General features: G+C 70.0%; 199 protein-coding genes and 2 pseudogenes (1 of these 201 cut by a window edge). 90 read left to right on the top strand and 111 right to left on the bottom strand.

Features of this window, described 5'->3' with window-relative positions; genetic code table 11:
- Positions 1-2,100 carry the 5' portion of a DNA gyrase/topoisomerase IV subunit B gene (locus tag PHA84_RS16100; RefSeq protein ID WP_270889147.1) on the bottom strand. Its footprint begins 48 nt before the window's first position, so only the first 2,100 of its 2,148 coding nucleotides appear in the window; it begins with the start codon at positions 2,098-2,100; its stop codon lies off the left edge, out of view.
- A gap of 347 nt (positions 2,101-2,447) precedes the next feature.
- On the opposite strand from PHA84_RS16100, the gene PHA84_RS16095 reads away from it, so the two are divergent.
- Positions 2,448-2,669 carry a DUF7455 domain-containing protein gene (locus PHA84_RS16095; protein ID WP_270889146.1) on the top strand — a complete coding sequence of 74 codons (222 nt, stop codon included), beginning with the start codon at positions 2,448-2,450 and terminating at the stop codon, positions 2,667-2,669.
- A gap of 23 nt (positions 2,670-2,692) precedes the next feature.
- Positions 2,693-3,178 carry a DUF456 domain-containing protein gene (locus PHA84_RS16090; protein ID WP_270889145.1) on the top strand — a complete coding sequence of 162 codons (486 nt, stop codon included), beginning with the start codon at positions 2,693-2,695 and terminating at the stop codon, positions 3,176-3,178.
- Positions 3,179-3,201: 23 nt separating this feature from the next.
- Here PHA84_RS16090 and PHA84_RS16085 read toward each other — a convergent pair whose 3' ends face one another.
- The 6 genes from PHA84_RS16085 to PHA84_RS16060 all read right to left on the bottom strand — a co-directional run bounded on the left by PHA84_RS16085 (position 3,202) and on the right by PHA84_RS16060 (position 10,752).
- Positions 3,202-3,636 (bottom strand): DUF3040 domain-containing protein, encoded by a 435-nt coding sequence (locus PHA84_RS16085; RefSeq protein WP_270889144.1) that lies wholly within the window; start codon positions 3,634-3,636, stop codon positions 3,202-3,204.
- A 168-nt stretch (positions 3,637-3,804) separates the two neighbouring features.
- The gene (dinB, locus tag PHA84_RS16080) at positions 3,805-5,043 is read right to left on the bottom strand and encodes a DNA polymerase IV (RefSeq protein WP_270889143.1); all 1,239 of its coding nucleotides are present in this window, start codon (positions 5,041-5,043) and stop codon (positions 3,805-3,807) included.
- A 7-nt stretch (positions 5,044-5,050) separates the two neighbouring features.
- On the bottom strand, positions 5,051-5,824 hold the full coding sequence (locus tag PHA84_RS16075; protein WP_270889142.1) for a methyltransferase domain-containing protein: 774 nt from the start codon (positions 5,822-5,824) through the stop codon (positions 5,051-5,053).
- 65 nt (positions 5,825-5,889) lie between these two features.
- Entirely contained in the window at positions 5,890-9,804 is a 3,915-nt protein-coding gene (locus PHA84_RS16070; RefSeq protein WP_270889141.1) for a DNA polymerase III subunit alpha, read from the bottom strand.
- The gene (locus PHA84_RS16065; RefSeq protein ID WP_270889140.1) at positions 9,801-10,211 is read right to left on the bottom strand and encodes an SAV_6107 family HEPN domain-containing protein; all 411 of its coding nucleotides are present in this window, start codon (positions 10,209-10,211) and stop codon (positions 9,801-9,803) included. The genes PHA84_RS16070 and PHA84_RS16065 overlap by 4 nt, the downstream gene beginning before the upstream one ends.
- A gap of 10 nt (positions 10,212-10,221) precedes the next feature.
- Complete coding sequence (locus PHA84_RS16060; protein WP_270889139.1) at positions 10,222-10,752, bottom strand: DUF6504 family protein; 531 nt, start codon at positions 10,750-10,752, stop codon at positions 10,222-10,224.
- Between the two features lie 156 nt (positions 10,753-10,908).
- Between PHA84_RS16060 and PHA84_RS16055 the strand changes: the two genes are divergently transcribed.
- On the top strand, positions 10,909-11,424 hold the full coding sequence (locus tag PHA84_RS16055) for a YbaK/EbsC family protein (RefSeq protein WP_270889138.1): 516 nt from the start codon (positions 10,909-10,911) through the stop codon (positions 11,422-11,424).
- Between the two features lie 104 nt (positions 11,425-11,528).
- Positions 11,529-14,606 (top strand): hypothetical protein, encoded by a 3,078-nt coding sequence (locus PHA84_RS16050; RefSeq protein WP_270889137.1) that lies wholly within the window; start codon positions 11,529-11,531, stop codon positions 14,604-14,606.
- Between the two features lie 22 nt (positions 14,607-14,628).
- On the opposite strand, the gene PHA84_RS16045 is transcribed toward PHA84_RS16050, so the two are convergent.
- Positions 14,629-15,432: an SDR family NAD(P)-dependent oxidoreductase gene (locus PHA84_RS16045; protein WP_270889136.1), complete on the bottom strand. Its 804-nt coding sequence runs from the start codon at positions 15,430-15,432 to the stop codon at positions 14,629-14,631.
- A gap of 194 nt (positions 15,433-15,626) precedes the next feature.
- Entirely contained in the window at positions 15,627-16,019 is a 393-nt protein-coding gene (locus PHA84_RS16040) for a VOC family protein (protein ID WP_270889135.1), read from the bottom strand.
- Positions 16,020-16,182: 163 nt separating this feature from the next.
- Here PHA84_RS16040 and PHA84_RS16035 point away from each other — a divergent pair, with 163 nt between their 5' ends.
- The gene (locus PHA84_RS16035; RefSeq protein ID WP_270889134.1) at positions 16,183-17,010 is read left to right on the top strand and encodes an HAD-IIA family hydrolase; all 828 of its coding nucleotides are present in this window, start codon (positions 16,183-16,185) and stop codon (positions 17,008-17,010) included.
- Between the two features lie 131 nt (positions 17,011-17,141).
- On the opposite strand, the gene metF is transcribed toward PHA84_RS16035, so the two are convergent.
- Positions 17,142-18,053 carry a methylenetetrahydrofolate reductase [NAD(P)H] gene (metF, locus tag PHA84_RS16030; RefSeq protein WP_270889133.1) on the bottom strand — a complete coding sequence of 304 codons (912 nt, stop codon included), beginning with the start codon at positions 18,051-18,053 and terminating at the stop codon, positions 17,142-17,144.
- A gap of 100 nt (positions 18,054-18,153) precedes the next feature.
- Between metF and PHA84_RS16025 the strand changes: the two genes are divergently transcribed.
- Complete coding sequence (locus tag PHA84_RS16025; protein WP_270889132.1) at positions 18,154-19,239, top strand: polyprenyl synthetase family protein; 1,086 nt, start codon at positions 18,154-18,156, stop codon at positions 19,237-19,239.
- Positions 19,240-19,242: 3 nt separating this feature from the next.
- On the opposite strand, the gene PHA84_RS16020 is transcribed toward PHA84_RS16025, so the two are convergent.
- Complete coding sequence (locus tag PHA84_RS16020) at positions 19,243-19,641, bottom strand: Rv2175c family DNA-binding protein (RefSeq protein ID WP_270889131.1); 399 nt, start codon at positions 19,639-19,641, stop codon at positions 19,243-19,245.
- Between the two features lie 169 nt (positions 19,642-19,810).
- Here PHA84_RS16020 and PHA84_RS16015 point away from each other — a divergent pair, with 169 nt between their 5' ends.
- The 3 genes from PHA84_RS16015 (at position 19,811) to PHA84_RS16005 (ending at position 24,100) form a co-directional block, all read left to right on the top strand.
- Positions 19,811-21,127, top strand: coding sequence for a LysM peptidoglycan-binding domain-containing protein (locus PHA84_RS16015; protein WP_270889130.1), 1,317 nt, complete (start codon positions 19,811-19,813; stop codon positions 21,125-21,127).
- 69 nt (positions 21,128-21,196) lie between these two features.
- Positions 21,197-23,173, top strand: a complete 1,977-nt coding sequence (gene pknB, locus PHA84_RS16010; RefSeq protein WP_270889129.1) for a Stk1 family PASTA domain-containing Ser/Thr kinase — start codon at positions 21,197-21,199, stop codon at positions 23,171-23,173.
- A gap of 12 nt (positions 23,174-23,185) precedes the next feature.
- On the top strand, positions 23,186-24,100 hold the full coding sequence (locus PHA84_RS16005) for a DMT family transporter (protein WP_270889128.1): 915 nt from the start codon (positions 23,186-23,188) through the stop codon (positions 24,098-24,100).
- Positions 24,101-24,139: 39 nt separating this feature from the next.
- Here the strand turns inward: PHA84_RS16005 and PHA84_RS16000 are convergent, their stop codons facing one another.
- From PHA84_RS16000 to PHA84_RS15975, 6 genes are all read right to left on the bottom strand, one after another.
- Positions 24,140-25,207: a threonine aldolase family protein gene (locus PHA84_RS16000; protein ID WP_270889127.1), complete on the bottom strand. Its 1,068-nt coding sequence runs from the start codon at positions 25,205-25,207 to the stop codon at positions 24,140-24,142.
- A gap of 5 nt (positions 25,208-25,212) precedes the next feature.
- A complete protein-coding gene (locus PHA84_RS15995) occupies positions 25,213-26,562 on the bottom strand; it encodes a class II 3-deoxy-7-phosphoheptulonate synthase (protein ID WP_270889126.1) in 1,350 nt (449 codons plus the stop codon).
- A gap of 98 nt (positions 26,563-26,660) precedes the next feature.
- Complete coding sequence (locus PHA84_RS15990) at positions 26,661-27,992, bottom strand: FUSC family protein (RefSeq protein WP_270889125.1); 1,332 nt, start codon at positions 27,990-27,992, stop codon at positions 26,661-26,663.
- 127 nt (positions 27,993-28,119) lie between these two features.
- Positions 28,120-28,791, bottom strand: coding sequence for a response regulator (locus PHA84_RS15985; protein ID WP_270889124.1), 672 nt, complete (start codon positions 28,789-28,791; stop codon positions 28,120-28,122).
- Complete coding sequence (macS, locus tag PHA84_RS15980) at positions 28,788-29,975, bottom strand: MacS family sensor histidine kinase (RefSeq protein WP_270889123.1); 1,188 nt, start codon at positions 29,973-29,975, stop codon at positions 28,788-28,790. Before macS ends, PHA84_RS15985 begins: the two co-directional genes overlap by 4 nt.
- 7 nt (positions 29,976-29,982) lie before the next feature.
- The gene (locus PHA84_RS15975) at positions 29,983-30,906 is read right to left on the bottom strand and encodes a lysophospholipid acyltransferase family protein (protein WP_270889122.1); all 924 of its coding nucleotides are present in this window, start codon (positions 30,904-30,906) and stop codon (positions 29,983-29,985) included.
- Between the two features lie 106 nt (positions 30,907-31,012).
- Between PHA84_RS15975 and PHA84_RS15970 the strand changes: the two genes are divergently transcribed.
- Both PHA84_RS15970 and PHA84_RS15965 read left to right on the top strand, forming a co-directional pair.
- Positions 31,013-31,756: an alpha/beta hydrolase gene (locus PHA84_RS15970; RefSeq protein ID WP_270889121.1), complete on the top strand. Its 744-nt coding sequence runs from the start codon at positions 31,013-31,015 to the stop codon at positions 31,754-31,756.
- 43 nt (positions 31,757-31,799) lie between these two features.
- A complete protein-coding gene (locus tag PHA84_RS15965) occupies positions 31,800-32,369 on the top strand; it encodes a hypothetical protein (protein ID WP_270889120.1) in 570 nt (189 codons plus the stop codon).
- Here the strand turns inward: PHA84_RS15965 and PHA84_RS15960 are convergent.
- From PHA84_RS15960 to PHA84_RS15935, 6 genes are read right to left on the bottom strand one after another with little or no spacing between them, the layout of a single operon-like run.
- On the bottom strand, positions 32,366-33,067 hold the full coding sequence (locus PHA84_RS15960; protein ID WP_270889119.1) for an endonuclease/exonuclease/phosphatase family protein: 702 nt from the start codon (positions 33,065-33,067) through the stop codon (positions 32,366-32,368). The genes PHA84_RS15965 and PHA84_RS15960 overlap by 4 nt on opposite strands.
- A complete protein-coding gene (locus tag PHA84_RS15955) occupies positions 33,064-34,041 on the bottom strand; it encodes an ROK family glucokinase (RefSeq protein ID WP_270889118.1) in 978 nt (325 codons plus the stop codon). Before PHA84_RS15955 ends, PHA84_RS15960 begins: the two co-directional genes overlap by 4 nt.
- A complete protein-coding gene (locus PHA84_RS15950) occupies positions 34,038-34,520 on the bottom strand; it encodes a hypothetical protein (RefSeq protein WP_270889117.1) in 483 nt (160 codons plus the stop codon). The genes PHA84_RS15955 and PHA84_RS15950 overlap by 4 nt, the downstream gene beginning before the upstream one ends.
- The gene (locus PHA84_RS15945; RefSeq protein WP_270889116.1) at positions 34,513-35,841 is read right to left on the bottom strand and encodes an ArsA family ATPase; all 1,329 of its coding nucleotides are present in this window, start codon (positions 35,839-35,841) and stop codon (positions 34,513-34,515) included. The genes PHA84_RS15950 and PHA84_RS15945 overlap by 8 nt, the downstream gene beginning before the upstream one ends.
- Positions 35,842-35,863: 22 nt before the next feature.
- Positions 35,864-36,310: an SRPBCC family protein gene (locus PHA84_RS15940; protein ID WP_270889115.1), complete on the bottom strand. Its 447-nt coding sequence runs from the start codon at positions 36,308-36,310 to the stop codon at positions 35,864-35,866.
- Between the two features lie 10 nt (positions 36,311-36,320).
- A complete protein-coding gene (locus PHA84_RS15935; protein WP_270889114.1) occupies positions 36,321-36,671 on the bottom strand; it encodes a hypothetical protein in 351 nt (116 codons plus the stop codon).
- A gap of 112 nt (positions 36,672-36,783) precedes the next feature.
- On the opposite strand from PHA84_RS15935, the gene PHA84_RS15930 reads away from it, so the two are divergent.
- Entirely contained in the window at positions 36,784-38,583 is a 1,800-nt protein-coding gene (locus tag PHA84_RS15930) for an AMP-dependent synthetase/ligase (RefSeq protein WP_270889113.1), read from the top strand.
- 17 nt (positions 38,584-38,600) lie between these two features.
- Positions 38,601-39,971 (top strand): hypothetical protein, encoded by a 1,371-nt coding sequence (locus tag PHA84_RS15925; protein ID WP_270889112.1) that lies wholly within the window; start codon positions 38,601-38,603, stop codon positions 39,969-39,971.
- Here PHA84_RS15925 and PHA84_RS15920 read toward each other — a convergent pair.
- Positions 39,941-41,290, bottom strand: coding sequence for a hypothetical protein (locus PHA84_RS15920; RefSeq protein ID WP_270889111.1), 1,350 nt, complete (start codon positions 41,288-41,290; stop codon positions 39,941-39,943). The two genes, PHA84_RS15925 and PHA84_RS15920, sit on opposite strands and share 31 nt — an antisense overlap.
- Before the next feature lie 22 nt (positions 41,291-41,312).
- The gene (locus PHA84_RS15915; RefSeq protein ID WP_270889110.1) at positions 41,313-41,507 is read right to left on the bottom strand and encodes a hypothetical protein; all 195 of its coding nucleotides are present in this window, start codon (positions 41,505-41,507) and stop codon (positions 41,313-41,315) included.
- A 303-nt stretch (positions 41,508-41,810) separates the two neighbouring features.
- Between PHA84_RS15915 and PHA84_RS15910 the strand changes: the two genes are divergently transcribed.
- From PHA84_RS15910 to PHA84_RS15895, 4 genes are all read left to right on the top strand, one after another.
- On the top strand, positions 41,811-43,529 hold the full coding sequence (locus tag PHA84_RS15910; protein WP_270889109.1) for a DEDD exonuclease domain-containing protein: 1,719 nt from the start codon (positions 41,811-41,813) through the stop codon (positions 43,527-43,529).
- Between the two features lie 76 nt (positions 43,530-43,605).
- On the top strand, positions 43,606-43,890 hold the full coding sequence (locus PHA84_RS15905) for an Lrp/AsnC family transcriptional regulator (RefSeq protein ID WP_270889108.1): 285 nt from the start codon (positions 43,606-43,608) through the stop codon (positions 43,888-43,890).
- A gap of 146 nt (positions 43,891-44,036) precedes the next feature.
- On the top strand, positions 44,037-46,541 hold the full coding sequence (locus PHA84_RS15900; protein WP_270889107.1) for an SCO7613 C-terminal domain-containing membrane protein: 2,505 nt from the start codon (positions 44,037-44,039) through the stop codon (positions 46,539-46,541).
- 66 nt (positions 46,542-46,607) lie between these two features.
- A complete protein-coding gene (locus PHA84_RS15895) occupies positions 46,608-47,984 on the top strand; it encodes a pyridoxal phosphate-dependent decarboxylase family protein (protein ID WP_270889106.1) in 1,377 nt (458 codons plus the stop codon).
- Between the two features lie 27 nt (positions 47,985-48,011).
- On the opposite strand, the gene trpD is transcribed toward PHA84_RS15895, so the two are convergent.
- Both trpD and PHA84_RS15885 read right to left on the bottom strand, forming a co-directional pair.
- Positions 48,012-49,082 (bottom strand): anthranilate phosphoribosyltransferase, encoded by a 1,071-nt coding sequence (gene trpD, locus PHA84_RS15890; protein WP_270889105.1) that lies wholly within the window; start codon positions 49,080-49,082, stop codon positions 48,012-48,014.
- Positions 49,079-49,531 carry a hypothetical protein gene (locus PHA84_RS15885; RefSeq protein ID WP_270889104.1) on the bottom strand — a complete coding sequence of 151 codons (453 nt, stop codon included), beginning with the start codon at positions 49,529-49,531 and terminating at the stop codon, positions 49,079-49,081. Before PHA84_RS15885 ends, trpD begins: the two co-directional genes overlap by 4 nt.
- Before the next feature lie 86 nt (positions 49,532-49,617).
- On the opposite strand from PHA84_RS15885, the gene ctaE reads away from it, so the two are divergent.
- The 5 genes from ctaE (at position 49,618) to PHA84_RS15860 (ending at position 54,453) form a co-directional block, all read left to right on the top strand.
- A complete protein-coding gene (gene ctaE / locus PHA84_RS15880; RefSeq protein ID WP_442952911.1) occupies positions 49,618-50,292 on the top strand; it encodes an aa3-type cytochrome oxidase subunit III in 675 nt (224 codons plus the stop codon).
- A gap of 52 nt (positions 50,293-50,344) precedes the next feature.
- Entirely contained in the window at positions 50,345-51,124 is a 780-nt protein-coding gene (gene qcrC, locus PHA84_RS15875) for a cytochrome bc1 complex diheme cytochrome c subunit (protein ID WP_270889103.1), read from the top strand.
- A gap of 85 nt (positions 51,125-51,209) precedes the next feature.
- Positions 51,210-52,304 (top strand): cytochrome bc1 complex Rieske iron-sulfur subunit, encoded by a 1,095-nt coding sequence (gene qcrA / locus PHA84_RS15870; protein WP_270889102.1) that lies wholly within the window; start codon positions 51,210-51,212, stop codon positions 52,302-52,304.
- Complete coding sequence (gene qcrB / locus PHA84_RS15865) at positions 52,301-54,058, top strand: cytochrome bc1 complex cytochrome b subunit (RefSeq protein WP_270889101.1); 1,758 nt, start codon at positions 52,301-52,303, stop codon at positions 54,056-54,058. The genes qcrA and qcrB overlap by 4 nt, the downstream gene beginning before the upstream one ends.
- 44 nt (positions 54,059-54,102) lie before the next feature.
- A complete protein-coding gene (locus tag PHA84_RS15860) occupies positions 54,103-54,453 on the top strand; it encodes a metallopeptidase family protein (RefSeq protein ID WP_270889100.1) in 351 nt (116 codons plus the stop codon).
- Between the two features lie 115 nt (positions 54,454-54,568).
- On the opposite strand, the gene PHA84_RS15855 is transcribed toward PHA84_RS15860, so the two are convergent.
- The 5 genes from PHA84_RS15855 to ctaC form a co-directional block, all read right to left on the bottom strand.
- The gene (locus PHA84_RS15855; protein ID WP_270889099.1) at positions 54,569-55,606 is read right to left on the bottom strand and encodes an alkaline phosphatase family protein; all 1,038 of its coding nucleotides are present in this window, start codon (positions 55,604-55,606) and stop codon (positions 54,569-54,571) included.
- A 28-nt stretch (positions 55,607-55,634) separates the two neighbouring features.
- Positions 55,635-56,867, bottom strand: a complete 1,233-nt coding sequence (locus PHA84_RS15850; protein WP_270889098.1) for a L,D-transpeptidase — start codon at positions 56,865-56,867, stop codon at positions 55,635-55,637.
- 272 nt (positions 56,868-57,139) lie between these two features.
- Complete coding sequence (locus PHA84_RS15845) at positions 57,140-57,541, bottom strand: cytochrome c oxidase subunit 4 (protein ID WP_270889097.1); 402 nt, start codon at positions 57,539-57,541, stop codon at positions 57,140-57,142.
- Positions 57,542-57,543: 2 nt separating this feature from the next.
- Positions 57,544-59,343, bottom strand: coding sequence for an aa3-type cytochrome oxidase subunit I (ctaD, locus tag PHA84_RS15840; protein ID WP_270889096.1), 1,800 nt, complete (start codon positions 59,341-59,343; stop codon positions 57,544-57,546).
- The gene (gene ctaC, locus PHA84_RS15835) at positions 59,343-60,173 is read right to left on the bottom strand and encodes an aa3-type cytochrome oxidase subunit II (protein WP_270889095.1); all 831 of its coding nucleotides are present in this window, start codon (positions 60,171-60,173) and stop codon (positions 59,343-59,345) included. The genes ctaD and ctaC overlap by 1 nt, the downstream gene beginning before the upstream one ends.
- A 161-nt stretch (positions 60,174-60,334) precedes the next feature.
- Between ctaC and PHA84_RS15830 the strand changes: the two genes are divergently transcribed.
- Complete coding sequence (locus PHA84_RS15830) at positions 60,335-61,516, top strand: cysteine desulfurase family protein (protein ID WP_270889094.1); 1,182 nt, start codon at positions 60,335-60,337, stop codon at positions 61,514-61,516.
- A 95-nt stretch (positions 61,517-61,611) separates the two neighbouring features.
- Positions 61,612-61,836, top strand: a complete 225-nt coding sequence (locus tag PHA84_RS15825) for a sulfurtransferase TusA family protein (protein WP_270889093.1) — start codon at positions 61,612-61,614, stop codon at positions 61,834-61,836.
- A gap of 18 nt (positions 61,837-61,854) precedes the next feature.
- On the opposite strand, the gene aat is transcribed toward PHA84_RS15825, so the two are convergent.
- Both aat and PHA84_RS15815 read right to left on the bottom strand, forming a co-directional pair.
- Entirely contained in the window at positions 61,855-62,547 is a 693-nt protein-coding gene (gene aat, locus PHA84_RS15820) for a leucyl/phenylalanyl-tRNA--protein transferase (protein WP_270889092.1), read from the bottom strand.
- 4 nt (positions 62,548-62,551) lie between these two features.
- Entirely contained in the window at positions 62,552-63,538 is a 987-nt protein-coding gene (locus PHA84_RS15815; protein WP_270889091.1) for a carbohydrate kinase family protein, read from the bottom strand.
- Positions 63,539-63,716: 178 nt separating this feature from the next.
- On the opposite strand from PHA84_RS15815, the gene PHA84_RS15810 reads away from it, so the two are divergent.
- A complete protein-coding gene (locus PHA84_RS15810; protein ID WP_270889090.1) occupies positions 63,717-64,442 on the top strand; it encodes a flavodoxin family protein in 726 nt (241 codons plus the stop codon).
- A gap of 76 nt (positions 64,443-64,518) precedes the next feature.
- Here the strand turns inward: PHA84_RS15810 and PHA84_RS15805 are convergent, their stop codons facing one another.
- Both PHA84_RS15805 and PHA84_RS15800 read right to left on the bottom strand, forming a co-directional pair.
- On the bottom strand, positions 64,519-64,902 hold the full coding sequence (locus PHA84_RS15805; RefSeq protein WP_270889089.1) for a HesB/IscA family protein: 384 nt from the start codon (positions 64,900-64,902) through the stop codon (positions 64,519-64,521).
- A 95-nt stretch (positions 64,903-64,997) separates the two neighbouring features.
- Positions 64,998-66,164: a glycerate kinase family protein gene (locus tag PHA84_RS15800; protein ID WP_270889088.1), complete on the bottom strand. Its 1,167-nt coding sequence runs from the start codon at positions 66,162-66,164 to the stop codon at positions 64,998-65,000.
- Between the two features lie 223 nt (positions 66,165-66,387).
- Between PHA84_RS15800 and PHA84_RS15795 the strand changes: the two genes are divergently transcribed.
- Positions 66,388-66,609 carry a hypothetical protein gene (locus PHA84_RS15795; protein WP_270889087.1) on the top strand — a complete coding sequence of 74 codons (222 nt, stop codon included), beginning with the start codon at positions 66,388-66,390 and terminating at the stop codon, positions 66,607-66,609.
- A 26-nt stretch (positions 66,610-66,635) separates the two neighbouring features.
- Here PHA84_RS15795 and PHA84_RS15790 read toward each other — a convergent pair whose 3' ends face one another.
- Positions 66,636-67,415, bottom strand: coding sequence for a maleylpyruvate isomerase N-terminal domain-containing protein (locus PHA84_RS15790; RefSeq protein WP_270889086.1), 780 nt, complete (start codon positions 67,413-67,415; stop codon positions 66,636-66,638).
- Positions 67,416-67,505: 90 nt separating this feature from the next.
- Between PHA84_RS15790 and nadA the strand changes: the two genes are divergently transcribed.
- Positions 67,506-68,696: a quinolinate synthase NadA gene (nadA, locus tag PHA84_RS15785; RefSeq protein ID WP_270889191.1), complete on the top strand. Its 1,191-nt coding sequence runs from the start codon at positions 67,506-67,508 to the stop codon at positions 68,694-68,696.
- 68 nt (positions 68,697-68,764) lie between these two features.
- Here nadA and PHA84_RS15780 read toward each other — a convergent pair whose 3' ends face one another.
- Together PHA84_RS15780 and PHA84_RS15775 are read right to left on the bottom strand one after the other, a co-directional pair.
- The gene (locus PHA84_RS15780) at positions 68,765-69,799 is read right to left on the bottom strand and encodes a glutathione S-transferase family protein (RefSeq protein ID WP_270889085.1); all 1,035 of its coding nucleotides are present in this window, start codon (positions 69,797-69,799) and stop codon (positions 68,765-68,767) included.
- 28 nt (positions 69,800-69,827) lie between these two features.
- A complete protein-coding gene (locus tag PHA84_RS15775) occupies positions 69,828-71,192 on the bottom strand; it encodes a dipeptidase (protein WP_270889084.1) in 1,365 nt (454 codons plus the stop codon).
- 100 nt (positions 71,193-71,292) lie between these two features.
- Between PHA84_RS15775 and PHA84_RS15770 the strand changes: the two genes are divergently transcribed.
- On the top strand, positions 71,293-71,874 hold the full coding sequence (locus PHA84_RS15770; protein ID WP_270889083.1) for a DUF3043 domain-containing protein: 582 nt from the start codon (positions 71,293-71,295) through the stop codon (positions 71,872-71,874).
- A gap of 83 nt (positions 71,875-71,957) precedes the next feature.
- On the opposite strand, the gene PHA84_RS15765 is transcribed toward PHA84_RS15770, so the two are convergent.
- Positions 71,958-72,173: a hypothetical protein gene (locus PHA84_RS15765; RefSeq protein ID WP_270889082.1), complete on the bottom strand. Its 216-nt coding sequence runs from the start codon at positions 72,171-72,173 to the stop codon at positions 71,958-71,960.
- Between the two features lie 72 nt (positions 72,174-72,245).
- Here PHA84_RS15765 and PHA84_RS15760 point away from each other — a divergent pair, with 72 nt between their 5' ends.
- Positions 72,246-73,913: an ABC transporter ATP-binding protein gene (locus PHA84_RS15760; RefSeq protein ID WP_270889081.1), complete on the top strand. Its 1,668-nt coding sequence runs from the start codon at positions 72,246-72,248 to the stop codon at positions 73,911-73,913.
- On the opposite strand, the gene PHA84_RS15755 is transcribed toward PHA84_RS15760, so the two are convergent.
- Genes PHA84_RS15755 through gcvT form a run of 3 tightly spaced genes read right to left on the bottom strand, consistent with a single transcriptional unit; the run spans position 73,874 to position 76,338 of the window.
- Complete coding sequence (locus PHA84_RS15755; protein ID WP_270889080.1) at positions 73,874-74,734, bottom strand: LLM class flavin-dependent oxidoreductase; 861 nt, start codon at positions 74,732-74,734, stop codon at positions 73,874-73,876. The genes PHA84_RS15760 and PHA84_RS15755 overlap by 40 nt on opposite strands.
- Positions 74,735-74,743: 9 nt before the next feature.
- Positions 74,744-75,214: an OsmC family protein gene (locus PHA84_RS15750; RefSeq protein WP_270889079.1), complete on the bottom strand. Its 471-nt coding sequence runs from the start codon at positions 75,212-75,214 to the stop codon at positions 74,744-74,746.
- 17 nt (positions 75,215-75,231) lie between these two features.
- Positions 75,232-76,338, bottom strand: a complete 1,107-nt coding sequence (gene gcvT, locus PHA84_RS15745; protein WP_270889078.1) for a glycine cleavage system aminomethyltransferase GcvT — start codon at positions 76,336-76,338, stop codon at positions 75,232-75,234.
- A gap of 89 nt (positions 76,339-76,427) precedes the next feature.
- On the opposite strand from gcvT, the gene PHA84_RS15740 reads away from it, so the two are divergent.
- A complete protein-coding gene (locus PHA84_RS15740; protein ID WP_270889077.1) occupies positions 76,428-77,960 on the top strand; it encodes a leucyl aminopeptidase in 1,533 nt (510 codons plus the stop codon).
- Positions 77,961-78,059: 99 nt separating this feature from the next.
- Here the strand turns inward: PHA84_RS15740 and PHA84_RS15735 are convergent, their stop codons facing one another.
- Complete coding sequence (locus PHA84_RS15735; protein WP_333742352.1) at positions 78,060-78,335, bottom strand: DUF5302 domain-containing protein; 276 nt, start codon at positions 78,333-78,335, stop codon at positions 78,060-78,062.
- 62 nt (positions 78,336-78,397) lie between these two features.
- On the bottom strand, positions 78,398-78,673 hold the full coding sequence (locus PHA84_RS15730) for a hypothetical protein (protein WP_270889076.1): 276 nt from the start codon (positions 78,671-78,673) through the stop codon (positions 78,398-78,400).
- A 259-nt stretch (positions 78,674-78,932) separates the two neighbouring features.
- On the opposite strand from PHA84_RS15730, the gene lpdA reads away from it, so the two are divergent.
- The 3 genes from lpdA (at position 78,933) to PHA84_RS15715 (ending at position 83,318) form a co-directional block, all read left to right on the top strand.
- A complete protein-coding gene (lpdA, locus tag PHA84_RS15725) occupies positions 78,933-80,312 on the top strand; it encodes a dihydrolipoyl dehydrogenase (RefSeq protein ID WP_270889075.1) in 1,380 nt (459 codons plus the stop codon).
- A gap of 86 nt (positions 80,313-80,398) precedes the next feature.
- Positions 80,399-82,387 carry a 2-oxoglutarate dehydrogenase, E2 component, dihydrolipoamide succinyltransferase gene (gene sucB / locus PHA84_RS15720; RefSeq protein WP_270889074.1) on the top strand — a complete coding sequence of 663 codons (1,989 nt, stop codon included), beginning with the start codon at positions 80,399-80,401 and terminating at the stop codon, positions 82,385-82,387.
- A 22-nt stretch (positions 82,388-82,409) separates the two neighbouring features.
- On the top strand, positions 82,410-83,318 hold the full coding sequence (locus PHA84_RS15715) for a TIGR01777 family oxidoreductase (protein ID WP_270889073.1): 909 nt from the start codon (positions 82,410-82,412) through the stop codon (positions 83,316-83,318).
- A gap of 20 nt (positions 83,319-83,338) precedes the next feature.
- On the opposite strand, the gene PHA84_RS15710 is transcribed toward PHA84_RS15715, so the two are convergent.
- Positions 83,339-84,853 (bottom strand): protein kinase domain-containing protein, encoded by a 1,515-nt coding sequence (locus PHA84_RS15710; RefSeq protein WP_270889072.1) that lies wholly within the window; start codon positions 84,851-84,853, stop codon positions 83,339-83,341.
- A gap of 64 nt (positions 84,854-84,917) precedes the next feature.
- Between PHA84_RS15710 and PHA84_RS15705 the strand changes: the two genes are divergently transcribed.
- The 6 genes from PHA84_RS15705 (at position 84,918) to PHA84_RS15680 (ending at position 89,927) form a co-directional block, all read left to right on the top strand.
- Entirely contained in the window at positions 84,918-85,643 is a 726-nt protein-coding gene (locus PHA84_RS15705; protein WP_270889071.1) for a peptidase E, read from the top strand.
- Positions 85,644-85,762: 119 nt separating this feature from the next.
- Entirely contained in the window at positions 85,763-86,449 is a 687-nt protein-coding gene (lipB, locus tag PHA84_RS15700) for a lipoyl(octanoyl) transferase LipB (RefSeq protein ID WP_270889070.1), read from the top strand.
- A gap of 102 nt (positions 86,450-86,551) precedes the next feature.
- Entirely contained in the window at positions 86,552-87,589 is a 1,038-nt protein-coding gene (lipA, locus tag PHA84_RS15695) for a lipoyl synthase (protein ID WP_270889069.1), read from the top strand.
- Positions 87,590-87,608: 19 nt separating this feature from the next.
- Positions 87,609-88,343: a DUF4191 domain-containing protein gene (locus PHA84_RS15690; RefSeq protein WP_270889068.1), complete on the top strand. Its 735-nt coding sequence runs from the start codon at positions 87,609-87,611 to the stop codon at positions 88,341-88,343.
- Between the two features lie 154 nt (positions 88,344-88,497).
- Positions 88,498-89,328, top strand: coding sequence for a DUF4097 family beta strand repeat-containing protein (locus PHA84_RS15685; RefSeq protein WP_270889067.1), 831 nt, complete (start codon positions 88,498-88,500; stop codon positions 89,326-89,328).
- Positions 89,325-89,927: a PadR family transcriptional regulator gene (locus tag PHA84_RS15680; protein WP_270889066.1), complete on the top strand. Its 603-nt coding sequence runs from the start codon at positions 89,325-89,327 to the stop codon at positions 89,925-89,927. Before PHA84_RS15685 ends, PHA84_RS15680 begins: the two co-directional genes overlap by 4 nt.
- Here the strand turns inward: PHA84_RS15680 and PHA84_RS15675 are convergent.
- Positions 89,911-90,384: an RDD family protein gene (locus tag PHA84_RS15675; protein ID WP_270889065.1), complete on the bottom strand. Its 474-nt coding sequence runs from the start codon at positions 90,382-90,384 to the stop codon at positions 89,911-89,913. The two genes, PHA84_RS15680 and PHA84_RS15675, sit on opposite strands and share 17 nt — an antisense overlap.
- Before the next feature lie 156 nt (positions 90,385-90,540).
- Between PHA84_RS15675 and glnA the strand changes: the two genes are divergently transcribed.
- On the top strand, positions 90,541-91,965 hold the full coding sequence (glnA, locus tag PHA84_RS15670; protein WP_270889064.1) for a type I glutamate--ammonia ligase: 1,425 nt from the start codon (positions 90,541-90,543) through the stop codon (positions 91,963-91,965).
- Between the two features lie 29 nt (positions 91,966-91,994).
- Here the strand turns inward: glnA and PHA84_RS15665 are convergent, their stop codons facing one another.
- The gene (locus PHA84_RS15665; protein WP_270889063.1) at positions 91,995-92,495 is read right to left on the bottom strand and encodes a site-specific integrase; all 501 of its coding nucleotides are present in this window, start codon (positions 92,493-92,495) and stop codon (positions 91,995-91,997) included.
- A gap of 257 nt (positions 92,496-92,752) precedes the next feature.
- On the opposite strand from PHA84_RS15665, the gene PHA84_RS15660 reads away from it, so the two are divergent.
- On the top strand, positions 92,753-93,553 hold the full coding sequence (locus PHA84_RS15660; RefSeq protein WP_270889062.1) for a hypothetical protein: 801 nt from the start codon (positions 92,753-92,755) through the stop codon (positions 93,551-93,553).
- A gap of 238 nt (positions 93,554-93,791) precedes the next feature.
- Here PHA84_RS15660 and PHA84_RS15655 read toward each other — a convergent pair whose 3' ends face one another.
- The 4 genes from PHA84_RS15655 to PHA84_RS15640 all read right to left on the bottom strand — a co-directional run bounded on the left by PHA84_RS15655 (position 93,792) and on the right by PHA84_RS15640 (position 98,721).
- Complete coding sequence (locus PHA84_RS15655; protein ID WP_270889061.1) at positions 93,792-95,084, bottom strand: MFS transporter; 1,293 nt, start codon at positions 95,082-95,084, stop codon at positions 93,792-93,794.
- 352 nt (positions 95,085-95,436) lie between these two features.
- Complete coding sequence (locus PHA84_RS15650; RefSeq protein ID WP_270889060.1) at positions 95,437-96,306, bottom strand: carbohydrate ABC transporter permease; 870 nt, start codon at positions 96,304-96,306, stop codon at positions 95,437-95,439.
- A 107-nt stretch (positions 96,307-96,413) separates the two neighbouring features.
- Entirely contained in the window at positions 96,414-97,406 is a 993-nt protein-coding gene (locus PHA84_RS15645; RefSeq protein ID WP_270889059.1) for a carbohydrate ABC transporter permease, read from the bottom strand.
- 10 nt (positions 97,407-97,416) lie between these two features.
- Complete coding sequence (locus PHA84_RS15640) at positions 97,417-98,721, bottom strand: ABC transporter substrate-binding protein (RefSeq protein ID WP_270889058.1); 1,305 nt, start codon at positions 98,719-98,721, stop codon at positions 97,417-97,419.
- 514 nt (positions 98,722-99,235) lie between these two features.
- On the opposite strand from PHA84_RS15640, the gene PHA84_RS15635 reads away from it, so the two are divergent.
- Positions 99,236-100,471, top strand: coding sequence for an IS30 family transposase (locus PHA84_RS15635; protein WP_442952915.1), 1,236 nt, complete (start codon positions 99,236-99,238; stop codon positions 100,469-100,471).
- Between the two features lie 232 nt (positions 100,472-100,703).
- Positions 100,704-101,697: pseudogene (locus tag PHA84_RS15630) on the top strand (IS481 family transposase).
- A gap of 131 nt (positions 101,698-101,828) precedes the next feature.
- Here PHA84_RS15630 and PHA84_RS15625 read toward each other — a convergent pair.
- The gene (locus PHA84_RS15625) at positions 101,829-101,960 is read right to left on the bottom strand and encodes a hypothetical protein (RefSeq protein ID WP_270889056.1); all 132 of its coding nucleotides are present in this window, start codon (positions 101,958-101,960) and stop codon (positions 101,829-101,831) included.
- Between the two features lie 117 nt (positions 101,961-102,077).
- Here PHA84_RS15625 and PHA84_RS15620 point away from each other — a divergent pair, with 117 nt between their 5' ends.
- Together PHA84_RS15620 and PHA84_RS15615 are read left to right on the top strand one after the other, a co-directional pair.
- A complete protein-coding gene (locus PHA84_RS15620; protein WP_270889055.1) occupies positions 102,078-102,452 on the top strand; it encodes a VOC family protein in 375 nt (124 codons plus the stop codon).
- Positions 102,453-102,637: 185 nt separating this feature from the next.
- The gene (locus PHA84_RS15615; RefSeq protein WP_270889054.1) at positions 102,638-104,677 is read left to right on the top strand and encodes an acyltransferase family protein; all 2,040 of its coding nucleotides are present in this window, start codon (positions 102,638-102,640) and stop codon (positions 104,675-104,677) included.
- Positions 104,678-105,236: 559 nt separating this feature from the next.
- On the opposite strand, the gene PHA84_RS15610 is transcribed toward PHA84_RS15615, so the two are convergent.
- Together PHA84_RS15610 and PHA84_RS15605 are read right to left on the bottom strand one after the other, a co-directional pair.
- Entirely contained in the window at positions 105,237-106,118 is an 882-nt protein-coding gene (locus PHA84_RS15610) for a PASTA domain-containing protein (RefSeq protein ID WP_270889053.1), read from the bottom strand.
- On the bottom strand, positions 106,115-106,645 hold the full coding sequence (locus tag PHA84_RS15605) for a SigE family RNA polymerase sigma factor (protein ID WP_270889052.1): 531 nt from the start codon (positions 106,643-106,645) through the stop codon (positions 106,115-106,117). Before PHA84_RS15605 ends, PHA84_RS15610 begins: the two co-directional genes overlap by 4 nt.
- A 293-nt stretch (positions 106,646-106,938) precedes the next feature.
- On the opposite strand from PHA84_RS15605, the gene PHA84_RS15600 reads away from it, so the two are divergent.
- From PHA84_RS15600 to PHA84_RS15590, 3 genes are read left to right on the top strand one after another with little or no spacing between them, the layout of a single operon-like run.
- Positions 106,939-107,640, top strand: coding sequence for a class I SAM-dependent methyltransferase (locus tag PHA84_RS15600; protein ID WP_270889051.1), 702 nt, complete (start codon positions 106,939-106,941; stop codon positions 107,638-107,640).
- Positions 107,637-109,259, top strand: a complete 1,623-nt coding sequence (locus tag PHA84_RS15595) for a DUF2142 domain-containing protein (RefSeq protein ID WP_270889050.1) — start codon at positions 107,637-107,639, stop codon at positions 109,257-109,259. Before PHA84_RS15600 ends, PHA84_RS15595 begins: the two co-directional genes overlap by 4 nt.
- A 23-nt stretch (positions 109,260-109,282) precedes the next feature.
- A complete protein-coding gene (locus PHA84_RS15590; RefSeq protein ID WP_270889049.1) occupies positions 109,283-109,990 on the top strand; it encodes a glycosyltransferase family 2 protein in 708 nt (235 codons plus the stop codon).
- Here the strand turns inward: PHA84_RS15590 and PHA84_RS15585 are convergent.
- On the bottom strand, positions 109,920-110,507 hold the full coding sequence (locus PHA84_RS15585) for a GtrA family protein (protein ID WP_270889048.1): 588 nt from the start codon (positions 110,505-110,507) through the stop codon (positions 109,920-109,922). The genes PHA84_RS15590 and PHA84_RS15585 overlap by 71 nt on opposite strands.
- A 1,010-nt stretch (positions 110,508-111,517) precedes the next feature.
- Between PHA84_RS15585 and PHA84_RS15580 the strand changes: the two genes are divergently transcribed.
- The 4 genes and pseudogenes from PHA84_RS15580 to PHA84_RS15565 all read left to right on the top strand — a co-directional run bounded on the left by PHA84_RS15580 (position 111,518) and on the right by PHA84_RS15565 (position 114,755).
- Entirely contained in the window at positions 111,518-112,426 is a 909-nt protein-coding gene (locus PHA84_RS15580) for a hypothetical protein (RefSeq protein WP_270889047.1), read from the top strand.
- A 212-nt stretch (positions 112,427-112,638) separates the two neighbouring features.
- Positions 112,639-112,896 (top strand): annotated as a pseudogene (locus PHA84_RS15575) (Hsp20/alpha crystallin family protein); the annotation flags it as partial.
- Positions 112,897-113,320: 424 nt separating this feature from the next.
- Entirely contained in the window at positions 113,321-113,677 is a 357-nt protein-coding gene (locus PHA84_RS15570; protein ID WP_270889045.1) for a J domain-containing protein, read from the top strand.
- Positions 113,678-113,921: 244 nt separating this feature from the next.
- Positions 113,922-114,755, top strand: coding sequence for an arylamine N-acetyltransferase family protein (locus PHA84_RS15565; RefSeq protein WP_270889044.1), 834 nt, complete (start codon positions 113,922-113,924; stop codon positions 114,753-114,755).
- A gap of 148 nt (positions 114,756-114,903) precedes the next feature.
- Here PHA84_RS15565 and PHA84_RS15560 read toward each other — a convergent pair whose 3' ends face one another.
- The gene (locus PHA84_RS15560) at positions 114,904-116,013 is read right to left on the bottom strand and encodes a TIGR03118 family protein (RefSeq protein ID WP_270889043.1); all 1,110 of its coding nucleotides are present in this window, start codon (positions 116,011-116,013) and stop codon (positions 114,904-114,906) included.
- A 235-nt stretch (positions 116,014-116,248) separates the two neighbouring features.
- On the opposite strand from PHA84_RS15560, the gene PHA84_RS15555 reads away from it, so the two are divergent.
- Together PHA84_RS15555 and PHA84_RS15550 are read left to right on the top strand one after the other, a co-directional pair.
- On the top strand, positions 116,249-118,858 hold the full coding sequence (locus tag PHA84_RS15555) for a zinc dependent phospholipase C family protein (protein ID WP_270889042.1): 2,610 nt from the start codon (positions 116,249-116,251) through the stop codon (positions 118,856-118,858).
- 242 nt (positions 118,859-119,100) lie between these two features.
- Complete coding sequence (locus PHA84_RS15550; protein ID WP_270889041.1) at positions 119,101-120,153, top strand: hypothetical protein; 1,053 nt, start codon at positions 119,101-119,103, stop codon at positions 120,151-120,153.
- 107 nt (positions 120,154-120,260) lie between these two features.
- On the opposite strand, the gene PHA84_RS15545 is transcribed toward PHA84_RS15550, so the two are convergent.
- Complete coding sequence (locus PHA84_RS15545; RefSeq protein ID WP_270889040.1) at positions 120,261-120,677, bottom strand: hypothetical protein; 417 nt, start codon at positions 120,675-120,677, stop codon at positions 120,261-120,263.
- Positions 120,678-121,073: 396 nt separating this feature from the next.
- Between PHA84_RS15545 and PHA84_RS15540 the strand changes: the two genes are divergently transcribed.
- Together PHA84_RS15540 and PHA84_RS15535 are read left to right on the top strand one after the other, a co-directional pair.
- Positions 121,074-122,006 (top strand): hypothetical protein, encoded by a 933-nt coding sequence (locus PHA84_RS15540; RefSeq protein ID WP_270889039.1) that lies wholly within the window; start codon positions 121,074-121,076, stop codon positions 122,004-122,006.
- 309 nt (positions 122,007-122,315) lie between these two features.
- Positions 122,316-123,371, top strand: a complete 1,056-nt coding sequence (locus PHA84_RS15535) for an SDR family oxidoreductase (protein ID WP_270889038.1) — start codon at positions 122,316-122,318, stop codon at positions 123,369-123,371.
- Between the two features lie 36 nt (positions 123,372-123,407).
- On the opposite strand, the gene PHA84_RS15530 is transcribed toward PHA84_RS15535, so the two are convergent.
- Entirely contained in the window at positions 123,408-123,902 is a 495-nt protein-coding gene (locus PHA84_RS15530; protein ID WP_270889037.1) for a MarR family winged helix-turn-helix transcriptional regulator, read from the bottom strand.
- Positions 123,903-124,031: 129 nt separating this feature from the next.
- Between PHA84_RS15530 and PHA84_RS15525 the strand changes: the two genes are divergently transcribed.
- From PHA84_RS15525 to PHA84_RS15490, 8 genes are all read left to right on the top strand, one after another.
- On the top strand, positions 124,032-124,496 hold the full coding sequence (locus tag PHA84_RS15525; protein WP_270889036.1) for a hypothetical protein: 465 nt from the start codon (positions 124,032-124,034) through the stop codon (positions 124,494-124,496).
- A complete protein-coding gene (locus PHA84_RS15520) occupies positions 124,493-125,155 on the top strand; it encodes a gluconate 2-dehydrogenase subunit 3 family protein (protein WP_270889035.1) in 663 nt (220 codons plus the stop codon). Before PHA84_RS15525 ends, PHA84_RS15520 begins: the two co-directional genes overlap by 4 nt.
- On the top strand, positions 125,152-126,822 hold the full coding sequence (locus tag PHA84_RS15515; RefSeq protein WP_270889034.1) for a GMC family oxidoreductase: 1,671 nt from the start codon (positions 125,152-125,154) through the stop codon (positions 126,820-126,822). The genes PHA84_RS15520 and PHA84_RS15515 overlap by 4 nt, the downstream gene beginning before the upstream one ends.
- A 36-nt stretch (positions 126,823-126,858) precedes the next feature.
- Positions 126,859-128,652: a thiamine pyrophosphate-requiring protein gene (locus PHA84_RS15510; protein WP_270889033.1), complete on the top strand. Its 1,794-nt coding sequence runs from the start codon at positions 126,859-126,861 to the stop codon at positions 128,650-128,652.
- A complete protein-coding gene (locus tag PHA84_RS15505; protein ID WP_270889032.1) occupies positions 128,652-129,758 on the top strand; it encodes an enolase C-terminal domain-like protein in 1,107 nt (368 codons plus the stop codon). The genes PHA84_RS15510 and PHA84_RS15505 overlap by 1 nt, the downstream gene beginning before the upstream one ends.
- A gap of 205 nt (positions 129,759-129,963) precedes the next feature.
- Positions 129,964-130,320: an ArsR/SmtB family transcription factor gene (locus PHA84_RS15500; RefSeq protein ID WP_270889031.1), complete on the top strand. Its 357-nt coding sequence runs from the start codon at positions 129,964-129,966 to the stop codon at positions 130,318-130,320.
- A complete protein-coding gene (locus tag PHA84_RS15495) occupies positions 130,313-130,756 on the top strand; it encodes an SRPBCC family protein (protein ID WP_270889030.1) in 444 nt (147 codons plus the stop codon). The genes PHA84_RS15500 and PHA84_RS15495 overlap by 8 nt, the downstream gene beginning before the upstream one ends.
- Positions 130,756-131,406: a maleylpyruvate isomerase family mycothiol-dependent enzyme gene (locus tag PHA84_RS15490; RefSeq protein WP_270889029.1), complete on the top strand. Its 651-nt coding sequence runs from the start codon at positions 130,756-130,758 to the stop codon at positions 131,404-131,406. Before PHA84_RS15495 ends, PHA84_RS15490 begins: the two co-directional genes overlap by 1 nt.
- Before the next feature lie 13 nt (positions 131,407-131,419).
- Here the strand turns inward: PHA84_RS15490 and PHA84_RS15485 are convergent, their stop codons facing one another.
- Together PHA84_RS15485 and PHA84_RS15480 are read right to left on the bottom strand one after the other, a co-directional pair.
- Complete coding sequence (locus PHA84_RS15485; RefSeq protein ID WP_270889028.1) at positions 131,420-131,635, bottom strand: nucleotidyltransferase domain-containing protein; 216 nt, start codon at positions 131,633-131,635, stop codon at positions 131,420-131,422.
- Between the two features lie 72 nt (positions 131,636-131,707).
- A complete protein-coding gene (locus tag PHA84_RS15480; RefSeq protein WP_270889027.1) occupies positions 131,708-133,093 on the bottom strand; it encodes an NAD(P)/FAD-dependent oxidoreductase in 1,386 nt (461 codons plus the stop codon).
- 154 nt (positions 133,094-133,247) lie between these two features.
- Here PHA84_RS15480 and PHA84_RS15475 point away from each other — a divergent pair, with 154 nt between their 5' ends.
- Entirely contained in the window at positions 133,248-133,847 is a 600-nt protein-coding gene (locus PHA84_RS15475) for a GNAT family N-acetyltransferase (protein ID WP_270889026.1), read from the top strand.
- Between the two features lie 87 nt (positions 133,848-133,934).
- On the opposite strand, the gene PHA84_RS15470 is transcribed toward PHA84_RS15475, so the two are convergent.
- The 5 genes from PHA84_RS15470 to PHA84_RS15450 all read right to left on the bottom strand — a co-directional run bounded on the left by PHA84_RS15470 (position 133,935) and on the right by PHA84_RS15450 (position 139,809).
- Positions 133,935-134,384, bottom strand: coding sequence for an Lsr2 family DNA-binding protein (locus tag PHA84_RS15470; RefSeq protein ID WP_270889025.1), 450 nt, complete (start codon positions 134,382-134,384; stop codon positions 133,935-133,937).
- A 109-nt stretch (positions 134,385-134,493) separates the two neighbouring features.
- Positions 134,494-136,158: an APC family permease gene (locus PHA84_RS15465; protein ID WP_270889024.1), complete on the bottom strand. Its 1,665-nt coding sequence runs from the start codon at positions 136,156-136,158 to the stop codon at positions 134,494-134,496.
- A gap of 209 nt (positions 136,159-136,367) precedes the next feature.
- A complete protein-coding gene (locus PHA84_RS15460; RefSeq protein ID WP_270889023.1) occupies positions 136,368-136,559 on the bottom strand; it encodes a YegP family protein in 192 nt (63 codons plus the stop codon).
- Between the two features lie 230 nt (positions 136,560-136,789).
- Entirely contained in the window at positions 136,790-139,357 is a 2,568-nt protein-coding gene (locus tag PHA84_RS15455; RefSeq protein ID WP_333742347.1) for a GH32 C-terminal domain-containing protein, read from the bottom strand.
- Positions 139,358-139,635: 278 nt separating this feature from the next.
- On the bottom strand, positions 139,636-139,809 hold the full coding sequence (locus PHA84_RS15450; protein WP_270889022.1) for an ANTAR domain-containing protein: 174 nt from the start codon (positions 139,807-139,809) through the stop codon (positions 139,636-139,638).
- A gap of 181 nt (positions 139,810-139,990) precedes the next feature.
- Here PHA84_RS15450 and PHA84_RS15445 point away from each other — a divergent pair, with 181 nt between their 5' ends.
- The 7 genes from PHA84_RS15445 (at position 139,991) to PHA84_RS15415 (ending at position 151,452) form a co-directional block, all read left to right on the top strand.
- Positions 139,991-141,217 carry an MFS transporter gene (locus PHA84_RS15445; RefSeq protein ID WP_270889021.1) on the top strand — a complete coding sequence of 409 codons (1,227 nt, stop codon included), beginning with the start codon at positions 139,991-139,993 and terminating at the stop codon, positions 141,215-141,217.
- A gap of 117 nt (positions 141,218-141,334) precedes the next feature.
- Positions 141,335-142,360, top strand: a complete 1,026-nt coding sequence (locus PHA84_RS15440; protein ID WP_270889020.1) for a LacI family DNA-binding transcriptional regulator — start codon at positions 141,335-141,337, stop codon at positions 142,358-142,360.
- A gap of 141 nt (positions 142,361-142,501) precedes the next feature.
- Positions 142,502-143,668, top strand: coding sequence for an L-rhamnose isomerase (rhaI, locus tag PHA84_RS15435; protein ID WP_270889019.1), 1,167 nt, complete (start codon positions 142,502-142,504; stop codon positions 143,666-143,668).
- 52 nt (positions 143,669-143,720) lie between these two features.
- Positions 143,721-145,757, top strand: a complete 2,037-nt coding sequence (locus tag PHA84_RS15430; RefSeq protein WP_270889018.1) for a bifunctional aldolase/short-chain dehydrogenase — start codon at positions 143,721-143,723, stop codon at positions 145,755-145,757.
- Between the two features lie 3 nt (positions 145,758-145,760).
- Complete coding sequence (locus tag PHA84_RS15425) at positions 145,761-147,185, top strand: rhamnulokinase (protein ID WP_270889017.1); 1,425 nt, start codon at positions 145,761-145,763, stop codon at positions 147,183-147,185.
- 141 nt (positions 147,186-147,326) lie between these two features.
- Positions 147,327-150,065, top strand: coding sequence for an exo-rhamnogalacturonan lyase family protein (locus PHA84_RS15420; RefSeq protein ID WP_270889016.1), 2,739 nt, complete (start codon positions 147,327-147,329; stop codon positions 150,063-150,065).
- A gap of 46 nt (positions 150,066-150,111) precedes the next feature.
- Entirely contained in the window at positions 150,112-151,452 is a 1,341-nt protein-coding gene (locus PHA84_RS15415; protein WP_270889015.1) for an MFS transporter, read from the top strand.
- On the opposite strand, the gene PHA84_RS15410 is transcribed toward PHA84_RS15415, so the two are convergent.
- The 14 genes from PHA84_RS15410 to PHA84_RS15345 all read right to left on the bottom strand — a co-directional run bounded on the left by PHA84_RS15410 (position 151,426) and on the right by PHA84_RS15345 (position 165,399).
- Positions 151,426-151,746, bottom strand: a complete 321-nt coding sequence (locus PHA84_RS15410) for an L-rhamnose mutarotase (protein WP_270889014.1) — start codon at positions 151,744-151,746, stop codon at positions 151,426-151,428. The genes PHA84_RS15415 and PHA84_RS15410 overlap by 27 nt on opposite strands.
- Before the next feature lie 8 nt (positions 151,747-151,754).
- Positions 151,755-152,363: a hypothetical protein gene (locus tag PHA84_RS15405; RefSeq protein WP_270889013.1), complete on the bottom strand. Its 609-nt coding sequence runs from the start codon at positions 152,361-152,363 to the stop codon at positions 151,755-151,757.
- Positions 152,360-153,235 (bottom strand): carbohydrate ABC transporter permease, encoded by an 876-nt coding sequence (locus tag PHA84_RS15400; RefSeq protein ID WP_270889012.1) that lies wholly within the window; start codon positions 153,233-153,235, stop codon positions 152,360-152,362. Before PHA84_RS15400 ends, PHA84_RS15405 begins: the two co-directional genes overlap by 4 nt.
- Entirely contained in the window at positions 153,235-154,185 is a 951-nt protein-coding gene (locus PHA84_RS15395; protein WP_270889011.1) for a carbohydrate ABC transporter permease, read from the bottom strand. Before PHA84_RS15395 ends, PHA84_RS15400 begins: the two co-directional genes overlap by 1 nt.
- Entirely contained in the window at positions 154,182-155,552 is a 1,371-nt protein-coding gene (locus tag PHA84_RS15390; RefSeq protein ID WP_270889010.1) for a Gfo/Idh/MocA family protein, read from the bottom strand. The genes PHA84_RS15395 and PHA84_RS15390 overlap by 4 nt, the downstream gene beginning before the upstream one ends.
- Positions 155,549-156,481, bottom strand: coding sequence for an alpha/beta hydrolase (locus PHA84_RS15385; protein WP_270889009.1), 933 nt, complete (start codon positions 156,479-156,481; stop codon positions 155,549-155,551). Before PHA84_RS15385 ends, PHA84_RS15390 begins: the two co-directional genes overlap by 4 nt.
- Positions 156,482-156,492: 11 nt before the next feature.
- Positions 156,493-157,785: an ABC transporter substrate-binding protein gene (locus PHA84_RS15380; RefSeq protein WP_270889008.1), complete on the bottom strand. Its 1,293-nt coding sequence runs from the start codon at positions 157,783-157,785 to the stop codon at positions 156,493-156,495.
- A 164-nt stretch (positions 157,786-157,949) separates the two neighbouring features.
- Positions 157,950-158,840, bottom strand: coding sequence for a DUF6807 family protein (locus PHA84_RS15375; RefSeq protein WP_270889007.1), 891 nt, complete (start codon positions 158,838-158,840; stop codon positions 157,950-157,952).
- Positions 158,837-159,850, bottom strand: coding sequence for a LacI family DNA-binding transcriptional regulator (locus PHA84_RS15370; protein WP_270889006.1), 1,014 nt, complete (start codon positions 159,848-159,850; stop codon positions 158,837-158,839). The genes PHA84_RS15375 and PHA84_RS15370 overlap by 4 nt, the downstream gene beginning before the upstream one ends.
- A complete protein-coding gene (locus PHA84_RS15365) occupies positions 159,847-161,007 on the bottom strand; it encodes a Gfo/Idh/MocA family protein (RefSeq protein ID WP_270889005.1) in 1,161 nt (386 codons plus the stop codon). The genes PHA84_RS15370 and PHA84_RS15365 overlap by 4 nt, the downstream gene beginning before the upstream one ends.
- A 117-nt stretch (positions 161,008-161,124) precedes the next feature.
- Complete coding sequence (locus PHA84_RS15360) at positions 161,125-162,231, bottom strand: glycerate kinase (protein WP_270889004.1); 1,107 nt, start codon at positions 162,229-162,231, stop codon at positions 161,125-161,127.
- A 2-nt stretch (positions 162,232-162,233) separates the two neighbouring features.
- On the bottom strand, positions 162,234-163,091 hold the full coding sequence (locus tag PHA84_RS15355) for a sugar phosphate isomerase/epimerase family protein (protein ID WP_270889003.1): 858 nt from the start codon (positions 163,089-163,091) through the stop codon (positions 162,234-162,236).
- Positions 163,088-164,248, bottom strand: a complete 1,161-nt coding sequence (locus PHA84_RS15350) for a dihydrodipicolinate synthase family protein (protein ID WP_270889002.1) — start codon at positions 164,246-164,248, stop codon at positions 163,088-163,090. Before PHA84_RS15350 ends, PHA84_RS15355 begins: the two co-directional genes overlap by 4 nt.
- Positions 164,245-165,399, bottom strand: a complete 1,155-nt coding sequence (locus PHA84_RS15345; RefSeq protein WP_270889001.1) for a Gfo/Idh/MocA family protein — start codon at positions 165,397-165,399, stop codon at positions 164,245-164,247. Before PHA84_RS15345 ends, PHA84_RS15350 begins: the two co-directional genes overlap by 4 nt.
- 219 nt (positions 165,400-165,618) lie before the next feature.
- Here PHA84_RS15345 and PHA84_RS15340 point away from each other — a divergent pair, with 219 nt between their 5' ends.
- The 4 genes from PHA84_RS15340 to PHA84_RS15325 all read left to right on the top strand — a co-directional run bounded on the left by PHA84_RS15340 (position 165,619) and on the right by PHA84_RS15325 (position 171,197).
- The gene (locus tag PHA84_RS15340; RefSeq protein WP_270889000.1) at positions 165,619-166,374 is read left to right on the top strand and encodes a (Fe-S)-binding protein; all 756 of its coding nucleotides are present in this window, start codon (positions 165,619-165,621) and stop codon (positions 166,372-166,374) included.
- Positions 166,371-167,897, top strand: coding sequence for a LutB/LldF family L-lactate oxidation iron-sulfur protein (locus tag PHA84_RS15335; protein WP_442952910.1), 1,527 nt, complete (start codon positions 166,371-166,373; stop codon positions 167,895-167,897). Before PHA84_RS15340 ends, PHA84_RS15335 begins: the two co-directional genes overlap by 4 nt.
- Positions 167,894-168,526, top strand: a complete 633-nt coding sequence (locus PHA84_RS15330; protein ID WP_270888999.1) for a LutC/YkgG family protein — start codon at positions 167,894-167,896, stop codon at positions 168,524-168,526. The genes PHA84_RS15335 and PHA84_RS15330 overlap by 4 nt, the downstream gene beginning before the upstream one ends.
- Positions 168,527-168,830: 304 nt before the next feature.
- Complete coding sequence (locus PHA84_RS15325) at positions 168,831-171,197, top strand: polysaccharide lyase family protein (RefSeq protein ID WP_270888998.1); 2,367 nt, start codon at positions 168,831-168,833, stop codon at positions 171,195-171,197.
- Positions 171,198-171,254: 57 nt separating this feature from the next.
- On the opposite strand, the gene PHA84_RS15320 is transcribed toward PHA84_RS15325, so the two are convergent.
- Positions 171,255-171,554, bottom strand: coding sequence for a hypothetical protein (locus PHA84_RS15320; RefSeq protein ID WP_270888997.1), 300 nt, complete (start codon positions 171,552-171,554; stop codon positions 171,255-171,257).
- 138 nt (positions 171,555-171,692) lie between these two features.
- On the opposite strand from PHA84_RS15320, the gene PHA84_RS15315 reads away from it, so the two are divergent.
- Together PHA84_RS15315 and PHA84_RS15310 are read left to right on the top strand one after the other, a co-directional pair.
- A complete protein-coding gene (locus tag PHA84_RS15315) occupies positions 171,693-171,860 on the top strand; it encodes a hypothetical protein (protein ID WP_270888996.1) in 168 nt (55 codons plus the stop codon).
- A gap of 70 nt (positions 171,861-171,930) precedes the next feature.
- The gene (locus PHA84_RS15310; protein WP_270888995.1) at positions 171,931-173,451 is read left to right on the top strand and encodes a CYTH and CHAD domain-containing protein; all 1,521 of its coding nucleotides are present in this window, start codon (positions 171,931-171,933) and stop codon (positions 173,449-173,451) included.
- 251 nt (positions 173,452-173,702) lie between these two features.
- Here PHA84_RS15310 and PHA84_RS15305 read toward each other — a convergent pair whose 3' ends face one another.
- The 26 genes from PHA84_RS15305 to mraZ form a co-directional block, all read right to left on the bottom strand.
- Entirely contained in the window at positions 173,703-174,674 is a 972-nt protein-coding gene (locus PHA84_RS15305) for a hypothetical protein (RefSeq protein ID WP_270888994.1), read from the bottom strand.
- Positions 174,675-174,759: 85 nt separating this feature from the next.
- A complete protein-coding gene (locus PHA84_RS15300; RefSeq protein WP_270888993.1) occupies positions 174,760-174,921 on the bottom strand; it encodes a hypothetical protein in 162 nt (53 codons plus the stop codon).
- 95 nt (positions 174,922-175,016) lie between these two features.
- On the bottom strand, positions 175,017-177,176 hold the full coding sequence (locus tag PHA84_RS15295) for an ATP-binding SpoIIE family protein phosphatase (protein WP_270888992.1): 2,160 nt from the start codon (positions 177,174-177,176) through the stop codon (positions 175,017-175,019).
- A gap of 148 nt (positions 177,177-177,324) precedes the next feature.
- On the bottom strand, positions 177,325-179,502 hold the full coding sequence (locus tag PHA84_RS15290) for a S9 family peptidase (RefSeq protein ID WP_270888991.1): 2,178 nt from the start codon (positions 179,500-179,502) through the stop codon (positions 177,325-177,327).
- A 22-nt stretch (positions 179,503-179,524) separates the two neighbouring features.
- On the bottom strand, positions 179,525-183,172 hold the full coding sequence (gene dnaE, locus PHA84_RS15285) for a DNA polymerase III subunit alpha (RefSeq protein ID WP_270888990.1): 3,648 nt from the start codon (positions 183,170-183,172) through the stop codon (positions 179,525-179,527).
- A gap of 111 nt (positions 183,173-183,283) precedes the next feature.
- Complete coding sequence (locus tag PHA84_RS15280; RefSeq protein WP_270888989.1) at positions 183,284-184,207, bottom strand: RluA family pseudouridine synthase; 924 nt, start codon at positions 184,205-184,207, stop codon at positions 183,284-183,286.
- Complete coding sequence (gene lspA, locus PHA84_RS15275; RefSeq protein ID WP_270888988.1) at positions 184,200-184,829, bottom strand: signal peptidase II; 630 nt, start codon at positions 184,827-184,829, stop codon at positions 184,200-184,202. Before lspA ends, PHA84_RS15280 begins: the two co-directional genes overlap by 8 nt.
- Positions 184,802-185,512, bottom strand: coding sequence for a TraR/DksA family transcriptional regulator (locus PHA84_RS15270; protein ID WP_270888987.1), 711 nt, complete (start codon positions 185,510-185,512; stop codon positions 184,802-184,804). Before PHA84_RS15270 ends, lspA begins: the two co-directional genes overlap by 28 nt.
- Positions 185,513-185,727: 215 nt before the next feature.
- Entirely contained in the window at positions 185,728-187,032 is a 1,305-nt protein-coding gene (locus PHA84_RS15265) for a DivIVA domain-containing protein (RefSeq protein WP_270888986.1), read from the bottom strand.
- A gap of 99 nt (positions 187,033-187,131) precedes the next feature.
- Positions 187,132-187,419 (bottom strand): YggT family protein, encoded by a 288-nt coding sequence (locus PHA84_RS15260; protein WP_270888985.1) that lies wholly within the window; start codon positions 187,417-187,419, stop codon positions 187,132-187,134.
- A gap of 61 nt (positions 187,420-187,480) precedes the next feature.
- Positions 187,481-187,957, bottom strand: a complete 477-nt coding sequence (locus PHA84_RS15255; RefSeq protein WP_270888984.1) for a cell division protein SepF — start codon at positions 187,955-187,957, stop codon at positions 187,481-187,483.
- Between the two features lie 48 nt (positions 187,958-188,005).
- Entirely contained in the window at positions 188,006-188,788 is a 783-nt protein-coding gene (locus tag PHA84_RS15250) for a YggS family pyridoxal phosphate-dependent enzyme (protein ID WP_270888983.1), read from the bottom strand.
- Entirely contained in the window at positions 188,778-189,524 is a 747-nt protein-coding gene (locus tag PHA84_RS15245) for a polyphenol oxidase family protein (protein ID WP_270888982.1), read from the bottom strand. The genes PHA84_RS15250 and PHA84_RS15245 overlap by 11 nt, the downstream gene beginning before the upstream one ends.
- 101 nt (positions 189,525-189,625) lie before the next feature.
- Positions 189,626-190,879: a cell division protein FtsZ gene (gene ftsZ / locus PHA84_RS15240; protein WP_270888981.1), complete on the bottom strand. Its 1,254-nt coding sequence runs from the start codon at positions 190,877-190,879 to the stop codon at positions 189,626-189,628.
- Between the two features lie 268 nt (positions 190,880-191,147).
- The gene (locus tag PHA84_RS15235; RefSeq protein ID WP_270888980.1) at positions 191,148-191,891 is read right to left on the bottom strand and encodes a cell division protein FtsQ/DivIB; all 744 of its coding nucleotides are present in this window, start codon (positions 191,889-191,891) and stop codon (positions 191,148-191,150) included.
- Positions 191,888-193,336, bottom strand: a complete 1,449-nt coding sequence (murC, locus tag PHA84_RS15230; RefSeq protein WP_270888979.1) for a UDP-N-acetylmuramate--L-alanine ligase — start codon at positions 193,334-193,336, stop codon at positions 191,888-191,890. Before murC ends, PHA84_RS15235 begins: the two co-directional genes overlap by 4 nt.
- The gene (gene murG, locus PHA84_RS15225) at positions 193,333-194,451 is read right to left on the bottom strand and encodes an undecaprenyldiphospho-muramoylpentapeptide beta-N-acetylglucosaminyltransferase (protein WP_270888978.1); all 1,119 of its coding nucleotides are present in this window, start codon (positions 194,449-194,451) and stop codon (positions 193,333-193,335) included. Before murG ends, murC begins: the two co-directional genes overlap by 4 nt.
- A complete protein-coding gene (ftsW, locus tag PHA84_RS15220; RefSeq protein WP_270888977.1) occupies positions 194,448-195,716 on the bottom strand; it encodes a putative lipid II flippase FtsW in 1,269 nt (422 codons plus the stop codon). The genes murG and ftsW overlap by 4 nt, the downstream gene beginning before the upstream one ends.
- Before the next feature lie 2 nt (positions 195,717-195,718).
- Positions 195,719-197,230, bottom strand: a complete 1,512-nt coding sequence (gene murD, locus PHA84_RS15215) for a UDP-N-acetylmuramoyl-L-alanine--D-glutamate ligase (RefSeq protein ID WP_270888976.1) — start codon at positions 197,228-197,230, stop codon at positions 195,719-195,721.
- Positions 197,227-198,309 carry a phospho-N-acetylmuramoyl-pentapeptide-transferase gene (gene mraY / locus PHA84_RS15210; RefSeq protein WP_270888975.1) on the bottom strand — a complete coding sequence of 361 codons (1,083 nt, stop codon included), beginning with the start codon at positions 198,307-198,309 and terminating at the stop codon, positions 197,227-197,229. The genes murD and mraY overlap by 4 nt, the downstream gene beginning before the upstream one ends.
- Entirely contained in the window at positions 198,306-199,751 is a 1,446-nt protein-coding gene (locus PHA84_RS15205) for a UDP-N-acetylmuramoyl-tripeptide--D-alanyl-D-alanine ligase (protein WP_270888974.1), read from the bottom strand. The genes mraY and PHA84_RS15205 overlap by 4 nt, the downstream gene beginning before the upstream one ends.
- Positions 199,748-201,301, bottom strand: coding sequence for a UDP-N-acetylmuramoyl-L-alanyl-D-glutamate--2,6-diaminopimelate ligase (locus tag PHA84_RS15200; RefSeq protein ID WP_270888973.1), 1,554 nt, complete (start codon positions 201,299-201,301; stop codon positions 199,748-199,750). The genes PHA84_RS15205 and PHA84_RS15200 overlap by 4 nt, the downstream gene beginning before the upstream one ends.
- Before the next feature lie 17 nt (positions 201,302-201,318).
- Positions 201,319-203,106 (bottom strand): peptidoglycan D,D-transpeptidase FtsI family protein, encoded by a 1,788-nt coding sequence (locus PHA84_RS15195; RefSeq protein ID WP_270888972.1) that lies wholly within the window; start codon positions 203,104-203,106, stop codon positions 201,319-201,321.
- A gap of 392 nt (positions 203,107-203,498) precedes the next feature.
- Positions 203,499-204,188: a hypothetical protein gene (locus PHA84_RS15190; protein ID WP_270888971.1), complete on the bottom strand. Its 690-nt coding sequence runs from the start codon at positions 204,186-204,188 to the stop codon at positions 203,499-203,501.
- Between the two features lie 85 nt (positions 204,189-204,273).
- Complete coding sequence (gene rsmH, locus PHA84_RS15185; protein WP_270888970.1) at positions 204,274-205,248, bottom strand: 16S rRNA (cytosine(1402)-N(4))-methyltransferase RsmH; 975 nt, start codon at positions 205,246-205,248, stop codon at positions 204,274-204,276.
- 272 nt (positions 205,249-205,520) lie between these two features.
- Positions 205,521-205,952 carry a division/cell wall cluster transcriptional repressor MraZ gene (mraZ, locus tag PHA84_RS15180; RefSeq protein ID WP_270888969.1) on the bottom strand — a complete coding sequence of 144 codons (432 nt, stop codon included), beginning with the start codon at positions 205,950-205,952 and terminating at the stop codon, positions 205,521-205,523.
- 476 nt (positions 205,953-206,428) lie between these two features.
- On the opposite strand from mraZ, the gene PHA84_RS15175 reads away from it, so the two are divergent.
- From PHA84_RS15175 to PHA84_RS15165, 3 genes are read left to right on the top strand one after another with little or no spacing between them, the layout of a single operon-like run.
- Positions 206,429-207,406, top strand: coding sequence for an AAA family ATPase (locus PHA84_RS15175; RefSeq protein ID WP_442952914.1), 978 nt, complete (start codon positions 206,429-206,431; stop codon positions 207,404-207,406).
- 13 nt (positions 207,407-207,419) lie between these two features.
- Positions 207,420-208,682, top strand: coding sequence for a DUF58 domain-containing protein (locus PHA84_RS15170; RefSeq protein WP_270888968.1), 1,263 nt, complete (start codon positions 207,420-207,422; stop codon positions 208,680-208,682).
- Positions 208,679-211,054 (top strand): transglutaminase family protein, encoded by a 2,376-nt coding sequence (locus PHA84_RS15165; protein WP_270888967.1) that lies wholly within the window; start codon positions 208,679-208,681, stop codon positions 211,052-211,054. Before PHA84_RS15170 ends, PHA84_RS15165 begins: the two co-directional genes overlap by 4 nt.
- A 905-nt stretch (positions 211,055-211,959) precedes the next feature.
- Here the strand turns inward: PHA84_RS15165 and PHA84_RS15160 are convergent.
- From PHA84_RS15160 to PHA84_RS15150, 3 genes are all read right to left on the bottom strand, one after another.
- Positions 211,960-216,090 (bottom strand): galactose oxidase-like domain-containing protein, encoded by a 4,131-nt coding sequence (locus PHA84_RS15160; protein ID WP_270888966.1) that lies wholly within the window; start codon positions 216,088-216,090, stop codon positions 211,960-211,962.
- 305 nt (positions 216,091-216,395) lie between these two features.
- Entirely contained in the window at positions 216,396-216,959 is a 564-nt protein-coding gene (locus tag PHA84_RS15155; protein ID WP_270888965.1) for a hypothetical protein, read from the bottom strand.
- Between the two features lie 19 nt (positions 216,960-216,978).
- Entirely contained in the window at positions 216,979-217,221 is a 243-nt protein-coding gene (locus PHA84_RS15150; RefSeq protein WP_270888964.1) for a hypothetical protein, read from the bottom strand.
- On the opposite strand from PHA84_RS15150, the gene PHA84_RS15145 reads away from it, so the two are divergent.
- From PHA84_RS15145 to PHA84_RS15110, 8 genes are all read left to right on the top strand, one after another.
- The gene (locus tag PHA84_RS15145) at positions 217,220-221,374 is read left to right on the top strand and encodes an nSTAND1 domain-containing NTPase (RefSeq protein WP_270888963.1); all 4,155 of its coding nucleotides are present in this window, start codon (positions 217,220-217,222) and stop codon (positions 221,372-221,374) included. The two genes, PHA84_RS15150 and PHA84_RS15145, sit on opposite strands and share 2 nt — an antisense overlap.
- A gap of 147 nt (positions 221,375-221,521) precedes the next feature.
- The gene (locus PHA84_RS15140; protein ID WP_333742343.1) at positions 221,522-222,199 is read left to right on the top strand and encodes a DUF4232 domain-containing protein; all 678 of its coding nucleotides are present in this window, start codon (positions 221,522-221,524) and stop codon (positions 222,197-222,199) included.
- A gap of 133 nt (positions 222,200-222,332) precedes the next feature.
- A complete protein-coding gene (locus PHA84_RS15135; protein WP_270888961.1) occupies positions 222,333-223,364 on the top strand; it encodes a YihY/virulence factor BrkB family protein in 1,032 nt (343 codons plus the stop codon).
- Between the two features lie 117 nt (positions 223,365-223,481).
- Complete coding sequence (locus tag PHA84_RS15130) at positions 223,482-224,447, top strand: glycosyltransferase family 39 protein (RefSeq protein ID WP_270888960.1); 966 nt, start codon at positions 223,482-223,484, stop codon at positions 224,445-224,447.
- A gap of 8 nt (positions 224,448-224,455) precedes the next feature.
- Complete coding sequence (locus tag PHA84_RS15125; protein WP_270888959.1) at positions 224,456-225,364, top strand: hypothetical protein; 909 nt, start codon at positions 224,456-224,458, stop codon at positions 225,362-225,364.
- Between the two features lie 16 nt (positions 225,365-225,380).
- Positions 225,381-226,070 carry a hypothetical protein gene (locus PHA84_RS15120; protein ID WP_270888958.1) on the top strand — a complete coding sequence of 230 codons (690 nt, stop codon included), beginning with the start codon at positions 225,381-225,383 and terminating at the stop codon, positions 226,068-226,070.
- Positions 226,006-226,458, top strand: coding sequence for a sodium/calcium exchanger protein (locus PHA84_RS15115; protein ID WP_333742359.1), 453 nt, complete (start codon positions 226,006-226,008; stop codon positions 226,456-226,458). Before PHA84_RS15120 ends, PHA84_RS15115 begins: the two co-directional genes overlap by 65 nt.
- Positions 226,459-226,620: 162 nt before the next feature.
- Positions 226,621-227,733 (top strand): alpha/beta hydrolase, encoded by a 1,113-nt coding sequence (locus PHA84_RS15110; protein ID WP_270888957.1) that lies wholly within the window; start codon positions 226,621-226,623, stop codon positions 227,731-227,733.
- A gap of 90 nt (positions 227,734-227,823) precedes the next feature.
- On the opposite strand, the gene PHA84_RS15105 is transcribed toward PHA84_RS15110, so the two are convergent.
- A complete protein-coding gene (locus tag PHA84_RS15105) occupies positions 227,824-228,672 on the bottom strand; it encodes a hypothetical protein (RefSeq protein WP_270888956.1) in 849 nt (282 codons plus the stop codon).
- Positions 228,673-228,961: 289 nt separating this feature from the next.
- On the opposite strand from PHA84_RS15105, the gene PHA84_RS15100 reads away from it, so the two are divergent.
- A complete protein-coding gene (locus tag PHA84_RS15100) occupies positions 228,962-230,557 on the top strand; it encodes a glycosyltransferase 87 family protein (protein WP_270888955.1) in 1,596 nt (531 codons plus the stop codon).
- The last annotated feature ends 129 nt before the right edge of the window (positions 230,558-230,686 follow it).

Raw genomic sequence — 230,686 nt, 5'->3', positions numbered from 1 at the left:
GAAGTCCTTGCGGGGGCCCACGTCGTTGCCCATGAGCAGGTCGAAGACCTGCTCGGCCACCTCTGCGTCCCGCAACGTCACGCGGCGCAGAGTCCGGTGGCGCGGGTCCATCGTCGTCTCGGCGAGCTGGTCCGCATCCATCTCACCGAGACCCTTGTAACGCTGCAGCGGTTGCTTGATGTTCTTCCCACGCTTGCCCAAGGACGCGACCGTCGTACGCATCTCCTTCTCGGAGTAGGTGTAGATCAGGTCGTTCTTCTTCGCGCCGGCGTTCACCACCTCGATCCGGTGCAGGGGCGGTACTGCTGCGTAGACCCGACCGGCCTCCACCAGGGGGCGCATGTAGCGGAAGAACAGCGTCAGCAGCAGCGTCCTGATGTGGGCCCCGTCGACGTCAGCATCGGTCATGATGATGACCTTGCCGTAGCGGGCGGCATCCAGGTCGAAGGACCGGCCCGACCCGGCGCCGATGACCTGGATGATGGCGGCGCACTCGGCGTTCTTGAGCATGTCCGAGACGGAGGCCTTCTGGACGTTGAGGATCTTGCCTCGGATCGGCAGCAGGGCCTGGTGGTCGCTGGACCGAGCGAGCTTCGCCGTGCCGAGGGCGCTGTCGCCCTCGACGATGAACAGCTCCGACCTCTCGACGTCCGTGGAGCGGCAGTCGGCGAGCTTCGCCGGAAGCGTGGAGGTCTCGAGCGCGTTCTTGCGCCGCTGTGTCTCCTTGTGCATCCGCGCGCTGATGCGCGACTTCATCTCCGTGACGACCTTCTCGAGCAGCAGGGCCGCCTGGGCCTTCTCCCCTCGCTTGGGGGAGACCAGCCGCTCGGTCAGCTCCTGCTCCACGACCTTGGCCACGAGGGCGCGGACGGCCGCCGTGCCGAGTACCTCCTTGGTCTGGCCCTCGAACTGTGGCTCCGCGAGCCGGACGGTCACGACGGCAGTGAGGCCGGCGAGCACGTCGTCCTTCTCCGGCTTGTCGCTCCCGACCTTCAGCCGCCGCGAGTTCAGCTCGAGCTGGCGGCGGAAGACCTTCAGCAGAGCCTGCTCGAAGCCCGCGATGTGGGTCCCACCCTTCGGCGTGGCGATGATGTTGACGAAGGAGCTCACCTTGGCCTCGTACCCGCTCCCCCACCGCACGGCGATATCGACGACACACTCGCGCTCCACCTCGGTGGGGCTCATGTGGCCCTTGGCGTCGAGGACGGGCACGGTCTCCTTGAACGTCCCGGTCCCCTGCAGCCGCCACACGTCGGTGACCGGCGCGTCCGGCGCGAGGAACTCGACGAACTCCGAGATCCCGCCGTCATGCAGGAACGTCTCCTCGTGCGGGCCGTGCTCCCCCGGCGTCCCGGGCAGCCGGCGCTCGTCACGGACGACCAGGGCGAGGCCGGGCACGAGGAACGAGGTCTGCCGGGCTCGCGCGACGAGCAGGTCGTAGTCGAAGGTGGCGTCCTTGAGGAAGATCTGGCCGTCGGCCCAGTAGCGGATCCGGGTGCCGGTCACCCCGCGCCGGACCTTGCCGACCACTGCGAGCTCGCTGGTTCGCTCGTACGGCGTGAACTCGTGGTCCGGGTCCTTGTCTCCTGACGCGACGTCGGGGAAGTAGCCCGGCTCACCGCGCCGGAAGCTCATCGCATAGGTCTTGCCGCCCCGGTCCACCTCGACGTCGAGACGCGACGACAGGGCGTTGACCACCGACGCACCGACCCCGTGGAGCCCCCCGGATGCCGTGTAGGAGCCACCGCCGAACTTGCCACCCGCGTGCAGCTTGGTGAAGACGACCTCGACGCCCGTCAGGCCGGTCCTGGGCTCGATGTCCACCGGTATCCCGCGGCCGTTGTCGCGGACCTCCACCGACCCGTCCGTGTGCAGGACGACCTCGATCCGGTCTCCGTGCCCGGCAAGGGCCTCGTCGACCGCGTTGTCGATGATCTCCCACAGACAGTGCATCAACCCGCGACCGTCGGTGGACCCGATGTACATGCCGGGTCGCTTGCGGACAGCCTCCAGGCCCTCGAGAACCTGCAGGTGGTGGGCGCTGTAGTCCGAGCTCGACTTCGTCGTCGCGGCCTTCTTGGCGGTGGTGGCTTCAGCCACGGCCTTCCCTCCTCCTGCCTGCGGCGACCAGACGGCCGACCGTGCCTCGCAGGGTATCCCGGGCCGCGGACAGGCCGACGTCCACCACGCCGCCCCGTCGGTGGGCCGCGGCATACTCGCCTGCGTGGGACGCACCCATCCACTGGACACCCGACCCACGAGTCAACCGATGCGACATGAGATGGACCACAGGCGACCCAATCCCGACAGGGAAGAACGGCGCGTGCTTGACTGTTGTCACCGGCACCACCAGGAAGTGGTCCTCCCCGAGGATCAACCCAGGACCGGCGGAAGACGTCTCTAGTAGACACGCGTCCATCGGGCGCATCGAACAAAGGAAGGCTGACGTGACCACTGCACTGGCACCCTCTCTGACCGCGGCAGACCGCTGCGACCGCTGCGGCGCCCAGGCTTACGTGCGCGCTCGCCTTCACGCTGGGGGCGAGCTGCTGTTCTGCGCCCACCACGGACGCGAGCACCTGCCCAAGCTGCGCGAGCACGCCGACATCCAGGACGAGACCGAGCGGCTCCACGAGACGCCCGCCATCGCCTCCGACGACGAGCGGTAGCAGGCTGGTACGGGCCTCCTGACGTGGAGGCCGACCTCTGGGTCCCCGCTGTCCTGATCCTGGTCGGGATGGTGGGGATCGTCATTCCCGTCATCCCTGGGCTGCTGCTCGTCGTCGCGGCGGTGCTGCTCTGGGCCTTCGACACCGGCGGCGCACTGGCGTGGTCGGTCTTCGCCGTGTCGGGCATCGTGTACCTGGTGGGGATGGCGCTGCAGTATGCGGTGCCGGGACGCAGGCTTCGTGAGGCGGGGGTACGCCGGTCCACGCTCGTTCTCGCCGTCCTGCTCGCCCTCGTGGGGTTCTTCGTCATCCCGGTCGTCGGAGCCGCCGTGGGCTTCGTCGGGGGCATCTACCTCGTCGAGCTGGGCCACTCGCGGGACCGCAGGAGCGCCTGGGCGTCTACTCGCGCCGCCCTGAAGGCGGTCTTCCTGTCGATGGGCATCGAACTGCTGGCCGGGCTGGCGATCGCCACGACCTGGGTCACCGGGGTGTTGCTGTCCCGGGTGTGAGCCTGCCTAGAAGCCCTGCCTGCCTAGAAGCCCTGGCCCCGGCGACGGTCCCAGCGCTCCTCCATGCGGTGCATGAAGGAGCCGAAGCTCTTGCGAGCCTTCGGCCGGGCGGCGTTCCCGCGGGAGGCCCCGGTCCTTGCTCCTGCGCCGGAGCGGCGCACGGAGCCATCGGCCTGCACGGCCCCCAGAGCGGCCCTGCGACGCGGTGGGGTCACCGCGAACGCGACAGACCCCACCATCACGGCGAACCCCACAGCCCCGATCCACCACTGCTGGGTGTTGACGCCGACCAGGACGAGGACAAGCCCGGCCACGACACCCACGATCGCCACGATGAGGCGACGTCGGGCCGCACGGGCCCCGGAGCCTTGCATCTGCGACGCGAACTTGGGGTCCTCGGCATACAGCGCCTGCTCCATCTGCTCGAGTAGCTGCTGTTCGTGCTCCGAGAGCGGCACGGTGACCTCCTGGACGTTCGGCGTGCAACTGCTTCAACGCACCGGGCTGTGGTTTCGTTGCGCCGAGCTGGAGCATCTTTGCCGGTCAGTGGTGGTGCGCTAGTCACAATCAGGATATGTCGCGATGCGGGGTTGCACTACCCGTTCACAGCGCTCGGTCCACCCGTCTCACCGGCGGCGACGTTCGTCGTCGCTGATCAGGCTGGCAGGGCGGACACTGCCCGCCCCGAACCGCGCGCTGGCCCGGTCGACGGCCCGGTCGGCGTCCCGCCAACCGTGGTCCGGCTCGTCCAGCAGCCCCTGGATCGGTGCGCCCACGCTCTCGGCGAGCCCCTCCATCCGCACGCCGACGAGGCGGATCCGTGCGCGTTGCAGGCCGAGCGCGTCATACAGCGACTTCGCGGTGTCGTAGATGTCGCGGCTGACGTCGGTGGGGTCACGCAGGGTGCGGCTCCGCGTGATGGTCGTGAAGTCGGAGAACCGCACCTTGATCGAGACGGTGCGCCCCACCAGACCGGCCGAGCGCACCCGCGCTGCAGTGCGGTCGCTGAGCTTGAGCAGCTGCCGGCGGATGTAGGCCGGGTCGTCCACGTCGAACTCGAACGTCTCGTCGGACCCGATGCTGCGTTCCCTGCGCACCGGCTCGACACGGCGGGGGTCCCGCCCCCAGGCGAGGTCGTGCAGGTGCGGTCCTGCAGTCTCGCCAAGAGCACGACGGAGCGTGTCCAGCGGTGTGTGGGCGATGTCGGCGACGGTGTGCAGCCCCAGCCGGACCAGGGCTTCCTCGGTCCGGTCTCCTACTCCCCAGAGGGCCCCGACGGGCAGCTGCTGCACGAAGGTCACGACTTCGTCCCGGGGGACGACGACCAGCCCGTCGGGCTTGGCGAGGCCGGAGGCGAGCTTGGCGACGAACTTCGTGGGAGCGACGCCGACCGAGCAGGTGATGCCCTGCTCGTCGTGGATGGTGTCGCGGACCAGCTGGCCGATGCGCGTGGGGCTGCCGAGCCGGCGAACCGAGCCGGACACGTCGAGGAAGGCCTCGTCGAGGGACAGCGGCTCCACCACGGGGGTGATGGTCTCGAACGTCGCCATGACGGCCGCCGAGATCGTGCTGTAGAGGCGGTGGTCCGGCGCGATGACCGTGGCCTGCGGGCACAGACGCCGGGCCCGCGACATGGGCATCGCGGAGGCCACGCCGAACCGTCGCGCCTCGTAGGTGGCCGACAGCACGACGCCCCGGTTGCCACCGCCTCCGATGATGACGGGTGTGCCGACGAGGTCGGGACGGCTGAGCAGGGACGCGGAGGCGTAGAAAGCGTCCATGTCGACGTGCAGGACGGTGCAGCCGCTGTCGTCGGGGGGCCGCTCGGCGCTGCGGGGGGGAAGGGCGAACTGGCGCCGGCTCATGGCTTGCCTAGCGACGCGCCAGAACGTGCATGGCTGCGCCGAGCTCTCCGAGGAAGGCGAACTGCGGATGCCGGCTCGCAGCCTCCTCCAGGTCGAGCAGCGCAGCACGGTCGGCATCGGAGTCGATCAGCGCGGAGGGCACGAGGTCGCTGAACAGCCGCACGCCGTGGAGATCCTCGACAACGAGGCCTGCCTGCTCAACGAGGTCGCGCAGGGTCTGGGCGTCGAACCGGCGCGGTAGCGGGTCTGCACTGCCCCACCGGCCGTCGGCACTGGTCAGGGCTTGGTGGGCCTGGGCGAACTGACCAGCCAGCACCCGCGTCAGGACCACCGCCAGACGGCCTGCGGCCACCAGGCTGAGGTGGCCCCCGGGCGCGAGCACGGGAGCGACGGCGGCCAGGGTCGCCTGCGGGTCGTCTACGACCTCCAGCGTCCCGTGACAGCAGACCAGGTCGAGGCGCTGGTCGCCGATGAGCTCGTCGAGGGAGTCGGCGTCCCCCTGCACCGCGGTGATCCTGGCGCCGACGCCGCGCTCGGCGCTGCGGCGGGACAGCGAGGCGAGCGCGTCCGGGCTCGGGTCGACGACCGTGACCTCATGGCCGAGCTCTGCCAGCGGCACGGCGAGACCACCGGTACCACCGCCGAGGTCGAGCACGCGCAGCGGGCGGCCCAGCTCAGCCTGTTGCTTGTCGATGAGGGCGCGCACGGCAGCCCAGATCGCTGAGGTGCGCAGGGCCGTGTCGACACCGCCGCGGCGAGCGCGCCACTGCTCCTCGGCCACGTCGACCACCTCCTGAACGGGTCCCGATGCCGATACGGCATCGGTATGGCTGTGCTGGTGCCACCCTAATGGCCCGAGCTGCCGGGGCTGGAGTGCCAGAGCTTGCGTGGCGGGGTGAGAGAGCCGGCGCCTCGGCCGTCCGGCACCTGGTCACCTCGCGCCAAGGCCCGTGACGCGCGAGTGTCCTGACCTGCGGGCTTGGTGTCGGCATAGGGCGACTGTCTGAACCCGGACGCATGCACCAACACCCTGCGACCCCTGCCCAGCTCGGCCTGGTGGACCGCCTCGGCCGCCTCTGCCTGCTCCTGGGCTGCACGCTCGCTGTCGTCCATCGCGGCATACACGGCCTCGAGGCCTCCGCGGTTCCACGCCTCCCACAGCGGGGTGAGCTCCCATGCGCCGGTCGCCCGCAACGAGACCCCCCGGGAACCGGTCCGTCGCACCACTCCACGCACCAGCAGCATCCACGAGTGGAACACCGTGGCGGCGTACGGACCTTGGACGTCCTCGAAGAACGTCGCGTCGACCGGGCCGGTGGAGTCGTCGAGCGTCAGGAAGACCACTCGTCGACCGGAACGGATCGGTGGGGTCTGGGTGGCGACCTTGACTCCGCACACCCAGATCGTCGAGCGGCTCCGCGACGTGAGCAGGTCACGGCTGCGCGTCACGCCGAGCGCGTCGAGCAGCGGGGCATAGAACTCCACGACGTGGGCGCTGGCGTCCAGGCCGAGGATGTCCAGCTCGGCGCGGACCCGCTCCGGGCCGGAGAGCTCCGGCAGTCCGGTGCCCGTGGTGAGCTCCGGCCGGTCACCGAGGTCCAGGGTGAGCTGCATCGGCTGCAGGGCGGCGGCCTGCACGGGTTGTGCGGCCTGGGACTGCCCAGCGGCCAGGGCCCGCACCTGGGAACCGTCCGCGACTCCCACGCTGGGTGCTCGTCCCCCAGCCGGTAGGCCGCGGGTTCCGTTGGCCGTCCGTGGCGCGGCACGGCGAGCCGACCGGTCGAGCGCCCGGCCGTAGCGGTCGAGCTCGGCCACGTGGAGCAACAGGTCCCGCCGGGTGGTACGGCCGCGTCGCCCCAGACCGCCGGTCGCCCCCGTCGCGCCGTACAGGCTGTCGAAACCACCGGCCAGGACGAGCCGCTCGGCGACCGGACGGGACACCTGGGCACGGTGCCAGAAGTCGGAGAGCCCGGCGTAGGGCTGGCCTGCCACGATCCGGGCCACCTCGGCATCGCTGATCCCGCGGACATCGGCCAGAGACAACCGGATGCCGTAGCTGCGGGCGTCCGGGAGATCCGGATGGGCCGGCACGAAAGCCGACTCGTCCTGGTCCAGCCGCTCGGTCCGGTAGCTGTCCTTCGAGGCGTTGACGTCGAGCCCGAGCACTGCGATCCCGAGCGAGCGCGCGTCGTCGAGGATGAGCCGTTTGGGATACATGCCCGGGTCATGGGTGAGCACCCCTGCCAGGAACGCAGCGGGATGGTGCGCCTTCAGCCAGGCCGAGTGGTAGGTCGGCAGCGCGAAGGCCGCGGCGTGGGCCTTGCAGAACCCGAACGAGGCGAAGGACTTGAGCACCTCCCAGATCCGGTCGACGTCGGCCGGGGCGTAACCCCGGGCCGCTGCCGCCGGACGCCACCATCCTTCGATCTCGTGCTGGCCTGCGGGCGTGCCGAGAGCGCGCCGCACCTCGTCCGCCTGGGCCAGGGAGACCCCTGTGGTCTCCGCGACGATCATCAGGACCTGCTCGTGGAAGACGACCACCCCCTCGGTCTCCTGGAGTGCTTCGACGAGCGTGGGGTGGAGGTAGCTGACCTCCTTCCAGCCGTGACGGGCCTCGAGGAAAGGTGTGATCATGTCGGACTTCACCGGTCCCGGGCGGAACAGGGAGATGTCGATGACGAGGTCCTCGAACCGCTCCGGCCCGAACTTGCCGATGAGCTCCCGCTGCCCAGGGCTCTCGATCTGGAAGCAGCCGAGGGTGTGGGTGGTGCGAATGAGCTTGAACGTCTCCTCGTCGTCCAGCGGCACCTGCGCCTGGTCGTCGAGATCCACGTGCACGCCGTCCACGCGAGCCACCTCCCGCACCGCGTGCGCCATCGCCGACTGCATCCGGATCCCTAGCACGTCGAGCTTGAGCAGCCCGAGAGTCTCGACGTCGTCCTTGTCGAACTGGCTCATCGGGAAGCCGAGCCAGCTCGACTCCACCGGCGTGCGGTCCAGCAGCCCGCCGTCGGACAGGATCACCCCGCAGGGGTGCAGGGCGATGTGACGGGGTAGCCCGTCGAGCCGTTCGACGAGGTCGAACAGCGCCCGCAGGCGCGGGCTGTCGAGCCCTCTGGACCGCAGCTCCGGCAGCTCGGCGATGGCGCTGCGGGCATCACGGGCGCGGATGTGCGGAAACGCCTTGGCGATCTCGTCGATCTCCGTGGGAGGCAAACCGAGAGCGGCCCCGACGTCGCGGATCGCGTGACGGACCTTGTAGGTGTCCATCATCGAGACACAGGTGACCCGCTCCCCGCCGAACCGCTCGAGGATCCGCTCGTAGACCTCGGTACGGCGAGCGGACTCGACGTCGATGTCGATGTCGGGCAGCTCGGCGCGCAGCGGGGAGCAGAACCGCTCCATCAGCAGGTGGTAGCGGATCGGGTCGACCCCGCTGATGCCGAGCAGGTAGTTGACCAGGGATCCCGCGCCGGACCCGCGGGCCGCCACCCGCACGCCCATCTCCCGGATGAGGTCCACGACCTGTGCGACGGTGAGGAAGTAGGTCGGGTAGCCGAGCTCGGCGATGACCTTGAGCTCTTCGGTCAGGCGCGACTCGACCGTCGCCAGCTCACGCTCACTGGCACCGGGATAGCGCAGCCCAACCGCCTCCCGGCAGCGTTGCTCGAGCATCACCTGGGCGCTCATCCCCGGCTCGACACCCAGCCGCTCCGGCTCCGGAAGGTGGACCGAGCCGATGCCCAGGTCGTGCCGGGCACTCTGGGCACAGGCGAGCCCCACGGCAACAGTCCGCTGCAGGAGCTGCTGAGCACGGGCCAGGTCACCGCCGGTCACGTCCTGGGCGATGGCGCGCATGGTGTCGGTGGTCGCCAGATGGGCGGCGTCGGTGACCCGGTCCAGATGGCGGGTGTCCAGCGCGACGAGCCGGCGCGCCGCGTCGAGGACGTCGACGACGGCGGACTCACCGGGGTCGACATGGCGTACCGCGGCGGTCAGCACGGCGGGCAGGCCCTGCTCGTCGGCCAGGGCGAGCAGGCGCCTGGCATGACTACGGGAGGCCGGAGTCCCCTCCGGTCCGCCATGGCAGACGACCTCCACCGCCAGGGCGTCCGCCGGGAGCCTGGCTCGCCACCGCGCCACCAGCGTCCGTGCCAGGTCGGTGCGCTTGGTCAGCAGCGCCCGGCCGACATCGGAGTCCGGACCGAGCAGCACCAGCAGCGGCCCTGGGGCGTCGTCTCCCGGCGCTGCGCAGCGAGCGGCGATCACCTCGGCGGAGCTCACCGGCGCTCCGCGCTCTCCTCTGAGGTGGGTCTCGGTGACCAGGCGGCACAGCGCCGCCCATCCCACCCCGGCGGGAACGCCGGCTGCGCGGCCCCGGGCCAGGACGGTCACCCGAGGATGCCGAGGATCACGTTGGGCTCCACCGCGGACGGGCGTGCGGGGGGCTCCCGCGATGCCTGGCAAGGACGCCTGATGCCCTCCCGGCCCCTGCCGGGAGTCCGGTCCCACGGCGAGGTCGACTCCCAGGACGGGGACGATACCGGCCGCTGTGGCGGCCTGGACGAAGCGTATGGCGCCGTACAGCCCGTCCCTGTCGGTGAGCGCCAGGATCGGCTGACGGTGCTGGGCCGCACGCTCTACCAGGGACTCGGGGGTCGCCGTGCCGTAACGCATCGAGAAACCGGACGCCACGTGCAGGTGGGCGAACCCCGCACTGGCCACGTGCGGGTCACGGAGAGGAGCCGCTGAGGTGGTCATGATGCTGCCGTGGACAGCGTGGTGGGCACCAGCACCTCGCTGTGCTCGGACGGGTGGACCGGAAGGCCGAGGCTGCGGCAGACGAGGTCGACGAAGACCTCGGACTGCCGGAGCAGGTCGTCGGCTTCCCGGGCGCTGAGCTGGTGACGCTCACGGGTGGCGACGAGCTCGAAGAACCGGGCCCACTCGGACAGCTCGGGAGCGACGCTGGGAAGCAGGTCCCACAGGCTGCGCGGACCCGACCGGCCGTCCGGAGTGGTGCGAGCGGCGACGAGAGCTGCGGCGGCGCGTAACGCGCCCAGCCTGGCCTGCACGTAGCGCTGGGCGATATCACTGCTGTGGCAGGCCTCGAGCAGCGAGTGTCGGGAACGGTCGAGCAGGTCCAAGGCAACGGTGGCGGTCGTCATGTCAGGCTCCTCAGTCCGCTACCTGCAACAGCCGCCACTGGCTGCTCACGGTGCCGAGGTCGTCACGATGACCGGTGCCGAGGTCGTCACGATGACCGGTGCCGAGGTCACCAGCACGACCGAGGTCGTGGTCGTGCGTCACCGCTCCCAGGTCATAGACGCCTACGCCAGCCGCCCGGCCGGCACTGGCCTCGACCCGCCAGACCTGCCGCTCACGGGCATCGGCCAGGACGTCGGCACCATCGCGGGCATCACGCCACCAGGGGCGCCGCTCCTGCCAGTGGTCGAGGACCGCTCGTACTACATAGAGCCGACCACGCCAGATGAACGCTCCTGGACACTGCCGGGCACCGTCCTCGGCACTCTGGTCGTGGCCCGTACCGTCCTGCGCGGGACGGACCTCGATGAGCTCTTCGTACCGGCGCACCACGAGCAGGCTCCTTCTTCGACGGAGGGCAGTGAGGAAGTGGCTCTGGCCCTGCACGAAGGCGGGGTCGAGGCGCCTGGCACAGGACCAGAGCCACCACAGGGTTCGCGACATACGGGCCGTGGCACTACCAATGACAATGCCAGAGACCACCAGCTCTTCCACGAACCAGTTCGAACGTTTGTTCGATACCAAGAACCGTACACCCCGGGCCCGACAGTCCGTCAAGAGGCTCTGGTTGAGCACCTCGAACCCGCTTAGTCTTCGTCCATGGGCCCCCCGACGACCGACCTGCGCGACCACCCCGCAGTGCGCCGGGTCATGGCCGCACTCGCCGTCCACCAGGTCACACCCGAGGTCGTCTGCCTTCCCGACGCCGTACGCACGGCCGCCGCGGCGGCTGCTGCGCTCGACGTGACCCCCGCCGAGATCGCGAACTCGCTGGTCTTCCGAGCCCACGGCGAGGACGGGCGGATCACCCCTCTGCTCGTGCTGACCTCGGGCGCGCACAAGGTCGACCTCGTCAAGGTGGCGGACCTCGTCGACGGCCTTGACCACCTCGAGCGCGCCGACGCCGACTTCGTCCGGGACACCACCGGGTTCGCGATCGGCGGCGTCGCGCCCGTCGGACACACCTCACCGGTGCAGACGCTCGTCGACGTCTCGCTGAGCCGCTACCGCCACGTCTGGGCCGCGGCTGGACACAGCCACACCGTGTTCCGGACCACCTACGAGGAGCTGCTCCGGATCAGTGGACCGACTGCTATGGCGATCGAGGTCTGTTGACCTGGCCCAGCACGCCATGAGACCGACCCTCGGTCCACCATGACGCCAGTCACGACAGTGCCCGCCGCCGTCCATCCTCGACGACTGCGAGTGAGGTGCGGGACATGACGGGCCACCGCTCACACCAGCGCGAGCCCCGGGTACTGGAGCTGCGCATCCACGGCGTCAGCAACACCCCCCCGCACGCCATGCTGGACCTTCCGGAGTCGGACGTGATGCGTGCCGACGGCGACGACGGTGGCTCGTTCTGGGTCCGCCGGCCCGAGGTGCCCAACCCGGCCAAGACGTCTCGCGGGCATACGCCAGCAGGAGTGCACCGGGAGGCGTACTCCTGGGGCAGCCTCGCCCGGAGCACCTTCCGCGCGGGCTCCGGCGTAGCCGCCACGGTGGTCGACGTCATCGTGCGCACGCTCTGGACGCTCCTGCTGCCCTTCGCACTGACCAACGTGGCCTACTGGAGCAGGCGTCTGCATGACGGTGCGCCGCCATCATTCTCGGCCCTGAGTAAGGGGCACGCAGGCGGCGCCTGGATCATGCGGCTCAACGGGCTGGTACAGACCCTCATGGTCGCGGTCACCGCCGTGGTGCTCTCAGTCGACCTTGTCGGCGTCCAATGCCAACCGACCGGCTCCGAGAAGGCGACTCGCTGCACGGGCATCCCGTCCGCCTTCGGGTTCCTCGACAGCTGGACCATGGGGGCGCGTATGACGTTGACCAGCATCATCCCGATAGTGCTCGTCGTCGCGCTGTACGCCTTGTCCGCACGCACCAGGACCCGCTTCGAGCTGGCAACCCGCAACCAGGACCCGGCCAAACCCGCTGCCCGGCTCGTCCGTGCCTTCCCCGACTCGGCAACCGGCACTCCGCGCTGGCCGATCCTCTCGACCCCCGGGTTCTGGAACCACAGCCGGGTGACCGCGCCATCTGCCACCACGCATCTGGCCGCCACCGTGGCGATGGTGGTGGGGCTGTGCTCCAGCCACCTCTGGACCGACGGCTCCTCGACACACGACGGTGGCTGGAAGTCGGCGGGGCTCGTGTGGCCGGCACTGACCTGTCTCTCGGCCCTGGTCCTCGCGTGGACCTTCGTCCTCCAGGCTCGCCTCGACCCCCTCGCCGCCGATGTCGCCTGTGACGACGCTCCTCCTGACGCCGTCGCAGAGCACCGTCGTTCGTCGGCGTGGCGCACGCTCGGCCTCGCCGTGGCGCTCTACGCGGTCTTCGTCGTGGCCGCTCCTCGTGAGGAGCGCAGCGCGTCAGCCCCTTCGGGCCCCATGACCGGCGTGCACGGTGCCGTGACGACGCTTGCCGTCCTGACCGTTCTGCTCGCGGTCGTTGCCCTTGGTGCGCGGTCGCGGCAGACAGGGGACGGCTCGGGTCTGGCGAGCACCGTCCTCCAGGGGCTGCTGGGCCTACCTCTGGCCGTGGCGTTCGCCGTCCTGCCGACCTGGCCCGTGGCGAGCTGGCCGGTATGGGACTGGTCAGGATGGCAGACCATCTCGCACCGTGGGATCGGTCGATGGGTCACCGGCGACCAGCGGGCGACCGCGATCGCGATCGTGGTCGCCGCAGGCATGGGCCTGACCGCGTGGGCCTACTGGCGCTCCGGCGCGGATACGAAGGCCCCGGACCCGACGGCCACTGACGTCGCGGGCAGCTTGTCGGAGCGGGCCAGGACGGGGTGGGGCGGGCGGGCGCCCGGCGTCTTCATCGCCCTGGGCGCATTCTTCGGCTTCGTCGTCCTGAGCGCGCTGACCCTGTTTGTCGGCGACCGGCTCAACGGCGACCATTCGGCGGGCTCGCTCGTAGGACCTCGGATGCCGGCCCCCGCGGGTTCGGCGCCCCAGCTCCTCGTGCCAGGGCTGTATGGCTGGTTCGCCCTCGCCGCGGTCGGTGGTCTGGGGCTCATGCTGCTGTCGGTGGTGGTGGCCCACCTCGGCTGGTGGCGCAAGGCGACCGGTGAGGTGGTCCCGGGGGTTGCCGAAGGCAGTCCCACCGAACGCGCGGTGTGGCGCAGTAGAAGCTTCGCCAGGCTCGCTCACCGTGCCGAGCCACTGCTGGCGCTCCTGCTCGCCTGCGTCATCTCCGCCAGCGTCGCCGTCGTCGCTGCGCGGCAGGTGGCAGGCGCGCCCGAGTGGCCGATCTGGTCCACAGCCGTCACGGCAGCGTCCCTCATCCTTGCCGCGGCAGTCGTGGGCGTCGTCGCCGCCGGGGGTACCACCTCCTCGCGCAGCGCAGTGCGCCCCTTGGGCATCCTGTGGGACCTGGCCTGCGCCGTCCCCCGAGCGGCGCATCCCCTGGGCCCGCCGTGCTACGGAGAACGAGTCGTCCCGGAAGTGCTCGAGCGGTGCCGCCGGTGGCTGGACGGGGGCCGGGACGCCCACACGGACGAGGACACGGACGAGGACACGGACCACGACACGGACCACGACACGACCATCACCGAAGGGAGTCGCGCTGGACTGTCCCGCTCCACACGCTCAGTCGTCCTCTCGGCACACTCCCTCGGTGGGGTCATCGCAGTCAGCGCCATCCTCGGAGCACCGCGGCCGGAGTACCAGCCGGGCGACGCGAACCGTCTGCCAGCTCCCTGTGAACGTGGCGACTGGTTGGTTCCGCGCCTCGCGCTCATCACGTACGGCACCCAGCTGCGCGCGTACTTCGGCCGGTTCTTCCCCGAGCTCTTCGGACCGGCCGTTCTGGGCGTCCGGCCAGTTCGGCGAGCCCGGCTGCTGGCAGCCGACCCCTGGTCGGCGGACTGGCTCCAGCCGAGGACCACCTTCACCCCACCATCCGTCCTCGCCTGGAGCCTGCGCCAGGTCCTGAGCCTGCATCCGCGGGACGCATCAAACCCGGAGGGTGTCCCCGGTCGTTGGTACAGCCTGTGGCGCTTGACGGACTACCTGGGCTTCCCTGCGGTCGCCCGACCCGAGAGAGTGCTGGACAAGCCCGACTCGGAAGACTGGAGAGCGCTGCATGACCGATATGCCTCCGAGGTCGACTTCACCGCATACTTGTTGACCACGCTCACCCATAGTGACTACCCGCGGACCGAGGAGTACTCGCTCGCGCTCACGGAAGCGGTCACTGACCTGTCCACCCTGGGTCACGCCGACGGGCAGGATGGCGCGGCACGCCACGACGGGCGCGTCGCGGACTCCGAGCCACCCATACTCGAATAGGCGACCCGGGTCGTCGGATATCTCAGGAGCCATCCTCGGGCTTCGCCTGTGCACCCTGGAGACGTGCCTTGGCTCGCTCCGGCAGCACCGAGGCGCCCGCCGCCTGCAGCTTGTTCCGCTTGGACCCGGCGACCACCTTGTCACGGCCGGCCATCAGCGCCTCGAAGCCATCCTTGGCCACCTCGGCCGGATCGTCCTTCGGCCCCTGGGCCACCTTCGTGTCCATCATGTCGGCCCGCTCGAAGAACTCCGTGTCGGTGGGTCCTGGCAGCAATGCCGTGACGGTGACCCCGGAGTCCGAGAGCTCGGCCCGAAGCGCCTCTGCGAAGGACAGGACGAAGGCCTTCGAGGCGGCATACGTCGCGAAGTAGGGACCGGGCATCAAGCTGGCGATCGACGCCGTCATGAGGACCCGGCCTGACCCGCGGGCGACCATGCCAGGCACGAGCCGCTTGGCAAGGTGCACCGTCGAGACGACGTTGAGCTGCAGCAGCCTCGAGTCGTCCTCCCAGGAGGTCTCGACGAAGCGACCACCGACGCCGATCCCCGCGTTGAGCGCCAACGCGTCGACCGGTCGAGCCGTCGCGGAGAGCAAGGCGACCACCTCGTCCACGCCGGCGGAGGTCGCCAGGTCGGCCCGGACCGACCGGACTGCCACCGGTCCGGCCAGCGAGTCGGCAGCCACCGCCAGCCCCGCGTCCTCGGCCACCAGCATAAGGTCGAAGCCGTTCTCGGCGAACTGGCGGGCCAGCTCCAGACCGATACCACTCGATGCACCGGTGACCACCGCCAGCGGCCGCTGACCGTCCTGAGTGAGGTCCGACATGTCTCCTCCACGCTCCTCGTCGACGTCTGCCCGGGCGACGCCGTCGATCCGGACGGCGCGGCCGCCGGACTCATGCCCGTCCCACCGATGCTCAAACGCACTGGGCGTGTGGGCCCAGCCGCCGAACGGGGCGCGCCTGAGGCACGGAGGAAGGACAGTAGGAGGGAGAACGAATGAAGCGTGGTCGAGCCGGTTCAGCCGCTGGCGGCCATCTCGTGGATGCACAGGACGTTGCGGTCGGGGTCGAGGAACCAGGCAGCCCGTTCGCCGTCCATCTCGGCGATGTGGTCGACCGTCTTCAGACCCGGGACGTCGTAGTCCTCGAAGACCACTCCCCTTCCCTCGAGCTCGGAGATCTCGGACCGCAGGTCGGCCACCTCCCACGTCAGGGCTGTGCTCGGGTTCTGCGTGCCCGCCTCGCGCGGTAACAACATCAACGTCGTCCCACCGCTGAGCTCGTACATCAGGCTCCCCTCGCCGTTGGTGCCCTGGAACGGGAGGCCGAGGCGGTCGGAGTAGAACTCCTTCGCGCGGCCGGTGTCCGTGACAGGCAGCAGGGTCGAGACGGCACTCGAGGCCAATGACATGACAGCACCTCCTTCAGGCGTCTCCCAGCGTGCGCCGCGAGGACGCGTTGGCGTTCCACCAAAGTGGTGAGATGTCCTGGGATATCCAGTGCGATGACGTCGGCTATCCCCAAGGAGAGGTCCGGGGGGACGTCCGTGCCGATGTGCCAGGCAGAATGGCCCCATGACGACCCCCAGGCCCGTCGAGTGCTGGCTCACCGACATGGACGGCGTTCTCGTCCACGAGGACACCATCATCCCGGGCGCGGCGGAGTTCGTCGCCGCCCTCGTCCGCAGCGGCCGGCGCTTCCTCGTCCTCACCAACAACTCCATCTTCACCCCCCGCGACCTCAAGGCACGCCTGCGTGCCAGCGGCATCGAGCTGCCTGAGCAGTCCATCTGGACCTCTGCGCTGGCCACAGCACAGTTCCTCGACGACCAGCGACCTGGCGGCAGCGCGTTCGTCGTCGGCGAGGCGGGCCTCACGACGGCCCTGCACGAGGTCGGCTACACGATGACGGAGCGTGACCCCGACTACGTCGTGCTGGGCGAGACCCGGACCTACTCCTTCGAGGCGATCACCAAGGCGATCCGGCTCATCGAGGCCGGCGCGAGGTTCATCGCCACCAACCCCGACGTCAGCGGCCCCAGCCAGCACGGCACGCTGCCGGCCACCGGGTCCGTCGCGGCTCTGATCTCCGCGGCGACCGGGCGCCAGCCGTACTACATCGGCAAGCCGAACCCGCTCATGATGCGCAGCGCCCTGAACCGGATCGACGCCCACTCGGAGTCCACCGTGATGATCGGGGACCGGATGGACACCGACGTGATCAGCGGCCTGGAGGCCGGCTTGCGCACCATCCTCGTCCTCACCGGCTCGACCCGCCCTGACCAGGTCGACCAGTTCCCCTACCAGCCCACGCGGGTGGTCGACTCGATCGCCGACGTGGTGCCGCTGGTCGGCGAGCTACGCCCGCTCGACGTCCGGGCCGCCGAGGCCGAAGCCCGCTGACCCACCTCTCGGGCCTCCTGCCCTGCGGTGGCCCTCGCTGCCCGACGAGGGCTCCAAGCCCTACGAGACCCGCTGTCCGGTGGGAGGGCGCGGGCCGCATGCGCGCGCTGGATGTACTCGGCCGGGTACAGCTAGAGGCCGAGGTTGCGGTGCACCTCGAGTGTCGCGGTGGACCGGTTCATGGTGATGAAGTGGAGTCCCGGGGCGCCTTCGGACAGCATGCGCTCGGCAAGCTCGGTGGCGATCTGGACGCCGACCTCCCGCGTCGCCGCAGGGTCGTCCGCGACAGCCTCCAGCCTCGAGAGCACGGCGGAGGGCAAGGGGGTCCCCATGAGCTGCGCCATCCTCGCGATCTGCTTGAAGTTGGTCACCGGCATGAGGCCCGGCGTGATCGGCAGGCTCCGGCGCGCCGCGACGGCGTCCCGCAACCGCAGGTACGTGTCCGCGTCGAAGACCATCTGCGTCACCGCGAACGTGGCACCCGCATCCGCCTTGCGGACCAGGACCTCGACGTCATGGTCGAAGCCAGCAGACTCGGGGTGCACGTCGGGGAAGGCCGCGACGCCGACCGTGAAGTCGCCCAGTGCTCGCACCAGACGCACCAGGTCCTCGGCATGGTCGAGACCCTCTGGATGCGCCACCCACTCCCCTCCCACGTTGCCAGGGGGGTCGCCGCGAAGCGCCAGGATGTTGCGCACGCCGCTCGCGGCATACAGGCCGACCACCTGGCGCAGGGCCGCCACCGAGGCACCTACACAGGTGAGGTGCGCCAGCGGGACGAGCGTCGTCTCGCGCGCGATCCGCTCGGTCACGCGGACGGTGCGGTCCTGGTTGGAGCCACCGGCGCCGTACGTCACGGACACGAAGTCGGGGCGCACCGCTTCCAGGCGACGGATCGCGTCCCAGAGCGCACCCTCGCTGGCGTCGTCCTTCGGGGGGAAGAACTCGAAGCTGATGGAGGGTGTCGGGGCGGCGAGCATGCCAGGGATCGACCGGGTGAGGCGCTCCGGTCGAGCCAGTCGAGATGGTTGGCCCAGTGCCATGGCGGTGAGACTAGTCGAGTGACGTGGCCGTAGGCTCAAGGCTGCACCGGCTGAGACCGGTGCACCACCGTCGACGACAGACGCCTTGGAGGACCGCGTGGTGGCCAGCCCTCTCGACGCCGCACAGCTGCGCGAACGCGTCCAGCGCTGCGTCGACGACGTGCTGGCACACCAGTCCCGCGTACTGGCTGAGGTCGGGCCGGACACGCTGGAGCTCCTCGGCGCGGTCGCGCGCCTGCTCAGCGGGGGGAAGCGGCTCCGCGCGGCGTTCCTCTACTGGGGGTACCGGGCCGCCGGGCAGCCGGACTCGGATGCGGTCGTCCGGGTGGCGACAGCGATGGAGTTCTTCCAGGCGGCTGCCCTCATCCACGACGACGTGATGGACGACAGCGACACCCGACGCGGTATGCCGGCCACGCACCGCTCGCTGGCGGCTCGCCACCAGGAGCAGGCATGGGCCGGTGATGCCGGCAGGTTCGGGGTGGCAGGGGCCATCCTCGCCGGCAACCTCTGCCTCAACTGGACCGAGGAGCTGTACGCCACCTCCGGCCTGGAGGCGTCACACCTTGCCCGCGGTCGGTCGGTCTTCGACGTGATGCGAACCCAGCTCATGGGTGGGCAGTTCCTCGACGTCGTGGAGTCCGCGAGGCCGTGGACTGCGATCTCGACGACCGAGCGCATCGAACGAGCCGAGCGGGTGATCAGGTTCAAGAGCGCCAAGTACACCGTCGAGCACCCGCTGCTCATCGGAGCCGTGGCCGGAGGCGCGGACGAGCAGGATGTGGCGGCCCTGTCCCGTTTCGGGCTCGGCCTGGGGCAGGCCTTCCAGCTCCGGGACGACCTCCTGGGGGTGTTCGGTGACCCGGTGGCCACGGGCAAGCCGGCCGGGGACGACCTGCGAGAGGGAAAGCGGACGGTGCTCGTTGCGCATGCCCTCGCAGGTGCGGACGCGGAGGGCCGGGCCGTACTCGAGGGTCGGCTCGGTGACCCCGGTCTGGACGAGGCGGCTGTGGAGCGGCTCCGTGACGTGATCAGCGCGAGCGGGGCCGTCGATGCCGTCGAGGCTGACATCTCCCGACTGGCCGGCGCGGCGCGCATGGCCCTGAAGTCGACCCGGGACCTGCAGCCCGAGGCCGTTGGCGTCCTCGACCAGCTGATCGACAGCGCGACCACGCGAGAGTACTGACAGCTAGAACGCCTGCTCCATGGCGCGGCGCCGCACCTCCGTCTTGAAGCCCGCCGCCAACGCGTCCACCGGGGTGCCGCCCGTGCGCAACGTGCTGTTCGGCGTGAACAGCCAGCGCACGATCTCCTCGTCGTCCATGCCGCCGTCGGAGAGCACGGTGAACGTGCCCCGCAGATGCCGGAACACCGCCTCGTCGAGGAACTGCTCCGGCACGGACACGACGCGGCGCTCCCCGACGCGCAGGGCGAGAAGCTCACGGTCCTCGATGAGGCGCCGAACAGCCGACAATGGCACCCCCAGCCGCTCCGCGGCGTCGGGAACGGTCAGCCAGGAGCCGACGAGTGTCTCCAGTGGGGTGTCGGCTGCGGCGGTCGGCTCAGGTCCGGTGGGCGTGTCAGTCACAGGGACAGCCTGCCAGCCACCGTACGCAAAGCAAATTACATTGATGTAAGTCAATATAAATCGCCCTTAGTGGTGTACGTTTCACAAACGTCACAGTCGCCACTCCCCTCCCTCCAGTACCGCTGTCCGCACACCGCGCTCACTGGACCGCCCGAAAGGCAGCTCCCCGATGTCCCCTGTGATCGCTCCTGCAGCGCTCCCTTCGGTCTCGACCCTGACCCCGCCCGCCGTGGTCCAGAAGGCCAAGCCGGCGCCGCACGGCTGGACCTCGTACACGGTGCGCAATGGCGACACGCTGGCCGCCATCGCGGCGCGGACGGGCACCACAGCGGGCACCTTGGCAGCGCACAACCGGCTCAGGGCAGGCGGTAACCACCTCGCCGTCGGGCAGCGGCTGTCCGTGCCCAAGTCGGCGCGCCAGGCAAGGGCCGAGGCCGCGAGGGCCAGAGCGGCGGCGGCGGCACGCGCGGCCGCGATCAGGCGCGCCACGTACGTCGTACGGCCCGGTGACACCCTCAGCCACATCGCCGCTCGCAAGGGTGTCTCCCTGGCCGCGCTGCTCAAGGCGAACCGGCTCTCGACCCGCTCGGTGATACAGGTGGGGCAGAAGGTACGGATCCCCGGAGCAGGCGCGGCGAGCGCCCGCCGTCCCGCGGCCCGCCCTTCGACAGCCACCACGACGACGTACCGAGTGCGCGGTGGCGACACGCTGAGCGGCATCGCGACCCGTACGCGGACCTCCCTGCGCTCGCTGCTGTCCATGAACCGGCTGAGCTCACACAGCGTGATCCACCCGGGGCAGCGGTTGAGGGTCCGAGGCACGACAGCCGTCGCGGCGGCCTCCACCGCGTACGTCGTGCGCTCCGGTGACACCTTGAGCGGGATCGCGGTCCGTCACCACGTCACCCTCGCCGCCCTGCTCAAGGCGAACCACCTCGCGAACGCGAACCGCCTCACCCTGGGGCAGCGGCTGCGCGTGCCCGGCAGGAAGGCGAGCACGGCAAGCAGCTCGAACACCTTCGCAGGCCGCACCTACTCCAGCGCGATCGTGAGCTCGGCGAACCGCAACCGAGCACGCCTGGCGCGCTCGTCGGTCCCCAGCCGCAGCCAGACCCGCGCGATGGTCATCGCGACCGCCCGCCGGCACGGGGTGGACACGAGGCTCGCCCTGGCCGTGGCCTGGCAGGAGTCGGGCTGGAACCAGCGACAGGTCTCCGTGGCGAACGCGATCGGCGTCATGCAGGTCATCCCCTCGTCAGGGCGGTGGGCCTCGGACATGGCGGGGCGCCGGCTGAACCTGCTGAGCACCCAGGACAACATCACTGCCGGTGTGGTCATCCTGCGTTCGCTGACCAGGTCGGCGACCACGGTGGACCAGGCCATCGCCGGGTACTACCAGGGCCTCTACTCCGTCCAGCACCAGGGCATGTACGCCGACACGAAGGCCTACGTCGCGGCCGTCAAGTCGCACCGCAGCCGCATGTGAGGTCGGGCTCCCAGCCCTCCCCGGACCTGCCTGCACGGACCGGCCCTTCGGACCTCCTACACTTTGCGGGTGTCTTCCGGTGTCACCGAGTCCCTCCTCGGCCGCATGCTCGACGGGCGTTACCGCGTCCAGTCGCACATCGCCGACGGCGGGATGGCATCGGTGTACCTGGCGCTGGACACCCGCCTGGACCGCGACGTCGCGCTGAAGGTCCTGCGCAGCGACCTGGCCCAGGACGAGGCGTTCGTCAGCCGGTTCCGTCGGGAGGCGCGTTCGGCCGCGCGCCTGTCGCACCCCAACGTGGTCGCGGTCTTCGACCAGGGCGAGGACGAGGGGCACATGTTCCTGGCCATGGAGTACGTGCCGGGCAAGACCCTGCGGGAGGTGATGCGGGCCGAGGGTCCGCTGACGCCGCGGGCAGCCCTCGACATCATCAGTCCAGTACTGCAGGCGCTGGGCGCGGCCCATCGGGCGGGGATCATCCACCGGGACGTGAAGCCGGAGAACGTGATCCTGCGCGAGGACGACGGCACGGTGAAGGTGGCCGACTTCGGCCTCGCCCGGGCGGTGTCCGCGCAGACCTCAACCTCCCAGACCGGGGTCCTGCTTGGCACCGTGGCGTACCTCTCCCCCGAGCAGGTCGAGCGCGGCGTCGCCGACGCCCGCAGCGACGTCTACGCGGCGGGGCTGATCCTCTTCGAGATGCTGACCGGCAGCAAGGCCTTCACCGGCGACAGTGCCATCCACATCGCGTACCAGCACGTCCACGGCTCGGTACCCGCGCCGTCGTCCCGGGTGAGCTCCGTGCCCGCCGAGCTCGACGCGCTCGTGGCCCTGGCAACCGCGCGCGACCCCGACCAGAGACCCACCGATGCATCGGACCTGCTTGCCGAGGTGCGCAAGTCGCGCGGCATGCTCAGCCCCGCAGAGCTCGACCGCCGGCCCGACGGGCCGGCTGCGCCCGGCGGTGGTGCCAGCACCGTGGCCGTGGACCGCACCAGTGCCCTGCCCGTCGAGACGGCGCGAGGGCAGGGCGGCGGCGCTGACGCCGGCCGCGCCGGGCGACCGCTGCCACCGGTCGCGCTGCCGTTCGACCAGACGCCGACTGCGCCTGCGACCGTCTTCGGCGCGCCTGCTGCAGCCCCACCGGCTGCGGCGAGGGACGGGGGCCCCTGGCGCTGGGCGCTCCTCGCGCTCGTCCTCGCCGTGGTCGCGGCCGGCGCGGCCTGGTACTTCCTGTCCGGGCCCGGCTCTCCCACGGTCGTGCCCAGCGTTGCGGGGCAGTCCTTCGTGCAGGCCCAGCGGGCACTGGCTGCGGCGCATCTGGGGGCCGACAGGGTGGACTCGTTCGACGAGACGATCGCCAGGGGCACGGTGATCCGGACCGACCCAGGGGCCGGCACACAGGTCCGACGTGGGCAGGACGTCTCCGTGACCGTGTCCAAGGGGCCAGAACGGTACGCGGTGCCCGCCCTCGTGGGATCGACGCGCACCGAGGCGCAGGCACGCCTCCAGAGCGTCAAGCTCGCTCTCGGCAAGACGGCCCAGGCGTACGACGAGCGGGTCGATGCCGGGCTCATCGTGAGCGTGAGCCCGCGGCAGGGAACCCTTCTCAGGCGCGGGGCGGCCGTGGACATCGTCGTCAGCCGGGGACGTAAGCCCATCCAGGTCTCCGACTTCACGGGCAAGCCCGCCACGGCGGCGGTCGACGCCCTGACGCAGGAGGGTCTGACGGTCGACGCCACGCGCCAGGAGAACAGCGACACGGTGCCTAAGGGAAGCGTCGTCTCGCAGAGCCCCGCCAGCGGCACGCTGTTCCGCGGCGACAAGGTCACCCTCGTGGTGTCGAAGGGCCCGGTTCTCGTCGCGGTCCCCGACGTGCAGGGCAAGCAGGAGGCGGAGGCCACGAAGCTGCTGACCGACGCTGGCTTCAAGGTCACGATCAAGCGGTTCATGGGCGGCATCTTCGGCACCGTGCGCAGCCAGGACCCGGCGAGCGGTACCGAGCAGCCCAAGGGGACCGTCATCACCTTGGTCATCGTCTAGCTCGAGCTCTCCGTGCGCCCTCCCATCGCGGCCTCGCGGCTCGCCACCCTGCTTCTCGTGTCCGTCACGGCGGTCTGGGGCTCGACCTTCTTCCTGATCCGCGACCTCGTCGCCCACGTACCCCCCGCCGACTTCCTCGCGGTGCGGTTCGCGATCGCCGCCGTGGTGATGGCGCCGCTCTTCCGTCGTCAGACCATGGCGCTGGACCAGCGGGAGCTGGTCATCGGGCTCATCCTCGGGGTGCTCTACGGGCTCGCCCAGCTGCTCCAGACCATCGGGCTCGAGCACACCGACGCGTCGGTGTCCGGGTTCGTCACCGGCACCTACGTCGTCCTCACACCGCTGCTCGGTGCGCTGCTGCTGCGCGACCGTGTCCCCGGTGCGACCTGGGTCGCGGTCGGCCTCGCTACGGCCGGTCTGGCCGTGCTCTCTCTGCAGGGTGCCTCCGTCGGCCTCGGGGAGGCCCTCACCCTGGCGGCTGCCGCCCTCTACGCCCTGCACATCATCGGCCTCGGCCGCTACTCGACTGCCGCCGCTGCTAACGGGCTCGCCACGGTCCAGGCCTTCGTCATCACCGTTGTCACCCTGGTGGGCGCGCTCCCCGGCGGTGTGACGCTTCCCGCCACGGGCCGACAGTGGGCCTCGCTCCTGTACATGGCTCTCGTCGCGGGCGCGGTGGCGCTCTGGGCCCAGACCTGGGCGCAGTCGCAGCTCTCCGCCACGAGGGCCGCCATCGTCATGACGATGGAGCCGGTGTTCGCAGCGTTCTTCGCCGTCCTTTTCGGTGGCGAGTCGCTCACCGGCCGTATGGTGCTCGGCGGGGTCCTCGTGCTCACCGCCATGTACGTGGTGGAGGTGCTCGGCCGGTCACCCGGGCGCACCGCCCAGGACGACCCTCCGGCAGAGCTCCTGCACCACGAGGTGTGAGGCGCCAAGCTCCAGGCTCGGACCTCCACAGCAGCCGCGTCACGTGCTCGGCGGGCCGCTCTCCAACAACGGCGCCAGGGCGGCGATGGCTCGGTCGGTCGCTGTGTCGTCGACGTCCAGGTGCCAGACGAGCCTGACGGCCGTACCACTCACGGGGTACAGCCGGATGCCGTGGTCCGCCGCTGCGGCGACGAAGGCATCCGCCGTCCAGCCGGCGACAGCGACGTGCAGGATGACGATATTGGTCTGGACCGTCTCGGGATCTACCGAGCCGGGCGCCGCCTGCGCGGCGGCCGCGGCGAACCGGTGAGCGCGCGCGTGGTCCTCCGCGAGCCGCTCCACGTGGTGGTCCAGGGCGTGCAGCCCCGCCGCGGCGAGGATGCCGACCTGCCGCATCCCGCCACCGAACCGCTTCCGCCAGACCCTCGCCTCGGCCATGTGGTCGGCAGACCCGGCCAGGACCGAGCCGATCGGCGCGCCGAGGCCCTTGGACAGGCAGACGCTCACCGTGTCGAACAGCCTGCCGTACTCGGACAGCGCGATGCCCGTCGCGACATGGGCGTTCCACAGGCGCGCGCCGTCCAGGTGCAGGGAGACTCCGCGGCCGCGGGTGCCCTCCCACAGGGCACGCATCTCCTCGAGTGGCTGGACCGTGCCACCGCCGAAGTTGTGGGTGTTCTCCACCACGACCAAGCGGGTGTTCACCTGGTAGGCGCCACCGGAGGGTGTCATCAGTCCCAGCGGCTGCGAGGCGTCGAGGAGACCTCGATGGGCGACCCACGAGCGCGACGAGATGCCGGACAGCACGGCGGCCGCGCCGAGCTCGGCGCGCAGCACGTGCGCCAGCGAGTCCGCGATGAGCTCTTCCCCGGGCTTGACGTGCAAGCGCAGACCGAGCTGGTTGGCCATCGAGCCGGTGGGGGTGAAGAGCGCAGCCTCGTGCCCGAGCAGCGCAGCAACCCGGGCCTCCAGCTCGCGGACGGTGGGGTCCTCGCCGAAGACGTCGTCGCCGACTGGAGCCGCGGCCATGGCGGCGCGCATCTCCTGGGTCGGCTTCGTCAGGGTGTCGGAGAGCAGGTCGACATCGACGGACGTCGTGGTCGGCATCCGGCTCAGTCCCGGGAGAGCATCTCGGCGACCAGGAAGGCCAGCTCGAGACTCTGCTGGTGGTTGAGACGGGGGTCGCAGACCGTCTCGTACCGCTTCGTGAGGTCGGCGTCCAGGATCTTCTCGGCACCGCCGATGCACTCCGTGACGTCGTTGCCGGTGAGCTCGACGTGGATGCCCCCTGGCACCGTCCCGAGTCCCTGGTGCACCTCGAAGAACCCGCGGACCTCCTCCACGACGTCCTCGAAGTCCCGCGTCTTGTAGCCGCTGGCCGACTCGAAGGTGTTGCCGTGCATGGGGTCGCAGATCCACGTCACCTGGGCGCCGGACGCGGTGATCTTGTCGACCAGCGTCGGCAGCGCCTCGCGCACCGTCTTGGCCCCCATCCGGGTGATGAAGGTGAGCCTGCCGGGCTCGCGGTCGGGGTCGACCTTGTCGATGAGCCGCAGGACGTCGTCCACCTCCGCCTTCGCGGACAGCTTGATGCCGATGGGGTTGAGCACCTTGGAGACGAAGTCGATGTGCGCCCCGTCGATGTCCCGCGTCCGCTCGCCCACCCAGATGAAATGACCGCTGGTGTCGTAGAGCTCGCCGGTCCGGCTGTCCACGCGCGTCAGGGGACGCTCGTAGTCCAGGAGCAGCGCCTCGTGGGCGGAGAAGAACTCGGTGGTCCGCATGGCTTCGAAGTTCGCACCGCACGCGTGCATGAACTTCATCGCCTTGTCGATGTCCTTGGCCAGACGCTCGTACCGGCTGTTGGCCGCGTTGGACACGAAGCCGCGGTTCCAGTCGTGCACGTGCCGCAGGTCTGCGAAACCGCCCTGCGTGAACGCTCGCACCAGGTTCAGCGTGGCCGAGCTGGCGTGGTACGCCCTGACCAGACGCTGCGGGTCCGGAGTGCGGGAGGCCCGGGTGAAGTCGAAGTCGTTCACCATGTCACCGCGGTAGGCCGGCAGGGTGACGCCTTCGCGGGTCTCGTCCCCACTGCTGCGGGGCTTGGCGTACTGGCCCGCCATCCGCCCCACCTTCACGACCGGGACGGAGGCGCCGTAGGTCAGCACGGCGGCCATCTGCAGGATCGTCTTGACGCGGTCGCGGATGTTGTCGGCGGTGGCCGCGGCGAAGGTCTCGGCACAGTCGCCGCCCTGGAGGACGAAGGCCTCGCCCTTGGCGGCGGCAGCCATCCGGGACTTCAGGACGTCGCACTCACCCGCGAAGACCAGCGGAGGATACGACCCGAGCTCCGCGACAGCGCTCGAAAGCCGCGCTGCGTCCGGCCATGCGGGCTGCTGGGCAGCCGGCAGGTCGGCGCCGGCGGCCAGGCTGGCGAGGGGATCCCGGTGTGCGGTGCTCACCGGTCAAGGATAGGCGCCGGCGTCGAGCCCCCTCTGCACAGCCCAGATCTCGGTCATGTGACGTCAGGGACTGCTTCCGGGTGGGCTCCACGGCAGGTTCAGCGGCGTGACTCCCCGGCCCTGCCCCGTCGACGGCGCCAGAGGCGCTCCGGCTGTAGACCGCGGGGGTACGGCCGGTCGGGATGGGGAAGCACGTCCTGGACGATCCGGGGCAGCTGGACCACACGGCGCCGCAGCTGCTCCTCCTTCCAGCGGCGGTGGATACGGGCTCGATCCTCCAGGTTCAGCCGAGACAGGACCTGTTGGACGGCGGCGAGAACGGACCCTCGCAACAGCCACGACGACGTGTCCTCGTGCGCTTTGACGAGGACCAGGTCGGTAAGGATGGCCTGGGTCTCCCGCAGGATGTCCAGGCTCTCGGCCAGCGCTAGCTCGGTCTCCTGCTCGCGTCCCTCCGCCTCAGCGATGACCAGGCTGCCGAAGGCGCGCAGACAGTCAGCGGTGTCGTGCAGCACCACCGCGAACGCCCCCCGCAGCTCCGCGCCATACGGGTCGTCGGCCCCAGCCTGTTGGGGCACCTCGGCCAGCACGACGGCGAACAGGGCACGGATGGCCAGCAGACAGTGTTCGAGGGCGTCGAGCCCCGAGGCCAGCACCGGCTCGACATCCACCGTGCCCAGTGCTCGAGGGTTGAGCCGCCGGCTGTCCTTGAGGTGCGCGACCGCGGTCGTGGCTCGAGCGACCTGACGGTTGGCGGACCGCGCCCTGTCGATCAGCGAGCTGACCTGTTCGCGGGTCACCGGGCCGGCGAGGAGGGCGTCACCTGCGGCGTCGAGGGGCGCCGCAGCCGCCTCGACCACCTGGAGCACAGCCTGGCGGGCCGAGGCGGTGGGCATGGCCGGCGGGTAGACAAGGTTGAACGCCACGCCGACCGCCGCGCCGACCAAGGTGTTGAGGATCCTCGTCTCGGCCGCCACGTCATGGTTGCCGACAGCAAGGATCAGCATGGCGCTGATCGGCGTCTCCAGCGCCTGCTCGCCCAGCCGCAGCACCTTCGCCAGGAGCAGCGAGGCCGCAATGGCCGCACCCAGGCTCCACCACGTCAACCCGATCCAGGTGGAGAGCAGGGTGGCGACAAGGATCCCGGCCAGCACTGCTGCCACCCGCACTGCGCCCATCTTGATCGTGGAGAAGGCGGTGGCCTGCACCACGAGCAGCGCAGTCAGTGGCCCGGTCAGGTCCACGGCGCCCTGGGTCAGGGCGCGCGACACGAGGTAGGCCACGACGGCGGCGGCCGTCAGCCGGAAGACCGTGGAGAGTGTGGGTCGCAGTCGCCGGGGCAGGTCGCGCCAGGTGCGGGGATGCCCGGGCCAAGCCCAGTCGGCAAGGCGGCGCCACGCGGACCCGTCGGCGTCGTTCGTTGGCGACACCCCAGGGATCGTACGAGGTCGCGTGCCGCGGTAGCCACCCGTAGGGCCCAGACCGGCCTCAGGGCTTTAGGCCTCCGTGACGCCAGGCCCCAGGGCGGTATGCCTCAGAGCGTTGGGCCTCCGTGACCTAGGCCTCCGGCGCCTCGAGCCCCTTGGCGATCGCGAAGCGGACCAGCGCGATGCGGTTGTGCAGCTGGAGCTTGCCGAGCGTGTTCTGGACATGGTTCTGCACCGTGCGGTGCGAGATGAACAGCTCCGCCGCGATCTCCTTGTAAGACAGCCCGGTCGCCACGAGCTTGAGGACCTCCGTCTCCCGAGCAGTGAGCTCGGGGATCGGGCGGGAGGAGTCCGTGTGAGGCTGGGTCGAGAGCTTGTGGAACTCGCCCAGCACCAGGCCGGCCAGCCCGGGCGTGAAGACCGCCTCGCCGCGGGCGGTGGCATTGACCGCATTGACGATCTCCTCCCGCGAGGCGGACTTGACCAGGTAGCCGGTCGCTCCGGCCTTCACCGCCTCCAGCACGTCCTGCTGCTCTCCGGAGGCGGACAGCACGAGCACGCGCGTCGGCAGGTCCCCGAGGGCCGCGCAGACCTCGTGGCCACGGAGTCCGGGCAGGTTGAGGTCGAGGACCAGGACGTCCGGCCGGGTCGCCTTCGTACGGTTCACCGCCGACGGGCCGTCGGCAGCAGTCGCGAGGACCGACATCCCCGCCTCCGCGAGGTCGCGTGCGACAGCGTCGCGCCACAAGGGATGGTCGTCCGCGACGACCACCGTGACCACCGTGGTGCTGTGCTCGGTCATCGCACTCCTTCGCCGTCGGCCGAACCATACTTGGGCACCTGCATGCGCACTGTGACACCCGCGCCTTCCCGCGAGGAGTACTCGGCCCGGCCACCGAGGTCCGCCACCCGCCCCCGGATGCTCGACGACGCACCGAGGCGGCCCGCGGCGGCCGCCTCCTCCAGCCGGCCCTGGGCCATACCGACGCCGTTGTCCCGCACCGTCAAGGCGACCGAGTCACCCTGGTCCTCGAGCAGCACCCAGACCTGCGCCCCCTGCCCTGCGTGCAGGCGGACGTTGTCCAGAGCAGCGCCGACCGCGGCGACGAGCTCTGTCGCGACCTCCGCGGGCACCGCCACGGGGTCGGCGGGAGCGACCAGCTGCACTGCCCCACCCGCGTACCGGGCAAGCCCCTGGCGCAGGTCCACCTCACCCGTGCCGCCGTCTTCGGACCCCGACAGGGACGCGCCGCTGACCAACGCGCGCAGCTGACGCTCCTGGTCCGCCGCCATCCCGCCCAGGGCCGCTGCCTCCCCGCCGAGCTCTCGGCCCCGCCTGTTGATAAACGCCAGAGTCTGCAGGACACCGTCGTGCACCGTCCGCGCGAGGCGTTCCCGCTCACGCACCTGGGCCTCCAGGACCAGCGCCTCACGCAGCTTGACGTGGCCCTCGCGCGCCAGGTCGCACGCATACCCGACCAGCGCTCCGATCAGCAGCAGCAGAACGATGTTGTTGACGGTGTTCGGAGTGGCCCGGCGCACCTCCACGAGGTCCACCAGGCCGATGAGGATGGCTGCGGGCACGCCGCCCTTGCGCCCGAGCAGCACCGCGGCGGATACCACGCCGGCAGCCGGCCAGAACGTGGGCAGCGTCCGCGACCCTGCCTCGATCTCCGCGGCCGTGTCGACCAGGCGGGTGGCGAGGACGGCCCCTGACGCCAACAGCAGCTCGACGGCGACCAGCCAGGCGTTCCGCTGGCGATAGAACACCAGGAGCACGGTCCACGCCCCGAGGAGAGCCAGGACCGACCATGCCAGTGCGGGCCGGAGCAGGTCGTGCGGACGATCCCACAGCGAGTACGCCGCATAACCCAGCGCGATGGGGCGGAAGACGTCGATGCCCTTCCAGAGTGCCGAGACGACCTCCGGCTGGGAGCCCGGTGCGGCAACCGGCCGCAGGTCAGCTCGGCTCAGGGGACGCACCACGCGCGGCTCAGCTGGCCGCGCGACGGTCCGGCGGGAGCTCGCTGTCCGCCTGGTCCGCCTGCCCCCGGTGCGGCGCGGCGCCCTCGCCGAGACGGCCGGTGGACTCGTCGATGTCCGCCACGGCGTCGTCGACCGCCGGCCGCTGGCTACGCGCGGTGTCCTCGTCGCCTGCGTCGAGCGCCTCCTCCAGCTCCTTCGCCGCCGTCCCGGGAAGGGCTGCCTCCTGGAGCTCTCGGGCCTTGGTCCTCGCCGCGGCAAGGATCCGGTTCTTCATCGACGTCGCGTATATGTCGACGTACTCCTGACCGGACAGCAGCATGAGCTCGTACATGATCTCGTCGGTGATGGACCGCAGGACGAACCGGTCGTCCTCCATCCCCTCGTAGCGGGAGAAGTCGAGCGGCTTGCCGATCTTCACGCCGATCCTGATCAGCTTGGGGATCTTCGTGCCCGTGGGCTGCGCCTTGTCCGTGCCGATCATGGCGACCGGCAGGACCGGGACCTTGCCCTCCAGGGCCATCCGGGCGACCCCCGTACGGCCCCGGTAGAGCCGGCCATCGGGGCTGCGCGTGCCCTCCGGGTAGATCCCCAGCATCTCTCCGCGTCGCAGGACCTTCAGACCGGAGCGCAGCGCCGCCTCCCCGGCGCGGCCACCGGAACGGTCGACCGGCAGCTGGCCCACGCCGCGGAAGAAGGCCGCCGTCAGCCGGCCCTTCAGGCCGCGCCCCGTGAAGTAGTCCGACTTGGCCAGGAACGTCATCCGCCGGGGCACCACGAGTGGCAGGAAGATGGAGTCCGAGAACGACAGGTGGTTGCTCGCGAAGATCACCGGGCCCTCGTCCGGGATGTTCTCCTCCCCCTCGACCCACGGCCGGAACAACAGCTTGAGGATCGGGCCCAGCACGACCGTCTTGAGAACCCAGTAGAACACGCACTACCTCCTGTGACGCGGTGAACTCTACGGCACTCTGTACGGCCCGACCCCTGCATGCGAGGATGCGCCAGCAACCGCTACCCCGCCGCCCGAGGAGTTCCCCGTGACCGTGCTGCCCGGCGCCGAGCCCTACTCGCACGACGGCTCCGGCACCGGCGTTCTGCTGGTCCACGGCTTCACCGGCACGCCCCAGGGAATGCGTCCATGGGGCGAGCACCTTGCGGCACAGGGGTACACCGTGCGGGTCCCGCGCCTGCCCGGCCATGGCACGACCTGGCGAGACATGAACAGGACCCGGTGGCAGGACTGGTATGCCGAGGTGGACCGCACCTTCCGCCAGCTCTACGAGCGCTGCGACCGGGTGTTCGTCGGTGGCTTGTCGATGGGTGGCGCCCTGGCCCTGGCGCTGGCCCAGGACCAAGGACCACGCGTTTCCGGCCTGGTCCTGGTGAACCCGGCCGTGAAGTTCGAGGACTGGCGAGTCCGCCTCGTGCCGATCCTGAGGCACGTGATGCCTAGTGCCGCAGCGATCGCCAGCGACATCAAGAAGGCTGGGGTGACCGAGCTCGCCTACGACCGGTCGCCGGTGCACGCTGCCCACTCGCAGTTCGTGGCCTGGAAGAACGTGATCAGGGACCTGCCCGAGGTGACCCAGCCGGTGCTGGTGCTGCACTCACCGGACGACCATGTGGTGCCGGCGTCGAGCTCCGAGCTGATCCTCGCGCGCATCTCCAGCGCCGACTCCACCGAGATCCTGCTCCACGACAGCTACCACGTGGCTACCCTCGACAACGACGCGCCACGTATCTTTGAGGAGTCGGTGCGGTTCATCGAGCGGCTCAGCTAGAGAGCTCGAGTGCAGCTTCTCCCCTGGACCTGAAGGACTTCCCATGAGCGACCGGGACGTGGACGCCGAGTTCGCGGACATCATCGCGCACTGGGACGACGTACAGGTCGACCCCCGCTCGACCGGTGAGCAGGGCCAGCTCCCGCAGGCACCCGAGGGCGACCGGCCGCCCGACCCAGAGCCCGAGCCTCGGCCAGAGCCGGTGAACCCCCCGCCCGAGTCCCGGGCGCACCCGGTGAACCCCCCGCCGACACGTCCCTTCGTCGTATGGCGCGGCGCGGACCAGGGCGCCTCGGACGAGCAGGTCGCCGCGCACCCGCCGCAGGAGGCACGCAGCGAGCCGCACGCGGCGGCGGAGGACGAGGAGGAGCACTTCGAGCCTGGACCCACCGCTCCTCTGCCCCCGCAGGAAGACCTCCAGTTCTGGGGGATCATCGTGGGGCTGGTGGCGGGCCCCCTCCTGCTGCTGTGGCTGGTGATGTTCAGGCCGGGGGTCAGCGGCTGGTGGACCGTAGGTGCACTCGGTCTCACCATCGGAGGTTTCGTCCTGCTGGTGCTGCGCCAGCCACACTCGCGCGACGAGGACGACCCCGACGACGGCGCCAGGGTCTAGCGCGACGCGTCCACCGCACCGTCGGGGAGGCCGACGTTCAGGTCGACCCAGGTCGGCCGGTGGTCGCTCGCAGCCGCGAGGTCGGCGTCGTCGAGAGGCACCTCCTGATGGGGCAGCACGGGCAGGTCCGGTGAGGCGAAGATGACGTCGAGCATCCGATGCGGAGCCTTGGCGGGGTACGTCGGCCGCGCCGGTGACACGACCCGCAACCGACCCGCGAACATCCGCCACGCCGCGCCGGACTCACTCTCGTTGAGGTCGCCGGCCAGGAGCACCCGAGCGCTCGCCGAGAGCGTCCGCAGGATCCGCTCGGCATGGGCCACCCGCTCCCGGGCGTCCAGGCTGAGATGCACCGAGGCGACGAGGAGCGCCGGGTGACCTGCCGGGGCGACGCTCATCACGGCATACCCGCGGGTCCGCTGGAGGGCGGCCACCGGCAGGCGCAGGTGGCTCGACTCGGCAACGTGGACCCGCAGCGAGGTGAAGATGGTGGTGCCGCCGCTGCCGCGATGCCTCCCGGACCAGTACAGGCCGCACTCCGCGGCGAACGCGGACACGCGCCAGGGCGAGAAGAGCCGACGCGGCACCTCCTGAAGGCACAGGACGTCCGGGTCGATGGTGCGGATCACCCGCGCGGCCGCGCGTCGGTCCAGGGTCAGGTCCTTGAGGTTGTAGGACGCGACCCGGATCGTGCTCACTGCCGGCCGTCTGCGTCCCGACGGGCGAGGTCGGCCGCCCCGATGAGGCCCGCCTCGTTGCCGAGCTGCGCGGCCACGATCCGCGCCTCGGGCCGGTAGCCGCGACCAGCGAGGTGCCGACGGAACGTCGTCCGCGCCGGCTCCAGGAGGAGGTCGCCCGCGGCGCTGACGCCACCACCGATGACGAAGACACCGGGGTCGAAGGCGGCGGCGAGGTTGGCGATCCCTATCCCGAGCCACTGGCCGATCTCGGTCAGGAGCTCGGTGGCCGTGGGGTCGCCCTCGCGAGCCGCCTCGGTGATCATCGGACCGGTGAGCGCCATCGGGTCGCCGTCGACGCGCGCCAACAGGTCCGTCGCCATCGGGCTGTTCGCCGTCATCAGCGACCGAGCCTCGCGCACGAGAGCGTTCCCCGAGGCGTACTGCTCCCAGCAGCCGCGGTTCCCGCACTCGCACCGTTGGCCACCCGGAACAACCTGCATGTGGCCGAACTCGCCGGCGATGCCGTAGCGGCCTCGCATGATCTGGCCGTCGAGGACCAGGGCGCCGCCGATGCCCGTACCGAGGTTCACCATCATCACGTGGGAGTCCTGCTGCGCCGCGCCGAACCGCCACTCCGCCCAGGCAGCGGCGTTGGCGTCGTTGTCCACCGAGATGGGCACGGGGACCCGACGCTGGAGGTTGGCCTCGAGGGGCTCGTCCCGCCAGGAAAGGTGCGGAGCGAAGACCACCGTCGCCCGGTCGGCCGCGACGAAGCCCGCCGCTCCGATCCCCACGGCCGCCACCTCGCAGCTGGTGGACGCCAGAAGCTCGGCGACGACCTCGACGATCGTGTCCTCGACCACGCCGGGACTCTTGGAGCGGTGCGGAGTGTCACGTCTGGCCCGGCCGACCACCCTGCCGTCGACGTCGACGAGACCGCCGGCGACCTTGGTGCCGCCGATGTCGATGCCCACCGAGAGCCGCTCGCTCACGCGCCCACCCCGTGCCCGCCGTTGCCGTCTGCGACGTCGACGACGTCCTTGCGCTCGTCCTCGCCTTCGTCCTCGTCCTCGATCGGGATGTCGTCTACGCCGCCGCCGCGGCCTCCGTGCCGGGGACCGGGGTCGGCGCCGGCCCGGGCGGGTTCGCGGCGCCGAGCAGCGAGGTCACGCAGGGCTGTGGTGACGGCGCCGGCCAGGTCAGCCAGCCGGTCCACCGTCTCGGGACGGATCGACCGCAGCACGCCGATGCCCTGGCACACCGGACACAGCTCGCACACCACCGGTCGGCCTAGCCCAGCCTTCGCCCCGCAGTGAGCACATCGCGGCCCGGCTGCGTGGTCCTTGCCCGCTACAGGGCTCTCGGCATACCGGTCGCTGCCGGCGCTCTGCGCCCACTCGCCGAGGGCGTCGACCAGCCGCGCGGCCTCCTCGGCCACCGACCCGACTGGGGAACGGTCCTGCTCAGCCACGGGGCCATACCTCCTCGTCAGGGGCGAAGCGGACGCGCAGCTGTCCGTCTCGCACGGAGGCGCCCTCGACCACGCATCGTTGCAGAGCCGCTGGGAGGGTCAGCACGCGGCGGTGTTCGCCGACTGCTACCAGCAGCTCGTCGCCACGCCGCTGGAGCGCCAGATCGCTGGCGTGGGCCAGGGGCAGCGGCAGCGTCAGGAGGAACCCGTACGTCGTGCGCTCCACTGAGAGGCCGTGGTGCCGTACCGGCGCCAGCAGCACCTCGCGCAGGTTCTGGGCGTCCCCCCGTCCGTTCGCGTGCCGGTCTGCCTGCTGGTCTGGATGCCGGTCTGGAGGCCGGTGTCGATTCCCGTCTGCCGGGCCGAGACTCTCGGCGTCAACGTCCTGCGCCCGTGCCAGTTCGGCCAGGGCTTCGACACCGATGGGCTCCTGCGACAGGTAGGGCGTCACCGAGACCGGTAGGCCGGCGAAGGACTCCCGCACCTCCACCAGCCCTGCCCGCTGGGCGACGTTCCACCCGCTCCGCCACGCGTCGGGCGCCTCCTGGGCCGCCCCGCCGACCCCGGCCGCGGCATCGGGGAAGACGCGGTTCACGATCACGCCGTCGACGACGAAGCCGTACAGCGAGAGCGACGTCCAGGTCCGTCGGGACTCGGCGATGACGACGCGTTCCGGCGTGAGCACCAGGCGCACGGAGGCCTGGTCGCCCGTGAGCAGCCGGTGCACTGCTCTCATGTCGCTGTGCCAGCCCGTCACTGCTTCCAGCACAGCAGGATCGGGCAGGGGCACCCCGGCCGCCACCGCCGCAGCGGGCCGAAGCGAACGGATCAGGCCCCGCTGCGCCGGCAACAGGCGCTCGAGGTGCCACGCGAGAGCCTCGGGCAGCGCCAGGAGCCGCAGCGTCTCGGCCGTCGGCGCGCAGTCGACGACGACGAGGTCCCACGGGCCGGACTCGACCTGCGCGCGCAGCTCGAGCACGGCGGCGATCTCCTCGGCGCCGGGCAGCCGGGTGAGCTCCTCAGCCACCACTGTGTCGATTCCCACGGTGCCCAGCACGGAGAGGAGGTAGTCCTGTACAACCCTCCAGGACTCTCCGAGGAGCTGCGGCGGGCTCACCTGGAGCGCCGACAGGCCAGGCTCCACCTCGACCGGCGACCCTGCACCGGCGAGCTCCACCGCCAGCGCGTCTCCGAGGGAGTGCGCGGCATCGGTGGACATGACCAGGGTCTTCACGCTCGCTCGGGCAGCCCGGACCGCGGTGGCCGCAGCCGTCGTCGTCTTGCCGACACCGCCCTTGCCGGTGAAGAGGATGACGCGCATCAGCGTACGAGGCCTGGCTCCGTCAGCCCTCGACCCGCTTCTTCAGCTCCTTGAGCGCGGTGTCGATGATGACCTTCTCGGCCTTGCGCTTCAGCATTCCCAGCATGGGGATCCGCACGTCCACGGCCAGCCTGTACGTCACGGTCGTGGCGTCCTTGCCCTGGGCGGCCAGCGTGTAGGAGCCGTTCATGGCCTTGAGCACGCTTGCCTCGACCAGGCTCCAGGAGACGACTCCCGTCCCGTTCTTGCGCACGTCCCAGTCGTAGTCGAGAACGTAGGTGTCCTTGATGGCGCCGGCGTCCAGGGTGAACTGCACCTGGTCGGCCCAGCCGTCGCCCTCCTCGGTGAGGACGCTGACCTTCTTCACCTCGGTGGCCCACTGCGGGTAGCTCTCGAAGTCGGCGATCACGTCGAGGACCTCGCCAGGCCTGGCTGCGATCTCGATGCTGGACTCGGTGCGGTCGGCCATGCGCGGAAGGCTACAGCGTGTTGCCTTCGAGGCGGTCCTTCAGCAGGTGCACCGCCAGCTTCCACCGGCGGGTATGCCGGACGGCCACATCCCGGGGCGCTCGCGGGCCCGGCGTGCCGCGGACGTAGTGGTGGACGACCGCGCCGTCCCACCATGGTTCGATCCAGACCTCCATCTCCCCGACCACCTGGCCGTCGACGGCCCACCGGACCCCCAAGATGCCCCGGTCGCGCAGGACGGTGCGCGAGACATGGGGCCACACGCGCGCCGCCCACGCCTGGTCGTCCAGCTGGGCGCGGATCGCCCCAGGTGAGGCACGGATGAACGTGTCGTCGACGATGTCGATCCGTCGCGACCTCATGGCGACAGTGTTTCCCATGTCACCGCGGCATTTGCTCGCGCACGCCCTGATCCCCTCTACCGGTCGGTAGTCTGGCCCCCTCAGGCAGTCATGCCTCGTCAAAGGAGACTCCGTGCAGGAACATGTCGCGCCGCCCCTCGTCGAGCCCACGGCGAAGGGAAGCCTTGCCGACCTCCCGGCGCGCAACGCAGCCAGCAACCCCACGTCCGTGGCCTTCTCGCGCAAGGAGGACGGACGCTGGGTCGACGTGACGGCCGCTCAGTTCCACGAGGACGTCCGTGCGGTGGCCAAGGGGCTCGTCGCGGCCGGGATCAAGCAGGGCGACCGCGTCGCGATCATGTGCAAGACACGGTACGAGTGGACGCTCACGGACTTCGCGATCTGGACTGCGGGCGCGGTGACCGTGCCGATCTACGAGACCTCCTCCGCGGAGCAGGTCAGCTGGATCCTGGCGGACTCCGCAGCGAACGGCATCATGCTCGAGACGCCGTCCCACCAGGCGACGCTGGACGAGGTCAAGGACCAGCTTCCGGCGCTCAAGCACGTCTGGCAGGTGGATGCCGGAGCCGTGGCCGAGCTCAAGGCCGCCGGCGTGTCGGTCTCCGACGAGGACCTCGCAGCCGCAACAGCCGGTGTGGACCGCTCGAGCATCGCCACGATCATCTACACCTCCGGGACCACCGGCCGCCCCAAGGGCGTGCAGCTCACCCACGACAACTTCATGGCCCTGGCGGACAACGCCATTACCAAGCTCCACGAGGTCGTGAAGGCGCAAGGCGCCTCCACCCTGCTCTTCCTCCCGCTCGCCCACGTCTTCGCCCGCTTCATCCAGGTCCTGTGTGTCGCGGGCGAGGCGAAGATGGGGCACAGCGCCGACATCAAGAACCTGCTCGCGGACTTCGCGGAGTTCAAGCCGACCTTCATCCTCTCCGTGCCCCGCGTGTTCGAGAAGATCTACAACTCCGCAGAGCAGAAGGCCACGGCGGAAGGCAAGGGCAAGATCTTCGCCACCGCGGCCGACACGGCCATCGCCTGGTCCTCGGCGCAGGATGCAGGCGGCGCCGGCCTCGGTCTGAAGCTTCGGCATACCGTCTTCGACAAGCTCGTCTACGCCAAGCTGCGTGCTGCCATGGGCGGCAGGGTGCTGTACGCCGTGTCGGGCGGTGCGCCCCTCGGGACCCGGCTGGGCCATTTCTTCCGCGGAATCGGCGTCACCGTGCTGGAGGGGTACGGCCTCACCGAGACCACCGCGCCAGCGACCGTCAACGTGCCCGACCGCGTCAAGATCGGCACGGTCGGAGCACCGTTGCCCGGCGTGGGGATCCGGGTCGCGGACGACGGCGAGATCCTCATTCGCGGCAACAACGTGTTCGCGGCGTACCACAACAACGACGAGGCCACTGCTGGCGCGGTGCAGGACGGCTGGTTCCACACCGGCGACATCGGGGAGCTGGACGAGGACGGCTACCTCAAGATCACCGGCCGCAAGAAGGAGCTGCTCGTGACCGCCGGTGGCAAGAACGTCGCGCCGGCCGCCCTCGAGGACCGGCTGCGCGCCCACCCCCTGATCTCGCAGTGCATCGTCGTCGGCGACCAGAAGCCGTTCATCGCCGCGCTCCTGACCCTGGACGAGGAGATGTACCCGACCTGGGCGAAGAACCACGGGATACCCGACGTGACCTTCGACCAGGCCCGCACGAACGACACGGTGCTCGCCGAGCTCCAGAAGGCCGTAGACGTGGCGAACAAGTCCGTCTCGAAGGCCGAGTCGATCCGCAAGTTCACCGTCCTCGACGGTGACTTCACCGAGGACAACGGATATCTCACGCCCAGCCTGAAGCTCAAGCGCAACATCGTGATGAAGGACTTCCACGACCAGGTCGAGGCCCTGTACTCGGCGGCGAAGGGGTGACCTCTACGGTCTAGGGCATGCCCGCCGGCGCGCGCCCGTCGTCCTCCCCCCAGGCCACCGTCTTCGCGGTGGCCTGGCTGCTGTTCTTCACGGCCCTCCAGTGGAGCGTCGTGCGGTACCGGATCCCCATCGTGGCGGCACTGTCGGCCGGCACGGTGGCACTGGCTCTCTGGCAGTGGCGCGGGTGGCGCGTCGGACTCACGCGGGGCGCGGTGGTCACGATGCTGGCCGGCTCCGCGCTGGCTACCCTGGCTGTCCCGCTCTTCAGCTACCTGGGGCCGACGGGGCTGGCCATCGCCACCACCCTCCTGGTCGCGGGACCGCTGGCCTGCGCCGGGCTGCTGTGGGCCACCAGCGGAGGTAGGGCCAGGGCAGCGGAAGCCGTGGCGGTGGCGACGTATGCCGCCTGCGCCGCCACCGCCGTCCTGTCGTCGCCGCGTCCACGCATCGACGTCTGGGTGACGCTGCAGCAGGCTGCGGACGCGCTGCTCGAGGGTCGCAACTTCTACGCCATGACCTGGACCGGCTCGCCGGGGATCCAGGACGCCTTCACCTACCTGCCGTGGACCGCCGTCCTCCTCGCCCCCGGCAGGTGGCTCCTGGGAGACGTCCGGTGGGCGCTGGCCTTCTGGACGCTGCTTTGCGTCGGCGGTGTATGGCTCCTCGGGCGGCGTCCTGGCCCCGGCCAGGCCTCCCCCGCACCTCTGCCCTCAACGCGTGCACCTGTCGGAGCCCCGGGTGGATGGGCCTGGAGGGCTGCCGCAGCCACGTCCGTGTTGCTCTTCGCGCCTGGAACGCTCACCCAGCTCGACCAGGCGTGGACGGAACCCCTGTTGCTCGCCGGGCTGGTGGCGTGGGCCGCACTGGTCCACCGCGGGCAGGGCTGGTGGGCAGTCGTGCCGTTGGCCCTCGCCTGCGCCAGCAAGCAGCACCTGGCGCTGCTCCTTCCCGTCCTCCTCGTATGGCGACCGTTCGGCTGGCGTCGCACCCTGGTTACCGGAGCGCTGACAGGTGTGCTGCTGCTCCCCTGGGTCGTGGCGGGTCCCGGCGACTTCGTCCACGACACCATCACGCTGCTGCTGTCGTTCCACCCGATCAGGTTCGCGAACACCCTGTACCTGCTGGCCCTGAACACCTTCGGCGTGACGCTCCCGTTCTACGTGACGGGCGTCGTGGTGCTCGGCACGCTCGCGGCCGTCACCTCGACGGTGTGGAGAAGACAGCCGCCGATGGGCCCGGTGCTGCGGTGGCTCGCCCTTGTCCTGCTCGTTGCCAACCTCGTCAACAAGCAGGCCTTCTACAACCAGTTCTGGCTCGTCGGATCCCTCGTCGTGGTGTCCTTGGTCGTGGAGGCCGCTCAGGAACCTGACGCGAGCGCCTTCAGATAGGCCAGCCACTCCCGGGTGAAGGAGGCCTGGCTGGTGTGCAGGACCGACCGGAAGGCGGCGCGGGTCGCGGCATCGGGGTCCTGCCGGCCGCCCGGCTGGCGGGGGGCGTCGGCGATCTGCAGGTACAGCCGGACCAGGGCCGCCCGGCCGTAGCGGTCCGCGATGCGGTTCACCGCCAGCCAGGCCGCGTTGTAGCTGGGCGCGATCGTGGTCCGTGACGGGTCGAAGTCCGCCTCTGCGGGCAGGGCCGTGGGTCCGTGGCCGGCCCTCACCCTGTCGAGCAGCGCCGCCGCGATCTGCGAACGGGTCGCACCGATGTCCCGGTAGCCGACAAAGTCCGCCATACCCTCCGACAGCCACAGCGGTACGGGGCCGTTCGTGCTCGCCCTGACAGCGACATGAGTGGCCTCATGGGTCACCACGACCTGACGCCCTCGCTGCTGCAGCGAGGCGAACGCACCGGGGTTGACGACGACCCGGTCGGCGACGGCGCGCCCCCGGGCGTCGAACGGCCCATCGGTGACGGCGGCGACCTGCTTGACGCTTCCCGGGTCCTGGCCGACCTGCTCGGCCATCTGGGCGGCGCTTGCGGGGACCACGAGGACCAGCTTGGCACGCCATGGCTCGGTCCAGACCGAACGCACCCGCTTGACGGCCAGGTCACCCAGGGCGAGGTAAGGCCGCAGCCGGCTCTGAGGGCCGCTGCCCACGACCAGGGTCGTCGCGCTCTGCAGGACGGTGAACCTCGGCAGGTCCCAGAGCTGTGGCTGGTTCCCGCCGTCCGCGTCGTCGGCGAGCTTCCACCTGCTGCCGCGACGCACCACCGTGAGGTAGGACTCGAACTCGTCGGGGGCGCTGTCGAAGCCTGCCAGCGAGTACCGCCCGCGCACCCGGCTGACCCACGCGTCGGGGCCGACCTGGGCTATCCGCTCGGCGCTGAGAGCGGGGGCCGGCTCCGGCGTCCCATAGCTGAACTGTGCCAGCGGGAGCTGGGACAGGGCCTCGAACTGCGCGAGCTGACGCAGGCCGAAGCCGGTCGTCGTGCTGTCCAGCGTGGCGACGAAGGCGCGGCGATCACGCGAGAGCACCGCGGCGGCGCGGCGGTTGAGAAGGGTGGTGAGGGCCTCCTCACGCAGCACGGTCGGGTCAGGCGCGTTCTGCGCACCAGGTGTCGACCCGGCCGTGCTGCTCACCGCCGGAGAGGTGCCACGGGACGTGGCGAGGGAGACATCCCCCGAGTGGCCGCCACCGGTGCAACCGGCGGCCAGCAGTGCGGCCGCGACGGCAGCCGCGACCCTCGGTGGTACGCGGAGCCTCACCGGGTCATCCTAGGCAGCCGGCTCACCCCACCGCGCGGACGTGGGTGGCCCACGGCTCTCGCCTGGCCTGGGCGGTGGCCGCCTCCTGGGCGCTGACGAGCCCCGCCGCCGCCAAGCGGGACACAGCGAGCCGTTCGGCGGCATCGAGGCGCAGCCCGCCCGCCGACGGGGCCTGCAGCGCCGTCACCATGCAGTCGTCACAGTGCAGGTCACGCACGGGACAGCTCTGACAGTCGATGATCACCCTGACCACCCCTTCCTGGTCCGAACTCCGGTGTGGGTCTCTTCCACCTGCCGACGACGCTACGAGACGCCACCGACAGGCCACCCAGCCCAGCGCCACCGACAGACCACCTACCCGACCGCGGCGCACCCGACCGCGGCGCACCCGACCGCGGCGCACCGGACCGCGGCGCCCACCCACACCCCGGCCCTGGCGCCACCAGGGACGGCGGCGTGCCGGGGCGGGCACAGGGCGCGCCTTCGACCCCCTGTCATACCGGCGGCATACCGTCGCGGCATGCAGATGGTCCAGGGCACCTTCGACGACTTGGGCACGGCTCTGGCCGATGTCACCTTCGTCGTCGTCGACCTTGAGACCACCGGGGGGAGCCCGCAGGACTCGGCCATCACCGAGATCGGCGCCGTCAAGGTCCGCGGGGGCGAGGTGCTCGGCGAGTTCCAGACCCTGGTCAACCCGCACCTGCCGATCCCCGCGTTCATCCAGGCGCTCACCGGGATCACCACCGCGATGGTCGCCGATGCCCCGCGTATCCAGTCCGCCCTGCCTGCGTTCCTCGAGTTCGCCCAAGGCTCGGTTCTGGTCGCCCACAACGCCGGCTTCGACATCGGCTTCCTCAAGATGGCGGCCCGCCAGCAGGGCATCGAGTGGCCCTCGCACCCCGTGCTGGACACCGTGCACCTGGCGAGGCAGCTCGTCACCCGGGACGAGGCGCGCAACCACAAGCTCTCGACCCTCGCCGCGCTGTTCGGTGCCACCACCACGCCGGACCACCGCGCGCTGCACGACGCCAGGGCGACCGTCGACGTGCTGCATGCGCTGATCGGCCGAGTCGGCAGCCTCGGGGTGCATACCCTGGAGGAGCTCTCGAGCTACACGTCGCGGGTGAGCCCCGCTCAGCGTCGCAAGCGCTGGCTGGCCGACGGGCTCCCCAACGAGCCCGGGGTCTACGTCTTCAAGGACGGCGCGGGCCGGGTGCTCTACGTCGGCACGTCCGTCAATATCCGCACCCGGGTGCGCAGCTACTTCACGGCGTCAGAGCGCCGGACCCGGATGGAGGAGATGGTGCGGCTCGCCGAGAGCGTCACGCCCATCGTCTGCGCCACCACGCTCGAGGCCGAGGTTCGCGAGCTGCGGCTCATCGCAGAGCACAAGCCTCGTTACAACCGCCGCTCCCGGTCGCCCGAGCGGGCCTCTTGGGTGAAGCTCACCGTCGAGGCGTTCCCGCGGCTGTCCATCGTGCGGGAGGTGCGCAACGACGGCGCGCGATACATCGGTCCCTTCAGTAGCCGCCTCTCGGCGGAGTCAGCGGTGGCGGCGGTGCACGAGGTGATCCCCCTGCGGCAGTGCGTCCAGCGGCTGACGCCCCACAGTCGGGTGGGGGCCTGCGTACTGGCGGACATGGGCCGCTGCGGCGCGCCCTGCACCGGGGCCCAGACCGTTCAGGAGTATGCGGCCATCGTCGACAGGGCCGGCCATGCGCTGGTCGGTGATTCGCGGCAGGTGGTCACCGCACTGCGGACGCGGATGGGCTCCTTGGCCGAACAGGAACGGTACGAGGACGCCGGCACCCTGCGGGACCGGCTGCTCGCACTGGTGCGCGGCATCGCCAGAGCGCAGCGCATCGCCCCGCTCGCCGCCAGCCCGGAGATCATCGCGGCACGGCCCGCGGCGCCCGGTGGCTGGGAGCTGATCGTCGTGCGCCACGGTCGCCTGGCCGCAACCGCGCTCTCCGCCCGAGGGGCGGACCCCATGCCGTACGTGGAGGCTCTGCGCACCACCGCCGAGGCGGTGCTGCCGGCACCGTGGCCGGCGCCCGCCGCCATCCCGGAGGAGACCGAGAAGATCCTGAGGTGGCTCGAGCTGCCCGGGGTCCGCATCGTCGACCTGGAGGGGGAGTGGACGTGTCCCGTCGGTGGGGCCGGCGGTGCCAGGGCCCATCTCGAGCCGGAGGTTCTGGCCCGCAACGACGTCGCGGGTTTCGTGGCTGCCTCCTGACGCCTCCCCCGCGGGCCGGAAACGCGACCGTGCCGGCAGATGCGGCTCCGGCCCCCGCTGCGGCTAGATTGAGCCTGTGATCTCCGCCATCGTGCTCATCAACGCCGAAGTCGACCGCATTCCGGAGGTCGCGCAAGCCATTGCCGAGCTGGACGGCGTGAGCGAGGTCTACTCCGTGGCCGGCGACGCAGACCTCATCGCGATGATCCGCGTGAAAGAGCACGAGCAGCTCAACGACGTGATCGCCGACCGCCTGAACAAGGTCCAGGGAGTCATCGGCACGAACACCCACATCGCCTTCCGCACGTACTCCAAGCACGACCTCGAAGCGGCGTTCAGCCTGGGTCTCGACGGCGACTGAGGTCTGACCGCCGGTCCGAGATGACTTACAGGCCCGAGATGAGTACAGGCCCGAGATGAGTACCAGTCCTCATCCGGGGCGGTAGGTCCGACCAGGACACTGGGTGCAGCGCCTGACCAGCACCACATTCCTGTCCGGGAGGACCGATGCCGCCCATTCCCTGCCCCTCCTGCGGGGCTCCTCTGCCGCCCTACGCCTCCGGCTGCCCTGCCTGCCGGATCCCACTCACGGGCCCCGTCGCCGCGCGCCTGTGGTATGTCGACCAAACTCTGGCCACGCTTCGGGCCGAGCGCGTCGAGCTCTTGACCGCCCTGCGGAGCGGACGTTCGCCCGCGCAGGTCCCTGTGACGACCTCCGGGCAGGTCGGGGACCAGCGTCCCGCTGACCCTGGACTCCCCGGCGTGCCGGGAGTCCCCGGTGCGCCCGCAGCGCCTCGGCCACCCGCCGGAGCCGTGCCGCTGCGGACGTGGACCACGCAGCAGACGTTGCTGGCCATCGGGGTCCTGCTCGTGCTCGTGGCATCGTCCATCGCCCTGGCCTTCGCCTGGTTCGTGATCGGCCGTTACGGCCAGGTCCTGTTGATGGGTGGCTTCACCGCCCTGGCCGCGGTGGCAGCGCTCCTGCTGTCCTCCCGCCGCCTGCCGAGCAGCGCGGAAGCGTTGGCCCTGGTGTGCGGAGGTCTGCTGGTGCTCGACGCCGCGGCCGCCCGGCGCCTGGGGTTGTTCGCCCTCGACCAGGTCGACGGCCGGGTCTACACCGCCGTATCCGGCGCGCTGGTGGCCCTGCTTCTGGCAGCCCTTCACCGGCGCGACCACCGCATTGCCGGTTTCGCTCTGGTCGCCCTGACCTCGGCCTCCGTCGGCTGGGCAGGGGTGGTGTCCCTGGGGGACAGTTCGCCGGCAGCCGCGGCCACCCTCGCGCTCCTGGGCGCAGCGGTATTCGGGGCTGCCCGAGTACTGCTTCCCCGCACCTGGGGCCTGACGAGGCGAGCCTGCTCCGGTCCCGCAGCCCTGTGGACCGCCCTCTCCGGCCTGCTCGCGTTCGGCGGCGCGCTCGCCGCCTACCGCCCTGACGGGGACGGCAGGCCTGAGGCCACAGCCCTCGCCTGCCTGGTGGTGCTTCTGATCATCACGGCAGCCGGGGCGACCGTCGTACGGGAGGTCGTGAGGGGACGCGTGGTGACCCACGGGTCCACGCACGCTGTGCTCACCGCCTGGCGGCGGGCGCCCTTCAGCGGTGACTGGCGCGCCCTCGGAGTGGTCGCTGTGGTCGCGAGCGTGTCGCTACCCGCCGCCGTCCTCGGCTCGGGCCTCCAGGCCGGCGCGTTCGGGACGGCAGTCCTGGCGGTCCTGGCGGCACTCACCGCCGTGGCGCTCCTCGGTCTGCGGCCTTTGGGGACCGGAGTCGCGTCGCAGTGGTTCGAGCTGCAGGCGTTCCTGGGACTCGTCGTCCTTCTCCTGGTGTCCTTCGTCCACGGGCAGCAGTACGCCTGCGTGGTCGTGCTGCTCTCCTGCGCCCTCACCGCGACGACGGCCGCCGCGCTGCGGCCCGGGTGGCGAGCGGCTGCTGCTGCCGCCGCAGCAACAGCGACGGTGGGTGCCGTGGTGGTCGCCGCAGCGATGGTCTCCGTGACGGCCCAGAGCCTGGCCCTGACCGCCACGGGTCTGGCACTGACGCTCTTCGCGCTGGCCCGCCCGCGAACCGCCGAGGAGCGTCCCGTGGGCGGGGTCGGCTGCACGGCTCAGCTGCTCGCCCTCGGCGTGGCGGTCGCCGGGAGCCTCTCGTCCTGGGTGCAGCTCGCCGCTCTGCTGGCGATCACAGCGAGCGGAGCCGCTCTGGCCGTCCTGCGCCCCCGCCTGCGGGCTGTGTGGGCGGCCGCAGCGTGCACGAGCGGCACGTGGGCAACGTGGCTGGTCGGCGAGCCTGCCTCTGCGCAGGTGCGCTGGGGTCTCCTGGCCGCTCTGCCCGTCGTCATGCTCACCTTGGCCGCCTGGCGCAGGCGCACCGAGGAAGAGGTCGTCCTTGCGGTGGCAGCGCTGGTAGTGGCCCTCGACGCGGTGGCCACCGCCGTGGGGCGGGAGTGGCCGCACGCCGCGGCAGGGTGCTGCGCCGCGTACGGGGTGCTCGCGGTGATGTACGCCGCGCTGCCGGCCCGCCGCCGGGCCGTCATCGTGGGCGTTCTCTTCCTCACCGCCGGCTCGTGGGTCGAGAGCGCCCACGCCGGTGTGGACACCCCGGAGGCGTACACACTGCCGCTGGCGGTGTTCCTCCTGGCGGCCGGGTGGTGGTCCCGCAGGCAGCTGCGAGAGGTGTCGTGGTGGACCCTCGGTCCGGGCCTTATCGTGGCGCTGCTGCCCTCGGCACTGCTGACGGCGGCGGACCCCGGGCCGGTCAGGTCGGTACTCACGGCCACCACTGCGGTCGCCATACTCCTCGCCGGCGTGGCGCGCCGCTGGCAGGCGCCCGTCGTGGTCGGCGCGGTCGCCACGGTCATCGTCGCTCTGACCCGACTGGGCCCCCTGACCCTGCAGCTGCCCCAGTACCTCACCCTCGGGACTCTCGGCATCGTCCTCCTCGCCGTCGGTGCCAGGTACGAGCAGCGCCGGGCGGACGCGCGGCAGGCCCTCAGCTGGCTCGCGTCCATGACCTGAGGCACCCGGCTGCCGTGCGTCGCGCGACGGAGGCGGAAGCGCGAGGGCAGCGCTACGTTCACCGGCATGACGGAGCTCAGCGCGCTGTTCCATCGTGCGGCGGAGATCGCGGCGCAGCATCGGGAAGGCCTACCGCAGGCACCGGTCCACGCAGCCGAGCCGATGACGTGGCTCCACCGTCTGGACCGGACGATGCGGGACGACCCGACTCCCGCGGACGAGGTCCTCAGCGAACTGGTCGACAGCTTCACCCCTGGGCTCATGGCCACGGCGGGCCCCCGGTTCTTCGGGTTCGTCATCGGCGGCGCCCTGCCAGCGGCCACCGCCGCGGACCTGGTTGCGGTCGGCTGGGACCAGTGCGCCTTCAACGCGGTGCTTTCACCGGCGGCGGCCGCCGCCGAGCAGGTGGCGGCCTCATGGCTACTGCGCGTGCTGGGGCTGCCTCCCGGGTGCTCCGTGGGCTTCGTCACCGGAGCCCAGGGAGCCAACACCACCTGCCTGGCCACCGCGCGCCATCACGTTCTGGCGGAGGCGGGGTGGGACGTGGAGCGCGACGGCCTTGGCGGTGCCCCCGTCGTACGAGTCGTGGCTGGGGCCGAGCGCCACGCGACCATCGACAGGGCACTGCGGTTGCTGGGGTTCGGCTCGGCAGTCCTCGAACCCGTGGCGGCGAAGGCGGACGGTGCCATCGACGTAGGCCGGCTCGACGCGGTACTGGCGTCGGGGCGGGCCGGGCCGACCATCGTCTGTGTGCAGGCGGGCAACGTCAACACCGGCGCCTGCGACGACCTGCTGTCGGCCTGCGAGGTGGCGCACCACCACGGTGCCTGGGTCCACGTCGACGGCGCGTTCGGCCTCTGGGCGGCGGCCTCACCGGCCACCGCGTCGCTGGTGGCGGGACTCGACCTGGCCGACTCCTGGTCCGTCGACGGCCACAAGTGGCTCAACGTGCCGTACGACGTCGGTTTCGCCATCTGCTCCCGGCCCCAGGTCCACGCCGACGCGCTGCACTACACCGCCGCATACCTGACGGGACAGGAACGCCCCCAGCCGGTTCTCGGTGACCTCGTCCCGGAGTCGTCCCGGCGCGCGCGCGGGTTCACCGTCTGGGCCGCGCTGCGTGAGCTCGGGCGGCAAGGCGTCGCAGACCTCGTGGAGCGGTCCTGCACCTTGGCACGCAGGTTCGCCGACGGCCTGGCGGCCGGGGGCGCGGAGGTGGTCAACGAGGTGGTGCTGAACCAGGTGCTGGCGAGCTTCGGGGACGACGAACGGAACGATGCTGTGGTGGAGGCGGTCCAGCGCGAAGGGACCTGCTGGCTGGGCGGCACGACGTGGCGGGGCCGCCGGCTGATGCGGATCTCCGTGTCCGGCTGGTCGACGACGGAGGCCGACGTGGACCGGTCCGTCGAGGCCGTCCTTCGGGTGGCCGGGCGGACTGGCTGACGAGCAGCAGGGCGTCGCGGGTCGGACCTACGCGTGGCGCGTGGCCTCGGCCCACTCGTCGAGCCGACGGCTTGCGGCGCCGGAGTCCAGGGCCTGCTCCGCACGGTCCATCCCGGCCCGGACGCCCGCGACGAAGTCCTCCTGAGAGGGGCCCCGGTCCTGCTCCGTGAGAGCGAGCGCCAGTCCGGCGTTGAGCACCACCGCGTCACGGACGGCTCCCTGCGCACCCGCGAAGAGATCCCGGGCGACCTGGGCGTTGTGTGCCGCGTCGGCGCCGCGCAGAGCCGCCAGGGGCTGGCGTTCCAGCCCGACCTCCCGTGGGTCGAGGCTGCGCTGCGTCACGGCGCCGCCGCGGACCCACCACACCGTGGACGTGGTGCTCAGGGTGAGCTCGTCCAGACCGTCGTCACCGCGGAACACGGCTGCGTCCTTGCCGCGACCGGCGAACACCCCTGCCATGAGGGGGGCCATGCGAGCGTCCGCCACGCCGACCGCGGCGTACGTCGGCTGGGCCGGGTTCGTCAGCGGACCGAGGACGTTGAAGGTGGTCCCGACGCCCAGGCCACTGCGGGCTACCGCGGCGTGCCGCATCGCCGGGTGGAAGGCCTGCGCGAAGCAGAAGGTGATTCCTGCCTCCTGCGCCACGTCTGCCACCCGCTGCGGGGGCAGTCCCAGGTCGACTCCCAGCGCCTCCAGCACGTCCGCGGAGCCGGAGGACGACGAGGCGGCGCGGTTGCCGTGCTTGACCACCCGGATGCCACTGGCCGCGATGACGATGGAGGCCATCGTCGAGATGTTCACCGTGTGCAGCCGGTCGCCCCCCGTGCCGACGATGTCGAGGCTCACCCCCGGTACGTCGATGCGGTTCGCGTGAGCCAGCATGACGTCCGCGAGCCCGCGCAGCTCGTCCACGGTCTCCCCCTTGGCGCGCAGGGCCACGAGGAAGCCGGCCAGCTGAACCGGTGACGCCTCTCCGCTCATCACCTCGTTCATCGCCCAGGAGGCCTGCTGCACGGTGAGGTGCTGCCCCTGAAGGAGGGCGGTGAGCAGGTCCGGCCAGGTGTGCTCGGCCGAGGCCTGGGCCGCCTCGGCGGTCACGATGCGGTCGGGCGCCCGCGACGACCCAGCTCGGCCACGGCGGAGGCCAGCGAGATGGGGTCGAGCGGGTGAGGCACCACCAGGTCCGCCAGCGACCAGGTGGCCAGCCAGCCGTCCTGAGGACGTCCGATCAGGACGAGCACCGGCGGGCAGTTGAAGATCTCGTTCTTGAGCTGGCGGCAGAGCCCCAGGCCGCCTGTGGGCGACGCCTCGCCATCGAGGATGAGCACGTCGAACGAGGCGGACTCGACCGCCTCGATGACGGCCGGCGCCGTTGCGCACTCACGCCAGGAGGCCACCTCCACATCCCGCGCTGGGCGACGGCCCACGGTGACCCGGACGGTGTCCCGGGTCGTCCGGTCGTCGCTGTAGAGCAGCACCGAGATCTGGCGTACCGGAGAGCCTGAGGTGGCAGCGCCGTCGGCGGCCGTCGCGTGCGAAGCGGTCATGCCGCAGATGCTACCCGTGCGGCTTTCCAGGGGGCCGCGGACCCGTCGGGGGGTCGACGGTGTGCCGATAGGGGAATGTGGCAATAATGGCGCCTGTGGCGACAGCATCCGCGGTGACCTCCGAACCCCCCCGCTCAACCGGGAGCATCCCCGGTCACGGGCCCGTGTCCCGGCCCAACATGGTGTCGGTGGGCACCATCGTGTGGCTGGCCAGCGAGCTGATGTTCTTCGCGGGCCTGTTCGCCATGTACTTCACCATCCGGTCCGTGTCACCGGAGCTGTGGCAGGAGAAGACGTCCGTTCTCAACGTGCCGTACGCGACCGCGAACACGATCGTCCTCGTGGTGTCGTCCGTATGGTGCCAGCTCGGCGTCCATGCGGCCGAGCACGGCAAGGCGCACCGCGGCGACGGCCGACTGCTCTCCCCGAAGGGGTGGGGCATGCGGGAGTGGTACGTCCTGACGTACCTCTTCGGGGCCATCTTCGTGTCCGGCCAGGTGCTCGAGTACTCCGAGCTGGTTCACGAGAACATCACGCTGTCCTCGAACGCCTACGGCTCCGTCTTCTACCTGACCACCGGGTTCCACGCTCTTCACGTGACCGGCGGGCTGCTCGCCTTCCTGCTCATCATCGGGCGCACCTTCACGACCCGGCACTACAGCCACGCGCAGGCCGCCGGTGCCGTGGTCACGTCGTACTACTGGCACTTCGTCGACGTCGTCTGGATCGCCCTCTTCGCCACGATCTACCTGCTCCAGTGACCGCCAACCCGCCCCTGTCCGCAGCTTCAGCCCCCATGATGAGGACCGCACTGTGAACGCCTTGGCCGCCCGTCGACGCCATCCCGCGGCGATCGCCCTGCTCCTCCTCCTGGGCCTGGTCCTGACCGGGGTCGCCTACTCCACCTTCGCGCCCAAGCAGGCCGACGCCTCCCCCGCCGCGGCCAGCCAGGTCGAAGAAGGCAAGAAGCTCTTCCTCGCGAACTGCTCGACCTGCCACGGCCTGCAGGCGCAGGGGACCAATGTCGGCCCCAGCCTGGCGGGTGTCGGTGCCGCCTCGGTCGACTTCCAGGTGGGCACGGGCCGGATGCCGCTGGCCAAGCCGGACGTCCAGGCGCCCAAGGCCAAGGTGCGGTTCAGGCAGCCGGAGATCTCGGCGCTGGCGGCGTACGTCGCGTCGCTGGCACCCGGCCCGCCGATCCCGGACGCCCAGTACACCAAGGGTGACGGTGACGTTGCCAAGGGTGGCGAGCTGTTCCGGGTGAACTGCGCGATGTGCCACAACTTCGCCGGATCCGGCGGCGCCCTGACCCGCGGGAAGTACGCGCCAAGCCTGCGCAATGTTCAGGGAAAGCACATCTACGAGGCGATGGTGACTGGGCCGCAGTCCATGCCGGTCTTCAACGACGCCAACATCTCGCCCCAGTCGAAGAACGACATCATCAGCTACCTCCACGCGATCGACAAGGAGGAGAACGTCGGGGGCATGAACCTCGGGAACCTCGGGCCGGTCTCCGAGGGCCTGTTCGCCTGGGTGTTCGGCCTCGGTCTGATGGTCGCGTTCGCGGTGTGGCTGGGGAGGAAGGCCGCATGACGACTTGGTCACGGCGACTCGCCGGCGCCTGGCTGGTGCATCACCATGGAACTGACTCCCGCGACTGGACAGGACCGACGACACGATGAGCGAACACGACGCGCCGCGCGGCGAGGTCCGCCACACGACGTCTGCCGGCTACGGCACCACGGCGGTGCGGCTCGACCAGGGACACGTGCAGGGCAGCGGACGCCTGCCGGAGCGCTTCGAGAACCCCGGCCTAGCGCCGCACGTGCCTCGGATGGCGGACCTTGACGAGAGGGCGGCCAAGCGTGCCGAGAAGCAGGTCGCGACGCTCTTCGGACTCTCGAGCCTCGCCACGATCGTCTTCATCGTGGCGTACTTCGCCATCGACTCCAAGCACACCGCCTTCATCCCCGGGATAGGGGAGGCCAACCTCTACAACGTCGTGCTCGGGGTCCTGCTCGCGATCGCGCTTCTCGGCGTCGGCGTCGGCGCGGTGCACTGGGCGAAGACCCTGATGCCCGACACCGAGTCGGTCGAGATGCGGCACCCGCAGCGCGCCTCCGACGCCGACCGCGAACGCGTCGTCACCAACCTGACCGAGGGTGGCACCGCTGCCCAGCTGGGCCGTCGTCCGCTCATCAAGTTCTCCCTGCTGGGCGCGTTGGCGCTGCCACCGTTGGCCTTGCTGCTGCCGCTGCTCGGCGGTCTGGGACCCCTTCCCAAGGACCAGCTGTCACGCACGATGTGGAAGAAGGGCGACCGGCTGGTCCGCGACCCCGAGCGCACCCCCATCCGCGCCGACCAGGTGACCATCGGCTCCGTGTTCCACGTGCTCCCCGAGTCGATCAAGGACTCCCAGCACGTTCTCGAGGACAAGGCCAAGGCCGCCGTACTGCTCATGCGCCTGGACCCGGAGGACATCAAGCCGGCGAAGGAGCGCGACTGGGGCCACGACGGGATCGTGGCCTACTCCAAGATCTGTACCCACGTGGGCTGCCCCGTGGGTCTGTACGAGCAGCAGACGCACCACCTGCTGTGTCCCTGCCACCAGTCGACGTTCGACGTGACGCAGGACTGCAAGGTGATCTTCGGCCCGGCCAAGCGGCCGTTGCCCCAGCTCAAGATCACCGTTGATTCCGAGGGTTACCTGGTGGCCGACGCTCCCTTCCGCGAGGCGGTCGGCCCGAGCTTCTGGGAGCGTGGACACGCATGAGCACCACCCACACCGCGTCGGGCGCCGACCGCCTGCGCGCCGACGACCAGGCCCCGAAGAGCTCGCCCAGTGGTGGCCTGAAGGCCGTCGGCGGCGTCGCCGGCTGGCTGGACGACCGGACCGGCGCCGCCAAGCCCGTGGGGTACCTCATGAAGAAGGTCTTCCCCGACCACTGGTCCTTCATGCTCGGCGAAGTCGCCATGTACTCGATGATCATCTGCCTGCTCTCCGGCACGTTCCTCACCTTCTGGTTCGTGCCGAGTGCTGGCCAGGTGGTCTACGACGGCTCCTACCTGCCCCTGCGCGGCGTGACGATGTCGGAGGCCTACCGCTCGACGGTGGACATCTCCTTCGACATCCGTGGTGGCCTTCTGATCCGGCAGATCCACCACTGGGCCGCGCTGATGTTCATCGTCGCGCTGTCCGTGCACATGTTGCGCGTCTTCTTCACCGGCGCCTTCCGCAAGCCGCGGGAGATCAACTGGGTCATCGGGACGGTCCTCTCGATGCTGTCTCTCATCGAGGGGTTCGCCGGCTACTCGCTGCCCGACGACCTCCTCTCCGGGACGGGGCTGCGCGCAGCCGAGGGCTTCATGCGCTCCGTCCCCGTCCTGGGCTCGTACCTCTCGTACTTCGTCTTCAACGGTCCGTTCCCGGGCGAGTCGATCATCCCCCGCCTGTACTCCGTGCACGTGCTGCTCCTGCCCGCCATCCTGGTGGGCCTGTTCACCGTCCACATCGGGCTCGTCTTCATCCAGAAGCACACCCAGTACCCCGGTCCGGGGCGCACCAACGACAACGTCGTGGGCTTCCCGGTCATGCCGGTGTACGCCGCGAAGGCGGGTGGCTTCTTCTTCATCGTCTTCGGGGTCGTCGCGCTGATCTCCGCGCTGGTCACCATCAACCCCATCTGGGCCTACGGACCGTACGACCCCTCGCCGGTGACCGCCGGGTCCCAGCCCGACTGGTACATGGGCTTCGCCGACGGGGCCCTGCGCCTGCTGCCCGGCTGGCTCGAGTTCACCGCCTTCGGCTTCACCTTCTCGTTCAACGTCATGATCGGGGCCATCCTCCTCATCCCCGTGATGTACGGGCTGATGGCCGCCTACCCCTTCCTCGAGCGCTGGGTCACGGGCGACACGCGTGAGCACCACCTCCTGGACCGGCCGCGAAACAACCCCACGCGCACCGGGCTCGGCGTCGCCGCCCTGACGATGTATGGGGTCCTGATGTTCGCCGCCGGCAACGACATCATGGCCATCAAGCTGCACCTGTCCATCAACGACATCACACACGTGCTCCGCGCGGCGTTCTTCGTCGCACCTCCCATCGCGTTCTGGGTCACGAAGAGGATCTGCCTGTCGCTCCAGCGCAAGGACAGGGACCTCGTCCTGCACGGCCGCGAGACCGGACGCATCGTCCGCACCGCCGACGGCCGCTTCTTCGAGCAGCACGAACCGCTGGACGAGTTCACCCGGTGGACCCTGGTCCAGCACGAGGCGCACGAGCCTCTGCAGCTGCAGAGCGGGACGGACGAGCACGGCGTAGCCTCTCCCACCGCCCGCAAGGACAAGGTGAGGGCACGACTGTCCAGGTTCTACTTCGACGACCGCGTGGAGCCGGCCAGCCCCGCGGACCTCGCGGCGGCGCACCACGACGGCCACGGTCACGAGTCCATCGAGTCCGCCCCCGGGCCAGTGGAGTCGCGGCCGGCGTTGGAGACCTCGCGGCGCGAGCCGCCTCAGCGCCCCTGAGGCGCGAAACAGTCACACAGCGCTCGCGGTGCAGGCCCCGCTCCATGGTGCAGATGGATCCGGCCGCCTTCGAGGACGCCGTCGGTGACGCTCTGGACGCCGTCCCGGCGGAGCTCATGGCCCTGCTGGACAACGTGGTGTTCTTCGTCGAGGAGGAGCCGCCGGCTGACGACCCGGACCTGTTGGGACTCTACGACGGGACCCCGCTGACGGAGCGAGGCGACGCCTGGGCCGGCGCGCTGCCGGACCGGATCACCATCTTCCGCGGCCCGTTGACCCGGATGTGCCGGGACCGCGAGGAGCTTCTCGACGAGATCGCCATCACCGTGGTGCACGAGATCGCACACCACTTCGGCATCCCGGACGAACGGCTGCACGAGCTGGGCTGGGCCTGAGCCGCCGCCCTTCCTCTGCGCCCCGTCCTCTGCGCCCCGTCCTCTGCGCGCCCCTTCCTCAGCGCCCCTTCCTCGCTGCGTCCCCTACCTTGGCAGCCTTATGAAGGACGAACCCTCAGCGGAGCGGCAGGCCGAACGCCTGCGCCATGGAGGGCGCCTGTGCGCCACGACCCAGTGGCGACGTGCCGGTCACCTCGGCATAGAGCCGGGTCAGCGAGTAGTGGGTCAACGGCTGGGCGACCACCACGTGGCGCAGGGACGGATGCGCGACGACGGTCAGGACGCGGTTCCCCGCAGTCCGGTCGTCCTCGTCAGCCGTGAGCACGACGGCGAGGCGCCCCGAGCGCCAGTCCGGCCCTGCCATGACCCGCTCCATCACGGTGCGGAACCACGTGTCCGCGACCAGCAGCGAGCAGTCGTGGGCGTCGTGGCACAGGTCGGGGACGATCATGCCGGCGGAGGGCAGGGCGCCTTCCCGCACCGTCCTTTCCAGGACGGACAGCGGGAGGTCGTCACGGTCACAAAGCGCTCGTTCGGCCGTGAAGTACGGCCACGGGTTGTGCTTCACGGCGTACCGGCCGCTGCTGGCGCTCTGGCACGGCGACGACATGGCGTCGACGTACACCCCTGCCGTGCGGCCGGCCGCGACCGCGGCCCCGAACACCGAGGCTCCGGACAGCAGGTGGGCCGCAGGAGCGTCGTCGTCACGGACGCCGTGGGTGCTTCCCGAGGCGATGGCGAGGTAGTTGGGCAGTGACGGATGCCGGATGGCCGTGTAGTGGTCCGCGTAGCCGTACTGTTGCGCCAGCCCGTAGGTGTAGGGCATCTGGCGACGCATCTGCCCTAGTGAGTGGTTCTCCACGACGACGACGAGGAGCTTGTCGACCCTGCGCGGAGCCACGGAGGGCGAGCCGCTGCTGCCGCCGCGGGTGCTGCCGGAGGCGACACTGGTGCTCCTGGTGCCGGCGGTGGGAGCGGCCGCCCGCGGAGGACCGGTGCCGGCGGTGACAGCCGGCTGTCGGCTCACGGTCCCCGCGGACGCGGCAGCAGATGGCGCCTGCGCACCGGAGCCGCGGCCGGGGGCGCAGGCGGACAGCATGGCCAGGGCGGCGACGGTCAGGGCCGCCAAGGGCCGCTCGACCTGCCGGCTCATCCTGCGCACCGAGGACCGCACGTCATCCTCAGGCGAGGGCGCTCTGCGCCTTCCAGCGGTCGAAGGAGTACTGCCACACCCCGATGCCCTCGGTGGGCAGGAACGGCCTGCTGGAGCCCACGAACTTCACGACGTCCCCCACCTTGGAGGTCTCGAACATCCACTGCGCGTTGGCCGGTGACATGTTGACACAGCCGTGGCTGACGTTGGCGGTGCCTTGCGCCCCCACCGACCACGGGGCGGAGTGCAGGTACTCGCCGGTCCAGGTGACCCGCAGGTTCCACTTGGTGTCGACCTTGTAGTACCCGGGCTTTCCCTTGGGGATACCGATGGTTGTGGAGTCCATGGTCACCTCCCCCTCCTTGCGGATGATGACCTTGGTCCCCGAGCGCGTCTCGGTGAGCGGTCCGGGGCGGCCCGTGCTCACCGGGATGACCCGGATGACTTCCCCACCGCGACGCACGGTCATGGTGTGGGCCTTGATGTCGACCGTCGAGACCATCGAGGACCCCACCGTGAAGCTCGCGCTGTCGTCGTTGGCGACCCACTTGTCCGGCCCCGTCTGAACTCCGGTGAGGGGTGCCTGGATCGTGACCTTGGTGCCGGGCTGCCAGTACCCCACCGGGCGCCACATGAGCTGACGGTTGTCCAGCCAACCCCAGGCGCCCTGCTGTTTCGGGGACGTGATCACACTGACCAGCTTCTCCACCTGCGCGCGCTCCTCCTTGGTGGCGACAGGCGAGTCGAACTGGATGCTGGCCGGCATGCCGATCCCTACCGTCTCGCCGGCGTTGAGGATGCCGTACGTGGCCGTGACCTTCGGCTTCAGCGTGCTGAAGGTGGAGGTCGTCGTCGCCGGCCGTCCATCAGAACCGGTGGCGGTCATGGTGACCTTGTAGATGCCGTTGGGGGCGAGGCGTCCCGTGGAGGTCCACATGCCACCGGAGCGAAGGTGACCCTTGAGGGCGCGGCCGTTGTCGTCGACCACGCTCACCTGCGTGAGCGTGCCGGAGGCCGCCTTGACGACCACCGGGGTGGTGGGGAGGACGCCGGTGGCGTTGTCGGTGGGCGTGACGTCGAGCTGGGCGGGCGTGGCTTCCGGCGTGGGGGCGGAGGGAGAGTTGGTGGCCGACGCGGCCGCTGGAGACTGTTCGGTGCTGGGACTCACGGCGCCGCTCTGGCAGGCCGCTGTCAGCGTCGCCGCTGCGACCATCGCCAGACCCGCTGCGACCCGGCGCAGCCCTACCGTCCTCACCACCACGCGAACTCCTGTGCTCTCGCGCCGCAGGACGACGCCGCTCCGTGACCGCGCCTCGGTACGGTCTTCTCGCCGAGGCGAACCCTCACCCGGACGGACGCACGAGCACCCGGTCCGGTTGTCCCCCGCGCCTCTGCCGGCACCGGCGACTCGCCAGGAGGTCACCCGCGTGATCCCAGCCCCTTGGGACACCACCCCTACGCGGCCTCCGGTCCCCATCCTACCGGCTGCAGCAGGGTGCCCCGGACGCGGCGACGGGTCGACGCCCGCGGCTGTCAGGCGGCGAAGGGGCCCTTGAAGTACTCGAAGGTCCATCCCACGAGGGCAACCACGCCGAGCGCGGCACCGATGATGAAGAGCCACCAGCCGACGGCCAGACCCGCGAAGCACAGCGCCGCGGCGCCGGCCAGCGGCAGCGGCCACCAGGAGTGTGGGCTGAAGAAGCCGTACTCGCCCTCCTGCTCCGCGATCTCGCCGCCAGGGTTGTCCTCCGGCCGCTCCGGGAGCCGGCGCGCCGTCGCCCAGAGGTAGAAGGCGATCATCGCGCCCAGTCCGGCGGACAGGAAGAGACCGGCAGGGCCCACGGGCTCCTTCCACCCGGTGGCGATGCCGTAGACCAGCCCCACCGGGGCGAAGAACGCGGCGAGGATCACGAAGAGCTTGTACTCGACCTTCATGGTCAGTCACGCTCCTCGTGGTAGCGGCCATGCCGCTCCGGACCGTCGAACTCGCCGGTACGGTGCGAAGTCTGGTCCGCGGTCGTCCCGTCGGCCATGACGCGGGTGAGCGTGTCGGGGTCGGCCTGGACCACTCGCAGCCCCACAGCCTCGGCGTGGTGCAGGTCGAACGCCGGACGCTCGGAGCGGATCCGCGGGATCGAGTCGAAGTTGTGCCGTGGTGGCGGGCAGGACGTGGCCCATTCCAGGGAGGCGCCGTAGCCCCACGGGTCGTTGGTCTCCACGAGCGGAGCAGTCCGCCAGGTCTTCCAGACGTTGTAGAGGAACGGCAGGGTCGACGCGCCCAGGAGGAAGGCACCGAACGTGGACACCTGGTTCATCCACGTGAAGCCGTCCGAGGGCAGGTAGTCGGCGTAGCGCCGCGGCATGCCGTCGACACCCAGCACGTGCTGGATGAGGAACGTCGTGTGGAAGCCGATGAACAGCATCCAGAAGTGGATCTTGCCGAGGGTCTCGTCAAGCATGCGGCCGGTGAACTTCGGCCACCAGAAGTAGAAGCCCGCGAACATGGCGAACACCACCGTGCCGAAGACCACGTAGTGGAAGTGGGCCACCACGAAGTAGCTGTCGGTGAGGTGGAAGTCCAGCGCGGGGCTCGACAGGATGATGCCGGTCAGCCCACCGAAGAGGAACGTGACCAGGAACCCGATCGCCCACAGCATCGGCGTCTCGAAGGAGAGCTTGCCGCCCCACATGGTGCCGATCCAGTTGAAGAACTTCACCCCGGTCGGCACGGCGATCAGCATCGTCATCACCGCGAAGAAGGGCAGGAGCACCTGTCCCGTCGGGTACATGTGGTGGGCCCAGACGGTCACGGAGAGCGCCGCGATCCCGATCGTGGCGAAGACCAGGGTCTTGTAGCCGAAGATCGGTTTGCGGGAGAAGACGGGCAGGATCTCGGAGATGATGCCGAAGAACGGCAGCGCGATGATGTAGACCTCGGGATGGCCGAAGAACCAGAAGAGGTGCTGCCAGAGCATCGGTCCGTTGTTCTCCGGGTCGAACACATGAGCCCCGAACTTGCGGTCCGCGCCCAGAGCCAAGAGGGCGGAGGCCAGGACAGGGAACGCCATGAGCACCAGCAGGGACGTCACCAGGACGGTCCACGTGAAGATGGGCATGCGGAACATCGTCATACCGGGGGCGCGCATACAGATGATCGTGGTGATGAAGTTGACGGCCCCCAGGATGGTCCCGAAACCACCCAGCGCCAGGCCGAAGACCCACAGGTCTCCGCCGAGCCCAGGGCTGTTGGAGGCGTCCGACAGCGGCGCATAGGCGAACCATCCGAAGGAGGCGGCGCCACTGGGGGTCAGGAAACCGGCGGACGCGATGAGGCCCCCGAAGAGGTACATCCAGTACGCCAACATGTTGAGGCGCGGGAACGCCACGTCGGGCGCGCCGATCTGGATGGGCATCAGCGCGTTCGCGAAGCCGGCGAAGAGAGGCGTCGCGAAGAGCAGCAGCATGATCGTGCCGTGCATGGTGAACAGCTGGTTGAACTGTTCCGGGTTGTCCACCACCTGCAGGCCGGGCTGGAACAGCTCGGCACGGATCAGCAGCGCGAGCACACCGCCGAACATGAAGAAGACGAACGAGCTGATGAAGTAGAGGTTGCCGATCACCTTGTGGTCGGTCGTGGTCATCCACTTGACGACGGTCCGGCCCTTGCTCAACCGACGGGTCGCGTGGGCCCCGGTGCTGCGCAGGTAGGTCGAGGTGGACTCGGTTGCGGCTGCCATCACTTGCTTCCTGAATCCTGGAGGCGGTTCTGGTCCTCGTTCATGACCTTCTCAGGGCTGAGGCTGTTGTCGAGCTGGCCGGTGTTCCCCCGAGCCTTGAGCTGGGAGATGTGCGACTCGAAGGCGGACTGGTCGACCACCCGCACGTTGAACAGCATCCGCGAGTGGTAGGCCCCGCACAACTCGGCGCACCTGCCCTTGAAGCTGCCGACCTGAGTCGGCACGACCTGGAACCTGTTCACCCGGCCCGGGATCAGGTCCAGCTTCTGCAGGAAGGCGGGGACCCAGAAGGAGTGGTTCACATCGCGGGAGGTCAGGACGAACTCGACGCGCTTGTTGACCGGGAGGTAGAGCGTCGGCAGGACCTCCTCCGTGCCCGGCTCGCCGGTCATCTCCGCCTGCGTCCCCGACTCGAAGGTCTGCTCCTTGACGTAGTTGAAGTCCCAGCTCCACTTCTTCCCCACGACGTTGACGACCACGTCGGGAGTCTTGGAGGTGTCCAGCAGCGTGGCCTCGTCGCGTGCCGTGTAGTAGAAGAGCACCGAGATCATGAACACCGGGATGACCGTGTACAGGATCTCCATGGGGACGTTGTAGCGGAACTGCACCGGCAGAGCCGTGTCGTCCTTCTTGCGGCGGTACGCGACGACGCACCACAGGATCAGACCCCAGACGAGGACCCCCACCGCCAGCGCGGCGATCCAAGCGCCGTTCCAGAGCCGCGTGACGTGCTCACCGTTGGCGCTCGCGGACCGCGGCAGGAAGCCGTCCTGGAACCGGCCCGCGCAGCCCGACAGGGCGAGCGCCACCACCGACAGCACGAAGGACATGGTCGCGGTCCTACTGGCAGTCCGCCGCCGCTCAGGGCGCGGCGCAGAGACGTCGAGCTGACGCAACGGTGCACCTTCTTCGAAGCAGTGATGGGCCATCGCGCCAAACCCTACTCCAGCCCTACCCCCCCGTCCGGTCAGGGTGCGGCTAACGTCAGGGTGTGGCGAGCACCTCCCCGAACCGGGCGATTCTGGACGCGTCGCCGGGTCCCATGGACCCCGTGGCGAGGCAGACTCTGCTCGCTGCCATGGATGCGGGCTGGGCCGACCCACGCCGCCTCTACGCAGAGGCCAGCACCGCCCGCCGGCTCCTGGACCAGGCACGGGAGGTCCTGGCGCAGGGCCTCGGGGTCCGCCCCTCGGAGGTGGCGTTCGCGCCGGACGGCCCCACGGCGGTGCGCTGGGCGATGGAGGGACTGTTACATGCCGCGCGTCGCCGCGGAGCCCGGACGGTCGCCTCGGCCGTCGAGCACTCGGCCGTCCTGGCGCCAGGACGGCACCGAGCTACTACTGCGGGCGACCCCTCCCTCTTCGTCGAGGTGCCGGTCCAGCCGTCGGGCGCTCTGGACCTGCCGGCCTGGAACGCCGCCCTCCAGGTGCCTGGAACCGTGGCCGCCGCCCTCCAGCAGGCCAACGGAGAGGTCGGGACGATGCAGCCCCTGGAGGACGCCTGGGACGCCTGCCGACGTGCGGGCGTTCCACTCGTGGTCGACGCCCAGGCGTGCCTGGGCCGAACCGGGGCACCGACGTCGTACGACGTTCTCGCCGGCGACGCCCAGTCCTGGGCAGGCCCCGGTGGGCTGGGGATCCTCGTGGTCCCGGAAGGGACGCGCTGGGCCCTGCCCGGCCCACCGGACCCCGACGGCGCCCTGAGCGGTCCGACGCGGCACACGCCGTGGGTCCCGCTTGCGCTCGCGGCGGCCGAGGCGTGGCAGCAGACGGGCGCGACCCTCGACGCGGACGCCCGGGAGGCGACCGCCTTGGTCGATGCCCTGCGCGCCGCCGCCGCTGCCCTTCCGGACACCGAGGTGGTCGGGGACCCTGTGGATCGCCTCCCCCACATCGTCACCTTCTCGGCCCTCTATGCCGACGGCGAGGCCATTGTCCGGGAGTTCGACCGCCGCGGGTTCGCCGTCGCCTCCGGCTCGGCGTGCACTGCCAGCACCCTCGAGCCCAGCCACGTCCTGGCCGCGATGGGGGCGCTGACCCACGGGAACGTCCGGGTCACGCTACCCCTCCTGCGGGTGGCTGGCGGGCGCAGCGAGGACGTGGCCCGGTTCGCCGAAGCCATCCCCGCCGTCGTCGCAGCGGTCCGGGCGGAAGTCGGAGCCCCCCGGTGGTGACAGGGGTGCCCGAACCGGGGCCGACGCAGCCCACGCCGCGGCCCGGCCGGGTGCCGACACGGAGGCCCGAACCGGGGCCTCAGCCGCTGGTCGTCGTGGACGCCCGTGGCCTGCGCTGCCCCCTGCCGGTCATCCGCCTCGCGCAGCGTGCTGGCGAGTGCCCGGCCGGCGCAGTGCTGGAGGTCCTGGCCACGGACCCCGCCGCCCGGGCCGACATCCCGGCCTGGTGCCGGATGAAGGCGCAGGAGTTCCTCGGGGCGCAGGACCACACCGGTCCCGACGGCGAGCACACCGCGTACCACGTGCGGCTCGTGGGCTGACGCGGCGGACACCGACGGTCAGGGGCAGGGCCGGAACGTCGGCGGCGGCAGAGCCACAGCGGCAGCCAGGCGGCGCAGATAGTCGCTGCGCGGGATGCTCACGACGCCCAGCGTCCGCAGATGGTCCGTGGCCCACTGCACGTCCACGAGCCGCCGCGGGTTCCCATCGGCGAAGACATAGCCCGCCATCGCCACGACCGCGGCCTTGGAGGCGTCGGTCACGCGGTGGAACATGGACTCCCCGGCGAACAGACCGCCCACCACGACTCCGTAGAGGCCGCCCACCAGCTGACCGTCCTGCCAGGTCTCGATGCTGTGGGCCCAGCCGAGGGCATGCAGCTCGCCGTAGGCGTCCATGATCTCAGGGGTGATCCACCGGCCCTGGCGGGCTGGGTCGGCGCATGCCTGGACCACCTCGTCGAAGGCCGTGTCGACTCGGAGCTCGAACCGGCGCAGCGAACGCCTCAGGGAGCGGCTGACGTGAACCCCGCCCGGCAGCAGCACGCCTCGGGGATCTGGGGACCACCAGCCCATCGGCCGCCGGCCGTGCTCGCCCAGACCCATCGGGAACAGTCCGCTGCGATAGGCCTCCAGCAGGGTGCCGGCGCGCAGGTCCCCACCCACCGCGACGAGGTCCTCGCCCTCGGCGATGCCGCTGAGGTCGAACACCCAGGACGTCGGCAGGGGCTCCACCGGGTCCGTCGCGTCCATCGGGTCAGGGCGCGACGCAGGTGATGTGCGGCTCGATGGTGTCCGCGGAGTCCTGGCCGTAGGCGTCGGCGAGACGCTGCAGGAAGCTCCGCTTCCCGAGGGTGTACTCCTGTGTTCCCACCGTCTCGATGACATAGGTGGCCAGCATCGACCCCAGCTCGGCGGAGTGGCGCAGACCAAGGTCGGCGGACAGTCCGGTCAGGAAGCCGGCCCGGAACGCGTCCCCCACCCCCGTCGGGTCGGCGCGCCGCACCTCGCGGGCGACGGACACCTCGACCGGGTCCTCGCCCTTGCGCTCGACCGTGACCCCGTCCTTGCCACGGGTCACCACGCGGGTATGGACGCGGTCGGCGATCTCCTCCGCGCTCCAACCGGTCTTCTGCGAGGTGAGCGCCGCCTCGTACTCGTTGGTCAGCAGGTAGTCCGCCCCGTCGATGAGCTGCCGGATCGTCTCGCCGTCGGCGAAGGCCAGCTGCTGGCTCGGGTCGGCGGCGAACGGGATGCCTCGGGAGCGGCACTCGCGGGTGTGCCGGAGCATGGCCTCGGGGTCGTTGGCTCCGACGACCACGAGGTCGAGCCCTCCGACGCGCTCCGCGATCGGACCGAGCTCGATGGCCCGGGCCTCGCTCATCGCGCCGGCGTAGAAGGTGGCGATCTGCGCCATGTCGTCATCGGTGGTGCAGACGAAACGCGCTGTGTGCTTGGACTGCGAGATGTGCACCGACGCACAGTCCACGCCGTGGCGCTCCAGCCAGCTGCGGTAGTCGCCGAAGTCCTCGCCGACGGCGCCGACGAGGATAGGGTGCTGGCCCAGGCACGCCATCCCGAACGCGATGTTGGCCGCTACGCCCCCGCGCCTTACCTCGAGGTCGTCGGCCAGGAAGGACAGCGACACCTTGTCGAGCTGCTCGACCACCAGGGAGTCCCGGAACCTTCCCCGGAAGGTCATGAGGTGGTCGGTGGCTATGGACCCGGTGATGGCGATACGCACGTGCGGCAACCTACCCGCTGGTGTCGCCGAAGGCACCGTAGGCCCGGTCGCGGGAACGGGAGGGCGAGAGGAAGTCGGCGGGAGGACTGGAGCGGGGGGCCGACCCGCGTGCGGCTTGCCGAAGAGCCGCCCGGACGGGCCATTGCCTCGGACTGCCTGAGACGGCACAGTCAGGCCCATGAGTCAGTCGGCCATCCGGGAGATCGACTTCACCGGACTTCGTGCGGTCTTCGTCAACTGCACCCTCAAGCGGTCTCCCGAGCAGAGCAACACCCAGGGGCTGATCGACATCAGCGCCTCCATCATGTCCAGGCACGGCGTCCAGGTCGACGTCGTGCGCGCGGTAGACCACGACATCGCCACCGGCGTCTACCTCGACATGACGGAGCACGGCTGGGAGCGCGACGAGTGGCCGACCCTCTTCGCCGAGATCATCGAGTGCGACATCCTCGTGCTGGCGGGGCCGATCTGGCTCGGCGACAACTCCAGCATCACCAAGAAGGTGATCGAACGGCTGTACGCCGCCTCGTCGATGACCAACGCCTCCGGCCAGTACGTGTACTACGGCAAGGTCGGGGGCTCGATCATCACCGGCAACGAGGACGGCATCAAGCACTGCGCGTCCAACATCCTGTACAGCCTCCAGCACATCGGCTTCACCATCCCGCCCGGCGCCGACGCGGGGTGGATCGGGGAGGCGGGACCTGGGCCGTCCTACCTCGACGCCGGCAGCGGCGGCCCGGAGAACGAGTTCACCCAGCGCAACACAACCTTCATGACGTGGAACCTCATGCACCTTGCGGCCATGCTGAAGGCAGCCGGCGGCTTCCCCGTGGGCGGCAACCAGCGCACCGAGTGGGACGCCGGGGCACGGTTCGACTACCCGAACCCCGAATACCGCTGAGACGACGCACGAGGGCCCTCACCGAACGGTGAGGGCCCTCGTGGTGCTGGGCAGATGTCCCGGCTGACCTACTCGGTCAGCTGAAGGAGTCGCCGCAGGCGCAGGAGCTGCCGGCGTTCGGGTTGTCGATCGTGAAGCCCTGCTTCTCGATGGTGTCGGCGAAGTCGATGCTCGCGCCCTCGAGGTAGGGGGCGCTCATCCGGTCGACGACGACCTCGACACCGTCGAAGTCGCGCACCAGGTCCCCGTCGAGGGTGCGCTCGTCGAAGTACAGCTGGTAGATCAGCCCCGAGCAGCCGCCGGGCTGGACGCCGACGCGCAGGCGCAGGTCGTCACGACCCTCCTGCTCCAGCAGGGACTTCACCTTCGCAGCAGCGACATCGGAGAGGAGAACCCCGTGCGTGGCCGGCGCCTCGGCAGGAGCCTGGGCGGCGGGAGCGGTCTGGTCCTGAACACTCATGTGATGCGTCCTTCATGTCAGTGGAGGTGGGCCACCAGTGCCAACCCGCGGTCGGCGCGAGATGTTCCCCGCGCACATACCACTGTACGTCGTGGTCAGCGGGCAGGAGACCAGGTGGCCGCCACGCGGGCGGTGCGTCTGGCCAGGGTTCCCACCGGGTCCGCCATGGCAGCCTCGACCTGCTCCGGCGTCTCGGCCACCGCATACGTGCCCGACAGTCCCAGGGTCATGGCCTCCCGGCGGCCGACCAGGGCCTGACCGGCGATGACGACGCTCGGGGTGGCGGTCTCCAGCGCCATGGTGGCCACGCCCGCCACGACCTTGCCCTGCAGGCTCTGCCAGTCGAAGGACCCCTCGCCGGTGACCACGAGGTCCGCAGCAGGTAGGAGGTCGCGGAAGCCGACCGCCGAGAGCACCTCCGCCACCCCGCTCACCCGCGCGCCGCCCAGAAGATAGAGGGCGTAGCCGAGCCCCCCGCCGGCGCCCGCCCCGGGCTCCTTGTCCAGGCGGCGCGGCTTACCGGTCATCAGGTCGACGGCCTCAGGAAGGGTCCGGCGAGCCACCTCGACATACCTTCCCAGGGCGCCCTCCAAGGCCTGGGCCAGCTGGGGCGAGGCGCCCTTCTGCGGCGCGAACACCGCACTGGCGCCTTGCAGCCCGAGCAGCGGTGACTCCACGTCAGTAGCCACGACGAGCTGTAGCGTGGACATCCGGGCGCGGGCGTCGTGCAGCCCTGCCAACCCGTTGTCTGGGAGGTCGGCAAGGGCCAGCCCGCCGCGGCCGAGGAGCTCAGGAGCCCCCACGCCGAGCGCCCCCAGCAGGCCCGCGCCACCGTCATTGGTGCCGCTGCCGCCAAGCCCCACCACGACGCGGTCCGCGCCTTCGGCCACGGCGGCCTCGAGCAGCTGCCCCGCCCCCCAGGTGCTCGTCACCGCGGGGTTCCGCTCGTCGGCGGCGAGCAGGTGCAGACCCGTCGCCTGCGCGGACTCGATGTACGCCGTCAGCCCGGACTCGCCCTCACACATGAGGAGCGCAGCGGGCACCTCGCGCCCCAGCGGGTCTGCGACCGTCACGGCGATGGTCTGCGCGTCCGGCAGCGCGGTCGCGAGGACGTCGAGGAAGCCCGGGCCACCGTCGGAGAGCGGTACCAGGGTCAGGAGGTCGTGGGGGGCGGACGAGCGCCACCCCTGGGCCATGGCCTCCGCGGCCTGTTTCGCCGTAAGCGTGCCCGTGAAGCAGTCCGGCGCGATGACGACATGCATTGGGCCATCCTGTCAGGGGCGGGACCGCCGCGCCGCCTCCTGGAGCCAGGACGCCAGCCGGAGGCCGGAGAGCCCTCCTGGGCCGTCTTGGACCGTATCGGCGCAGGTCAGCGCCCCGTCGAGCTTCGGGCGGCGCGTCCTGGGCTGCGCTTTGCCAGGTCATTCAGGGCAGCGTCTCGGCGGGGCATTCGTACGCCGCCGAGAAATGGAGGACACTAGAGGAATGCGCCCCCGCCAACCAGCCAAGAAGCCGCACCTGCCGAACAGCCCGTTCCGCAGCCAGCCGGTGCCCGACGTGCCCGAGTTCGCCGTGAACGACCGGGTGACCCATGACCGTCACGGCATGGGGTCCGTGGTCCGGATCACCGGCGACCGCATGGAGGTCAGGTTCGGGCAGAGCACGGTGAGCGTCGCGCTGAACAGCAGCAAGGTCCACCCCCTCTGACGTTCGGCTCCCACAGCCGCGGCCTCTCAGGGCACGAGGGAGGCCTTGAGCAGCGCTCGTCCGGCCTCCTGGTCCCCCTCGACCGTGAGGAGCGAGCCGTCTGCTCGTCCCCACAGGGAGAGGTACAGATGGGTGGCCGGCCCTCGCACGCAGGCGACGCTGTCGGCCGCGGCACCGTCGGCCACCTCCGCCCGCCCCTCCCGTAGGCGGACGGTGAACGCGCGGGCGACGTCGTCACAGCGAAGGGCGACCGGCAGCTCGGCGGGCACGACCCGGGCCGGCGCCTCGTCCGCTCGGCGCACCAGGGTCCGCGGGACCAGGATCGCCAGTACCTCGTGCACCCCGTCGGCGGCCTGCTCGGCGCTCAGTGGCGGCACTGAGGACACCATTCCCGACGTGGGCACGCGCCCCAGTGCCTGCAGGGCGTCGACACGGTGCACGGTCGTCTCATGGAACTGTCGACGGCGCCAGAACCCCGTCCGTTGGGTGCCGGGCTCGGCCGAGAAGCTCCAGGCCGGCTGGTCCGGGGGCAGCGCGGCCAGGGTGGTGACGAGCGCTTCGGCGGCGGCGGCATACCAGTCCTCGATGGGCTGCCGACGGTCCCGGTGCGGGTAGGGGTCGGGCTCGGTCCCGACGCGGGCGCAGTGCTCGGCCCACAGGTGCACGCGTCCGAGGTGGTCCACCAGCTTCGCCGCATCCCAGCCGGGGCACGCCGGAACGGGCGCGGCGAGGTCCAGGTCGTGGACGGTCGCAGCCATCGCCGCCGTGGCTTCGGCGAGCGCCTCGAGCGCCGCTTCGTCGTCCATGACGGAGCACCCTAGAGGACAGGCCCGACGTCGCAGGCGTGGAACGCGTCAAGGCCGGCGCTGCGAACGACTTACCATCGGGGTGTGAGCATCACAACGGACGCCCAGCCCCACCGCCCGCTCCCGCTGCTCGTTCTCGGCGGGGGTACCGACCTGCGGACCGAGCGCGGCGTGGAGTGCCCCGGCGACCTGCCCGCCCCGTCCGACCCTGGGCTCGTCGAGCGCGCCAGGGCGGCGAAGGCTGCGCTCGGTGAGAAGGTCTTCGTGCTGGGCCACCACTACCAGCGGGACGAGGTGATCGAGTTCGCCGACGTCACCGGCGACTCCTTCAAGCTGGCCAAGGACGCGGCGGCACGGCCCGAGGCGCCCTTCGTCGTGTTCTGCGGCGTGCACTTCATGGCGGAGTCGGCGGACATCCTCACCGGCGACGAGCAGACCGTGATCCTGCCCGACCTCGCCGCGGGCTGCTCGATGGCCGACATGGCCGCGATCCGGCAGGTGGAGGACGCCTGGGACGACCTGGTGGATGCGGGGGTCGCTGAGCTCACGGTGCCGGTGACGTACATGAACTCCTCCGCCGCGATCAAGGCCTTCACCGGCCGTCACGGCGGCACGATCTGCACGTCGTCGAACGCCAGGACGGCCCTGACCTGGGCGCTGGACAAGGCCGGAGACGGCGGCAAGGTCCTCTTCCTGCCCGACCAGCACCTCGGCCGCAACACCTACGTCCGCGACCTCGGCGGCTCGCTGGAGGGGTGCGTCGTCTTCGACCCGCACAAGCCGATGGGAGGACTGACGCCCCAGCAGCTGCAGGACGCCACCATGATCCTGTGGCGCGGCCACTGCTCGGTCCACGGCCGGTTCGGTCTCGAGGCTGTCGAGCAGGCGCGCCGCGAGATCCCCGACGTCAAGGTGATCGTGCACCCCGAGTGCCGGTACGAGGTCGTCCGGGCCGCCGACGAGGTGGGCTCCACCGAGAGGATCATCAAGACCATCGCGGCCGCGCCCGACGGCACGAAGTGGGTCGTCGGCACGGAGCTGAACCTCGTGCGGAGGCTGGGACAGCTCTTCCCACGCCAGCAGATCTCGTTCCTGGAGAAGAACGTCTGCTACTGCTCGACGATGAACCGCATCGACCTACCGCACCTCGTGTGGGCCCTGGAGTCTCTCGTCCAGGGCCGCGTGGTCAACCCCATCCGGGTCGACGACGAGGTGGCGCACTACGCCCGCGTCGCCCTCGACCAGATGCTGGCGCTGCCGGGCGAGTCCACCAAGGACTAGGTCCCTGGCCGCGGGTGAGCAGGCACCGTTACCTTAGCTGCGGTCCCGGCTCCCCGCTGGGCCCTGGCTCAGGGCCGCCCCTGCGGTGGCACCGTCTCCTGGGGTGGCGGGGGGCCCGGTGGGGTGCCGTCGCCGAACGGCCGGTCGCCCAGCCGCTCGCGCCCATGGGGCGTGAGCCACCCGGCCAGGTCCGGACCGGCGGGGACGATGCCTGTCGGGTTGATGTCGTGATGGACGACGTAGTAGTGCTTCTTGATCTGGGCGAAGTCGGTGGTGTCCCCGAAACCCGGTGTCTGGAAGAGGTCCCGGGCGTAGGCCCACAGCACCGGCAGCTCGGTGAGCTTCGACCGGTTGCACTTGAAGTGCCCGTGGTATACCGGGTCGAACCGGGCCAGCGTCGTGAAGAGCCGCACGTCGGCCTCGGTGATGCTGTCGCCCATGAGGTACCGCTGGGTCGACAGCCGCTCCTCCAGCCAGTCGAGCGCAGTGAAGAGTCTCTCGTAGGCGTCCTCGTAGGCCTTCTGGGTCCCGGCGAACCCGCAGCGGTAGACGCCGTTGTTGACCTCGGTGTACACGCGGCGCATGACCTCGTCCATCTCCTCGCGGAGCGGTCGCGGGTAGAGGTCCGGAGCGCCCTGGCGGTGGTGGGCCACCCACTGGGTCGACAGGTCCAGGGTCAGCTGGGCGAAGTCGTTCGTGACCACCTTCCCGCTGGGGACGTCGACGACCGCGGGAACGGTGATTCCGCGCGGGTACCCCGGCTGCCTCGCCTCGTACGCGTCCTTGAGCCGCGGGATGCCGAGCACCGGGTCCACACCACCCGGGTCGAGGTCGAACGTCCAGCTGTCCTGGTCGTGGGTCGGACCGCACAACCCCAGCGACAGCACGTCCTCCAGCCCGAGCAGGCGCCGGACGATGATGGCGCGGTTGGCCCAGGGACAGGCCCGCGCGGCGACGAGCCGGTAGCGACCGGGCTCGACCGGCCACTCGTGTTCGCCGTCTCCGTTCTCGGTGATGCGGTCGGTGATGTACCGGGTGTCGCGCTCGAAGCTGGGCTCGACGTAGCCCTTGCCCTTCGGGTCGGCGCTGGTGGTGTCAGGCATGTCTCGAACCTAGTGGCCGCAACCGCGCTCAGCGCGGCAAGGCTCCGAGCCTCGCGAGAAGGACCGCCTCGGCGACACAGACCTTCTCGAACTCCCCTAGATGCAGCGACTCGTTGGCCCCGTGGGCGCGGGCATCCGGGTCCTCCACGCCCGTGACGAGGATCGAGGCCTCCGGGAACTTCTGCGCGAACGCGGCGATGAACGGGATGGAGCCGCCCACCCCGATGTCGACGGGCTCGACGCCCCACGCGTCGGTAAACGCGGCGCGCGCCTGGTCGTACACGGGCCCCTGCGCGTCCGCGGCGAAGCCGGCTCCCTGGTCGTCCAGACGCACCTCGACGCGCGCGCCCCATGGGACGTGCGCCTCGACATGGCGCTGGACCGCCGCGTACGCCTCGAGCGGGACCTCGTCAGGAGCCAGCCGGATGGACACCTTCGCGCTGGCGGTCGGGACGAGGGTGTTGCTCGACCTGGCCACCGAAGGGGCGTCGATGCCGATGACCGTTGCGCTGGGCTTGGCCCAGATGCGGTCCAGCAGCGAGCCGGTGCCGATGACCTCCACCCCCTCAAGGAGACCAGACTCCTCGCGTAGACGAGCCTCGTCGAAGTCGAGGTCGCCCGCCTTGCCGGCCTTCAGCCCCTGGACGGCCACGTTCCCTGCGCCGTCGTGCAGGGTCGCCAACAGCCGTACGAGCGTGGTGAGGGCATCCGGCACGGCACCGCCGAACATCCCCGAGTGCACCCCATGGTCCAGCGTCGTGACGGTCACGACCACCCGGATAAGCCCTCGCAGCGTGGTGGTCAGGGCCGGTTCCCCGAGCGCCCAGTTGGTCGAGTCAGCCAGGACGATCGCGTCCGCACGCAGCTTGTCGCCGTGTCGCTCCAGGATCGTGGACAAGGAGTCGGACCCGATCTCCTCCTCCCCCTCCACGAACACTGTGACCCCGACCGGCAGCGCTCCCCGGTGGGCCCGCAGCGCCGCCACGTGCGCCATGATGCCCGCCTTGTCGTCCGCGGCCCCGCGTCCGTACAGGCGGCCGCCGCGCTCCGTCGGCTCGAAAGGAGGGCTCTGCCAGTCCTTCTCGTCACCCGGCGGCTGCACATCGTGATGGGCGTAGAGCAGGACCGTCGGGGCACCCTGCGGGCCCTCGACGTGTCCGATCACGGCCGGCCGTCCCCCCTCTCGCACGATCTCGACGTCCAGACCCTCCCCGCGCAGCAGTGCGGCGGTCGCCTCGGCGCTCGCTTCGACCTCTTGCTGGTCGAAGGCGTCCAGACTGACGCTCGGGATCCGGGTGAGGTCCTCGAGGTCCTTGCGCAAGGCAGGCATGAGGCCGGCCACGGTGGCCTTCAGGGCGGAGATCTGGTTAGTCGTGATCACGTCGTCAGTCACAGCGCGGAGCCTAACCGGTGCCTTCGGACACAGGAGGTCGAAGGCGACGCAGCCCGACGCGATGCGGGAGAAGGCACGGGCGCGGCATACAGTTGCCCTCGTGTTCGGACGCAACAAGACCCTCAACGAGCAGCAGGCGGAGACCGTCGCGCGACCCCAGCGTGAGGGTGCGAAGAACCGCCCGACGCCCAGGCGCAGGGACCAGGAGGCGGCGCGCAAGCGGCCGCTTGTGGTGACCGACCGCAAGGCGGCGCGCGAGGCGGAGCGTACGCACCGGCGTGAGGCCCAGCTCAAGCAGCGTTCCGCCATGGTCACGGGGGACGACGCCAACCTGCCCGCCCGCGACAAGGGACCGGTGCGGCGGTTCGTGCGGGACTACGTGGACGCGCGGTGGAACCTGGGCGAGTTCATGCTGCCCGTCATGCTCGTCGTTCTCGCGCTGTCGTTCATCCGGGTCGCCTGGGTCTTCGCCGTCGTCTCCGTCGGCGTGTACGTCCTCATCCTGGTGGCGGCGGTCGACGCCTTCCTGATGTGGCGACGGCTCAAGAAGCGGCTCGCCGCGAAGTTCGGCGAAGCCAAGGTCGAGCGTGGCCTGGCGATGTACGCGGTGATGCGCGGTTTCCAGATCCGCCGGTCACGCATGCCGCGACCACAGGTGAAGCGCGGCCAGCTCCCGTCCTGACCGGGGGCCGGTCACGGACCCTGTCGGTGTCCCCTGCCGCGCCGGGTCCCTCCCGCGCCTCGGCGCGTCCCTTCCACTGGGGCCTACTCGGCGGCGCGCAGGCTCATCGGCCCGTAGACCCGCACGCCGTCGTGGAAGAGGTTCACGGCGTCGACTCCGGCGTCCTGGAGCTCGTGCCAGCACTCGCCGAACCAGCTCTCGGCCTCGGACTGTGAAGGGAACGGTGTGCTGACGAGGTGCTCCCCGGAGAGCTCCCGGCCCTCTGAGTCGAGATAGGTCCACGTCCAGGCGTCGCTCATGGATGCACTCTAGGTCGCTGGACTGCCGCCCCGCTTTTGACACCCGCGGACGCCGGTGCGACGGTTCCGCTCGTGATCTCGGTGGAGCGGCTCGGACTGGCGTATGGCGCCCACCGGGTCCTCGAGCAGACCAGCCTGACGATCCCCGAGGGCGAGCTGGTCCTCGTGGTCGGACCCACGGGGTCGGGGAAGTCCTCGTTGCTTCGCAGCCTGGCGGACCCTGGGCTCGTCCGGGGCGCCGCTGTCGCCTTGTCGGGACACGTGTGGGTGCATGGACGCGACCTGTTTGCCATGACTGCCCCGCAGCGCCGCGCTCTGGTGGGCTACGTCCCCCAGGATCCCGCAGGCGCTCTGGGGTCCGGCACGGTGGAGGACAACCTCACCGCACGAGTGGACCGTCGGCCCGACGATAGGCACGGCGGCGCGCGTCGCGTGGAGGAGACTCTGGACCTGCTCCGACTCACCGCGGTGCGGGCCCGGCGGCCGGCGCAGCTCTCTGGCGGCGAGCAGCAGCGGGTCGCCATCGCAGCGGCCCTGGTCGGCGGCCCCCGGGTGCTGGTCCTCGACGAGCCGACCTCCGCGCTCGACCCCGTGGCTTCCGAGGAGGTCCTTGCGACCCTTCACCGCCTCGTGCACGATCTCGGTCTCACGGTGGTCGTGGCGGAGCACCGGCTGGAACGGGTTGTCCACCATGCCGACACCGTGCTGCTCGTCAAGGAGGGGAAGGTCTCGGCGCCGTTGCTGCCGGTCGAGGCGATGGCACTCTCGGTGGTTCAGCCACCCGTCGTGACGCTTGGCCGGGCTCTCGGATGGCAACCGCTCGCTCTGTCGGTCCGGCAGGCACGCAGGAACGTTGCGCTCCTCGCACCGCGGCTGCGGACAGTCACCGAGGTCCAGCCACGCGCCAAGGCTCTCGAAGCGCGAGCCGACGGCGGCTCGCGCGCCTCAGCGCGGCAGTACGGCGCTGCCCCCGCCGTCTCCGTGCGACGGCTGGGCGTCCTGCGCGGCCAGACGGTGGTGCTGCGCGAGGTCGACCTCGAGGTGCGCCCCGGCGAGGTCGTGGCTCTGATGGGGCGCAACGGGGCCGGAAAGTCAAGCCTGCTGGGCGCACTGTCGGGGAAGCTTGCGCCGACGACCGGCCGGGTGGCGCTGCGCACCTGGAACCGGCCAGGGCAGCCGTCCGACGGCGGGACCGACGTCGTGCTGTCGCCGCAGGACCCCTGGTCGATCCTCGGGCACGCCTCGGTTGCGGAGCAGGTGAGAGCTGCCGGCGGCGCGGCGCAGTCGCTCCTCGACCGGTTGGCGCCGCGCCTTGCCGTCGAGCGTGCTCCGGCAGAACTCTCGGAGGGGCAGCGGATGTGCGTGGCCCTGTCGCTGGCATTGGCGCGCCCGGCTCCGCTGGTGCTCATGGACGAGCCGACGCGCGGCCTCGACTATGGCGCCAAGGCGCGCCTGGTCGAGCTGGTCGACGAGCTCGCCGCCGCCGGACGCACCGTGGTGATCGCCACTCATGACGTGGAGCTGGCCGCCGAGCTGGCAAGCCGCGTCGTCGTCCTGGCCGAGGGCGAGATCGTCGTCGACGGGGACCCTTACACCGTGCTTCCCGGATCCCCGGCCTTCGCCCCGCAGGTCGCGAAGATCTTCAGCCCGCGGGCGTACCTCACGGTGGCAGACGTCCTCGGGTCACTGCCTCCAGGAGATCAGTCTCCTCGCGGCGGCCCGGCCTGCACACGTCGGTGAAGCTCCGCTACCCCGACGCCATCGGCAGGCAGACTCCACCAGCTCTCCACCCACCATGTCGCGCCGACCTCTTCCCAGTCCCGTGGGGCGCCTTCGAGCCTGACGAACTCACCCGAGCTGTCCGCCTCGACGATGCGGTCGTACCCGTCCCACGGCAGGCCGATGTCCTCTCGCAGCGCCCGCACCAGGTGCAGCACCTCGGCGTACGACTCTAGGTCGTACGGAGGCTTCCCCTGGTTGCCGGCGTCACCCACCACGGTGGGTAGCACCCCGTCCCAGCGCGCAGCGCGCTCCAGCGAGGGTTGTCGTGACCGGCCCGGTACGTGCGCCCCCACGACCCACACCGGTGGGTAAGGCCGGTGTTCCGGTGGCGGCGGCAGCATGAAGTCGGTGGGCCGCGCGCTGTAGTGCCGTCCCTCGAAGGTGAACGGCTGGCCCTGCATCAGTCCCGCATACACAGCGAGGCACTCGTCCAGCTTCTCTGCACGCGTCGCACGTCCCTCGTCCGCCTCGAAAGCCAGCCACCCATCATGTAGCGCCCCCAGGCCGACGGACATCACGGCTCTGCCCTTGCTCAAGCGGTCGACGGTCCCGACCCGGGAGGCCAGGTCCCACGGACGATGCCGGGCCGCCGGCGTCAACAGCGTGCCCAGTCGTATGGACGAGGTGACCATCGCCGACGCCCCCAGCGCCACCCAGGCATCGGTGCCCCAGAGCGCCTCCCACGTGAAGATGCCGTCCCAGCCATGTCGCTCCCCCAGAACAGCCAGCTCCGTGAACTGGTGGGGGTCGGCGAAGGGCACCACGAAGCCGAACCTCATCCTTCGACGCTAGTCGGGCCCACTGACAGTGACGGCGCCCTCGACCGTGACCTGCGTCGTGAGGGAGTTGGAGATGTAGCACTGCTCGTGCGCCTCGAGCAGCAGCCGCTCCACAAGCCGCCGGTCCGTGTCCGCAGACACCGTCACCCGAGGGCGCAGGACGATGCGGGTGATGCGCAGCGGCACCGAGTCCTGCGGCATCTCACCGACTGCGTCGTCCTCGTACCGCAGGACGTCGACCTTCCGTCGGGCGGCCACGGCGAGGAAGGACAGGAGCTGGCATGACGAGGCGGCGAGCACCAGCAGCTGTTCTGGGTTGGGGAGGTCGGGGTCGCCACGGAAGTGCGGGTCCGCGGACAGGTCGAAACCCTCGGTCGCCGGCGGCAGGAACGCCGAGTGTGCTCGCCGGTAGCTCGGGTAGCCGAGGGCCGTCGAGCCCGACCACTGCACCTCGGCCCGGTAGATATGGGTCTGCACCACCTTCGCGGCCTCCGTCCTCAGCTCTGTCGGACGTCCACTTTCACGAACGGCGGCTTGACCACCCGCGCGGTGACGTCCCGGCCGCGCACGTCGACGACGACGTCCTGCCCTTCCTCGACCGTGGGCGTGAGCAGCGCCAGGGCGATGCCGTTCTTGAGGGTGGGGCTGAAGGTCCCCGAGGTCACCTCACCCACCACCTCGCCGTCGGACCTCACCACGCAGTGCGCGCGCGGGATGCCGCGGCTTGTGGCGAGCAGTCCCCAGGCCACCCGCTCCGGACCGGCTGCCTTCTCTGCGACCAGCGCGTCCTTGCCCCAGAACGTGTCCTTCTTCCACCCCACCGCCCAGCCGACCCGCGCCTGGATGGGGGTGATGGTCGGGGAGAGCTCGTTGCCGTGCAACGCATATCCCATCTCGGTACGCAGCGTGTCCCGCGCGCCCAGCCCGCAGGGCAGCCCCCCCAAGGGCGCCGCTGCCTCCAGGAGGGCGTCCCATAGCGGTCTCGAGGCGTCCCAGGTCGGCACCAGCTCGTAGCCGCGCTCCCCGGTGTAGCCCGTGCGGCAGACGATGACCGGTCCACCGTTCCAGTCGGCCTCCACGAACGACATGTAGTCGTGACCGGTGGGTAGGCCCAGTGCCTGGAGCACCTCGTCGCTGCGCGGTCCCTGGACGGCCAGGACGCCATACGCCTGGTGGAGGTTCTCCACGTGGACACCCTCCGGTGCGGCCGCGTCGAGGAGCGACACCACCTCGGCGGTGTTCGCGGCGTTCGGTATGAGGAACACGTCCTCGTCACTGCGCAGGTAGGCGATGAGGTCGTCCACGACCCCGCCGGACTGGTTGCAGCACAACGTGTACTGCGCCTTCCCCTTCTGGATCCGGCCCAGGTCGTTCGCCAGGCAGGAGTTGACGAAGTCCCGGGCCCCCGGACCTGAGACGCGCGCCTTGCCGAGGTGCGAGACGTCGAAGACGCCGACCGCCGACCGCACCGCCGTGTGTTCGCGGACCACGCCCCCACCGGGATACTCGATCGGCATCTGCCAGCCGCCGAAGTCAGCCATCTTGGCTCCGAGGGCCAGGTGGCGGTCATGCAGGGGTGAGGCCTTCAAGGCTCCGTCGCTCATGGCCGGAACGCTACCGCCCTCGGTGGCGGTCACCGGCGGCCCGGCTATCCTGCGCTGAAGCGACCCGCCCCCACCTCGAAGGATGCGAAGTGACCACCGTCAACGTTTCCGACCGTCCGGCCCACGGGCTCAAGGCTGATGTCCTCGTGCTCGGCACCCTCGACGCCGACGGCAGCGCGGTCCTGGCCGCGGGTCATGGGCTGCCGACGGCGGCAGCGGGTCATCTGGCCCAGCAGCTCGCCGCCCTCCAGGCCACCGGGGCCGCGGAAGAGGTGGTCACCGTGGCGGGGGTGCCCGAGGTCAGCGCCGGGCGGGTCATCCTCACCGGGCTCGGCAAGGGGTCCCCCGACACCGCCTCGTTCGGCCACGAGGTGCTTCGGCGGGCGGCCGGCGCGGCGGTCCGCTCCGCCAAGAACGCGACCAAAGTGGTCCTCGCCCTGCCGGCGGCTGGCGCCGAGAGTGTGGCTGCGGTGGCCGAGGGCGCAGCATTGGGTAGCTACCGGTACGCGGGCGTGCGCGGTGAGACCGCGCAGCGCGGCAGCAGGGGACGCCGCGGCTCCAAGGACGCGCCCACCGTCTCGGCTGTCACCGTCGTGGCCAGCGACGCACGCGACAAGGCCGTCAAGGCCGCTGCCGTCCGTGCAGGAGTGCTCGCCGAGGCGAAGGCCTACGCTCGCGACCTCGTCAACACCCCGCCGAACAAGCTGTTCCCGCAGTCCTTCACGGACTCGGTGAAGGAGCGGTCGACCACCGGTAAGGGCACGGTGACGGTCACCGTCCTGGACGAGAAGGCGCTTCGGAAGGGCGGTTTCGGCGGGATCGTCGGAGTGGGCCAGGGCTCCGTGAACCCGCCTCGGCTCGTGACCCTCACCTGGGCGCCGGCCAAAGCGAAGCAGTCGGTCGCGCTGGTGGGCAAGGGCATCACGTTCGACTCCGGCGGCCTGTGCATCAAGCCACCGGCCTCGATGCTGACCATGAAGTCCGACATGGCCGGCGCGGCTGCGGTGGCAGCAACGGTCTTCGCCGCGGCCGAGCTCGGGCTGCCCGTCAAGGTGACCGGATACCTGTGCCTGGCCGAGAACATGCCGAGCGGAACGGCGCAGCGCCCCAGCGACGTGGTGACCATGCGCAACGGCACCACCGTGGAGATCCTGGACACGGATGCCGAGGGACGGATGGTCCTCGGCGACGGCCTCTGCCTGGCCGCTGAGTCGGGCCCCGACGCGATCGTCGACATCGCGACGCTCACCGGGGCGCAGATGGTGGCACTGGGAGCACGGGTCGCCGGCATCATGTCGAACGACGACGGGTTCCGCGAGAGGGTGCGCGCGGCGGCCAACGCGTCGGGTGAAGCAGCCTGGCCGATGCCTCTGCCGGCGGACCTTCGGAGCCAGCTCGACTCCTCCGTGGCGGACCTCGCGCACAAGGGCGAGCGGTGGGGCGGGATGCTCACCGCGGGACTGTTCCTCAAGGAGTTCGTGCCGCAGGGCACTGCGTGGGCGCACGTCGACATCGCGGGCCCGTCGTTCAACGAGGGCTCCCCGTGGGGGTACACGCCCAAGGGAGGCACCGGCTTCGGAGTCGGGACCCTGCTGACGCTCGTGGAGACCTACGCAGCCTGAGAGAACGACCCGCGCTGGCGCCGGCATGGTGAAGGGCCCGTCAGGAGCGACGGGCCCTTCACCATGCCCTTGCCGACGCGGCCGGCGCTCGGGCGACGATCAACCGCCACTCTTGCGGCGGAACATCTGCTGGGTCGCCGTGGTGGCGGCCTGCTGCGCGTGTCCCACCTTGCCATGCTCGCTGTCGTCGGAGACGTCGCGGCCGGCATGGGCCTGCTTCTTCTCCAGGGCCTCGCGGAACTTGCGCTTGACGTCATCGCTCGGACCCTGAGGGCTGCCCGGCCTCTTCGCGCCATCGGACTTGGCCATGGTGGCTCCCACCTTCTCGCTGACTGCGGGGCCGAGGTCCGGCCCGCGCTGGTCCCACCTTGGCATCGACCCCCCGCCGCCACCAACCGTGCCCGACTGCTGCTGCCCGAGTCAGTGTCGCCGGAGTCTCAGTGCTGCTTGCGCTGCCGGGAGTTCCACTCGCGCATCCGGTTGGGGTAGCCGGTCTGGAGGACGTCGTAGACCGGCACCCCCAGGCTGGCCGCCAGGTCGAAGGCGGCCGCCCGGGAGCCGGCCGCCCGACGGGTCCACTCCCCGTCGTACGCGATGAGGATGACGGTCGTGGCTGTCACGTTGGTGGGCGGTTCGACGTACGCCTCCACGCCCCGCCTGCTGGTGGCGAAGTCGCTGAGGTGGCGCCGTACCGCCTGCGTGTCCACCGCCATGTTCGGTCCGTCCGAAGGGCCACGCCGGGCACCTCTGCGACCCCTCCTCCACCACGCCATGGGCCAACGATACGGGCAGCCCCAGTCCGATCAGCGGTCATTCCGCGCCGTCTGGCGTGGTCGCGCCAACGGCTGACCTGCTTGCGCCCGCTCACACAATCAGTGACAAGATGCACTGTGTCGATCGCCCTGCCGCCACGATGTGGTCGCCGCGACGGTCGGCACCACCGTCCAGTGCCCACCACGCAAGGGAGCGAGCATGTCGGCTGACGCCGAGTCCACCTTCGACGTCGTCATCCTGGGTGGGGGAAGCGGTGGGTATGCCTGCGCCTTCCGAGCCGCTGAGCTGGGGCTGCGGGTGGCTCTCGTGGAGAAGGGAAAGCTCGGGGGCACCTGCCTCCACGTGGGGTGCATCCCGACGAAGGCGCTGCTGCACGCCGCCGAGGTCGCCGACACGGCCCGGGAGGGCTCGCACTTCGGCGTGAAGTCGACGTTCGAGTCCGTCGACATGTCGGGCGTCAACGCCTACAAGGACGGCGTGATCGCGCGGCTGTACAAGGGACTGCAAGGACTGGCCAAGGCTCACAAGATCGAGCTGGTCGAGGGCTTCGGGCGGCTGGTGGACCGGTCCACCGTCGAGGTGGCCGGTCGCAGGCTCCGCGGCGAGGCTGTCGTCCTGGCGACCGGGTCCTACCCGAAGTCCCTGCCCGGCCTGGAGATCGGCGGCCGGATCATGACGAGCGAACAGGCGCTGTCGCTCGACTTCGTACCGCCGCGCGTGGTCGTCCTCGGCGGGGGAGTCATCGGCGTGGAGTTCGCCTCCGTGTTCAGGTCCTTCGGGTCGGAGGTCACCATCGTCGAGGCGTTGCCCCGGCTGGTTGCCGCGGAGGACGAGGCGGTCTCCAAGACTTTGGAGCGCTCGTTCCGCAAGCGGAAGATCGGTTTCAAGACCGGAGTGAAGCTCGCCGGCGCCACCCAGAGTGGCGACACGGTGAGCGTGTCACTGGAGACCGGCGAGACCATCGAGGCCGACCTTCTGCTCGTGGCCGTCGGTCGTGGTCCCGTCACAGAGGGCCTCGGGTATGAGGAGGCCGGAGTGAGGCTCGACCGCGGCTTCGTCACGACGGACGAGCGGCTGCGAACCGGGGTGGAGGGCGTGTACGCCGTCGGTGACATCGTCCCCGGGCTGCAGCTGGCCCACCGCGGGTTCGCGCAGGGCATCTTCGTGGCCGAGGAGATCGCCGGGCTGTCGCCTGCGATCATCGACGAGACGGGCATCCCGCGGGTGACCTACTGCGACCCTGAGATCGCGTCGGTCGGGCTGACCGAGGCCCAGGCGCGCCAGAGGCTCGGCGAGGTGGAGACCTGCGAGTACAACCTCGGAGGCAACGGCAAGTCGCAGATCCTCCAGACGCAGGGCTTCGTCAAGCTCGTCCGTGAGAAGGACGGGCCGGTGGTCGGCGTCCACATGATCGGCGCCCGGATGGGCGAGCAGGTCGGGGAGGCTCAGCTGATCTACAACTGGGAGGCGCTGCCCTCCGACGTCGCGAACCTGGTCCACGCCCACCCGACCCAGAACGAGTCCCTCGGTGAGGCGCATCTCGCTCTGGCAGGCAAGCCGCTCCACGCACACAGCTGAACAGCAGGAACCGAGAAAGCCAGACCCGCGCTGCACCGCACCCGCAGCGTCGCCAGCGATCACGAGTACAAGGAGATGACAGGCAGATGTCTGAACGCGTGACCATGCCAGCCCTGGGTGAGTCCGTCACCGAAGGCACCGTGACGCGCTGGCTCAAGAACGTCGGCGACACCGTCGAGGTCGACGAGCCGCTGCTCGAGGTCTCCACCGACAAGGTCGACACCGAGATCCCGTCGCCCATCGCCGGGGTCCTGCAGGAGATCCTGGCGCAGGAGGACGACACGATTCCGGTGGGAGCAGACCTCGCCGTCATCGGCGACGGCAGCAACGGCTCCAGCAGCGGCGGCCAGGACCAGGGTGCCCAGGACCAGGGTGTCCAGGACCAGAGTGCCCAGGACCAGAGTGCCCAGGACCAGGGCGGTCAGGGTGAGGGCGTTCAGACGCCGGTCGAGCAGTCCGCCGAGCAGGGAGACCAGCCGGTTCCGCCCGCTGAGGCACCCTCCGTCGAGCAGGCGCCCCAGCCGGCGACGTCGGAGCCCGAGCAGGCCAGGCAGGGGCAGCAGTCCGACCAGCCCTCCGGCCAGGCGTCGTCGGACGGTGGCTCGTCCGGGAGCTCGGGAGGTGGCGGCGAGACGGTGACCATGCCGGCGCTCGGTGAGTCGGTCACCGAGGGAACCGTCACCCGGTGGCTGAAGTCCGAAGGCGACACCGTGGAGGTCGACGAGCCGTTGCTGGAGGTCTCCACCGACAAGGTGGACACCGAGATCCCCTCTCCCGTTGCCGGGACCCTGACCAAGATCCTCGTGCAGGAGGACGACACTGTCCCGGTAGGCGGAGACCTCGCCATCATCGGCGGTTCGCCGTCCTCCGCTGATGCCGACTCCTCCGGCTCGCAGCAGGAGGCCGTACCCCCGCCCCAGGCGGAGCCGAAGCCTTCTGCCCCGTCCCAGACGGCACCCCAGGTACCGGCTCCGGCCGCCTCCCAGGCGCCCAGCCCCACCCAGGCTCCCAGCCCCACCCAGGCTCCCACTGCCACCAAGGCTCCGGCCGCCTCCCAGGCGCCCGCCCCGGCCCAGGCCACGGACGGGGCGCAGGCACCTGCCAGCGCTCCGACCCAGAATGCCCAGGACGCCTCGGCGTACGTCACTCCCCTGGTGCGCAAGCTCGCGGCCGACAACCGAGTCGACCTGGGGAGCCTGAAGGGCACTGGGGTCGGCGGCCGGATCCGCAAGCAGGACGTGCTGGACGCCGCGAAGGCGGCCCAGGAAGCCGCCGCGGCCCCGGCGCCCGCCGCCACCCCGCAGGCCCCGGCCCCGGCCGCAGCGAGTGGCGCGGCCGGCGGCGCCACCCTGTCCCCCAAGCGGGGGACCACCGAGAAGATGTCGCGGCTTCGTCAGGTCATCGCCAAGCGGATGGTCGAGTCACTGCAGGTCTCGGCCCAGCTCACCACCGTGGTGGAGGTCGACGTCACGAAGATCGCGCGGCTGCGCGCCAAGGCCAAGACCGAGTTCGAGCGTCGCGAGGGCACCAAGCTCAGCTTCCTGCCCTTCTTCGCGCTCGCAGCAGTGGAGGCGCTCAAGGCGCACCCCATCGTCAACGCCAGCGTCGAGGGCGACCAGATCCATTACCACGCCTCCGAGAACCTCGGGGTCGCCGTGGACACCGAGCGCGGCCTGCTCGTGCCCGTCATCAAGGACGCCGGAGACCTCAACATCGCGGGCCTGTCGCGCAAGATCGCCGACCTGGCAGACCGGACGCGGAACAACAAGATCACCCCTGACGAGCTCGGTGGCGGGACGTTCACGCTGACCAACACCGGCAGCCGGGGAGCGCTCTTCGACACCCCGATCATCAACCAGCCCAACGTCGGCATTCTGGGCACGGGAGCCGTGGTGAAGCGACCGGTGGTCGTCTCGGACGGCGAAGGGGGCGAGACGATCGCCATCCGGTCGATGGTCTTCCTGGCGCTGTCCTACGACCACCGGATCGTCGACGGGGCGGACGCCGCCCGGTTCCTCACGACGATGAAGGCCCGGCTGGAGGAAGGCAAGTTCGACGCTGACCTCGGTCTCTGACGAGCGACCAGGAGCTCCCCGTATGCCGCAGCGCGTCGCCATCACCGGATCCTCCGGCCTGATCGGCGGCGCGCTGTCGGCATTCCTGCGCGGCCGGGGCGACGATGTCGTCCGCCTGGTGCGGCGACCCGTCGCCTCCCCGGAGGAGGTCCAGTGGGACCCAGAGGCACGCCGGCTCGATCCGCACGACCTCGCGGGGGTGACTGCCGTCGTGCACCTCGCCGGAGCCGGGGTCGGTGACCACCGGTGGACGCCGGCATACCAGCAGACGATCCTCGCCTCCCGCGTGGACGGCACGACCACGATCGCCCGCACGCTCGCGGTTCTCGGTGAGCCGGTCCGCCTGGTGAGCTCCGCTGCCGTCGGCTTCTACGGCGACCGCGGCGAGGAGGTCCTCACAGAGGGCTCCACGATGGGCGAGGGTTTCCTCCCCGAGGTGGTCCGTGCCTGGGAAGCAGCCGCGCAGCCCGCCCGGGACGCCGGCCTCTCGGTGGTGCATCCGAGGACGGGGATCGTCCTCTCGGCTCGCGGCGGTGCGCTGGCGCGCATGGTGACACTGGCCCGGAGGGGACTGAACGGACCGCTCGGGAGCGGGCGTCAGTGGTGGCCGTGGATCTCGTTGCGGGACACCGTCGCAGGGCTGGCGCATCTCGTGGACCACCCCGAGCTCGACGGCCCCGTGAACCTCGTCGGCCCCGCCCCGGACCGTCAGATCGAGGTGGCGCGGGAGCTCGGCCGCCAGATCGGACGTCCTGCCGTGCTGCCTGCTCCAGCGTTCGGCATCCGGCTCGTCCTCGGCGGGTTCGCCGACGAGGTGCTCACGAGCAAGCGGGTCGTGCCGAGGCGGCTCACAGCGTCTGGGTTCGTCCATCAGGACCAGACGCTCGAGTCGGCCCTGCGGTGGGCGCTGAGCGACCAGCCGCCTTCCTGAGGGTCGAAGGAGGTCCACCCCTAGGGCCTCCCGACGCTTCGGACCCGCCAACGTCCGGCGCTCCATACCAGCTGGAACCTGAGGGCCTGCCCCCGTACGGGGCGTTTCCACGACGCCATGGTGGCGTTCACCACCTCGTACCCCGAGGTGTCCACAGCGGCCTCGACGGTGGCGTTCGCGCCCTCGAGCCTCACGGTCCGGGCTCTCGTGACCCGGAGCTCCACGTGCCGGTATGACCAGCCCGCAGCCACCGTCCGGGCCAGCGCGGCGGTGTCCTGCGTGAGGGCCGGGGAAGCCGGCGCATCCAGCATCGCCAGGGTCGCGCTCGACCCTGAGGCAAGCGCCTGAGCGCGAAGGGTGGCAAGGGACTGCATCAACGACAGAGGGTCACCACGAGCGGCACTACGGTCGGAGGCCGGGTCCGTGCGGGGCGCAGCTGACGCCGGCGTCGGTGACGACGCCGGCGCGGGCCGCAACCGTGGCGACGCTGACCTTGCTGTGCCGGGGGCTGCCCTCAGCGGTCCGGCAGCTGCTCGGACGACGACCACGCCGCCTGCCGCCAGCGCCGTCGTGACCACCAGGACGCCCACGGCAACCGCGCCGCCACGACGAGACCTGCGATGCCTCGCCGGCTGCCAGCGCCTCCAGGGCCGCGCCCGCGGCTTCAGGATGGGCGGCGCAGGCTCAGCGGCGGCGTGACGAAGCCGCCGGGTCAGCAACGAGGTGTCGTCGTGCCCGACCACGAGGCGTAGGGGTTCGCACTCGGTGGAGTCGAAGTACGCGAGGGCCAGCTCAGCAGCGGTGGGACGGGCCGCGGGAACCCCGGCCAAGGCCCAGGCCGTCGCCTCAGCCCACGCCGCGGGCAGGTTGGGCGCCACCGCGCTCACCAACGGCCGAACGGCCGCCGGCCCCGGAGCCGAGCCGGTGACACACCACCAGGCCAGCGCGCCGACGGCGTACACGTCGGAGGCCTCGCTGGGGGCGTGGCCGTCGAGGAGCTCGGGCGCCACGAAGCCCTCCGTCGCGTCGAGCTCCCCGCGGGCGTCGCCGACCACGCGTGCGACGCCAAGGTCGGCCAGCAGCGGGCGGCCGCTGCGCTCGAGCAGCACGTTCGCAGGCGTCACGTCGCCATGCACCACGCCGACCGCGTGGAGGCCGGCCAGCGCTCGGGCCACCGGCGTCAGGACCGTCACAGACTCACCGGCGCTCAGGTGGCCGCGCCCGGTGACCGCGCGCAGGAGCGAACCACCACGGACCCGGTCGAGGACCAGGGCCAGCCTCGCCGGATCGTCCTCCAGGACGATCGCCTCGTGGAAGCCGACCAGTCCTTCGACCTCGACGCCGGCGAGCACCGCGAGCTCGCGCGCCGCAGCCTCACGACCGTCGGGAGGATCGAGAGACACCACCTTCACGGCGACCTCAGCACCGTCCCGGCGCCTGGTCGCCGACCAGACCGTTCCGCTGCTGCCTGCGCCGATGAGCGTGCCGAGCTCGTACCCGGGAACCGCGGGCGCGTCGGCCCCGTGAGTGGACATCACCCGAGTGTGGCTGCTCGCCCCGCCGCCTGAGGGACTGTCCACAGCCCCTACAGTCGGCGGCATGCCGGCCGACCAGCCCACGATCCTGGCCACCTCGGGTGGCTACCGCCCGTCGCAGCGGCTCCAGTTCGAGTTCGACGCGCTCGTCCACCATGCCGTCGACCTCTCCGGAACGCGACGCAGCCGCCCGCGGATCACCCACCTCGGCACCGCGTCGGGCGACCAGCGGTCCGCCGGCGAAGCGATGACGGATGCGGCGCGGGTCGCCGGCTACGACCTCGTCAACCTCCACCTCTTCCCGATGCCGAACCTCGAGGACGTCGAAGGACACCTGCTCGACCAGGACGTCGTGTGGGTGAACGGCGGCTCCGTGGCCAACCTGCTGGCCGTGTGGAGGGTGCACGGACTGGACGAGGTGTTCCGGCGCGTCTGGCGCGCAGGGGTCGTCCTCGCGGGCGTCTCCGCCGGGTCGATCTGCTGGTATGCCGGCGGCACGACCGACTCTTTCGGACCCGCGCTGCAAGAGGTGACGAACGGGCTCGGCCTCCTGCCGTACGGCAACGGCGTGCACTACGACTCCGAGCAGCGACGGCGGCCACTGGTCCACCGGCTGGTGGCGGATGGGGCTCTCCCGACGACCCACTGCACCGACGACGGCGTGGGGCTGGTGTACCACGGGACCTCGCTGGTCGAGGCCGTGAGCGAGCGCGAGGGCAAGGCGGCCTACATCGTGAGGCAGGTCGACGGTGAGGCGGTGGAGGAGCGGCTCGAGCCGCGGCGGCTCTAGGCGTGTGAGGGGGCGCGGAGGTCCTCTGGAGGGTCGGCGGGAGGTCCAACGAGGTCGGTCGGCGGGTCGGTCGGAGGTCGGTCGGAGGTCGGCAGGTCGCGGCGGCGTACTGTGAGCGCATGCGGTTCGAGCACCTGGGCTTCGCTCCAGACCTCGTCGACTACGAGAGCGCCTGGACGTACCAGCGAGAGGTGCACGCGACCGTCGTGGCCGGAGCCGACGACGTTGTCCTGCTGCTCGAGCACTCCCCCGTCTACACGGCGGGCAAGCGGACGGAGCCGCACCAGCGGCCCGTGGACGGGACGCCCGTCATCGACGTGGACCGCGGCGGGCTGATCACCTGGCACGGTCCCGGCCAGCTCGTGGGGTACCCCATCGTACGGCTGCACGGGGTGCCCATCGACGTCGTCGCCCACGTGCGGCGCCTCGAGGAGGTGATGATCCGGACCTGCCGGGAGTTCGGCGTCGAGACCACCCGGGTCGAGGGTCGCAGTGGCGTATGGGTGCTCGCGGACGACCGGGGGCCGGACAGGAAGCTGGGGGCGATCGGCGTACGGGTCAGCCGGCAGGTGACCATGCACGGCTTCGCGCTGAACTGTGACGCCGACCTGTCCTGGGCGGACAACATCATCGCGTGCGGGATCGAGGACGCGGGGGTCAGCTCCATCAGCCAGGAGGTCGGCAGCCAGGTCACCGTCCGGGACGTCCTGCCGTATGCCGAGAAGCACCTCGCGGACGTGCTCGCCGGTGCTCGCGGCGCCAGCGCCTCTGCCACCGGGGAAACACCGGTCAGGAGCCGGGCGTAGTCTTGAGGAACGCCCGGTGACCTCCGGGCGTGACTGTGCCCCGCGGCATACGCAGCGATCCGCGAGCCGCGTCGGGCACCCGAGCGAGGCAAGGGAGTCTTCGTGACCGTGGCACCCGAGGGCCGGCGCATGCTGCGCGTCGAAGCGCGCAACGCCGAGACCCCCATCGAGCGCAAGCCCGAGTGGATCCGCACCACCGCCAAGATGGGTCCGGAGTACAGCGCCCTGCATTCCATGGTCAAGAGTGAGGGGCTGCACACCGTCTGTCAGGAGGCCGGCTGCCCGAACATCTTCGAGTGCTGGGAGGACAGGGAGGCGACGTTCCTCATCGGGGGCGACGTCTGTACGCGGCGCTGCGACTTCTGCGACATCGCCACCGGTCGGCCGACTGCGCTCGACCTCGACGAGCCGCGACGGGTCGCCGAGTCGGTGGCCCGGATGGGGCTGCGGTACTCGACGGTGACGGGCGTCGCGCGCGACGACCAGCCGGACGGCGCCGCCGGGCTCTATGCGGAGACCATACGCCAGATCCACGCGCTCAACCCCAACACCGGCGTGGAGATTCTGCCACCGGACTTCGGTGCCAGGCCGGGGCTGGTGGGGCAGGTCTTCGACGCCCGCCCGGAGGTGTTCGCACACAACCTGGAGACGGTGCCACGGATCTTCAAGCAGATCCGGCCGGCGTTCACGTACGACAAGTCCCTGAAGGTCCTGTCCATGGCGCGCGACGCCGGGCTCGTCACGAAGTCCAACCTCATCCTCGGGATGGGCGAGCAGGACCACGAAGTGGAGCAGGCGATCGCGGACCTGCACGACGCGGGCTGCGACATCCTCACGATCACGCAGTACCTCCGCCCCTCCAAGCTGCACCACCCGATCGACCGGTGGGTCAAGCCGGAGGAGTTCGTGCACTGGAGCGACCTGGCGCTCGAGACGGGGTTCAAGGGCGTCATGGCGGGGCCGCTCGTGCGCAGCTCCTACCGGGCCGGGCGTCTGTGGGCGACCGCGATGACGAAGTGGGGCCGCGAGATCCCGGAGCACCTGCGGCACCTCGCGGAGGCAGCCGGCGACCCTGCCCGCCAGGAGGCCGCCTCTTTGGTGGCCGCACGCACCCCAGCCGCGTTGGGGACCCCAGCCTGAGGCCCGTATCCTGACCCTCATGGCCAGGAAGCAGCAGCACGACTCGGACAAGCCCAGCAAGCCCGGCCGGTTCGCGCAGGTTCGGCAGGTCTTCACGGCCGCGCGCCAGGTGGACCCGACCATCCCGTGGTGGATGCTCCTCGCCTTCCTCGGCGTGGTGGTGGTCGCGGTGGGCGTCGGCGCGCTCCTCGGACACTGGCTCTACGCCCTCATCCTCAGCCTTCCGCTCGGCCTGCTCGCCGCCACCCTGGTGCTCAGCCGGCGCGCCGAGAGGGCGGCCTACAGCTCGATCGAAGGACAGCCGGGAGCAGCCGGCGCCGCCCTCGGCTCGCTGCGTCGCGGCTGGTTCTTCGACCAGCAGCCGGTCGCCGTGGACGGCGCCCGCGGTGCTCGTCCTGAGGACATGGCCGGAGCCGCCTTCGTCTACCGGGCCCTCGGACGCCCTGGCATCGTTCTCATCGCGGAGGGCCCGGAGGCCCGGCGCTCCCGGCTCGTCACGCAGGAGCGCCGGAAGGTCGAGCGGGTCGCTCCTGGCGTCCCGGTCACCACGGTCGTCGTCGGCGACGGTGAGGGCCAGGTGACCGTGCGCAAGCTCAGCAACAAGCTCACGCGGATGAAGCCGGTGCTGACCAAGGAGGAGGTCTCGGCAGTCAACAAGCGGCTCAAGTCGCTCGGCGGTCTGCGGCCCCCCATTCCTGCCGGCATGGACCCGCTGCGGGCCCGGGTCGACCGCAAGGCCATGCGCGGCCGCTGAGGAGCCGCGCCCACGACCCCCACGGGTCGAAGGGCGACGCGGTCCCCGGGCGCTTGCGTCGCCGGGATGGATCGTCGGATGCTTGCCTCGCGGCCACACGCGATATAGCGTAAACCAAGACGCGATATAGCGTAATCCCTCCGGAAGGAAAGCCATGAGTGAGGAATGGTCCATCGACACGGCCCGCGTGCTGGACGTCGGCGGTGACGACGAGCGCGTGCAGGAGCTCAGCGTCGCCATCGTCGGTGGGCGCGTCGACGTGGTGACCCACACCGACTCTCCCACCGCCCGTGTGGAGATCGCCAAGGTGGAGGGCATGCCCGTGAAGGTGCGCTGGGACGGTGCGAAGCTGAAGATCACGCACGGTGTCGACAGCTCCAGGATCCTGGAGAAGGTGAGACAGGTGTTCGACGGGCTCGAACACAACCGCGTGTCGGTCAGCATCTCGATCCCCGAGGACGCCCAGACCTCCGTCAGTACGGTCAGCGCCACCGGGCTCCTGGCCGGCATGCGCTGCGGGGCCAAGGCCAACACCGTGTCGGGTTCCATGACGATCGACGACGTCGCCGGGCCAGTGGAGGTGAACACGGTCAGCGGTGAGGTCGAGTGCGGCAACGTCCGCGGACCGCTCACCGTGCACTCGGTGTCAGGGGCGGTCACGGCTCAGCACAGCGACGCCCCGCAGGTCAGCATCAACACCGTGAGTGGAGACGTGATCCTGGACCTGGTGAACGGCACGGCGTCCATCAGGTCGAACTCGGTCTCCGGCGACGTCACCGTACGGGCCCCGCATGACGGGTATGACGTCACGGCCAACACCGCCTCGGGCCACGTCGTCATCGACGGGCGCACGATCGACAAGCGCTCCCGCGCTACAGGGAAGAGGCTCACGGAGGGCGCGGGCAGCCTGCGCCTCAAGGCCAATGCCGTATCAGGCAACGTCGTGGTCCTCCAGGGGGCAGCGGCACAGGAGGGCTCGGCATGAGCCCGGTGTTCGCGCACGGCCAGCTCCGGCTGTACGTGCTGGCGTTGCTGAACGAAGGGCCCCGACACGGGTACGAGGTCATCCAGGATCTGGAGCAGCGCTTCAACGGTCTCTACTCCCCCAGTGCTGGCACCGTGTACCCGCGCCTGGCCAAGCTGGAGGAGGAGGGGCTGGTCGAGCGCACCGACGAGGGCCGTAAGGCGGTGTACCGCATCACCGAAGCAGGCCGGGAGGAGGTCCGCTCGCGGCAGGACGACCTCTCAGACCTGGAAGCCGACCTCGACCTGTCCGTGCGCGACCTCGCGGAGCAGGTCCGGTCGCGGGTGCGCGGACAGACCAAGGACCTCAGGGCCGAGCTCCGTGCTGCCGCTCAGGAGGCCCGGCGTACTGCCACACCAGTGGGTGGCCATGAGCCGTGGGACTCGACGCGGCCCAAGGCCGCCGGTGAGGTGGAGGAGGCCGTCCACCAGCTGCGTCAGGAGGCCCGTAACGCCTGGAAGCGGCACGGGCTGACCGGTGAACAGACCCGCGAGATCATCGACATCGTCACGGACGCGTCGGCGCGGATCCGCGAGGTGGTGCTCAGGTCCGGACGATGAGAGTGCCGGCTGCCTTGTCGTGCAGGCCGCGTCCGTCACCGTCCCAGAACATCGCGGGAAGGAAAAGGCATAGGAGGACGGTGCGGACCAGAACCTGGAACGGACGCGCCGCACCGGCCGCGAGGGAACGGACCCGCAGGCCGAGCAGCCGCTGTCCCACGGTGTAGCCGAGGGTCCCGACCAGGAGGAGGTTCTCCGCCGCGAAGACGAGCAGGACGACGTAGCTGCGGCCTCCGGCCTGACCGCTGAAGGGCAGTGGAACGGCGAAGAGGGCCGAGGCGATGAACGTGCAGAGCGCCCAGTCGACGAACGCAGCGACCAGCCGGCGACCGAACCGGCCGACCGAGCCCGCTCCGCCGCGCGGCATACCCAACCGTTCTCCTGGGTACGCCGACGAGGCGCCGGAGCGCGATCCTGGCCCTTCGAGCCACGACCCGATGTCCTTGCGGTCGACCACGCCGACAGCCTAGGGCTGCGTAACACCAGTGAAACATCCGGGTCATGGGCGAGAAATGCCCAGCCGTTAGGGTCGAGGGCGACACCAGAACGCAGGCAGACCTGTCAGTTCTCACAACGGGGCGCCGCGCCCTCGCCCACTACCAGGAGGCCCAGTTTGTTCAGCAACGCTGAAGAGGTCCTGAAGTTCATCGAAAACGAGAACGTGCAGTTCATCGACGTGCGGTTCTGCGACCTGCCAGGCGTCATGCAGCACTTCAACGTGCCGGCCAAGAGCGTGGACGCCGACTTCTTCAAGGACGGCCAGATGTTCGACGGGTCCTCGATCCGTGGCTTCCAGGCGATCCACGAGTCGGACATGAAGCTGATCCCGGACCCCACGAGCGCCTACCTGGACCCGTTCCGCAAAGAGAAGACGCTGATCCTCAACTTCTCGATCGTCGACCCGTTCACGGGCGAGGAGTACTCGCGCGACCCCCGAAACATCGCGGCCAAGGCCGAGGCGTACCTGAAGTCGACCGGTATCGCGGACACGGCGTTCTTTGGTGCCGAGGCCGAGTTCTACGTCTTCGACGACGTGCGGTTCGAGACGAAGCAGAATGCGGGCTACTACTTCATCGACTCGGTGGAGGCCGCCTGGAACACCGGCCGAGACGAGGACGGCGGTAACCGCGGCTACAAGACCCGCTACAAGGGCGGGTACTTCCCCGTCCCGCCGGTCGACCACTTCGCCGACATGCGTGACGAGATGACCCTGGCCTTGGAGGACGCGGGTCTGACCGTCGAGCGCGCCCACCACGAGGTGGGGACGGCCGGCCAGCAGGAGATCAACTACCGCTTCAACTCGCTGAAGCAGGCCGCGGACGACGTCCTGAAGTTCAAGTACATCGTCAAGAACGTCGCATGGAACGGTGGCAAGACCGTCACGTTCATGCCCAAGCCGCTCTTCGGGGACAACGGCTCGGGGATGCACTCGCACCAGTCGCTATGGAAGGACGGCGAGCCGCTGTTCTACGACGAGCGCGGCTACGGCGGGCTGTCCGACATCGCCCGGTGGTACATCGGGGGTCTGCTCCGGCACGCGCCCGCAGTACTCGCCTTCACCAACCCAACCGTCAACTCCTACCACCGCCTGGTTCCGGGTTACGAGGCGCCCGTCAACCTGGTGTACTCCGCGCGTAACCGCTCCGCGTGTGTGCGCATCCCGATCACCGGCGACTCGCCGAAGGCCAAGCGCATCGAGTTCCGCGTCCCGGACCCGTCGGCGAACCCGTACCTCGCCTTCTCAGCCATGCTGATGGCCGGCTTGGACGGCATCAAGAACCGGATCGAACCCCCGGAGCCGGTGGACAAGGACCTCTACGAGCTTCCTCCGGAGGAGCACGACGCCATCGCTCAGGTGCCCGCCTCGCTGCCGGAGGTTCTCGACGCCCTGGAGGCCGACCACGAGTTCCTGCTCGAGGGCGACGTGTTCACGCAGGACCTGATCGACACCTGGATCGAGTGGAAGCGCAAGAACGAGGTGGACCCGATCCGCTTCCGGCCGCACCCGCACGAGTTCGAGATGTACTACGACATCTGAGCCTCGCGAGGCGCTGACCTGCAACAACGTCAGTCAACCACCCCCTTTGTCCTTGGATTGTCCTCACGGGCTGCCAGAGCTACGGCGACGGCAGCCCGTGAGGACTCGTCTTTGTCTGGCCACATGTGCCCGTAGGTGTTGAGGGTCGTCATGGCGCTCGCGTGCCTCAGTCGCGCCTGGACGACCTTGACGTCGAGCCCTGCCGCGATGAGCAGGGAGGCGAAGTAGTGCCGCAGGTCGTGGAACCGGACCGACAGCATCAGGGCCAAGTTGGACGGGATTGGGATGGGTGTTGGTGACGTCCCGGACTTGAGCGGCCGCGTCGGGTACTGGGTGGTTGGGCTTACGACGCCACGCATGAAGTCGATGTCCGAGACGCGTAGTGCCGCCACCTCAGCCAGCCGCAGTCCTACGAACGCGCCCAGCAGCACGGCAGGCCGCAGTCCCTCTGAAGCCCCTTCCCGGTGGCCTCGATGCTGGACGGCTACGCAGTCGGCGAAGATGACGCTGCCGTGCGCCGATAAGACCACTTAGGTCGTTGTAATGACCCATATAGATGATAGACCATTACACGCCCCGACCCGTTGCATGTCACAGGCGGAGTTCCTCTACGTGCCAACCGCCGACCCGCGTCGAGGCGCGCGCGCCCGTGTACGGGCCAGGGCCGACCTTGTCCTTGAACCGCCGCCGCGTCGGGGCATCGGGACTCGAGCCTTAGACTATGAACTGGTCCGGCAATGGCGGCGGACGTCTCCTGACGCACCCGACGGAAGTCCCGAACCTCGCCATGGCTCCCCCCGTTACGACCAGCTCCTCCCAGACCTCAAGTACCAACACCCGCGAACCCGCCAGCAACGCCCTCGGCCTGAGCCCAGCACAGGTCGTCGGCAGCGCCTTGGCCGCTGCGACCTCGGCTCTCGCCGCGTCGTTCCTCGGCGTCGCCGGAACGATCATCGGCGCCGTCTTCGGTTCCCTGGTGGCCACCATCGCCTCCGCGGTGTATGCGCACTCTCTGCGCCATGCCAGCACGCGAATCCGCGAGGTGCGCCCCATCGTCATGACCCGTGACGCCGTCGGCCGCGTCCACGTCGTGCACGGACCAGGAACCACCGCCGTGGCCGACAACGGAGATGACGCCAACGCCAACGCCGCCGCCCACCGGCCCCGTCGGACCCCCTCCGTCCCGCGCTGGGCCGCAGGCGGCGTCGCAGTCGTCGCCGCCGCGGGACTCGCCTTGGGCGCCATCACGGGCGCCGAGGCGCTGCTGGGACACCCGGTGTCCAACAGCTCCGCGAAGGGGACCACGCTGTCAACGGCGTTCGATGGCTCGGGGCCCACGTCGCAGAAGACGCCCAAAGACCCCTCCACCCCGCAGCGGATTGGCACACCTGGCGCAAGCGAGACCTCGACGAGGGCCGCATCTGCCACCCAAATCGCCACGGCTCCGCCCATCAGTGAGTCACAGCCGACCGGCACGCCGTCCGAGTCAGGGCCGTCCACCAACGCCCCCACCGATCACGGTCCGACAACTGAGCCGACCGCACCGTCCGCACCTGAGGCGTCGACTCCGTCGCAGCAGACCCCTTAGCCAGCCGCACCTGGCGCAGCCGCCCAGCACGTAGGCTCGCAGCCCTGCTGCACTTCAGCCCACGTTGCATCCCGCCTGCGGCGCCCCTCGCCTGCCCCCGCAGGTTCACTGGCCGCACCATGGAAGAACCGCTTCTTGACGACCCAGTCTGAGGTTTGCTGAAGGGGCGCTGCCGCGCAAGCCGCGGCTTCTCTGCCTTCCTGTTCCTCGACCGGTGACGCCCGTGTCTGGTAGGTACTCAGCTTGGCTCGGTCGGGTCCAAGCCGAGGGTGGTGGGGCTTGCCGTGACGCGGTCGGCAGGTGCGTCCTGTCGACGTGAGAGCAGCAGGGCGGGCAGCGCGAACCCAGAGATCGCGGCTCCGCACACGTACGACGGTCCGTACCCCCAGAGGTCGGCTGACTTTCCGAGGACCGGCTGACCCCACACGCCACCGCTGGAGCCCATCAGGGAGTCGAAGGACAGGATGGTGGCGCGTTGCTTGGAGGGGATCAGGCCGTTGATGTAGGTCTGGCGGATGGGCATCGCGGCGGCGTAGAGCAGACCCCACAGGCTCACCAGCGTGATGACGGCCCAGAAGCTGTGCAGGATCCCGATTAGCGCCAACGCCACCGTGCCCAGAGCCGAGATGGCGAGCAGGGCGGTCGTCCGGCGGTGGACCACGCGGCGCAGCCGGGGAGCGACCAGACCGCCCAGGATCTGGGCGCCGGCGACGATCGCCGCGGCCAGGCCCGCGACCTGGTACGCCCCGGGGTCACCGTAGAGCTCCAACAGATACGGCTGCAGCGCGTAGAACGCGTAGATGGCCACGCCGCCGGTGAACAGCGACTCGACCATCAGCCACTTGACCGCGGGCACCCGCCACCCCAGGTCCACCGACGTCACGGCGATCCGTCGCATCTCGGCGAGCGGACGTCCGTGCGGATCGGGGGTGAAGCCGATGTCGTGCATCACGACGAACGCGAAGAGGAACATCAACGCCAGGATCGCGGCCCGCAGCACGAATGGCACTCCGAGCGAGGTCTGCTGGGCGATCAGGCCCCCGCCGAGCGAGCCGACCAGCATCGCAGACCCTCCCACCACTTGGCCGCGGCCGAAGACGGACTCGACCGTGCCGGTGAAGTTGGCCGCTTCCAGGGCGTCAATGAGCCACGCCTCCACCGCGCCCGAGAAGAACGTGAAGCCCAGTCCGAGCCCGATCGACGCCAGCGCCCACAGCCAGAATGGTGAGTGCCAGTGCCAGAGCCCGACGTGCGCGAGCGTCATCGAGCTGAGGGTGACCGTCCCGAGCAGGTAGGACGCGCGGCGACCGATCGTGTCGGCGACGACCCCGGTGGGCACCTCGAAGATCACCATGCCCGCGGTGAAGAACGCGTTCGCCGCGAAGGCCTGCAGGTTCGACAGGCCGGCGTCGAGCAGAAAGATCGTGTTGATACCCCAGATCAGGGCCTGGGCCAGGGTGTTGCCGAGCACCAGCAGTAGGTAGGTCCGCACGACCCCGCGTGCCGTCGAGACGCGAGAGGCATACGACACGAGACCCACTCAACCGCGTCAGAGGCTTGCCGTCGATAGGGCGACAGTTGCGCACCGCGGATGGCAAACGCCGCTGACCCGGCGGCAATGACTGCCCCTGGCCCGGCCGCCAGCAGCTGCAGCCCGCCGCAAGCCGAGCCTCTAAAGGCGACGGCCCAGGTCAGCTGGTCACGTCCGCTCTGGCGTCTCACAAGGCCCCGTGGCGGACCATTCTCGCTCAGCAGCGATATGCGGACACTGAGTGCCCTCTGCCAGCGCATGCGTACGGCGCTGGGCCCATCCAAGAGAGTGCACGACGTCAACACGACCGGGAGCCGTCTCGAGCCCTCGCGCTACCTGCTGCGGCTTCCAGTCAGCCCTTGAGGCCCGTGAGCGCGATGCCTTGGATGAACCTACGTTGGAAAAGCAGGAAGACCGCCACCATCGGAAGAGTGGCGATGACCGAGCCGGCCATGAGGACGTCCCAGGCCGTGCGGTTCTTGACGACGAAGAGGGCCAGCCCAAGCGGCGCGGTGTAGTGCTCAGGGCTGGAGACGATGATCAGTGGCCAGAAGAAGTCCTCCCAGGCGTAGATGAACGTGAAGATCCCCATGGCGGCCAGAGCAGGGGTACATAGGGGCAGCACCACCTGCAGGAAGATCCGCAGTTCCGACGCCCCGTCGATGCGCGCGGCGTCGAGGAGCTCGTCGGGGATGGACCTCATGTACTGCCTCATGAGGAAGATGCCGAACGCGCTCACGGCGCCGGGAAGGATGAGGCCGTAGTAGGAGTCGAGCCAGCCGTGGCCGCCGACCCCAAGCAGGTTGTTGCCCCCGAACAGCGGGATGTGCTTGAGCACGAGGTAATTCGGGATCAGCGTCACTTGGCCGGGAACCATCATGGTGCCAAGGAAGAGCAGGAAGATCCCGTCTCGGCCCGGAAATCGCCGCTTGGCGAAAACGTAAGCGGCCAGCGAGTTGAAGAACAACTGGAGGACGGTGACGGAGGTGGCGACGAAGACGCTGTTAAGGAACCACCGCCCGGCGTCCTGCGCGCCCCGGCTCGCATCCGGGCCGATCCCGAGGAACGTCCGGTAGCCGTCGAGGGTGGCGTGGCGGGGCAGCCACTGCGGCGGCCACGAGAACATGTCGCCTAGGTGCTGCAACGAGGCGCTGACCATCCAGGCGAATGGGGCGACGAAGAGCACGGCACCGGGTACCAGCACGAGGTAGGCGGCCGCCATCCCGAGGTGGCGACGCTGCGGCCTACGCGGCCGCCGTGGCGCTGGCCGACTCCGGGGCTCGCCGCCCAGCCCGTTGGGAGGCGAGCCGCCGGGGCGCAGATCGGGAATCACGAGTCCTCCCGTCGGTAGAGGCTCAGCTGGATCACGGTGAAGACGAACAGCATCGCGAAGAGTCCGAAGGCCAGCGTGCTTGCGTAGCCCATCTCGTAGTTCTGGAAGGCCGCTTGGTAGATGTAGTAGACGACCGTGGTGGTCCGGTCCACCGGCCCGCCGCTGGTCATGACGAAGATCTGGGTGAAGACCTGGAATGAGCCGATGATCCCCATCACCAGTAGGAACAGCGTGGTGGGCGCCAGCAGTGGGATGGTGATGTACCGCAGCCGGGCCAACGCACCGGCACCGTCCACCTTGGCGGCGTCGTACAGCTCGGCTGGAATGCCCTGCAGCCCGGCAAGGTAGACGATCATCGAGAAGCCGACCCCGGACCAGACCGTCATGAGGATGACTGAAGGCATGGCCAGGTGCTTGTCGGACAGGAACAGCAGCGGCTTGTCGATGACGTGGGCCTTGAGCAGGTAGTAGTTGAAGAGGCCGAAGTCGCCGTTGTATAGCCACTTCCAGATGATCGAGAGCACTACAAAAGGGGTCACGGCCGGCAGGAAGTACATGGTGCGCAGGAGGCCCCGTCCCGGGAGCGGCTGGTTGAGCAGGAGGGCCAGGGCGAGGCCGATGAGCATGGTGAACGGCACCGAGCCGCCGGTGAAGTAGGCGGTGTTGAGAACCGAGTTGCGGAAGTCGGTGTCAGTGGCCATGTCGCGGTAGTTCTGCAGCCCCACGAAGGCTTTGTCCGGCTCGATGATGCTCCACTGGTGGAACGTGAGGTAGAGCGCAAAGCCGAGGGCAAAGAGGGTGAAGACCGAGAACAGCAGGAGTCCTGGTGCGAGGAAGAGGTAGGCGCTCCACTCCCGGCGCATCGCGCGAAGCGTGCGCCGCAGTGCCTGCGGCACGGCCGCACCTCTCAGCGGTACGTGGGCTGACCTCGGCTCGGCGCGGCTCTGCGCCACCGTCGTACCTCCTTGTCCTGCATAGTCGTCGCGCATGTCGGCCGGCTCAGTGTCTGAGGATCTGGTCAGCCTGCTGGGCTGCGTGGTCGAGGGCATCGGAGACGGACTCGTCGCCGTAGAACGCCTTCCCCAGGTCTTGGTTGAGCTTGTCCTCGACCTTGGGCCACTTGGGGTTGGCAATAACGTTGCTCACGCCGCACTTCATCTGGTCGGCGAAGCCCTTGAGGATCGGCTTCTGGGCCGTGAGGTCGGAAGACTCCAGCAGCGACGTGCGGGGGGGCAACAGGGTGCTGCCCTTGCTCTTGTATGTCCATAAAGCGATGTTCTCTGGCTGTGAGAGGAACTCCAGCCACTTCCACGCCGCGTCCTGGTTCTTGCCGCCACTGAACATGACGAGGCTGTCGCCTGCGACGGTCGTGGCGCAGCCGGCGGGACCTTCTGGCAGGGGCGCTGCGGCCCACTTGCCCTTGATCTTCGGGAACTCGCCGTCGAGGACGCCGGCGAACCAGGCGCCGGCCATGTACATGGCGACCTTGCCGGTCGCGAACGCCACGCGGCCGTCGTAGGAGTTGGAGTTGAGGAAGTCCTTGGGCGAGTACTTCGCCAGACCCACGTAGAACGAGGCGGCAGTCTTCGCCTTGTCCGAGTTGAAGGCCGCCGCCGTGCCGTCCTCGTTGAGCAGCTGCCCGCCGTTCTGCCAGAGCCAGGGGTACCAGTAGTAGGCCGACTCCGGAGCAAAGAGGATGTAGCCGTACTGCTTCTTGTCCGGCTGCGTCAGCCGCGCCGCGTCAGCCTGGAACTCCTCCCACGTCCTAGGCGGGGCCGTGATGCCCGCTGCCGCAAACAAGTCGGTCCGGTAGAACAGGCCCGTGGACTCGCCGTCGAAGGGCAGTCCGTACATCTTGCCCTTGTAGACCGTCGAGGTCTTGAAGGCGGGGACGTAATCCTTCGGGTCGATGCCCCTGCCCCGGGCGATGTAGTCGTCGAGCTGGGTGAGGGCACCGCGGGACGCGAAGGCGGCCACGGTGCTCGCGTCGACGTACGCAGCGTCAGGGGCGTTTCCGCCAGCGATCTGCGTGGTGAGCTTCTGCGTCGCCTCCTCCGCCGGCACGTTCTGGAACTTCACCGTGATGTTGGGATGTTGCGAGTGGAACTTCCGGGCGAGTGACTGGATCACCGGCTCGTTGCCGACCCAGGACGCGAAGGTGATGGTGACGGGGCCGGTGGGCTCGGCGACCGGCCCCGCTGGCGGATGCGTGGATGCGCTCTGCTGGCTAGCGGTGGACCCCCCGCCGCAGCCGGCGATTAGGAGGACGATGGTTCCGGCGAGCGCCTTCCAGGCCGGCCGCATGCGTGTTTCCTTTGGTGCCACGTGAATCCCCTTCCGGGTCTGGCCGTCGTGCGGCCACGGCGCATCCGAACTATTTGTTCGACGGTCGAACAATGAAGGGGGCCGCAAGGTCAGTCAAGACATCGGCCATCGTTCTGACTGCTGTCGGTCCGATGTGTGCCCTGCGCGGTCAGAAGACCTTGGGCCCTCGAAGCCAGTTGCCTCTCCAGCTAGGGGCCAGGACGTCGCGGCGCCGAGCACGGCTCCTCACGCCTGCTGACCGCCCGAGCGGGCGGCGTCGCCCAGGTCCCCTAGGGTGGTCCCTGTCGGCAGGCCCGCCGCCGGGGTCGCGCGACGCCCGGCATACTGCTCGCGGCACCATATCGCCCCACACGGGCAGGGCGGACCGTCGGGGGGCGACGCACACCTGCCCGATCTCACCGGCCCAGCCGTGCCACCCCTGCATCGGCGGTTTCCAGCGACGGTCGCAACACTTCCGACATTCTTGGAGGTCGTGTTGACATCTACGCGTCGTGTGAAGAAGGGGCCGGGGCGGCGCCCACAGTCGGCCAAGCGGCAGCGGTTCATGGAGCTGCGGGCGCGGGGGTTCAGCATCCGCGCGGCTGCTCGAGAGGTCGGCGCGTCGCGCAGCGCGGGCAACAACTGGGCTCGCGGGTACAAGACCTACCGCAACGGTGTTCTGGTCGGGTTCGTGCCCCCGCTGGACCGCCTCGCGGTTCGCCAGGTCAGCGCCCGGTTCCTGTCCGAGGACGAGCGGATCGAGATCGCCGACCTGCGCCGTGCCGGGCTGAGCATCCGTCAGATCGCGCACCGGCTCGGTAGGGCGCCCTCGACGGTCTCGCGCGAACTGCGCCGCAACGCCACCGGCCGCGGCGGCTACCGACCGTTCCAGGCCCACCGGAAGGCGACCGCCCGTCGTGCCCGCCATCACCGGCGCCGCCTCGAGACCAACCACGAGCTGCGAGATCTCGTCGCGCACCTGCTGGCGCAGCGGTGGAGCCCGCAGCAGATCAGCCGGCACCTCAAGGGCCGGTTTGCGCAGGACCGCTCAATGCGCCTTTGCCACGAGAGCATCTACCAGGCCGTCTATCAGCCCGGATCGGTGCTGTTCCGGCCATCACGGCTGGCCCCGCACCACCGTTCGCCCTTGCGCACCGGCCGCGATCACCGGCGTGCCCATCAACGGGTCGAGCGGCGCCGGCCGCGGTTCGAGCAGCCGATGCTGTCGATCCATCAGCGCCCGTTCCTGCCCCAGGACCGTTCGCAGGCCGGGCACTGGGAGGGCGACCTCATCATCGGCAAGGACCAGCGGTCGGCGATCGGCACCCTCGTCGAACGCAAGACCCGCCTGGTACGGCTGCTACATCTTCCCCGACGCGACGGCGACACCCTCCACGAAGCGTTGAAGCACCGCATGGGCGACCTACCGGCTCACCTCCTGCGATCGATCACCTGGGACCAGGGCACGGAGATGGCCCGTCACCTCACCATCGCCAAAACTCTGGGGGCACCGGTCTACTTCTGTGACTCCCACTCGCCCTGGCAGCGCGGCTCCAACGAGAACATGAACGGCCTGCTGCGCGACTACTTCCCGAAAGGAACCAACCTGAGCACGCACTCGGCGAAGCACCTGCTGGAGGTCGAGAACGAGCTCAACAGGCGACCCAGACTCGTGCTCAACAACCGCGCGCCAGCCGACCTCTTCGCCGCGCTGCTAGCCTCCCAGAACCAGCCAGTGTTGCGACGTTGACTAGAACCCACCATCACGTGGCCGTCCAAAAACGCGCTCGGCCGATGCCGACCGACCAGGCGGACGTCGTCAAAGAGCCGGTCAGCACCTGGCTGCTGAGCGCCGCTAGGTGTACTGACCGGGCACGTTGGTTGAGGTTGTGTGACGACACAATCTGAGTGCTTGATAGGGGAAGACCTCCGGGCGTGACGTGGAGCTGTCTAGGAACCGCTCCGCCACCCAGGAGGTCTTCGTGTCCCACGCTAACGCTGCTCTGACCCCGCGCGCCCGGTTCCGGCTGGCGCGGCTGATCGTCGACCAGGGCTGGCCGGTGGCCCGGGCCGCGGAACGGTACGACGTGTCGTGGCCGACCGCGAAGCGGTGGGCCGACCGGTATGCCGTAATGGGTCCGGACGGGATGGGCGACCGGTCCTCACGTCCGCACCGGTCCCCAAACCGGACCCCAGCACCGGTCGTGCGGCGGATCGTTCACCTGCGATGGAAGCAGCGGTTGGGGCCGGTCGCGATCGCCGACCAGGTGGGGGTGGCCGCATCGACGGTCCACGCGGTCCTCGTGCGGTGCCGGCTCAACCGGCTCAGCCATGTGGATCGGGTCAGCGGCGAACCGGTCCGCCGTTACGAGCACCCCTACCCCGGTGCCCTGCTGCACGTGGACGTCAAGAAGCTGGGCAACCTCCCCGATGGTGGCGGCTGGCGGTACGTCGGACGGCGACAGGGCGACCGCAGCCGCACGCTCACCCCTGGCAAGCCGATGAACGCCCACAGCCACCGCAAGATGGGCACCGCCTTCGTGCACACCGTGCTCGATGACCACTCCCGGGTCGCCTACGCCGAGATCCACAACGACGAGACCACCGCCACGGCCGCCGCGGTGCTGCGCCGCGCGGTCGCCTGGTTCGCTGCCCGAGGCGTCGTCGTCGAGAGGGTGCTGTCCGACAATGGCAGCTGTTACCGAGCACATCATTGGCGCGACACCTGCGCCGAGCTGGGCATCACGCCCCAGCGGACCCGGCCCTACCGACCACAGACCAACGGCAAGATCGAACGATTCCACCGCACCCTGGCCGACGGGTGGGCCTTCAAGAAGTTCTATGCCTCCGAAGACACCCGCCGCAAAGCCCTGCCAGCATGGCTTCACCAGTACAACCACCACCGGCCCCACACCCGCGATCGGCAAGGCAACACCCATCAGCCGCTTAACCAATCTCACCGGTCAGTACAGCTAGGGACCACCGCCGTGGAACGTGTATCGAATCGAGCCACGCACCGCGACTGTGGGGCGGCGGCGGACCCCGGCGGCCTAGCTCGCTTCACGTTCTGACGCCTGCGTCCACCGCCGGCCAACCGGCGGACGTCCTCAGGTGCCGAGCTGGCCGCGAGCCGACTGTTGGTCATTGCGGGCCCGTTTCCGCAGCCACAGCAGCACTAGTATCGACGGCAACCCCAGCACCAGGCCGGCGAGCCACTTGGAGAAGTATGGACCGTCCACGGTTCGAGGATAGGTCCGCTCAGGAGGGCGGCGCCCTTCAGTGGGCGCGTCGGTCCGGTCCGAGGAGACACCTCGAGATGCGCACGTACCCTTCCGGGGGGACCGAAGGAGGTGGCCGTGCTTGAGACGTGCGACGTGGTCGCTTTCGCTGCCACAACGGACCTGGCCCGCGCCCGGTCGTTCTACGAAGGCGTCCTCGGACTCCCCGTCGTGCACGAGGATCCGTATGCCTGTTCGTTCAACGCCCATGGCACGATGCTCCGGGTCACAGCGGTAGCCCAGGTCGGCCACCCCGGCTATACAGTGCTCGGCTGGCGCGTTCCTGACATCACCACGACTGTTACATCACTGGGGTCAGCCGGAGTCAAGTTCGTCCGCTACGAGGGCGTGGAGCTGGACGCTCAAGGGGTGTGGACTGCTCCCAACGGCGACCGCGTGGCGTGGTTCACGGACCCCGACGGAAACATCCTTTCGCTCACGCAGCTCCACTGACCCGGCGTCATCCTTGATCTGCGCCAGGTGCCGATAGGTGACGTCGCCGCCTGCCGCCCGCCGCCCTAGCATGGTGTTCGTGCTCAGCACCTCCTGCTCCGCGCGGTGGCCGTCGAGGACCCCGCCGGTCTCGCCGCCCGAGAGCAGATGACGACGCTGGGCCTCGCCAAGTGCTGGGCGAAGGTGTGAGCGAGCACCGCCCTTCGGCTGCGACCGTGGCGCCTCAGCGGATAGGCCACGTTCGGGCACTCGACGGCATGCGTGGCCTCGCCGTTATCGCCGTTGTGCTGTACCACGGCGGTGCGGGCTGGATGGGGGGCGGCTTTCTCGGCGTGGACGCGTTCTTCGTCCTCAGCGGCTTCCTTATCACCTCACTGCTGCTTCAGGAGCTCCGCTCGACCGGTCACATCGACATCTGGCGGTTCTGGGGAAGGCGTGCCCGCCGTCTTCTGCCGGCGCTCGCGCTGCTGCTTGCCGTCGTTGTGCCGCTGAGCCGCTGGGCTGGGGACGGGTCGCCGACGGCGCCGCGCGGGGACGTGCTGGCGACGTTGGCCTACGTCCAGAACTGGCACCTTCTCGCGGCGGGGAACGGCTACTTCGAGCAGACGACGCTGCCGTCACTACTGCAGCACACCTGGTCGTTGTCGATCGAAGAGCAGTTCTACCTGGTCTGGCCTCTGTTGCTCGCCGCGGGACTGTGGCACACCGCCTCGGGCGCAGCCGGTCTCCGCCGTCGTACGGCGTGGGCCTTGGGGGTGACGGTGCTTGCGGCCGCCGCGTCGATCACGGACATGGCCCTGCAGGCCAAGCCCCGAGCCGACCCGTCCCGTGTCTACTACGGAACGGACACCCGTGCGGCGAGTCTTCTGCTTGGAGCGGCGCTGGCTTTCATACTGACGGAGCGGGCTTCGAATGGCGACCGTCCTGTGCGACCGTTCGGGCGACTGCTCATCGCTGTGGCGGGCTGGTCCGGCGCCGTCGCCATCGGCGCCTTGTGGGCGCGTGCCAGCGGCTCCTCGCCGTGGCTGTACCAGGGTGGGATGGCGCTTGGCGCAGTGGCCGCGACACTGGTCATCGCGGCCGTCGTGACGGACCAGTTCTCTGTGCTGGCCAGGGTGTTGAGCACTCCTCTGCTGCGATGGCTCGGGGTCATCTCCTACGGGGTGTACCTCTGGCACTGGCCGCTGTTCGGGTTGCTGACCGCCGAACGCACCGGCCTACACGGCGGCTGGCTGCTGGCGGTTCGCATCATCGTGACCCTTACAGTCGCTTCGGGCTCCTTCATGCTGGTGGAGCGTCCCTTCCGCACCGCGTGCCTGTCGTCCGTCCGCCGCCGTGCGATGGTTGGCTTCCTGGCAGTCGCTGAGATCGGAGCGGTTCTCCTCCTGGCGCCGGGGAGCGGCACACCGCCCGCAGAGCTGGCGACGGGAGAGGCCGACGTCTCGACCGCTGTACGCAGCGCGGACGAGATCTCACCGACCCCTTCCACGGCTGGTCAGCGCGCCGTACGCGCTGCCCGCGCACCAGGGACCCGATCCCCAGCACCCTCAGCCCGCGACGTACTCGTCGTCGGTGACTCGGTGGGAAAGAGCCTGGCTGCCGGATTGAGCCCTTATCTCCGCGCGCGAGGGATCCACGTCACCGACGCGGCGGTCCTGGGCTGTGGACTGACGATCGGTGGGAGCTACCACTACTTCGGCCAGCTCCGCCGCCAGAGAAAGCTCTGCGCCGTGTGGCAGAGCCGGTGGCGAGGAGCCATCACCAGCACCCGGCCGGACGTCGTGGTGATGCTCGTGGGCAGGTGGGAGGTGATGGACCGCGTCTTCCAGGGGCGATGGACGCACATCGGCGACCCGGCATACGACGCGTACCTCGTGCGTCAGCTGCATGCAGCCGCAGCCGTGGAGGCGTCCACCGGTGCACGGGTCGTGTGGGTGGCGGCGCCCTACTACCGGCGCGGTGAGCAGCCGGACGGCACGCTGTGGCCTGAGGACGTCCCCGCGCGCACCGATCGCTGGAACGCCTTGCTACGGCAAGTGGCGGCGTCCGATCACGTGCCAGTGATCGCCTTGGACCGCAAGACTGGCCCCGACGGGCACTTCAAGGAGTCCATCGACGGGCAGCAGCTGAGGTTCGACGGGGTGCACCTTCGGCAGGCTGCTGTGAGTCACCTGGGGCCATGGCTGATGCCGCAGCTGCTGGGACCCATGCGCGCCCCCCGGTGAGGGCCGCGCCGGAGGTTGGGCTCGTCAGAGGAGAAGCTCTCAAACGCGACCGCTCGAGCCTTGTCAGAGGTCGACTTGCGACCAACCGGTCTGGTGATCCGGTACGTGCACGAGGCAGGACGCCGCAGCAGGTCGAAGGTGGGCAGGGACTCCCGGCGGCAGATCGCCGTTGCCAGCGTGTCGTCCAACGTTGCGGGCCGGGTGACCGTCTGGAATCCGGGTCGGGCCTCAGGTGGGAGTAGGTTGCGAAACATCGTGGCCGTTCTGCGGGCTGACGCGTGTCCCGCCGTGTCTGCGACGTACCGGCCGTCGCCGCTGAGCGCGCTGCTGCTGCTGTTGAAGTCCCCTTGCGTGCCGTCGGTCGCGACGCTGACGCGGCTCGCCATATTGAGGGTCCACTCGCGGACGAAGACGTCCTGCCTGCCGTTGGTGTCACCAGGCGCCAAGTTGGTTGCGGCCGATGGCCGGCCACCGTGGACGACCACCGTGCTGCACCTGCTGCACAGGAGGTGGCGCGGATCTGAGACACCGCCAGTCACCGACTGTGGGCGACTTGGTGTCAGAGCCCCGTCTCGGTGATGGTGACGGTGCTTCCGACGCGGACCGGGAGGCCGACAGCCGGCGACTGGCTGAGCAGCTGGCCGGCAGGAACTCCTGGAACGCGCTGCCTGACGACCTGCGGGACCAGCCCGACGCGCTGGAGCTCGGCAACCATATCGGCGCTCCTGGGCGCTTGCGCAGGGTCCGCGACAGGTGGCGCGGGGACGGTGACCCAGCCGGCGGGTAGCGAGTGGAGCGACTCCGTGATCGCGTTCATGATGTTGCTGCCATCGTTGACTTCGACGCGGAAGGCGACGTGCGCGCTCGGGACCACGAGGGACTCGACACACTTGGGGGGGTCGCTGAGAAGACAGCTGACTCCGCTGCGCTCCACGGCGACACCGTTGATGGTCGCCTTTCGCAGCGCCCCGCGCTTCACGGATCCCATCTCTGCTGAGTCGGTGTCGAAGATGCGCACGATGTTGACCCCGGGCCTCGCCGGCACCAGACACGCTGTCGTGACACGAAGGTCGTAGAGCACCGTAGAAGCCACCGGGGTTCCGCAGCGCACGTCGTTGGTGCTCCACGACTGGGGGACAGCGACCACGACGTCGTTCAGGCCCACCAACCGCATTCCGCTGGGAATGGCCGGGTGAGCGGCCGGCTCGTTGGCAGGGACCGCTGGTTGGTCGGCCGAGTGCCCTCCGACGGCTCCGGGCACCACTGCGGACACGGCGACCACGATGCCGACCGCAGCGACGACGCCCATCCCGCCGCCCAGGACGGTCCGGCGCCTTCGCGCTCGCCGCCCCGCTTCGAGTAGGTCATCCACCGGGGCGACCCCGGCGGGGATAGAACCGGCGAGCCGCTCGAGCAGTTCGGTGGCCTGGTGCTCGTTCACGAGGGACTCCTATCGCGTGGCGTACCTGTTAGGTCGGCCAGGTGCGGGTTGGACGCCAGCGTGGCCAGCGCTCGGGACATCCGGCTCTTGACTGTGCCTGCGGGAATACCCAGCGCTCGCGCCGTCTGGGCCTCGCTCAGGTGGCTGTAGAACCGCAGTACGACGACGGCGCGCTGCTCGGCCGACAGCCCGCCGACGGCCCTCGCCACCGCGTCGGCGGCCGCAACGGCGTCGGTGTTGTCGAACAGCGGAGCGCGGGCACGGTGCTGCTCTGGGTCGGCGACCGGCCGTTCACCCCACCAACGTCGACGCTTGGAGTCGCGCAGACAGTTCACCAGTACGCGATACACGTAGGCGTCGCGGTCATCAGCCACGCTGACCTTGTCCCAGCGGGTGTAGCACCGCGTCAGTGCCGTCTGCGTCACGTCCTCGGCTTCTGACAGCGCGCAGCCCAGGAGGACCGCTGAGCGGACGAGCAACTGCCACCGCGCCGCAACATAAGCGGCGAACTCGTCGTCCCGGGGCACGGTTCCTCCTGGCTGGGTTCTTGTCCTCGAACGACGGGTCGGCGATGGTCTTCGGTTCCCTCGATGATGACCATTCTTCACACAGCCGTTGCCGCGTCATCCCCGCGCATAGCCTGGCTGATCAGAGGGCGGTCGCCGATTGGTGTGTTGAGCCCCAGCGAGCCGACCGTCGCGCCGGTCGCGACTCCGACCCGTCGCGAACGACGCCCAACAGCATGAACGACCCGCGTGGGGCCGTGAGGCCGCTGTTATCCTGCTGGCGAACTGGAGAGCCTTCCCCAACGCCAGTCCCGATGAGGAGCCGAGCGCTGTACGACAACGACAAGGACGCACCCGCCACCGAGGCAGAGGTGTCGGGGGGCATCTACATGCCGAAGTACTTCGAGACCAGGCTAGCGGCCAGCCCGAGCCGGACCAGAGTCTGGCAGCACATCTGTACATACCTGGAGCGCTGGATCGCACCGGATGCAGCCGTGCTGGAAGTCGGCGCCGGCTGGTGCGACTTCGCGAACAACGTCAGGGCTGGCTCGGTCGTGGCGATGGACATCGACAGGACCGTTGAGCGAGCGGCCGCGCCGCACGTGACTGCCGTGACTGGTGACTGCACCGACCTGAGCCGCTTCGCGGACGGGTCCTTCGACGTCGTGTTCGCTTCCAACCTGCTCGAGCACCTCACGCGCCCAACAGCCACGCGCCTCCTCGCGGAGGCGCGGCGGGTCCTGCGGCGTGATGGCCAGCTCATCCTGTTGCAGCCGAACTTTCGCCTGAACCCCGGTGGCTACTTCGACGACTACACCCATGTCGCGATCTACACAGACAGATCCTTGGCCGACTACCTGGCCTCGGATGGCTGGACCGTGCGAGCCGTCATGCCGCGGTTCCTGCCGCTGACCCTGAAGTCACGCGGCTCTCGACTGACCTTCCTGGTCCCGTGGTACCTGCGCTCGCCCCTCAAGCCCCTGGCCGGCCAGATGCTCGTGGTCGCCTCACGATGAGGGGCGCACACCAGTTGCTCGAGGAGGGGCAGCCGGTCAACGACACCCCTCAGCCGGCCAACGGCACCCGGCGGTCGGCTCGTCTGGCCGGGATGTTCGTGCTGCCCTACTTCCTACTCATGGTGGTGTGGGTTGCGTCCAACCCTCCAGGGGCTGCCCCCGACGAGTCGGACCACCTTGTCAAGGCGTTGGGAGTGGGGCGGCTGTCGATCGGCAGCACCTACACCGGTGAGGCAGGTAACCGCCTGCTGGCCCAGCGAAATGCCTCCATCAGCCGGGTAGTGACGATCCCTGCGAGGTTGGCGCCGGACGGCTACAAGTGCACTGCCTTCAAAGGCGACACCTCAGCTAAATGCCTGCCCGAGCGCAACAACTCGGCGTCAGGCACGGTGCAACGGGTGACGCCCGTCGGGGCCTACCCACCCTTCCTATACCTTCCGGCTGGAGTGGCCACACTCGTCGCTCAGACGCCCGTGCAGGCCTTCGTCCTAGCCCGTGCGACGTATGCGGTCCTCACAGGGCTGCTCCTCTTCGCCGGCGCCTTCCAGCTGGTCCGCTGGCTGGGGAGGTGGGCACTCCTCGGAAGCTTCGTGGCGCTGACCCCGATGGCGGTCTTCTCGGGCTCCGTCGTCTCGACCAGTGGAGTCGAGATCTCGGCGGCTTTCGCCGTGGCGGCCACGGTCGTCGTCGTCAGCCGACGACCTGCGGTGCTCGGCGACGGGCTGAGCGTGGTGCTCCTGGCGGTGTCGGCGATACTACTCGTCCTCAGCCGGCAGATGGGCATTTTGACGTTGGGCGTGCTCCTGCTCATCATGGCCGCACGACTCGGACCCACGGCGCTGTGGCGACTGCTGCGGCGCCCCTCGCGATTGTTCGCGGGATGGCTCCTCGCACTCATCGTCGCCTGCGGAGGCGTCATCTGGTGGGAGCTGACGTATGACCACCCGGCGCTCACTGGATCGCCGTTGTCCGCGCAGGGACTCCGGGACATGGACATCAGGTTGCTGAGCACTACGCGGAGCGGGATCGGGAACTTCGGCTGGCTCGACACCCCCCTCCCGCAAGTGGCGCTCGCCGTCTGGGTCTGCATGGTCGTGCTGGTCTGCGGTGGCGCCCTGGTGTTGGCGACCAAGAGGGACCTCTGGACGCTGCTCACCATCCTCGGCGCCTGTCTCGTGACAGCGTACGTCGTCTACTCCGTCGTCTTCCTGCCGATCCGGGCTGGCCTGCAGGGTCGGCACATGCTCCCCATGTTCATGCTGCTGCCGCTCCTGTCCGGCGTGGTCCTCGTCGAACGACTCCGGGAGGGCGGTCTCGGGGCCATCATTCCGCGACTGTTCGTCATCGTGGCTGTGGTTGCCGGGTTGGTCCAGGCGACGTCGCCCTACGTCAACGCCCGCCGGTACGCCGTGGGCCTTGAGGGTCCGTTGTGGTTCTCGGGTCATGCCCAGTGGGCCCCACCACTGGGTTGGACACCCTGGTTGCTCCTGGCCGGACTCGCAGCGGCGGCCCTGGCGTGCTTCGCCACGAGGTGCTGCCGGGACGCTCACGCGATAGACGGGGACCCCCATCACGAGCCTCCGCTGGTGCGGTCCGTGACCACCAGCACATCGGCGTAGGGCAGTACCGCATGTGGAACGCGATGACGCTGTCGGTGGTCCTGCCGACCTACAACGAGAAGGACAGCATCGCGGAGGTCATCCGCCGCTTCGAAGCGACCGGCATCGTTGACGAGGTCGTCGTCATCAACAACAACGCTGCGCCTGGGACGACCGAGGAGGTCGCCACCACGGGGGCACGGGAGGTCGTGGAGACCCGTCAGGGTTACGGGGCGGCGATCCAGCGCGGCCTCAAGGAGGTCGACACCGACCTCGTCTGCGTCTGTGAGCCTGACGGCACGTTCCAGCCCGAGGACCTCTTCAAACTCCTGCCCTTCACGGCAGAGTGCGACTTCGTCATCGGCTCGCGCACCGTATCCAACTTCATCTGGGACGGCGCGAACATGGGCTGGTTCCTGCAGTGGGGCAACTGGGCCGTCGCCAAACTTGTCGAGGTCCTCTTCAACACCAGCTCACTGAGCGACGTGGGATGCACCTTCCGCGTTCTGTCGCGCGAGCGCAAGCACGACATCCTGAGCAAGTCACGGCTGGACGGGTCCGCCTACGGCCTTGAGATGCTGCTCCTGGCGGTCGTCAGACGTGCCAAGGTCGTGCAGGTCCCCGTGAACTACCGCCCTCGCGTCGGTGTGTCTTCGGTCACAGGCGACTTTGGCAAGACCGTCAGTCTTGGGATCGAGATGATCGGCTTGGTGCTGCGGACACGCCTTCGGGCTCGCTGGCTCCGCCGCTGACCAGAGCCAGCTCAGGGACGTCCCCTGTCCGCACGTCGTTCTTGAACACCCACGTGCGGTAGAGCAAGAAGCGGCATGCGGTCCCTAGCACCAGGCCCACCAAGTTGGCGGAGATGTTGTCCGACAACGGCGACGTGTAGCCCAGCACGTAATGGGACAGCGCCAGGCACGCCAGTGCGACAAGGGTGCCAGCGGCGCACGCGATGAAGAACAGCGCCAGTTCGTGGTGAGCGCGGCGTCGGCCCCGTCCGCCACTGAAGGTCCACGTCCGGTTTCCTATCCACGAGACCACAGTCGCCGCACAGGCGGAGAGGACCTTGGCCATCAGTGGCCACTCGTAGAGCGGACCCCGGCCCCCGACGAACCGCAACAAGTTGAACCCACCGACATCGACGACGAGGGCGACGAGACCGACCAAGCCGAACTTCCACAGCTGGCCGACGACGGCCATCAGCTGGCTCCGGCTGGCTAGCCGGAAGGATGCGGCGGCGCGGAGGGTGCGATCTCGCTGCGTCATGCGGATCATGCTACGGGTGGCGGCGCGCCCAGTCGTGCACCACGCAGCGGTCCAGGGCAACCAAACGACCCTGCACCCACAGGGGCCAATTAGCGGCCTTGCCCGGCGCATCCTGGACGCACGACCTGAGGCAGGACATCGGTCCGGCCCACAACCTGCGAAGTGGCCGTCACTCGCGCGGGCATGAGGCCTTTCAGCCGTTTGGCGTGCTTGGTGGGTGCAGGCGTCGCCCTACTCGGGACCCACGACGGAGGGGGCCGGGCCGACACACCCTCAGCTCGTCGGCCCCCACGCGGTCCGTCAGTTCGCGGGCGACCGGGCGGCCAACCGTAGGCACCAGCGGCACGCCGGCGTGGATCACGGGGACGTAGACGGCAGCAACGGCAGTGGGCCCGCAGTCAACTGGGCACGCGCCCATCCAGACGACGTGGCCGGCCCCGTAGTAGTGGCCATGACGTATGAGGCGGTGCTGCAGATCGTGCCGCTGCCAGTGTTGCGGGCGGCACACCGTTGGCGTCGGCGGCGATCCGCGTTCGCTGGAGTGGCCCCGGTGGACCCGGGCGCCGACCCCGGATGTCGGCACGCGTGGGCCCGTATCCCCTCACGTGGTTCGCACGCGCCCCACGAGCCGCATTGCGTGCGGGCCTGGACTGACGCCGCCAGCCTGCCGGACCCGCTTGCCGCTGCGCGTCGTGCTGGGACCACCGGACCGTTGCCAGCCTCTTCGTGTACCCGTGGTGCTCCTGTCGGGGTGCTGACCGCACGCGGCTTCCGGCTCGCCCTGCTGAGCGCTTCGGTCGGCTTCCGTGGCCGGAGCCCGCAGCGTGCTCAGCAATTCTTGCGGGACAACATGGTGCTCCACTGCGGTGCCGGGCGAGATCTGGTCCTCGCGGACTCTTGCTCCCGTTCCAGATGCACTGCAGGATTGCGACTAGCGGGGGGCGAGCCGAAGGGGCTTCGCATCGCGGGGGGCCGAGATGTCGGCCTCTACGGCTTGGAAGGGAACAGACATGAACAGTGAGAGCAGCTCAGGGCGCGAGGGGACCGGTGGGCCGAACCGACGAGCGTTGCTGCACAGCGGCGGCGCTGCGGTCGTAGCCGGTTTGGCGGGATTCGCTGTAGCAGAGACCGTTCTGGGTGGCACCGCCAGCGCGGCGCCAGGGGACCCCGTGGTGATCGGCGCATCGAACAACGCGGCCGCCACCGTGACGAGCCTGGCAGGCGCCCCCAGCGCGGGCCCGACCTTCGCGGTCGCCCACACGGGCGGTCTGGCTCCCTTGAGACTGGTGCAGCAGGCGGTTCCGGCGACGGAGCCGGCCCTCGTGAGTGGGGACCTGACGAACTACGGCGGTGACCTGTACTACACCACCGGGGACCCAAACGGGCCCTTCACGGGATTCGTCTACACCTCAGTGACAGCCAACCAGCTCGTCCCGATCAACCCCCAGCGAGTGGTCGACACGCGGACTTTGGCCGGCCGGAGCAACATCACCAACGTGGCGGGGAACCTCGACTCCGCCGGACGCCTGCTCGCCGGTCATTCCATCGTTGTTGACCTGTCGGACCTGGAGGTCGCCGCAACGGCGGCATACTGCAACCTTACTGCGGTCGGCCCCCTGAAGGGCGGCTTCATGACGCTGTGGCCGGGCGGAGTCCGGCCTGCCACGTCAACGATCAACTTCGCGGCCAACGCCGTCATCGCCAACTTCGCCGTGACCGGAACCAGTGCGGCCGATAGGGTCTCGATCTACAGCTCCGCGACGACGCACCTGCTGCTCGACATCACGGCTTTCGCTGTAGGTGACCCCGGACAGGTCAACCCAGCCGTCATGGCCGCCGCGGCGTCCAGTGCGTCGCGTACCCGGCTTGCCGCTCGTGCCAAGCTCGGGAGCCTGCCGGACTGGTACGCCCCCCGCTGAGGCGCTGCGGGGCCCGAGATGCGGTAGGCCCTGCAGCCGTCATTTTGTGGGCTGGGCGCTGCAATTCCCGTGCGGTCTCCCTGGAACATTCTCGTATCGCGGTCTTGCACCAGCATGCCAGGCGTGCTACAGAAAACCCTGTAGCGAGCACCACAGGCACCCCAATTGGCCCCGCTGGAAGGCATCAGGCGAACCCGATGGAGGTGACGGCCATGCTGATGCGCACCGACCCGTTCCGCGACCTGGACCGACTGACCCAACAGTTGTTTCCGGACGGCACGCCCGCTCGGCCCGCGGCGATGCCGATGGACGCCTGGCGTGAAGGGGACAGCTTCCACGTCGCGTTCGACCTGCCCGGCGTCAGCCGGGACTCGATCGACATCGACGTGGAACGCAACGTGGTCACCGTCCGGGCCGAACGCCCGCCGCTGGCCGCCGACGCGGAGCTGCTCGCCGCCGAGCGGGCCAAGCCGCGCAAGATCGAGATCAGCAGCACCAACGAGGGCCGGCAGCCCATCAGCCCCTGACCCCGGTGGTGAAGCCCATGCCCGAGGTCCCGACCGTTGCGTCCTGCCGCACCTGCTGTCTGCGCGCGCCGTCGGTGCCACTCTCCCGCGGCCGGCGCGCCACCAGAACCCAACAGAACAGGATGAACGAAGGTAGGTGGTCGCCTGACATCAAGCACCCGCAATGACGCAATCCAGGCAGACTCTCGCCCGGGCCGCGTTCGTGCCAGCGCCTCCGACGCACCATGCGCGACGCCCACGCCTTGACGGCGTACCAGTTCGCGGGCCCAGGCGAGGCCAACATCGCTATCCACAACTGAACGATGTGTGGTCCCGGCCGCCGCACAGCCGCGGCCGGGACCACACCAGCCAGAGCAAGCCCTTCCACATGACCGTTGACCGATCCGACCCGTACGCCGTCCTGGGCCTGAGCCCGCACGCGACCCAGGAACAGATCCGGCACGCCTACCGCACCCTGATGCGCCAGCACCACCCCGACACCCGCACCGCGGTCGCACCGGCCGACGCCGCGACTGCCGCCGCAAACACCACCCTCCAACGGGCCATCGCCGCATACGCCACCCTCGGGGACCCGGCCCGCCGAGCCGAGTACGACCAGCGCGTCACCCAAGGCGCCAGGAGCACCCCGACCCGCGTCGGCGCCGGGGTCCGCTACCCCGGCAACCCACCGAACCAGCCGCACATCGTGGTCGGACCTGTCCGCTGGCACCGCAGGCCGACCTAGAACCCAGCTCTCGCCTCGGCCGGATGGCGCTCTCATGCGGTCAAACCGCAGCACCGATACACCCGTCCCCGCGGTGATCCTCGCCAGCCCGGGGAGCGCGTGCGGCGAAGATCAGCCGTAAACGAGCATGAGCTACCGGTCGCTGGTGGAGCCCGAGGACTTCAGGCGGCGCGCAGTGAGTTCGGCCCAGATCTGTGGTGCCCTTCTGGCGCCACCGCGTTCGACTGTGCGCTTGACTGTTCGCATGGCGACCGCTGACTGGCAGATCGACGTGCTGGACCTCGCCGGCTACTTGAAGCGCCTCGGCACGCCCGCCCGTGAACCCGGCCGCGTGGCGCTGGCGGAGATCCACGAGAGGCACGTCCGCGCCTTCACATTCGACAACATCGACGTGCTGCTCGACCAGCACCCGGGTGTCTCCCTCGACGCCGTCCAGGAGAAGTTCGTCGGTCGGGGTCGCGGCGGCTACTGCTTCGAGCACAGCACGATCTTCGCGGCCGCTCTGGAACGGCTCGGCTACCAGGTCCGGCGGCACCTGGGTCGGGTCGGCGACCCGGACACGGGTAGTCAACAGAGCCGCACCCACATGGTGGTCGAGGTGGTTCTCGACGGTCAGCGACTGCTGTGCGACCCAGGCTTCGGGATGAGTCTGTTGCGACCGATTCCCATGGTTGATGACGCCGAGGATGACTACCTCCCCGGGTGGCGCTACCGGCTACGCAGGACCGACCGCGCCACCTGGACGATGTACCGCATGGGCGAGGACGGCTGGGAGGCCACGCACACCACCGACGAGCTCGAGGTGAGACCTGTCGACGTCGTCATGGGTCATCACTACACGAGCACCTATCCCGGCTCGCATTTCACCACCGGCCTCATCCTTGCCAGGCACCTACCCGGCCGACACGTGACCGTGACCCACCAGTCGCTCACGATCCGCACGCCAGCGCAGCCGACGGACCATCGTCCCCTCCGCGAGGGTGACATCGACGAGTGGCTCTCGAAGCTCGACGTTCCCCTGAGCTCCGACGAGCGCACCCGGCTGGTGGGGAAGGTACGGGAGCTGGCCGATGCGTAGGCCGCATCAGTCCGCTGGCAGGGCTTGCCAGCGGCGAGGCCGCGTCGTCCAGCCACTCGACAGCTCGGGTGGTCGTCGCCCTTGACGCACGATGCTACGGGCTCCTCCCGGGCCTCCAGGAACGGGTCCGTAGCATCGCCTCAGCAGTTCAGGGGGCCAGGCGGAGCAGACCCAGCAGGCCGTGTGCCTCGTCCTGCGGACCCGCGGTGAACAGCACGTCGTGAGTCGACGCCTCGGTGCCGTTGCCCGGCAGGAGGGCCCACAGCCCATCGATCGCCACAGCCCTGCCACCGGGAGTTCGGATGGCGCCGGCGAAGGTCAGCGTCGTCGGGTCGAAGGCATTGATCCGCCCGTCACCGAAGTTGCCCACGAGCAGGTCGCCAGAGAACGCGCCGAACCCGGTGGGCGCGATGGTGAGGCCCCACGGGGCGTTCAGCACACCATGGCTCGCCAGACGCCGCAGAAGGACACCGTCAAGGGTGAAGACGTCGACCCGGCCGCGTCCATCACCGGCCACCTCGTCGACGCGCGCGCTGTCCTGCTTCGCGTACGCGACATACACCTTGTCGCCGGCCACCATGACGTTGAAGGGCGCATAGCCGCGGGGCAGTCGCGAGTCCATGAAGTTCCCCTTGGTGATGACGCGCTGGAACTCACCGTTGTAGACGTCCACCACGCCCGCGGAGAAGTCGGCAACATACAGCTGCGGGCCATCGGCTGTCTGGCCCATGGCCATCCCCTTGTCGACGGCACCGGGGGTGACCACCGCGTCGACGGCATGGGTCGACGGTGGCGCCCCGGTGCCACCCACCGCGGGGTTCCAGCCGCTGAGATGGCCCGTCTCTCCGACGAACAGGAACCGCGCGGGTGCAGAGTGGCCCGCCGCGTCATGCACGACGAAGGAGGTGGTCGCGTTGGACACCTGACCGGTGGGGGCGCCACCCGGAATGCTGACCACCAGCGGCACGATGGTCTGCGGGCTTCCGTCGACCCCACCGGAGTAAAGGGTGGTCACGTCGGTGCCGTTGTCGGAGACCCATAGAGGGCTGGCGCCCAGGTACGAGGCGCCCCAGGCGTTGACGAGGTGGGGATCGGTGACCTGGGCCAGCCCGGGAACGTCCGAGACGAGGTTGACCTGTTGGTATGCCGAGTAGGCGGTAGCGCCGGCTGGGACGCTGACGGCGAGCAGCCCTACGGCTGCGCCGAGGCCGGCTCCGAACACCAGCAGCGATGACGGACGACGGATGATGCGTGTCATGGACAACCTCCCGTTCAGGAGCGGACAGCCCGAGATGGGCAGGCGCCACTACGTACACGAGGCTTGCCCTCGCAAAGTTCAGCCGGTCCGCATCGATGGCCCGGAGAGCAGGATCATGCAAACGGTGGAGGACAGACGCAAGTCCGCCATGGAGAGTCAAACGGAGCACGTTGCTACTCAACGTGCCCTCTGCGCAACACCGATCCCCGCATCACCCGCCGAGCCGAGGTACCGCATGCCAGGTCACTTCACGCACCTCTACACCGCTCGACGGGTCGCAGACCTGCTGGCCGGCGGCGACTTCAACGACTGGCCGGGGCTGGGAGGAGGCGACGACGTCCCGTCGGCATTCAGCCCCCAGAAGTGCGCCGACGTCATGCACGAGTGGGAGAAGTTCACGGCGATCGGGGCAATCGGTCCCGACCTCTTCTTCTTCTCCCAGGACTGGAGCAACGACGTCCTCGGCCCACGCTCCGACCTCATCATGCTGGCCCTGGCCACCTACTACTACTTCGACGCCGCCAAGGAGGACGACTGGGAGCCCCTCCTGGTCATCCTCGACGAGGTGAACTCCACACTGGCCGGGATCATCCGCTTCCTCATCAAGCTCGACAAGGTCTGGAAGGACTTCACGGCCTGGTGGGACAAGACCCTCGGCCCGCTCGTCGACACCGTGGGCGAGCTCGCCGACGACCTGACCGGCGGGATCCTCAGCTCGATCCAGACCGGTCTGGAGGAACTGCTCGTCGCGATCAAGGAGATCGGCCTGGAGGAGCTCACCTCCTTCACCGACATCTGGGGACTGATGAACACCGTCATCCAGAAGGGGTGGCCCGAGGAGGACTTCCTCTGGAGCGACATGACCCACTACCGCCGCACCTCCGCCATGTGCCAGGCGCTCGTACGACAGGCCCAGGACCTCGACGACGGCACTGACGAGGGCCAACAGCGGTCTGACCAGTTCCTCGCCTTCGCGCTCGGCTACGTCGTCCACGTTGGGACGGACACCATCGCCCACAGCTTCGTCAACGAGCAGTGCGGCGGTCCCTACCGCGACCACCCGACCCGCCACCACCTCATCGAGAACCACATCGACGCCTGGAACTACCAGCAGTCAGGCGAAGGCGGAACCATCCCCCAAGACCCGTGGGGCAAGACCGACGACTACCCCGAGCTGTCGATGTCTGCGCTGTGGTTCCTCGTCCAGCTCACCCCGGACGACCCCCGCGGCGCGCAGCGCCCGTCGCCGCTCTCGGACGACCCCCGCGCCCGCAAGACGCAGCTCGACGTCGACGGGGAGATGCCGGGTTGGATGGCCGACGCGATCGTCAAGGCGATGCTCGAGACCTTCGCCGACCACCCTCACCCGAAGATCTACCAGGGCGACGCGTTCCAGCAGAGCATCGACTCCGGGCTCCTGGCCACTGTGGTCAAGGACGTCACCGGGCACGGCCTGGACGGGCCGTTCCAGGAGATACTCGACGGCATTGCTCCCCCGCCGGACTTCGCTGTGCCGCGGGGCTTCCCGCTGCCATGGCAGGTGCAGACGATGTACCGCCTCATGATCACGCTGTACAAGCTCAACTTCAGCGGTTCGTGGGAGCTGCAGAAGCCGCGCAAGCCCGACTTCGTGATCGTTCCGCCCGCCTCGGACTTCACCAACCTCGCCCAGCCGCCTGACTTCTCCGGAGTCGACTCCTCGAACCCGATCGTCGACGTCTGCGAGATCTTCGTGGCGCTCATCGAGTGGGCCATCAAGGAGATCGAGGACGCCATCAAGCTGGTGGGCGACCTCATCAAGATGGCCCTGAGCCCGCTCACCTACCCGGTGCGCCTCGGCCTGTACGAGCTCGCCATGAAGATCTGGGACGTCGCCGCCAAGACCCACGACGTGATGGCGCACACGGGCATCCTCATGCCTCACGGGGAGCAGCGGTACGAGGACGGCGAGCTCCGGCTGCCCAACGAGATCGACCTGCCGCTCATCACTCTCGGCGCCACCGTCGACGGGGCCTTCCAACAGGCGCTGGCCGACGCAGTCGACCCCCTCGGCCACCTGGACACCGATCCGTCGGTGATCGTCAGCCACTCGACGCGCGACCCGAACTACCCCTACTACCCGGTGCTGCGGTACCACGGCACCGTCGGGTCCGACTGGGAGGACTGGGAGTTCCGCCGTCCCTGGGCCTACCCCAGCATCAGTCTGCTCTCCACCGGGCCCGGACCCGACACCAGGATCACCACGCCGACTGAGACGTACGACCCCCATGCCGGGGACCCGCAGGCCCCCTCCTTGGCGTTCAAGCCGATGCGCCCGGGCCCCTATGCCGAGGGCACCCGTCCCGACGAGGTCTTCTTCCGCACCACGGCCCAGCCCGACCGAGAGGCCCGCTACCGCTACGAGCGCGCCCAGACCCCATGGCAGACCGACCAGCTCAACGAGGCCTTCATCGGCAAGGCCCGCGACCGGCGCAGTCCGCTGGGTGACCCGGTGCCGTTCTCGGCATACCTCATCGGACAGCTGGCCAACCCCACGGGCTACGGGACGCAGTTCAACCTCGACGCCGACCGTGCCTACGCCTACCTCACCTGGGACTGGGTGCGTGGCACCGAGACGGACACCACAGACCTCGGCATCGAGTACCACACGCCCCTCGTCGAGCCGCAGCGGTACGACGGCGCCCACACGAAGTGGAGGCCACAGCCACCGCTACGCCTGAAGTACGTCGATCCCCCCGGCTCGGCCTCTGCGGGCACGGGCGGCGACGGCAACCACGGCGACGGCAACCACGGCGACGGCAACCACGGCGACGGCAACCACGGCGGAGGAGGCAACCTGCGATGAGCCACGACTGCTGCACGCGCGGCGACGGCCACCACCACCATGAACATGACGATGACTCCCACCGCCACGACGGGGATCACCACCACGATCACCAGCACGACCACTGCTGCTGCAGTTGCGACTGCTCCTTCGGTTGCGACTGCGGCTGCACCTGCAAGGGACGGCATGGTGGCCACGGCGGCGGGCATGGTGGACACGGTGGTGGACACGGTGGTGGGCACGGCGACGACGGTGGCACGACCGTGGGGTGGAACAACCCCAAGCGTCCGGGTCACCACTGCGGGACGTCGACGGGTCAGCTCCCCGGCGGCGAGGTTCGCCCGGGCAACTTCGACCACCATCCGCCGAACCAGTGGCCAGGACCGCGGGACCAGATGTACCTGCCGTTCCTGTTCATGCGGGCCAACCCCGGAGACCGCGGTGCCCGTCCGGTGGCAGGACCGTTCTGGGAGAGCCCCGACATCCTGTTGCTGGCCGGCGTCGAGCCGGCCTTCGCACCCGAGATCCCTCCTGACCTCGGGCAGACCGCGCTCGCGGGCATGCCCAACACTCTGTATGCCCACGTCTGGAACTTCGGCCGGGCGCAGGCGCCCAACGTCATCGTCCAGTTCTTCTGGTGCGACCCCTCACTGGGCATCGGGCCCGGAAGCGCCAACCTGATCGGGGAGACGGTCGTTGCCCTCGGCGCACGCGACAGCGGACGCAGCCACCGCCTCGTCAAGTGCCCCAACGTCTGGGTCCCCACGTTCGTCAACGGCGGCCATGAGTGCCTTGTCGTCCGCGTCTGGGACGAGACGTCCGACGGGCTCGGGACACCGCCGTGGGATGCCGCTCTGAACCGTCACGTGGCCCAGCGCAACATCCATGTCATCGCCACAGGCGGCGCCCAGGCGCGCATCGCTGCCGGGCCAGGAGCGGTCGCCGCGGCGGCTTTGGTGGATGCGCCGCTCATGCTGCGGGTAGGGCCCCTCTACGATGCGCCAGCCACCGTAGCCGTGGAACGTGTCGTGCCGGCGGGTATGCCGTGGCTGCAGCTGCGCACGGGCGTTCGTGGCCAGTTCCCGGCAGGTGCGCCTGCCACGGGCGACGTACTCCTGACTCCTCCCCGCGACATCGCCGGCGCGGGGTTGGGCATCGGTGCCGCCAGCTCACAGGAGGTGACAGCGGACCACCAGCAGGTGGGGTTGACCACCACGGACGCCCCACCGGCGCCCGGATCGGCCCACGTCTACCGCGTGACGGCCAGCCAGCAGGGACAAGTGTTCGGCGGGTACACCGTCGTGGTGCTCGGTTGACTCGCCCAGCACACGGTCGGGTCTGTGCGTCCGCCTCGCGGCACTCCCGGTAAGAGGCTCAGCTGAGCCGTTTCGCCGCGGCAGTCCAGACGGAGAGCGTGCCGGGCCTACGTCGTTCTTGGCGATCTGGTCGTCTCCACGTACGCGGCGCCGTAGAGGCCGGCCGCGATGAGGAATCCGGTGGCCATGACGAAGGAGAGCCAGCCATTCCCCGTCATCAAGGTGCCCGCGCCGGCAAGGAAGGTCATGACAACGCTAGCCATGCCACCCGTCGTCGATCGACGCACTTGCGCCGGTCGCGACATGGTCACCATGATCGCAACGACGACGATCGCGATCGCGAGGGCCACATGAAGCCCGACCAGGGTGAGCGTGGTGACTCCTGCGGCACCAGTGACCTCGGACGGTAGGCCGATCAGGTTGGCGCCCATGCCCAGCAGAAACTCAGCGGCCAGCATCGCAAGAAGCTGCCTCAGTCTGCTCCGCAGGCGCGCCGTGGTAGCAATCAGGTCACCTTCGGTCATCTCACACTGCCTTCCCGTCCCTATGGTCGCTACCCAAGCATGCCCGGGCCACCACGCTCTCACGTCCTCCGCCGGGCGTCTCCCCACGTACTCCTCGCGGCGTAGTCCAGTCCATCAGGCCAACCAGCCCAGGCGGACGGCAGCCCGGCGGACAGCGGCAGGTGGCAGGGAAGCCCGGTTCCCGTGCTCGTCGGTTCCGGCCCTGTCCGGATCGCCATCCCCGACGCCTGCGATCCCGAGACCGCGACCTTCCGGCGCGTCAAAGGGTGAGCTCCGAGACCTTCTCGCACGGGTGACGGCCATGTATGCCGCAGAAGGTGGTTGACCGATCGCCCTCGAACCGCTGTTCTGGGATGCCGAAGGTCGACGGCGGCGGCTGAGGTCGAAGGGGTGCTCATGGGCGGTGGCGACATGGCGTCGACCTGGCGTGGTGCGGCTGCTTCGCGAGCCGTTGTGCTGCTGGTCGCCACAGCGTTATCGGCATGCGCGTCGGACCACGGCACCGACCGGGCTTCGACGGCGGCGCGCACGCACGCGACGCCCAGCGCAGCCGTCAGCGCGACGGCCACCAAGCCCACGACAGCCACGGCGCTTGCCACGACGCCTTCGTCGCCCTCGACGAGCGCCCAGTCAGCGCCAGGTCAGACGGGCCAGACCCGCACACCGACTGGCGCCTGTGCGGGACAAACCCCGCTGAAGCTCCACGTCACCGTCCACCAGGAGACGTGGCGCGGTGGTCCGCTCGAGTACCCAGTACTGGGGGTCAGCTCTCCCTGTGGCGCGGTGCAGGCGGCAGCAGCGATGCAGCGTGCCGTGAACGGGATGGTGGTGTCCGAGCGTGAGGACTGGAAGGGCACGGCCGGCAGCCCCCCAGCCACTGACGAACCGGCGAGCGGTTTCTCCGCACGTCTGAGCACACCAGTCGACGTCGACGGTCTGGCCGTGGTCTCGCTGGAGATCGTGCGCTATGCCGCCGGTGCCGCGCACCCGCTCACCTTGCTCCGCAGCGTGAGTGTCGACACAAGGACCGGTCGCCCCTTCACCAAGGCCGGCATGCTCGCCGAGATGCAGAGGACGGGCGGACCGCAGTGGGACTTCGAGCGGGAGCTACGACGGTATGCCCGGCTGGCCCGTCCGCAGGAGCCCCAGGTCGCCCCATCACGCGCCGACGTGGGGATGTATCCCACGAGAGCCGGCATGGCCATCACCGTCGACCACTGCGCCCTGTTCTCGTGCGCCTCGGGTGCCGTGGAGTTCACGATCCCGTGGAGCCAGCTCGTGGGCCCGAAGGACCGCATGTCCTTCATCCCGGATCACTGGGGCCACTGACCGGACGTTCAACCATCGGCACGTTCCAGCGCGAAGCGCAACCGGCCCAGGCGAGGCGCAACAATGCAATGCTTGTGTCCTTGCAATGATTGCGTGCTAAGACTAGGGCATGGCCTATGAGCCTCTTGCCGGCTTCACCCCTCACGTGCTGCGCGAGTACGCACTGCTGGCGGACGGCGAGGGCGGGGTTCTTCCGCGCCCAGGAGGCGACGTCGCATGGACGTGCGCAGCCCGTTGGGGCGACGACGCGGTCTTCACATCCCTTGTCGGCGTTACCAGCGCGTATGCACGAGAGGAAGGACGGACATCATGACGGGAAGATCAGACAGCGTCGGAGGCGGCGGACGGCGTCGTGGCAGTCCCCAGGTCGTGGCTGTCACCGGAGCCTCGGGCGGTATCGGCAGAGCCAGCGCAGTGGCCTTCGCCCGCCAAGGCGCTGCCGTCGCCCTGCTGGCGCGCGGCCGGACGGGGCTCGAGGCGGCAGCCGCGGAGGTGCGAGCCGCCGGCGGCACGGCCCTGCTGGTCCCCACCGACATGGCCGACCCAGACCAGGTGGATAAGGCGGTAGCCCTGATCGAGGAGGAGCTGGGACCGATCGACGTGTGGGTCAACGTGGCGTTCACCTCGGTGTTCAGCCCCTTCGAGCAGATCACCGCCGAGGAGTACCGCAGGGTGACCGAGGTCTCGTACCTCGGTTACGTGTACGCGACGATGGCCGTGCTGCCCCGCATGAAGGAGCGCCACCACGGGACCATCGTGCACGTCGGGTCCGCGCTGGCCTACCGCGGCATTCCCCTGCAAACGGCTTACTGCGGGGCCAAGCACGCCATCCAAGGGTTCCACGAGGCTCTCAGGTGCGAGCTGCTGCACGACAAGAGCACGGTGAAGGTGACCATGGTGCAGATGCCTGCCGTCAACACACCGCAGTTCTCGTGGGTCCTGTCGCGGTTGCCGCGGCGACCGCAGCCTGTGCCGCCGATCTACCAGCCGGAGGTCGCTGCGAGGGCCGTCGTCTACGCAGCGGAGCACCCCTCCCGCCGGGAGTACTGGGTCGGGGGGAGCACCGCCGCCACCCTTGCCGCCAATGCTGTCGCACCCGGTCTGCTGGACCGTTACCTGGCCAGGACCGGGATCTCCTCGCAGCAGACGCAGGAGCCGCAGCCCGGCGACGCCCCCAAGAACCTGTGGGCACCGGCCGACCGTGGCGAGGACTTCGGGGCCCACGGGAGGTTCGACGAACGATCCACCTACCTCAGCCCCCAGCTCTGGGCATCCCATCATCACGGGCTGCTCGGCGCAGCCCTTGCCGCCAGCGCAGCACTCCTTGCCCGCGTCCTGCTCAGCCCGCGTGCCGTCCGATCATGATCGGAGCTTCATCGACTGCCTTCCGCCGCTGCGCTGTCAGGCGGGTAGTCCCAGAACGAACGCCTCCTCCCCTTGCGACGGCTCCCCTGCCGCCTCGGCGAACGTCTCCAGCGCGCGGGCGAGCGCCCTTCGCTGAGTACTGCTCATGTGGTCCATCACCTCCAGGATCGACGCCCTGCGGTACGCCATGACACGTTCGACGACGTCGTGACCGCGCAAGGTGAGCTCCAGGGCGAGATACCTCCGGTCCGCTGGGTCATCCGTGCGTTCCACCAGACCTGCCACGACGAGCCGGTCGACCGTTCGCGTGGCGTTGGAGGGATGCACACCGAGCGCCTCCGCAACCTGTCCGAGGTTGAGGCGGCCGCGGCTGGCCACGAGAACCAGCACGCGCAGCTGCGGCAGCGAGACGACGTCCTCCACCTCGGCCACCGACCTGGCGACGACTCCGACGAGTACCCGGGCGGCTCGCATGACGGCATCGGCCTGCGCCTCCGGGTCGTCAGCGGTGGCCTTCGGCTTAGGGCTCATGGCCAGCAGTATGCCATCAGTTGCATGACCTCAATGGTTGCGGTCCGTTTGGAAGCATGTGATGCTGAACAGTAGTTGCATGGACGCAACGATTGTAGGGCAGACAACGGATTCTTGGGAGGAGCCGCCATGCACCTTCACCACGCCCGGTCCGCGTCGGTCGCGACGCACGGCATCGACCGCTTGGTCGGTGATGTCAAGCATGGCCGGTTCGAGCGCGGGCTCTCCGCCGTGACGGCGGCAGGAGCGCTTGTCACGGCGACCGAGATCTACTTCGAGCACGACAAGGCGAGCTTCGGCAACCCGTGGATGTGGTCCCCTGTGGTCCTGGGCCCGATCGGGGCTGCAGCGGGTGTGGCTGGCGTCGTGAGCCACCGGGCCGCCAAGACAGCGCTTCCGATCGCATCGGCTGCGATCGTGGCGAACGGGCTACAGGGCACCTACCTGCACGCCCGCGGAGTCGCCCAGAAACCCGGCGGGTGGGGCAACTGGCGATACAACGTGGAGATGGGACCCCCGCTGCTGGCTCCCTTGCTCGTCACGCTGGTCGGCGGCATGGGCCTGCTGGCAGCGGTGTTGAGGAGGGAGGCGTGAGCGCCTCTTCCTCAGGTCAACCCAAGCTGCCCCTGAGCGTCGATCACGGCGGCGGTCGCTACCCCGGGCTGGACACGCTCGGACAGAGCTCACACTGGGACATGGCCACCACGGGCGTCGTCGCACCGCGAGTCGGCATTCCCGTCGGCCTGCGCTTCTTCACCCAGCGGGAGGAGGCGGTGGCGTGCGCGCTCACGGACCAGCTGCTCGGGCAGCACGAGGATCCTCGGGTGCCGGTGGTGCGGATGATCGACAGTCGGCTCGCCGAGGGCCAAGGCGACGGTTGGCACCACGTGGACATGCCGCCGGACGACCTGGCGTGGCGAAACAGCCTCGCCGCGCTCGAGGAAGACGCTTGCTCCCGGCTCGGCGCGCCATTCGCTGACTGTTCCTGGCCGGAGCAGGAGGCTAGCCTGCGCGCCATACAGCGATGGCGAGGAGCGTGGCACGGCATGCCAGCCCAGTCGGTGTGGAGCCTGTGGACGCGCTACGCCGACACCGCGTTCTACGCCCACCCCTGGGCCTGGGACGAGATCGGCTTCGGGGGCCCTGCGTACCCGCGGGGCTACAAGCACCTGGGGCTGGATGCCCGCGAGCCGTGGGAGGTCAAGGACATCCGGCCGACCCTCGACCCACTGCGACTGCGGGAGAACCCGTGAAGGGCCTCGACAGCCGCGCCCTGCGTCGGCGGAACGAGTCGGCCTGGCTGGTCCCCGCCGACGGTCGGGACGTGAACCACCGGCTACGCGCGGACATGCGGACCTTCGACGACGATGACGAGGTGGACCTCGTCATCGTCGGCTGCGGCGCCGGTGGCTCGACACTCCTGCAGCGTCTGGCGCGGCGCGGGTGGCGGGTCGTCGCCCTCGACGCGGGCCCGTTCTGGGATCCGGAGCAGGACTGGGTCAGCGACGAAGCCGGCTCGCACCACCTGTACTGGGAGGAACCCCGCGTCATCTCCGGGGCAGACCCGGTCCCCCTCGGCTCCAACAACTCCGGCCGAGGGGTGGGCGGCTCCATGGTGCACTTCGCCGGATACACCCCCCGGTTCCACCCCAGCGACTTTCGCACCCGGTCCGAGGACGGAGTAGGCGCGGACTGGCCGATCACGTACGCGGACCTCCGCTCCTTCTATGAGGAGATCGAGGGCGAGCTGCCGGTCGCAGGCGAACACTGGCCGTGGGGCGACCCGCACGGGTACCCACACTCGCCACACCCTGTCAGCGGCAACGGCGAGGTGTTCCTGCGTGGTGCCCACGCCCTGGGGATCGACGCGCGCGTGGGACCGGTCGCAATAGCGAACGGCCGTTTCGGCCACCGGGCGCACTGCATCTACCGCGGCTTCTGCCTGCAGGGCTGCAAGGTCAACGCGAAGGCGTCCCCCCTGATCACGCACGTCCCCGACGCCCTCTCGCGGGGGGCGGAGGTGCGTGCCGACTCTATGGTCACGCGCGTGCAGGTGGACGATCGCAGCGGGCTGGCCACCGGGGTGCACTTCCTGCGGCGCGGCAGGCAACGGTTCCAGCGGGCCCGCCTGGTCGCGGTAGCCGGCTACTCCATCGAGACGCCACGCCTCCTGCTCAACTCGGCATCCGCGCGTTTTCCCCACGGCCTGTGCAACGACTACGACCAAGTCGGCAGGTACCTGATGGTCCAGGGGGCGCCGCAGACCGCCGGCCGGTTCGGCACCGAGGTGCGGATGTGGAAGGGCCCGCCACCCGAGGTCAGCACCGAGGCGTTCTACGAGACGGACCCGACGAAGCCGTACAAGCGCGGCTTCTCCATCCAGACGGTGTCCCCGCTACCGATCACCTGGGCGGAGCACGTCTCGGCCCAAGGGCACTTCGGCGACGACCTTCGTCGCTACATGAGCGACTATCCCCACTGGGCCTGCCTGGGCGCTCTGTGCGAGTTCCTGCCCCGAGCGGACAACCGCGTGACGCTGGACTCGGAACAGGACCGTCACGGTATGCCGGTAGCGCACTTCGCATACTCCCAGGGGGACAACGACCGGATGCTCATGAAGGCCGCCCGGGAGGTCATGGAGTGCATCCTGCGTGCCGCGGGCGCCGACGAGGTCATCACCATCGACCGGTTCGCCCACCTCGTGGGCGGTGCACGCATGGCCACCGACGCATCACAGGGCGTGGTCGACCGGTCATGCCGGACCTTCGCCGTCCCGAACCTGTTCATCACCGATGGAAGCGTGCTGCCGACCCAGGGCAGCGCCAACCCTGCACTGACCATCATGGCCCTCGCGGCCAGGGCGGCAGACCTACTCGCCCGGGGCGCCCGGTCCGGGCAGCCCCCGACGCGAAAGCCCTAGCGACGTAACGCCGATTCACTCGACAGGAGAAACGACATGGCTGCACAGACGGTCTCCGACCATCTGCTCGAGCGCCTGCGCGAATGGGGGGTCGAGCATGTGTTCGCCTTTCCGGGCGACGGCATCAACGGCATCCTCGCCGCGTTCGGGCGAGCCGACAACTCACCGCAGTTCGTGCAGTCGCGCCACGAGGAGATGTCGGCGTTCGAGGCTGTGGGCTACGCGAAGTTCGGCGGGAGGCTCGGGGTGTGCATGGCGACATCTGGACCGGGCGCCATTCACCTGCTCAACGGTCTCTACGACGCCAAGCTCGACCACGTACCGGTCGTCGCCATCGTCGGTCAGACCGCTCGAAGTGGCATGGGCGGGGCCTACCAGCAGGAGGTGGACCTCCTCTCGCTGTTCAAGGACGTGGCGAGCGAGTTCGTCCAGATGGTGACCGTGCCGGAGCAGCTGCCGAACGTGCTGGACCGCGCGGTCCGCATAGCCCTTGCCGAGCGCGCCCCGACGGCCGTCATCATCCCCTCCGACGTCCAGGAGCTCGCGTACTCGGCACCCACTCATGCCATGAAGATGGTGCCGTCCAGCTTGGGCGTCCGGTGGCCCGAGGTGGCGCCGGGAGACGAGGCGGTGCGTGAGGCGGCCGACCTGCTGAGCAGCGGCACCAAGCCCGCCATCCTGATCGGTCAGGGCGCTCGGGGTGCTCGCGCCGAGATCGAGGAGGTCGCCGAGGTCCTGGGCGCCGGCGTGGCGAAGGCGCTGCTCGGCAAGGATGTCCTGTCCGACGAGCTGCCCTGGGTCACCGGGTCGATCGGCCTGCTCGGAACTCGCCCCAGCTACGAGCTGATGGCGGGCTGCGACACGCTCCTGACCGTGGGGTCCAACTTCCCCTACACCCAGTTCATGCCGGCGTTCGGACAGGCCCGGGCGGTCCAGATCGACCTGGACGGCAAGTTCATCGGCATGCGCTATCCCTATGAGCTCAACCTCGTCGGGGACGCGGCGACCACCCTGCGGGCCCTCATCCCGCACCTGCGCCGGAACGAGAACCGGGGCTGGCGAGAGACCATCGAGTCCAACGTGGCCGACTGGTGGGCCGCCATGGAGCGGGAGGCGCTGGTCGAGGCCGACCCGGTCAACCCCCAGCTGCTGTTCCACGAGGCATCCAAGCAGCTGCCCTCGGATGCGATGGTGGCGGCGGACTCCGGCTCGTCCGCGAACTGGTACGCCCGCCAGCTGAAGTTCCGGTCGCAGATGCGCGGGTCGTTGTCGGGAACCCTGGCCACGATGGGACCGGCGGTGCCATATGGCATCGGGGCCAAGTTCGCCCACCCTGACCGGCCGGCTGTCGTCTTCGCCGGCGACGGCGCAATGCAGATGAACGGCCTTGCCGAGCTGATCACGGTGAAGCACTACTGGCACCAGTGGAGCGACCCGCGGCTGGTGGTAGCCGTCCTGCACAACAACGACCTCAACCAGGTCACCTGGGAGATGCGGGCCATGGAGGGCGCGCCCAAGTTCGTGGAGTCCCAGACCCTGCCGGAAGTGGACTATGCGGGGTTCGCCGAGAGCCTAGGACTGCAGGCGATCCGGGTCACCAGCCCCGACCAGCTGGTTGACGCGTGGCGGCAGGCGTTCGCGGCCACCCGTCCCACGGTCTTGGACGTGCACGTCGACCCCGATGTGCCACCCGTGCCTCCTCACGCTAGCTGGACGGAGATGAAGTCCACGGCGAAGTCCATCCTGAAGGGCGACGAGGACCGCTGGGGCGTCATCAAGGAAGGCGTCAGGACGAAGGTGGCCGAAGTCATGCCAGGCGGCGGGGACTGATGCGGGAGCCCCCCGCTCCTGTCGACAGGGTGGAGGTGCGGGCCTACACGGTGCCCACCGACGCCCCGGAGGCTGACGGTACGGCGTCGTGGGACTCGACCTCGCTGGTGCTGGTCCAGCTTGGCGCCGCGGATGCGGTGGGAACGGGATGGTCGTACGCACCGGCAGCAGCTGCAGGCCTCGTGCATGAGCTCCTCGAGCCAGTGGTCGAAGGGGCTGACCCCTTCGATGTCCCCGGCCTGTCCCAGGCGATGATCCGCGCGGTGCGCAATGCTGGTCGTCCCGGGCTGGCGTCGTACGCCATCAGCGCCGTCGACGTGGCTCTGTGGGACCTCAAGTCCCGCCTTCTGGGCCTACCGCTGCACCAGCTGCTGGGTTCAGTGCGCACCAGCGTTCCGGTGTACGGCAGTGGCGGTTTCACGACGTACGACCAGGCGCAGCTGAACCAGCAGCTCGAGGGGTGGCTCGAGCAGGGGATCCCGCGGGTGAAGATCAAGATCGGCGAGGCGTGGGGCACCCGACCCGACCGCGACCTGGAGCGGATGCGCCACACCAGAGGCGTCATCGGGAGCGACGTCGAGCTCTACGTGGACGCCAACGGCGGATACTCCAGGAAGCAGGCGATCCGGCTGATGCGCGCAGCGTCGGCCTTGGACATCCGGTGGCTGGAGGAGCCGGTCTCCTCTGACGACCACGAGGGCCTCCGGGAAGTGCGCGACGCCGTGGACGCAGACGTGACGGCTGGGGAGTACGGAAGCGACCTCTACTACTTCCGCCGGCTGTGCCAGACCGGCGCGGTCGACTGCGTCCAGGTGGACGTGACACGGTGCGGTGGCATCACGGAGTGGCTGCGCGCGGCCGCGGTGACCGCCTCGTTCGGTCTCGACGTGTCCGGGCACTGCGCTCCCCACCTGCACGTGCACGTCGCAGCGGCCACCCCGAACCTGCGGCACCTCGAGTGGTTCCACGACCACGCCCGGATAGAGAGGATGTTCTTCGAAGGTGCCCTGGACCCGTGCGGCGGCTCACTCAGCCCGCGCGACGACTCCGCGGGACACGGGCTGACCCTCCGTGATGGAGATGTCGTCCGCTTCCGGGTGTCGTGATGCCGCAGCACGAGCGTCTCGGTGGTCTGGCGGGCCGGCCGGGCGACCGCATCGCGCCCGCCCGACCGGACGCGTCATGCGCAACTCTCTCCCGACCACCGGTCTTCATGCCTCGGCTCGGCCGCCGACGCCAGCGTCGTTAATTTCGCTTGACAGTCAAATAACCATACGGTTAAGTACCGGACATGAAGTCCGAGGAAACACCGTGACCACCACCGTGGAGCAGCGACTCGACGCGACGTTCGCCGCCCTCGCCGACCCAACTCGTCGGGCCATCGTGACCCGGCTCACGGCCGGCGATGCGACGGTGAAGGAGCTCGCCGAGCCTTTCGACCTGAGCCTGCCGGGCATCTCCAAGCATCTGAAGGTGCTGGAGCGCTCCGGCCTGATAACCCGCAGCCGGCAGGCGCAGTTCCGTCCCTGTCATCTGGAGCGCGACCAGCTGGACGCCGCCGTGGACTGGATCGAGGCGAACCGGCGCCTGTGGTCCCAGCGTTTCGACCAGCTCGATGTCCATCTGCGTACGTTGCAAGCCAACCCGAACGGAGAGAACGATGCCTGAGCACGTCCTGAACTTCACCCGCGTGTTCGACGCCCCTCGGGACCTGGTGTTCCGATGCATGGTCGAGCCGCACCATCTCACCCGCTTCTGGGGACCGATCGGCACGAGCACACCGCTCGACCAGATCAGCGTGGACGCCCGACCCGGCGGGACCTTCGCGACGGTGATGGTCAACGACTCCGACGGCAGCCGCTATGCCACGAGCGCGACGTACGTGGAGGTCCGCGCCCCTGAGCGACTGTCGTGGCTGGAGGGTCACTCCGGGATGGCCGTCACCGTCACCTTCACCGACCTCGGGGACAACCGGACCCAGGTCGACATCGAGCAGTCCAACGTCCCGGAGCAGCTTCTCGACCCGCGGGCGCAGGCCGGCTTCCTGACGTCCCTGGACCGGTTCGCCAGCCATCTGGCCACCCTCACAGTGGCGCAGCGGTGATGGCGACCAGCGACCTGATGGCGACGGTCGTCGCCGAGCGGCAGGCGTTCGGTGACGTCCTCCGCGAGCTGGCTGACGGTGACTGGGACAGCGCCTCACTGTGCGAGGGGTGGCGGGTGCGCGAGGTCGTCGCGCACATGACCATGCCGTTCCGCTATTCAGCCCCCAGGCTGCTGGGCGAGATGGTGCGCTCCCGGGGCAGCTTCGCCCGGATGGCCGACCGTGTCGCCCGCCGCGACGCACAGGCGCCGATCGACGCGCTGCTCGACGACTGGCTGAAGAACCAGAACCACCCGTGGAAGCCCCCAGGCGGCGGCCTGAAGGGCGCCCTCACCCATGACATCGTCCACGGCCTGGACATCACTATCCCGCTTGGCGTGGACCACCCCGTCGGCGTGGGCGCCATGCGCCTGGTTCTCGACCACGCGACGACACCGCTGAGCCTCAAGCACTTCAACCTCGACCTGACCGGGATCAGGCTCGAGGCCGACGACGTCGACTGGGCCTTCGGCGACGGGCAACCGTTCCGCGGCCCCGCCCGCTACCTGCTCATGGCGCTGATGGATCGCCGCCTCCCGGCGGAGTCCTTCTCCGACTCTGCAACCAGAGGCTTCACGAGCTCTCCCCTACGCCGCACCGCATCCAGCTGACCGGCCCGTCCTCTCAGAGGGACCTGAGGTCGTCGGCCGCGTGCAGGAACACCTCACCGCCTTGGCCTTGCTGCACTCCGTCACCATTGGGTCCAACGTGCATCGGATGCACGTCCACCCTCCCCTGACGGGCGGCGAGCTGCACGCGGACCGGGCGCCAGTCCTCTGTCACCACGTAGCCACGGTCCTCCAGCCAGTCGAGGACCACAACCACCTCATCCGCTTCCATGGTGTCGGCCTGTTACTTCATCTGCTCAGCCTTTCACAGCGTCCTCGTTCTTCATCCCTGCCTAGTCAGCCGTCAGCGGCCGGTCAGCACGTTGCCGAGCCGGGCAATCCTGCTGGTGTGGTTGAGCTCCTGCTCCCGACGGTCGGCGGCGCGGTAGAGGGTGTACATGGTCTGCACCCCCAACCATCGGAGCGGCTCGGGCTCCCACTGGCGCACGTGTCGGCCGACCCAGGGAAGCCGTGTCAGCTCGGTATCGCGACGGAGCACCAGGTCGGCGAGGGTTCGGCCCGCGAGGTTGGTGGTGGTCAGACCGCTGCCTACGTAGCCTCCCGCAGTGCCCAGCCCCGTCGAGTGGTTCACCTCCACCGTGGCACACCAGTCCCGAGGTACGCCCAGCACACCGCACCAGGCCTGGGTGACGGGAACGCCACGGGTCGGGGGGAACATGTCGTGCAGCAGCCCAGTGAGGGACTCGATGGTCGACTCTTGGGTCGCACCGCGGTCATCGGTTCGCGAACCATACCGGTACGGGACTCCCCTGCCACCCAAGGCGATCCGGTTGTCGACGGTCCGCTGCGCATACATGTAGGCGTGTGCGAAGTCCCCGAGCAGCTCCGCCCTCTCCCAGCCGATCTCGTCGCGCGCCTGGTCGTCAAGGGGTTCCGTCACGATCATCGACGAGTTCATGGGTAGCCAGTTCCGCCGCTCTCCCTTGATGCTGGCGGTGAACCCCTCGAGACATCGCAGAACCATCGGAGCGGATACTCGGCCGCGGTCGGTGACGACCTCGCCGGACCTGATCTCTGTGGCTGTCGTCTGCTCGTAGATCGCAACGCCGCTCCCCTCGACCACCCGGGCAAGTCCTTGGACCAGCTTGGCTGGTTGCACACGGGCGCAGTGCGGCGTGTAGATCGCTGCTCGGGCGCCGTTGACCCGCACTCGGTCGTCGAGGTCGTCCTTCGTCAGACGGGTGAAGTCGTCCGGGCCTGCGCCCCAGTAGCGTTCCTCGGCCAACGCCTCTTCGAGGCGCTCCACCTGGGCGGGGTTGCGTGCGACGTGCAGGAGGCCGTTCTTGGCGATGTCGGCGTCGATGTCCTGCGCCTCGGCGACGGAGATCACCTCGTCAACGGCCTCTCTCATCGCACGCAGCAACGCGGCGACACCATCGATGCCATGCGTTCTGGCGTACCGCTTACGCGTCCCCGCCAGCTCCGCCGAGAGCCATCCTCCGTTTCGACCGCTCGCCCCGAAACCGGCGAACTCCTTCTCGATGAGGGCGATCCGCAGGTCGGGCTGGCTTCGCTGAAGGTAGTAGGCGGCCCAGAGGCCGGTGAAGCCGGCGCCCACGATGGCCACATCGAGCTCTATGTCGCCGGGCAGTGGCCGACGCGGTTCCGGCAACCCGATCTGCGCGTACCAGAACGAGACTCCCCCGTTGCGGACGGCGGGCTGGGTCATCGGGCACCCTCCTTGTTCTGTGTCGGAGTCCGAGAACCAGGAACCAGGAACCAGGAACCAGCCCCATTGTCCAGTGTCGGGAGCTCCTTACGTCGAAGGCCCGACGCTACTCAACTCCGTCGCCCCCTGGTCGTTCCGCGGCTAGCGTTACGGCGTGGTTTCCAACGGCGCAGGTCAGCGCAGTCATGACGAGCTGGTAGTCCGGCGGGAGAGGTCTGAGGACCAAGGGGAGGTCCGTACGCTCCACGCGAAGGCCTTTGGTGACGGTGGTCGAGTGCCTGCGCTCGTCGACGCGCTGCGCGCGGCTCAGGCTGCCCGGAGGCCAGTGTCCTTGGTCGCCACCGTCCATGACCGGGTCGTCGGGCACGTGATGCTCAGTGCCTGCCGCCTCGACGCACTGCCTAGGCTCGTGGACGTGTTTTCGCTGTCCCCGCTGGGCGTGCTGCCGGAGTTCCAAAGCCAGGGCATCGGCACACGACTCGTTGCCGACGCCCTGATGGAAGCGGACAGTGAGGGCGTCCCGTTGGTGTTCCTCGAGGGTTCACCGCACTACTACGGTGCGCGGGGCTTCTCGGAGGCCACAGAGCTGGGCTTCCGCCCACCCACACTGCGTCACCCACCGGGCGCGTTCCAGGTCGCCAGGCTGTCCGCGTACGAGGGCTGGATGACCGGCACCTTCGTCTACTCCGACACCTTCTGGGCTCTGGACTGCGTGGGACTACGCGGCGAACGCCTCGAGAGCCCACGATCCTGAGTGGAAATGCCCTAGTCAGCTCAGGAACAGTGGCCGCAGCCAGAGCCCCACGCCGCGGGCCAGCCCGATAGCGGAAGCCCTCAGCAGTCAGCCGCCGTGCGCGTCGGCGTAGGCAGCCCTGACGAAGGCCGGCAACGTGCCCCGACTCTTGACCAGATGGCCGTTGGCCTGCGCCCAGCTGCGGATCTCCGAGACGCTGACGGGCGCGTCGGCGCCGGTCTTGCGCCGTGCCGTGGGGCGCTGCGACCGCTGTCGTGGCGTTGTCGCCGTCGGCTTGCGAGACACCTTGCGCATGGCCGGGGCCGAACCCTCGGCGGCCGGGGCCGAACCCTGGGGGGCCGGGGCCGAACCGTCGGGGGCCGGGGCCGAACCGTCGGGGGCCGGGGCCGAACCGTCGGGGGCGGGGGCCGGACCGTCAGCGCCTCGCGCTTGGGCGGCAGCCGTTTCGTCAACGACATCGAGGGTGACCTCGTACAGCGCGCCGATGACGCGTAGGGCGTCGCTCAACGGTTCCGTGGAGTCGATCGTGACCTTCAACGTTTCACCTCTCGAAGTACTGAAACCCCCGGAGGCAACCGGCGGCGCTTTCGTGGGAAGACACGCTAGCGCTTCCTGCTGTGGAGCGATGACCGGAACCGCTGTCACGTCAGACCGTGTGGTAGTCCAGCGTCTCCTCCTCCGGCAGGACCACCTCCGACACCATCTCCTGAATCTTCTCCGACGGGAGCGCCACCTGCATGGCCCAGTAGTAGATGACGAGGCTGAAAGCAGCCACCACCAGCATGTCCCACCACAGTCCGAAGACCGGGTGCTTCAGTGGTCCGAAGTCGCTGAAGTACACGATGAGCCCCATGCCGACCAGGTATGGCGGGAGCCACGACGCCGCCCGCCAGTCCAGGACCGGCTCACGGTCGTTGAGGTGGAAGGCTCTACTGACCACGAGGATCACGTACCCGATGAGGATTGCGACGCCCAGCTTCCAGTCCGTCGTCCACCCGGACCACAGGATGATGAGCCCGGAGATGACGAAGGCCAGGGGCGAGATGACGTGCGCAGCGGGCAGCCGGTACGGCCGGTTCGCGTGAGGCAGCCGGCGGCGGAAGGCGCCCAGGGACAGCGGCGCACCGGCGTACATCAGCACCGACGCGCTGGTGATGAGACCGACGAGCGACTGCCAGCTCGGGAACGGAAGGAAGCAGATGCACCCGGTGATGAAGGCCGCGACCAGTCCGACGCTGGGGACGCCGCGGCTGCTGAGCCTTTCGAACATCGTCGGGATGTAGCCGTTGCGGGACAAGCCGTAGGACACCCGCGAGCTGCCCGTCGTGTAGATCAGCCCTGTCCCTGCCGGGGAGATGATCGCGTCGGCGTAGAGCACAGCGGCGAGCCAGCCGATGCTGAGGACGGTGGCGATCTCCGCGAAGGGGCCTGTGAAGACGGTGTAGTAAGCCTTGCTGCTCGTGTCGGTCCACGTCTTGCCGATGGTGCTCGCAGGTAGGGCGTAGAGGAAGGCCAGCTGCAGGGCGATATAGATCACCATGCCGAGCAGGATCGAGCCGATGATGGCGAACGGAACGTCTCGCCGGGGGTTCTTGCTCTCGCCCGCCAGCTGGTCCGCCTGCTCGAAGCCCAGGTAGGAGAAGATGATCCCGCTGGTGGAGACGGCGCCCAGGATGCCCTTGATGCCCTCGGGGTTCCAGCCGTTGGCCGCATTGAAGTTGCTGGGCCGGAAGTTGGCGAAGGCGAGCACGAAGATCGTCAACAACGGGATGGCGACCTTCCACCACGTTGCCGCGCTGTTCGTGGCCGCCAGCTTTCTGACCCCGAGGAAGTTGACGGCCGTCAGGATCGCCATGAGGACGACCGCGATGACGATGCCCGTTCCGGTCAGGACACCGGTCTTGGGGTTCAACCAGCTGTGCGCGAAGGAGTAGTGCTGCGCGTAGGTGAGCATGGCGGAGACCTCGATGGGCGCGACGGTTGCCGCCTGGAGCCAGGAGAACCAGCCGAACGAGGCGCCTGCCACGCCACCGAACGCATAGTGCGGGAAGCGCGCCGTACCGCCGGAGACCGGGTACATCCCTCCGAGCTCTGCATGGACGAGGGCCAGGACGAGGATGGCCACACCGCCGATCACCCACGAGATGATGGCCGCGGGGCCTGCTGCCATCAGTCCCTTCTGTGCGCCGAAGAGCCATCCGGACCCGATGATGGAGCCCATTGACGCCCAGAGGAGGCCGATCAGACCCACTTCTCGGCGCAAGGTGTGCGTCGACCTACCGGGTCGTTCGGTTGCTGTGGTCGTCGACATACGGCACCTCCCTGTGACGAGGTCCGGCCACGGAGAAGCGCATGTGCGCTGGACGCGCAGAGCCGAGCCTTCCATGGCGCCGAGGGTCGCGGCGCTGAGCAAATTGTAGATCCGCTACCGGGGAATGAGGTGAAAGTTTCTGGTGAGCCACCAGCCGGCACGGCGCCGGTCACCGCCGAGGAGCCGCCAGGGCAGTGACCTGCCTTCCTTTACTTGACCACTGCTGTGACCGGCGCCTGCGGCGCGTCCTTCTGGACAGCTGTAATGCCGTCACGGCAATGCTGCTCGGAGAGGTAGCCCTCGCCAGAAGTGGCGATGATGTGGTTGTTGGCCGAGCGAAGATGCCAGCGGTACTCGCCCTTGGAGTCGCGGAAAACCTCGAACTTAGCGCTGCTTGCCATGTCGCTCCTTCCAGAGGGGTTCGTTCCCGACGGTACCCAGAGGCAGGCGTCACCGCATGGGGAGAGTCTCGGAGGGGTTGGGCAACGAACGGGCCGGCGTGACAGGAGAGAGGTTCGGACCAGAAGGCGACCGTCCTCCTCGGGACCGCGACACCGAAGATGGAGCGCCGGGGGGTGTCACCGACGCTCCATCTCGTATGGGGGTGCTGGCCTCCTGGACCAGGCCGGCCCTACTTGCCCCAGGCGGAGCGCAGGGGCGTCACCTTGACCGACTTGAGCATGGCCGAGCCGCCGGTGGCGAACGCCTGGATTCCGTCGCTGGTCGGGTCAGGGAAGATCTGGTCCGTGATGGCGACCGACCCGTCCTGGGCGAAGACCTCGACCGACGACCAGTCCACCAGGACGCGAAGCGAGACGTCTCCGTTCGCACCTGCGGCGAACGGCGCCCGCTGGACGCCGGGGAAGTCGTCGCTGAAGCCGACGTCGCCCGACTTCGTGCGGTCGACGAAGAGCTCACCGGTGGTGCGGTCGTAGCCGATTCGCGTCTCCTGACCGTTGCCGGTCCGAACGGCGATCCCGGAGCTCTGCGCCGTGCCGGGCGCCAGCGTGGCGGACAGCTCGTATGCCGTGGCATGCGCTGGCAAGGTGGTTGAGCCGGTCGGCACGACCAGGCCCTTGGCGTTCAGGACCGCTTCCTCACGCAGGTCCTGAAGCTGATGAACCGGCCTCTGCAGCAAACGGACACCGTCCGCCGTGGTCCGCAGACCGAGCTCGCGAGGCACCGTCATCGCACTGCGCCATGGGTCGGTGGGGATGGAGCCGGCATAGTTCCAGTTGTTCATCCAGCCGACCATCACCCGGCGATGGCCCGGCACGTCGTTGAAGGTGACACCGGCGTAGTTGTCCTTGCCATAGTCCACCCAGTGCGCCCGCTGGACGGTCGACCTGGCCGGCGTGGAAGAGAGGCTGAACTGGTCGGCGAGGATGTGCCCCCAGCCCCCGGTGTTGTTGTCAGCCAATACGATCCTGGCCGTCTTTCCAGCCAGGTCGCGGACATCCCAGCCTTGCCAGTCGAGCATCTCGCTGTCCGAGCCGGTGGCTGACCTGACGACCTGGCCGTCCACGACCAGGCGCACGGAGGTGTCCACCGCACGAGGCTTGGCTGCCTCGTCGGAGAACATGATGTGGTCGACGTTGATGTGGCCCCAGCCGCCAGAGTTCTGGTCGACGATCTGGATCTTGGCCGTCTTCCCGGCGTACTGGCTGACGTCCCAGGTCGCCCAGTCCAGGGCCTCGTTGTTCGTGCCGGTCGCGCTCTTGACCACCTGGCCGTCCACCAGGAGGTTGACGGAGGTCGGTTCGCTCGTGGTCCACGGGTGGTTGCCGCCACCCACCAGCAGGTTGATGTGGCTCTTGGTGATGGTGAACGCCGGGGAGGTGATGGTCCCCTTCGTGGTGTCGTGGTCGAGGAACGTGTTGACGAGCTGCTGGCCGAGGTAGCCGGTGACCTGCTGCTGGTCGCCGATGGTGCCCTTGACCGGGCCCGTGCCGACGAGGTCGCCCGTCGTCACCCAGCCGTGCCCGTAGTCAGGACCCTCGAAGTCTGCGAACACCTCCCCCACCGGTGGTGCCGGGCTGAGGGTGGACCCGGGCACGTAGGGGTGGTGTCCACCGCCGACCTTGAAGTTGAGGTAGCCGGCGTCGAGCGTGAACTCCGGGGAAGTCAGCGTTCCGACCGCCCCGTCCGCGCCATGGAAGCTGTTGGCAAGCCCCGTCCCCACCCAGTCGGAGACACCTCCCTGGCCGGGCAGGTTGCCGGTCGCCGGCTCGGTGCCGAAGGCTGCGCCGTCGGGCGCCCAGCCGCCATACGTGCCGTTGTCGAAGCTGCCGAGGTCGCGCCCTGTCGGAGCGACATAGGGCTTGTCGTCGGAGACGAAGCGCGTTCCGTCGAAGGTCCCGGTGAAGTACTGGTTGGCCGAGCCGCCCGCGATGCCGCCCGGGTTGATGTTGACCAGTAACACCCACTTGGTCTTCTTCGAGTCGCCGTCCACCGGGAGCGGGAAGAGGTCAGGACACTCCCACACGCCGCCGGTGGCCCCGGCAGGCCCGAAGTCGCTCAGGTGCTCCCACTTCTTGAGGTTGCTCGAGCGGTAGAAGCGCACCTTGCGCTCGGCGCTCAGCGCCACGGACATGATCCACTCGTGGCCCGGCTCGTACCAGAACACCTTGGGGTCGCGGAAGTCGCGGGAGCCGATGTCGAGGACGGGGTTGTCTGCGTACTTGGTGAAGGTGCGCCCGCGATCAGTGCTGTACGCGAGCGCCTGGGCCTGGATCCCGGTGGCTTTGTCCAGGCGCGTGTACACGGCCACCATCGCCGGGTGCTCCTTCGTCCCGAACCCGCTGGTGTTGTCCTTGTCGACGACTGCACTTCCTGAGAAGACCATCGACTGGTCGTCCTGAGGGATGGCGACCGGTAGCTGGGTCCAGTGCACGAGGTCGGGGCTCACAGCATGGCCCCAGGACATGTTCCCCCACTGGTTCCCGGACGGGTTGTACTGGTAGAAGAGGTGATACTCCCCTTCGTAGAAGACCAGCCCGTTCGGGTCGTTCATCCAGTTCTTCGCCGGCGTGTAGTGGAACTGCGGCCGGTACCGCTCGGTGTACGGCGGCTGCTGCGCGGACGACGGTGCCGCGCCCGTCGTCATCGCGCCCGAGAGAGCCAGGACGGCGACCCCCGCGACACTGGTGATCCGGGCGGACAGGCGGGCGCGGGCACGGCTGGGGACGTGGTGGTTCACGCGATCACTTCCTCGTCGATCTGACAACGTTGTCGCGCACTGTCTACGCGCCCTGCTCGTTGAGGTCAATAGGTGGAGCAGAGGATTTGCCAAAACTATGACAACGATGTCACATGCTGGTACGCCACCATCGCCATCCGCACCGTCGCGACGCGACGGCGCCGCCGACCCCACGCTGTTGGAGGACGGCAGCGACGGCACCTGAGTGCCTACCCCGGCCCCTCCACCGGTTTGCGAACCGGACGGCGCGGGGGGGACGAGGGCTCAGCTCGAAGGGCTCACTCGGTGAGCCGGTTGCGCGCGTTGACGTCGGCCACGACCTCGACCGCTACATCGCGCACCTTGCGGTTGGTGTTCTGCGAGACTCTGGCCAGGTACTGAAACGCCCTGGCCTCGTCCAGGTCGTACTGCACCATCTGGGCGCGAAGCCCCCGGGCCACGGCCTGCGGCATGAAGTGGGGCCATCGCCGTTCCTGGGCGGCATTCCCGAGCACCACGCCGTAGGGACACCGGCGGGGGCGTGGACCACAATGGAGCGCCGAACCACCCCTGGCCGAGACCGGCTCTGCTGCGCCCGGCTCGCCACTGCTCTCAGAGCCCTCGAGCACAGAACCATCCACCGGAGGGAGCACCATGGAGCCGAACCATGTCAGTACCGAGGCCGACGCGCCGGCTCCGGGCATGACTCGGCGCAGGACGTTCCTCTTCGCGGCAGCCGGTGGAGCCGCCGTGGGGAACCTGTACTGGTCGCAGCCTCTGCTGGAGCTGATCGCCAAGGACCTGCACGCCTCACCTGCCACAGCAGGATGGCTGGTCACGGCGACCCAGGTCGGGTACGCCGTCGGGATCCTCTTCATCGTCCCGCTGGGCGACGTCCTCGACCGTCGCCGCTTGATCCCCGTGATGATGCTATGCGCTGCTGCGGCCCTTGCCGCCTGCGCGGTCTCGCCGAGCTTCACGGTGCTCCTGACTGCCATCACCGCCCTAGGGCTGACCACCGTGGCCGGGCAGATCCTGACACCGCTCGCCGGCGACCTCGCCGACCCGGATGACCGGGGGCGGGTGGTGGGAACCGTCATGTCCGGCATCCTCACCGGCATCCTCGCGTCGCGAACGATCAGCGGTCTCGTCGCCGGCGTCGCGGGCTGGCGGGCCATCTTCGTCGCGGCCGCGGTCGTCACGGTGGTCTGTGCCCTGCTCGTCTACCTATCGGTCCCGCCGCTCGCCCGCAAGGCGCACCTCCCCTACCCCGCCCTGATCGCCTCCGTGGGCTCCGTGGTGATGGGCGCGCGCACCGTACGGTGGACGCTCGTCCTGTCCGCCACCGGGTTCGCGGTCTTCACCATGTTCTGGACGTCGCTGACGTTCCTGCTCAGTGCGCCGCCGTTCTCCTACCCCGTCTCGGTGATCGGGCTGTTCGGTCTCGCAGGCCTTGCCGGCGCGGTCACGGCACGACGAGCCGGTCTCCTGCACGACCGTGGCTGGTCGCTGCCCGGGACGGGCGCGGCCTGGGTCCTGGTTCTCCTGTCGTTCGTGCTCGCTGCGTTCGCCCAGCGCTCGGTCGTCCTCGTCCTGGTCGTGGTCGTCGCCCTCGATGTCGGCCTTCAGGCCATGGGGATCCTCAACCAGCTGCGCGTCTTCGCGGTGTCCCACGAGGCGCGCAGCAGGCTCAACACGGCATACGTCACAGTGAACTTCGTCGGCGGGGCGATGGGTTCAGCGGCCTCGGCGCTGCTCTGGTCGGTCGGCGGTTGGACGGCCGTGACGACCGCCGGCATCGTCCTGAGCCTCGCGGCGCTGCTTGTATGGGCCATAGGGCGTCGCGGTCCCCTGGTCCTGGTGGCGGCGGAGCCCGGGTAGCCACGACAGCGGGGGAGGCGGCGTTCGGCGGGGTGCATCCGCCGTCGGCTACCGGCGGGTGGCTAGGCTTGCTGCGGGTGCTCGACGAGGTGCCCAGGGGAGTCGAGGGAGTCGGACATGGCACGCGCGCGGATCAAGGACGTGGCGAGGCTGGCCGGTGTCTCCGTGGGCACCGTGAGCAACGTCCTCAACCGACCCGACCTGGTGGCGAGCCCCACGCAGGAGCGGGTCCTCGCCGCGGTGCGCGAGCTCGAGTTCGTCCGCAACGCCTCTGCGCGCTCGCTCCGGGTCGGCGCCAACCGCGCCATCGGGCTCGTCGTGCTCGACGTGGGCAACCCCTTCTTCACCGACGTAGCACGCGGCGCGCAGGAGGCTGCCGACGCCCTCGGCATGATGGTGATGCTGTGCAGCAGCGAGAACGAGGTCGCTCGACAGCAGCGTCACCTGGAGATGTTCGAGCAGCAACGTGTCCTCGGGGTGCTGCTGACGCCGGCGGGAACTCGGGACCCGCACGTGGACGAGATGGTCAAACGCGGCACCCCGGTCGTCCTGCTCGACGCCGCACGTGGCGTGCGCAAGAGGTGCTCGGTGACCGTCGACGACGTCATGGGAGGCAGGCTCGTCGTGGAGCACCTCGTCGCACAGGGCCACCAGCGAATCACCTTCGTCGGCGGCGAACCGAGCGTGCGGCAGGTGCGCGACCGCCTTCGGGGCGCGCAGGGCGCCTTGCCGGGTGGCGCGCATCTGGCCGTCCACCCGACCGCCGACCTCACGGTCGCGGCAGGGCGTGAGGCAGCCAAGGCGATCCTCGCGAGCTCCGACCGCAGGCCGACGGCCGCCTTCTGCGCCAACGACCTCCTTGCCCTCGGCATGCTGCAGGAGCTCACGCGTCAGCGGCTCGACGTCCCGTCGGACCTGGCCCTGGTGGGGTACGACGACATCGAGTTCGCGTCCGCCGCCGCAGTCCCCCTCTCGTCCGTGCGCCAACCGCGGCAGGAGCTGGGCCGGGTGGCCGTCGAGCTGCTGCTCGAGGAGGTGGACGAGGGTGCCGCACACAGGCATCGGCAGGTGATGTTCACGCCCGAGCTGGTGGTCCGTGACTCGAGCCGCGTCGACGTGATGGCGGGCAGACGCCCCGCCTGAGGCCGCGCCCACTCGCGCTGCTCTTGACGCACCGCCGTACTTGAGGTTAACTCGGTTCCGGAATTGAATCGGTTCAATCAGTCCGTCGACAGATGCCGCTCACGGCAGCGCGACGACGACGGCGACGCGGACGGAGTAGGCATGGCCACCTTCAGTGACATCGCAGGCCGGCTCGAGCAGCAGGCGATCGAGCTGCCGTCGTGGGCTTTCGGCAACTCGGGGACCCGCTTCAAGGTGTTCGCGACGCCCGGAACGCCGCGTACGGTGCAGGAGAAGCTGGCTGACGCCGCCAAGGTGCACGAGCTGACCGGCCTGGCGCCGAGCGTGGCGCTGCACATCCCCTGGGACAGGGTCGACGACTTCGACAAGCTGCGCCTGTTCGCCGAGGACCTCGGGGTCCGGCTGGGCACCGTCAACTCGAACACGTTCCAGGACGACGACTACAAGTTCGGCAGCCTGACACACGTCGACGAGCGCATCCGGGCGAAGGCGATCGCGCACCAGCTGGAGTGCATCGAGATCATGGACTTCACCGGCAGCCGCGACCTGAAGATCTGGCTCCCCGACGGCACGAACTACCCGGGTCAGGGTGACCTCCGTGGCCGCCAGGACCGTCTCGCGGACAGCCTCCAGCAGGTCTACGCCAGGCTCGGTGAGCACCAGCGGCTCGTCCTGGAGTACAAGTTCTTCGAGCCGGCGTTCTACGCCACCGACGTGCCGGACTGGGGCACCTCGTTGGTGCAGTGCCTGGCCTTGGGGGAGCGGGCGGTGGTCTGCCTCGACACCGGTCACCACGCGCCTGGCACGAACATCGAGTTCATCGTCATGCAGCTGCTGCGACTGGGCCGGCTGGGCGCGTTCGACTTCAACTCGCGCTTCTACGCGGACGACGACCTTATCGTCGGGGCGGCCGACCCGTTCCAGCTCTTCCGCATCCTGTACGAGGTGGTGCGGGGCGGCGGGTACGGCCCGGACAGCGACGTGGCGTTCATGCTCGACCAGTGCCACAACGTCGAGGACAAGGTGCCGGGGCAGATCCGCTCCGTCCTCAACGTCCAGGAGATGACCGCACGAGCCCTGATGGTGGACCGCGACGCGCTGGTGGAGGCCGAGCGCGCCGGGGACGTGCTGGGGGGGAACGGGGTCCTCATGGACGCGTTCTACACCGACGTCCGCGCGGACCTGGCCGACTGGCGGGTGTCCCGCGGGCTGCCGGCCGACCCGATGAAGGCCTACACGGTCAGCGGGTACCAGGAGCAGATCGTCGCCGACCGGGTCGGCGGCACCCAAGCCGGCTGGGGCGCCTGAACACCTCCGCCCTTCCCTTCTCCCAACGACGCGCAACGAGGAAGAACCGACCATGACGAACCGCACCGTCGCCGAGCTCATCGCCCGCTCCAACCGCCTGGGCGCCGACCCGAGGAACACGAACTACGCCGGGGGCAACACCTCGGGCAAGGGAAGCGAGACCGACCCGGTGACCGGTGAGCAGGTCGAGCTGCTGTGGGTCAAAGGCTCCGGCGGCGACCTGGGCACCCTGAAGGAGTCCGGCCTGGCGGTCCTGCGGGTAGACCGGCTGCGCGCGCTGGTCGACGTCTATCCCGGCGTCGAGCGTGAGGACGAGATGGTGGCCGCCTTCGACTACTGCCTGCACGGCAAGGGTGGCGCGGCGCCGTCGATCGACACGGCGATGCACGGGCTCGTCGACGCGTCGCACGTGGACCATCTCCACCCCGACAGCGGGATCGCCATCGCCACCGCCAGGGACGGTGAGCAGCTCACCAAGGAGATCTTCGGCGACAAGGTCGTGTGGGTGCCCTGGCGTCGACCGGGCTTCCAGCTGGGCCTCGACATCGCCGACATCAAGAAGGCCAACCCCCAGGCTGTCGGCACGATCCTCGGTGGACACGGAGTGACGGCGTGGGGCGAGACGAGCGAGGAGACGGAGCAGAACTCGCTATGGATCATCCGGACCGCGCAGGCCTACCTCGACGAGCACGGGAAGGCCGACCCCTTCGGGGCTCCGGTTCCCGGGTATGCCGCCCTGCCGGAGGACCAGCGCCGCGCCAAGGCCGCCGCGCTGGCACCGCACCTGCGCGCGGTCGCCTCGGCCGACAGGCCGATGGTCGGCCACTACACCGACGCCGACGTCGTCCTGGAGTTCCTGGCCAGCGAGAAGCTGGCACCCCTGGCCGAGCTGGGCACCTCCTGCCCCGACCACTTCCTGCGCACCAAGGTCAAGCCGCTGGTCGTCGACCTGCCCGCCGACGCGACGGTCGAGGAGATCGTCGCGCGCCTCGCTGAGCTGCACGCCTCATACCGTGCCGACTACCAGGCGTACTACGACCGCAACGCCAACCCGGACTCTCCCGCTATCCGCGGCGCCGACCCAGCCATCGTCCTGGTCCCCGGCGTCGGCATGTTCTCCTACGGCAAGGACAAGCAGACCGCCCGCGTCGCCGGTGAGTTCTACGTCAACGCCATCAACGTCATGCGCGGCGCCGAGTCGGTCTCGACCTACTCCCCCATCGACGAGTCCGAGAAGTTCCGGATCGAGTACTGGGCGCTCGAGGAGGCGAAGCTGCAGCGGATGCCCAAGCCCCGTTCGCACGCCGGCCGTATCGCGCTGGTCACCGGCGCCGCCTCGGGCATCGGCAAGGCCATCGCCACCCGCCTCGCCGCCGAGGGCTCCTGCGTCGTCATCGCCGACCTCGACCTCACCAAGGCGCAGGATGCGGCGGCCGAAATCGGTGGCCCGGACGTCGCCGTCGGCATCGAGGCCGACGTCACCAACGCCGAGCAGGTGCAGGCGGCCGTCGACGCGACGCTGCTGGCGTTCGGTGGGATCGACCTCCTGGTCAACAACGCCGGCCTCTCGATCTCCAAGCCTCTGCTGGAGACCACCGAGGCCGACTGGGACCTACAGCACGACGTGATGGCCAAGGGCAGCTTCCTGGTGAGCAAGGCCGCGGCCAGGGCGATGATCGCCCAGGGGCTCGGCGGCGACATCGTCTACATCTCCTCCAAGAACTCGGTCTTCGCCGGCCCGAACAACATCGCCTACTCCGCCGTCAAGGCCGACCAGGCCCACCAGGTCCGGCTGCTCGCCGCCGAGCTCGGAGAGCACGGCATCAAGGTCAACGGCATCAACCCCGACGGCGTCGTGCGCGGCAGCGGCATCTTCGCCGGCGGCTGGGGCGCCAAGCGGGCCGCGGTCTACGGCGTACCGGAGGAGGAGCTGGGCGCGTACTACGCCCAGCGGACCCTCCTCAAGCGCGAGGTGCTGCCCGAGCACGTCGCCAACGCGGCCGCACTGCTGACCTCGGACGAGCTCAGCCACACCACCGGTCTGCACATCCCCGTGGATGCCGGGGTCGCCAACGCCTTCCTGCGCTAGACCATGGCAGGGAGGGTCTTCGGCGCGATCGACATCGGCGCCTCGAGTGGTCGCGTGATCGCCGGAGTCGTCGACGCGGCGGGTCGAACAACCCTGCATACCGTCCATCGCTTCCCCAACGGCCCAGTGGCTCGCGAGGGCCACCTGCGCTGGGACTTCACGGGCCTCTTCGACCAGGTCCTCACCGGTCTGCGCCGCCTGGCGGAGCGGTTCCCGCAGGTCGAGTCCATCGGCATCGACACCTGGGCGGTCGACTACGGACTGCTCGACGCGAAGGGGCGACTGCTGGGCGAGCCGGTCTCCTACCGGGACAGCCGCACGGGCCCGGCGGTGGACCTGCTCCACGCCAGGATCTCCCCGGAGAAGCTGTACGAGGCCAACGGGCTTCAGCACCTACCGTTCACGACGACCTACCAGCTGGAGGCAGAGCGGTCGGGACGGCTGTGGCACCAGGTTGCACACATCGTGCTCCTTCCGGACCTGCTCGCGTACTGGCTCACCGGGGAGCTGTGCACCGAGGTCACCAACGCCTCGACGACCGGCTTGCTCGACGTGCACGGGGATGCCTGGTCGAGCGAGGTTCTCGAGGCTCTCCAGCTGGACCCGGCGCGGCTGCCGGCCCTGGAGCCGCCCGGAACGGTGCGCGGCAGGCTGTTGCCCGGTGTGGCCTCGAAGGTGGGCCTGACGGGCGCGACAGTGGTGACCACGGTGGGCTCGCACGACACGGCGTCGGCCGTCGTGGCGGTACCTGCCCGCGACCGGAGCTTCGCATACGTCTCGAGCGGTACGTGGTCCCTCGCGGGGCTGGAGCTGGACAAGCCGATCCTCACCGCGCCGAGCCGCCTGGCGAACTTCACGCACGAGCGCGGGGTGGACGACCGCTACCGGTTCCTGCGCAACATCGGTGGTCTCTGGCTGCTGCAGGAGTCACTGCGGACGTGGGCGGGCCGAGGGCTCCACCATGACCTTGCCACCCTGCTGCGGGAGGCCGAGGCGCTTCCCGCCGGCGGTCCGGTGATCGATGTCGACGACCCGGCGCTCATCCCGCCGGGCGACATGCCGGGGCGCATCCGACGTGCCGCCACGCAGCGCGACCAGCGGCCCCCGACGTCCGCCGCCGCCGTCGTCCGGTGCATCGTGGACTCCCTGGCCACGGCGTACGCCCACACCGTGGAGCTGGCCAGCTCCCTGGCCGACCAGCCCGTCGACGCCATCCACATCGTGGGCGGAGGGTCGCAGAACCGGCTGCTCTGCCAGCTCACGGCGGACCTGTCCGGTCGCGAGGTGACCGCAGGCCCGGTGGAGGCGACCGCCCTGGGAAACATCCTCGTCCAGGCCCGGGCCCACGGTGCGGCGCCGGCGACGCTGGAGGAGCTGCGTTCGACCTTGGCCGACGCTGCCGAGGTGCGGTCCTTCCACCCCGCCTGAACGACACCCACCAATCCCGTTGCAAACATTGAGATGGCAGCATATGCCTCTTGTGGGAAAGGGTTTTCCACGTTAGCGTGCCGAGAGCTGGGTCGCTTCCGGTCCGGCACACTTGAATCGACTCAACGTGGAGGCTTCTCAGTGGGTGCACAGGGCGACTTCAGCCGAAGAGTTTTTCTCGGTGGCTTCGCGGCCGCCGCCGCGACCGTTCCCGTCGTGACCGCACAGGCGCGTGCGAGTGCCGCCGACACCACCTCGGTCAGCCCCGTCGTAGCGGACGACGCCGGAGACGGTGTACTGCTGCACTGGCTCGACGGTGCTCCGGCCACGACGAACGGCGCCGCGTGGGGGGTCCCCTGGGCCCGCGGAAAGGTCTCCAAGGGCACCGCTCTGGCGCTCACGACCGCGAGCGGAAAGCCCGTGCCGCTGCAGTCCTGGCCGCTGGCCTACTGGCCGGACGGCAGCCTGAAGTGGACCGGGCACGCGATCGCTGCGGACCAAGGGCTGGAGAAGACGCTCCGCCTCGCCGAGGGACAACCGGCCTCCCCGGCGAAGCGCGTGACAGTGGACAAGCGAGGGGACGACGTCGTCATCGACACCGGTGCGATGACGGTCACGCTGGGCGGTTCCGGCGACGTGGCCCTCAAGTCCCTCACCCGTGGGAGCCGGACCACCGCACGCGACGGGCGTCTGGTGCTTCGCCTTCAGGACCAGCCCGAGGAGCACGACGGCGAGGCACGCCAGTCCAGCTGGACAGGCGCGGTGACCAAGGCGACGGTCGAGCAGCAGGGCCCGGTGCGAGCCGTCGTGCGGCTCGAGGGGAAGTACACGCTCGACCAGGGCCCCAACCACGGCAACGGTGACCGCCAGATCCTCCCCTGGACGCTACGGGTCTACGCGACGGCGGGAAGCGAGTCTCTCCGGCTGGTGCACAGCTTCGTGTGGGACGGCGATGCGAGCAAGGACTTCGTCCGCGGGCTGGGTCTGCAGGTCCAGGTGCCTCTGTCGGACGAGGCGCACAACCGGCACATCCGTTTCGCAGGCAGCGAGCGAGGCGTGTGGGGTGAGCCCGTACGGGTCCTCACCGGGCTTCGCCGCGACCCCGGTGCCGCGGTGAACGAGGCACAGTTCCAGGGAACCGCCACTCCCCCGGTGAGCGCCTGGGCCGCCCAGGTCCGCGACGGCTACCAGGAGCTGCCGCTGTGGAACGACTTCACCCTCGTGCAGAACAACGCGTCGAGCTTCGCCGTCTGGAAGCGGACCTCCCCCGCCCACTGCTGGCTCAAGGGGGCCGGCTTCGGAACCCGGGCGCCCGGCCTCGGCTACGTCGGCGGCGTCAGCGGCGGCCTGGCCTTCGGGATGCGGGACTTCTGGCAGCAGTTCCCCCGTGCGCTCGACATCCGCGGAGCTGCGGGGGACGCGGCCACCGTGACGCTGTGGTCGTGGTCGCCCCACGGGAACGCCATGGACCTGCGGCCGTACGACGCGCACGGACACGGCCTCGACCTCGCCTACGAGGACAACCGCGACGGGTTCGGCGATCCCCGCGGCATCTCACGGTCGACGGAGCTGGAGCTGTGGGCGCTGGGCGCGACCCCGTCTCGCGAGCGCTTCGCCGACCTCGCCGAGGCGGTGTCCGCACCTGCGCAGGTGGTGGCGTCCCCGCAGACCTACCATGGCGCTTCGGTGTTCGGCCACTGGAGCCTGCCCGACCGGTCCACGGCAGCGCGGGTCGCCCTGGAGGACTCCATCACGGCTGGGATCGCGTTCTACACCAAGCAGGTGCAGCAGCGTCAGTGGTACGGGTTCTGGGACTACGGCGACGTCATGCACACGTACGACGCCGACCGTCACACCTGGCGGTACGACGTGGGCGGCTTCGCCTGGGACAACGCCGAGCTCGGCAGCGACGCGTCGCTCTGGTACTCGTTCCTGCGCACCGGGGATGCCGGCACCTTCCGGCTGGCGAAAGCCATGACGCGCCACGTCTCGGAGTCCGACAGCTACCTGGCCGGCCGCTTCGCGGGTCTCGGCTCGCGCCACAACGTCGTCCAGTGGGGCTGCGGGTCGAAGGAGGGCCGGGTCAACGAGTCCTTCAACAAGCGCTTCCTCTACTACGTCACCGCGGAGGAGCTCGTCGGGGACTGGATGCGCGCGACCCTGCAGGCCGACGACACGCTCCTGAAGTACGAGCCGCTGCGGGACATCCTGCCCGCCACGGACAAGGCGCCGAGCCGGCTGCGCATCGGGCCCGACTGGTACGCCCTCGTGAGCAACTGGATGACGGAGTGGGAGCGCACCGGCGACGTCCGATGGCGCGACCGGATCATCACCGGTATGCGCGACATCGCCACCTTCCCGGCGGGGCTGTTCACGGGTGAGGGCGGTGGGGCCGTCGGATACGACCCCCGGACCGCGCACCTGGTGAACCTCGAGGCCGGCGACTACAAGGGCGGCTACAACCTCGCGATGGCGTTCTGCGGCGACCAGATCATGTTCGAGGTGGTGGAGCTGGTGGACGTGCCGGAGTTCAGGAAGGTGCTGCTGGACTTCGCCCGCTACGTGCAGGCGCCGACGGCCGAGAAGGTGGCGCGCTACGGGTTCACGTTCGATCCCCAGGTCTTCAAGACCATCTACTCCCGGGTGACCGCATGGGCGGGTGCAGAGCTCGACGACGCCTCGCTGCGCAAGCGCGGCTGGCAGCAGCTCCAGTCCGACCCCGCGGGCCGGCCTTGGCCCGCCGCTGTCACGGTGGACGGCACCGACGTCCTCGCACCCGTCGAGGAGATCCCGGCCGGCGACTTCGCGACGAACGACTTCGCGCAGCGCAACCTGGCGATCATCGAGCTCCTGGCTCTGGCACCGCAGGAAGCGCCCTGACCACCCGACATGCCGAGGCGGGTCGTGTCCCGGGGTGGAGGACCCCGTGACACGGCCCGCCTTGTCCTTCCTCCGGGCCTGCAACCCAGCACGCGGCAAGCCCGCGCGCGTGCCCGACCTTCCCCGCTACCTGCTCGGGGCGGGCCTCGCCAGGCTGGCCGTCGAGGGCCATGCGACCGCCCTGGTGCTCCTGGCCCTGGACCGGACCGGCGATGCCCGCACCGCTGGGGTCCTCCTCGCCGTCCTTCTCGCGCCGAGCCTGGTCGCCGGGCCGCTCGGCGGCACGCTGCTCGACCGCGTCCGCAGGAGGCGCGCGACATACGTCGGTGCCCTGGCCTTCCTCGCCACGTGCATCGGGTCCTTGAGCATTCTCCTCGGGCCACGGCTGGGAGCCGCTCCCATCCTGGCCGCTCTCCTGGCCGGCTGCACGCTCACCGTGGTGAGCGGCGGCCTGAGCAGCCTGGTGCCCGACCTCACCAGGGGCACGCCTTCGGCCCGGGCCTTCGGCCTGGACTCCATCGCGTACAGCGCGGCCAGCGTGGCTGGTCCGAGCCTGGCCGCTGCCGTCGCGAGTACGCTGGGCGCCGCAGCAGCGGTGCAGGCCTGCGCGGTCCTGGTCGCCGTGGGCGCGCTGCTCGTCGGCACCCTGGACCTGCCCGCGACGGCGCCCCAGGAGCGACGGGCCGTCGGACTCCTACGCCAGACGGGAGCAGGTCTGAAGCACATGGTCACGGTGCGCCCGCTGTCCGTCGTGACCGTGGGGTCGACGCTCGCCTTCGTGGGCTTCGGCCCGGTCGCGCTAGCCACCGCGCTCGTGGCCGGGACGCTGGGTCACGACCGGTCCGCCGGTGGGCTGGCCCTCTCGGGGTTCGCCGCTGGTGCGCTTCTGGGAAGCCTGCTCGTCACCGTACTCAGGACGCCCCGCAGCTCTCCCGAGCTACTCGTCCTCGGCAGCCTGGCTGCCACCGGTGTGTTCCTCGGCCTCGCAGGGCTGGCGCCCCGGTTCGACGTCATGGTGGCCTGCTTCGCGCTCGCCGGTCTCGTGAACGGCCCAGGCCTCGTCACGACCTTCGCGATCCGCGCGGACTGCTCCCCCGCTGGCATGCGTACCCAGATCTTCACGACGGCGGCCAGCCTCAAGGGAGCCGCAGGAGCCGTAGGGGCGGCGCTGGGCGGGACGCTCGCCGCGTTCGGCGCCCGCGGGCTCCTGGTCACGATGGGTTCCATCCACGTACTGGGCGCGCTGGCCGGTCTCGGTGTCGCCTTGGCCTACCGCTCTCGCCGGCGCCGCGCCGCCGAGGCCGTTGCCGCCGTGTCAGGCGCCGCCGAGTCAGTCGCCGCCGAGTCAGTCGCCGCCGAGTCAGTCGAGGTGGAAGATCTCCGGTAGCGGGGACATCGCCTCGTCGGGGTGCTGCCCCTCGAGGTTGACGAAGAAGTCCTTCATCGACTCCTGCCATCGCGCGTTGACCTCGGTGAGCGCCATCTCGCGCTGAGCCGACTCCCAGTTCGGGGTCTCGAGGTAGCCGACCAGCAGGCCGTCGTCGCGCAGGTACAGGGAGTAGTTGCCCCACCCCGCGGCGCTCAGCGCGTCCTGCATGGACGGCCACACGTCACGGTGCCGCTCGCGGTACTCCGCGACCCTGTCCGGCTTGACCTGTAGGACGAAGCAGATCCTGTGCATCGGCCCTCTCACCTTCCCCGTCCAGCTGCCCGGAGAGCAGCTGGTCCTCGCTCGGTGGCTGCGAGCGTCGCCAGGCACAAGATCCCGGGAACCAGCACGGCCAACGGAGGCACGAGGAACGCTATAGCGGTCGCAGCAACGATGGTCGCCACGACCACCATGCTGCCCTTGACGTCGTCAGTCGAGTGGCCGGCCGCCCGCTCGACCAGCTCGAGCCATCGCTCGCCGGGCGCCCAGAGCGTGGCGGCCCGCAGGACGACCTGCGCCGTGAGGGCCCACACCACAGCCAGCAGCGCGAGGTAGGCCCCGCCATGTGGAAGCCCGGACGCAGCCGCAAGGGCGGCTGCCGCACTGAGGGCGGCGGGGCCGAGGACCGCCAGGCCGGTGCTGGGCCGCTCGCTCAGGACCTGCCACGTACACCTCAGCTGGTCGATCCACCGCACGGTCAGACCCTCCCGCTGACGGCGTAGCTGCCGCATCCCTGCGGTCACCGCGGGCAGTGCGGGCACCAGGAGGCCGCACAGCAGGCCGACGAGGACCAACGTTCCCAGCGCCTCGCCGAGAAGCTCGAAGCGCGAGGCCGCCGGCGGCTGAGCGGAACGCGGGGACGGGCTCATCCCTTGAGTCCCGACGTCGCGACACCCTCGACGAGGTAGCGCTGGAACGCCAGGAAGAAGACGCCGATCGGCACCAGCGACAGGACCGACATGGCGAACATGGGGCCGAAGGCCGACTGGCTGGTCTGGTCGACGAAGATCCGCAGGGCCAGCGGCAGCGTGTACTTCGACGGGTCGTTCAGGTAGATGAGCTGGGTGAAGAAGTCGTTCCAGGTCCAGATGAAGGTGAAGATCGCCGTCGTGATGAGCGCCGGCCGCAGGAGCGGCATGACGACGTAGCGGAAGATCCGGACGGGCCCGCAGCCGTCGATCGTCGCGGCCTCGTCGAGCTCGCGCGGCAGGCCGCGGATGAACTGCACCATGAGGAACACGAAGAAGGCGTCGGTCGCCAGGAACTTCGGCAGGATGATCGGCAGGAACGTGTTCACCAGGCCGAGCTTCTGGAAGATGATGTACTGCGGGATCAGCACCACGTGCAGGGGAAGCATGATCGTCGCGATCATGAACCCGAACAACACCGAGCGTCCGCGGAACCGCAGGCGCGCAAAGGCGTAGGCGGCCAGCGAGCACGTCAGGATGTTGCCCAGCACGGCGCCCACGGACACGATCAGCGAGTTCCCGACATACGTCCAGAGGCTGTAGCCGGCCACGCCCTGGAGCACCGAGCCGTAGTTGGCGCCGGTCGGGTGCGTCGGCAGGACACCGATGTTCGTGAGGACCTCCTCGGCGGGCTTGAACGACGTGCCCACGAGCCACACGACGGGGTACAGCAGGACGATGAGGATGAGGACGACCATGAGGTGCCACAGCACCCGGGACGCGGGACGCCTGATCTTGGCAACGGTGCTCTCACCGACGGGTACGGCAGTCATCACTGGTCATCTCCGGCGTAGTGGACCCAGGATCGGGAGGAACGGAAGATCAGCGCGGTCAGCACCGCGATGACGACCAGGAGGACCCACGCCATCGCGGCGGCGTAGCCCATCCGGAAGTCCGCGAAGCCCCGCTGGTAGAGGTACAGCGTGTAGAAGAGGGTCGAGTCGCTCGGACCGCCACGGCCACCGCTGACGATGAAGGCGCTCGTGAAGGACTGGAACGCGTGGATCGACTCCAGCACGAGGTTGAAGAACAGCACAGGCGTCAGCATGGGCACCGTCACCGACCAGAAGGTGCGGATGCGGCCGGCGCCGTCGACTGCGGCGGCGTCGTACAGGTCCCGTGGGATCTGCTTCAGCCCCGCGAGGAAGATGACCATCGGAGCGCCGAACTGCCACACGGCCAGCGCCACGAGGGTCAGCAGCGCGTAGTCGGGGTTGCTGATCCAGCCCCCGGTGTGGATGCCGACGGCGGACAGCAGCCGGTCGACGGTGCCCTTGTCGCTGAACAGCACTCGCCACACCAGGGCCACCGCCACACTGGCCCCCAGGAGGCTCGGAGCGTAGAACAGCGACCGGTAGATGCCCTGTCCGCGTCGGGGGCGGTTGAGCAGGAGGGCGACCGCGAGGGCGAGGGCCAGCTTGAGCGGTACCGAGAGCAGCACGAACTTGCCGGTCACCGCAGCCGAGCTGCGGAAGCTCTGGTCGGCCGTGAACATCTGGCGGTAGTTCGCCAGACCGACCCAGTGCGGCGAGGTGAACAGGTCGTAGTCGGTGAAGGACAGGAACAGGGACGCCAGCATCGGCCCTATCGTCAGGACCAGGGCCCCGACGAGCCAGGGAGCCAGGAACAGGTACGCGGATCGCTCGGTGCGCCGGCTCTTCGGAGCCGGCGGCGCCGGGCTCCTGCTCTCGACCGACGGCTGAGCCACAGTCTGGGTGCTCATGGCCGTTCCTTCCCGCCACGGGCGTGGACGAGCTCTGGGCCAGGGGTGGGATTGCCCCTGGTATGGGTGGCGCTGCCGGTCAGCTCCCTCAGCACGGCTCCGACGGGGACCGGCAGCTGGGTGGCGATGCTGTGGTTGGCCGCGATGCCCGTCATCGCGGCGCGGACGCCGTCCACGAAGGTGGCGCTCCGGCCGTCGGCCTCGTCGGTGGCCTGCAGGAGCTCGGCCATCATGCGGGCGTCTCCGCCCCCGTGAGCGCCGACGCCTGGCCGGGCCGCGACCTCGACCGGTTCACGCCACATCGGACGGTGGACCAGCCGGGCCCTGGGGGTCGGCGGCTCCGCGCCCGCGATGGTGCCGGCCATCGCCCCAGCCTGCGGCGCAGCCCAGGCACTCTCCTCGACCTCGAGCTCGAGGCGGCCCTGGCTGCCGTTGAAGGTGACGCGATAGCCCTCCCACGGTGAGTACGCCGTGAGGTGGTACGTCATCGTCGCTCCGGTGTCGTACCGGACGAGAACTGCCATGTCGTCCTCGATGGTGATCCCCGGGCCGAAGACGTTACGGTCCCGCCGGTATCCCTGCTCCCCCTCGGCCTCGAGGTAGAGGGCCCGGAGCCGGTCCGAGGCCGAGAGGTCGAGGTCGAAGGGCTTCAGGCCGGCGTCACGGCGCTCGCGCAGGTCACCGTGGTCGAGCCCTCGCTCTGCCCCGGCTGCGCCGTAGTAGAAGAGCCGACCCTCGGCGAACACCCGCTCGGGCGAGGCGCCGAGCCACCACGACACCAGGTCGAAGTGGTGCGAGCTCTTGTGGACGAGGAGCCCGCCCGAGCTGGCCTTGTCGCGGTGCCACCGCCGGAAGTAGTCAGCGCCGTGGTGCAGGTCCAGCGCCCACTCGAAGTGCACCGACCCGACCTCCCCGATCGCGCCGTCCGCGATGAGGTCACGCACCTGCTCGTGCACGGGGTTGTACCGGTAGTTGAACGCCACGCGGATCGAGCGTCCGGTCCGTCGCTGTGCCTCCACGATGGAGCGGCAGGCGTCCTCGGTGATGGTGAGCGGCTTCTCGACGATGACGTCGCAGCCGGCCTCCACCGCCTGCACGACGAAGGCCTCGTGAGTGTGGTCCGGGGTGCAGACGACCACCGTGTCGACCTGCTCGCGGACGATCATGTCGAGGAGCTCGTGCGGCTGCCAGCAGGTGAGCTCGAGCCCTGGGTGGCTTTCGCGGAGCCACTGCTCCTGGACGCGCATCCGGTGCCGGTTCTCGTCGCAGAAGGCCACCAGCCTGCCACCGTCCGCCAGGCCCTCGGCCCACATGGTGGCCCGGGATCCGAGGCCGACCACCGCGGCGCGACGGGGCGAGCGGCTCATCGCGAAGCCCCCTCGAGCTCGTGCACGGTCTGCGCGACAGCACGGACCAGGTCGTCGTTCGCACGCTGGGACAGGGGCGCCTCGGGCACGAGCGAGTCGAACCCGTGGAAGGCGCCGGGGTAGACATGCAGCTCGACGTCCACGCCGGCCTGGAGCAGCCGGGAGGCATAGGCGATGGCCTCGTCCCGCAGCGGGTCGCGGGCGGCCGCTGTGATGTACGCCGGCGGGAGGCCGCCGACGTCCTCGGCGAGGGCGGGAGAGGCGTAGGCGTCGGCCGGCCCACCGCCGAGGTGGGTCCGCCACATGATCCTGTTCGAGGTGGCGGTGAAGACCGGGCTCTCGACGATGGAGGTCGCCGAGGGGGTCTGGCCCCGGTGGTCGAGCACGGGCTGGACCAGCACCTGGCGCGCCAGCCGGGGGCCGCCCTGGTCACGAGCGCGCAGCGCCACGGCCGCAGCGATGCAGCCGCCGGCACTGCTCCCTGCCACGACCAGCTGCTCCGCCGAGCCACCGAGGGCACGAGCCTCCTGCGCCAGCCACTCCAGTGCGGCATACGAGTCCTCCACCCCGGCGGGGTAGGGATGCTCCGGCGCGAGGCGGTAGTCCACGTTGACGACGAGGGCACCTGCCTCCACGGCCAGCTGCGAGCACACCGCGTCGGACGAGTCGAGAGTCCCCATGATGAAGGCCCCGCCATGGACCCAGAGCACCGTCGGCCCGGTGACACCGGCGCTGGGGCGGTACACCCGCACCGCCAGGGCGCCACCGGGGCCGTCGATGACCACGTCCTCCACCTTGGCCTCGCCGGCCCGCCGGTACGGGGCCACCGGACGCCGTTCGGCGTTCGTCCCGCGCGCCGCAGCAACGTCGGTCAGGTCTGTGGGTGGCAGCCGCAGGGCCGCCTCCGCGAGGTCAGGATGCAGGTCCATGATGTGTCTCCTCAGCCGCCCAGGCTCTGGTGGGCGTCGTCGACGACGCGCTTGGCTCCCGCCTGGACGGAGGTCTTGCCGAAGATGACGTCGTCGTACACCTGCTGGAAGTTGCGCTTGATCTCGGCCGAGCCGACCGGCCAGACCGGCGCCTCGGTCGTCACGAGGCTGGCGACGCTGCTCTCGTAGTCGAACACAGCCTTGCTCGGACCACTGACGCTGCCGGCCACCGACTGGCGAACCGACTGGTTCGGCGGCAGACCGCGAGTGGCACCGAGGATCTTGCCCGCCTCCGGGTCGTTCACCAGGAAGTCGATCAGCTGTGCCGCGACGTCCGCGTTCTTGGACCGGTTGGTCAGGCCCCAGGTCACCGTGGGCAGGGCGCTCATGCCCGTCTTGCCGTTGGCCGAGGGAAGGGGCGCCGCCGCCGTGCCCGGCTTGGCGGTGATGTACGCGGTGAGGCTGGAGTCGTAGTTGATCTCCGAGGCCGCCTGCCCGTTGACATAGGCGGAGTTGGGCATCGAGCCGTCCATCTTCGTGGTGGCCGAAGGCGCCGACACGGCCTTGCTCTTGCGCAGGTCGGCGAGGGTGCCCCAGAACTGCGCGAGGTCGGCCTCGGTGAAGCCGAGCTTGCCGTCAGGGGTGTAGGTCTGCTTGCCCTGCTGCGCCAGCCAGACCTCGAACCAGTCGATGGCCCAGCCGAAGTCGGTCGTCCCGGGAGTGCCACTGGCGCCCAGCTTCTTCATGGTGGCGGTGAACTCGTCCCAGGTCCACCCACTGGCCGGCGGCGGGTTGACGCCCGCCTTCTTCCAGGCGGCGGGGTCGTACACCAGCGACTGGGTCAGCTGGCCACCCGGCAGGGCGTAGAGCTGGCCTTGCACCTTGCCGGCCGCAAGCAGCTTGGGGTCGATGTCGTTGGTGTGGATCGTCTTGCCGACGTAGGGCGTGAGGTCCTTGAGCACGTGACGCCGGGCGTAGTCGCCGAAGTTGGGGCGGTCGATCTGCACGATGTCCGGTGCGCCGCCGCCGGCGAGCTGAGTGGAGAGCTTCTGGAAGTAGGCGTCGTACGCCGAGAACTCGGTCTGCACCGTCACGTTCGGGTGCTTCTTCTGGAAGAGCTCGATGGCGGACTTCGTCGCCTTGGCCCGGTCCTCGTTGCCCCACCAGACCAAGCGGAGCGTGGTCTTGCCGCCGTTGCCGGCGCTACTCCCACTGCCTCCGCCGCAGGCTGCGAGCGGCACGACCGCCGCAGCCACCGCTCCGAGGGCTACCACCCGGAGCCTCGAAAGTTGCTGGATTCCCATGAGTGGTCCCTTTCGTCGTTGAGAGGCTTTCCCGTACCGATTGAATCGGTTCATTCAGCGAATGTACGGGGGCCTCGCGCGGGAGTCAAGAGGCTGGCGCATAAAAGGGAAAGCACTTTCCCAGCACGGCTGGAGGAGCGCGGCCCGGCTCCGCGGTGCATCGGTCACGCCCCACCCTGGGGCGCACCACCCGGTGCCCGGTAAGGGTCGGGCCCACCGAGCTCGAGCAGCTCGTCCTGCACCTGGGCGAGGGACAGCGCGCCGTCGGCCACGACGATGGCGAGGCCGCAAGGCAGCTCTTCCCCGGGGGCCAGCACGCGTGGGCGGGAGCCGACCAGCGCGGGGCCGGCACCGACGTACTCCTCGAGGCGGAGGAACCACGGCTCCGGCGTCGCCGCCAGGTCGCGCAGCCCCAGGGTCCAGGTGCCACCCCCGTCCGCTACCCCGGAGCGCACCACGAGAAACGGTGCGTGGCGGCCGTTGAGGGCATTCTCGCCGCGGGCGGTCGGGCTCTGCGCCTCGGCGACGGTCGCCTCCGCAGGACCGCGCCAGAAGACGCCGCCGTACCCCGCACCCGCCCTGCCCCGGGCTCCGGGGCCGCTGAGCGTCACCGCTTCGCGGCCCGGGTTGCGCAGGACGGACCGGTGGCGCAGCCTCCAGGCGTCGCCACGCGCTCGCCCAGGCAGGACCTCGATGTCGCGCTCCTCGTCCAGAAGCACAGCGCCGGCCTTGTCCAGCCAGCTGAGACCCAGCGAGACCCGGTCCGGAGCCGACCCGCACCGGTCCACTCGCTGGCGGCCATGGTCGTCCCGCCAGACGTACCCCTCCTGCGGCAGGTAGGTCGGCCCACCCCAGAAGTTGGTGTCGTCGACGAGCGGAATGCCCACGCTGAGCCCCAGATGATGCGGATGGTCCCGCGGGGAGAAGCCCGTCACAGGCGATCCCGACAGCGTCCGTAGAGGGTGCAGGTACGGCCTGGGCGACAGCGTGGTCGGCAGGGTCTCCCCGAAGTGCAGGACGGCGACCTCGGTGTCGTCCACCGACAGAGCGATCACGCCGGAGGAGGGGCCGTGCTGTCCCTGACCACGACCTCACCCGACACCCTGGTGATGCGCGGGTGCGCACTGGGCTCCGCGACGAACGCCAGGCGCGCTGCCTGTCGCCCCATCTCGGTCAAGGGCAGCCGGACGGTGGTCAGAGCGGGCAGCACGTCACGCAGCGCCGGCACGTCGTCGAAGCCGGCGACGGACACCTCCCAGGGGACGCTCAGGCCCAGACAACGGAGGGCGGCGAGCGCGCCCATGGCCATCACGTCGTTCACCGCCAGCAGGCACGTGGGCCGGGATGCCGCCTGCGCGGCCTGGGTCGCCGCCTCGAACCCCCCTTCCCAGGTGAAGTCGCTGGCGAAGACGCGGGCCCGAGCACCTCGCCGCTCGACCTCCCCCTTGAAGCCGCGCGCCCGGTCCGAGGCCGTCAGGAGGTTCGCCGGCCCCGCGAGGATCCCGAGCTCGCGATGCCCCAGGTCGAGGACGTGGTTCGCGAGGGCAGCCGCGCCGGCGCGGTTCTCCGGGACGACCGTGTCGACTCCGAGGCGGTTCTGGCTGACGCACGAGACGCGGCCCCCCTCGCTCGTGAAGGCGGCGAGCTCGGCGGCCAGGGCCCTGGTCCGCTGGCGGTTCGACGTGCGACTGCCCACGAGGATGAGTCCTCGAGCGCGCTGCGCACGGAGCAGGGAGACATGTTCGAGCTCGCGCTCCACGCCTCCGACCGAGGTACCCAGGGACACGATGAGGCCGCGCGACTCCGCGACCTCGAGGGCCCCCGCGGCGATGGCGGAGAAGTAGGGGTCCGTGATGTCGTGGATCACGAGACCGGCGACGGTGCTCGAGCCGCGCGCGACCGCCTGCGCGTGGGGGTTCGCCCGGTAGCCGAGCGCGGTGGCCGTGGCCAGGACCTTGGCGCGCAGCTCCTCCCCCACGACGCGCGTGCTGCCGTTCACCACCCGCGACGCTGTGGCGATCGAGACACCGGCCTGCTCCGCCACATCGGCCAGGGTGACAGTCATCGCGCACCTCCGGACAGCTCGACGGTCTCCCGGGCCCACGGCGTGGGCGTCTCCCGGAGCAGGAGCGAGGACTCCACGCAGCTACGCAGCGTCTCCTGGACGTTCGGCACCGTCACTGCGACGAGGTCTGCGACGTGCGCCCGCTGGGTCCACCGGGAGTCGATCGCCCTCGTCGGCGTGGTGCGCACCTGCTCCATCACGGCCATGAACGCGGCGGAGCGGGCGAGCGGCGAGATGAGCGGGTGGGAGGGGTCCTCGAGGTGGTCCAGCAGGTCCTCGAGAAGGTCGGTCCGCTCAGTCCGGGTATTGCTGGTCACCCCGCCGGTCTCGATCGCCAGCTCGTCCGTCGTGTACACCAGCTCGGCGTGGCCCCGGTCCCCGCGGACCAGGAGCCGAGGCTCCCGCGGCTCCTGCGCGCACAAGGTGACCGCCACGGTGATGACCGTGCCGCGCCGCGTCCGGATCCGGACCGTGGAGGTGTCGTCGGTCTCCACTGGGTTGGCGTGCAGGAGGTCGGCCTCCACCGAGACCAGGTCCTGCTCCTCCTGGCTGTCGTCCAAGGCGAGAGCGGCGGCGACGCCGTGCGCGAACGGGTTGCTGACCGCACCGTCGAGCGTCGGGGTCCCGTCCACCTCACGTCGGCCCGCCCAGGGGGCGCGGCTGAAGTAGCTCGCGTCCCGGACCCATTCGCCCAGCACCCCGATGCTGCTGACCGTGCCGAGCTGCCCGGAGGCGACTACGCCGCACAACGCCTCGAGAGCATGCGACCCGAGCGCCTGGAAGCCCACCTGGCAGGCAAGGCCGCTGGCCGTCACGGAGGCCGCCAAGGCATGGAAGTCCGCCAGGGTCGAGGTCGGGGGCTTCTCCAGCAGCAGGGCGGAGCCGACCGCCAGGGCAGCCTGCGCGTGCGAGAGGTGCAACGGTATGGGCGTACAGACCACCGTGACGTCCGGCCGTTGCTCCTCGAGCAGCGTACGGGCGTCCGCCACCCACGCAGTTCCGGGCCCGACCAGGTCACGAAGCGTGTCGGTCGGTGGCCGGGGGTCCGCCACCCCCGCGAGGGTGGCCCGGCCCGCCAAGGCCAGCCGCTTGATGTTGCGCAGGTGGACCTCGCCGTGTCCATGCGCGCCGAGCAGCGCCACTCGTGGTGCGACCATCAACAGCCTCCGGTCCCTCTTCGCCTCGCCTCGACGCCGTGGCGACCTCGCGGCTCCCACGTCCGCGCGTCGCGCGTCGACGACCCTACCTGATGGGCAACCCCTTTCCCAGGCACCCTACCTGCCCTCCGCCAACTGTCCGGCTGCCACCTCGAGCCAGTGGGCCGCGTCACCCATCGCCGCCGCGGTGGAGCCTGCGAGGGCAGTGAGCGTCCTGCAGTCGGCCAGCGAGGCGGGAAGCCGGCCCGAGGCGGACCCGACACAGGCCAAGACTGGCGTGCCTGTTCGACCAGCGAGCTCCAGGACGTGCCCGACGACCTTGCCACCGGTCGACTGCTCGTCCAGGCGCCCCTCGCCGGTGACCACGACGTCCGCCCGATCCAGCTCGTCCGCCAGACCGACCATCGTGCCGAGGAGGGCGGAGCCCGGCATCAGGCACGCCTGCCACAGGGCCATGAGGCCGTAGGCGGTGCCGCCCGCCGCGCCGGTCCCCGGCTCGAGGACGTCAGCGGCGCTGCCCACGCCCGCGGTCCGGCAGACCGACGCGAAGCGCGTGAGGGCCACCTCGAGCTCCGCCACCTGGGCCGGCGTCGCGCCCTTCTGCGGCCCGAACTGGGCGGCCGCGCCGCGCGGCCCCAGCAAGGGTGCGTCGACGTCCACGAGGACCGTCACGCCGCCGGACGGGGCGGGGACCAGCCCGCGGACGTCCACTGCGTCGCACTGCGCCAGACCTGCACCGCCGAGCCCGACCTCGCTGGACCCGGCCAGCCATCGCGCTCCGAGCGCACGGAGCGCACCAGAGCCCCCGTCCGTGGAGGCCGACCCGCCGACGGCCGCCACGATCCGCCGTGTCGCCGGATGGGCGGCCGCGGCCGCCAGCAGCTGCCCGAAACCCACGGTGTGCGCCCCGAGAGCGTCTGGCCGCCGCATGAGGGGAAGGCCCGAGGCCCGTGCCAGCTCGACGAACGCGGTGCCGTCGGGCAGCTGCAGCCAGCACGCCTGGACCGGCCTCCCATCCGGCCCCGTGACCACCAGCGCATGCCCGACGGCCTTCGGATGCCGCGCCTGGAGCAGCTCGAGCGTGCCTTCGCCACCGTCGGCCAGGGGCACCTGCACCACCTCGTCGCGAGGCCGGACGGCGAGCCAGCCGCGGGCGATGGCTGCGGCGGCCTCCGCTGCCCCGACCGACCCCTTGAAGGAGTCCGGGGCGATCAGCACACGCACGGTCAGAGCCCCAGCACGCAGCGGTGGTAGCGCTCCTTCATCGTGGCCAGGACCTCGTCCGGGTCCTGCGCCCAGACCTCTGCGTTGAAGATCTCCACCTCGATGTCGCCGGTGTACCCGGCGGCCGTCACGAGGCCCAGGAGCCGCGTGAAGTCGATGTGGCCGTCTCCCATCATCCCGCGGGAGAGCAGGCTGTCCGCGGGGAGGGGGGTGATCCAGTCGCAGACCTGGAAGCTCGCGATCCGTCCCGCCGCGCGCTCGATCTGCTCCTCGACCTGCGGGTCCCACCACACGTGGAAGGTGTCCACCACCACAGCGACCTGCTCCGGCGGGAACTGCTCGGCCAAGTCGAGGGCCTCCCCCAGCGTGGCGAGCACGCCCCGGTCGGCCGTGAAGATCGGGTGCATCGGTTCCAGGGCCAGCCGTACGCCGTGGTCAGCGGCGATCGGCGCGAGCCGCGCGATCCCCTCCGCCACCCGGCCGCGAGCGCCGGGCAGGTCCCGGGATCCTTCCGGCAGCCCGCCTACGACCATGACCAGACAGTCCGTCCCGAGCGCCGCTGCCTCCTCGATCGCGCGCACGTTCTCCTCGAACGCCGCCCCCTGGGCCGTCGGACCCTCCCCCGTGAGGAAGCCGCCGCGACACAGCGAAGAGACCCGCAGCCCCGCGTCCGAGATGAGGGCCGAGGCCTTCTCAACGCCCAGGTCCGCGAGCGGCTCTCGCCATACCCCGATGGACTCCAGGCCCGCGCGGACGCAGCCGTCGACGGCCTCGGCCAGGGACCACGAGCTCGTCGTCTTCTGGTTCAGCGACAGGCGCCGAAGGTCCGCCCTCACGGCGGGGCCTTGGGCGGCGGTCATCGCGGCAGCCCCGCGACGTCGAGGAGCGACTCCATCCGCCGGACGGCGAGCTCCGGGTCGGGCAGCATGTTCGCCTGGTCGGCGAGCCGGAAGGTCTCGGCCAGGTGCCGGATGCTGCGGGCGCTCTGGAGCCCCCCCACCATGGTGAACCCTGGCTGCATACCGCTGAGCCAGGCCAGGAAGGCGATCCCCGTCTTGTAGTAGAACGTCGGCGCGGCGAACACGTGGCGCGCCAGCGGCAGCGTGGGCTCGAAGGCAGCGGCGTACGCGGCGTCGTCCCCGCGGTCGAGCGCGTGCAGGGCCTGCGACGCCAGAGGTGCGATGGCCGCGAAGATGCCGAGCAGGGCGTCGCTGTGGTGGGTGCCGTCCCCGGCGATGAGCTCGGGGTAGTTGAAGTCGTCTCCGGTGTACAGGCGGACTCCCGCCGGCAGGGCGGCCCGCAGCGCCTTCTCGTGGTCGGCGTCGAGCAGCGAGACCTTGACCCCGTCGACCCGATCCGCGTTCTCCCGGACGAGGTCCAGGAAGGCCGCCGTCGCCGTGGCGACGTCCGGCGAGCCCCAGTACCCCTGCAGCGCCGGGTCGAAGGCCGTGCCGAGCCAGTGCAGGATGACCGGCGCCTGCGCCTGCGCCAGGAGCTTGTCGTACACCGCCCGGTAGTCGTCGACGCCTCGCGCCACCCGGGCCAGCTGCCGGCTCGCCATGACGATCGCCTGTGCTCCGGTGGACTCGACGAACTCCAGCTGTTCCTCGTAGGCCGCCAGGACGTCCGAGACACCGTCGAGGCCAGCCGGAGCGTGGTCGGTCCCGGCCCCCGCTGCGATGCGGGCCCCCAAGGAGGCGGCCTCTGCGGCCGAGCGCGACACCAGCTCCTGGGTCGTGGGCCAGTCCAAGCCCATTCCGCGCTGCGCCGTGTCCATCGCCTCGGCAAGGCCGAACCCGTAGGACCACAGGTGTCGGCGGAACGCCAGGGTCGAGTCCCAGTCGACGACCGCCGGCATGCCGGGCGTGTTGTCGCCGAGCGGGTCGGCGACCACGTGGGCCGCCGCGAAGGCCACCCGCGACCGCGGCGTCCCCTGAGGCACCGGCAGCCCACCTCGGCTGACGACCGTGTAGTCCTCGATCCCCGTCTGCCTACCGGGCAGCCTCACCCGCGTCACAGCGCCACCGGCTCGAGTGCGATGCGGCGTCCTTCCGCCGAAGACTGCAGGCCGGCCGCGGCGAGCCGGACGCCCCGCACCCCGGCGAGGAAGTCGTAGGGGTGCTCACCGTCACCGTGCAGCGACCTGATGAACTGTTCCCACTGGGCCTTGAACCCGTTGTCGAACGCCGTGTTGGCGGGCACGGGCTGCCACTGCTCTCGGTAGCGCTCGGTCTCCTCGAGGTCCGGGTTCCAGACCGGCTTGGGGGTCTGCGAGCGGTGCTGGACCACGCACTGGTGCAGGCCTGCCACCGCACTGCCCTCCGTGCCGTCGACGTGGAACTCGACCAGCTCGTCGCGGTGCACGCGCGTGGTCCAGGAGGAGTTGAGCTGAGCCACGACGCCGCCGGCGAGCTCGAAGATGCCGTACGCGGCGTCGTCCGCCGTCGCGTCGTACGGCTTGCCATACTCGTCCCAACGCTGCGGGATGTGCGTGACCGTCTTCGCCGTGACGGCCTCGACCGACCCGAACAGGTTCTCCAGGACGTAGTTCCAGTGGCAGAACATGTCGGTGGTGATGCCGCCGCCGTCCTCCTTGCGGTAGTTCCAGCTCGGCCGCTGGGCAGGCTGCCAGTCACCCTCGAACACCCAGTAGCCGAACTCCCCCCGGACCGACAGGATCCGGCCGAAGAACCCGCCCTCGATGAGCCGCTTCAGCTTGAGCAGGCCCGGCAGGTAGAGCTTGTCGTGGACGACCCCGTTGCGCACGCCCGCGGCACGTGCCGCGCGGGCCAGGCGCAGGGAGCCTTCCACGTCGTCCGCGATCGGCTTCTCGGTGTAGATGTCCTTCCCGGCGGCGATCGCCTCGAGGATGGCCTTCTCGCGCACCGTGGTGAGCTGGGCGTCGAAGTAGACGCCGTCCTCGGGGTTCGCCAGGGCCGATGTGAGGTCCGTGGTCCATCGCGCGACACCGTGGCGCTCGGCGATCTCCTGGAGCTTGTCGGCACTTCGCCCCACCAGGACCGGGTCCACCTGGACGCGACTGCCGTCGCTCAGCTCCACCCCGCCCTGGTCGCGGATCGCCAGGATGGAGCGCACGAGGTGCTGCCGGTACCCCATCCGGCCGGTGACGCCGTTCATGATGATTCCGAGGCGCTGGGTCGTCGTCATTGTTCTCCTTAGGCAAGCGGTTTCCCGACTACGGTAACCGTCTTCTGCCAGCGGGACAAGGGGCTGGCGCGGCATCGTGGAAACCGCTTGCCTCCCGACCTGCGCGAGTGACAGGATGCAGCGGGCCCAGGCGGCGCGCCAAGCCACCCTCCTCTAGGGTTGGGTGGGGGTAAGGGCACCGGACACGGGCGTGGCCAGGGCTGTGAAAGGAAGGTCGACGTGAGGATCGCGTTGTTCGTGACCTGCCTCGGGGACGTCCTGTTCCCTGACGTCGGCCGTGCCACGGTGCAGGTGCTGGAGCGGCTCGGGCACGAGGTGGTCTTCCCGCAGGCCCAGACCTGCTGTGGCCAGATGCACACCAACACCGGGTACCAACGGGACGCGGTCGGACTCGTGCGACACCATGTGGAGGTGTTCGAGGAGGCGTTGGCGGACGGGTCCGAGGCCATCGTGGCGCCGTCGGGGTCGTGTGCGGGGTCGGTGCGGCATCAGCACGCGATGCTGGCGCGACGCGCCGGTGACGAGGTGCTGGCCATGCGGGCGGAGGCCGTGGCAGCCAGGACCTTCGAGCTGTCGCAGCTGCTGGTGGAGGTGCTTGGAGTGACCGATGTCGGAGCGTCCTACCCGCACCGCGTGACGTACCACCCGACGTGCCACTCGCTGCGGCTGCTGGGCGTCGGCGATGCCCCGCTGCGCCTGCTGCGGGCGGTGCGCGGGATCGACCTGGTCGAGCTGCCGGCCGCGGACTCGTGCTGCGGGTTCGGGGGCACGTTCGCGGTCAAGAACGCCGAGACCTCGACGGCGATGCTGGCCGACAAGATGTCGGCGGTACTGACGACCAGGGCGGAGGTCGTCACTGCCGGGGACGCGTCCTGCCTGATGCACATCGGCGGAGGCCTGTCCCGCCTCAGGACGGGCGTGCGCCCCGTCCATCTCGCCGAGATCCTCGCGTCCACCCACGGTCGTGCGGCGTGAGCACGTTCCTGGGGATTCCGCGGGCCAGGGTCGCCGGGCCGGCCGCCGACGTCGCGGTGGGCCAGCTGTCCGGGGACCGTCCGTTCCCGGCCGCGGCCCACGAGGCGCTCGCCGACAGCCGGCTGCGCCGCAACCTCGCGCACGCCACCTCCACCATCCGCGCCAAGCGGGCCGCCGTCGTGGAGGAGGTTCCTGACTGGGAGGCCCTGCGAGATGCCGGATCGGCCATCAAGGCCGACGTGATGGCCCGGCTGCCGGAGCTGCTCGAGGAGCTGGAGGCCAACGTCCAGTCCCGAGGCGGTGTCGTGCACTGGGCCCGGGACGCCGCCGAGGCCAACGCGATCGTCACCCGCCTGGTACGCGCGACGGGGGCGAAGGAGGTCGTCAAGGTCAAGTCCATGGCGACCCAGGAGATCGGCCTCAACGAGGCCCTCGAGGCCGCCGGCATCCAGGCGCACGAGACGGACCTGGCTGAGCTGATCGTCCAGCTGGGCCACGACAAGCCCTCGCACATCCTCGTCCCCGCGATCCACCGCGGGCGCGCCGAGATCCGCGACATCTTCGCCCGCCAGATGCCCGGCGTAGACCCCGCACTGACGGACGAGCCGCGGGTGCTGGCGGCCGCCGCGCGCAAGTACCTGCGTGAGGTGTTCCTGCGCGCCGAGGTCGCCGTCAGCGGCGCCAACTTCGCCGTCGCCGACACCGGCACGCTGACGGTCGTGGAGTCCGAAGGCAACGGGCGGATGTGTCTGACGCTACCGCGCACGCTCATCACGGTGATGGGCATCGAGAAGGTCGTCCCCACCTGGGCGGACCTGGAGGTGTTCCTGCAGCTGCTGCCCCGGTCCTCCACCGGCGAGCGGATGAACCCCTACACCTCCACCTGGACCGGGGTGCACACCGTGGACGGCAGCGCCGACGGAGTGCCGGACGGGCCACAGGAGTTCCACCTCGTCCTCCTCGACAACGGTCGCACCAGGGCCCTTGCGGACGAGCTCGGCCGCACCGCACTGCACTGCATCCGCTGCTCCGCCTGCCTCAACGTGTGCCCGGTCTACGAGCGCACCGGCGGCCACGCGTACGGCTCGGTCTACCCAGGACCCATCGGGGCGGTCCTGACCCCGCTGCTGACCGGGCTCACGGGCGGTCACGACCCGAACGACTCGCTGCCCTATGCCAGCTCCCTGTGCGGCGCCTGCTACGACGTATGCCCCGTCAAGATCAACCTCCCCGACCTGCTCGTCCAGCTCCGCGCCCAGCACACCGAGGCCCACACGGAAAGCCATCGACTGCCGTCCGCCGAGGCCACCGCGATGAAGGCCGCAGCGTGGACCATGGCCGACGCCGGCCGGTTCGCCAAGGCCGGTCGTGCCGCCACGCTGGCAAGGCACGTCATCCGCCGCGGGAGACCCGTCCTCCCGCTCCCCCCGCCGCTGAACGGCTGGACCGCCTCCCGAGACGCCCCCACCCCGCCGGCGGAGACGTTCCGCGACTGGTGGACCCGCACCAGGGGCACCCGGTGACCGCCCGGGAAGAGGTCCTGGGCCGCATCCGTAGCGCCCTCGGCGACCGCCCGGCGGCGCCGCCGATCCCGCGCGAGTGCCTGAGGGGCGGCGTGCACTCTCCCGGGTCACCGGAGCTGGCCCTCCAGCTCGTCGACCGGTTGGAGGACTACAGAGCCACCGTGGTCCGCGTCGGGGCGGCCGACGACGGCGACATCGGCCGGGCCGTGGGGGACGCCCTGGCGAGCCGCGAGATCGGCCAGGCTGTCACCCCTCGCGGAACGCCGCGGGAGTGGACCGGATGGCTCGCCGACGTGGTCGTCGACGAAGGCCAGCTCTCAGCGCGCGACCTCGACGCCATCCCCGCGGTCGTCACCGGCGCCGTGGTTGCCATCGCCGAGACCGGAACCATCGTCCTGGACGGCGGACCGCTGTGCGGCCGCCGCGCCATCACGCTCGTGCCGGACACCCACGTCTGTGTCGTGCGCGCCCGCGACATCGTGCAGACCGTCCCCGAAGCCCTCGCACGCCTGGACCCCCAACGACCGCTCACCTTCGTCAGCGGACCCTCCGCCACCAGCGACATCGAGCTCGACCGCGTCGAAGGGGTCCACGGCCCCCGGACGCTCGTGGTCGTCGTCGTCGGCTGAGGCAGGTCGCACGTCCAGAGGGCAGCATCGACCATAGCCAGGACGAAACCGGTCTGTTGCAGCATCCCGCCATCGCCAGCGGATCGGATGGGATCCACGGCGCACGGCACCGTCGGGCAACCAAGCCAGTGCGGCAAGCAGCAAGCCCGTGGAACACCGGATGACCGGGAAAAACGGGAAAGCCCATTCCACCTGCGGAGACCATCTTGACGGAAAACGGTTTCCACGTCAGGGTGGAAACCTTCCCTGAAGTCCCACGGTGCGTCATGGATGAGCCGCGCGCACCGCCGAGAGGAGTCGAACCGTGAATGACCACAAGCCCTCAGGCCTCAGCCGGCGGGTCGTCCTGCAAGGCATCGGCGGCGTTACCGCCAGCTCCATCATCGTCGCGACCGCACAGAGCGCAGGCGCCGCGACCGGCAGTGGCGCGACCGGCAGTGGATCGGGTGCCGGCGTCCGGGCTCTGATCGGCGGTCGCCGTGCACCGGTGGGGAGCTACGCCTTTCCTGACGAGGTTCCGGAGCTCGTCCTCGACAACGGCCTCGTGCGTATCGCCTTCGGCCGGGACGACGTCGGCGTGGCGACCGGCTGGAGCGACGTCTCCATCACCGCCAAGTCCGTCGTGGTCGCGGGCACCGAGCTCGCCCACAACCTCAACGGGGTCGAGCCGCGCGACCCTGACCGGCAGCACTCCTTCTACGTCGACGCGGCCGGTGGCAAGACCCGGCTCGTGTGCTCCCGGGTGGACGTGCTCCGCTCCGAGCCCGACCTGGTGGAGGTGGCCTTCGTCGACACGACGAGCGCGCCGCTGCGACACGAGCACCACATCGTGCTGCGTTCGGGACGACGCGGGATCTACGGCTACGACGTGCTGACCGCCACCGCCGACACCTCGATCTCCGAGGTTCGCATGAACACGCGCTGGGACCGCAGCCTCCTGGACCACGCGTACAACTGGGAGCGAGGCGCCGGGCAGCAGCCGACATACGCCTACCTCGCCACCCAGGAGCCTATTCAGGACGAGACGTGGAGGGTGGACGGAGCCAACAACCCCGACCTGCCCAGCCCGCACAGCAACTCGGGCAACCTCGCCCCCGGGTCCATCTACTCCAAGTACGAGTGGAGCCTGTACCACCACGAGAACCCGATGTTCGGCCACTTCGGCAACGGCTTCGGCGCCTGGTTCACGCCCCTGGGCGGCGTCACGGACGACACGCTGTGCGCCTTCTACGGCGCCGGGCCGCAGCACCAGGACCTCGCCATCCACCAGGACGCGCTCATCCTCAACTACTTCGGGCGCAACCACTACGGCGAGCCGGCGTACCAGATCCCGGCGGGGTACAAGCGGCTCTACGGCCCGTGGCTCACCTTCTTCACGGTCGGGGACCCTGACGACCCTGACGCCATGATCGCCGGGGCGGCTCGTACCGCGCGGACCGAGATCGAGGAGCACCGGGCCGGGGCGCCCTGGGTGAGCGACCCGCTGTACCCGGCGCCGAACCAGCGCGCCACCGTGACCGGACGCGTGCGGCTCACCGACGGACGCCCGGCCTCCGACTTCCACGTGGTCCTCTCGACCCAGACCAGCCCGGACGTCTTCCCCATCGCCGAGCCGACGTACTTCGTGCGTACGGACTCGGACGGTCGCTTCACGCTGCCGGGAATCCCGCCCGCCTGGCGGCCGGGGACCACAGAGCCCGGGTCCTACACCCTCTATATCCAGCCGGCCGACGGTTCGGTGACGGACCTCTACAGCCGCACTGGCGTGGTCGTCAGTGGCTCCGAGCAGAACCTCGGGGACATCGTCTGGACGCCGCGCAGCCACGGGACGTTGCTGTGGCAGCTCGGTCGCTCCGACCGGACCAGTGGCGAGTTCGCGCTGGCCTCGCTCTCGCCGGTGAAGCCGATGCCCCGGGAGTACGAGAAGCCGGGTCTGATTCCTGCCGACCTGACCTTCCGCGTGGGCGAGAGCTGGGAGCCGGTCGACTGGTACTACGCGCAGACCAACCGCGGCACGTGGACCGTGCGGTTCCACCTGGACCACACGTACCAGGGCACGGCATACCTCACCGTCGCGACGTCGATGCAGCAGCGCGGTGCGCCGACCGTCAAGGTCAACGGGACGTCGGCCGGCCTGTCGGGCTCGGTGCCCAACAACAACGACTCCACCATCGCGAGGCAGGCCGACCGCAGTGGCTACCCGCGCACCGGCGTCATCGCCTTCCCGGCGAGCCTGCTCGTGAGCGGTGACAACGAGATCACGTTCACCCACGGGGCGCCCGCCGCCGCGGGAACCGGCCCCGGCTGGGACACCCTGCTGCTCGAGGTGGACGAGGGCGCGTCGACCAGCACCGCACAGCTCGCCGCGACCTCGGAGTATGTGGGCGGCGGCGAGCCCGGTCATCACACCTGGCGGGTGACGGTGCGCAACACCGGCGAGGGAGCGGCATACGACGTCCGCGTCGGTGCTGTCAAGGATCTCCAGGCACGCTCGGCGCAGGTGGTAGGCCGTGACCCCAACCTGTTCCCTGTTCCGGTCACGGCCGTCCTCAACGCAGGTGACAGCGTCTCCGCCGATGTCACGGTCGTAGGACGGCAGCCTCTCGACGTCGCCGTCACCGCCGACGGCGGTCGCACGACGGCCCACGTGAGGACCAGCCCGGTACGCTGACCCGCCGAGAATGCGCCTGTCCCCGCTCTCGCGGGGGCAGGCGCATCGCGCTTTCGGTCACGGTCGGGGATCTCGCCTCGTCCAGGGCTTGCTGTCCCGCCGCTGCCCCATCGCGGCCGCGCAGCGTGGGCACACGTCCGTCACCTCGTCGGCGTCGCGGCCGGTGGCGGGCTGCGCGTCCGCCCAGGCGACGTGCGAGAACCTCAGCAGCCGGGACCGGCTGGTGGACAAGCCGCAGACCGTCTGGTTGGTGCCAGGCACCCACGCATGCACCTCCCCGGCGGGCGACCGGAAGCCATCGGGGTCCCGCCACGAACCGGTCGCCGCGACCGATGCCCGTTGCGCCTGCTTCGCCACCCGGTGCCTCCTCTCCCCGCGCTGCCTACCCACGCCCGGCCCGACCATGCGCCGACCTGGTGCTCCGGTGTGCGGTACCTGCGCCGGTGGGCGACGATGCGAGGGCAGGAGGCGACCCGTCAGCCAGAGAGGACGACCATGAGCGAGCCGACCACACCGAAGCCGGAGGACACCATCCGCATGACGCCGGAGCAGGAGCAGGCGGCCCTGGAGGCCTCCGTGTCCGAGGAGGGGACGGAACCTGCCGACGAGGCCGTGGGAGCGCACACCGACGCCCAGGGCGACCGGCATCACACCGAGAACTGACGGACCGGCGCCGGGTCCGACCGCCACCGGCCGCTCGTGCACCGCGGCACGGATCGCGCAACCATGGGGCATGGCAGTCACGGTGTACGACGAGGTGGAACGCAAGTACGACGTGGCGGAGTCCGCGCTCCTGCCCTCGCTTGCCGGAGTGGGCGCGGTGGCGACCGTTGCCCAGGCGGTGACCGACGACCTGGAGGCCGTCTACTACGACACCGAGGACCTCGCCCTGGCGCGTCACGGCGTCACGCTTCGCCGCCGCACGGGCGGCCACGACGACGGCTGGCACGTGAAGCTCCCGGAGAAGGCGGACACGAAGAAGGAGCTCAGGCTGCCACTGGGCGATGCGTCCGACACGGTGCCGGCCGACCTGCTTGGTCCCGTCAGGTCGATCGTGCGCGACCACCCACTCGTGCCGGTCGCCCGGGTGCTCAACCACCGGTTGACGTACCGCCTCCTGGACGCGGAGTCCCGCGTGCTGGGGGAGGTCTGTGACGACACGGTGACCGGAGAACGGCTGGTGGGGCAGCCCCAGAGCCGGCACTGGCGCGAGTGGGAGGTCGAGCTGGCCGAGGACAGTCCACTCGCGTTGGACACGGTCGAGGCACCACTGCTGGCCGCGGGCGCCACTCCTGCGCACGTGCGCTCCAAGCTCGTCAGAGCACTGGGAGACGGGCTGCCGTCGGCGCCCGCGGCCGGCGCCGAAGGCGCCGACCGACGCACCGCCGCCGGGGCGTTCGAGGCATACCTGCAGCAGCAGCTGGCAGAGCTACGGACCCACGACGCCGGAGTGCGCTCCGACCGACCGGGTTCGGTCCATCGGCTCCGCATCGTCGCCCGCCGGCTGAGATCGGCTTTGACTACCTACCGCCCGCTGTTCGCGAGCGGCGCCACCGACGCGGTCCGCGAGGAGCTTCGATGGCTGGGGCAGGCACTCAGCGAAGCTCGTGATGCCCAGGTGCTGATGGAGAGGCTGGAGGAGCTCCTGGAGAGCGAACCGCCCGAGCTCGTCCTCGGGCCTGTCAGGCAGCGCCTCGAGTCGACGCTCGGCCGCTCCGGACGTGAGGGCCGGGGCCGGGTCCTGGCGGCCTTGGAGAGCGAGAGGTACTTCCGCCTCCTCGACGCTCTGGACGCCCTGGTCGCCGAGCCTCCTCCCCTGGCCCTGGCCCGGGAGCCCGCCGCCAGCGTGCTGCCCGGGCTCCTCCACCGAGACTTCCGACACCTGCGCCGGGCGGTGAAGGCCGCGGCCGGCGCCGAGGAGCCGCAGGAGCGTGACCGTGCGCTGCACGAGGCCCGCAAGAAGGCCAAGCGCCTGCGGTATGCCGCCGAGTCGGCCACGGCGGTCCTCGGCGGCCCTGCCCGCCGTCTCGGCAAGCGTGCCAAGCGGCTGCAGCAAGCCTTGGGCCGGCACCAGGACACGGTCCTGTCGAGGCGAACACTGCGGGACCTGGGAGTGCAGGCACACCTCAGCGGGGAGAACGGGTTCTCGTTCGGTAGGTTGCACGGCCTCGAGGACTGGCATGCCGCTCGAGCGCAGGACTCCTTCGAGAAGGCATGGAAGCGACTGAAGCGGAAGGGGCTGAAGGGGCTCTAGCCCGCCCCTCGAGGTCTGGCGCGCGGCCCGGGAGCTACCGCCGACGGTGGAGGCCTCCCGCGTCCTCGGCAAGCAGGGGGCACCCCACCTGCTCGACAATCAGGCGGCACGGGCGCACACTTGGCGAGCAGCCGCCCCCGCCCTCCTTCTAGAGCCTGGGGCGGTTGCTCTATCGGCAGGACATTTCCAGCGCTTCCCCCCGCCAAACCTCCGGCGCGCCTCAGATCGCACTAAAGCGACGGGGAAATGGGTCAGAAGCCGCCGCCGCCGAAGTCACCACCGCCGAAGTCACCACCGCCGCCGAAGTCGCCGCCGCCGAAGTCACCACCGCCGCCCGAGACTCCCCAGCCGCCGCTGGCCGAGACATCGCCAGCATCCTGGTACCCGCTGTCCTGGTACCCGCTGTCCTGGTACCCGCTGTCCTGGTACCCGCTGTCCTGGTACCCCGCGTCCTGGTACCCCGCGTCCTGGTAGCCACTGTCCCCGGAGCCGTCTCCCGAACTGTCACCCGACGAGTCGCCTGAGTCACCGCCGCTGTCAGCGCTCGAGTCGGTGTTCGAGTCTGTGTTCGAGTCACCGGCGGTGTCGGACCCGGTGTCACCGGCGTCCTGCGCCTCCGGTGAGCTGCCGTAACCGTCGAAGAGCGCATCGGCGATGGCCGAGCCGATGACCACTCCGGCGATGGTGCCCATCATCGACCCCATGATGGTGCCGCCCAGCCCCATACCTCCACCAAGTCCCATACCTCCGCCGAGGCCGCCGCCCCCGAACCGGGCACGGCTGAAGGTCTGCTCGAGGTACCCCGGCTGCCTGAGCTCCGCGCGCGTCGCCGTCCTCGCCATGGAGCCGGGGTCGGCGGTGGGGGCTGGTTCACCGGGCGGGAGGTCCCGGCTCAGCTCCGTGAGTACCTGCTGGCGCTGCTCCGGCGTCAGCCGGGCGAAAGCCTCCGCGTGCACCTGCTCGAGAGACTCCGGCGGCGCGGTGCGGAGCAGGTAGCGGTAGCGCGCAAGGGCGCGCTCGTCCTCGCTCCGCGCCTGGCCGCTGGCCGACCGCTGCGGCTCGGTCTGCGCGGACCGCCATCCGGTCGCGTCCTGCTGCGCAGAGCCAGGCGCCGGCTGACCTTGCTGCTGGTAACCCTGCTGCTGGTAGCCCTGCTGGGGGTAGCCCTGCTGGGGGAACCGCTGGCGTGGTTCGCGGCCCAGCAGACGGTCCAAGAAGCCCATCGACATCTCCCTCCATCGGCCGCCGCGGAGGGCAGCGGGCGGTGCCCCCATCCTGCAGCACCGCGCCCGCGAGGGCATCCGGCGGTCACGAGCCGGGAGTGACCCCAGAGGTCGACGGCTGCTGCTGCGGTGCCGTCGCCGTGGCGGCGGTGTGCTCGGGGCCGGCCCCGAGACCGTCGAGACGGTCCAGCCGGGACGGCTCCCCCTCCATGAGTGGGGCGACCCGCTCCACCAACCGTTGCCACATACCGGAAACCACCTTTCCCCGTGCCCCGAGAGGGCTGAACGTGGCCCCCAGCATGCTGGATGACCGGTGCATGCTTCGGCGCGCGACCGGCCGGCTCATCCGTTGGCCCGCTCGGGCTGGCCGTTCGGCGGAGCGCTGGCAACGCTCGGACGACCGCCCACCACCGCGGTCTGGAGACCTTCCTCGGCGGCGCGCCGGGCCTCGATGTCGACGACGACCTCGAACCACACCGTCGTCCCGGCCGACGTGCGGTGGGCCCCGAACGCGTCGCTGATGGCCCTGACGAGCGAGAGTCCCCTTCCCCGCACGGCCATCGTGTCCGCGCCCGTGAGCAGCGGCTCACCGCGGTTGCCGCTGTCGGCCACCGTGACCGCCAGGACACCCGAGTCGAGGTCGAGGGTGAGGTGCGACTCCGTCCCGGCGTGCAGCACCGAGTTGGTGATGAGCTCCGAGATGCCTGTCACGATGCTGTGCTGGTCTCCCTCGCCTATCTCCCAGTCGACGAGCTGCGCCCGCGCCCAGTCGCGCGCCGCGCGGACCGACTCCGGCATGGGAGGGACCACGATCGCGGCCCGCCGGTGACCGGCGGGTGACCGCCCGATCGCCAGCATGGCGCAGTCGTCCTCCTGCGCCGAGCTCTCCAGCATCGACTCCATCACGTACTGGGCAACGCTGCGCGGGCTCCCCGCGGGCGCCTGGGCCAGGATGCTCATCAACCGCTGCTCACCGTCGCTGAGCGCCTCACCGCGCCGCTCGATGAGGCCGTCGGTGAACGCCACGAGCATGTCGCCGACCTCCAGACGCAGCTGGTGAGCCGGACGGTCACCACGGATGCCCAGTGGCGGCCCCGCAGCGAGGTCGACGGGGACGGCACGTGGTCGCCCGTCACTGCGTGCCTGGCGACCCGACAGCACGGTGGGCACCGGATGACCGGCGCTGGCCACCACGACGTCGCCGTTCTCGGGGTCGATCGTCCCGTACAGCATCGTGACGAAGAGCTCGCCGCCGAACGCCATTCCCGGCCGGGCCCGCACGGTGCCCAGTGGCATCGACGTGGGCCAGAGCGCGTCGAGGTCCCACACGACGCGGTCCAGCGCCTGCATCACGGCGTCCGGATCGCTGTTGGTGAGGGCGGCACCGCGCACCGCGGCGCGCACCTGGCCCATCACCGTGGCGGCCATCACGCCACGCCCGACGACGTCACCGATGACCACGGCCAGCCGGCCGTCAGGGAGGAAGAACGAGTCGTAGAAGTCACCGCCCGCGACGGTGCCCTCAGACACCGGCTCGTACCGGGCGGCGATGCTCACGGCGTCGGACTGCGGGAGGTTGGGCGGGAGCAGGGTGCGTTGCAGCAGCTCAGCGGTGGTGCGCTCGGCGTCGTACACCACGGCCCGGCTCAGCGCCTCCCCGACCAGCTCCATGAAGGCGCTCAGCACCGTCTTCGCGTCGTACGGGAGCGGCGACGCCTCGCGGGACACCACGAGCGCCGCCTCGACGCCGCGCCCCGCATGAAGGGGGACTGCGACCACCTCGCCACTGGCCGTGATGTAGGGGTCGGACCTGTCCAGCGCCGTCGAGACGATGGAGGCGAGATCCTCCGAGAGCTCGGTCCAGATCAGGGGCAGCCGCTCCTCGTCGGGGGAGAGCTGCTCGATGCGGTGACGTCGGGCCATTCGCCAGACGGCCGGCGCCGGCGACGGCAGACAGAGGGTGGCCGAGATGGCGTCGAAGGCCGCCACCGCCTGGCGGAGCACCACCTTGCTGACATCGTCCACGGTGACGGCGACCGCGAGAGAGGTCGCCAGCCTGGCCAGCGCCCGGGCTCGCTCGGCCACCTCGGTGGTCTCGATGACGACGTGCAGCACGCCCAGAACCTCGCCGCCCGCGCCGCGCACGGGCGAGCCGGACCGCATGTAGTACCCAAGGTCCTCGCCGGCTCCTCTGCCGCGCCGGAGCACGAGCTCCGTGGACTCCTCGAGGAACGCCTCCCCACTGGCGAGGGTCGCCTCGAACAGAGGTCCGACCCTGGAGTGCTCCCACACCTCGGGGACCACCTCAGAGGCCTTCTCGCCGAAGGCCATGGGGTGCTTCGTGCCGAGCAGGTCCGCGAAGGCGTCGTTGTACAGCATCGCCAGCTCCTGGCCGACCATGAGGCACATGGGGAGTGGGCAGGCGACGACGACGTCCCACGCGGTGCGCAGCTGCACCGGCCACTCGTCCAGCGGCCCCCACGGGCTCTGCGACCAGTCCATGTGCGCAGCGAAACGAGGCAGCCCATCCACCCGGCCCTCGTCCACAGCTCGTCCGCCCATCCTCTACCCGCGAAGGTACGACTCCGGTACTACGGCAAGGGTATTAGCGACGTACGCCGAACAGTGCCGGAACGAGGACATTTCTCGATCACGTCTCGCTGCGGGGGCCCCCGTCCCAGGCGCCCGCCTGGTCCACGAGGAAGGCCCACTCCCAGGCGACCTGCCGCCAGGCGTCGTATCGCCCGCTCTTGCCCCCGTGCCCGGCGACCATCTCGGTACGCAGCAGCACCGGCCGCTGCGCCGGGTCGGACGTGGTCTCCTCACGCAGCCGGGCAACCCACTTGGCCGGTTCCGTGAAGGAGACGCGCGTGTCGTTCAAGGACGTCGTGGCAAGGATCGCGGGGTAGGCCGCCCGACGCACGTTCTCGTACGGCGAGTACGACTTCATGTACGCGTACACCGCCGGGTCCTCGAGCGGGTTGCCCCATTCCTCCCACTCCACCACCGTCAACGGCAGGGACGGGTCCAGGATCGTGGTGAGCGCGTCCACGAACGGCACGGCGGCGTGCACCGCCCGGAACCGCTCCGGCGCAAGGTTCACCGCTGCGCCGATCAGCAGGCCCCCGGCCGACCCGCCCTCCGCGACCAGCCGGTCCGGCGCGACCCAGCCTGAGTCGACGAGGTACGCGGCGCAGTCCACGAAGTCCGAGAAGGTGTGCTTCTTGGCGGTCAGCTTGCCGTCGTCGTACCAGCCGCGTCCCAGCTCGCCGCCACCGCGGACGTGAGCGATGGCGTAGACGAACCCACGCTCGAGCAGCGACAGCCTGGCGACGGAGAAGTACGGGTCCGACGAGAGCTCGTACGAGCCGTAGCCTGTCAGCATGCCCGGGCGGGTGGTGTCCCGCCGGGCGCCCGCCGGGTACACGAGCGACAGGGGGACCCTGGTCCCGTCCTCGGCCGTGACCCACTCCCGGCGCTGCTCGTACGCCGCGGGGTCGTAGCCGCCCAGCACCGGCTGGCGCTTGAGGAGGGTGAGCTCACGGGTGCGGTAGTCGTAGTCGTAGACCGTTCTCGGGGTCACCATCGACTCGAACACCACCTGGACGGCTGCGGTGTCACTCTCGGGGTTGTCTCCCAGCCCGACCTGGTAGACCGGCTCGTCGAACCTGAGGTCGTGCCAGCCCCCGAAGCCCGAGTCGGACCCTGCGTCGCGGTCGAGCACACGCAGTGCCGTGAGGCCGTCCTTGCGCAGCGACAGGACGCAGACGTCGTCGAACGCGTCGACTGCCTGGAACCGCTCCCCCGACGCCGAGCGCATCAGGGGCTGCCACTGCTCCGCCGACGTCGACCCCAACGGCGCCCAGGCCAGGTCGGAGTCGATGCTGTCGGCGTTGTGCACGATGAGCAGCCGGTCGCCGGCCGGCTCCACGTCGTACTCCACGCCCTCCCGCCGCGGCGCGACCACCCGGAGCTCCCCGGTCGGGTCTGCTGCGTCGAGCAGCCGAACCTCCGACGTGGTCTTGGACCCCAGGCCCACCATGATCCAGCGGTCGTCCCTGGAGACCCCCAGGCCCATCCAGAACCGCTCGTCGTCCTCCTGGTGCACGAGCACGTCACCCTCGGACGGTGTGCCGACCTCGTGCCGCCACACCTGGTGAGGGCGCCAGGTCGCGTCCACTCGGGTGTAGAAGACGTAGCGGCCGTCCAGGGAGAAGACACAGCCGTACCCGATCTCCGCGACGGACGTGTCGACCACCTCGCCGGTCTGCAGGTCTTTGACCCGCAGGGCGAAACGCTCGTCCCCCTGGGTGTCCAGGGCATAGGCGAGCCAGCGGTGGTCAGGGCTGACCGTCAGCGCTCCGAGCGCGAAGAACTCCTCACCCTCCGCTTCGACGTTGCCGTCGAGCAGCACCTGCTCATCCGGCACAGCAGTCTTCGGGGTGGGCTCCGGACGGGGGGCACCCGGGACCCGAGGCGCCCGGCACTCCACGGCGTACTGCGCGCCTTCGAAGCTGCGGGAGTAGTACCACCACGGACCGCTCGCCACCGGGACAGACAGGTCGGTCTCCTGGGTACGAGACCGGATCTCCTCGAAGATCGACTGGCGCAGGGGCTCGAGATCGGCGGTGACCGCCTCGGCATAGTCGTTCTCGGCACGGAGGTGGGCCAGCACCGCGGGGTCGTCCTTGTCCCGCAGCCAGTCGTACGGGTCCACCACGGTGTCACCGTGGTGGACCCGGGTCAGCTCGTGCCGTGCTGCGACGGGAGGTCTGGGAGTGTCGCCCCCAGGGGCTGAGGCAGGTGCGGGATCGGTGGACGTGCTCACTCCGGCACCTTATGCTCACCGCCTACCCGGCGAGGCAGCGCGGGCCGAGGATCACCTTGAGGTCGCCGAACAGGGACTCGGTCGCGTTGACGCGGTAGGCGTCCTCGAGCCGCATGAGCACGGACCGGCCGGGCTGGCTCAGCCGCACGTGCACCTCGGTGGATCCCGGGTGGGAGGCGAGCACGGACTTCAGCTCCTCCACCTTGGCCTGCGTCGCCCGGTTGGTGTCGATGGTGACCACGACCGGCCCGCGGGGGCCCTCGGAGATGTCGGGCAGGGTCAGGTCGGAGGCATAGATCGACGGCGTGTCGTCGCGCCGGTTGACCCGGCCCTTGACCACGACGACGGCGTCATGGGTCAGCGCGTGCTGGACGGTCAGGTACGCCGAGGGGAAGAAGAGGCACTCGATCGCGCCCTCGAGGTCCTCCACGGTGACGATGGCCCAGAGGTCGCCCTTCTTCGTCCGCTTGACCTGTAGACCGGTGATGAGGCCGGCGATGGTCACGTTGGCGCCCTCGGGCTTGCCGTCGTCACCCGTCAGGCTCGCGATGGTGGTGTCCGCATGGGCGGCAAGCACGTGCTCTATGCCGAAGAGCGGGTGGTCCGACACGTACAGACCCAGCATCTCCCGCTCGAACCCGAGCAGCGTCTTCTTGTCCCACTCCACGCTCGGGATGGGCGGCAGCACGGAGAAGTCCACCGACTCCCCCGCTGAGCCGCCGTCACCGTCCAGCCCGCCGAACACCGAGAAGAGGGAGTCCTGGCCGATCTCCTCCTTGCGCTTGATGTCCACGAAGTTGTCGATGTAGTCCTCGTGGACCCGCAGGAGGCCCTGACGGGACTCCTGCAGCCCGTCGAAGGCGCCGGCCTTGATCAGCGACTCGATGGTGCGCTTGTTGCAGACCACTGCCGGGCACTTGGACAGGAAGTCCTTGAACGAGACGAAGCTTCCCTTCTCGGCGCGCGCGGCGACGATGGCCTCGACGACGTTGTGACCGACGTTCCGGATGGCCTGCAGGCCGAAGCGGATGTCGGTGCCGACGGCCGCGAAGCGCGCCACGGAGTCGTTGACGTCGGGGGGCAGAACCTTGATGCCCATCCGACGGCACTCCCCGAGGTAGAGCGCCGACTTGTCCTTGTCGTCCCCCACGCTGGTCAGCAGGGCGGCCATGTACTCCGCGGGGTAGTTGGCCTTGAGATAGGCGGTCCAGTACGAGACCAGCCCGTACGCCGCCGTGTGTGCCTTGTTGAACGCGTAGTCGGAGAACGGCACGAGCACGCCCCAGAGGGCGGCGATGGAGGCCTCGTTGAACCCCTTGGCCTTCATGCCCTCGGAGAAGGGGACGTACTCGGCGTCGAGCACCTCCTTCTTCTTCTTGCCCATCGCGCGGCGCAGCAGGTCGGCGTTGCCCAGGGTGTAGCCGGCCAGCTTCTGGGCGATCTCCATCACCTGCTCCTGGTAGATCACCAGGCCGTACGTGGTGCCGAGGATCGGTGCGAGCGCATCCACCATCTCCCGCTGGAGCTTGCCCGCCAGCTGCGGGTCCAGCGGGGTGAGCTCCTGCTTGCCGTTCTTGCGGAGCGCGAAGTTGGTGTGTGCGTTGACCCCCATCGGGCCGGGGCGGTAGAGCGCGAGAGCGGCGGAGATGTCCTCGAAGTTGTCCGGCTGCATGAGCTTGAGGAGCGTCCGCATGCCACCGCCGTCGAGCTGGAACACCCCGAGGGTGTCACCGCGGGAGAGCAGCTCGTACGTGGCCTTGTCCGTCATGTCCTTGGACAGTGCGTCGAGGTCGATCTCCTCTCCGCGGTTGGCCCTCACGTTGTCGATGGCGTCGTCGAGGATCGTCAGGTTGCGCAGGCCCAGGAAGTCCATCTTGACCAGACCCAGCGACTCGCAGCTGGGGTAGTCGAACTGCGTGATGACCTGGCCGTCCTGAAGACGCCGCATGATGGGGATGACGTCGACCAGGGGCTCGCTGGACATGATCACGCCGGCGGCGTGGACGCCCCACTGCCGCTTGAGCCCCTCCAGCCCCAGGGCGGTGTCGACGATCTCCTTGAAGTGGGGCTCGGTCTCCACCAGCGAGCGGAAGTCGCCGCCCTCGTTGTACCGCTTGTGCTCCTTGTTGTAGATCTGGGCGAGCGGTACACCCTTGCCCATCACGTCGGGCGGCATCGCCTTCGTGAGCTGCTCGCCGACGACGAACGGGTGACCCATGACCCTGGCCGCGTCCTTGACGGCCTGTTTCGCCTTGATGGTGCCGTAGGTGACGATCTGCGCGACCCGGTCGGCCCCGTACTTCTCGGTGACGTACTTGATGACCTCGCCGCGCCGGCGCTCGTCGAAGTCGACGTCGAAGTCCGGCATCGACATCCGCTCGGGGTTGAGGAACCGCTCGAAGATGAGCCCGTGCGGGATCGGGTCGAGGTCGGTGATCTTCATCGCGTAGGCGCACATGGAACCGGCGCCGGACCCACGGCCGGGGCCCACCCGGATGCCGTTCGCCTTGGCCCAGTTGATGAAGTCTGCGACGACGAGGAAGTACCCCGCATACCCCTTGGAGACGATCACGTCGGTCTCGAACTGCGCCTGCTTCGTGGCGTAGTCCGGCACGCCGGCCGGGAACCGCTCGACGAGGCCCTTCTGGACCTCCTTGACGAACCAGGACTCCTCGTTCTCCCCGGGCGGGCAGGGGAAGCGCGGCATGAAGCGGCCCTCGCCCTCGGTGAACGAGATGTCGCACATCTCGGCGATCAGCAGGGTGTTGTCGCAGGCCTCGGGCAGCTCCCGCCACGTGTGCCGCATCTCGGCAGGGCTCTTGAGGTAGAAGTCGTCGGCATCGAACTTGAAGCGACCCGGGTCCATCAGGGTCGACCCGGACTGGACGCACAGCAGGGCGGAGTGCGCCTTGGCGTCCTCCGGGTTGGTGTAGTGCAGGTCGTTGGTGGCCACCAGGGGGAGGCCGAGCTCACGGGCCAGCCGCAGCAGGTCCTTCTGGACGCGGCGCTCGATGGGCAGGCCGTGGTCCATCAGCTCGCAGAAGTAGTTCTCGGCGCCGAAGATGTCACGGAACTCCGCGGCGGCCCGGACCGCCTCCTTGTACTGACCCAGCCGCAGTCGCGTCTGGACCTCCCCGGACGGGCAGCCTGTCGTGGCCACCAGGCCCTGGCCGTACTGGTCCAGGAGCTCGCGGTCCATCCGCGGCCACTTGGCGTAGACCTGGTCCAGGCTGGCCAGAGAGTCGAGCCGGAAGAGGTTGTGCAGGCCGTTGTTGTTCCGCGCCAGCAGCGTCATGTGGGTGTAGGCGCCGGAGCCGGAGACGTCGTCGCCCGCCTGCGACTCCTCGCCCCACCTCACCCGCGTCTTGTCGGTACGGTGCGTGCCCGGCGTGACGTACGCCTCGACGCCGATGATCGGCTTGACCCCCGTGCCCTGGGCCTTCTTCCAGAACTCGTAGGCCCCGAAGAGGTAGCCATGATCTGTGGTCGCGAGCGCCGGCATCCCCAGCTCTGCCGCGCGGGTGAACAGGTCGCCGATCCGGGCCGCCCCGTCGAGCATGGAGTACTCGGTGTGCACATGGAGGTGCACGAACGAGTCGGTGCTCTTCGAGTCGGTGCCGTTCGAGCGGGCGCTGTTCGAGGGGGCGCTGGGAGCGGGCTGGGAGGACATCGGGTCGAGTGTAAGCCGCTCCACCGACGGTCCTCGGCGTGTCGCCGGTCGTGTCTCCGCCTCGCCCGCAGGCGCACGCGGCGGCTGTCCGCCAGGGCGTCTCGGCGCCGCTCAGACGCGGTCGAGAGCCTGCTGCAGGTCGGACGGGTAGGGGCTCTGGAAGGTGACGTACTTCCCGGTGCCAGGGTGCTCGAACCCGAGGCCGACGGCGTGCAGCCACTGGCGCTCGAGGCCCAGCCGGGCCGCGAGCCGAGGGTCCGCGCCATACGTCAGGTCCCCGGCGCAGGGGTGGTGCAGCGCGCTGAAGTGCACCCTGATCTGGTGCGTCCGGCCGGTCTCGAGATGGATGTCGAGCAGCGAGACCGCACGGAAGGCCTCGATGACCTCGTAGTGCGTGACGCTCGGCTTGCCCTTCTCCATGACGGCGAACTTGTAGTCGTAGCTGGGGTGCCGGCCGATGGGCGCGTCGATCGTGCCGACGACCGGGTCGGGCAGGCCCTGCACGAGCGCGTGGTAGGTCTTGTCGACGGACCGCGAGCGGAACGCCTGCTTCAGCACGCTGTACGCGTACTCGGACTTGGCCACGACCATGAGCCCGGAGGTCCCCACGTCGAGCCGGGAGACGATGCCCTGGCGCTCGCTGGCGCCGCTCGTGGCGATACGGTACCCCGCGGCCGCCAGACCGCCCACGACGGTGGGACCGGTCCAGCCCACGCTGGGGTGGGCCGCGACCCCCACGGGCTTGTCGACCACCACGAGGTCGTCGTCGTCATGGATGATCGACATCCCGGGGACCGGCTCGGCGACCACCTTCACGGTGGGGCTCTGCTCGACCGCCGGCATGCTCACCTCGAGCAGGTCGCCGGCGCTCACCCGGTCCGACTTGCCGGCCGGGTGATGGTTGAGCAGGACGTCCCCGGCCTTGGCCAGGTCCGCCGCCCGCGTGCGCGAGAAGCCGAACAGGCGCGCGAGGGCGGCGTCGACCCGCTCCCCCTCCAGGCCGTCCGGCACGAAGAGGGTCCGGGCGTCACTCATGCCCCGCCTCGTCCCGCTGCGTCGCCTCGTGGCGGCCATGGTGGGGCCGCCGCCCGTCCACGCCGATGCCACGCAGGGCGAGCAGCCCGATCAGCACAGCCGCGCTGACGATCGCGATGTCCGCGACGTTGCCGATGAACAGGCCGAAGTAGTCGATGAAGTCGACGACATGCCCACGACCCGGACCCGGCTCGCGCACCATGCGGTCGGTGAGGTTGCCCAGCGAGCCGCCCAGCAGCAGGCCGAGGGCCCAGGCCCACCCCCGGCTGCCGATGCGCCTGGCCGTACGCACGATGACGACCATGACGCCGCAGGCGATCACGGTGAGCACCCAGGTGGCGCCGTTGCCGATGGAGAAGGCGGCTCCCGCGTTGCGGATCAGGCTCAGCCGGATGAGGTGGCCCACCACGTCGACGGGCTCGCCGGGGGTCAGCGAGCGCAGCGCCCACGCCTTGGCCACCTGGTCCGCGACGTAGACCACCACGGCGGTGGCACCGAGCAGGACGAAGAGGCGGCGTCGCTGCGGCATGGCCAGGGAACGGGCTCCTGCCGCGGACTGCGGGTCGGGGGTGGCGATGGACTCTTGGGCCGCGGTCAGCGGCGCTCCTGCTTCGTCTTGCATGTCACGCATAGGGTCGCACGAGGAGCGGCCTGAAGGCGAAGTTTGCCGATGGGGTTGCCGCACGACTCGCAGATGCCGTACGTCCCGTTGTCCATGCGTTCGAGGGCGTGCAGGTTCTGGTCGAGCATGTCCCTCGCGTTGTTCGCCAGCGAGATCTCCTGCTCCCGCTCGAAGGTCTTGGCCCCTGCGTCGGCCTGGTCGTCACCGGCACCGTCGCCGGCATCGCGCATGAGCCCGACGAGGTCCGCCTCGGCGACCTGGATCTCGGCGCGCAGGTGGGCGACGTCCGTCTCGATCTCCTCGCGCAGCTCGCGCAGCTCCTTTGCACTCCAAGGGGACTCGTCGTCCCGGACACGCAGCGACCTGGCGGGCGCCGTCGTACCTCCTGGCCTCTTGGTGGGAGTCGCCCTCTTCGCCGCCGGTGTGCTCACGCCTGCCTTCTTCGTCGTGGCTGCCCTGGTGGCCTGCTTGGTCGCTGCCTTCGCGACCTTCGCGGCGGCCTTCACGACCTTCTTCACCGGAGCCACCTTCTCGGTGGCCGAGCCGTTGGCTGCCGGCTGGCCCTGCCCCGCGTCCGGGGCCTGTGCCGGTCCCGGCGCCTTGCCGGCGGAAGGCCCTGACGACCGGGAGGCAGCCTTGGACGCCGCCGCGGGCTTCGTCACGGCTTTCGGCTTGTCAACCATGGTGTGCCAGGCCCCTCGGTCGCAGGGCGCTCCGGGGAGCGCGGACAGGTGCGGCGAGGATAAGCGTTGGACGCTGCGTACTCAACGGCAAAACGCCAGCCGAGGCCAAAACGTCGTCTGCGCGTGACGCGGCCGCCTCCTGGCTGTCGCCCGGGACACGACCGAGGGCACCCGGCCGCGCTGCGGCAGGTGCCCTCGTCGTGTGTGGCGGTGGCTCAGTGCTGGTGGCCGTGTCCCGCGCCGTGCCCCTCGGCGTGGGACTGACCCTGGAGGTCGCCCGGCGCCTCGCCGTGCTGCTCCTCCTGCTGCTCCCCTTGCTCCCCTTGCTGCGAATCCTGGAACTCACCCTGCGCGTCGTCCTGCTGCCCGTCGCCCTGCTGCCCGTCGGCCTGCTCGACCCCGGTCTGGTCGACGCCGGTCTGGTGCAGCTCGGCGAGCTGGCCTTCGATGTAGGTCTTGAGCCGTGCCCGGTAGTCCCGCTCGAACGTCCGGAGCTCGTCGATCTTCCGCTCCAGCAGGCTGCGCTCACGGCCCAGCTCCTCGAGGATCTGCGCCTTCCTCTGCTGCGCCTCGTGCACCATTCCGGTGGAGCGCTCACGCGCTTCGGTGATGAGCTGCTCGTGCTTGGCCGTCGCCTCCGACAGGAGCTCGTCGTGCCGCGACTGCGCCGTGGCGACCAGCTCGTCGTGCTGGGACTGAGCCGTCGCGAGCAGCTCGTCGTGACGGCTCTGGCCCTCGCCGACGAGCTCGTCGTGGCGGCTCTGCGCCTCGGCGATGAGCCGGTCCCGGGTCGACTCGCCCTGGCCGACGTGCTCGTCGTGCAGGCGCTGGGCCATCTCCAGCAGGGCGGCGGCGCTCCCGCCGCCGGCGGTCGCCGCCGGGGCCGCTGTGCCCTGCTCGGACTGCTGCTCCCCGGCGGGTCCGGCCTGGCTCTGCTGAGACTGCTCGGCCAGAGCGCGCCGGGCCTCCTCCGCCTGCTGCTCGGCCTCCTGGAGCCGCCTCTCGGCCTCTGCTGCCCGCGCCTCTGCCTCAGCCGCGCGAGCCGCGGCCTCCTGCGCCCGGGCGAGCGCCGAGCGCTCCACGTCGGCGGCCTTCCCCTGAGCGGCCGTGCTGGCCTCCTCCAGCCGGGCCTGTGCGACCCTCTCCGCCTCCTCCGCCTTGGCGTTGGCTGCGGCGATCCGCTCCTGCGCGGCCTTCTCGGCCTCGGCGACTCTCGCCTGCTGCGCGGCCACCCGATCCGTCGCCTCCTGCACCGCCTTGGCCTCCGCCTCCTGCACCGCCTTGGCGTCCACGGTCTTCTTGGACTGCCCCACGGCGTCCGACTTCCCGACCGCGGGCATGCCCTTGCTCTGACGGCACTCCTCGAGCTGCTCGCGAAGCTGGTCCGAGTCCTTGACGATGCGGCGCATCTCCGCCACGACCTCGTCGAGGAAGTCGTCGACCTCGCGTTCGTCGTACCCGCGGCGGAACTGGGTCGGCGTGAAGTTCTTGTTGAGGACGTCCTCGGGCGTGAGCGTCATGTGTTCACCTCGGTTGGCAGTCATGAGGAGTACGGTCAGGCGGCCGGTCCACCATCCAGAGCCCGGGCCAAGGATCAGACTAGAGGATCGTGGGCAGGGCTAGAGCGTGCCCATCAGCAGGGTGGTGAGCAGCATCAGCACCAGGAAGGCGAGGTCGAGCCGCATTGCTCCCAGCCGCAACGGGGGGATCAGCCTTCGCAGCGCCTTCAGAGGCGGGTCCGTGACCGTGTACACCGACTCCGCGACGACCAGCAGCGCTCCTCGCGGCCGCCACTCGCGGGCGAACGCCTGGACCCAGTCGAGCACGAGCCGCCCGATGAGGACGACGAAGAAGACGAACAGCAGGAACCGCACCGTGCTCGCGAAGAGGTTGGAACCAAGCAGCATGGGGTCACCCTGTCATGGCCGGCCGGGAGGCGAGCCACGAGACCGGGATCTGCGGTGGTGGTCAGCTCTGGTTGAACAGCCCGCGTGCCGCCGGGGCTGGGACGCCCTCCTCCGCGGACACCTCGACGTGGGCCGGGGAGAGCAGGAAGACCTTCGAGGTGACGCGCTCGATGGAGCCGTGCAGGCCGAAGACCAGCCCGGCCGCGAAGTCCACCAGCCGCTTGGCGTCGGCGTCGCCCATGTCGGAGAGGTTCATGATGACCGGCGTGCCGTCGCGGAAGCTCTCGCCGATGTTCTTGGCCTCGTTGTAGGTGCGCGGGTGGATGGTGGTGATGCGGTTCAGGGGGCCGACCTCCACGTCGCGGACGACGCGTGCCACCGGGGTCCGCTGGGGCAGTGGTGTGACGGCGGCGGAACGCTCGGCCGGAGCCTCGGCGCGGGCCGGCTCCTCGTAGTCGTACTCGTCGTACCCCTCGTAGCGCTCGTCGTCCTCGGCGAGCCCGAGGTACACCATCGTCTTGCGTAGCGCCCCAGCCATTGAGAGCTCCCTTGGATTCCGTGCGGTGGTCGGTCTTCGCGACCGAAGTTACCGGTGTGGCTGTCGAGTTCCCAGGATTGCGCTGCCGACACGCAGGTGTGTCGCCCCGTGGGCGATGGCTGCCTCGAGGTCGCCACTCATCCCGGCCGAGATCCAGCCCGCGTCAGGGTGGACCTGCCGTATGACGTCCGCCACGGTCCGCAGCGTGGCGAACGCCGGGGCGGGGTCGGCCCCGAGCGGGGCGACCGCCATGACGCCGCGCAGGCGCAGGTTCGCGCACGCCGCCACCTGCGCCGCGAGCCGGGGAGCGGTGCGGGGGTCCACGCCTCCGCGACCCGTCGCCTCCTCGAGGTTCACCTGCACGAGCACCTGTGGGCGCACCCTTCGGGCTGCGGCCGCTCGGTCCAGGGCACCGACGAGCTTGAGCCGGTCCACCGACTGCACCACGTCGGCATACCTCACCACCGACGAGGCCTTGTTCGTCTGCAGCTGACCGATGAAGTGCACCTCGAGCTCGTCGCGACGTGCGACCTCGGAAAGCTTCGCCCAAGCCTCCTGGTCACGGTTCTCGCCGATCGCGCGCACCCCGAGCTCGGCCAGCAGGTCCACGTCGCTCGCCGGGAAGAACTTCGTCACCGCGACCAGCGTCAGCTCCGTCGGGTGCCGCCCCGCACTCTCACAGGCCCGCTCGATCCGCCGCCGGACGGCTGACAGCCGGGCGGCTAGCTCCTCCCGACGTGCCGTCGACCCGCCCGACGTCTGGACTCCGGAATCCGGCGGTGCGGGCTCAGCGCTGCCGACCTCAGGTGCCCCCTGGAGCTCAGGTCGCATCCGGACCCCCCGGCAGGCCGAGGGCCACGATGCCGGCGAAGCGGCCGGTGCGGCCATCGCGGCGATAGGAGTAGAGGCGGGCGTCCTCGCGGGCGCAGCCGGCGACCCACCTCACCGCGACGCCCTGCGCGACCAGCTGGCTCACGACTCCTGCGGCGACGTCCACGGCGGGCGTTCCCCTCCACGACACCGTCGCGGAGACCGGTGAGACAGCCGCCGCCTGCGACCGGAGCTCCTCCGGCACCTCGTAGCAGCGTCCACAGATCGACGGCCCGACCACCGAAGTGATGGACCGTGCGCCGAGGTCGCGCATCCGGGACACTGCCTCGTCGACGACGCGGAGCGTCATCCCGGGCCGGCCTGCATGGACGGCTCCGACGACCCCCGCCGCGACGTCGGCCAGCAGTACCGGGGTGCAGTCCGCGACGAGCGCCGCGAGGGCGAGTCCCGGCGTCGCCGTCACCAGGGCGTCGACAGCCGGGGCGCTGTCGCCGTCGTTGCAGGGCCCGTCGACGACGGCGACGTCGCGACCATGGTGTTGGTCCATGAAGAGGAGGCGAGCCGGGTCCATCCCCAGCGCCCGGGCGACGCGCTCCCGGTTGGCCTGCACCCGGTGGGGGTCATCACCGACGTGGCTCCCCAGGTTCAGGGAGCCGAACTGGGCACGACCGTCGGCGGCATCACGGTCGGTGAACGCCCAGACCACCGGACCGGTGCGGTTCTGCCAGTAGAACACACCCCCAACCTAGGACACCGGGGGCTGGGCATGCCGGAGGGCGCCGGACCTCTGCGGTCCGGCGCCCTCTCGTCGCGCTCACTTCGAAGGTTGTCTGGAGCTCACTTCAGGAAGTCGGGGACATCCAGGTCGTCGCTCTCGTCGAAGGTCACGGTCCGTGGTGGCCGACCCACACCGGGCGCCACGGGCTCGACCGGTGACTGGCCCGACGTCGACACCGCGGCGTCGTCCTGGCGCATCGCGTAGGCGGGCGCCGGCTCGGCCGACGGTGAGTGGCTGGGTGCTCCGGCATGGGCCGGCACCGGCTGTCGCAGCGGCGCCGCCTGGCTCTGGGCCGCCGCAGCGGGCGCCTGGCGCTGGGATCCCTGGATCTGGCCGATGGCCCGGTCGTTGTCCCGCTTGAGCGGGGCTCCGCCGTCGAACCCCGCGGCGATGACCGTCACGCGGACCTCGTCGCCGAGCGCGTCGTCGATCACGGCGCCGAAGATGATGTTCGCCTCGGGGTGGGCCGCCTCCTGGACCAGCCGCGCCGCCTCGTTGATCTCGAACAGCCCGAGGTCGCTGCCACCCTGGATGGAGAGCAGGACGCCGTGGGCGCCGTCGATGCTGGCCTCGAGCAGCGGTGAGGAGATCGCCAGCTCCGCCGCCTGGACCGCGCGGTCCTCACCCCGCGACGAGCCGATCCCCATGAGGGCGGAGCCGGCTCCCTGCATGACGGACTTGACGTCGGCGAAGTCGAGGTTGATCAGGCCGGGAGTGGTGATGAGGTCCGTGATGCCCTGCACACCGGAGAGCAGCACCTGGTCCGCCGAGCGGAAGGCGTCGAGCATGCTCACCGCTCGGTCGCTGATCGACAGGAGGCGGTCGTTGGGGATGACGATGAGGGTGTCCACCTCCTCGCGAAGGTTGCCGATGCCCGTCTCGGCCTGGTTCGCGCGTCGACGGCCCTCGAAGGTGAACGGCCGGGTGACGACGCCGATGGTGAGGGCGCCGAGACCCCTGGCGATCTTGGCCACCACGGGAGCGCCGCCGGTGCCGGTGCCACCGCCTTCGCCCGCCGTGACGAAGACCATGTCGGCGCCCTTGAGCACCTCCTCGATCTCCTCGGCGTGGTCCTCTGCCGCCTTCTTCCCGACCTCGGGGTCGGCGCCGGCGCCGAGCCCGCGGGTGAGCTCGCGGCCGACGTCGAGCTTGACGTCCGCGTCACTCATGAGCAGCGCTTGGGCGTCGGTGTTGATAGCGATGAATTCCACGCCCTTGAGGCCGACCTCGATCATGCGGTTGATGGCGTTGACGCCACCACCACCGATGCCGACGACCTTGATGACGGCCAGGTAGTTCTGCGGTGCTGCCACGGCGGGGGGCCTCTCCTGAATGCGGTGCGATGTCTAGACGTAGAGTAGAGAGTTAGACTTATGTCAACTTTCGGTGCCGCCGACGCTATGCGGTGGGTGGGGTGCAGGCAAACACGGCCCCCGCGTGTCGCCGCACGGATTGGGTGGAATCGGCGCAGAAGGGCAGCCTGCTGTCCCCTTCAGGTAACAACCGCCCCACCTGCCACACCGCCACCACGGGCGGCGCTGGTGCGAGGCTGGCGGCCCAGCCGGTGCCGCAGCCTCGCCGTCACCGCGTGACGGGGGTGTCTGGGGCGCTGACGTCGATCACCTTGGGCTTCCCCTGCAACAGGGCCGTGGCGATGGCGAGCTTGCGCTGCGGCTGGTCCACCCCGCCCCATACCACCGTGGTGGAGCCGATCCGCATGGTGACCAGGTTGGCGCTGCTGACGGTGACGTTGGCGACCCGTCGCTGCAGCGACGGGGGCAGCACCTTGACGACGCCGACTGCCGTCATGAGCGCGTCCCGCGACAGCGCCGCAGCGCTCGCCGCGTGAACCACCGGCACTCCCTTGGGCGGCCGGCTCACCTCCGCATACGCCAGGCCCGTGGCATCTACAATCTGCAGTTGACCTTTAGGGTTCGTCACCACGAGGAAGGGCACCCGCGGGCTGGCGTGGATCACCAGTGTGCTCGGCCAGGAGCGCTCGATGGAGACATCGGCCACCGTCGCCCGCTCCGCGACCCGGGCAGCCACCGCGGCACCGTCGACGCGGGCCAGCGGCTGCCCGAGCGGCACCTTCGCCAGCGCACGGATGGCCGCCCCCTCCGAGCTCGGGACGCCGACCACCTCGACCTTCCGGACCGCCAGCATCGGGCTGAACCCCACCGCCCAGACGACGAGGCCGACGACCAACAGCGCGGCCACGGCGCACGCGATGAGCCGCAGCGGACGCCTGCGGACCTCCTGAGCACGCAGCTGGAAGCGCGCCCTGGAGGAAGCCAGACCGGTCGGCCGGGGGTCCCGCGTCATTCCCGGCCCAGAGCTCGCAGGATCTCGGGCCCGACCATCGTCACGTCACCGGCACCCACGGTGAGCACGAGATCCCCGTCGCGCACCAGCCCGGCCACCACATCGGCCACTGCCGACCAGGACGACACGACGTCGACCACGGCATCTGCTCGCTCGTGGCGGACGGCGTCGGCCACGAGGTGCGAGGAGATCCCCGGCACGGGGTCCTCGCGAGCGCCGTAGATCTCCATGAGCACCACCACGTCGGCCCCCGCCAGGGCCGCCCCGAACCCGCGCGCGAAGTCGCGGGTGCGCGAGTAGAGGTGTGGCTGGAAGACGACGACGAGCCTGCCGCCGCCGTCGGCTGACCGCACGAGCTGCGCGGCCGTCTCGACCACCGCCGCGACCTTCCCCGGGTTGTGCGCGTAGTCGTCGACGACCGAGACGCCGGCGGCGGAGCCCTTCAGCTCGAACCTTCGCCGGGTCCCGGTGAAGCCGAAGAGCCCGTCGAGGACGCGCAGAGGGTCCTGCGCGAGGCCCGCGACCGCAGCGGTGTAGGCGGCCGCCGCGTTCAGCAGGTTGTGGCGACCCGGGAGGTTGATGCGCAGGCTGCCCTCTCCACCGTCGGGGCCGGTGACCACCGCGCGGCTCATCAGCCCGCGGAACGTCGCGTCGCGCAGCACCACGTCGGCGTCCGGCGACCATCCGTACGTCAGCACCGAGCCTCCACCGCTGCGTGCGGCCTCGGCGAGGGCGAGAGAGCCGGGGTCGTCGTGGCAGGCCACGAGGAGTCCGTCGGGCTGGACGGAGGCGGCGAACTGGGCGTACGCCTGCTGCACCCGCTCGAACGTCCCGTAGAAGTCCAGGTGGTCCGGCTGGACGTTGGTGACGATCGCCACGTGTGGCCGGTAGACGAGGAAGGAGCCGTCGCTCTCGTCGGCCTCCGCCACGAAGATGTCACCAGTGCCCCAGTGCGCGTTCGTGCCATGCTTGGCCAGCTCGCCGCCGGCAGCGAAGGAGGGGTCCACCCCGCAGTGCTGAAGGGCCACGGTCAGCATGGACGTCGTGGTGGTCTTGCCGTTGGCGCCCGCGACAGCCACCCGGCGCGAGTCCGACATAGTGCTCGCCAGAGCCTGCGAGCGATGCAGGACGCGCAGTACGCGCTCGCGGGCGGCCACCAGCTCGATGTTGCTCTCCCGGATCGCCGAGGAGATGACCACGGTGTCGACGCCCTCCAGGTGCGCGGGGTCGTGACCGACGTGGACCCGGGCGCCTTCGGCCGCGAGCGCGGCCAGGACCGGTGACTCCTTCGCGTCCGAGCCACTGACCACCAGACCGCGGGCCAGCATCACCCGGGCGACGCCGGACATCCCCGCGCCGCCGATGGCGATGAAGTGGACGACGCCGAGCTCGTCGAGCGAGGGGACCGTGGCGGTGAAGTCGAAGCGCTCGTTCTCGCCGTTCATCGCTGGCCCGCCCTGGACCGGGCCGCAGCCCACGCGACCAGGTCGGCGAGCTTCTCGTCGGCGTCCCGCTCCCCGACCCCGGCGGCGGCCTCAGCCATCGCGTCCACGCGGACCCGGTCTGCCAGCAGGGGCAGGAGGGCGTCGTGGACCCACCGGGGCGTCAGCGCGGCGTCGTCGACCAGCAGCCCTCCCCCGGCCGCCACGACGTCGGCAGCGTTGAAACGCTGCTCCCCGTTGCCGATGGGCAGTGGCACGTACACGGCCGGCAGCCCCACGGCGGTGAGCTCGCAGACCGTGTTCGCCCCGGCGCGCGCCACCACGAGGTCGGCAGCGGCGTACGCGAGGTCCATCCGGTCGGTGTAGGGCCGGACGACATAGGTGGGACCTGGACCGGTGAGATCCGGGACGAACTCCTTGCCGGCGCCGGTGAGGTGCAGGACCTGGACCCCAGCCCCGCGAAGCACTCCCACGGTGGCCTCGAAGGCGGTGTTGAGCCGTTGCGCCCCCAGGGAGCCCCCGGTCACCAGCACCGTGATCGGTCCCGCCTCCAACCCGAAGTGCCCCAGCGCCTCCTCGCGTCGCGCCCCGCGGTCCAGGCGCGCGATCTCGATGCGAAGCGGCATGCCCGTCACGACGGCGTGTGGAAGGACCGTGCTGGGGAACGTCGTCGCCACGAAGTCGGTCAGGCGCGCGCCCAGCCGGTTCGCCAGGCCGGGTCGCGCGTTCTGCTCATGGACCACGATCGGTACGTCGCGGCGACGGGCAGCCAGGTACGCGGGTGTGGAGACGTAGCCGCCGAAGCCCACGACGACCTCCGCTCCCGTCTCGTCGATGGCGCGCTCCGCTGCGGCGACGGCGGCACGCAGGCTGACGGGCAGCCGCAGCAGGTCGGGGGAAGGGCGCCGAGGAAGCGGAACCTTCGGCACGACCATCAGCGGGTACCCGCGGGCCGGCACGAGCCGGCTCTCCAGGCCTGACTCGGTCCCGAGCGCCGTCACGGCGATCTCCGGACTTCTACGGCGAAGGCAGTCGGCCAGGGAGAGCAGCGGCGAGACGTGGCCGGCTGTCCCACCGCCGGCCAGCAGGACGGAGGCGGGCAGGTGGTGGGAGGTCACCGCTGTCCCCGCCTGGAGGAGAGGACCGCCAGCGACCGACGGACCACCGAAGGCTTGGCGGACAGCGCCTCGGCGCAGCCCGGCTCCGAGCGGGCGAAGGACAGCAGCATGCCCAGGGCGAACATCGTCGTCATGAGTGAGGATCCCCCGTAGGACACCAGCGGCAGCGGGACGCCGATGACGGGAAGGAGACCGATGACGGCCCCGATGTTGATGATCGCCTGGCACACGATCCACGCCATCACTCCGGCCGTGGCGATGCGTACGAACATGTCGTCGCTGCGCAGGACGATGCGGTAGCAGACCAGAGCCAGTGCGCAGAAGAGGGCGAGCATGACCAGCGTGCCGGGCAGGCCGAGCTCCTCGCCGAGGATGGCGAAGATGAAGTCGTTGTGCGCCTCCGGCAGCCACTGCCACTTCTCCCGGCTGGCCCCGAGGCCGACCCCCCACCAGCCACCGTCGGCCAAGGCGTAGCGGCCGTGCAGGGGCTGCCGTGCGGCACCGTACGGGTTGGTGTCCTTGCCGAGCCAGACGTCGAACCGCTTGAGCCGGTTCGGGCTCGTGACGACCATGAGCACGGCCAGGGCGGTGAAGGTGCCGGCGCCCCAGGCGAACCACCGGCCGGGTACCCCCGAGGCGAACAGCAGGGCGGCGACGATCGCGCCCATCACCATCACGGTGCCGAGGTCATGACCGAGGAGCACCAGGCCGATCGTCACCACCGACACTGGAGCCAGGAACGGTACGACGACCTGGCGCAGGGTGCCCAGTGACCGGCGCTTGGCCGACAGCACCGCGGCGCCGACGAGGATCAGCCCTACCTTGGCGAACTCGGACGGCTGCAGGGTCACCGGGCCGAGGGCGAGCCAGTTGCGGTTGCCGTTGACGGTGACGCCGATGGGGGTGAAGACCAGCAGCTGCATCAGCAGCGCACCGCCCAGCAGCGGTACCGAGAACGCCTTCCAGGTGCGCAACGGGATGCGGGCGGCGACCCACATCGCCACGCCGCCCATCACGGCGAACTGCAGCTGCTTGCGGAAGAACACGTAGGGCGTGGCGTTGTCGGTCTGGATCAGCGACTTCACCGAGGACGCGGACAGCACCATGATCAACCCGATGATGACGAGGACCACCGTCACGCTGAGCAGGACGTAGTACGTCGTGAGCGGCGAGTCGAGTCGCTGAAGCCAGCCGGTGACCCGGCCGTGGTCGTCCGAACGGGACCCGGCACGCGCCCGTCCGGGCGCGGCGGTGGCACTGCTCACGGCTACTCCCCCGACGTCTCGGCGCGACGCGCTACGGCAGCGGCGAAGGCGTCGCCGCGCGCACCGTAGTTCGGGAACATGTCCATCGACGCGGCGGCCGGCGCCAGCAGTACGACGTCGCCGGGCTCGGCGAGTCCGGCGGCATGCGCGACCACGACGTCCATGACCCCAGTGTCCGTGCTCGGCACGTCCACCACCGGGACATCCGGCGCGTGTCGGGCCAGCGCCTCGGCGATCGCGGCACGGTCCGCGCCGATGAGCACCACCCCGCGCAGCTGCGGGGCGGCCTCCCGGACCAGCTCCTCGACGTCAGCGCCCTTGAGCAGCCCGCCCGCGACCCAGACGACGTGGGGGAAGGCGTGCAGCGAGGCGGCCGCCGCATGGGGGTTGGTGGCCTTGGAGTCGTCGACATACCGGACTCCGCCGACCTCACCGCAGTCGGCGATCCGGTGCGGGTCCGGGGTGAAGGCGCGCAGCCCGTCGCGCACCGCCAGCGGCGGGACGCCGTACGCGCGGGCCAGCGCGGCGGCAGCCAGGGCGTTCGCGAGGTTGTGCGGTGCCAGCGTCGCGGCGGCGCCCCGCACGTCGTCGAGCGTCGCCAGCTCGGCGGCAGAGGTCTTGCGCTGCTCCACGAAGGCGCGGTCCGCCAGGATGTCGTCGACCACCCCCACCATGGACAGGGCCGGGGTGCCGAGGGTGAAGCCGATGGCGCGGCAGCCCTCCTGGACGTCCGCCTCGCGGACCAGCTGCTCCGTGACGGGATCCTGCACGTTGTACACGCACGCCACCTTGGTCCGGGCGTAGACCTTGCCCTTGGCGCGGGTGTACTCCGCCAGGGAGCCGTGCCAGTCGACGTGGTCGGGTGCCACGTTGAGGCAGGCGGACGCGTGCGGGGCCAACGAGTCCGACCAGTGCAGCTGGAAGCTGCTGAGCTCCACGGCGATCACGTCGAACGGCTGCGGGTGCAGGACCGCCTCGAGGATGGGCGTACCCACGTTGCCTGCGGCGGTGGCCCGTAGCCCGGCCGCTCGCAGCATGGACGCCAGCATGTTGACCGTGGTCGTCTTGCCGTTCGTGCCCGTGACCGTCAGCCACGGCGCCGGCCCGACCGCGGGACGCATCCGCCAGGCCAGCTCCACCTCTCCCCAGATCGGGATGCCGGCGCCGGCCGCCTGCGCGAGCAGCGGCTGGTCGGGTCGCCACCCGGGTGACGTCACCACCAGGTCGATCTCGACGCCGGCGGGCAGACCGGCCTCGTGGCCGGGCCCGAGCCGCACGTCGACGCCGAGGATCTCGAGGATGCGAGCCCGTTCGGCGAGGGCCGGGTGGCTGTCGGCCTGCGCCCCGTCGACCGCGACCACGTGCGCCCCGCGCTCGTGCAGGGAGTCGGCGGCGGCGAAGCCGCTGACCCCCAGCCCGGCCACCACGACCCGCAGCCCGCTCCAGTCGGCGCTGCCGCTGGTCAGCCCGTCCAACCGCCCACCCACCGAACCGCTGCCCGGTGCACTGCTCATTGCGCTCCCACGACCCACTCTGCGTAGAACAGCCCCAGACCGAGCGCGACGAAGAGCCCCGCGATGATCCAGAACCTGATGACGATGGTGACCTCGTTCCAGCCCAGCAGCTCGAAGTGGTGCTGCAGCGGCGCCATCCGGAAGACCCGTCTCCCGGTCATCTTGAACGAGCCCACCTGGATGATCACCGACAGGGTGATGGTGACGAAGAGCCCGCCCAGGATGACGATCAGCAGCTCGGTCCTCGTGGTGATGGCGAGCCCGGCGAGTGCGCCGCCAAGGGCCAGCGAACCGGTGTCACCCATGAAGATCTTGGCCGGCGAGGCGTTCCACCACAGGAACCCGAAGCACGCTCCCATCGCGGCCGCCGCCACCACGGCCAGGTCCCGGGAGTCCCGCACCTCGTAGCACTTCAGCCCCGGCGTGGTCTGGCAGTTCTGGTTCCCCTGCCAGATGCCGATGAGCACGTAGGAGGCGAAGACCATGACCGACGCGCCGGTCGCCAGCCCGTCCAGCCCGTCGGTGAGGTTCACCCCGTTCGACGTCCCGGCGATCATGATGTTGGCCCAGATGATGAAGAGCAGTACCCCCAGGAGGGTCCCCGCGAAGGCCAGGTTCAGGGGGGTGTCTCGGACGAAGGAGATGTGCGTCGAGCCTGGGGTCCGGTTCTTGCTGTTCGGGAACTGCAGTACGAGCACGGCGAAGACCACGGCCACGAGGGTCTGCCCCGCGAGCTTCTCCCGGGACCGCAGGCCCAGGCTGCGCTGCTTCGAGATCTTGATGTAGTCGTCCAGGAACCCCACGAGCCCCAGTCCCGACATGAGGAACAGGACCAGCACGCCGCTCCAGGTCAGCGGCGTGCCGGTGACGAGATGCGCCAGCGTGTACGCCCCCACGCTGGAACCGATGATCACCGCGCCCCCCATGGTGGGCGTCCCACGCTTGGTGTGGTGCGAGGTCGGACCGTCGTCGCGGATGAACTGGCCGTACCCGCGCCGGACGAGGAACTTGATGAACATGGGGGTGCCGAAGAGTGCGCCCACGAGGGAGATGACGGCCGCGAGCAGCACCGCCTTCACGTCGCGTCCTCATCTCTGTCGGCCAGCCGGTCTCCGAGCCACCGTAGCCCGGCGTCGCGGCTGGACTTCACCAACACGACGTCGCCTGGGCGAAGTTCTCCCGCGAGCAGCTCGTACGCGGCGTCCGCGTCCGGCACCCAGACGGCCTCGTCGCCCCAGGACCCTTCGTGCTGGGCGCCGGTGGCCATGGGCCGGGCGACGTCCCCTACGACGACAAGGCGTGACACGTTCAGCCGCACGGCGAGGCGCCCCAACGCATCGTGCTCCGCCGTGGAGGAGTCGCCCAGCTCGAGCATCGAGCCGAGGACGGCCCACGTCCGGCGCGGCGTCCCGTCCGTGGTGCGGCTCATGGCCACAAGTGCCTTCAGCGCCGCCCGCATCGAGTCGGGGTTGGCGTTGTACGCGTCGTTGACCACCGTGACGCCGTCAGGACGCTCCGTCACCTCCATGCGCCAGCGCGAGGCAGGCGTCGCGGTCGCCAGAGCCCTCACCGTGAAGTCGAGGTCGAGGCCACATTCGAGCGCGGCCGCGATGACCGCAAGCGCGTTCCCGACGTGATGCTCCCCGTGCAGCGGCAGGCTCGCCCGGGCCTGCGCGGTGGACGTGGCACCGGCGCCAGCACCCGAGACGACAACAGTGAAGGTGGGCCGGCCGGAGGCGTCGAGCTCCACCGACTCGGCACGGACTGCCGCATCGCCGGAGGTCCCGACCAGCACGGAGCGCGCGCGGGTCAGCCCGGCCATCGCCCGGACGGCCGGGTCGTCGGCGTTCAGCACAGCCAGCCCGGCGGGGGGCAGCGCCTGCACGAGCTCCGCCTTGGCCACCGCGATGGCCTCACGCGACCCGAACTCCCCCACGTGCGCCGTGCCGACGTTCAGCTCGATCCCGATCAGCGGCGGCGCCATGGTGGTGAGGTAGCTGATGTGGCCGATACCGCGTGCGCCCATCTCCACCACGAGATACCGCGTCTGCGCCGTCACCCGGAAGACGGTCAGGGGTACGCCGACCTCCGAGTTCAACGACCCCACCGGTGCGACAGTCGGAGCCGACGCCGCCAGCACGCTCGCCAGCAGGTCCTTGGTGGACGTCTTGCCGGAGGACCCGGTGATCCCGATCACCGTCAGGTCCGGATGCCGGTCCACCACGGCGCGGGCCAGGGCGGCCATACCCGCCTGGATGTCGTCGACGACCACGCACGGGAGGTCGTCGACGCGCCTGGTCGTGAGCGCCGCAACGGCACCGAGGGCCGCCGCGGACCCCACGAACCGGTGCCCGTCCTGCTGCTCCCCGACTCGGGCGATGTAGAGCCCGCCCTCGCCGGCCTCGCGCGAGTCCGTCACCACTGGGCCGTCGATCATCATGGCGGCCGCGGCGGGAGCGTCGATACCGTGCAGGGCACCGCCGGTGATGGCGGCGACCTCCTGCAGGCTGAGCGGGATCACCGGGCACCGCCGTACGGCAGGCCGGCCAGGGCGAGAAGCGCCCGGCGGGCCTCTTCCCGGTCGTCGAACGGGTACACCGTCCCGGCCACCTCCTGCCCTGTCTCGTGTCCCTTGCCGACGATCGCCACGACGCTGCCCTGGCCTGCCGTCTGCGCCCGCCGGATACCTGCTTGGATCGCCTCTGCGCGACCTTGCACGTCGTGCAGCTCAGCCGCAGTCCCGGCCTCCCGGGCACCCGCCAGCACGGCGGCGCGAATCGCGCCGGGCTCCTCGGACCGCGGGTTGTCGTCGGTCACCACCACGATGTCCGCCGCCTGCGCCGCGGCGCGACCCATGGCTGCCCGCTTGCCGCGGTCGCGGTCGCCTCCCGCGCCCAGCACGACGACCAGCGCACCGTCGGTCGCCGGTCGGAGGGCCTTCAGCGCTGCGCCGACGGCCTCGGGCGTATGGGCGTAGTCGACGACGACCAGCGGCAGGGCCTCGCAGCCTTCGACGACGACGCGCTCCATCCGGCCGGGCACATGCGGGTCGGCGAGCAGGGCCGACTGCGCCTCGTGCGCCGGAGCCCCGGAGGCGAGGAGGGCCAGCGCGGCCATCGCGGTGTTGACCCGGTTGAAGTCGCCGGGCAGGGCCGAGCGGAGGCTCAGGCTCGTCTCGCCGTCGGTGATTTCGAGGTCTGCCGGCTCTGGGCCGGGCAGCATTCGCCAGTCCGCCTCGAGGTCGGGCCGGGAGGTGAGCGTGGTCACCGGCACGGTGGCCACGGACGCCAGCTCCCGGCCCCACTCGTCGTCCACGCACACGATGCCCCGGCGGGACCGCTCAGGGGTGAAGAGGGAGGCCTTGGCCAGGAAGTACTCGCGCATCGTGTGGTGGAAGTCGAGGTGGTCCTGCGAGAGGTTCGTGAAGAGCGCCACGTCGTACACGACGCCGTCGACGCGATGCTGGCTCAGCGCATGGCTCGAGACCTCCATGACGCACGAGTCGACCCCCCGCTCCGCCATCACGGCGAGGAGCGCGTGCAGCACGGTCGCCTCCGGCGTGGTCCGGACACTCTTGACCCGTTCGTCAGCGATCCGGGTCTCGACCGTGCCGATGAGACCGGTGACGTGACCGAGCGCCGTCAGGGCGGAGCTGACCAGGTACGCCGTGGTGGTCTTGCCGTTCGTGCCGGTGACGCCGAAGAGCCGAAGGGGGAGGTCTGCGGTGCCGTACACCAGGGAGGCCGCCGCGCCGACGTGGGACCTCGGGTCCTCCACCAGGATGCGCGGCAGAGCCACGCCCTGCTCGGTCAGGATCCCGGCACCGACGGCGTCCGTGAGGACCGCGACCGCTCCGGCCTCGGCCGCCGCCGCTGCGTACGCCGCTCCGTGGGCGTTGGCACCGGGGAGCGCCGCGTACAGGTCGCCGCCGCAGACGTCCGCAGAGCTCAGGCTCACGCCGCGCACCAGCACCTCGGACCCGGCCCCGTCGAGGGTCAGCTCGCCGCCGACCACGTCCGCGACGACCGACAAGGGGGTCGCTCGGGTGGAGCTCGGACGCAGCGAAGACACGGACAGCGAGACTACCGTCAGCGACGAGAGCCGGACGCGCCCGACCGGCCGTCCCGGATGACGGTGGGGTCCTGGGCAGAGGGCGGTGTGGCGGGCCGGATCTGCGCCACGGGCGACTTCGTGCCGGTGGGCGGGATCTGCAGCTCCTGGAGCGCGTACGTCATGACATCGTGGAAGACCGGCCCCGCCACCACGCCGCCGAAGTAGCCCTTGATGGGCCGCTGGAGCGTGACCGCGACGACGATCTGGGGGTCATCGGCCGGGGCGAAGCCGATGAAGCTCGCCGTCTTGCCGGAGTAGCCGCCGACCTTGGCGTCGTACCGGTCGGCGGTACCGGTCTTGCCTGCCACGCGGTAGCCGTCGATCTTGGCCTCGGGCGCCGTCCCCTCCTTGCCGACGACGCCTTCGAGCATGTCCCGGACCTTCTTCGCCGTGGTCGGGGAGACCACCGTGACCGGCGCGGGCCTGGAGGCGGGCGTGAACCCGCCGCGCCCATCCGCCGTGGCGGCCACCAGGCGGGGCGCGATCCGCACGCCGCCGTTCGCGATCGTCTGGAAGACGCCGGCGGCCTGGAGGGCGTTGACCGACAGCCCCTGGCCGAACAGCACCGTGTAGCGCTGCGAGCCGTTCCAGTCCTTCACATTGGTCAGCAGGCCCGGGCCCTCGCCGGGGAACCCCATGCCGGAGGTCTGTCCGAGGCCGAACTTGCGGAAGTAGTCGTACATCGTGGCCGCCTTGACCTTCTCGCCGGCCAGGATGGTGCCGATGTTGCTGGACTGCGCCAGGACCCCCGCGAAGGTGAGGTACTCCGTGGGGTGGTCGTGGCTGTCCTTGAACTTCGTGTTGCCGGCGCGGTAGATCTGGTTGGGCACCTGGACCACCGTGGACGGCGTGACGACCCCCTCCTGGATCGCTGCTGACGCGGTCATGACCTTGCCGGTGGAGCCCGGCTCGTACACGTCGTTGAATGCCTTGTTGGTCCAGTTCTCGCTGGACTGGCCCGGCTGGTTCGGGTCGAAGGTGGGGTAGGACGCGACGGCCAGCAGCTCGCCGGTCCTGACGTTCTCGACGACGACCGTGCCCGAGAGGGCCTTGGTCTCGGCGACCTTCTGGGCGACGGCGTTCTGGGCGAACCACTGCAGGTCCGAGTCGATGGTGAGCTTGACGTCACGCCCCGGGACGGGCGGCACCGTCTCCTGGCGCGCGTTGGGGATGGGACGGCCGTCCTGCGACTGCTCGTAGATCGTACGGCCGGCCTTGCCCTTCAGGGTCGAGTCCATCAGCACCTCCAGACCGCCACCCGCGGAGCCGTCGGACTGCAGGAAGCCCACGAGCGAGGCGGACGCCGTCGAGGTCGGGTAGATGCGGTCGGAGGTGGCCTCGGAGTAGATGCCGTTCACGCCCAGCTCGGAGATCTTGCGCCAGTTCAGGGGGGTGACGTTGCGTTGCAGCACCCGGTACTTCGAGGAGCCTGTGAGCTGGGCGGTCAGCTGCTCCTGCGGGATGCCGAGCAGCGGCGACAGGTCCTTCGCCGCGCCGCCGATCCCGACCTTGCGACGCAAGCCGTCGACGGTCTTGACGTACGACGGAACGGCGGTCTGGTCGACCGTCACGGTGCGCCGCTCGATGCTCGAGGCCAGGATCGTCCCGTTGCGGTCCACGATGGAGCCCCGCATCGCCGGTAGGGCGACGGTCGCGGTCCGGGAGGACTGTGCGTGCTGCGAGACCGCGGAGGCGTCGAAGCCCTGCAGCCTCAGCAGCTGCGCACCGAAGATGCTGAAGACGAACAGCACCGCGACGGTCATGCTGCGCATCCGACGCCGCGGGTTGGAGGCGCCGAGCTCTACGCGGCGTCCCGGGGGCCGCCGTGGCGGCATGCCCTTGGGGCGACGGGGCGCGGTACTCGTCGGCGCAGGCAGCGCAGCGCCCGTCTGCCCGACGCGGGAGGACACGGGCCGCTTGCGCGGTGAGGACCGGGGTGGCTCGCCGGAGCCGTAGCCACCAGAGCCGTAGCCACCAGAGCCGGGGCTGCCGGAGCCGGGTCGGCGGCCGGCACTCGCCGCGCCGGACGTGGGGCTGGGCGGGCGACGGGCTGAGCCGGGTGCTGTCGTGCGCGGTGGGCCGGGGCGGGCGCCTCGGGTCTGCGTCACTGTGAACCTCGTGTCGGGATGTCGTGGTGGAGGGCTCGGGCCGTCCGCTAGGGAGTGGGCGGGGTGGGCGTCGCGCTGGGCGTCGCGGGAGGAGCCTGCCCGGCGACCTGCTTGCCGACCGCCGCCTTCGTGGTGGTGGTGCTGCTCGTGGTCCTGGTCTTCGCGTCGACGCTGGTGACCGTGGTGACCACGGAGCCGTCCGGCTTGCTCACCACCACGGAGGTTGTCGTGACGTCCCCCTTCTTCGTGACGGTTGCTCCGGTACCGGCCGCCTTGCTCGCCCCCGCCTTGCCGGCGCGTACCTGAGGGGCCGTGACCACGGTAAATCGCCGGTCGCCCGTCGCCGGCGTCGCCACGCCGAGGACCTTGCCGTCGCTCAGCCGCAGGAACGCCGCGGAGTCGGCCGGCACCATACCGAGGTGGGACGCGCGTGAGGCGAGGTTGGCGGGACTGCGCTGAGCGTCGATGGCCTGGGTCAGCGCCTCGTGCGCGTCGGTGAGCTCCCCCGAGGTCGACTGAAGGCGGTTGAGGGTGAAGGACCCTTCCGCCATCGCCGTGTTGAGCATCAGGAGGCCGACGAGGCCGCCCACCATGAGAGCCATGCAGAGCGCGGCGAAGACGCCGTTCCCCGGCTGGCCGATGGCGGCGGGGACGACCCGCAGCGGCTGCGGTGGTGTCTGCCGCCTCGGCGGCTGCGGCCGAGATGCGACCCTCGCCGTCGCAGTCTGCTGGCTCATCGGTGCGTTCCCTTCGTCGGGGTGTTCGTGGGGGCGTTCATGGGGGTGTCCGTGGGGGTGTTCGTCGGGGCGCTCGTGTGCGTACTCATCGCGGGCTCGTCTGCCGGATCCGTTCGGCGGCACGCAGCCGCACGGACGCCGAGCGCGGGTTCGCGGCCTGCTCCTGGGCCCCGGCCTCCTCGGCTCCACGGGTGAGCTGCCTGAGGTATGGCGCATGCTCCGGGAGCTCCACGGGCAGGCCAGCCGGAGCGCTGCTTCGGGCTCCCTGCGCCAGGACCCGCTTGGTGATCCGGTCCTCGAGCGAGTGGTAGGACAGGACGGCCACCCGTCCCCCGACGGGCAGCAGGTCGATCGCACCCGGCAGGGCGCGGGCCCAGACCGAGAGCTCGGCGTTGACCTCGATCCGCAACGCCTGGAACGTCCGCTTGCCGGGGTGCCCTCCGCTCTTCTGCGATGCAGCCGGCACCACGTGCTTGAGCAGCTCCACCAGCCGGCCGGACGTCGTGAAGGGCTCCAGCTCGCGCTCGCGCACGATGGCGGCGGCGATCCTGCGGGCGAAGCGCTCCTCGCCGAAGTCGCGCAGCACACCCTCGAGGTCTGCTGCTGAGTACGTGTTCAGCACCTGCGCGGCAGTCAGCCCGGCACTCTGGTCCATCCGCATGTCCAGCGGCGCGTCCTGGCTGTAGGAGAAGCCGCGGTCAGGCTCGTCGAGCTGCAGGGAGGAGACTCCGAGGTCGAAGAGGATGGCGTCCGCCTGCGGCAGCCCGAGGTCTGCGAGGGACCGCGGGACCTCGTCGTAGACGGCATGGACGAAGGTGGTGCGCTCGGCGTATGCCGCGAGCCGCTCGGCCGCGAGGGCCAGCGCCTCCCGATCCCGGTCGATCCCCACCAGCCTCGCTTCAGGGCAGTGGCGCAGGACCGCCTCGGCGTGTCCGCCCATCCCGAGGGTGCCGTCGACGTACACCGCGCCCGGGCGGCTCAGCGCCGGGGCCAGCAGCTCCACGATGCGGTCGCGCAGTACGGGAATGTGCCGGTCGGCGGCCACTCCTCGTGCGTTCATCGGTGCGCTCCTGCGTGTCCTGCGGGTCGGTCTGCGGAGGAAAGGGGCGGTGCCTGCCGCGGCCCTGGTCCTGGTCCTGGTCCTGGTCTGCGATGCGGTCCTGCTGTGTGGTCCTGGCGGGTGGTCCTCGTGGGCGGTCGGGGAGTCCGGCTTCCCTGCGTCCAGGTCTCCATCCGCTCCTGGGATGCCGCCCGGGACGGGGGAAGTCGTCCCGGGTTGCGAAGCGGCTGGAGACCTGGCTCCAGGGGCGGCTGAGCCACCCTGCGGATCTGTCAGAGCAGGCCTGGGATCACCTCCTCGGACTGGTCCGCGAAGCCCTGCTCGGTGCTCTCGAGGTAGGCGTTCCAGTTGTCGGTGTCCCACACCTCGACGCGGGAGCCGGCGCCGATCACCGTGCACTCCCGGGTGAGACCGGCATACGCGCGGAGGTTGGCCGGAATGGTGACGCGCCCCTGCTTGTCCGGCACCTCGTCGGAGGCGCCGGACAGGAACACGCGAGTGAAGTCACGGACGGCCTTGCTGGTGGTCGGCGCCGCCTGCATCTGCTCGGTGACCCGGACGAACTCCTGCATCGGGAAGACGTACAGGCAGCGCTCCTGACCGCGCGTCACGACGAGCCCGTCAGCCATCCGCTCGCGGAACTTTGCCGGGAGGAACAGGCGGCCCTTCTCGTCGAGGCGGGGGCTGTGCGTCCCGAGAAACACGGCCCACCTCCCCTGTCATCGCCCGACGAGCCCCACGGCTCTCTTGTTTCCCCCACTTTACTCCACTTCTCACCTCAGCGAGACGAAATCTCCCCACAACTCTGTTGTTTCTCTGCTGTTTCCGCAGGCCAAAGTCGTGGTGCAAAGTGGTGGATGTTCTTCGGTCCGTTCCTGTGCGAAGGTCCGGCACCACGGGCCGCGCACAGTGCCCGACCGGTCGGAGGCCGCACCAGCACGCGACCGCAGCACGAACTCGGGCTCCGGCTCGCTCGTCGGGCCGCCGATCCGCTGGTCAGAGGCGGGTAGAGAGGTCACGAGACGGGAAACCCTCTGTCGTGGTGGAGCGTTGTGGGGGAAGATCGATCAACCACCTCGGGGGCACGGTGGCAAGCCACGGCGCGACGGAAGGACCAGCAGTGCACGACAGCCGCGAGAACCAGGCAGTGGGCGCCGCAGGCCCACCCAAACCGGAAAGCCTGCTCTCGCTGCCGGCCGGGTCGCCCGCCTCGCTGGGTCAGGTGACCGCGGTGGCGGCTCGTCTGGCCCGCGCGATGAACTCGGTGATCGAGGGCAAGCCTGATGTGGTCCACACCGCCATCACCGTCCTTCTCGCCGAGGGTCACCTCCTCCTCGAGGACGTGCCGGGCGTAGGCAAGACGATGTTGGCGAAGACGCTCGCCAAGTCGATCGACTGCTCGGTCCGTCGCGTCCAGTTCACGCCGGACCTGCTGCCCAGCGACATCACCGGCGTGAGCGTGTTCAACCAGGACGTCAGGGACTTCGAGTTCCGTCCCGGGGCCATCTTCGCCAACGTGGTGGTCGGCGACGAGATCAACCGGGCCTCCCCCAAGACGCAGTCGGCCCTGCTGGAGTCCATGGAGGAGGGCCAGGTCACCGTCGACGGCCAGACCTACGACCTTCCGAAGCCGTTCATCGTCATGGCGACCCAGAACCCCATCGAGATGGAGGGCACCTACCCGCTGCCGGAGGCGCAGCGCGACCGGTTCATGGCCCGCATCTCTCTGGGGTACCCCTCCGCGCGGGCCGAGGTCGCCATGCTGGACACGCACGGACAGGTGTCCCCGCTCGAGACGCTGAGCCCGGTCACCGACGCTGCGACCGTGACCGCCATGGTGCGGGCAGTCCGCTCCGTGTTCACCAGCGACGCCATCAAGCAGTACGTCGTCGACCTCTCGGCGGCGACCCGGTCCAGCTCCGCACTGCGGCTCGGCGCCTCCCCGCGCGCAACCCTGCACATGCTGCGCGCGGCCCGCGCGCACGCCGCGCTCGAGGGTCGCGACCACGTGCTCCCGGACGACGTCCAAGCCGTGGTCCTGCCGGTTCTGGCGCACCGCATCATCCCCACCGGAGAGACCCAGCTGGCCCGGCGCAGCACCGGGGAGGTCCTGCAGGATCTGATGCGACGGGTTCCAGTCCCGGCCTCGGGACGCTGAGGACGGCTGGCCCGTGCGCAGACTTCGTGACCTGCTCACGACCCGTGGGCGTGCTTTCGTCGCCGCCGGGGTGACGCTGGTGGTGTGCGGTATAGGCCTCGGCTTCGAGGACCTGACCCGGGTGGGCGTCCTGCTCGTCGCCCTGCCGTTGCTGAGCGGCCTGCTCATCCGCCGGCACGACCTGAGGTTCTCGCTGGAGCGCACGGCGGTACCGGGACGCATCCAGGTCGACGAGCAGTCCCTCGTGACGCTGGGCATCGAGAACGCCGGGGCCGCGGCGAGCCCGCTCCTCATGGCCGAGGAGCAGCTCGACTACGCCCTCGGGGACCGTCCGCGCTTCGTCGTGCCGCGGCTGCGCCGCGGCGACCGGCAGGAGGTGCACTACTCGGTGCGGTCCCATGTCCGCGGGCGCCACCGGCTCGGGCCGCTGGGGATCCGGCTGCGGGACCCCTTCGGGCTGAGCACGAGGGTGGCGGCGATCTCCGGGTCGAGCGAGGTGCTCGTCCTTCCGCGGATCGTGCCGCTGGGCGGGGGGCAACCCGCGGGCAGCGGGGTGGGGGCCGAGGGTGCCATCCCCCACATGGTGGCGCTGCACGGCGAGGACGACGTCTCCATCCGCTCCTACCGTGACGGGGACGACCTTCGCAGGATCCACTGGCCGGCGACCGCCAAGACCGGCGAGCTGATGGTCCGTCAGGAGGACCGGCCGGCTCGCCGCCGCGCCGCGGTCGTGCTCGACTCCAGGACGCGGGGGCACCACGGTTCGGGCAGCTCAGGGTCGTTCGAGTGGGCGGTCACCGCATGTGCGTCGGTCGCCGTGCACCTGCTGGACCAGGGGTATGCAGTGCATCTGGTGTGCGACGAGACCGCCGAGGACGGCCGTGCGACCACCGCCCTGGAGCTCGACCCCTTGCTGGACGTCCTCGCGATGGCCGAGACCGGACCCGACGACCGGTTCGCCGACGTGCTCCACGCTGCCCATCCGGTGACGTCCTCGGGTGGGCTGGTCCTGGCCGTGGTGACCGAGCTCGACGAGGAGCTGGCTCGCCGGGTCGCCTCGCTGCGCCAGCCCGGTGGGACCGCACTGGCCATCGTGCTCGATCCAGGGGGGTTCACGCCCTCGCGGCGCCGACCGTCGCCGACCGGGGACGAGATCGCCTGCGTACCGGTCCTGCGAGGTGCGGGCTGGAGTGTGGCCGTCGTGGGAGCCGGCGACGGCATCGCCTCGGTCTGGGACGTGCTGTCCGGGTCGACGAGAAGGGTAGGAGTGGCATGAGCCGCGGACGGGTTCCCGAGTCGCTGCTCGCGGGTGCGGCGACGGCGGTCGTCGCGTGGCCGATGACGACTCTGTTCACGCCCAGCACGTGGATGCGTCCGACCCTCGCGATGGTGGCGGTCGTGGCGATCGCGGGTATCGGCGCCAGGCTGTTGACGACGTCGGCCATTGCCGTCGCGGGCGCCCAGCTGGGCGCCGTCGTCCTCGCGGCGGGCGCTCTCTACGGCCGTGGGCACCTGTGGCACGGGCTACCCACCGTCGACATGGTGCTGGCGTTCAACAACCTGCTCGTCGACGCGCGCGAGACGATCCAGAACTACGCGGCGCCTGCGCCGACCAACCGTGGCATCACCCTGGCGATCGGGCTGGCTGTGGCACTCACGGCGATGACCGTGGACCACCTCGCGGTGATGCGCCGGTCCCCGGCGATGGCGGGCCTTCCCCTGTTGACGGCGTTCCTCCTTTCGGCCTCGAACTCCGGCGACTCGCTGAACCCCATGTTCTTCGTCGCTGCCGCCGGGGTGTGGCTCCTGATGCTGGGCCGCCAGGGCGTGTCGTCCTTGCGCCGCTGGAGCACGACCGCGCCGATGAGCACGTCAGGGCGGCGCCAGGACGACCGCGACGGCGCCTACGGGTACGCCGCGGTGGGACGCACGCTCGCGGTGGCCGGCCTCGTGACGGCGGTCGTGATGCCGGTGGTGATCCCGCACTTCCCCACCCGGTACCTCATCGACGGCCTGGGCCGATCCAGCGACGCCACCGGGTTCAGCGACGGGCAGGTGGGCCTCAGGACGACGCTCGACCTGCAGAAGAGCCTCGCGAGCCCGTCGAAGGCGGCCGTGCTGAGCTACACCACGAATGCACCCATCCTCACCCCGCTACGGGTCGGCGTGCTGGAGGACTACGTCAACGACACCTGGGTGCCCGACAGCGCCGACGTCAGCTACAGCAGGCGCGCGAGCGTGCCGCTGCCCGCCGAGCTTGACCCCAGCACCCCGCGGGAGACCTACCGGATCTCAGTCAACGACTCGCGGATCGAGGCGCCGCAGATCGCCGCGCCCACCCCGCTGCTCTCCGGGGACCTCGACGGGGTCGCCTGGGGGCTGGATCGCAGGACCTCCGTGGCGAGCGTCAACCGCTCGGCCAAGTCGTACAGCTTCAGCTACCTGGCCCTCAACCCCACGTCGGCGGCGCTCAGCCAGGACGTCGAGCCGGAGACCAGTGGCTACCTGGCTCCGGAGCTCCAGGTCGACCCCGCGTCGCAGGCCCTGGTGCGCAAGGCGGTGTCCGAGGTCGTTCCCCAGGGAGCGTCCCGCATCGAGGCCGCCAGGGCCATCCAGAAGTATCTGCGTACCGACGGAGGCTTCGCCTACTCCCTGCAGCTGCCCGACACCGTGACCAACAGCTTCGGCCAGGCGGAGCGGCCCGACGCCATCTCCCTGTTCCTGCGCTCCAAGGTCGGGTACTGCGTCCAGTTCGCGACGGCCATGGTGATGATGGCACGCAGCAGCGGCATCCCGGCCAGGATGGCGATCGGGTTCCTGCCCGGGACCGCTGACCGCGGCGTCTACACGGTGCGCGGGTCGGACGCCCACGCGTGGCCGGAGCTGTACTTCAACGGGATCGGCTGGCTGAGGTTCGAGCCGACCCCCTCAGGCACGCAGAACACGGTGGCACCGCCCTACTCCCTGCCGCCGACCACCCCCGACAACAGCGACTCGCCGGAGAACACGGCCGCCGGTAGCGCCACCTCCGCGAACACGCGCCGCGACGGCGGCAACGACCCCGGGGCGCAGGACCGCACCACGACCAGCGGGACCACCTCGCGGCTGACCTCCTGGCTGGGACCACAGGCCAGGACGGTGGTCCTCTCGGGGCTGATCGGGCTCCTGGCCGGCGTTCTGGGGTCGCTCGTGGTGCCGCTCGCTGCGCGCAGCCGGGTGCGTCGCCGGCTGAGGCAGGCGCCCGACGAGGCGACCCGGATCGAGCTCGAGTGGCAGACCATGGTCGAGCGGATCGGCGACCTGGGGGTGACACCTCCGCGGGGAAGCACGCCCCGGCAGGCCGGCCGGTTCTACCAGCGAGAGGCCTACCTCGAGGGCGACCAGACCCAGGCTCTGCGCCGGGTGGTCGACGGCGTGGAGCGGTCTCGGTACGCCCCGCCCGGCACGACGCTGACGGACATCCGGACCGACACCAAGAAGGTCGTCAAGGCGGTGTCGGCGGTCCGCCGTCGCAAGGACCGTCTCCGTGCGGCCTGGTGGCCGACGGAGGGAGTCGTCGAGTGGCGCGAGCGCAGGGACTCGGTGGCGCGCCGACTGCGTCGGCCCTGGGAGCGGCTCCAGGACTGGCGCGCGACCCGCCGCGACTGACCCGAAGTCCGGGACTTCGGCGCGACACGCCGGGCGAGCGCCCGAAGTCCCGGACTTCGGCGGGGGGATGCGCCCATCTGCTCACGCGGCCATGGGCGGCCGTGTCGAGACCTATCTGAGCCGGACAGGCACTGCCGACTGGTCGAGCTGGGGGCCAAGACCTCGCCGAACCAGACGGTGACGCACGGGAGACGGGCGACTCAGCCGGACGAGGACGAACCCCGGCGCGAGGATGCCCAGCAGCACGGCGGGCGACCAGCCCAGCACATCGCGAACGGGCTGCCCGTGAGCCACAGGGTCGACAGCCACGCCAGACTCACGACCGTTGCTGCGAGGAGCCGTGACACGTGTGCTTGAGCGGCTGACCAGCCGAGCGCCTCACCGGTTCGTCAGAGTGGGGCGGCTGCGTGCGGTTCCTCCACGCGTTGACGGGTGCGCCGCCGCAAATGCTAGCCCTTGCCGAAGCCTCGGTCCCCCTGGCCGGGTGCGTGCGGCCAGTGACGTCAGCCGCGATGGGACGGGGCGGTCGCTCAGGGCTTTCGGCGGCCCCGACGTGCCCGGAGCCCAGCGGTGGTCACCGTCGCGGCGACCGCGAGAGCGCTCGCCAGACACCCAAGGGGTATGGGCAGGCAGCATCCTGTGCAGGAGACGCGGGTGCCGTGCCGGGTGGTGGTCGAGTACGTCGGAAACGGTCCCAGACGGAACCGGCCTGGCCTGGCGGGGGTCATGAGCGCCCTTCTCTGCCGAGTCGGGCGGCTCCTGGCGGCTCACCCGAGCGGTGTCATGCCCGGGGTCACGTCGGACCAAACGGTGGTGAGACCCGCGATGGGAACCGCCATGAAGACCGCTATGAAACAAAGACCGCTGTGGAAACCGCGCCCGGGGCGCCCGTCCGTCGGCTGCGGTCACGGGCTCGCCAGCACCTCCACGAGGGCTAGGTCGTAGCGATCCCCGACGGGCCCGGTGTCGTTGATCGTGACCGCCGTGCCGGAGGCTGGGGTCGGCGCGTTCTGGCGCTGGACCCAGTAGGTGTCCGCGGCCGGGGCCAGGAACTGGTCCACGAGAGTCTGCCCCGTACCCACCGTGCGACTGGTCGCGGTGCTCCAGTCGGTGCCCACCCCCCAGACCCAGCTGCCGGCGCGGGTGGTGGTCAGCGTGGCGGCGGGGGCGCCGGACGACGCGCTGGTGGCGGTGACGGCCCCCGGGGCGGTGTCCGCGCCCAGAAGCGCTACCACCGTGAGGGAGGACTGGAAGGAGCCAGACGCCTGCGTTGCGGTGATCGTGGCATTGCTCAGCGGAGTAGCTGCCACGGCGCGCCAGATCTCGGCGGTCCCCGGCTGGGCGTTGGCCCGCTGGCGCAGCGTCCAGGTGAGCCCGCCGCCGGACACACCGCTGATGCTCTCCGTCCCGCTGCCGCTGGGACCGTCGGAGCTCACGAAGGCAAGGATCAGCTCGTTGGTGCCGGTGGTGGTCACGCCGGGAGCCGAGACCGTCGTCGCAGCACTCCCCTGATGGCTGGACACCAGCTTGTCCACGGTGATCTGCCGTGCGCCTGATGGGACGGTGGCCGTCGCCGTGTTCGACGCCGGGCCGACGTTGCCGGCCGCGTCCTGCGCGGTCACCGTGTAGCTGTAGGTGGTCCCGGCAACCACTCCCGTGTCGGTGAACCTGGTGACGGTCGACGTGCCGAGCGTGGCGCCGCCGCGGCTGACGTTGTACCGCACCACCCCGACGTTGTCCGTTGCGGCGGTCCAGCTCAGTGCCACCTGACCGCTGGTGGCGGTGGCCGTGAGGGCGGTCGGTGCGTTGGGGGCCGTCGTGTCGCTGAGGACCGTGGCGGTGGCCTCCACGGACGGCGGGCTCAGGTTCGCCGCAGCGTCTTCCGACTTCACCCGGTAGTAGTAGGTGCCGGCCGGCAGCCCTGCGTCCCGGTAGGAGGTGGAGGTCCCGGCCACCTGCGCCACCTGGTTGGCCGGACCAGGCAGGAACCCCGCGGTCGTCGAGCGGTAGACGTCGTACGCGGCCACGCCGATGTCGTCGGTCGCTGCCGCCCAGGTGAGGTCGACGCGACCGATCCCGCCTGTGGCGGTGAGGCTCGGTGGGGCGCTCGGCGCAACGATGTCCTCGGACGGTGCTGGGAACCGGACCACCGTGCTGACCGAGGGGACGCCGCTCCCGTTGACGATGGAGAGCAGGTAGTAGCCCGGAGGGGCGAGCTTCCCGTTCGCCGGCAGCTGCACGTCGAGGCCGCCCGTGACCGCGGTGAAAGGCAGCGTCAGGGCGCGCGTGTTCTGGTCGAAGGAGTGCGTGACCGAGCCGGTACGGATCAGGGACACCGAGCTGATGCTGCCCGCATCCGGAGTCTTGATGGACGCCGTGCCCCCGTACCGGACGGTGCTGGGCGCAGAGCTGATGGTGGGTCGTGCTCCCTTGAAGAGGTAGCTCGGGGAGTAGATCTGGTAGTTGTTCTCGTCCGCGACGCCCGCGTCGCCACCGGATCCGGAGACGAAGACCCGGCCGTCCGGAAGCAGCAGGGCGACCGAGTGGTAGAGCCGTGGCACCGTCATCGAGGCGACCGTCCTCCACGTCCCCGAGGTGCGGTTCCAGACTTCGGCGGGCAGGACCGCGTTGGCCTCCACGTAGCCGGACTTGTCGGTCCCGCCCCCGGTCGCGAGCACCGTACCGTCAGGGAGGTTGGTGAGGTTCACGAAGCTGCGCGGGAAGGCCATCGCGGCGGTGGGTTGCCAGGTCGCGCCCGGCTGGTTCAGGTCCAAGGTGTAGGCGGTGCTCGCGGAGGGTCCGGTGAACCCGGAGTCCGAGGCTGAGCCGGCCTTCAAGAACTTGCCTGGCGCGTAGTTGGTGATGGAGGCCGCGTCGACGACCCGGCTGTCGACAGTGCTCCACTGCTGGGTCGCCACATCGAGGGCGAGGGTCGACGTCGGCTCCTCCGAGGCGCCGGCCTGCAGGACGCGGCCGTCGGGCAGCTGGTACATGAAGGGGTAGTACGGGATGGACCGGGTGGCCGTCGTGAGGTCCGTCCACGTGTTGGTCTGCGGGTCGTAGACCTCGGGGGTCTGGACGAGGTCGGTCAGGCTCCCGTTCGAGCCTGAGGTCACCAGGACCCGGCCGTCGGCCAGGGTGGTGGCCGTGGGGTACCAGCGTGGGTGGTGCATGGGGGCCAGCGTCTGCCAGACCTGGGTCGCGGGGTTGAAGGCGGTGACCGCGGTGATCCCGAGGCCGCCGCTCGTGGCAGTTCCGCCCACCACGAGGATCCGGCCGTCGGCCAGCACGGCCTGGCCCGCGCAGAACAGGTCGGCCGCGGCGTTCGGCACCTGCGTGGTGGCCCCGGTGGTCGGGTCCAGGAGGTACTGCTGGCCACCGGTGGTGAAGTCACCCTGAAAGGTCAGGACCTTCCCGGTGTAGGTCAGTGCTGCGTGGATGGACACCTCGGGCCAGGCCTGCACGGGGCCCCAGGAACCGACGAGGCTGGGGTCGGCCGAGCCGTTGCTGACCGTCACGCTGACCGTCGTGGCGGTGGTCGTGTTCCCTGCCGCGTCACGGGCGACGGCGGACAGCTGATGCGCCCCGTCAGTGGCAGCGGTGGTGTCCCAGGGGACCGAGTAGGGCGCCGTGATGTCTTCGGAGCCGAGGGCCGCCCCGTCAAGCCGGAGCTGCACGCCGACGACTCCCACGTTGTCGGAGGCGGTTGCGGTGACCTGGACCGTGCCGGCGACCGTGGCGCCGCTCGCCGGGGCGGTGACACTGACCGAGGGGGGCGTCGTGTCGGCGGGTGGGGCCGCCGTCGTGAACGTGGCGTCGCTGGACAGGGCCACATTGCCCGACGCGTCGGCCGACCTGACCTGGTAGTGGTACGTCGTGCTCGCCACGAGTCCCGCGACGGTCTGCGAGTGGCTCGTGACCAGGGCGCCCGCCAGGGTCGTCGACGAGCCATAGGTCGTGGTCCGGCCGTAGACCACCTGGGAGTCGGATGGCTCGTCAGTCCTCCAGGTGATGGTGGCTGCGCTCGGGGTCGGCGTGCCGCTCGAGATGGCGGAGATGGTCGGCGGGGTGGTGTCAGGCGCCGGCGTGGTGACGGATGCCGGCACCGAGTCCGGTGAGACGTTTCCCGCCGCATCCACCGCACGCACGGTGTAGGAGTACGTCGTGCGTGCCGTGGCAGTGGTGTCGGAGTACGTCGTGGCGCTGGTCGTGGTCCCGATCTGGCTCGCGCCGCGCAGGATGCGGTAGCCGGTCACCCCGGTGTCGTCGGTGGCAGCCGTCCAGCTCAGGTTAACCTGTGTGGGGCCGGGTGCCGCTGCGGTGAGGTTGGTGGGAGCGGTGGGTGCCGTGGTGTCATCTGCGGCGACCGGGATCTCGACCAGTGACAGGTTCCATCGGTCCGCGGTGGGTGCCGTGTCGTTGATGGTGACCGGCGTGCCGGCACTCGGCGTGACCGCGTTCTGGCGCTGTACCCATAGCGTGTCGCCGCTGCTGGCCAGGTACTCGTCGACCTTGGTCTGCCCCGTCCCGACGGTGCGCGCGATCGCGTTGTCGTAGTCGTTCCCGACGGCCCAGACCCATGAGCCGGCCCGAGAGGTCGTCAGGGCGGCGGTGGGCGCGCCTGTGGCGGCGCTCGCACCCTTGGTTGCGCCGTCCACCGTCAGGCTCGCGCCAGTGAACGTGGCCACCGAGATGGAAGCCAGGAACGAACCGGAGTACGTCGCCCGCACCGACACGTTCGTGAGGATGGCCGGGGTGACGGCCTGCCAGATCTCCGCAGTTCCCAGCTGGGCGTTCGTGCGCTGCCGCAACCGCCAGGTGAGTCCCGCGCCGGTCACCGAGCTGACGGCCTGGGTCGGCGTGGAGGGTCCGTCGGTGCTGACGAAGGCCAGCAGCAGCTCGCCCGGCTGGGCCGTCGTGAACACCGGCGACGTCACGCTGGTCGTCGACGCCGTGCCATGGGTCGAGACCAGTCTGTCGAGGGACAGAGTCCCAGCCGCCAGAGCGACGGGTGCCTGGACCAGGAGGCTTCCCACGCTGCTGATCCCCACCACCGCGCCAACCGCTACGGTCGCCAATCGCCGTATACCCCGACGAACCATGTCCGCTCCTCCGTCACGATGCAGTCGACCTGCCTCGACCAGTCGATGAGGAGGAGGCGTCCGTGGGTCACCCTGCGGCGAACGGAGTCAGAGGCGCCGGACCCGGGAACCACCCCAGCGGCGCCGCGACTCCTTCACTGTCCCGAAGCTGTTCCCCAGCAACATCATTCATTTGCCGTAAAACGCCGCCCCGGGTGGTGCCAGCCGTGACGGTCGACCGCAGCCAGCCAGCACGCGCCCTAGTGGATCCCGAGCTGAGCGCACGTGTCGGTGACGTTGCCAGGAATGGTCACCGGGGTCATCGAGTCGTCGGCCTTGTGGTAGACGAAGTCGATCAGGCCGAACGAGGAGAACTGCTCGGGCACGCCGAGCTCGGCGGCCTGCGCCGGGCTGACGCCGAAGCCGTAGTGTCCCTCGCTGTGCACCTCGTAGTCCCCGTTGGGCCAGTACGTCGTCTCGCCGGGCCCCCCGAGGTTCAATCTCAGCGAGCCGCCCGAGTCGGTAGTGAACAAGGCGGTCAGTGACCCCGTCACCTGCTCCACGTACGACCCGTCGGCGGCAGGGGCGAGGTCCCGGAAGTACTCCTTGTTCACGGGCCAGGTGAGGTGCACCGGCGTGGAACCGCACATGACCTCGATGTGGTCTGGGTACTCGTAGTGCTGCCAGTGGGGGCTGCGAGCGCTGGCCGTGCCTGCGGGGACCAGGATGGCGGTCCCTGCTGTCGCGAGCGCCAGTGCAACGGCACGCGCGACACGAAGTGACCTGCCGGGGGCCGCACCGGTGTGCTTGCTGGTCGTGGTCATGGTGTTGTCCTTTCCTCGATCACTGCATAGGGAGAACCGTGTGGCTGTCGGCACCGTCGAGGTGCCCGAGCGATCCGCGGCTCACCGTGAGCGGCACCGGTGTCAGCGCGGTAACGCGGTGCTTGCAGGCCTCGACGCCGGTCACCGTCAGCGCGGCCGGTCCCCCTTGACCCTCAATGCGCCGTCCGTCCCGGTTCGGCGGTGTCACCGCGGTAACAGGGACGTTGACGTCCCCGGTGTCAGGGAACACATTGGGGCTCATGGAGATCGCGGTCCTGGGTCCGGTCGAGGTGAACGGCGGGTCCACCGCGCTCTCCCGACGGGACCGGGTCGTCCTTGCCGCTCTCGTTGCCCGGCGAGGCGAGGCAGTCGGCAACGAAGCCCTCGCCGAGGCGCTGTGGGGCGACAACGTTCCGGACACCTGGCAGAAGGTGGTGCAGGGCTGCATCGTCCGCCTGCGCAAGCTTGTCGGGACGACGAGCATCGAGACCCTGCCGCACGGCTACCGCCTACGGGCCCATACGGATGCCGTGGACTCCCATCGCTTCGAGCGGCTGCTCACCACTGCTCGCGAGCGTCTCCGGGACGGTGAGCCGGACCGCGCCCGCTACCTGGTGGCGCAGGCATTGGCGCTGTGGCGCGGGAAGGCCCTGGCTGAACTCGAGGAGTGGCCGCCGGGGCGGTCGGAGGCTCAGCGCCTCGAGGAGCTCCGTCTGGAGGCCGAGGACCTACACACCGAGGCAGCACTGCGAGCGGGCAACCATCGGGACGTCCTGGCAGTCGCCAGCAGCCGACTGTCCGAGGAGCCTCTGAGGGAGCGACGTTGGGCGCTTGTCGCCCTGGCCCAGTACCAGGGGGGCCGGCAGCACGACGCGCTGGTCACCCTGCGTCGCGCCACCGCGATGCTGGCCCGTGAGCTGGGTCTTGACCCGAGCCCCGAGCTGGTCGACCTGGAAGCGGCCATCTTGCGTCAGGACCCGCAGCTCTCGGCAAGCGCGCCTCCCGCTCAGCCCAGCAGCGTGTGCCCCTACCGGGGACTGCTGCCGTATGGCGTCGAGGACGCCGCCACCTTCTTCGGTAGGTCAGGCGACGTCTCCTCCTGCCTCGATCGCTTGGACAGCGCCGGCGTGCTCGCCGTCGTCGGACCTTCCGGCTGCGGGAAGTCGTCGCTGGTGAGGGCGGGCATCGCCGCCGCCTTGCGTCGGGACGGCCGCCCGGTACTCGTGGTCACCCCCGGGAGCCGTCCACTGGAGACCCTCCCGCCCGCGGCATCGCCTCGAGCTGTGCTGGTCGTGGACCAGTGCGAGGAGGCGCTCGGCGAGGACGTCGACGCACAGGAACGCACGAGGTGGATTGACGAGCTCGTTCGTCACAGCGAACGCAGCCAGCTCGTCCTCGCGCTCCGCGCGGACCGGGTTGGCGCCCTGGCGGCGTACCCGACGCTCGCGCGCCTCGTCGAGCGAGGCCTGTACCTACTGGGCGGGATGCAGGAGCCCAACCTGCGGGACGCCGTCGAAGGCCCTGCCCTGCAGTCCGGCCTACGCCTGGATCCCGGCCTCTTGGACCTGCTGGTGCGGGAGGTCCAGGGCGAGCCGGGCGCGCTTCCCCTGCTCTCGCACGCCCTGCGTCAGACGTGGCTGCGACGAGAGGGAGCCACCCTGACAGTTGCCGGGTACCGTGCGTCGGGCGGCGTGCGCGAGGCGCTGAACCAGTCGGCCGACGGCCTCTACGACCGTCTCGACCCGGGGCAGCGGGAGGTTCTGCGGGACCTCATGCTTCGTCTCGTCTCTCCTGCCGCGGACGGCGAACCGATGGGGGCGAGGGTCCCGCGCCGGCACATCGTCGCCGACCCCGCGCGGGCCCACCTCGTGGAGCAGCTGGTCGCCGCTCGCCTGGTGAGCAGCGATGACCAGTCCGTCGAGATCGCCCACGAGGCGCTCGCGCGCGAGTGGCCGCGACTTCGGTCCTGGCTCGACGAGGACGTGGAGGGCCAGAGGATCCTGCGTCACCTGTCCCTGGCGTCCGACTCCTGGGACACGATGGGGCGGCCGGACAGCGAGCTGTACCGCGGCGTCCGCCTGGCACAGGCGCTCGAATGGCGTGCCCCCGGCCGCACACTGTCCCCGGTCGAGCGTGCCTTCCTCGACGCCTCGCAGGCGGCTGCCGCATCGGAGCGCGAGGCGGCCGAGCTGCAGGTCCAGCGGGAGAGGCGCACGAACAGCCGTCTGCGGAGCCTGCTGGCCGTCGCCGCAGCCCTTGCCCTCGTGGCCGCCGTAACCGGCGTGCTCGCGTTGGGAGCGGCGGACCGGGCCGGGGCACAGGCAGTCACCGCCGATGCCAGGCGTGTGGGTGCCGAGGCTCTCACGGCGCCCCGAGCAGACACCTCGCTCCTCCTGGCCGTGGCCGGGATGCGGCTCGACCACGGGTCGGACTCGGCCAAGGCCAACCTGGCGGCGGCGCTCGACCGGGCGCCCCTGCTGAAGCGGTCCGCAACCACTCCACCGGCAGGTGCGATAGCAGTGGATCCAAGGTCGGGGAACGTCGCGCTCTCCCTTGCAGGAGGAGGGGTCAACGTCTACGAACCGCGATCGCTGAAGCTGCTTGCACACACCTCCACCGGCGGCGGAGGTCACGTGATCGCCTACAGCCCGGACGGCGTCCTCCTCGCCGCCGCCGACTTCCCCGACGACCCCGGCGTGGTAAAGGTGCCCCACCCGCTGCACCTTTTCGATGCCAAGGCGCAGCCGCTGGCGTCGAACGTGGGCGGGGTGCCGGAGAACAAGCGGAACTACTACTCCCTGGTGTTCAGCGGTGACGGCAGCCGGCTGGGGGCGGTGCTGAACGGTAGGGGCTCTGATGGATCCTTCACGAGCGTGGGTGTGTGGGATCTAGACCGCCTCGACAAGCCGGTTGCCATGCTCTACCCAGACTCGCAACACATCACGACCGGCGCCCTCAGCCGGGACGGCCACACGCTGTTCACCAACGGCGACTACTTCCTCCGTAGCATCGACGTCGCGACAGGCGGAGTGAAAGCCACGCGAACCGGTCCTCAGATCGGGCTGCAGGGTCTCGCGTACCACGACCAGGCCTGGACACCCCAGCTGGCGGTCAGCCCTGACGGGAAGACCCTTGCCGTGGTCGCGGAGTCGGAGATCGGCCTGCTCGACACTGCGACGCTCAAGCTCAAGGCCAGGCTCGAGGCACATGGGCGCGTGCAGCGCATCACCTTCTCAGCAGACGGTCGCCGGTTCGCCGCCGCCGACGGGGGCGTCGTAGTCTGGGATGTCAGCGCAGCGACGCCGCGGCAGGTCTTCCGGGGGGAGACCTGGGGCGGGAACCTGGTGGCGCTCAGCCCCGACGGCACCAGCGTCTACGCCGCTGGCCTGAATGCCGAGCTGCTCGCCTGGGACCTCGGCGGCAGCTCCGGGTTCGTCACCTCTCACCCGGGTCCCCCGCTGAAGAACACCGAGATCATGGCGCAGGTGTCACCCGACGGCCGCAAGATGGCCTACCTCGCGAACCTGTACGCCCGGATGGACGTCCGGGACGTCGCCACGGGACGGCTCATCCCGACCATCGACCCGAACGGGACGAACCTGTGGGGCCAGGACCTCACGTGGCGTCCCGACACCAAGGCGGTCGTCGGGGTAACCGGTGATGATGTGGTGGAGGCCCGCGACGCGACCACGGGCCGACATCTCATCACCGCCTACTACTCCTCGGAGCACATCACCACGGCGCAGTACACCGCTGACGGCAGACTCTTGGCGGGCAACGACAGGGGACTCCTCCACGTCATGCGCGCCACCACCCTCCGGCAGGACCGCCCCGCGATCCAGGCGCTCGACGAACAGATCGACCGGCTCAGCGTCAACCCGGCTGACCACACGGTCCTGGTGGAGGGGTCCACCGAGAGGGCGATCATCGACTACGTGTCCGGTCGGCGGCTGCGGACCCTGCCCTACGCGGGTTTCTTCTCACCGGACGGACGGACCACCGCGGTCGTGGACGACGACGGCGCTGTGGGCTTCCTCAAGGACCACGAGAACAGCTGGGTCGCCCGCCCTGACCCCTCGCACGCGTTCGGCGACCGGACCTCCGCCGCCTTCTCGCACAACGGAGCCTGGTTCGCCAGCAGCCGCAAGGGACAGGTCGGCCTCTGGTCCGCGCCCAGCGGGTCCTTCCTGGGCTCGGTACCTGTCGCCGGCGAGGTCGCCGTCGGGTTCTCCTCCGACGACTCCACGGTCGTGATCGCCGGCCTCGACGGGTCGGTCCAATCCTGGAACGTCCGCCCGCAGGCCTGGGTCGCCACCGCCTGCGCCATCGCGGGACGTCAGCTGACGAGCGCGGAGTGGGCAAGCGCGCTGCCCGGCCGGCCCTACGAGAGGGTGTGCCCCGGATCGGCGCGGTAGGCGGCATGGACGCGGTAGGAGGAACCGGAGCGTAACTCGTTGGCGGCCACCCACCGTCCCGGAGCGGGCGCTTCCAGAGCCCGGCCAGGACCCCCGTCGTCACGACGGCCGGTCCAACCCCCGCGACGCCCCGGACGTCTACAGGGCATGAACCACTCGACGATCCGCGTGTTGGGAGCGGCCGCGACGGTCGTGCTCCTGGCTGGTTGTGCACCGCGTGCCGCACAGCCGTCGGGCCCTACGACGATGTCGCAGCCTCACCAGCCCAGTGCTCAGGCGTCTGCAACGCCGGCGGCTTCCGCCCACGCTTCGGCCTCAGCCTCCGGGACTTCAGCATCGTCGTCGTCGACCGCCCGCAGTGGCTCCGTCTCCTCGACGGCCGGTACCGGCCGCGCTGGTAGCTGCGCGGTTGCCCCGCTACGGGCGTCGACTGCGAGGGTGGAAGGTGCGGCGGGGTCCCGCTACGTCACCATCCGCCTCACGAACGAGGGCCGTGCTACCTGCCGTATGAAGGGCTACCCCGGCGTGTCGATGGTCGCCTCGGACCGAACCACGCAGCTCGGCGCGGCGGCGGGCCGCGATACCTCGGTGCCACCCACGACGGTGACCCTGCGCCCGCATACGTCCACCGCCTTCATCCTGCGCGTCACGCAGGCCCTGAACTACCCCGCCGCGACCTGTCGGCCGGAGAAGGCGCACGGCTACCGGATCTACCCGCCGGACAGCAGGACCGCGCTTCTTCTTGCCGATGCCGACCTCACCGGCTGCGCGTCGGTGACGGTGCATCTCATGGTGGTGCGACCCGTCGGTGCTTCGGCCGGCTGACGTCGCACTGGCCTCCGCCATGCCGGGCACGTAGGCCGTCGGGTCGCCACCTCGCGACGCTGATGACACGGTGAGGGAAGGACACGGCGACGGGTGGACGCCGTGTCGGCAGACCGGCGTCCGGAGGTGAGCAGTGGCTCTCGTGCAAGCACTGGACCGCGTCCAACGCAGCCGGCGATGGGTGGGGCTACCGATCGCCGTCGTGTACAAGTACATCGACGACCAGGGGACCTACCTGGCCGCCTTGGTGGCGTACTACGGGCTTCTCTCGCTGTTTCCCCTACTCCTGCTGCTCTCCTCGGCTCTTGGCTTCGCCTTCCAGGGCAATGCGCACCTGCAGCACGCAGTGCTTACCTCGACCTTGAGCCAGTTCCCGGTCATCGGCGACCAGCTGCGCAGCACGGGCTTGCACGGGAGCGGGCCGGGGCTCGTCATCGGGCTCCTGGGTTCGCTGTATGGCGGTCTGGGCGTGGCACAGGCCGTCCAGAACCTCATGAACGTGGCGTGGGGTGTGCCGCGCAACCGCAGGCCGAACCCGCTTCGCGCCCGGCTGCGTAGCCTCCTGCTTCTCGGAACGGCCGGGATCGCGGTCCTCACCACTGCGGTCCTCTCGGGGCTCAGCTCGGCCGCGGAGTCCTTCGGTGCGACTCTTGGACTGGGTCTGAAGTGCCTGCTGCTGTTCGTCTCCGTGCTCGTCAACGCCGTGGTCTTCCTGCTGGCGTTCCGGGTGGCCACCGCTCGGAACCTGAGCTGGCGCCATTCGGCCCCGGGCGCCTTGACTGCCGCCGCGGCGTGGCAGATCCTCCAGTTCTTCGGGACCTTGTTGGTCGGGCACGCGCTCAAGAGCGCAACAGCTGTCAACGGGGTGTTCGGCCTGGTGCTGGGGCTGGTGGCGTGGCTGCACGCCGCAGCCATGGCGGTCGCCCTGTCCGTGGAGGTCAACGTGGTCCTCGCGAAGCGGCTGTGGCCGCGCGCGCTGCTGGCGCCGGTCACAGACGACGTCGACCTCACCCGCGGGGACCGGCGGAGCTATACGGACTCTGCGAAGGCCCAGCGCGCCAAGGGGTTCGAGCAGGTCGACGTGACGTTCGAGAACGACGGCCAGAACGCGGGGCGCGGAACGCGTGGACGGGGCGGCAAAAGTGGCCGAACCCCGCCGGGGTAGCCGGCACCCGTCGCTCGGCGACGACCCGCGGCCCACCAGTGGCGCACCGCGCCAACCGGTCTCTTCCCGCTAGAAGCGTTCAGGCGGTCTTCAGATCCGGTGTGTGAACCTGCCCCCGTGACGAGTGCTCTGGCACCCATGCCGCCCGGCCGCAGGTGGCGCCACGCACTTTCGCGTGCCGCGAACCCTTCCAGGGCCACCTTCGTGGAGGCTGGCGCCATCACGACCATCGTCCTGGGGGCCGCCACGGCGTACTGCTGGGATATCGACGTCGAGCACTGGGGCAACGCCTATTACTCCGCCATCGCCCAGACGGGGGCCCTCAGCTGGAAGTCCTTCTTCTTCGGCAGTCTCGAGGCCGGCAATGCCGTGTCGTCCGACAAGCCGCCGGGCGCCTTCTGGGTGATGGCCCTGTCCGTTCGCACCTTCGGGCTGTCGAGCTGGAGCGTGATGCTGCCTCAGGGGCTCGAGACAGCGGCGACGATCCTCATCCTCTATCGAACGGTCCGCCGGCTGGCCGGGCCGCTGGCGGGGGTTGTGGCAGCGCTGGTCCTCGCCACGACACCAGTAGTTCTCGTGCTGGCGCGGAACAATCTGCCTGACACCCTCATGACCCTGCTGGTGGTGGCCGCCGCCTACTGTTGCGTCCGGGCCCTGGACGGCACGGGGTGGCGTTGGCTGGCTGCCACGGGCGCGTTCCTGGGACTGGCCTTCCTGACGAAGTGGGCTGCCTCGCTCCTGCCCGCACCGGGTTTCGCCGCGGCTCTCGTGGGGACCCGGCGGATCCCCATGGCTGCGCGCCTGCGGCGAATATCCGTCGTCGCGCTGGCCGCCGCGGTCGCCGGTCTCGCCTGCGTGACGGCTGTGCTTGCCATCCCCCCGGCGCCAGACCGTACGCCGACGCCAGCCAGGGCAACCTCCTACACCTCATCCTCGCCCGCGACGGTTTCGGCCGGCTCGGCGCAGGTGCCGCTGGCCCTCTTCCTGGGAACCTCGTCTCGGGCACCCCCGGCCCTCTGCGGCTCATCGAGCCACCCTTCAGCGGGCAGATCGCATGGCTGCTTCCTCTGGGACTGGCCCTGATGGTGACCATGGCTGTGCACGCTCGCGGGAGGCTGAGCCCCGGACAGCTGCTCTTCGGCGGATGGCTGGTGACGACAGGCCTCATCTTCAGCCTGATGAGCGGATCCATGCACCCCTACTACGCGGTTCTCCTCGCCCCGGCCCAGGCCGCGGTCATCGGCATCGGCGCCGTGGACCTGTGCAAACGTCCTCGGCTCGGGCTCGCCATGCTGTTGGCCGCGGGATCCGTCCTGTTCGGCATCGCCGTCGCCGCTTCGTATGCGGTGCCCCCAGCCGCGTCGTGGACCGCTGCGGTCCTAGGTATCGGCGGGGTCGCTAGCGCGCTGTCCATACGCCCGACCCGTTGGTCGCCACCCGCCTGGCGACCGGCACTCCCGGCAGCGCTGCTGACGGTTGCTCTGCTCGTCTGTCCTGTGACTTTCTGCGTCGAGACCATCAGCCACCCGGTCACCGGCTTCGACCCGCTGGCGGGGCCGCGATCCCTACCTCCCCCACCGCCGTACCCGCCGACCCTGTTGGCCTTCCTTCGCTCCCACCGAGAGGGACGCACCTGGCTGGCCGCCGTCCCCCGCGCCACGGCCGCTGCGCTGCTGCAGCTGCAGAGCAACGAACCGGTGCTCCCGCTGGGCGGATTCACTGGACACTCGGGGGGCCCCACCCTGGACCAGGTCAGGGCCTGGGTCCACGAGCACAGGCTCCGCTACCTGGTGCTGAGCACGACGTACGGGGCATACCCCGGCGCCACGCCCCCGGAGCTACGAGGCTACGTCGTCGGGTCGGTCCTGCGCTGGGCCAACCAGACCGGCTGCGTGAGGACGTGGACGGGGTCCGGCTACCTCGTCCTCGACCTCGAGGGTGGCCCGTGTCCTCGCCTTGGGCTGAAGGCGTTCGTGAACGACTGGAGGTCGGAACCATGACTCTGAGGGCGGCTCGATGAACCTTCTGCCGACCACGTTGCCATTCTGGGTTCTGCTGCTGATCTTCGTGGCTTCAGCGGTCGTCATCTGGGTCGCGGGCATCTCGTTGTCGGACTACACCGACATCCTGGCGGACCGGTTGCATCTCGGCCAGGCGTTGGGTGGGTTGATCCTGCTGGCGGTGGCGACGAACCTGCCAGAGATCGCGATCACCTACAGCGCTGCGGCCAGCGGGCAGCTCGATGTCGCGGTCAGCAACATCCTGGGTGGCATCGCGATCCAGACGGTGGTCCTCGTCGCGCTGGACGCGTGGGGCGTCGAGGAGCGGCGTCCCTTGACGTACCAGGCCGCCAGCCTGACGTTGGTCCTCGAGGGTGCAGCGGTGGTGGCCGTCCTGGTCGTGGTGGTGATGGGCACGCAGATGCCCAACACCCTCATCTTCGCCCGGCTGACCCCCCAGGTCGTGCTGATCGCGCTGGTGTGGGTGGCCGGGCTGGTGCTGACCCAGCGGGCCGGCAAGAGGCTCCCCTGGTCGAACAGCGGCGAGGCCCCGGACAGCCAGACCGAACCGCTGCGGCCATTCCCAGAAGAAGCGGGCAGCCGAGGCGAACCGCAGCGGAGTCAGCACCACGAAGGCCGCGCTGATCTTTGGGGCCGCCGCCCTGGCGACCCTGCTCGCCGGCGCACTGGCCGAGGAGAGCGGTAGCACGGCGGCGAACCATGTGCACCTGTCCGGCGCCCTGTTCGGAGCGACCGTGCTGGCGGCGGCGACCTCGTTGCCCGAGCTGTCGACCGGCCTGACCGCTGTGAAGCAGGGCGACTACAAGCTGGCATTCGGGGACATCTTCGGCGGCAACGCGTTCCTCCCCGTGCTGTTCCTGCTTGCGGTGCTGGTCTCCGGCAAGGCGGTCCTGCCCAACGCGCACGCCGCTGATCTGTACCTGACCGGCCTGGGCGCGCTGCTCACCCTGGTCTATATGGCGGGACTGCTGTTCCGCCCCGCCAAGCAGCATGCCCGGCTCGGTATCGACAGCATCGCCGTCCTGGTCCTGTACGCGGTGGGCGTCGTCGGCTTGGTCGTCCTACCCGGCTGACCATCGCGACAGGATGCAGGTGCGCTCTTCGTCCATTGCCCTCTCAGTGCAAGTCGTGAGGAAACGCCCAGCCGCCGTTCAGGACGCCGGTCTAGCGTCCTGGGACATGGCAGCCCTCCTGGGCACCAGCGCACTCTGGGCCCGCTCCGCGTCAGGCCGTCGATGGCGCTGACCGGCCCGAGCCCGGTCGTCGGGCTTGGAGTCCTGGCAGCGGTGGTGTTCGTGCTCATCGTCATCGGCATCCCGAACGGGGCCAACCGCATGGTCGCCGGCGCGTCCCGCGCCGTGGAGGTCATCACCCTCAACGTGCTGGTCATCGCTCTGTGCGGCGCGCTGCTCAACGACCAGTACCTGTTCTACTCCAGCTGGTCCGACCTCTTCGGCGCCCGGTCCAGCGAGGTCGTGCTGCACCACGGCGGCTCAGCCAACCGCGCGATCTCGGCGAGGCTGAAGGGCGGGGTGACGGGTATGAGCTCTCCAGCGACACTGCCACCGCTGCCCTCGCCGGGGCATCGAATGCAGAGCTACCTGGTGTCCGACCAGAGCGCGTATGCGCACGGGCAGGTCCTCGTCTACCTTCCCGTCGGCTTCCACCCGGGCTCCGCACACAAGTACCCCGTGGTCGTCGGGCTGCACGGCTTCCCCAGCGGTCCGAGGAGCTTCGCCGCCCTGAACTTCCTCAGCACGATCGACACCCTGACGGCCCAGCACAGGCTTGCGCCCTCGATCGTCGTCATTCCGCGCATCGACACACCGTCGCGTCTCGACACGGAGTGCACCAACGGCGGGCCGGGTGAGCCCCAGACCGACACCTGGCTGGCCCACGACCTGCCCCATTGGGTCGTCGACCACTTCCCGGTCCAGAAGGACCGCACCTCATGGGCGGCCGTCGGCTACTCGTACGGCGCCTGGTGCGCGGCGTCGCTCAGCATGCGACACCCTGACGTGTTCGGGGCCGCCATCGTGCTGCTGGGGTACTTCCGGCCCGACTTCAGCCGCTCGTACGACCCGCTGAACGAGACCACGTCGCGGGGTTACGACCTCGTCAGGATCGAGGAGACGGCGCCGCCGCCCATCTCGATGTGGCTGCTCACCACCAGGGAGGATGCGCTGTCATTTCCGTCCACCTCCAAGTTCCTCAGCGTCGCGCGGCCACCGACCAGTGTCACCGCGACGGTGCTTGCCCGGGGTGGTCACCGCAACAACGTATTCACGCCGTACGTCCCACGGGCCCTGGCGTGGCTGGGACGCACGCTCCCCGGGTTCCACGGCTGACCGTCGCGGCAGGGCTGCGGCGTCGCTGTCGAGGGATGCATCGGGGGTCGGCGGGCGCGTCGCTGCACGGGGCGGTCGGTTGCCTTCCGGCTACTGCACGGCTGCAGGTGAGGCGGCGGGCTCGGCATGGGACGCCAGGGCGATGCTCCCTGCGAGGGTTGCGGCGAAGCCGAGCACGGCGACCAGCACCCATCCCGGCCCGTGCCGTACCGCGTCACCGAGCCACAGGAGGCCGATGGCCGCAGGCACGAGCGTCTCCACCACGAACGTCACGGCGGCCACCGTGGTGGCGCGGACGCGCTCCAGCGCGACGGCATACGCCGTCATGGCCAGCGCGGTGTGCAGCACGAGCGCGATGACCAACGGGTCCCCCACTGCATGCCACCACGGCTGCGGCAGCTCAAGCACTCGCGCCGCGACGCCCACTCCACCGAAACCGAGCCCGGCGGCGGCACTCAGCAGGGTCACGCCGAGCTTCGAGTCCCGCGGCAGGCGCCAGCCGAGAGCCAGGACCATGGCGACCGGAACGACGCCGCAGAGCACCAGCGTTCCGGCCGGGTCCGGGCGTAGCGCCGGACCCTGCCTCGCGCTGAATGCCAGCGCGACGAGCCCTGCTGAGGTCCAGGCGAGGGCCACTTTCTCGCGCTCCTCCAGGCGCACCTGAAGGACCACCGCCGACAGGACCGCCGTCACCCCAACGCTGGAGGCGATGGCCGACTCGACCACGAAGAGCGGAAGAGTCCGCAGCGCCAGCACCGAGGCCAGGAAGCCGGCGGCATCAAGGGACAGTCCGACTGCGTACAGACGACCGGCCCAGATTCGGTGAGTCCAGGGTCGAAGAGGGGCATCGGCGAAGCGGCGCACGCCGATGGCCTGGAGGACCGTCGCGGCGCCATACGCCAGAGCCGCGACGAGGGCGCCGAGGACTCCGAGGGACACGGCGCATCGTCTCACGCGCGGTCCACTCGGGGGCTGCCACTCCCGGCGGCGGCCGGCGGCGGCCGCTGACAGCACAGCATCATGCCTTCGCTGCGGAATGAGCGCTCCTCCCCCGCCACGTCCGCGGCGAACAACTGGACCGGTCCATCGTCCAGGACCCATGGGCGATGGCACCCGGTTCAATGTGGTCGGCGCACGTCCCGTACGGCCAGGGCACCCACCACGATGGTCAGGGCCTACGCGCCAACGGCCGGTGACCCGTCGTGGTGCTGGTTACGATGTCGTCGCTGTGGTATTACGTCTCACCCGGGAGATCCAGGTCGCGATGTCGAAGTGTGCCGACCGCTGGGCGTCTGCACAGGGCGCCGACGACGACGGGTCTGAGCGCCAGGGGCATGCGCTAGACCGGTTCCCATCTCTGGCTCACCCAGAGGTGCTCGTGCTCGTCGTTGCCGTGGCTTGCCGGCTCACGGTGATCCTCCGCTCGGGGGGGTTGCGGGGCGACTTCGGATATGACGCTGCCGTGTACTTCGCGGGGTCTGACGCCCTGACGCACGGCCGGCTCCCGTATCGCGACTTCGTGTACCTGCACCCCCCTGGCCAACTTCTTGCCCTCGCGCCCTTCGCGTGGCTCACCAGGGTGGTCAGCGACCCGACGGCATTCATGCTGGCGAACCTGTCCGTGGCGCTGGTCGGCGCGACCACCGCCCTCCTGGTGATGAGGATCTGCCGGCACCTGCACCTGGGTGAGGGATCGGCTCTGGCCGGTGGGCTCTTCTACGCGACCTGGTTCGGTGCCGTCGGAGCGGAGTACCTGACGAAGCTAGAACCCGTGGGCAACCTGCTCGTCCTCGGCGGGGTGTTGCTCGCGCTCAACGCGCAGCGACGGGAACGTCTGTTGTCGTGGACCGCCGCGGGTGCCGCGCTTGGGCTGGCCGTCTGCATCAAGGTCTGGTGGGTCGTGCCAGTCGTCGGCATCATCGCCTGGCAGTCCGCCATGGCACGGCGCCCACTGCGCAGTGGCGTCGCGATGGCAGCCGGTTGCCTTGGGGCCGGGTTGTTGGTCACGGTCCCGTTCTTCATCGCGGCTCCGCAGCAGATGTGGGCATCTGTGGTCACTGACCAGCTCGGCCGCCATCGCAGGCTCAATCCGCTACCCCGCGCTGGCGACCTTGGCACGCTCGGTCGACTGGGCAGCCACGTGCCTGGCCCGGCGCTGGCCTTCGGCACCTTCGTCGCCGGGGTGGTGTTCCTCGTCGTGGTCCGAAGAGCCTGGTCGGTCCGGGCCGCCCGTCCAGGAGTCGTCATTCTTGGAACACAGCTGGGCGTGCTCTTCGCGGCCCCGTCGTGGTTTCCGTACTACACCGACTATGTGGCGGGCTTCCTCTCGATCACCGTGGCCGCTGCTGCCGCAACCCCTATTCTTTCCAGCCACCGGGTGGTCGCCGGAATGACTAGCTGGCTACCAACCTGCTTGGCCGCTTCTGTCACCGTGGCGATCCTGATCTCGGGACAGTCCACCGTCCGACCCGTGCCTGGCGCCGTGAGGCTGAGCCGCTCCGTCGCTGGGGTCCGGTGCCTGATGTCCGACTCACCCATGGGACTGATCGAACTGAACGCACTGTCGCGCGGTCTGGCAGCCGGCTGCCCGAACTGGGTCGACGTCACCGGACGAACCTACGGCCCCGACCGGGCCAACCGATCTAGGAGCCACAACGAACGATGGCAACGCGACCTCACCCGATACCTGCGCTCCGGTGACGCGATCGTCATCGTCCGTAGAAGCGGCACAGGGATCAGCAGCACCACCCAGGCCGCCATCTCCCGCGACGGAGTACTCGCTCGCAGCGCGGGACAGACCGTGTACCGGGTCCGGCACCGCTAGGTCTTTCGCATATCCGCTGGCCACCGTTGGGGTCTACTGCACGGGTAGGTGAGGCAGTGCCCCGCGGGGTGGTGGGCTTTGAGGGCTGATCCTCGGTGCCTACTCGCCGCTTTGGAGGGCGGCGATGGC

This window comes from Pedococcus sp. 5OH_020 (genome assembly GCF_027812955.1).
GTDB lineage: Bacteria > Actinomycetota > Actinomycetes > Actinomycetales > Dermatophilaceae > Pedococcus.
This window is presented reverse-complemented; position numbering and strand designations above follow the sequence as displayed.

Bases quoted from the DNA above. Each gene is read 5' to 3' on its own strand.
- PHA84_RS15270 (WP_270888987.1), bottom strand. From the start codon at position 185,512: ATGGTTGACAAGCCGAAAGCCGTGACGAAGCCCGCGGCGGCGTCCAAG.
- PHA84_RS16060 (WP_270889139.1), bottom strand. From the start codon at position 10,752: ATGTCGCGAACCCTGTGGTGGCTCTGGTCCTGTGCCAGGCGCCTCGAC.
- PHA84_RS15900 (WP_270889107.1), top strand. From the start codon at position 44,037: ATGCCGCCCATTCCCTGCCCCTCCTGCGGGGCTCCTCTGCCGCCCTAC.
- PHA84_RS15510 (WP_270889033.1), top strand. From the start codon at position 126,859: ATGGCTGCACAGACGGTCTCCGACCATCTGCTCGAGCGCCTGCGCGAA.
- PHA84_RS15795 (WP_270889087.1), top strand. From the start codon at position 66,388: ATGCGCCCCCGCCAACCAGCCAAGAAGCCGCACCTGCCGAACAGCCCG.
- PHA84_RS15165 (WP_270888967.1), top strand. From the start codon at position 208,679: ATGAGCCGCGGACGGGTTCCCGAGTCGCTGCTCGCGGGTGCGGCGACG.
- PHA84_RS15640 (WP_270889058.1), bottom strand. From the start codon at position 98,721: ATGCGGCCGGCCTGGAAGGCGCTCGCCGGAACCATCGTCCTCCTAATC.
- PHA84_RS15315 (WP_270888996.1), top strand. From the start codon at position 171,693: ATGAGCGAGCCGACCACACCGAAGCCGGAGGACACCATCCGCATGACG.
- PHA84_RS15715 (WP_270889073.1), top strand. From the start codon at position 82,410: ATGCCGCAGCGCGTCGCCATCACCGGATCCTCCGGCCTGATCGGCGGC.
- PHA84_RS15265 (WP_270888986.1), bottom strand. From the start codon at position 187,032: ATGACGCTCACGCCCGAGGACGTCCTCAACAAGAACTTCACGCCGACC.
- PHA84_RS15370 (WP_270889006.1), bottom strand. From the start codon at position 159,850: ATGACTGTCACCCTGGCCGATGTGGCGGAGCAGGCCGGTGTCTCGATC.
- PHA84_RS15685 (WP_270889067.1), top strand. From the start codon at position 88,498: ATGAGTGAGGAATGGTCCATCGACACGGCCCGCGTGCTGGACGTCGGC.
- PHA84_RS15190 (WP_270888971.1), bottom strand. From the start codon at position 204,188: ATGAGCCAGCAGACTGCGACGGCGAGGGTCGCATCTCGGCCGCAGCCG.
- sucB (WP_270889074.1), top strand. From the start codon at position 80,399: ATGTCTGAACGCGTGACCATGCCAGCCCTGGGTGAGTCCGTCACCGAA.
- PHA84_RS15660 (WP_270889062.1), top strand. From the start codon at position 92,753: ATGGCTCCCCCCGTTACGACCAGCTCCTCCCAGACCTCAAGTACCAAC.
- PHA84_RS15195 (WP_270888972.1), bottom strand. From the start codon at position 203,106: ATGACCGTCGCGGTGCTGTTCGTCTTCAGCATCTTCGGTGCGCAGCTG.
- PHA84_RS15405 (WP_270889013.1), bottom strand. From the start codon at position 152,363: ATGAGCCCGTCCCCGCGTTCCGCTCAGCCGCCGGCGGCCTCGCGCTTC.
- PHA84_RS15395 (WP_270889011.1), bottom strand. From the start codon at position 154,185: ATGAGCACCCAGACTGTGGCTCAGCCGTCGGTCGAGAGCAGGAGCCCG.
- metF (WP_270889133.1), bottom strand. From the start codon at position 18,053: ATGGCACTGGGCCAACCATCTCGACTGGCTCGACCGGAGCGCCTCACC.
- PHA84_RS15450 (WP_270889022.1), bottom strand. From the start codon at position 139,809: ATGCCGCAGGCCGTGGCCCGGGGGCTTCGCGCCCAGATGGTGCAGTAC.
- PHA84_RS15845 (WP_270889097.1), bottom strand. From the start codon at position 57,541: ATGAAGGTCGAGTACAAGCTCTTCGTGATCCTCGCCGCGTTCTTCGCC.
- PHA84_RS15365 (WP_270889005.1), bottom strand. From the start codon at position 161,007: ATGGTCGCACCACGAGTGGCGCTGCTCGGCGCGCATGGACACGGCGAG.
- PHA84_RS15495 (WP_270889030.1), top strand. From the start codon at position 130,313: ATGCCTGAGCACGTCCTGAACTTCACCCGCGTGTTCGACGCCCCTCGG.
- PHA84_RS15570 (WP_270889045.1), top strand. From the start codon at position 113,321: ATGACCGTTGACCGATCCGACCCGTACGCCGTCCTGGGCCTGAGCCCG.
- PHA84_RS15965 (WP_270889120.1), top strand. From the start codon at position 31,800: ATGAGCGACCGGGACGTGGACGCCGAGTTCGCGGACATCATCGCGCAC.
- murC (WP_270888979.1), bottom strand. From the start codon at position 193,336: ATGAACGGCGAGAACGAGCGCTTCGACTTCACCGCCACGGTCCCCTCG.
- PHA84_RS15505 (WP_270889032.1), top strand. From the start codon at position 128,652: ATGCGGGAGCCCCCCGCTCCTGTCGACAGGGTGGAGGTGCGGGCCTAC.
- PHA84_RS15885 (WP_270889104.1), bottom strand. From the start codon at position 49,531: ATGACCGCTTCGCACGCGACGGCCGCCGACGGCGCTGCCACCTCAGGC.
- PHA84_RS15145 (WP_270888963.1), top strand. From the start codon at position 217,220: ATGGAGATCGCGGTCCTGGGTCCGGTCGAGGTGAACGGCGGGTCCACC.
- PHA84_RS15680 (WP_270889066.1), top strand. From the start codon at position 89,325: ATGAGCCCGGTGTTCGCGCACGGCCAGCTCCGGCTGTACGTGCTGGCG.
- dnaE (WP_270888990.1), bottom strand. From the start codon at position 183,172: ATGTCCTCCCAGCCCGCTCCCAGCGCCCCCTCGAACAGCGCCCGCTCG.
- PHA84_RS15250 (WP_270888983.1), bottom strand. From the start codon at position 188,788: ATGCGACCTGAGCTCCAGGGGGCACCTGAGGTCGGCAGCGCTGAGCCC.
- PHA84_RS15565 (WP_270889044.1), top strand. From the start codon at position 113,922: ATGGCGACCGCTGACTGGCAGATCGACGTGCTGGACCTCGCCGGCTAC.
- PHA84_RS15910 (WP_270889109.1), top strand. From the start codon at position 41,811: ATGCAGATGGTCCAGGGCACCTTCGACGACTTGGGCACGGCTCTGGCC.
- PHA84_RS15260 (WP_270888985.1), bottom strand. From the start codon at position 187,419: ATGCTGCTTGGTTCCAACCTCTTCGCGAGCACGGTGCGGTTCCTGCTG.
- PHA84_RS15150 (WP_270888964.1), bottom strand. From the start codon at position 217,221: ATGAGCCCCAATGTGTTCCCTGACACCGGGGACGTCAACGTCCCTGTT.
- murD (WP_270888976.1), bottom strand. From the start codon at position 197,230: ATGAGCAGTGCACCGGGCAGCGGTTCGGTGGGTGGGCGGTTGGACGGG.
- PHA84_RS15235 (WP_270888980.1), bottom strand. From the start codon at position 191,891: ATGACGCGGGACCCCCGGCCGACCGGTCTGGCTTCCTCCAGGGCGCGC.
- PHA84_RS15580 (WP_270889047.1), top strand. From the start codon at position 111,518: ATGAACAGTGAGAGCAGCTCAGGGCGCGAGGGGACCGGTGGGCCGAAC.
- dinB (WP_270889143.1), bottom strand. From the start codon at position 5,043: ATGAGCCGGCGCCAGTTCGCCCTTCCCCCCCGCAGCGCCGAGCGGCCC.
- PHA84_RS15595 (WP_270889050.1), top strand. From the start codon at position 107,637: ATGAGGGGCGCACACCAGTTGCTCGAGGAGGGGCAGCCGGTCAACGAC.
- PHA84_RS15730 (WP_270889076.1), bottom strand. From the start codon at position 78,673: ATGGCGGTGGACACGCAGGCGGTACGGCGCCACCTCAGCGACTTCGCC.
- PHA84_RS15540 (WP_270889039.1), top strand. From the start codon at position 121,074: ATGGGCGGTGGCGACATGGCGTCGACCTGGCGTGGTGCGGCTGCTTCG.
- PHA84_RS15465 (WP_270889024.1), bottom strand. From the start codon at position 136,158: ATGTCGACGACCACAGCAACCGAACGACCCGGTAGGTCGACGCACACC.
- PHA84_RS15780 (WP_270889085.1), bottom strand. From the start codon at position 69,799: ATGCCTGACACCACCAGCGCCGACCCGAAGGGCAAGGGCTACGTCGAG.
- lpdA (WP_270889075.1), top strand. From the start codon at position 78,933: ATGTCGGCTGACGCCGAGTCCACCTTCGACGTCGTCATCCTGGGTGGG.
- PHA84_RS15480 (WP_270889027.1), bottom strand. From the start codon at position 133,093: ATGACCCAGCCCGCCGTCCGCAACGGGGGAGTCTCGTTCTGGTACGCG.
- PHA84_RS15985 (WP_270889124.1), bottom strand. From the start codon at position 28,791: ATGACCGAGCACAGCACCACGGTGGTCACGGTGGTCGTCGCGGACGAC.
- PHA84_RS16040 (WP_270889135.1), bottom strand. From the start codon at position 16,019: ATGTCATTGGCCTCGAGTGCCGTCTCGACCCTGCTGCCTGTCACGGAC.
- PHA84_RS15300 (WP_270888993.1), bottom strand. From the start codon at position 174,921: ATGTGGCAACGGTTGGTGGAGCGGGTCGCCCCACTCATGGAGGGGGAG.
- PHA84_RS15310 (WP_270888995.1), top strand. From the start codon at position 171,931: ATGGCAGTCACGGTGTACGACGAGGTGGAACGCAAGTACGACGTGGCG.
- PHA84_RS15355 (WP_270889003.1), bottom strand. From the start codon at position 163,091: ATGACCGCCGCCCAAGGCCCCGCCGTGAGGGCGGACCTTCGGCGCCTG.
- PHA84_RS16015 (WP_270889130.1), top strand. From the start codon at position 19,811: ATGTCCCCTGTGATCGCTCCTGCAGCGCTCCCTTCGGTCTCGACCCTG.
- PHA84_RS15485 (WP_270889028.1), bottom strand. From the start codon at position 131,635: ATGGAAGCGGATGAGGTGGTTGTGGTCCTCGACTGGCTGGAGGACCGT.
- PHA84_RS15125 (WP_270888959.1), top strand. From the start codon at position 224,456: ATGGCTGTGCACGCTCGCGGGAGGCTGAGCCCCGGACAGCTGCTCTTC.
- PHA84_RS15800 (WP_270889088.1), bottom strand. From the start codon at position 66,164: ATGCATGTCGTCATCGCGCCGGACTGCTTCACGGGCACGCTTACGGCG.
- PHA84_RS15385 (WP_270889009.1), bottom strand. From the start codon at position 156,481: ATGGACCTGCATCCTGACCTCGCGGAGGCGGCCCTGCGGCTGCCACCC.
- ctaE (WP_442952911.1), top strand. From the start codon at position 49,618: ATGGCGCCTGTGGCGACAGCATCCGCGGTGACCTCCGAACCCCCCCGC.
- PHA84_RS15430 (WP_270889018.1), top strand. From the start codon at position 143,721: ATGACGAACCGCACCGTCGCCGAGCTCATCGCCCGCTCCAACCGCCTG.
- qcrA (WP_270889102.1), top strand. From the start codon at position 51,210: ATGAGCGAACACGACGCGCCGCGCGGCGAGGTCCGCCACACGACGTCT.
- PHA84_RS15490 (WP_270889029.1), top strand. From the start codon at position 130,756: ATGGCGACCAGCGACCTGATGGCGACGGTCGTCGCCGAGCGGCAGGCG.
- PHA84_RS15935 (WP_270889114.1), bottom strand. From the start codon at position 36,671: ATGAGGTCGCGACGGATCGACATCGTCGACGACACGTTCATCCGTGCC.
- PHA84_RS15600 (WP_270889051.1), top strand. From the start codon at position 106,939: ATGAGGAGCCGAGCGCTGTACGACAACGACAAGGACGCACCCGCCACC.
- PHA84_RS16035 (WP_270889134.1), top strand. From the start codon at position 16,183: ATGACGACCCCCAGGCCCGTCGAGTGCTGGCTCACCGACATGGACGGC.
- PHA84_RS15380 (WP_270889008.1), bottom strand. From the start codon at position 157,785: ATGGGAATCCAGCAACTTTCGAGGCTCCGGGTGGTAGCCCTCGGAGCG.
- PHA84_RS15735 (WP_333742352.1), bottom strand. From the start codon at position 78,335: ATGCCAAGGTGGGACCAGCGCGGGCCGGACCTCGGCCCCGCAGTCAGC.
- lipB (WP_270889070.1), top strand. From the start codon at position 85,763: ATGCGGTTCGAGCACCTGGGCTTCGCTCCAGACCTCGTCGACTACGAG.
- ctaD (WP_270889096.1), bottom strand. From the start codon at position 59,343: ATGGCAGCCGCAACCGAGTCCACCTCGACCTACCTGCGCAGCACCGGG.
- PHA84_RS15460 (WP_270889023.1), bottom strand. From the start codon at position 136,559: ATGGCAAGCAGCGCTAAGTTCGAGGTTTTCCGCGACTCCAAGGGCGAG.
- PHA84_RS15940 (WP_270889115.1), bottom strand. From the start codon at position 36,310: ATGGCCGACCGCACCGAGTCCAGCATCGAGATCGCAGCCAGGCCTGGC.
- PHA84_RS15525 (WP_270889036.1), top strand. From the start codon at position 124,032: ATGCACCTTCACCACGCCCGGTCCGCGTCGGTCGCGACGCACGGCATC.
- gcvT (WP_270889078.1), bottom strand. From the start codon at position 76,338: ATGAGCGACGGAGCCTTGAAGGCCTCACCCCTGCATGACCGCCACCTG.
- PHA84_RS15440 (WP_270889020.1), top strand. From the start codon at position 141,335: ATGGCACGCGCGCGGATCAAGGACGTGGCGAGGCTGGCCGGTGTCTCC.
- PHA84_RS15110 (WP_270888957.1), top strand. From the start codon at position 226,621: ATGGCGCTGACCGGCCCGAGCCCGGTCGTCGGGCTTGGAGTCCTGGCA.
- PHA84_RS15925 (WP_270889112.1), top strand. From the start codon at position 38,601: ATGCCCGCCGGCGCGCGCCCGTCGTCCTCCCCCCAGGCCACCGTCTTC.
- PHA84_RS15295 (WP_270888992.1), bottom strand. From the start codon at position 177,176: ATGGACTGGTCGCAGAGCCCGTGGGGGCCGCTGGACGAGTGGCCGGTG.
- PHA84_RS15390 (WP_270889010.1), bottom strand. From the start codon at position 155,552: ATGAGCCGCTCGCCCCGTCGCGCCGCGGTGGTCGGCCTCGGATCCCGG.
- rhaI (WP_270889019.1), top strand. From the start codon at position 142,502: ATGGCCACCTTCAGTGACATCGCAGGCCGGCTCGAGCAGCAGGCGATC.
- PHA84_RS15120 (WP_270888958.1), top strand. From the start codon at position 225,381: ATGAACCTTCTGCCGACCACGTTGCCATTCTGGGTTCTGCTGCTGATC.
- ctaC (WP_270889095.1), bottom strand. From the start codon at position 60,173: ATGTCCTTCGTGCTGTCGGTGGTGGCGCTCGCCCTGTCGGGCTGCGCG.
- PHA84_RS15860 (WP_270889100.1), top strand. From the start codon at position 54,103: ATGGTGCAGATGGATCCGGCCGCCTTCGAGGACGCCGTCGGTGACGCT.
- PHA84_RS15545 (WP_270889040.1), bottom strand. From the start codon at position 120,677: ATGACCGAAGGTGACCTGATTGCTACCACGGCGCGCCTGCGGAGCAGA.
- PHA84_RS15590 (WP_270889049.1), top strand. From the start codon at position 109,283: ATGACGCTGTCGGTGGTCCTGCCGACCTACAACGAGAAGGACAGCATC.
- PHA84_RS15155 (WP_270888965.1), bottom strand. From the start codon at position 216,959: ATGACCACGACCAGCAAGCACACCGGTGCGGCCCCCGGCAGGTCACTT.
- PHA84_RS15535 (WP_270889038.1), top strand. From the start codon at position 122,316: ATGACGGGAAGATCAGACAGCGTCGGAGGCGGCGGACGGCGTCGTGGC.
- PHA84_RS15255 (WP_270888984.1), bottom strand. From the start codon at position 187,957: ATGGCTGGGGCGCTACGCAAGACGATGGTGTACCTCGGGCTCGCCGAG.
- PHA84_RS16070 (WP_270889141.1), bottom strand. From the start codon at position 9,804: ATGACCACCTCAGCGGCTCCTCTCCGTGACCCGCACGTGGCCAGTGCG.
- aat (WP_270889092.1), bottom strand. From the start codon at position 62,547: ATGGACGCGACGGACCCGGTGGAGCCCCTGCCGACGTCCTGGGTGTTC.
- PHA84_RS15710 (WP_270889072.1), bottom strand. From the start codon at position 84,853: ATGTCCACTCACGGGGCCGACGCGCCCGCGGTTCCCGGGTACGAGCTC.
- PHA84_RS15140 (WP_333742343.1), top strand. From the start codon at position 221,522: ATGAACCACTCGACGATCCGCGTGTTGGGAGCGGCCGCGACGGTCGTG.
- PHA84_RS15790 (WP_270889086.1), bottom strand. From the start codon at position 67,415: ATGGACGACGAAGCGGCGCTCGAGGCGCTCGCCGAAGCCACGGCGGCG.
- PHA84_RS16055 (WP_270889138.1), top strand. From the start codon at position 10,909: ATGGGCCCCCCGACGACCGACCTGCGCGACCACCCCGCAGTGCGCCGG.
- lspA (WP_270888988.1), bottom strand. From the start codon at position 184,829: ATGCAAGACGAAGCAGGAGCGCCGCTGACCGCGGCCCAAGAGTCCATC.
- PHA84_RS15530 (WP_270889037.1), bottom strand. From the start codon at position 123,902: ATGAGCCCTAAGCCGAAGGCCACCGCTGACGACCCGGAGGCGCAGGCC.
- PHA84_RS15400 (WP_270889012.1), bottom strand. From the start codon at position 153,235: ATGACTGCCGTACCCGTCGGTGAGAGCACCGTTGCCAAGATCAGGCGT.
- PHA84_RS15895 (WP_270889106.1), top strand. From the start codon at position 46,608: ATGACGGAGCTCAGCGCGCTGTTCCATCGTGCGGCGGAGATCGCGGCG.
- PHA84_RS15805 (WP_270889089.1), bottom strand. From the start codon at position 64,902: ATGAGTGTTCAGGACCAGACCGCTCCCGCCGCCCAGGCTCCTGCCGAG.
- PHA84_RS15445 (WP_270889021.1), top strand. From the start codon at position 139,991: ATGGAGCCGAACCATGTCAGTACCGAGGCCGACGCGCCGGCTCCGGGC.
- PHA84_RS15560 (WP_270889043.1), bottom strand. From the start codon at position 116,013: ATGACACGCATCATCCGTCGTCCGTCATCGCTGCTGGTGTTCGGAGCC.
- PHA84_RS15810 (WP_270889090.1), top strand. From the start codon at position 63,717: ATGAGTCAGTCGGCCATCCGGGAGATCGACTTCACCGGACTTCGTGCG.
- PHA84_RS16045 (WP_270889136.1), bottom strand. From the start codon at position 15,432: ATGTCGGACCTCACTCAGGACGGTCAGCGGCCGCTGGCGGTGGTCACC.
- PHA84_RS15345 (WP_270889001.1), bottom strand. From the start codon at position 165,399: ATGACGACGACCCAGCGCCTCGGAATCATCATGAACGGCGTCACCGGC.
- PHA84_RS15645 (WP_270889059.1), bottom strand. From the start codon at position 97,406: ATGCGCGACGACTATGCAGGACAAGGAGGTACGACGGTGGCGCAGAGC.
- PHA84_RS16000 (WP_270889127.1), bottom strand. From the start codon at position 25,207: ATGCCGACCACGACGTCCGTCGATGTCGACCTGCTCTCCGACACCCTG.
- PHA84_RS15555 (WP_270889042.1), top strand. From the start codon at position 116,249: ATGCCAGGTCACTTCACGCACCTCTACACCGCTCGACGGGTCGCAGAC.
- PHA84_RS15305 (WP_270888994.1), bottom strand. From the start codon at position 174,674: ATGGGCTTCTTGGACCGTCTGCTGGGCCGCGAACCACGCCAGCGGTTC.
- PHA84_RS16065 (WP_270889140.1), bottom strand. From the start codon at position 10,211: ATGACGACCGCCACCGTTGCCTTGGACCTGCTCGACCGTTCCCGACAC.
- PHA84_RS15765 (WP_270889082.1), bottom strand. From the start codon at position 72,173: ATGAGCGACGCCTGGACGTGGACCTATCTCGACTCAGAGGGCCGGGAG.
- PHA84_RS15945 (WP_270889116.1), bottom strand. From the start codon at position 35,841: ATGCGCGTCATCCTCTTCACCGGCAAGGGCGGTGTCGGCAAGACGACG.
- PHA84_RS15705 (WP_270889071.1), top strand. From the start codon at position 84,918: ATGCCGGCCGACCAGCCCACGATCCTGGCCACCTCGGGTGGCTACCGC.
- PHA84_RS15280 (WP_270888989.1), bottom strand. From the start codon at position 184,207: ATGAGTGACGCCCGGACCCTCTTCGTGCCGGACGGCCTGGAGGGGGAG.
- PHA84_RS15585 (WP_270889048.1), bottom strand. From the start codon at position 110,507: ATGACGCAGCGAGATCGCACCCTCCGCGCCGCCGCATCCTTCCGGCTA.
- PHA84_RS15410 (WP_270889014.1), bottom strand. From the start codon at position 151,746: ATGCACAGGATCTGCTTCGTCCTACAGGTCAAGCCGGACAGGGTCGCG.
- PHA84_RS15425 (WP_270889017.1), top strand. From the start codon at position 145,761: ATGGCAGGGAGGGTCTTCGGCGCGATCGACATCGGCGCCTCGAGTGGT.
- PHA84_RS16050 (WP_270889137.1), top strand. From the start codon at position 11,529: ATGACGGGCCACCGCTCACACCAGCGCGAGCCCCGGGTACTGGAGCTG.
- PHA84_RS15690 (WP_270889068.1), top strand. From the start codon at position 87,609: ATGGCCAGGAAGCAGCAGCACGACTCGGACAAGCCCAGCAAGCCCGGC.
- rsmH (WP_270888970.1), bottom strand. From the start codon at position 205,248: ATGAACGCACGAGGAGTGGCCGCCGACCGGCACATTCCCGTACTGCGC.
- PHA84_RS15855 (WP_270889099.1), bottom strand. From the start codon at position 55,606: ATGAGCCGGCAGGTCGAGCGGCCCTTGGCGGCCCTGACCGTCGCCGCC.
- PHA84_RS15650 (WP_270889060.1), bottom strand. From the start codon at position 96,306: ATGGCGGCCGCCTACCTCGTGCTGGTACCCGGTGCCGTGCTCTTCGTC.
- qcrB (WP_270889101.1), top strand. From the start codon at position 52,301: ATGAGCACCACCCACACCGCGTCGGGCGCCGACCGCCTGCGCGCCGAC.
- PHA84_RS15755 (WP_270889080.1), bottom strand. From the start codon at position 74,734: ATGAGGTTCGGCTTCGTGGTGCCCTTCGCCGACCCCCACCAGTTCACG.